This window comes from Bradyrhizobium lupini (genome assembly GCF_040939785.1).
Taxonomy (GTDB): domain Bacteria; phylum Pseudomonadota; class Alphaproteobacteria; order Rhizobiales; family Xanthobacteraceae; genus Bradyrhizobium; species Bradyrhizobium canariense_D.
Genome location: NZ_CP162553.1, coordinates 4,601,004 through 4,826,280, shown reverse-complemented (window position 1 = coordinate 4,826,280; position 225,277 = coordinate 4,601,004). Strand labels below are relative to the sequence as shown.

205 protein-coding genes, 1 tRNA gene, 15 pseudogenes and 1 riboswitch (2 of these 222 only partly in view) are annotated in these 225,277 nt (G+C 64.2%); of the genes and pseudogenes, 120 read left to right on the top strand and 101 right to left on the bottom strand.

Features of this window, described 5'->3' with window-relative positions:
* The 4 genes from AB3L03_RS22870 to AB3L03_RS22855 all read left to right on the top strand — a co-directional run.
* Window positions 1–203 carry the end of a nuclear transport factor 2 family protein gene (locus AB3L03_RS22870; protein WP_018453530.1) on the top strand. Its footprint begins 238 nt before the window's first position, so 203 of the gene's 441 nt are visible here — the last part of the coding sequence; its start codon lies off the left edge, out of view; it ends in the stop codon at window positions 201–203.
* Window positions 204–415: 212 nt separating this feature from the next.
* A complete protein-coding gene (locus AB3L03_RS22865) occupies window positions 416–1,333 on the top strand; it encodes a hypothetical protein (RefSeq protein WP_368507071.1) in 918 nt (305 codons plus the stop codon).
* A gap of 240 nt (window positions 1,334–1,573) precedes the next feature.
* The gene (locus AB3L03_RS22860; RefSeq protein ID WP_018453528.1) at window positions 1,574–1,996 is read left to right on the top strand and encodes a hypothetical protein; all 423 of its coding nucleotides are present in this window, start codon (window positions 1,574–1,576) and stop codon (window positions 1,994–1,996) included.
* A 280-nt stretch (window positions 1,997–2,276) separates the two neighbouring features.
* Window positions 2,277–2,414: a hypothetical protein gene (locus AB3L03_RS22855; protein WP_018453527.1), complete on the top strand. Its 138-nt coding sequence runs from the start codon at window positions 2,277–2,279 to the stop codon at window positions 2,412–2,414.
* A 28-nt stretch (window positions 2,415–2,442) separates the two neighbouring features.
* Here AB3L03_RS22855 and AB3L03_RS22850 read toward each other — a convergent pair whose 3' ends face one another.
* The 3 genes from AB3L03_RS22850 to AB3L03_RS22840 all read right to left on the bottom strand — a co-directional run bounded on the left by AB3L03_RS22850 (window position 2,443) and on the right by AB3L03_RS22840 (window position 3,722).
* The gene (locus AB3L03_RS22850; RefSeq protein ID WP_007596790.1) at window positions 2,443–2,589 is read right to left on the bottom strand and encodes a hypothetical protein; all 147 of its coding nucleotides are present in this window, start codon (window positions 2,587–2,589) and stop codon (window positions 2,443–2,445) included.
* Between the two features lie 198 nt (window positions 2,590–2,787).
* Complete coding sequence (locus AB3L03_RS22845; RefSeq protein ID WP_018453526.1) at window positions 2,788–3,270, bottom strand: MaoC family dehydratase; 483 nt, start codon at window positions 3,268–3,270, stop codon at window positions 2,788–2,790.
* A complete protein-coding gene (locus AB3L03_RS22840; RefSeq protein WP_018453525.1) occupies window positions 3,270–3,722 on the bottom strand; it encodes a MaoC family dehydratase in 453 nt (150 codons plus the stop codon). Before AB3L03_RS22840 ends, AB3L03_RS22845 begins: the two co-directional genes overlap by 1 nt.
* Window positions 3,723–3,900: 178 nt before the next feature.
* Between AB3L03_RS22840 and AB3L03_RS22835 the strand changes: the two genes are divergently transcribed.
* Window positions 3,901–4,197, top strand: coding sequence for a DUF4282 domain-containing protein (locus tag AB3L03_RS22835; RefSeq protein ID WP_018453524.1), 297 nt, complete (start codon window positions 3,901–3,903; stop codon window positions 4,195–4,197).
* 29 nt (window positions 4,198–4,226) lie between these two features.
* Here AB3L03_RS22835 and ychF read toward each other — a convergent pair.
* From ychF to AB3L03_RS22815, 4 genes and pseudogenes are all read right to left on the bottom strand, one after another.
* Window positions 4,227–5,325, bottom strand: a pseudogene (ychF, locus tag AB3L03_RS22830) (redox-regulated ATPase YchF).
* A gap of 5 nt (window positions 5,326–5,330) precedes the next feature.
* The gene (gene pth / locus AB3L03_RS22825) at window positions 5,331–5,936 is read right to left on the bottom strand and encodes an aminoacyl-tRNA hydrolase (RefSeq protein ID WP_018453522.1); all 606 of its coding nucleotides are present in this window, start codon (window positions 5,934–5,936) and stop codon (window positions 5,331–5,333) included.
* 58 nt (window positions 5,937–5,994) lie between these two features.
* On the bottom strand, window positions 5,995–6,714 hold the full coding sequence (locus tag AB3L03_RS22820) for a 50S ribosomal protein L25/general stress protein Ctc (RefSeq protein ID WP_018453521.1): 720 nt from the start codon (window positions 6,712–6,714) through the stop codon (window positions 5,995–5,997).
* A 183-nt stretch (window positions 6,715–6,897) separates the two neighbouring features.
* Complete coding sequence (locus AB3L03_RS22815; protein WP_007596812.1) at window positions 6,898–7,149, bottom strand: accessory factor UbiK family protein; 252 nt, start codon at window positions 7,147–7,149, stop codon at window positions 6,898–6,900.
* Window positions 7,150–7,318: 169 nt separating this feature from the next.
* Here AB3L03_RS22815 and AB3L03_RS22810 point away from each other — a divergent pair, with 169 nt between their 5' ends.
* The 8 genes from AB3L03_RS22810 to AB3L03_RS22775 all read left to right on the top strand — a co-directional run bounded on the left by AB3L03_RS22810 (window position 7,319) and on the right by AB3L03_RS22775 (window position 14,981).
* On the top strand, window positions 7,319–8,056 hold the full coding sequence (locus AB3L03_RS22810) for a dienelactone hydrolase family protein (protein WP_018453519.1): 738 nt from the start codon (window positions 7,319–7,321) through the stop codon (window positions 8,054–8,056).
* Window positions 8,057–8,064: 8 nt separating this feature from the next.
* Window positions 8,065–8,910 (top strand): prolipoprotein diacylglyceryl transferase, encoded by an 846-nt coding sequence (gene lgt, locus AB3L03_RS22805; RefSeq protein ID WP_368507070.1) that lies wholly within the window; start codon window positions 8,065–8,067, stop codon window positions 8,908–8,910.
* Between the two features lie 21 nt (window positions 8,911–8,931).
* The gene (locus AB3L03_RS22800) at window positions 8,932–10,050 is read left to right on the top strand and encodes a class I SAM-dependent methyltransferase (RefSeq protein WP_018453517.1); all 1,119 of its coding nucleotides are present in this window, start codon (window positions 8,932–8,934) and stop codon (window positions 10,048–10,050) included.
* Window positions 10,047–10,814, top strand: coding sequence for a peptidoglycan editing factor PgeF (gene pgeF, locus AB3L03_RS22795; RefSeq protein ID WP_018453516.1), 768 nt, complete (start codon window positions 10,047–10,049; stop codon window positions 10,812–10,814). Before AB3L03_RS22800 ends, pgeF begins: the two co-directional genes overlap by 4 nt.
* A 113-nt stretch (window positions 10,815–10,927) precedes the next feature.
* Window positions 10,928–11,536 carry a hypothetical protein gene (locus tag AB3L03_RS22790; protein ID WP_018453515.1) on the top strand — a complete coding sequence of 203 codons (609 nt, stop codon included), beginning with the start codon at window positions 10,928–10,930 and terminating at the stop codon, window positions 11,534–11,536.
* Between the two features lie 193 nt (window positions 11,537–11,729).
* Window positions 11,730–12,683: a ribose-phosphate pyrophosphokinase gene (locus AB3L03_RS22785; RefSeq protein WP_007614838.1), complete on the top strand. Its 954-nt coding sequence runs from the start codon at window positions 11,730–11,732 to the stop codon at window positions 12,681–12,683.
* A 239-nt stretch (window positions 12,684–12,922) separates the two neighbouring features.
* A complete protein-coding gene (locus tag AB3L03_RS22780) occupies window positions 12,923–13,891 on the top strand; it encodes a putative zinc-binding metallopeptidase (protein ID WP_368507069.1) in 969 nt (322 codons plus the stop codon).
* A 55-nt stretch (window positions 13,892–13,946) separates the two neighbouring features.
* Window positions 13,947–14,981 carry an ATP-grasp domain-containing protein gene (locus AB3L03_RS22775; RefSeq protein WP_018453512.1) on the top strand — a complete coding sequence of 345 codons (1,035 nt, stop codon included), beginning with the start codon at window positions 13,947–13,949 and terminating at the stop codon, window positions 14,979–14,981.
* 75 nt (window positions 14,982–15,056) lie between these two features.
* Here AB3L03_RS22775 and AB3L03_RS22770 read toward each other — a convergent pair whose 3' ends face one another.
* The gene (locus AB3L03_RS22770) at window positions 15,057–15,620 is read right to left on the bottom strand and encodes a 6,7-dimethyl-8-ribityllumazine synthase (protein ID WP_026232546.1); all 564 of its coding nucleotides are present in this window, start codon (window positions 15,618–15,620) and stop codon (window positions 15,057–15,059) included.
* Between the two features lie 76 nt (window positions 15,621–15,696).
* Window positions 15,697–15,854, bottom strand: a riboswitch (FMN riboswitch).
* Window positions 15,855–16,265: 411 nt separating this feature from the next.
* Here AB3L03_RS22770 and AB3L03_RS22765 point away from each other — a divergent pair.
* Window positions 16,266–16,766, top strand: a complete 501-nt coding sequence (locus tag AB3L03_RS22765; protein WP_018453509.1) for a YbjN domain-containing protein — start codon at window positions 16,266–16,268, stop codon at window positions 16,764–16,766.
* Window positions 16,767–16,959: 193 nt separating this feature from the next.
* Window positions 16,960–17,787 carry a pyrroline-5-carboxylate reductase gene (gene proC, locus AB3L03_RS22760; RefSeq protein WP_018453508.1) on the top strand — a complete coding sequence of 276 codons (828 nt, stop codon included), beginning with the start codon at window positions 16,960–16,962 and terminating at the stop codon, window positions 17,785–17,787.
* A gap of 99 nt (window positions 17,788–17,886) precedes the next feature.
* Here proC and AB3L03_RS22755 read toward each other — a convergent pair whose 3' ends face one another.
* From AB3L03_RS22755 to AB3L03_RS22735, 5 genes are all read right to left on the bottom strand, one after another.
* Window positions 17,887–18,291: a thioesterase family protein gene (locus tag AB3L03_RS22755; protein WP_018453507.1), complete on the bottom strand. Its 405-nt coding sequence runs from the start codon at window positions 18,289–18,291 to the stop codon at window positions 17,887–17,889.
* Window positions 18,292–18,473: 182 nt separating this feature from the next.
* Window positions 18,474–18,677, bottom strand: a complete 204-nt coding sequence (locus AB3L03_RS22750; protein ID WP_008144861.1) for a tautomerase family protein — start codon at window positions 18,675–18,677, stop codon at window positions 18,474–18,476.
* Window positions 18,678–18,778: 101 nt separating this feature from the next.
* Window positions 18,779–20,386 carry a histidine--tRNA ligase gene (gene hisS, locus AB3L03_RS22745; protein WP_368507068.1) on the bottom strand — a complete coding sequence of 536 codons (1,608 nt, stop codon included), beginning with the start codon at window positions 20,384–20,386 and terminating at the stop codon, window positions 18,779–18,781.
* Window positions 20,349–20,873 (bottom strand): YegJ family protein, encoded by a 525-nt coding sequence (locus AB3L03_RS22740; protein WP_368507067.1) that lies wholly within the window; start codon window positions 20,871–20,873, stop codon window positions 20,349–20,351. The genes hisS and AB3L03_RS22740 overlap by 38 nt, the downstream gene beginning before the upstream one ends.
* 267 nt (window positions 20,874–21,140) lie before the next feature.
* Window positions 21,141–22,223 carry a branched-chain amino acid aminotransferase gene (locus AB3L03_RS22735; protein WP_026232543.1) on the bottom strand — a complete coding sequence of 361 codons (1,083 nt, stop codon included), beginning with the start codon at window positions 22,221–22,223 and terminating at the stop codon, window positions 21,141–21,143.
* Window positions 22,224–22,561: 338 nt separating this feature from the next.
* Between AB3L03_RS22735 and AB3L03_RS22730 the strand changes: the two genes are divergently transcribed.
* The 3 genes from AB3L03_RS22730 to AB3L03_RS22720 are packed head-to-tail and all read left to right on the top strand — an operon-like array spanning window position 22,562 to window position 25,235.
* Complete coding sequence (locus AB3L03_RS22730) at window positions 22,562–23,101, top strand: MarR family winged helix-turn-helix transcriptional regulator (protein ID WP_007596846.1); 540 nt, start codon at window positions 22,562–22,564, stop codon at window positions 23,099–23,101.
* Window positions 23,098–23,829 (top strand): response regulator, encoded by a 732-nt coding sequence (locus AB3L03_RS22725; protein WP_018453502.1) that lies wholly within the window; start codon window positions 23,098–23,100, stop codon window positions 23,827–23,829. The genes AB3L03_RS22730 and AB3L03_RS22725 overlap by 4 nt, the downstream gene beginning before the upstream one ends.
* Before the next feature lie 17 nt (window positions 23,830–23,846).
* Entirely contained in the window at window positions 23,847–25,235 is a 1,389-nt protein-coding gene (locus AB3L03_RS22720; protein ID WP_018453501.1) for an ATP-binding protein, read from the top strand.
* 169 nt (window positions 25,236–25,404) lie between these two features.
* On the opposite strand, the gene AB3L03_RS22715 is transcribed toward AB3L03_RS22720, so the two are convergent.
* Window positions 25,405–25,935 carry a DUF3617 family protein gene (locus AB3L03_RS22715; RefSeq protein WP_085350072.1) on the bottom strand — a complete coding sequence of 177 codons (531 nt, stop codon included), beginning with the start codon at window positions 25,933–25,935 and terminating at the stop codon, window positions 25,405–25,407.
* 43 nt (window positions 25,936–25,978) lie between these two features.
* Window positions 25,979–26,272, bottom strand: coding sequence for a hypothetical protein (locus AB3L03_RS22710; protein WP_368507066.1), 294 nt, complete (start codon window positions 26,270–26,272; stop codon window positions 25,979–25,981).
* A 181-nt stretch (window positions 26,273–26,453) separates the two neighbouring features.
* On the opposite strand from AB3L03_RS22710, the gene AB3L03_RS22705 reads away from it, so the two are divergent.
* From AB3L03_RS22705 to AB3L03_RS22690, 4 genes are all read left to right on the top strand, one after another.
* Window positions 26,454–26,918 (top strand): hypothetical protein, encoded by a 465-nt coding sequence (locus AB3L03_RS22705; RefSeq protein WP_027565385.1) that lies wholly within the window; start codon window positions 26,454–26,456, stop codon window positions 26,916–26,918.
* A gap of 119 nt (window positions 26,919–27,037) precedes the next feature.
* Window positions 27,038–27,730: a ribonuclease T2 gene (locus tag AB3L03_RS22700; RefSeq protein ID WP_085350075.1), complete on the top strand. Its 693-nt coding sequence runs from the start codon at window positions 27,038–27,040 to the stop codon at window positions 27,728–27,730.
* A 52-nt stretch (window positions 27,731–27,782) separates the two neighbouring features.
* Entirely contained in the window at window positions 27,783–28,643 is an 861-nt protein-coding gene (locus tag AB3L03_RS22695) for a 23S rRNA (adenine(2030)-N(6))-methyltransferase RlmJ (protein WP_018453496.1), read from the top strand.
* Between the two features lie 250 nt (window positions 28,644–28,893).
* The gene (locus AB3L03_RS22690) at window positions 28,894–29,109 is read left to right on the top strand and encodes a cold-shock protein (RefSeq protein ID WP_007614865.1); all 216 of its coding nucleotides are present in this window, start codon (window positions 28,894–28,896) and stop codon (window positions 29,107–29,109) included.
* A gap of 71 nt (window positions 29,110–29,180) precedes the next feature.
* On the opposite strand, the gene AB3L03_RS22685 is transcribed toward AB3L03_RS22690, so the two are convergent.
* Window positions 29,181–29,804 carry an outer membrane protein gene (locus AB3L03_RS22685; protein ID WP_085383808.1) on the bottom strand — a complete coding sequence of 208 codons (624 nt, stop codon included), beginning with the start codon at window positions 29,802–29,804 and terminating at the stop codon, window positions 29,181–29,183.
* Window positions 29,805–30,053: 249 nt separating this feature from the next.
* Between AB3L03_RS22685 and uvrC the strand changes: the two genes are divergently transcribed.
* The 9 genes and pseudogenes from uvrC to AB3L03_RS22640 all read left to right on the top strand — a co-directional run bounded on the left by uvrC (window position 30,054) and on the right by AB3L03_RS22640 (window position 38,833).
* Window positions 30,054–32,123 carry an excinuclease ABC subunit UvrC gene (uvrC, locus tag AB3L03_RS22680; RefSeq protein WP_204512374.1) on the top strand — a complete coding sequence of 690 codons (2,070 nt, stop codon included), beginning with the start codon at window positions 30,054–30,056 and terminating at the stop codon, window positions 32,121–32,123.
* A gap of 99 nt (window positions 32,124–32,222) precedes the next feature.
* Window positions 32,223–32,840 (top strand): CDP-diacylglycerol--glycerol-3-phosphate 3-phosphatidyltransferase, encoded by a 618-nt coding sequence (gene pgsA, locus AB3L03_RS22675; RefSeq protein WP_007596859.1) that lies wholly within the window; start codon window positions 32,223–32,225, stop codon window positions 32,838–32,840.
* Window positions 32,837–33,088, top strand: coding sequence for a molybdopterin converting factor subunit 1 (moaD, locus tag AB3L03_RS22670; RefSeq protein WP_027565391.1), 252 nt, complete (start codon window positions 32,837–32,839; stop codon window positions 33,086–33,088). The genes pgsA and moaD overlap by 4 nt, the downstream gene beginning before the upstream one ends.
* Before the next feature lie 3 nt (window positions 33,089–33,091).
* Window positions 33,092–33,568 (top strand): molybdenum cofactor biosynthesis protein MoaE, encoded by a 477-nt coding sequence (locus AB3L03_RS22665; RefSeq protein ID WP_018453491.1) that lies wholly within the window; start codon window positions 33,092–33,094, stop codon window positions 33,566–33,568.
* Entirely contained in the window at window positions 33,568–34,527 is a 960-nt protein-coding gene (gene prmB / locus AB3L03_RS22660; RefSeq protein ID WP_368507065.1) for a 50S ribosomal protein L3 N(5)-glutamine methyltransferase, read from the top strand. The genes AB3L03_RS22665 and prmB overlap by 1 nt, the downstream gene beginning before the upstream one ends.
* A 90-nt stretch (window positions 34,528–34,617) precedes the next feature.
* Window positions 34,618–35,216 (top strand): annotated as a pseudogene (locus tag AB3L03_RS22655) (phage holin family protein).
* Between the two features lie 2 nt (window positions 35,217–35,218).
* On the top strand, window positions 35,219–36,349 hold the full coding sequence (locus AB3L03_RS22650; RefSeq protein ID WP_204512378.1) for a YihY/virulence factor BrkB family protein: 1,131 nt from the start codon (window positions 35,219–35,221) through the stop codon (window positions 36,347–36,349).
* Window positions 36,350–36,491: 142 nt separating this feature from the next.
* Window positions 36,492–37,963 (top strand): annotated as a pseudogene (locus AB3L03_RS22645) (EAL domain-containing protein).
* A gap of 15 nt (window positions 37,964–37,978) precedes the next feature.
* On the top strand, window positions 37,979–38,833 hold the full coding sequence (locus AB3L03_RS22640) for a TIGR01459 family HAD-type hydrolase (RefSeq protein WP_018453486.1): 855 nt from the start codon (window positions 37,979–37,981) through the stop codon (window positions 38,831–38,833).
* A 120-nt stretch (window positions 38,834–38,953) separates the two neighbouring features.
* Here AB3L03_RS22640 and AB3L03_RS22635 read toward each other — a convergent pair whose 3' ends face one another.
* Window positions 38,954–39,349, bottom strand: a complete 396-nt coding sequence (locus tag AB3L03_RS22635; protein WP_007596883.1) for a response regulator — start codon at window positions 39,347–39,349, stop codon at window positions 38,954–38,956.
* A 228-nt stretch (window positions 39,350–39,577) separates the two neighbouring features.
* On the opposite strand from AB3L03_RS22635, the gene AB3L03_RS22630 reads away from it, so the two are divergent.
* The 7 genes from AB3L03_RS22630 to arfB all read left to right on the top strand — a co-directional run bounded on the left by AB3L03_RS22630 (window position 39,578) and on the right by arfB (window position 48,722).
* Window positions 39,578–40,549 carry a bifunctional riboflavin kinase/FAD synthetase gene (locus tag AB3L03_RS22630; protein WP_204512379.1) on the top strand — a complete coding sequence of 324 codons (972 nt, stop codon included), beginning with the start codon at window positions 39,578–39,580 and terminating at the stop codon, window positions 40,547–40,549.
* A gap of 203 nt (window positions 40,550–40,752) precedes the next feature.
* Window positions 40,753–43,758, top strand: coding sequence for an isoleucine--tRNA ligase (gene ileS, locus AB3L03_RS22625; protein ID WP_368507064.1), 3,006 nt, complete (start codon window positions 40,753–40,755; stop codon window positions 43,756–43,758).
* A 156-nt stretch (window positions 43,759–43,914) separates the two neighbouring features.
* A complete protein-coding gene (gene lspA, locus AB3L03_RS22620; RefSeq protein WP_085383810.1) occupies window positions 43,915–44,409 on the top strand; it encodes a signal peptidase II in 495 nt (164 codons plus the stop codon).
* 97 nt (window positions 44,410–44,506) lie between these two features.
* Window positions 44,507–45,232, top strand: a complete 726-nt coding sequence (locus AB3L03_RS22615; RefSeq protein WP_085383811.1) for a hypothetical protein — start codon at window positions 44,507–44,509, stop codon at window positions 45,230–45,232.
* Between the two features lie 201 nt (window positions 45,233–45,433).
* The gene (locus tag AB3L03_RS22610; RefSeq protein ID WP_368507063.1) at window positions 45,434–46,828 is read left to right on the top strand and encodes a M16 family metallopeptidase; all 1,395 of its coding nucleotides are present in this window, start codon (window positions 45,434–45,436) and stop codon (window positions 46,826–46,828) included.
* Window positions 46,825–48,192, top strand: a complete 1,368-nt coding sequence (locus AB3L03_RS22605) for a M16 family metallopeptidase (protein WP_368507062.1) — start codon at window positions 46,825–46,827, stop codon at window positions 48,190–48,192. Before AB3L03_RS22610 ends, AB3L03_RS22605 begins: the two co-directional genes overlap by 4 nt.
* A gap of 113 nt (window positions 48,193–48,305) precedes the next feature.
* On the top strand, window positions 48,306–48,722 hold the full coding sequence (gene arfB, locus AB3L03_RS22600) for an alternative ribosome rescue aminoacyl-tRNA hydrolase ArfB (RefSeq protein ID WP_018453479.1): 417 nt from the start codon (window positions 48,306–48,308) through the stop codon (window positions 48,720–48,722).
* Between the two features lie 62 nt (window positions 48,723–48,784).
* Here arfB and AB3L03_RS22595 read toward each other — a convergent pair whose 3' ends face one another.
* Entirely contained in the window at window positions 48,785–49,093 is a 309-nt protein-coding gene (locus AB3L03_RS22595) for a hypothetical protein (protein WP_368507061.1), read from the bottom strand.
* Window positions 49,094–49,398: 305 nt separating this feature from the next.
* Here AB3L03_RS22595 and AB3L03_RS22590 point away from each other — a divergent pair, with 305 nt between their 5' ends.
* The 4 genes from AB3L03_RS22590 to AB3L03_RS22575 are packed head-to-tail and all read left to right on the top strand — an operon-like array spanning window position 49,399 to window position 52,366.
* A complete protein-coding gene (locus tag AB3L03_RS22590; RefSeq protein WP_018453476.1) occupies window positions 49,399–49,785 on the top strand; it encodes a cytochrome c family protein in 387 nt (128 codons plus the stop codon).
* Entirely contained in the window at window positions 49,786–50,181 is a 396-nt protein-coding gene (locus AB3L03_RS22585; protein ID WP_085350085.1) for a VOC family protein, read from the top strand.
* Between the two features lie 38 nt (window positions 50,182–50,219).
* Window positions 50,220–50,768 carry a Twin-arginine translocation pathway signal gene (locus tag AB3L03_RS22580; protein WP_085350086.1) on the top strand — a complete coding sequence of 183 codons (549 nt, stop codon included), beginning with the start codon at window positions 50,220–50,222 and terminating at the stop codon, window positions 50,766–50,768.
* 29 nt (window positions 50,769–50,797) lie between these two features.
* A complete protein-coding gene (locus tag AB3L03_RS22575; protein ID WP_085350087.1) occupies window positions 50,798–52,366 on the top strand; it encodes a GMC family oxidoreductase in 1,569 nt (522 codons plus the stop codon).
* A gap of 147 nt (window positions 52,367–52,513) precedes the next feature.
* Here the strand turns inward: AB3L03_RS22575 and AB3L03_RS22570 are convergent, their stop codons facing one another.
* On the bottom strand, window positions 52,514–52,831 hold the full coding sequence (locus tag AB3L03_RS22570; protein WP_018453472.1) for a ribbon-helix-helix domain-containing protein: 318 nt from the start codon (window positions 52,829–52,831) through the stop codon (window positions 52,514–52,516).
* Between the two features lie 264 nt (window positions 52,832–53,095).
* On the opposite strand from AB3L03_RS22570, the gene mutL reads away from it, so the two are divergent.
* A complete protein-coding gene (gene mutL / locus AB3L03_RS22565) occupies window positions 53,096–54,907 on the top strand; it encodes a DNA mismatch repair endonuclease MutL (protein ID WP_018453471.1) in 1,812 nt (603 codons plus the stop codon).
* A 9-nt stretch (window positions 54,908–54,916) separates the two neighbouring features.
* Here mutL and rsmD read toward each other — a convergent pair whose 3' ends face one another.
* Together rsmD and AB3L03_RS22555 are read right to left on the bottom strand one after the other, a co-directional pair.
* Window positions 54,917–55,471 (bottom strand): 16S rRNA (guanine(966)-N(2))-methyltransferase RsmD, encoded by a 555-nt coding sequence (rsmD, locus tag AB3L03_RS22560; protein WP_085350089.1) that lies wholly within the window; start codon window positions 55,469–55,471, stop codon window positions 54,917–54,919.
* 2 nt (window positions 55,472–55,473) lie between these two features.
* The gene (locus tag AB3L03_RS22555) at window positions 55,474–57,633 is read right to left on the bottom strand and encodes a pseudouridine synthase (RefSeq protein WP_368507060.1); all 2,160 of its coding nucleotides are present in this window, start codon (window positions 57,631–57,633) and stop codon (window positions 55,474–55,476) included.
* Between the two features lie 120 nt (window positions 57,634–57,753).
* Here AB3L03_RS22555 and AB3L03_RS22550 point away from each other — a divergent pair, with 120 nt between their 5' ends.
* Entirely contained in the window at window positions 57,754–58,212 is a 459-nt protein-coding gene (locus AB3L03_RS22550; protein ID WP_368509066.1) for a nucleoside deaminase, read from the top strand.
* Here AB3L03_RS22550 and AB3L03_RS22545 read toward each other — a convergent pair.
* Complete coding sequence (locus tag AB3L03_RS22545) at window positions 58,209–59,114, bottom strand: alpha/beta fold hydrolase (protein ID WP_368507059.1); 906 nt, start codon at window positions 59,112–59,114, stop codon at window positions 58,209–58,211. The two genes, AB3L03_RS22550 and AB3L03_RS22545, sit on opposite strands and share 4 nt — an antisense overlap.
* Window positions 59,115–59,284: 170 nt before the next feature.
* Window positions 59,285–60,568 (bottom strand): phosphoribosylamine--glycine ligase, encoded by a 1,284-nt coding sequence (gene purD, locus AB3L03_RS22540; protein WP_204512385.1) that lies wholly within the window; start codon window positions 60,566–60,568, stop codon window positions 59,285–59,287.
* Window positions 60,569–60,720: 152 nt separating this feature from the next.
* On the opposite strand from purD, the gene AB3L03_RS22535 reads away from it, so the two are divergent.
* Complete coding sequence (locus AB3L03_RS22535; RefSeq protein ID WP_368507058.1) at window positions 60,721–61,317, top strand: hypothetical protein; 597 nt, start codon at window positions 60,721–60,723, stop codon at window positions 61,315–61,317.
* Window positions 61,318–61,415: 98 nt separating this feature from the next.
* Entirely contained in the window at window positions 61,416–61,952 is a 537-nt protein-coding gene (locus tag AB3L03_RS22530; RefSeq protein WP_204512387.1) for a transposase, read from the top strand.
* A gap of 167 nt (window positions 61,953–62,119) precedes the next feature.
* Here the strand turns inward: AB3L03_RS22530 and AB3L03_RS22525 are convergent, their stop codons facing one another.
* From AB3L03_RS22525 to AB3L03_RS22500, 6 genes are all read right to left on the bottom strand, one after another.
* Window positions 62,120–62,485 (bottom strand): response regulator, encoded by a 366-nt coding sequence (locus AB3L03_RS22525; RefSeq protein ID WP_018453464.1) that lies wholly within the window; start codon window positions 62,483–62,485, stop codon window positions 62,120–62,122.
* On the bottom strand, window positions 62,478–64,658 hold the full coding sequence (locus AB3L03_RS22520) for a PAS domain S-box protein (protein ID WP_018453463.1): 2,181 nt from the start codon (window positions 64,656–64,658) through the stop codon (window positions 62,478–62,480). The genes AB3L03_RS22525 and AB3L03_RS22520 overlap by 8 nt, the downstream gene beginning before the upstream one ends.
* A 256-nt stretch (window positions 64,659–64,914) precedes the next feature.
* On the bottom strand, window positions 64,915–65,094 hold the full coding sequence (locus AB3L03_RS22515; protein WP_018453462.1) for a hypothetical protein: 180 nt from the start codon (window positions 65,092–65,094) through the stop codon (window positions 64,915–64,917).
* A gap of 320 nt (window positions 65,095–65,414) precedes the next feature.
* Entirely contained in the window at window positions 65,415–65,714 is a 300-nt protein-coding gene (locus AB3L03_RS22510) for a transcriptional regulator (RefSeq protein WP_204512389.1), read from the bottom strand.
* Window positions 65,714–66,268 carry a hypothetical protein gene (locus tag AB3L03_RS22505; RefSeq protein ID WP_204512390.1) on the bottom strand — a complete coding sequence of 185 codons (555 nt, stop codon included), beginning with the start codon at window positions 66,266–66,268 and terminating at the stop codon, window positions 65,714–65,716. The genes AB3L03_RS22510 and AB3L03_RS22505 overlap by 1 nt, the downstream gene beginning before the upstream one ends.
* Complete coding sequence (locus AB3L03_RS22500; protein WP_204512391.1) at window positions 66,265–67,275, bottom strand: alpha/beta hydrolase; 1,011 nt, start codon at window positions 67,273–67,275, stop codon at window positions 66,265–66,267. Before AB3L03_RS22500 ends, AB3L03_RS22505 begins: the two co-directional genes overlap by 4 nt.
* Before the next feature lie 137 nt (window positions 67,276–67,412).
* Between AB3L03_RS22500 and xseA the strand changes: the two are divergent.
* Window positions 67,413–69,034, top strand: a pseudogene (gene xseA, locus AB3L03_RS22495) (exodeoxyribonuclease VII large subunit).
* 263 nt (window positions 69,035–69,297) lie between these two features.
* Here the strand turns inward: xseA and AB3L03_RS22490 are convergent.
* A complete protein-coding gene (locus AB3L03_RS22490) occupies window positions 69,298–69,447 on the bottom strand; it encodes a hypothetical protein (protein ID WP_368507057.1) in 150 nt (49 codons plus the stop codon).
* A gap of 280 nt (window positions 69,448–69,727) precedes the next feature.
* Window positions 69,728–70,552 carry a dienelactone hydrolase family protein gene (locus tag AB3L03_RS22485; protein WP_368507056.1) on the bottom strand — a complete coding sequence of 275 codons (825 nt, stop codon included), beginning with the start codon at window positions 70,550–70,552 and terminating at the stop codon, window positions 69,728–69,730.
* A gap of 175 nt (window positions 70,553–70,727) precedes the next feature.
* Between AB3L03_RS22485 and AB3L03_RS22480 the strand changes: the two genes are divergently transcribed.
* Window positions 70,728–70,955, top strand: coding sequence for a DUF2093 domain-containing protein (locus tag AB3L03_RS22480; RefSeq protein ID WP_007596922.1), 228 nt, complete (start codon window positions 70,728–70,730; stop codon window positions 70,953–70,955).
* Window positions 70,956–70,971: 16 nt separating this feature from the next.
* Here AB3L03_RS22480 and AB3L03_RS22475 read toward each other — a convergent pair whose 3' ends face one another.
* Entirely contained in the window at window positions 70,972–71,277 is a 306-nt protein-coding gene (locus tag AB3L03_RS22475; RefSeq protein WP_368507055.1) for a hypothetical protein, read from the bottom strand.
* Window positions 71,278–71,770: 493 nt separating this feature from the next.
* Here AB3L03_RS22475 and AB3L03_RS22470 point away from each other — a divergent pair, with 493 nt between their 5' ends.
* Complete coding sequence (locus tag AB3L03_RS22470) at window positions 71,771–71,965, top strand: hypothetical protein (RefSeq protein ID WP_166517610.1); 195 nt, start codon at window positions 71,771–71,773, stop codon at window positions 71,963–71,965.
* A gap of 327 nt (window positions 71,966–72,292) precedes the next feature.
* Here AB3L03_RS22470 and AB3L03_RS22465 read toward each other — a convergent pair whose 3' ends face one another.
* From AB3L03_RS22465 to AB3L03_RS22435, 7 genes and pseudogenes are all read right to left on the bottom strand, one after another.
* The gene (locus AB3L03_RS22465; protein WP_007596925.1) at window positions 72,293–72,628 is read right to left on the bottom strand and encodes a GYD domain-containing protein; all 336 of its coding nucleotides are present in this window, start codon (window positions 72,626–72,628) and stop codon (window positions 72,293–72,295) included.
* 247 nt (window positions 72,629–72,875) lie between these two features.
* Window positions 72,876–73,892: a tetraacyldisaccharide 4'-kinase gene (gene lpxK / locus AB3L03_RS22460; RefSeq protein ID WP_368507054.1), complete on the bottom strand. Its 1,017-nt coding sequence runs from the start codon at window positions 73,890–73,892 to the stop codon at window positions 72,876–72,878.
* Complete coding sequence (locus tag AB3L03_RS22455) at window positions 73,885–75,231, bottom strand: 3-deoxy-D-manno-octulosonic acid transferase (RefSeq protein WP_368507053.1); 1,347 nt, start codon at window positions 75,229–75,231, stop codon at window positions 73,885–73,887. The genes lpxK and AB3L03_RS22455 overlap by 8 nt, the downstream gene beginning before the upstream one ends.
* A pseudogene (locus AB3L03_RS22450) lies at window positions 75,194–75,906 on the bottom strand (lysophospholipid acyltransferase family protein). The gene AB3L03_RS22455 and the pseudogene AB3L03_RS22450 overlap by 38 nt, the downstream one beginning before the upstream one ends.
* A complete protein-coding gene (locus AB3L03_RS22445; protein ID WP_007596929.1) occupies window positions 75,903–76,145 on the bottom strand; it encodes a DUF4170 domain-containing protein in 243 nt (80 codons plus the stop codon). The pseudogene AB3L03_RS22450 and the gene AB3L03_RS22445 overlap by 4 nt, the downstream one beginning before the upstream one ends.
* 60 nt (window positions 76,146–76,205) lie before the next feature.
* A pseudogene (locus tag AB3L03_RS22440) lies at window positions 76,206–77,023 on the bottom strand (inositol monophosphatase).
* Window positions 77,010–78,413 carry a TldD/PmbA family protein gene (locus AB3L03_RS22435; protein WP_368507052.1) on the bottom strand — a complete coding sequence of 468 codons (1,404 nt, stop codon included), beginning with the start codon at window positions 78,411–78,413 and terminating at the stop codon, window positions 77,010–77,012. The pseudogene AB3L03_RS22440 and the gene AB3L03_RS22435 overlap by 14 nt, the downstream one beginning before the upstream one ends.
* Window positions 78,414–78,677: 264 nt before the next feature.
* Here AB3L03_RS22435 and AB3L03_RS22430 point away from each other — a divergent pair, with 264 nt between their 5' ends.
* On the top strand, window positions 78,678–79,196 hold the full coding sequence (locus tag AB3L03_RS22430; protein WP_368507051.1) for a DUF6101 family protein: 519 nt from the start codon (window positions 78,678–78,680) through the stop codon (window positions 79,194–79,196).
* On the opposite strand, the gene ubiA is transcribed toward AB3L03_RS22430, so the two are convergent.
* Complete coding sequence (ubiA, locus tag AB3L03_RS22425) at window positions 79,193–80,125, bottom strand: 4-hydroxybenzoate octaprenyltransferase (protein WP_368507050.1); 933 nt, start codon at window positions 80,123–80,125, stop codon at window positions 79,193–79,195. The genes AB3L03_RS22430 and ubiA overlap by 4 nt on opposite strands.
* On the bottom strand, window positions 80,122–80,781 hold the full coding sequence (locus AB3L03_RS22420; RefSeq protein WP_085350104.1) for a hypothetical protein: 660 nt from the start codon (window positions 80,779–80,781) through the stop codon (window positions 80,122–80,124). Before AB3L03_RS22420 ends, ubiA begins: the two co-directional genes overlap by 4 nt.
* Window positions 80,782–80,990: 209 nt before the next feature.
* Between AB3L03_RS22420 and AB3L03_RS22415 the strand changes: the two genes are divergently transcribed.
* Window positions 80,991–81,743: a 16S rRNA (uracil(1498)-N(3))-methyltransferase gene (locus AB3L03_RS22415; RefSeq protein WP_368507049.1), complete on the top strand. Its 753-nt coding sequence runs from the start codon at window positions 80,991–80,993 to the stop codon at window positions 81,741–81,743.
* Between the two features lie 9 nt (window positions 81,744–81,752).
* On the opposite strand, the gene AB3L03_RS22410 is transcribed toward AB3L03_RS22415, so the two are convergent.
* The gene (locus AB3L03_RS22410) at window positions 81,753–82,697 is read right to left on the bottom strand and encodes a helix-turn-helix domain-containing protein (RefSeq protein WP_231190239.1); all 945 of its coding nucleotides are present in this window, start codon (window positions 82,695–82,697) and stop codon (window positions 81,753–81,755) included.
* A gap of 738 nt (window positions 82,698–83,435) precedes the next feature.
* Between AB3L03_RS22410 and AB3L03_RS22405 the strand changes: the two genes are divergently transcribed.
* The 5 genes from AB3L03_RS22405 to AB3L03_RS22385 all read left to right on the top strand — a co-directional run bounded on the left by AB3L03_RS22405 (window position 83,436) and on the right by AB3L03_RS22385 (window position 88,521).
* The gene (locus tag AB3L03_RS22405; protein WP_204512398.1) at window positions 83,436–84,587 is read left to right on the top strand and encodes an ATP phosphoribosyltransferase regulatory subunit; all 1,152 of its coding nucleotides are present in this window, start codon (window positions 83,436–83,438) and stop codon (window positions 84,585–84,587) included.
* Between the two features lie 3 nt (window positions 84,588–84,590).
* The gene (gene hisG, locus AB3L03_RS22400; RefSeq protein ID WP_018453440.1) at window positions 84,591–85,568 is read left to right on the top strand and encodes an ATP phosphoribosyltransferase; all 978 of its coding nucleotides are present in this window, start codon (window positions 84,591–84,593) and stop codon (window positions 85,566–85,568) included.
* 100 nt (window positions 85,569–85,668) lie between these two features.
* Window positions 85,669–86,730 carry a glycosyltransferase family 2 protein gene (locus AB3L03_RS22395; protein WP_204512399.1) on the top strand — a complete coding sequence of 354 codons (1,062 nt, stop codon included), beginning with the start codon at window positions 85,669–85,671 and terminating at the stop codon, window positions 86,728–86,730.
* Window positions 86,727–87,572 (top strand): ChbG/HpnK family deacetylase, encoded by an 846-nt coding sequence (locus AB3L03_RS22390; RefSeq protein ID WP_247490928.1) that lies wholly within the window; start codon window positions 86,727–86,729, stop codon window positions 87,570–87,572. The genes AB3L03_RS22395 and AB3L03_RS22390 overlap by 4 nt, the downstream gene beginning before the upstream one ends.
* A 136-nt stretch (window positions 87,573–87,708) precedes the next feature.
* Window positions 87,709–88,521, top strand: coding sequence for a DUF2076 domain-containing protein (locus tag AB3L03_RS22385; RefSeq protein ID WP_204512401.1), 813 nt, complete (start codon window positions 87,709–87,711; stop codon window positions 88,519–88,521).
* 72 nt (window positions 88,522–88,593) lie between these two features.
* Here AB3L03_RS22385 and AB3L03_RS22380 read toward each other — a convergent pair whose 3' ends face one another.
* On the bottom strand, window positions 88,594–89,388 hold the full coding sequence (locus AB3L03_RS22380; RefSeq protein WP_368507048.1) for a L,D-transpeptidase: 795 nt from the start codon (window positions 89,386–89,388) through the stop codon (window positions 88,594–88,596).
* A gap of 315 nt (window positions 89,389–89,703) precedes the next feature.
* Here AB3L03_RS22380 and AB3L03_RS22375 point away from each other — a divergent pair, with 315 nt between their 5' ends.
* Window positions 89,704–90,483, top strand: coding sequence for a protein phosphatase CheZ (locus AB3L03_RS22375; protein WP_018453435.1), 780 nt, complete (start codon window positions 89,704–89,706; stop codon window positions 90,481–90,483).
* A 249-nt stretch (window positions 90,484–90,732) separates the two neighbouring features.
* Here AB3L03_RS22375 and AB3L03_RS22370 read toward each other — a convergent pair whose 3' ends face one another.
* Window positions 90,733–91,254, bottom strand: coding sequence for a hypothetical protein (locus AB3L03_RS22370; protein ID WP_007596953.1), 522 nt, complete (start codon window positions 91,252–91,254; stop codon window positions 90,733–90,735).
* A 313-nt stretch (window positions 91,255–91,567) separates the two neighbouring features.
* On the opposite strand from AB3L03_RS22370, the gene groES reads away from it, so the two are divergent.
* The 3 genes from groES (at window position 91,568) to AB3L03_RS22355 (ending at window position 95,051) form a co-directional block, all read left to right on the top strand.
* Window positions 91,568–91,864, top strand: a complete 297-nt coding sequence (gene groES / locus AB3L03_RS22365; RefSeq protein WP_007596954.1) for a co-chaperone GroES — start codon at window positions 91,568–91,570, stop codon at window positions 91,862–91,864.
* A gap of 145 nt (window positions 91,865–92,009) precedes the next feature.
* Window positions 92,010–93,641 (top strand): chaperonin GroEL, encoded by a 1,632-nt coding sequence (gene groL, locus AB3L03_RS22360; RefSeq protein WP_085350111.1) that lies wholly within the window; start codon window positions 92,010–92,012, stop codon window positions 93,639–93,641.
* Window positions 93,642–93,839: 198 nt separating this feature from the next.
* Window positions 93,840–95,051 carry a hypothetical protein gene (locus AB3L03_RS22355; protein WP_368507047.1) on the top strand — a complete coding sequence of 404 codons (1,212 nt, stop codon included), beginning with the start codon at window positions 93,840–93,842 and terminating at the stop codon, window positions 95,049–95,051.
* A 178-nt stretch (window positions 95,052–95,229) separates the two neighbouring features.
* Here the strand turns inward: AB3L03_RS22355 and AB3L03_RS22350 are convergent, their stop codons facing one another.
* Window positions 95,230–95,628 (bottom strand): META domain-containing protein, encoded by a 399-nt coding sequence (locus tag AB3L03_RS22350; protein ID WP_368507046.1) that lies wholly within the window; start codon window positions 95,626–95,628, stop codon window positions 95,230–95,232.
* A gap of 138 nt (window positions 95,629–95,766) precedes the next feature.
* On the bottom strand, window positions 95,767–97,431 hold the full coding sequence (locus AB3L03_RS22345; protein WP_026232530.1) for an L-lactate permease: 1,665 nt from the start codon (window positions 97,429–97,431) through the stop codon (window positions 95,767–95,769).
* 312 nt (window positions 97,432–97,743) lie between these two features.
* Between AB3L03_RS22345 and AB3L03_RS22340 the strand changes: the two genes are divergently transcribed.
* Entirely contained in the window at window positions 97,744–99,507 is a 1,764-nt protein-coding gene (locus AB3L03_RS22340; RefSeq protein ID WP_204512404.1) for an ABC transporter ATP-binding protein/permease, read from the top strand.
* Between the two features lie 244 nt (window positions 99,508–99,751).
* Here AB3L03_RS22340 and AB3L03_RS22335 read toward each other — a convergent pair whose 3' ends face one another.
* The 4 genes from AB3L03_RS22335 to AB3L03_RS22320 form a co-directional block, all read right to left on the bottom strand.
* On the bottom strand, window positions 99,752–100,756 hold the full coding sequence (locus AB3L03_RS22335) for a TorF family putative porin (protein ID WP_026232529.1): 1,005 nt from the start codon (window positions 100,754–100,756) through the stop codon (window positions 99,752–99,754).
* Between the two features lie 415 nt (window positions 100,757–101,171).
* Window positions 101,172–101,525 carry a histone gene (locus tag AB3L03_RS22330; RefSeq protein ID WP_083926345.1) on the bottom strand — a complete coding sequence of 118 codons (354 nt, stop codon included), beginning with the start codon at window positions 101,523–101,525 and terminating at the stop codon, window positions 101,172–101,174.
* A gap of 99 nt (window positions 101,526–101,624) precedes the next feature.
* Window positions 101,625–102,947 (bottom strand): glycolate oxidase subunit GlcF, encoded by a 1,323-nt coding sequence (gene glcF, locus AB3L03_RS22325; RefSeq protein WP_018453426.1) that lies wholly within the window; start codon window positions 102,945–102,947, stop codon window positions 101,625–101,627.
* Window positions 102,944–104,182, bottom strand: a complete 1,239-nt coding sequence (locus AB3L03_RS22320) for an FAD-binding protein (RefSeq protein WP_368507045.1) — start codon at window positions 104,180–104,182, stop codon at window positions 102,944–102,946. Before AB3L03_RS22320 ends, glcF begins: the two co-directional genes overlap by 4 nt.
* A 214-nt stretch (window positions 104,183–104,396) precedes the next feature.
* Here AB3L03_RS22320 and AB3L03_RS22315 point away from each other — a divergent pair, with 214 nt between their 5' ends.
* Entirely contained in the window at window positions 104,397–104,732 is a 336-nt protein-coding gene (locus tag AB3L03_RS22315; protein ID WP_026232528.1) for a putative quinol monooxygenase, read from the top strand.
* Between the two features lie 53 nt (window positions 104,733–104,785).
* Here the strand turns inward: AB3L03_RS22315 and AB3L03_RS22310 are convergent, their stop codons facing one another.
* Window positions 104,786–106,279 carry an FAD-linked oxidase C-terminal domain-containing protein gene (locus AB3L03_RS22310; protein ID WP_204512406.1) on the bottom strand — a complete coding sequence of 498 codons (1,494 nt, stop codon included), beginning with the start codon at window positions 106,277–106,279 and terminating at the stop codon, window positions 104,786–104,788.
* Between the two features lie 273 nt (window positions 106,280–106,552).
* Between AB3L03_RS22310 and cycA the strand changes: the two genes are divergently transcribed.
* On the top strand, window positions 106,553–106,948 hold the full coding sequence (gene cycA / locus AB3L03_RS22305; protein WP_018453422.1) for a cytochrome c-550 CycA: 396 nt from the start codon (window positions 106,553–106,555) through the stop codon (window positions 106,946–106,948).
* 108 nt (window positions 106,949–107,056) lie between these two features.
* Here cycA and AB3L03_RS22300 read toward each other — a convergent pair whose 3' ends face one another.
* Window positions 107,057–108,013, bottom strand: coding sequence for an alpha/beta fold hydrolase (locus tag AB3L03_RS22300; protein ID WP_018453421.1), 957 nt, complete (start codon window positions 108,011–108,013; stop codon window positions 107,057–107,059).
* A 325-nt stretch (window positions 108,014–108,338) separates the two neighbouring features.
* On the opposite strand from AB3L03_RS22300, the gene AB3L03_RS22295 reads away from it, so the two are divergent.
* Window positions 108,339–108,521: a hypothetical protein gene (locus tag AB3L03_RS22295; RefSeq protein ID WP_007596968.1), complete on the top strand. Its 183-nt coding sequence runs from the start codon at window positions 108,339–108,341 to the stop codon at window positions 108,519–108,521.
* 12 nt (window positions 108,522–108,533) lie between these two features.
* Here AB3L03_RS22295 and AB3L03_RS22290 read toward each other — a convergent pair whose 3' ends face one another.
* The 3 genes from AB3L03_RS22290 to ykgO form a co-directional block, all read right to left on the bottom strand.
* Window positions 108,534–108,794: a hypothetical protein gene (locus AB3L03_RS22290; protein ID WP_007596971.1), complete on the bottom strand. Its 261-nt coding sequence runs from the start codon at window positions 108,792–108,794 to the stop codon at window positions 108,534–108,536.
* A 124-nt stretch (window positions 108,795–108,918) separates the two neighbouring features.
* The gene (locus tag AB3L03_RS22285; protein WP_026232527.1) at window positions 108,919–109,557 is read right to left on the bottom strand and encodes a tetratricopeptide repeat protein; all 639 of its coding nucleotides are present in this window, start codon (window positions 109,555–109,557) and stop codon (window positions 108,919–108,921) included.
* A gap of 117 nt (window positions 109,558–109,674) precedes the next feature.
* Window positions 109,675–109,800, bottom strand: coding sequence for a type B 50S ribosomal protein L36 (ykgO, locus tag AB3L03_RS22280; protein WP_006611362.1), 126 nt, complete (start codon window positions 109,798–109,800; stop codon window positions 109,675–109,677).
* A 323-nt stretch (window positions 109,801–110,123) separates the two neighbouring features.
* Here ykgO and AB3L03_RS22275 point away from each other — a divergent pair, with 323 nt between their 5' ends.
* Complete coding sequence (locus tag AB3L03_RS22275) at window positions 110,124–111,008, top strand: amidohydrolase family protein (RefSeq protein ID WP_204512407.1); 885 nt, start codon at window positions 110,124–110,126, stop codon at window positions 111,006–111,008.
* A gap of 112 nt (window positions 111,009–111,120) precedes the next feature.
* On the opposite strand, the gene AB3L03_RS22270 is transcribed toward AB3L03_RS22275, so the two are convergent.
* Entirely contained in the window at window positions 111,121–111,468 is a 348-nt protein-coding gene (locus AB3L03_RS22270; protein ID WP_204512408.1) for a MerR family transcriptional regulator, read from the bottom strand.
* 84 nt (window positions 111,469–111,552) lie between these two features.
* Here AB3L03_RS22270 and AB3L03_RS22265 point away from each other — a divergent pair.
* The 4 genes and pseudogenes from AB3L03_RS22265 to AB3L03_RS22250 all read left to right on the top strand — a co-directional run bounded on the left by AB3L03_RS22265 (window position 111,553) and on the right by AB3L03_RS22250 (window position 114,791).
* Window positions 111,553–112,562 (top strand): annotated as a pseudogene (locus AB3L03_RS22265) (NAD(P)-dependent alcohol dehydrogenase).
* Between the two features lie 94 nt (window positions 112,563–112,656).
* On the top strand, window positions 112,657–113,406 hold the full coding sequence (locus AB3L03_RS22260) for a haloacid dehalogenase type II (RefSeq protein WP_368507044.1): 750 nt from the start codon (window positions 112,657–112,659) through the stop codon (window positions 113,404–113,406).
* A 21-nt stretch (window positions 113,407–113,427) separates the two neighbouring features.
* Window positions 113,428–113,896 (top strand): annotated as a pseudogene (locus tag AB3L03_RS22255) (YbaK/EbsC family protein).
* 55 nt (window positions 113,897–113,951) lie between these two features.
* The gene (locus tag AB3L03_RS22250; RefSeq protein ID WP_204512412.1) at window positions 113,952–114,791 is read left to right on the top strand and encodes an adenylate/guanylate cyclase domain-containing protein; all 840 of its coding nucleotides are present in this window, start codon (window positions 113,952–113,954) and stop codon (window positions 114,789–114,791) included.
* Window positions 114,792–114,859: 68 nt separating this feature from the next.
* Here AB3L03_RS22250 and AB3L03_RS22245 read toward each other — a convergent pair.
* Window positions 114,860–115,215: pseudogene (locus tag AB3L03_RS22245) on the bottom strand (hypothetical protein).
* Window positions 115,216–115,310: 95 nt separating this feature from the next.
* Window positions 115,311–116,295: pseudogene (locus AB3L03_RS22240) on the bottom strand (tripartite tricarboxylate transporter substrate binding protein).
* Window positions 116,296–116,448: 153 nt separating this feature from the next.
* Here AB3L03_RS22240 and AB3L03_RS22235 point away from each other — a divergent pair.
* Window positions 116,449–116,706: a hypothetical protein gene (locus AB3L03_RS22235; RefSeq protein ID WP_026232525.1), complete on the top strand. Its 258-nt coding sequence runs from the start codon at window positions 116,449–116,451 to the stop codon at window positions 116,704–116,706.
* A 129-nt stretch (window positions 116,707–116,835) separates the two neighbouring features.
* On the opposite strand, the gene AB3L03_RS22230 is transcribed toward AB3L03_RS22235, so the two are convergent.
* Entirely contained in the window at window positions 116,836–117,771 is a 936-nt protein-coding gene (locus AB3L03_RS22230; protein ID WP_085350126.1) for a LysR family transcriptional regulator, read from the bottom strand.
* Window positions 117,772–117,888: 117 nt separating this feature from the next.
* Here AB3L03_RS22230 and AB3L03_RS22225 point away from each other — a divergent pair, with 117 nt between their 5' ends.
* The 4 genes from AB3L03_RS22225 to AB3L03_RS22210 all read left to right on the top strand — a co-directional run bounded on the left by AB3L03_RS22225 (window position 117,889) and on the right by AB3L03_RS22210 (window position 120,370).
* Entirely contained in the window at window positions 117,889–118,641 is a 753-nt protein-coding gene (locus AB3L03_RS22225) for an SDR family NAD(P)-dependent oxidoreductase (RefSeq protein WP_368507043.1), read from the top strand.
* A 36-nt stretch (window positions 118,642–118,677) separates the two neighbouring features.
* A complete protein-coding gene (locus AB3L03_RS22220) occupies window positions 118,678–119,376 on the top strand; it encodes a pirin family protein (protein ID WP_018453407.1) in 699 nt (232 codons plus the stop codon).
* 135 nt (window positions 119,377–119,511) lie between these two features.
* The gene (wrbA, locus tag AB3L03_RS22215) at window positions 119,512–120,111 is read left to right on the top strand and encodes an NAD(P)H:quinone oxidoreductase (protein WP_204512414.1); all 600 of its coding nucleotides are present in this window, start codon (window positions 119,512–119,514) and stop codon (window positions 120,109–120,111) included.
* A 31-nt stretch (window positions 120,112–120,142) separates the two neighbouring features.
* The gene (locus tag AB3L03_RS22210) at window positions 120,143–120,370 is read left to right on the top strand and encodes a hypothetical protein (RefSeq protein WP_157642889.1); all 228 of its coding nucleotides are present in this window, start codon (window positions 120,143–120,145) and stop codon (window positions 120,368–120,370) included.
* Between the two features lie 3 nt (window positions 120,371–120,373).
* Here AB3L03_RS22210 and AB3L03_RS22205 read toward each other — a convergent pair.
* The 4 genes and pseudogenes from AB3L03_RS22205 to AB3L03_RS22190 all read right to left on the bottom strand — a co-directional run bounded on the left by AB3L03_RS22205 (window position 120,374) and on the right by AB3L03_RS22190 (window position 125,058).
* Window positions 120,374–121,257 (bottom strand): annotated as a pseudogene (locus AB3L03_RS22205) (protein-L-isoaspartate O-methyltransferase).
* A 75-nt stretch (window positions 121,258–121,332) separates the two neighbouring features.
* Window positions 121,333–122,478, bottom strand: coding sequence for a GNAT family N-acetyltransferase (locus AB3L03_RS22200; RefSeq protein ID WP_204512415.1), 1,146 nt, complete (start codon window positions 122,476–122,478; stop codon window positions 121,333–121,335).
* 64 nt (window positions 122,479–122,542) lie between these two features.
* The gene (locus tag AB3L03_RS22195) at window positions 122,543–123,949 is read right to left on the bottom strand and encodes an O-antigen ligase (RefSeq protein WP_204512416.1); all 1,407 of its coding nucleotides are present in this window, start codon (window positions 123,947–123,949) and stop codon (window positions 122,543–122,545) included.
* A gap of 41 nt (window positions 123,950–123,990) precedes the next feature.
* Window positions 123,991–125,058 carry a glycosyltransferase gene (locus AB3L03_RS22190; protein ID WP_018453402.1) on the bottom strand — a complete coding sequence of 356 codons (1,068 nt, stop codon included), beginning with the start codon at window positions 125,056–125,058 and terminating at the stop codon, window positions 123,991–123,993.
* A 246-nt stretch (window positions 125,059–125,304) separates the two neighbouring features.
* Between AB3L03_RS22190 and AB3L03_RS22185 the strand changes: the two genes are divergently transcribed.
* A complete protein-coding gene (locus AB3L03_RS22185; RefSeq protein WP_018453401.1) occupies window positions 125,305–126,291 on the top strand; it encodes a glycosyltransferase in 987 nt (328 codons plus the stop codon).
* 15 nt (window positions 126,292–126,306) lie between these two features.
* Here the strand turns inward: AB3L03_RS22185 and AB3L03_RS22180 are convergent, their stop codons facing one another.
* The gene (locus tag AB3L03_RS22180) at window positions 126,307–127,335 is read right to left on the bottom strand and encodes a glycosyltransferase family 2 protein (protein ID WP_368507042.1); all 1,029 of its coding nucleotides are present in this window, start codon (window positions 127,333–127,335) and stop codon (window positions 126,307–126,309) included.
* A gap of 394 nt (window positions 127,336–127,729) precedes the next feature.
* On the opposite strand from AB3L03_RS22180, the gene AB3L03_RS22175 reads away from it, so the two are divergent.
* From AB3L03_RS22175 to AB3L03_RS22160, 4 genes are all read left to right on the top strand, one after another.
* Window positions 127,730–128,530, top strand: a complete 801-nt coding sequence (locus tag AB3L03_RS22175; protein ID WP_204512417.1) for a methyltransferase — start codon at window positions 127,730–127,732, stop codon at window positions 128,528–128,530.
* A gap of 291 nt (window positions 128,531–128,821) precedes the next feature.
* Window positions 128,822–131,197, top strand: a complete 2,376-nt coding sequence (locus tag AB3L03_RS22170; protein ID WP_368507041.1) for an exopolysaccharide transport family protein — start codon at window positions 128,822–128,824, stop codon at window positions 131,195–131,197.
* A complete protein-coding gene (locus AB3L03_RS22165) occupies window positions 131,190–131,999 on the top strand; it encodes a WecB/TagA/CpsF family glycosyltransferase (protein ID WP_085361247.1) in 810 nt (269 codons plus the stop codon). Before AB3L03_RS22170 ends, AB3L03_RS22165 begins: the two co-directional genes overlap by 8 nt.
* A 283-nt stretch (window positions 132,000–132,282) precedes the next feature.
* Window positions 132,283–132,624 carry a hypothetical protein gene (locus AB3L03_RS22160; RefSeq protein ID WP_085361246.1) on the top strand — a complete coding sequence of 114 codons (342 nt, stop codon included), beginning with the start codon at window positions 132,283–132,285 and terminating at the stop codon, window positions 132,622–132,624.
* Here the strand turns inward: AB3L03_RS22160 and AB3L03_RS22155 are convergent.
* On the bottom strand, window positions 132,598–136,713 hold the full coding sequence (locus AB3L03_RS22155; RefSeq protein ID WP_204512419.1) for a GAF domain-containing protein: 4,116 nt from the start codon (window positions 136,711–136,713) through the stop codon (window positions 132,598–132,600). The two genes, AB3L03_RS22160 and AB3L03_RS22155, sit on opposite strands and share 27 nt — an antisense overlap.
* A gap of 45 nt (window positions 136,714–136,758) precedes the next feature.
* Here AB3L03_RS22155 and AB3L03_RS22150 point away from each other — a divergent pair, with 45 nt between their 5' ends.
* The 4 genes from AB3L03_RS22150 to AB3L03_RS22135 all read left to right on the top strand — a co-directional run bounded on the left by AB3L03_RS22150 (window position 136,759) and on the right by AB3L03_RS22135 (window position 140,265).
* Window positions 136,759–136,935 (top strand): hypothetical protein, encoded by a 177-nt coding sequence (locus AB3L03_RS22150; protein ID WP_158091731.1) that lies wholly within the window; start codon window positions 136,759–136,761, stop codon window positions 136,933–136,935.
* A 72-nt stretch (window positions 136,936–137,007) separates the two neighbouring features.
* Window positions 137,008–138,060: an Ldh family oxidoreductase gene (locus AB3L03_RS22145; RefSeq protein WP_018453394.1), complete on the top strand. Its 1,053-nt coding sequence runs from the start codon at window positions 137,008–137,010 to the stop codon at window positions 138,058–138,060.
* 36 nt (window positions 138,061–138,096) lie between these two features.
* Window positions 138,097–139,464, top strand: coding sequence for an LLM class flavin-dependent oxidoreductase (locus AB3L03_RS22140; protein WP_085361243.1), 1,368 nt, complete (start codon window positions 138,097–138,099; stop codon window positions 139,462–139,464).
* 15 nt (window positions 139,465–139,479) lie between these two features.
* Window positions 139,480–140,265 (top strand): fumarylacetoacetate hydrolase family protein, encoded by a 786-nt coding sequence (locus AB3L03_RS22135; RefSeq protein WP_204512421.1) that lies wholly within the window; start codon window positions 139,480–139,482, stop codon window positions 140,263–140,265.
* A 105-nt stretch (window positions 140,266–140,370) separates the two neighbouring features.
* Here the strand turns inward: AB3L03_RS22135 and AB3L03_RS22130 are convergent, their stop codons facing one another.
* Complete coding sequence (locus AB3L03_RS22130; RefSeq protein WP_018453391.1) at window positions 140,371–140,826, bottom strand: Lrp/AsnC family transcriptional regulator; 456 nt, start codon at window positions 140,824–140,826, stop codon at window positions 140,371–140,373.
* 153 nt (window positions 140,827–140,979) lie between these two features.
* Here AB3L03_RS22130 and AB3L03_RS22125 point away from each other — a divergent pair, with 153 nt between their 5' ends.
* Together AB3L03_RS22125 and iaaH are read left to right on the top strand one after the other, a co-directional pair.
* The gene (locus AB3L03_RS22125; RefSeq protein WP_368507040.1) at window positions 140,980–144,429 is read left to right on the top strand and encodes an indolepyruvate ferredoxin oxidoreductase family protein; all 3,450 of its coding nucleotides are present in this window, start codon (window positions 140,980–140,982) and stop codon (window positions 144,427–144,429) included.
* A 75-nt stretch (window positions 144,430–144,504) separates the two neighbouring features.
* Complete coding sequence (iaaH, locus tag AB3L03_RS22120) at window positions 144,505–145,929, top strand: indoleacetamide hydrolase (protein WP_204512423.1); 1,425 nt, start codon at window positions 144,505–144,507, stop codon at window positions 145,927–145,929.
* Here the strand turns inward: iaaH and AB3L03_RS22115 are convergent.
* On the bottom strand, window positions 145,924–146,835 hold the full coding sequence (locus tag AB3L03_RS22115) for a LysR family transcriptional regulator (protein ID WP_368507039.1): 912 nt from the start codon (window positions 146,833–146,835) through the stop codon (window positions 145,924–145,926). The genes iaaH and AB3L03_RS22115 overlap by 6 nt on opposite strands.
* Before the next feature lie 275 nt (window positions 146,836–147,110).
* On the opposite strand from AB3L03_RS22115, the gene AB3L03_RS22110 reads away from it, so the two are divergent.
* The 3 genes and pseudogenes from AB3L03_RS22110 to AB3L03_RS22100 all read left to right on the top strand — a co-directional run bounded on the left by AB3L03_RS22110 (window position 147,111) and on the right by AB3L03_RS22100 (window position 150,515).
* Entirely contained in the window at window positions 147,111–148,292 is a 1,182-nt protein-coding gene (locus tag AB3L03_RS22110; protein ID WP_368507038.1) for an HlyD family secretion protein, read from the top strand.
* 117 nt (window positions 148,293–148,409) lie between these two features.
* Window positions 148,410–150,023: an MDR family MFS transporter gene (locus AB3L03_RS22105; RefSeq protein WP_204512426.1), complete on the top strand. Its 1,614-nt coding sequence runs from the start codon at window positions 148,410–148,412 to the stop codon at window positions 150,021–150,023.
* Window positions 150,024–150,052: 29 nt separating this feature from the next.
* A pseudogene (locus AB3L03_RS22100) lies at window positions 150,053–150,515 on the top strand (carboxymuconolactone decarboxylase family protein).
* A gap of 157 nt (window positions 150,516–150,672) precedes the next feature.
* Here the strand turns inward: AB3L03_RS22100 and AB3L03_RS22095 are convergent.
* From AB3L03_RS22095 to AB3L03_RS22070, 6 genes are all read right to left on the bottom strand, one after another.
* Complete coding sequence (locus AB3L03_RS22095; RefSeq protein ID WP_018453384.1) at window positions 150,673–151,533, bottom strand: D-amino-acid transaminase; 861 nt, start codon at window positions 151,531–151,533, stop codon at window positions 150,673–150,675.
* Between the two features lie 122 nt (window positions 151,534–151,655).
* The gene (locus tag AB3L03_RS22090; RefSeq protein ID WP_018453383.1) at window positions 151,656–152,387 is read right to left on the bottom strand and encodes an amino acid ABC transporter ATP-binding protein; all 732 of its coding nucleotides are present in this window, start codon (window positions 152,385–152,387) and stop codon (window positions 151,656–151,658) included.
* Window positions 152,388–152,395: 8 nt separating this feature from the next.
* A complete protein-coding gene (locus AB3L03_RS22085) occupies window positions 152,396–153,088 on the bottom strand; it encodes an amino acid ABC transporter permease (protein ID WP_018453382.1) in 693 nt (230 codons plus the stop codon).
* A 4-nt stretch (window positions 153,089–153,092) separates the two neighbouring features.
* Window positions 153,093–153,824, bottom strand: a complete 732-nt coding sequence (locus AB3L03_RS22080; RefSeq protein ID WP_368507037.1) for an amino acid ABC transporter permease — start codon at window positions 153,822–153,824, stop codon at window positions 153,093–153,095.
* A gap of 115 nt (window positions 153,825–153,939) precedes the next feature.
* A complete protein-coding gene (locus AB3L03_RS22075; protein ID WP_026232521.1) occupies window positions 153,940–154,851 on the bottom strand; it encodes an amino acid ABC transporter substrate-binding protein in 912 nt (303 codons plus the stop codon).
* A gap of 91 nt (window positions 154,852–154,942) precedes the next feature.
* Window positions 154,943–156,364: a M20 family metallopeptidase gene (locus AB3L03_RS22070; RefSeq protein ID WP_085350151.1), complete on the bottom strand. Its 1,422-nt coding sequence runs from the start codon at window positions 156,362–156,364 to the stop codon at window positions 154,943–154,945.
* 241 nt (window positions 156,365–156,605) lie between these two features.
* Between AB3L03_RS22070 and AB3L03_RS22065 the strand changes: the two genes are divergently transcribed.
* Window positions 156,606–157,985 carry an LLM class flavin-dependent oxidoreductase gene (locus AB3L03_RS22065; RefSeq protein ID WP_204512429.1) on the top strand — a complete coding sequence of 460 codons (1,380 nt, stop codon included), beginning with the start codon at window positions 156,606–156,608 and terminating at the stop codon, window positions 157,983–157,985.
* 160 nt (window positions 157,986–158,145) lie between these two features.
* Here the strand turns inward: AB3L03_RS22065 and AB3L03_RS22060 are convergent, their stop codons facing one another.
* The 4 genes from AB3L03_RS22060 to AB3L03_RS22045 form a co-directional block, all read right to left on the bottom strand.
* Window positions 158,146–159,807 carry a thiamine pyrophosphate-binding protein gene (locus AB3L03_RS22060; protein WP_018453377.1) on the bottom strand — a complete coding sequence of 554 codons (1,662 nt, stop codon included), beginning with the start codon at window positions 159,805–159,807 and terminating at the stop codon, window positions 158,146–158,148.
* A 79-nt stretch (window positions 159,808–159,886) separates the two neighbouring features.
* Window positions 159,887–160,414, bottom strand: a complete 528-nt coding sequence (locus AB3L03_RS22055; RefSeq protein WP_368507036.1) for a GFA family protein — start codon at window positions 160,412–160,414, stop codon at window positions 159,887–159,889.
* A 217-nt stretch (window positions 160,415–160,631) separates the two neighbouring features.
* Window positions 160,632–161,759 carry an alkene reductase gene (locus AB3L03_RS22050; RefSeq protein ID WP_204512430.1) on the bottom strand — a complete coding sequence of 376 codons (1,128 nt, stop codon included), beginning with the start codon at window positions 161,757–161,759 and terminating at the stop codon, window positions 160,632–160,634.
* Window positions 161,760–161,878: 119 nt separating this feature from the next.
* Window positions 161,879–163,375: an aldehyde dehydrogenase family protein gene (locus AB3L03_RS22045; RefSeq protein ID WP_085361236.1), complete on the bottom strand. Its 1,497-nt coding sequence runs from the start codon at window positions 163,373–163,375 to the stop codon at window positions 161,879–161,881.
* 194 nt (window positions 163,376–163,569) lie between these two features.
* Between AB3L03_RS22045 and AB3L03_RS22040 the strand changes: the two genes are divergently transcribed.
* The gene (locus tag AB3L03_RS22040; RefSeq protein WP_368507035.1) at window positions 163,570–164,415 is read left to right on the top strand and encodes an SDR family NAD(P)-dependent oxidoreductase; all 846 of its coding nucleotides are present in this window, start codon (window positions 163,570–163,572) and stop codon (window positions 164,413–164,415) included.
* 164 nt (window positions 164,416–164,579) lie between these two features.
* On the opposite strand, the gene AB3L03_RS22035 is transcribed toward AB3L03_RS22040, so the two are convergent.
* The 6 genes from AB3L03_RS22035 to AB3L03_RS22010 form a co-directional block, all read right to left on the bottom strand.
* Window positions 164,580–164,786: a hypothetical protein gene (locus AB3L03_RS22035; protein ID WP_007615092.1), complete on the bottom strand. Its 207-nt coding sequence runs from the start codon at window positions 164,784–164,786 to the stop codon at window positions 164,580–164,582.
* Between the two features lie 71 nt (window positions 164,787–164,857).
* Complete coding sequence (locus AB3L03_RS22030; protein WP_368507034.1) at window positions 164,858–165,271, bottom strand: Rieske (2Fe-2S) protein; 414 nt, start codon at window positions 165,269–165,271, stop codon at window positions 164,858–164,860.
* Window positions 165,272–165,285: 14 nt separating this feature from the next.
* The gene (locus tag AB3L03_RS22025) at window positions 165,286–166,398 is read right to left on the bottom strand and encodes an amidohydrolase family protein (RefSeq protein WP_204512432.1); all 1,113 of its coding nucleotides are present in this window, start codon (window positions 166,396–166,398) and stop codon (window positions 165,286–165,288) included.
* Window positions 166,399–166,411: 13 nt separating this feature from the next.
* Entirely contained in the window at window positions 166,412–167,476 is a 1,065-nt protein-coding gene (locus AB3L03_RS22020; RefSeq protein ID WP_204512433.1) for an amidohydrolase family protein, read from the bottom strand.
* A 225-nt stretch (window positions 167,477–167,701) separates the two neighbouring features.
* Window positions 167,702–167,977: a YiaA/YiaB family inner membrane protein gene (locus AB3L03_RS22015; RefSeq protein WP_085361234.1), complete on the bottom strand. Its 276-nt coding sequence runs from the start codon at window positions 167,975–167,977 to the stop codon at window positions 167,702–167,704.
* A gap of 36 nt (window positions 167,978–168,013) precedes the next feature.
* Window positions 168,014–168,709: a PspA/IM30 family protein gene (locus AB3L03_RS22010; protein ID WP_204512434.1), complete on the bottom strand. Its 696-nt coding sequence runs from the start codon at window positions 168,707–168,709 to the stop codon at window positions 168,014–168,016.
* Between the two features lie 168 nt (window positions 168,710–168,877).
* Here AB3L03_RS22010 and AB3L03_RS22005 point away from each other — a divergent pair, with 168 nt between their 5' ends.
* The 3 genes from AB3L03_RS22005 to AB3L03_RS21995 all read left to right on the top strand — a co-directional run bounded on the left by AB3L03_RS22005 (window position 168,878) and on the right by AB3L03_RS21995 (window position 172,705).
* Entirely contained in the window at window positions 168,878–169,423 is a 546-nt protein-coding gene (locus AB3L03_RS22005) for a TetR/AcrR family transcriptional regulator (protein ID WP_039798642.1), read from the top strand.
* Between the two features lie 112 nt (window positions 169,424–169,535).
* Window positions 169,536–170,990, top strand: coding sequence for a dihydropyrimidinase (hydA, locus tag AB3L03_RS22000; RefSeq protein ID WP_368507033.1), 1,455 nt, complete (start codon window positions 169,536–169,538; stop codon window positions 170,988–170,990).
* A 95-nt stretch (window positions 170,991–171,085) separates the two neighbouring features.
* Entirely contained in the window at window positions 171,086–172,705 is a 1,620-nt protein-coding gene (locus tag AB3L03_RS21995; protein WP_368507032.1) for an ABC transporter substrate-binding protein, read from the top strand.
* Here AB3L03_RS21995 and AB3L03_RS21990 read toward each other — a convergent pair.
* A complete protein-coding gene (locus AB3L03_RS21990) occupies window positions 172,702–174,045 on the bottom strand; it encodes a glycoside hydrolase family 3 N-terminal domain-containing protein (RefSeq protein WP_368507031.1) in 1,344 nt (447 codons plus the stop codon). The genes AB3L03_RS21995 and AB3L03_RS21990 overlap by 4 nt on opposite strands.
* 187 nt (window positions 174,046–174,232) lie before the next feature.
* Between AB3L03_RS21990 and AB3L03_RS21985 the strand changes: the two genes are divergently transcribed.
* The 4 genes from AB3L03_RS21985 to AB3L03_RS21970 are packed head-to-tail and all read left to right on the top strand — an operon-like array spanning window position 174,233 to window position 178,028.
* Entirely contained in the window at window positions 174,233–174,697 is a 465-nt protein-coding gene (locus AB3L03_RS21985; protein WP_368507030.1) for a hypothetical protein, read from the top strand.
* On the top strand, window positions 174,661–175,722 hold the full coding sequence (locus AB3L03_RS21980) for a DUF4153 domain-containing protein (RefSeq protein ID WP_368507029.1): 1,062 nt from the start codon (window positions 174,661–174,663) through the stop codon (window positions 175,720–175,722). Before AB3L03_RS21985 ends, AB3L03_RS21980 begins: the two co-directional genes overlap by 37 nt.
* An 18-nt stretch (window positions 175,723–175,740) precedes the next feature.
* Window positions 175,741–176,445, top strand: a complete 705-nt coding sequence (locus tag AB3L03_RS21975) for a response regulator (protein WP_368507028.1) — start codon at window positions 175,741–175,743, stop codon at window positions 176,443–176,445.
* Window positions 176,442–178,028 carry an ATP-binding protein gene (locus tag AB3L03_RS21970; protein WP_368507027.1) on the top strand — a complete coding sequence of 529 codons (1,587 nt, stop codon included), beginning with the start codon at window positions 176,442–176,444 and terminating at the stop codon, window positions 178,026–178,028. Before AB3L03_RS21975 ends, AB3L03_RS21970 begins: the two co-directional genes overlap by 4 nt.
* Here the strand turns inward: AB3L03_RS21970 and AB3L03_RS21965 are convergent.
* Window positions 178,025–178,165 (bottom strand): hypothetical protein, encoded by a 141-nt coding sequence (locus AB3L03_RS21965; RefSeq protein ID WP_007597071.1) that lies wholly within the window; start codon window positions 178,163–178,165, stop codon window positions 178,025–178,027. The genes AB3L03_RS21970 and AB3L03_RS21965 overlap by 4 nt on opposite strands.
* A 79-nt stretch (window positions 178,166–178,244) precedes the next feature.
* On the opposite strand from AB3L03_RS21965, the gene AB3L03_RS21960 reads away from it, so the two are divergent.
* The 8 genes from AB3L03_RS21960 to AB3L03_RS21925 all read left to right on the top strand — a co-directional run bounded on the left by AB3L03_RS21960 (window position 178,245) and on the right by AB3L03_RS21925 (window position 189,336).
* Complete coding sequence (locus AB3L03_RS21960; RefSeq protein WP_368507026.1) at window positions 178,245–178,814, top strand: alpha-ketoglutarate-dependent dioxygenase AlkB; 570 nt, start codon at window positions 178,245–178,247, stop codon at window positions 178,812–178,814.
* A 232-nt stretch (window positions 178,815–179,046) separates the two neighbouring features.
* On the top strand, window positions 179,047–179,541 hold the full coding sequence (locus AB3L03_RS21955) for a hypothetical protein (RefSeq protein ID WP_085361230.1): 495 nt from the start codon (window positions 179,047–179,049) through the stop codon (window positions 179,539–179,541).
* 134 nt (window positions 179,542–179,675) lie between these two features.
* On the top strand, window positions 179,676–180,605 hold the full coding sequence (locus AB3L03_RS21950) for an alpha/beta hydrolase (RefSeq protein WP_085361229.1): 930 nt from the start codon (window positions 179,676–179,678) through the stop codon (window positions 180,603–180,605).
* Window positions 180,606–180,880: 275 nt separating this feature from the next.
* Window positions 180,881–181,858, top strand: a complete 978-nt coding sequence (locus AB3L03_RS21945; RefSeq protein ID WP_368507025.1) for a TRAP transporter substrate-binding protein — start codon at window positions 180,881–180,883, stop codon at window positions 181,856–181,858.
* A gap of 5 nt (window positions 181,859–181,863) precedes the next feature.
* A complete protein-coding gene (locus AB3L03_RS21940) occupies window positions 181,864–183,855 on the top strand; it encodes a bifunctional diguanylate cyclase/phosphodiesterase (RefSeq protein ID WP_085361227.1) in 1,992 nt (663 codons plus the stop codon).
* A 157-nt stretch (window positions 183,856–184,012) separates the two neighbouring features.
* Window positions 184,013–185,395 carry an HlyD family efflux transporter periplasmic adaptor subunit gene (locus AB3L03_RS21935; RefSeq protein ID WP_143273909.1) on the top strand — a complete coding sequence of 461 codons (1,383 nt, stop codon included), beginning with the start codon at window positions 184,013–184,015 and terminating at the stop codon, window positions 185,393–185,395.
* Complete coding sequence (locus tag AB3L03_RS21930; RefSeq protein ID WP_085350164.1) at window positions 185,392–187,335, top strand: glycosyltransferase; 1,944 nt, start codon at window positions 185,392–185,394, stop codon at window positions 187,333–187,335. The genes AB3L03_RS21935 and AB3L03_RS21930 overlap by 4 nt, the downstream gene beginning before the upstream one ends.
* A 777-nt stretch (window positions 187,336–188,112) precedes the next feature.
* Entirely contained in the window at window positions 188,113–189,336 is a 1,224-nt protein-coding gene (locus AB3L03_RS21925; RefSeq protein ID WP_085354376.1) for an ABC transporter substrate-binding protein, read from the top strand.
* Between the two features lie 231 nt (window positions 189,337–189,567).
* On the opposite strand, the gene AB3L03_RS21920 is transcribed toward AB3L03_RS21925, so the two are convergent.
* Entirely contained in the window at window positions 189,568–191,130 is a 1,563-nt protein-coding gene (locus tag AB3L03_RS21920; RefSeq protein ID WP_085350683.1) for an adenylate/guanylate cyclase domain-containing protein, read from the bottom strand.
* A 178-nt stretch (window positions 191,131–191,308) separates the two neighbouring features.
* Here AB3L03_RS21920 and AB3L03_RS21915 point away from each other — a divergent pair, with 178 nt between their 5' ends.
* Complete coding sequence (locus AB3L03_RS21915; protein WP_085350815.1) at window positions 191,309–192,400, top strand: enolase C-terminal domain-like protein; 1,092 nt, start codon at window positions 191,309–191,311, stop codon at window positions 192,398–192,400.
* A gap of 68 nt (window positions 192,401–192,468) precedes the next feature.
* On the opposite strand, the gene AB3L03_RS21910 is transcribed toward AB3L03_RS21915, so the two are convergent.
* The 3 genes from AB3L03_RS21910 to AB3L03_RS21900 all read right to left on the bottom strand — a co-directional run bounded on the left by AB3L03_RS21910 (window position 192,469) and on the right by AB3L03_RS21900 (window position 194,029).
* Window positions 192,469–192,891 (bottom strand): RidA family protein, encoded by a 423-nt coding sequence (locus AB3L03_RS21910; RefSeq protein WP_085361225.1) that lies wholly within the window; start codon window positions 192,889–192,891, stop codon window positions 192,469–192,471.
* 395 nt (window positions 192,892–193,286) lie between these two features.
* Entirely contained in the window at window positions 193,287–193,547 is a 261-nt protein-coding gene (locus AB3L03_RS21905; RefSeq protein WP_018453352.1) for a hypothetical protein, read from the bottom strand.
* A complete protein-coding gene (locus AB3L03_RS21900; RefSeq protein WP_018453351.1) occupies window positions 193,544–194,029 on the bottom strand; it encodes an L-2-amino-thiazoline-4-carboxylic acid hydrolase in 486 nt (161 codons plus the stop codon). The genes AB3L03_RS21905 and AB3L03_RS21900 overlap by 4 nt, the downstream gene beginning before the upstream one ends.
* A gap of 216 nt (window positions 194,030–194,245) precedes the next feature.
* On the opposite strand from AB3L03_RS21900, the gene AB3L03_RS21895 reads away from it, so the two are divergent.
* Window positions 194,246–194,770 (top strand): nuclear transport factor 2 family protein, encoded by a 525-nt coding sequence (locus AB3L03_RS21895; RefSeq protein WP_204512440.1) that lies wholly within the window; start codon window positions 194,246–194,248, stop codon window positions 194,768–194,770.
* 188 nt (window positions 194,771–194,958) lie between these two features.
* Here AB3L03_RS21895 and AB3L03_RS21890 read toward each other — a convergent pair.
* A tRNA-Val gene (locus AB3L03_RS21890) sits at window positions 194,959–195,033 on the bottom strand.
* Window positions 195,034–195,107: 74 nt separating this feature from the next.
* Entirely contained in the window at window positions 195,108–195,467 is a 360-nt protein-coding gene (cpdR, locus tag AB3L03_RS21885; RefSeq protein WP_007597092.1) for a cell cycle two-component system response regulator CpdR, read from the bottom strand.
* 363 nt (window positions 195,468–195,830) lie between these two features.
* Here cpdR and AB3L03_RS21880 point away from each other — a divergent pair, with 363 nt between their 5' ends.
* From AB3L03_RS21880 to AB3L03_RS21870, 3 genes are all read left to right on the top strand, one after another.
* Window positions 195,831–196,721 carry an N-formylglutamate amidohydrolase gene (locus tag AB3L03_RS21880; protein ID WP_018453348.1) on the top strand — a complete coding sequence of 297 codons (891 nt, stop codon included), beginning with the start codon at window positions 195,831–195,833 and terminating at the stop codon, window positions 196,719–196,721.
* 537 nt (window positions 196,722–197,258) lie between these two features.
* Entirely contained in the window at window positions 197,259–198,041 is a 783-nt protein-coding gene (gene hisN, locus AB3L03_RS21875; protein WP_018453346.1) for a histidinol-phosphatase, read from the top strand.
* A gap of 17 nt (window positions 198,042–198,058) precedes the next feature.
* Window positions 198,059–199,024, top strand: a complete 966-nt coding sequence (locus tag AB3L03_RS21870; protein WP_368507024.1) for a Bug family tripartite tricarboxylate transporter substrate binding protein — start codon at window positions 198,059–198,061, stop codon at window positions 199,022–199,024.
* A gap of 8 nt (window positions 199,025–199,032) precedes the next feature.
* Here AB3L03_RS21870 and AB3L03_RS21865 read toward each other — a convergent pair whose 3' ends face one another.
* On the bottom strand, window positions 199,033–199,923 hold the full coding sequence (locus tag AB3L03_RS21865; protein WP_368507023.1) for a LysR substrate-binding domain-containing protein: 891 nt from the start codon (window positions 199,921–199,923) through the stop codon (window positions 199,033–199,035).
* An 88-nt stretch (window positions 199,924–200,011) separates the two neighbouring features.
* Between AB3L03_RS21865 and AB3L03_RS21860 the strand changes: the two are divergent.
* Window positions 200,012–200,763, top strand: a pseudogene (locus AB3L03_RS21860) (sulfite exporter TauE/SafE family protein).
* 6 nt (window positions 200,764–200,769) lie between these two features.
* Here the strand turns inward: AB3L03_RS21860 and AB3L03_RS21855 are convergent.
* Complete coding sequence (locus tag AB3L03_RS21855) at window positions 200,770–201,402, bottom strand: LysE family translocator (protein ID WP_368507022.1); 633 nt, start codon at window positions 201,400–201,402, stop codon at window positions 200,770–200,772.
* 245 nt (window positions 201,403–201,647) lie between these two features.
* On the opposite strand from AB3L03_RS21855, the gene AB3L03_RS21850 reads away from it, so the two are divergent.
* Window positions 201,648–203,444: an adenylate/guanylate cyclase domain-containing protein gene (locus tag AB3L03_RS21850; protein WP_162496403.1), complete on the top strand. Its 1,797-nt coding sequence runs from the start codon at window positions 201,648–201,650 to the stop codon at window positions 203,442–203,444.
* 174 nt (window positions 203,445–203,618) lie between these two features.
* Window positions 203,619–206,382, top strand: a pseudogene (locus tag AB3L03_RS21845) (di-heme-cytochrome C peroxidase).
* 79 nt (window positions 206,383–206,461) lie between these two features.
* Here AB3L03_RS21845 and AB3L03_RS21840 read toward each other — a convergent pair.
* Window positions 206,462–207,409, bottom strand: coding sequence for an alpha/beta fold hydrolase (locus AB3L03_RS21840; protein ID WP_018453339.1), 948 nt, complete (start codon window positions 207,407–207,409; stop codon window positions 206,462–206,464).
* 219 nt (window positions 207,410–207,628) lie between these two features.
* On the opposite strand from AB3L03_RS21840, the pseudogene AB3L03_RS21835 reads away from it, so the two are divergent.
* Together AB3L03_RS21835 and AB3L03_RS21830 are read left to right on the top strand one after the other, a co-directional pair.
* Window positions 207,629–208,089 (top strand): annotated as a pseudogene (locus tag AB3L03_RS21835) (Hsp20 family protein).
* 316 nt (window positions 208,090–208,405) lie between these two features.
* Entirely contained in the window at window positions 208,406–209,176 is a 771-nt protein-coding gene (locus AB3L03_RS21830) for an alpha/beta fold hydrolase (RefSeq protein WP_018453337.1), read from the top strand.
* A gap of 241 nt (window positions 209,177–209,417) precedes the next feature.
* Here the strand turns inward: AB3L03_RS21830 and AB3L03_RS21825 are convergent, their stop codons facing one another.
* On the bottom strand, window positions 209,418–210,167 hold the full coding sequence (locus AB3L03_RS21825; protein ID WP_018453336.1) for a hypothetical protein: 750 nt from the start codon (window positions 210,165–210,167) through the stop codon (window positions 209,418–209,420).
* Between the two features lie 492 nt (window positions 210,168–210,659).
* On the opposite strand from AB3L03_RS21825, the gene gltB reads away from it, so the two are divergent.
* Together gltB and AB3L03_RS21815 are read left to right on the top strand one after the other, a co-directional pair.
* Window positions 210,660–215,393 carry a glutamate synthase large subunit gene (gene gltB, locus AB3L03_RS21820; RefSeq protein WP_026232514.1) on the top strand — a complete coding sequence of 1,578 codons (4,734 nt, stop codon included), beginning with the start codon at window positions 210,660–210,662 and terminating at the stop codon, window positions 215,391–215,393.
* A gap of 143 nt (window positions 215,394–215,536) precedes the next feature.
* Entirely contained in the window at window positions 215,537–216,988 is a 1,452-nt protein-coding gene (locus tag AB3L03_RS21815) for a glutamate synthase subunit beta (protein ID WP_085350692.1), read from the top strand.
* Window positions 216,989–217,196: 208 nt separating this feature from the next.
* On the opposite strand, the gene AB3L03_RS21810 is transcribed toward AB3L03_RS21815, so the two are convergent.
* Window positions 217,197–218,966: an outer membrane beta-barrel protein gene (locus tag AB3L03_RS21810; protein ID WP_085361222.1), complete on the bottom strand. Its 1,770-nt coding sequence runs from the start codon at window positions 218,964–218,966 to the stop codon at window positions 217,197–217,199.
* A 190-nt stretch (window positions 218,967–219,156) separates the two neighbouring features.
* On the opposite strand from AB3L03_RS21810, the gene AB3L03_RS21805 reads away from it, so the two are divergent.
* Window positions 219,157–220,164 carry an SIS domain-containing protein gene (locus AB3L03_RS21805; protein WP_085385456.1) on the top strand — a complete coding sequence of 336 codons (1,008 nt, stop codon included), beginning with the start codon at window positions 219,157–219,159 and terminating at the stop codon, window positions 220,162–220,164.
* Between the two features lie 95 nt (window positions 220,165–220,259).
* Here the strand turns inward: AB3L03_RS21805 and AB3L03_RS21800 are convergent, their stop codons facing one another.
* Complete coding sequence (locus AB3L03_RS21800; protein WP_018453330.1) at window positions 220,260–220,817, bottom strand: carboxymuconolactone decarboxylase family protein; 558 nt, start codon at window positions 220,815–220,817, stop codon at window positions 220,260–220,262.
* 72 nt (window positions 220,818–220,889) lie between these two features.
* On the opposite strand from AB3L03_RS21800, the gene AB3L03_RS21795 reads away from it, so the two are divergent.
* On the top strand, window positions 220,890–221,228 hold the full coding sequence (locus tag AB3L03_RS21795) for a helix-turn-helix domain-containing protein (protein WP_085350695.1): 339 nt from the start codon (window positions 220,890–220,892) through the stop codon (window positions 221,226–221,228).
* 117 nt (window positions 221,229–221,345) lie between these two features.
* On the opposite strand, the gene AB3L03_RS21790 is transcribed toward AB3L03_RS21795, so the two are convergent.
* From AB3L03_RS21790 to hemH, 4 genes are all read right to left on the bottom strand, one after another.
* Window positions 221,346–221,792, bottom strand: coding sequence for an NfeD family protein (locus AB3L03_RS21790; RefSeq protein ID WP_007597152.1), 447 nt, complete (start codon window positions 221,790–221,792; stop codon window positions 221,346–221,348).
* Between the two features lie 70 nt (window positions 221,793–221,862).
* Complete coding sequence (locus tag AB3L03_RS21785) at window positions 221,863–222,864, bottom strand: SPFH domain-containing protein (RefSeq protein ID WP_085350696.1); 1,002 nt, start codon at window positions 222,862–222,864, stop codon at window positions 221,863–221,865.
* A 274-nt stretch (window positions 222,865–223,138) separates the two neighbouring features.
* Window positions 223,139–224,113: an ABC transporter substrate-binding protein gene (locus tag AB3L03_RS21780; RefSeq protein WP_018453328.1), complete on the bottom strand. Its 975-nt coding sequence runs from the start codon at window positions 224,111–224,113 to the stop codon at window positions 223,139–223,141.
* A 25-nt stretch (window positions 224,114–224,138) separates the two neighbouring features.
* Window positions 224,139–225,176, bottom strand: coding sequence for a ferrochelatase (gene hemH, locus AB3L03_RS21775; protein WP_085361221.1), 1,038 nt, complete (start codon window positions 225,174–225,176; stop codon window positions 224,139–224,141).
* A gap of 81 nt (window positions 225,177–225,257) precedes the next feature.
* Between hemH and AB3L03_RS21770 the strand changes: the two genes are divergently transcribed.
* Window positions 225,258–225,277, top strand: the beginning of a protein-coding gene (locus tag AB3L03_RS21770) for an MAPEG family protein (protein WP_085361220.1). Its footprint extends 379 nt past the window's final position; 20 of the gene's 399 nt are visible here — the first part of the coding sequence; its start codon is at window positions 225,258–225,260; its stop codon lies off the right edge, out of view.

Here is a 225,277-nt window from a genome sequence, read left to right as displayed (position 1 = left end):
GTGTCGATTCCGCCGCCTCGATGCTGCGCTATTCGCTGACCGCACTGGATTCCAGCAAGCCGATCAGCTTGCGGGTGGCGCAGTTTGCCCAGTTCAGGGCGGGCAAGCTCACCAGCATGCGCGTGCTGATCGACACGTTTGATCTGGTCGAGCAGGCACTTGGCCGCGCCATTCATCTGCCGAAGATGACCAGCGTCGGCTGAACGGAACACCAACGGGCCCCGCACTTCGGGACCGATGGCTGAGCACCCCACGACGCGTCCTGGCCTCCAGCCCCGCCGATGCAATCGTGGAGAAGCTCGTCATCGGGCGCGCGCCTTTCGCGCGGCCCGTTGGTTCGCGTCTGATGGAACCGCCACAATTTCGCAATGATGGTTCCGCATCCTCGGCGGGAACTGGGCTGACGGGCAGGACGATGGAATTCGCGACAGGGTTTGGCTGGACCAGGCTGCCGATGCTGGCGGCCGCTTTGATCTTGGGATCGGTGCTGACGGTTTCGGCTCAGATCATTCCGCCCTTCTCCCCCGGCCCGGCCGCAGCGCCCGACGACGACGCCGAAGCGGCGGAGGCCCCCGACGTCAACGACCCCGACGTGCTGAGCGGCATCGACGTTGACAAGCTCGACTGGGGCCAGCTCGCGATCGACGCCGGCACGCTCAACGACATCATCGCCGCCAAGAAGCGCGCGCAGGCCGCCGCCAAGGACGGGCTGAACTGGGCGACGAACGCCAACGCCAACGGCTCCTCGGCGGTGACGGTGAAGCAGTCGGTATCCTCATTCTGGGACGCCCGCATCGGCGCCGACATGACGGTGACGAGCGAGCCGCGGACGATGTCCGAGCTGCTGGCACAGAAGGCCAGCAATGGCGGCAGCGTGCCTCAATCGTCCGGCAGCGCCTGGGCGGCCGCGACCGCGCCGGGCGCCGGCGCGATCTGGGACAAGACCGCGGTGGAGGCTCGCGTCGATCCCGGCGCGGAGCAGAGCAAGCTCGGGGCCTCGCTGATCAAGTCGGTGCCGCTGTCGGGCGACACGTCGCTGACGCTGCAGAACGGCTACAGCGTCAACCAGCAGGGCACCACGGCGCTCCCCGGCGTCGGCGGTCACGTCACGCGCAATTACGAGACCGAGCAGTCGGCCAAGGTCACTCTCACCGATACCGGCACCAGCATCACCGCGGGCCAGTCGCTGTCGACCACGGAAGACAAATGGCTGCGCAAGGTCGGCGCGGAACAGAAGCTGTTCGACAACGTCACCGTCTCCGGTTCCGTCGGCGAAACCTCGCAAGGGGCGATCAACAAGAGCCTGACGGCGGGTTTCAAGAAGAGCTGGTAGCTGTTTTCGCCTCTCCCCCCTGCGGGGCGAGGGAGTCGAGCACCGACCGGCCGCGCATTCACTTCGGCGCGGCGGCCGCGTTCAGACTCCGGTAACCATACGCCACGGCAAAGCCCCCGAATGGACCGCCCTTGCCGCACCTCGGCCAAGTTGCGGCCAAAATCCGGCGCCCTAGTCCCAGACCGACGTCGTCGTGCGGGGGACACTCGCGCTGCGCTCAACGCGAACAGGGGAATAACGATGAACGCCATGCGTCCGGAAAAGACCGAAGCCACCGAGACCGAGACCATCGACACCAACCTTGCCGCAGTGACGGAAGTCGAAGCCGGCATCCGTGACTTCGTCCGCAACGACATCGCCTATCTGCGCCGTCCGGCAGCGACCGCCGCGGACGCGCCGCCGCTCGATCCGAGCGCGGAGGCCACCGTCACCAACGTCAACTCGCTGATCCAGCGCGTCGCCGGCACCTCCCTCGCCGAGATCGAGAATTTGATCTCCGAGCTCGAGAGCCTGCGCGACCTGCTCCACGCCGAAGGCCAGCGCGTCCAGCGCGAGATCTCCGGCTACGCCCAGCTCAGCCAGGCCGCGATGAAGTCGACCCGCATGATCGCCGACAACGTCTCGCAGTGGAAGCGCGCCGCCGACGGCCTGCGCAACAGTTGATCGCTGCATCCCGCATCACCAGCCGCCGCGTTCCGAAAGGGGCGCGGCGGTTTTGATTCGTGGGGTGTGTGACGGTGCGCACGCGCCCCACGAAAAGTGTCATCACGCGAAAGCGGGTGATCCAGTATTCCAGAGGCAGCGAGGCTAGAACTGTGACGCGCGGCGTACCGGATGCCCCGCTTTGGCGGGGCATAACAGCGGAGGGGTTTGAACTTCCCGCATCGATCCGGCGACTAACGCCAAGCGCTCTTGCCATCGCGGCCGGGCCTGGGGACTTTTCATGGAAAGCATTCGGCCCGACACCACCGACCCGATACCGCTGCGGCCCGCGCCGAACCAGTTCGGCACGATCATGCTGCGTTTTGTCGGTTTGCTGGCGGTTGCGATCGCGACATTGGCGTTCGTCTATAGCCGCTGAGGGCGGAGGCCGCGGAGTTAACGAAATCTTACCGGGCGGCTTCCACGGTCGAAGCTTCCAGGGTGTAGGCGCCGTCGGCATAGCCCTTCACCACCATGCCGGCCACCAGCATCACGGCCAGCGTCGCGGTAGCAAAGATGAATCCGACCAGCTTGAGTGCGCCGCGGTCTGCCATGGTCCTCGTCCCCTGTACTCTGCCCAGTTCGTTCAAATAGACAGCGACAGGTTCATAATTGGTTAGCAACTCGATGGTTCCGCGCATTGCTTCGCGGGAAAACCATGTTGCGCAGGCTTATGGCAGCCACCCGGAATCGCGTCCATAGCGCGGGGGCAACACTCGCGCGCTGTTTTCGCCGTTCATCCTGGAACGAATCTAACCGCCGTTCACACGCATCGGCACGAAGGCGGTTGCGGTGATGGCGTAGACGTCCTCGCCGCGCTGGTTGGTGCCGGTGGTGCGCGCGGTCAGGATGCCCCAACCGGGTCGCGAGGCGGAGCTGCGCTTGTCGATGACGACGTTGACGTAGGTGACGATGTCGCCGGCGAGCACCGGCCTGATCCAGCGCAGGTCGCGAAAGCCCGGCGACGGGCCCCACACCGCGACCTCCTCGCCGCGCGAAGCGGCTTCCCGCGCCAGGCGCTGGCCGTCGGCGACAAGCAGGCTCATGCAGGCCGACCCGACGTGCCAGCCCGAGGCCGCGAGCCCGCCAAACAAGGAGTTCTTGCCCTCCTCCTCGTCGAGGTGAAAACGCTGCGGATCGAACTTTGCGGCGAATGTCTTGATCGACTCGGCCGTGAACGTATAGGCGCCGATCTCACGGCGATGCCCAATCTCGATCTCCTCGAAAAACGGCATCAGACCGCCCCTTCGCGCCGCTTGATCAGGATCGGCGACGTCATCTCGCACAGCGCATCACCCCCGGCGTTGCGCACGGTGCATTTGAATTTGACGATGCCGAGCTCCGGGCGGCTCTTCGAGGTGCGGGCCTCCACGACGTCGACTTCGAGCATGAGATCGTCGCCGGGTCTGAGCGGCGACAGCCACCGCACTTCGTCGACGCCGGGAGATCCCAGCGAAGCGGCGCGGGTGATGAAACCGTCGGCCATCATCCGCATCATCAGCGAACAGAGATGCCAGCCCGAGCCGGACAGGCCGCGCAGCATGCTTTTGCTGGCGGCGTCCTCGTCGAGGTGCATCGGCTGCGGATCGAACTCGGCGGCAAAGGCCACGATCTCGTCGCGCGTGACATGGCGCGGGCCGAATGTTCCGAACCGGCCGGGCGGGAAATCTTCGAAGGTCAGGGTCATCTTGGGAAAGGTTTGAGGGAACGACAGATTGTGGCCGCACTTTGCGGCAATCTCAACCCGCCGGCCCGCATGGCTCGTGCTACACTCGGCGCGCCGGCGTCGGTCTTGAGTCGGATCGAGCAGGGGCCACGATCCATTTGCAAGGCCCGACAACACCTGAATTGCCCTGGGGAGAGCAATGTTTTCATTCAGCGACCTGTTTCAATGGGACCGCTTTATCACGCCGACGATCATCAAGACCTTCTACTGGCTGGTGATCGCGCTGATCTGCCTGTTCGGCCTCTCCGGCATCTTCTCCGGCCTCGCAATGATGGCGATCAGCCCGTTCGGCGGCTTCCTGATGCTGCTGTCGTCGATCGCGAGCGTCGTCGTCGGAATCGTGTTCTCGCGCATTCTCGCCGAGCTGATCCTGATCATCTTCCGCATCAACGAGCATCTTGGCGCGATCAGGGATCAAGGCGGCGGGGTGCGGTAGGGCGCTTCCGGGGCACGAACTCCAGCGTCTTACGTGTTGAACCTGAAATGCATCACGTCGCCGTCGGCGACGACGTATTCCTTGCCTTCGAGGCGGAGCTTGCCGGCATCGCGGGCGCCGGCTTCGCCGTTCAGCGCGACGTAGTCCTCATACGCGATGGTCTCGGCGCGGATAAAACCCTTCTCGAAGTCGGTGTGGATCACGCCGGCCGCGCCCGGCGCCTTGGTGCCGCGATAGATGGTCCAGGCGCGCGCTTCCTTCGGGCCCACCGTGAAATAGGTGATGAGGTCGAGCAGCGTGTAGCCGGCGCGGATCAGGCGATCGAGGCCGGCCTCTTCGAGACCCAGCGTCTCCAGGAAGTCGGCGCGTTCGTCGCGCGAAATGGTGGCGATCTCGGATTCGATTTTTGCCGAGATGACGACCGCAATGGCGCCTTCCTTGGCAGCCTGGTCCTGCACCGCCTTCGAGAACGAATTGCCTGATGCGGCCGAGCCTTCCTCGACGTTGCAGACGTAGAGCACGGGCTTGGACGACAGCAGGCCGAGCATCCCGAAGGCGCGCTCCTCCTCCGCCTTGCGCTCGACGAGGCGCGCGGGCTTGCCTTCGCGCAGCAGCACCAGCGTGCGATTGACGAGGTCGAGCTGCTCCTTGGCGTCCTTGTCGTTGCCCTTGGCCTTCTTGGACAAATTGTCGACGCGCTTCTCGAGGCTGTCGAGATCGGCGAGCATCAGCTCGGTCTCGATGGTCTCGATATCGGCGAGCAGGGGCGATCTTGCCTTCGACATGGGTAATGTCGGAGTCCTCGAAGCAGCGCACGACATGCGCGATGGCGTCGACCTCACGGATGTTGGCGAGGAACTGGTTGCCGAGGCCTTCACCCTTGGACGCGCCGCGCACGAGGCCGGCGATGTCAACGAAGGTCAGCCGGGTCGGGATGATCTGGCCCGACTTGGCGATCGCTGCGAGCTTATCGAGCCGCGGATCCGGCACCGCGACCTCGCCGACATTCGGCTCGATCGTGCAGAACGGATAGTTCGCCGCCTGCGCCGCGGCCGTCTCGGTCAGCGCGTTGAACAAGGTCGACTTGCCGACATTGGGCAACCCGACGATCCCGCATTTAAATCCCACGAGCGTTATTCCTTGCCGTTGTCGTCCTTGGTCAAAAATCCCTTCGCCTGCATGGCGAGGTGCACCCTGTTGGCGAAGGTCGCGTCCGTGCCTTTGGCAACCAATGCCGCGTGCTCGGCCACCGCGTCGCAGAGCGTCGCCACCCAGTCGTTGTCCGCTTTGGCGAAGTCCGACAGCACATGGCCGTGCACCAATTCCTTGACGCCGGGATGACCGATGCCGAGCCGCACCCGGCGGTACTCGTTGCCGATATGGGCGGAGATCGAGCGCAGGCCGTTGTGGCCGGCGATGCCGCCGCCGATCTTCACCCGCACCTTGCCCGGCGGCAGTTCGAGTTCGTCATGGAATACGGTGACGTCGCCCGGCGCGATCTTGAAGAAGCTTGCCGCTTCCTGAACGCTGCGGCCGGAATCATTCATGTAGGTCATCGGCTTGAGCAGGATCACGCGCTCGGTGCCGAGCGTGCCTTCCGAGGTCTCGCCCTGAAACCTGCGGCGCCAGGGTGCGAAACCATGACGCCGCGCGATCTCGTCGACGGCCATGAAGCCGACATTGTGCCGGTTACGTGCGAATTTCGGGCCGGGATTGCCGAGCCCAACAAACAGTCGCATGACGCGGCGCGCCCCTCGCTCGGCGCGCGATCAGGGACCGCGCGCCAGCTTTGAGAGATTACTTCTTCTTGTCGCCGCCGGCGGGAGCCTTGGCAGCCGGGGCCTTGGCAGCCGCTGCCGGAGCAGCAGCACCCGCAGCCGGAGCAGCACCAGCCGCCGGAGCAGCAGCACCCGCGGCAGGAGCAGCAGCAGCAGCCTTCAGCTCTTCGGCGTAGCCGGACGGCGGCACGATGGTGACGAGGGTCGCGTCCTCGGAGGTCAGCGCCTTCACGCCGGCCGGCAGCTTGATGTCGGAGAGATGCAGCGAGTGGCCGATTTCGAGCGAACCCACGTCGGCCTCGATGAACTGCGGGATGTTCTCCACGCCGCACTCGAGCTCGATCGCATGCGCAACGATGTTCACGGCGCCGCCGCGCTTCACGCCGGGCGAACCTTCGGCCTTCACCACGTGCAAGGGAACGCTGATGCGGATGGTGGCGCCTTCGCCGAGCCGCATGAAGTCGACGTGGATCGGGAAGTCCTTGACCGGATCGAGGTGGTAGTCGCGCGGAATCACGCGGTGCTTGTTGCCTTCGAGGTCGATGTCGACCAGCGTGGTCAGGAACCGGCCGGCGAGGATGCGCGAGCGCAGTTCGCGATCGTCCACCGAGATGGTCAGCGGGGGCTGGTTGTTGCCGTAGATCACTCCGGGCACTCTCCCGGCGCGACGCTCAGCCCGGGCGGCCCCCTTGCCGCTCTTCGGACGTGCGGTCGCCTTCAATTCCTTGACGGTCGCCATAACGTTAAGTCCTTGTTTTTGCAAAAGTTAATGGGCCGCAACGCGGCCCATGGCATACGCCGCAGCAAGCCTCCAGGGGTGCGGGGGCTGCGGACGTGGCGGGCTTTTACCCGGAAGACGCGGAAATAACAAGGAGAATGGGCGGCCGGAAGGAACCGGATCGCCCGGAAGGAGCCGGCGGAGTTACCCGCCGAGCTTGGCCTCCAGCGCCGCGATGCGCGCCTTCAGGGCCTCGTTCTCCTCGCGCGCCAGGCGCGCCATATCCTTGACCGCCTCAAACTCCTCGCGCTTGACCAGGTCCATGTCGCGCAGGAATTTTTCGGCTTGGGTGCGCATCACCGTGTCGAACTCGCGCTTGACGCCCTGCGCGGCGCCGGCGGCATCGTTCATCAGGCGGCCGATCTCGTCGAAAAACCGGTTGTTGGTCTGGGTCATGTCGGTCTCCTGGCGGCTTTCGATGAACTCTGCGCGAACGCGCGGGGAGACAATGGCAATCCGATTGGGCGGGTTCAAGGGCCGATCGGCGGTATCCTTGTCATGCCCCGGTTTCCTTGCAATCGTATTCAACGTCCCTGCATAAGAAGAATCACAAAAGGCGCTCGAGATGATCGATCAGCAGATCGCGATCCCCACCAAGGACGGTCACACCGCAACCTTCATCAGCCATCCCGAACGCGGCGGGCCGTTTCCGGTCATCCTGTTCTACATGGACGCGCCGGCGATCCGCGAAGAGCTGCGCGACATGGCGCGCCGGCTCGCAACATCGGGCTATTACGTGATGCTGCCGAACCTCTATTACCGCTCCGGCGTGATGGAGCTCGGCGCGCTGCCGGCCGATCCGAACGCCCCGGAACGCAAGCGCATGTTCGCGCTGATGGGATCGCTCACGATCCCCATGATCATGGACGACACGCGGGCGTTGCTCACCTATGCCGAGGGCCAGGCGGCCGCGAACACCAAACTGATCGGTACAGTCGGCTACTGCATGAGCGGCCGCTACGCCGTCAACGCCGCCACGCATTTTCCCGATCGCGTCAAGGCCGCCGCTTCGGTCTACGGCACCCAGCTCGCAACCGACCAGGACGACAGCCCGCATCTGGCGGCAGCCAAGACCAAGGCCGAACTCTACTTCGCCTGCGCCGAGACCGACATCTACGCGCCCGCCGAGATCATCGAGAAGGTGAAGCAGGGCATGAGCGGCGCCAAAGCCGAAGTCGAGATCTATCCCGGCACCCATCACGGCTTCGCCTTCCCCAAGCGTCCGGCCTATCACCGCGACGCCGCCGAGCGGCATTGGGAGCGTCTGCTGGCGCTCTATCGCCGCAATCTCGTCCAGACATAGAAGGCGCGATGCAACTTCTGCTCATCGACTTTCCCGCCTTCAAGCCGATCGCGATCGAGATCGGCCCGTTCGCGATCCGCTGGTATGCCCTGGCCTATATCTGCGGCATCGTGTTCGGCTGGCTCTATGCGCGCTCGCTCCTGAAAAGGGAGCGGCTGTGGGGCGCCCCGGCGCCGATGTCGCTGGTGCAGATCGACGACTTCATTCTGTGGGTCACGCTCGGCATCATCCTCGGCGGCCGCACCGGTTATGTGCTGTTCTACAACCTGCCCTTCTTCATCGACCATCCCGCCGCGATTTTCAGGCTGTGGGAAGGCGGCATGTCCTTCCACGGCGGCTTCCTCGGCTGCGTCGTCGCGGTGATGTGGTTCGCCTATCGCAACCGCATCTCGATCCTGTCGCTCGGCGACATCACCACCGCCGTCGCTCCGGTCGGGCTGCTGCTCGGCCGCATCGCCAATTTCATCAACGGCGAATTGTGGGGCCGCGCCGCCGACCCGGAGCTGCCCTGGGCGATGATCTTCCCCAATGATCCCACCCAGCTGCCACGCCATCCGAGCCAGCTCTACGAGGCCGGCATGGAGGGCATTTTGCTGTTTGCCGCCCTCGCGATCATGATCCGCTTCGGCGCCCTGAAACGGCCGGGCATGATCCTCGGCGCCTTCATCCTGATCTATGGTTTGAGCCGGATCGCCGGCGAGCATTTCCGCGAACCGGACGTCCAGCTCGGCTTCCTCTGGGGCGGATTAACCATGGGCATGCTGTTGTCGATCCCGATGCTTATTGTAGGCCTCATACTTATTGTATTGGCAGTGAGGCGCGGTGCGCCCGAGCCCGTAGGGGCTATTCGTTAATTCCTTTTGAGAAGATAGGCCGTGACCGACCAGCCGTTACTCGACGAGATCAAGGCGCTGATCAAATCCTCGGGCCCCATGCCGGTCTGGCGGTACATGGAACTGTGCCTGATGCATCCGCGCTATGGCTACTACGTCTCGCGCGATCCGTTGGGACGAGAAGGCGACTTCACCACTGCGCCGGAGGTCAGCCAGATGTTCGGCGAGCTCTTGGGCCTGTGGACCGCCTCGGTGTGGAAGCAGATGGGCTCGCCGCAATTCCTGCGGCTGATCGAGCTCGGCCCCGGCCGCGGCACCATGATGGCCGACGCCCTGCGCGCGCTCCGCGTGCTGCCGCCGCTCTACCAGGCGCTCCACATCCACATGGTCGAGGTCAATCCCGTCCTCCGCGAGCGGCAGAGTGCGACGCTGTCGGGCGTGCGCAACATCGCCTGGCACGACAGCATCGACGACGTGCCCGAGGGACCGAGCATCATCCTCGCCAACGAATATTTCGACGTGCTGCCGATCCACCAGATGGTCCGACACGAGAACGGCTGGCACGAGCGCGTGATCGAGGTCGACGCCAACGGAAAACTTCAATTCGGCGCGGCGGCCGAGCCGACGCCGCGCTTCGAGGTGTTGCTGCCGCCTCTGGTGCGCGCCGCGCCCGTCGGGGCCGTGTTCGAATGGCGGCCCGATGCCGAGATCATGAAGCTCGCCAGCCGCGTGCGCGACCAGGACGGCGCGGCGCTGATCATCGATTACGGTCATCTGCGCAGCGATGCCGGCGACACCTTCCAGGCGATCGCGCGCCACACCTTCACCGATCCCCTGAAGGCGCCGGGCCAGGCCGACGTCACAGCCCATGTCGACTTCCAGGCGCTCGCGCGCGGGGCGGAGGACGTCGGCGCCCGCGTGCACGGGCCGGTGACGCAGGGCGATTTCCTCAAACGCGTCGGCATCGAGACCCGTGCAGCCGCCTTGATGCAGAAGGCGGCGCCTGACGTCGCCACCGACATTTCGATCGCGCTCAAGCGCCTGACCGAAACCGGGCGCAGCGGCATGGGTTCGATGTTCAAGGTGCTCGGCATCTCCGAGCCGCGGCTGACGGGCCTTGCGGGACTCAGCGATCTCGAACGCGCCGGAGACGATTCATGACGCTTGCCTCCTCGCTGCTGTCCGCGGTGCCCGGCCTGCGCCACGCCTTCTTCACCCGCGAGGGCGGCGTCTCGGGCGGCATCTATTCCGCGCTGAACGGCGGGCTCGGCTCCAATGACGACCAGGCCCTTGTTGCGGAGAACCGCCGCCGCATGGCCGAGCATGTCGGCGTCGCACCCGAACGCTTTCTCAGCCTGCACCAGATCCATTCGCCCGACGTGCTCGTGGCCGAAGCTCGGTGGCCGAGCGGGCCGCGGCCGAAGGGCGATGCGCTGGTGACGAAGGTGCCCGGCATCGCGCTCGGCGTCTCCACCGCCGATTGCGGACCGGTGCTGTTCGTCGATCCCAATGCGGGCGTGATCGGCGGCGCGCATGCCGGCTGGAAGGGTGCGCTCACCGGCGTGCTGGAGCAGACCATTTCGGCGATGGAAAAACTCGGCGCCTCGCGGAGCCGCATCATCGCCGCGATCGGCCCGCTGATCCGCCAGGACAGTTATGAAGTCGGCAACGAGTTCGTGGCGCGCTTCATCGAGGCGGATGGAGACAACGCCATGTTCTTCATCCCGTCGGTGCGCGAGGGACACGCGATGTTCGACCTCGCCGGCTTCATCCGCAAGCGTCTGGAAGCCGCGGGCATCCTGATGATCGACGATCTCGGTCTGGACACCTACGCCGACGAACGCTTCTTCAGCTACCGCCGCTCGGTACATCGCAAGGAGCCGGATTACGGCCGCCACGTTCACGCGATCGCGCTCGAAGCGTGAACACAAAGGCAACCCCGTGTCATTCCGGGGCGATGCCTGCGCGCGATGATAGTGGCCTGTGGCGCCCCCGCCCTAGACGTTAATGCGTTTTAACGATATCGCTGCCCTCCATAATGAGGGACGCGTCATTCATCTTGCGCCGCGCGGGTTCGCGCGTGCTCGCGGTCATGCTGCTGACGGCCGCGCTTGGCGGCTGTGCCGGTGGCGGTGGCGCCGCGAACTCCTATGCGATGGCGCCGAGCGCCGGCTCGGGGGCGACAGTCGCGTTCGAATCGATCGACGGGCCGCCGCCGCAAGTGTTCGACCGCATGGTCGGCGTGCTCGACAGCGAATCCAAGCTGCGCAGCCTGTCCGTGGTCTCCCGCGAGGGGACGGCTGCCTACCGCGTGCGCAGCTACCTCTCCGCCCAGATCGTTCGTGGCAAGACCGTGATCGCCTGGGTCTGGGACGTCTACGACGCCAACCAGCAGCGGGCGCTGCGCCTTTCCGGCGAGGAACCGACCGCGGCCAAGGGCGGCCGGGATCCTTGGGGCGCTGCCGACGACCTCGTGCTGCGGAAGATCGCCCAGGCCGGATTCAGCGGACTTTCCAACATGATCAACGGTACACCGGATGCGCCGAACTCGGCGCCCGGCTTGCGCGGGCCGGCCGTGGCGAGCGTGATCCCGGAGGCTCCATTGGCCGACATGCCGGCCTCGGCGCTGGGCTATGCCGAGCGCTAACCCCCGCGAAACCACGGCCCCGTTTTCCGGCCAAACCGTTGGCCGGACTCGGGATTTCGCAGGGAAAACGTAGTGCCCCGGGTTGCCATTGCAGCCCCCGGCCTGATATTTCCTCGCCCGTCGTAACCGTGCTTCCAGTGGGTATTGTTTGATGTTGAACATCGTGTCCAGCAAAGCGCGGGAGGAAGCGTCCATGTCGGCCAAGAACGGCTCCATCAAGCTCGTCGCCGGCAACTCCAATCCGGCTCTCGCTCAGGCCATCGCGCAAGGTCTCGACCTGCCGCTGACCAAGGCGGTGGTACGGCGCTTCGCCGACATGGAGATCTTCGTCGAGATCCAGGAGAACGTGCGGGGCTCGGATGCCTTCGTCATCCAGTCGACCTCGTTTCCGGCGAACGACCATCTGATGGAATTGCTGATCATCACCGACGCACTGCGCCGCTCCTCGGCGCGCCGCATCACCGCGGTGTTGCCCTATTTCGGCTACGCCCGGCAGGACCGCAAGTCGGGTTCGCGCACGCCGATCTCGGCAAAACTCGTCGCCAATTTGATCACCCAGGCTGGCGTCGACCGCGTCATGACGCTCGACCTGCATGCCGGCCAGATCCAGGGCTTCTTCGACATCCCGACCGACAATCTCTACGCAGCGCCGCTGATGGTGCGCGACATCAAGGACAAGTTCGACCTCTCCAGGACAATGGTGATCTCGCCCGACGTCGGCGGCGTGGCGCGCGCACGCGGCCTCGCCAAGCGCATCAACACCCCGCTCGCGATCGTCGACAAGCGCCGCGAGAGGGCGGGTGAATCCGAGGTCATGAACGTCATCGGCGACGTCGCCGGCTACACCTGCATCCTGATCGACGACATCGTGGATTCCGGCGGCACGCTGGTGAACGCCGCTGACGCGCTGATCGCCAAGGGCGCCAAGGACGTCTACGCCTACATCACCCACGGCGTGCTCTCCGGCGGCGCGGCGGCCCGGATCACGAACTCCAGGCTGAAGGAGCTGGTGATCACCGACTCGATCCTGCCGACGGATGCGGTGAGCAAGGCCCCGAACATCCGCACGCTGCCGATCGCCAGCCTGATCTCCGACGCGATCGCGCGCACCGCGGCGGAAGAGTCGGTGTCGAGCCTGTTTGACTGAGGTTTTCGCCTCTGGCCGCTTGCGGAAAATCGTAGGGTGGGCAAAGGCGCAACGCGCCGTGCCCACCTTTTTTGTGGCCATGAAGACGGTGAGCACGCTTCCGCCTTCGCTCGTCGAGTTCCGGCGGACAAGTCGCTTTGCCCCCTACGGCCTCACGCGCCGCCGCCCCCCGGGTTGTTGCCAACGAGCGCCCATGACATCATCCGAATCCCGAGTCATCTCTGCCCTCTGGATGCCCGATGCCACGCCGGAAATTTGCCTGGGAGAAGCTGTCGGATGATGAGTTGCTCAAGCAACGCCTCTCCAGCCTGAGGGTTACGGTCGAAGGCACCTGGCTCGAGGATTGCGTCAGCGCGCTGTACGAGGAGCTCCAGGAGCGCGGCATCCGGCTGCGGCCGCACACCTGGATGTCGAGCGAATGGTTCAGTCCGGGCGGCGTTCCCGGCATCGCCATTCCGTTCTATCTCGCTCATCCCCGCCTGATGAAGCTCGAGAAGAAGATGATGTTCGACGTCGAGGGCGGAACCTGGCGTGAATGCATGGCCATCCTCCGTCACGAAGCGGGCCACGCCATACAGCACGGCTACCAGTTGCAGCGCCGCCGGCGCTGGCAGCAACTGTTCGGCCCGTCGTCGAAACATTATCCGCGCTATTACCGGCCCAATCCGGCCAGCCGGCGCTATGTCCAGCATCTGCGGCTCTGGTACGCGCAGAGCCATCCGGACGAGGATTTCGCCGAGACCTTTGCGGTGTGGCTGCGGCCCCGTTCGAACTGGCGGACACGATACGCCGGCTGGCCGGCGCTGAAGAAGCTCGAATATGTCGACGAACTGATGGGCGAGATCGCGGGCAAGCGACCGCTGATCACGACGCGGGAGCGTGTCGATACGCTGGGTCGGCTGAGCCAGACGCTCGAAGAGCACTACAAGAAGAAGCAGGCGTTCTACGCCTTCACGCCCCCCAAGACCTACGACCGCGATCTGTCCCGGCTGTTTTCAGCCGATCCACGGCATCACCGCTCGAAGCCGGCTTCGGCCCTGATCCGGCGGCACCGCGCCCATATCAGGCAGCTGGTGGCGCGATGGACGGGCGAGAATCAGCTTACACTCGATGCCGTGCTCGACGAGATGATCTCCGCTGCCGCGAGCTCGATCTGCGTGCCGTCGGCCCCGAACAGAAGCTCGTTCTCGACTTCATCGTCCTCGTGACCGCCAAGACGATGCACACGATGTTTGGCCCGTCTCAACGAAAATGGATCGCGCTATGAGACGTCTGCGCATTCTGGTGCTCATGCATCCGGACTTCGTGCCGCCGGACTCCAGCGACGGACACACCGTGCAGGAGATCAACGCGTGGAAAACCGAATACGACGTCGTGAGTACCTTGCGCGCAGCCGGCCACGAGGTTCGACCACTCGGCGCGCAGGAGGAAATCAAGCCGGTGCGCGAGGCGATCGAGGAGTTCAAGCCGCACGTGGTGTTCACGCTGCTGGAGGAATTCCACAACAACGTCGCCTTCGACCAGCACATCGCGAGCTATCTCGAGCTGATGAAGGTCCCTTATACCGGGTGCAATCCGCGCGGCCTGACCCTGGCCCGCGGCAAGGATTTGTCCAAGACGCTGGTGCATCACCGCCGGATCGCTGCGCCGGCCTTTGCGGTCTTCCCGATGCGCCGCAAGGTGAAACGCCCGACACGCCTTGCGCTGCCGCTGATCGTCAAGAGCCTGAACATGGATGGCTCGTTCGGCATCTCGCAAGCCTCCATCGTCGACACCGACGAGAAGCTGGCCGAGCGGGTTGCCTTCATCCACGAGCGGGTCGAATCCGCCGCCATCGCCGAGCAGTTCATCGAGGGGCGAGAGCTTTACGTCGGCGTGCTCGGCAACAATCGCTTGCGCGTTCTGCCGGTCTGGGAGCTGAAATTCGGCAGCATGGGTGGCCGCTCGTCACGGCATATCGCCACGGAGAAGGCCAAGCACGACACCGACTATCAGGAGAAGGTCGGCATCGTCGACGGGCCTGCGAAGGATCTGGCGCCGGAAGTGACCGCCAGGATCCAGCGGGCCGCGAAACGCATCTACCGGGTGCTCGGCCTCGACGGCTATGCGCGCATCGATTTTCGTCTCACTGCCGACGGCACGCCATATTTCATCGAAGCCAATCCCAATCCCGAGATCGCCAAGAGCCAGGAGTTCGCCACGGCCGCTCTACATGACGGACTGAAATATCCGGCTCTCCTGCAGCGCATCCTGACGCTTGGGATCAGCCGCGCCAAAGCGGGGGTGTCACTGGGGTGATGACGGCGGCGATCGCCCTCATCCTTCGAGACGCGTTTCGCGCCCCTCGGGATGAGGGATGGTCGTTGCGCTGCGTTACACGATTCCCGCGGCGACCTGGCCGCGCAGGCGTTCGAGCCCGAGCAGTGTCTCCGCGCAGGCGGCTGCCACTTCGACGCCCTTGATGGCAAAATGCTTGCGGAAGAAATCGTAGTGCACCTCGGTCTCGTGGAATTGCTGCGGCGTCAGCACCGCGGAGAACACGGGCACCTCGGTGCGCAGCTGCACGTCCATCAACGCCTTGATCACGGTATCGGCGACGAACTCATGGCGGTAGATGCCGCCGTCGACGACGAGGCCGGCCGCGACGATCGCGGTGTAGCGTCGTGTCTTGGCCAGGATCTGCGCATGCAGCGGGATCTCGAACGAGCCCGGCACCTCGAACACGTCGACATGATTGAGGTGGCGCGCTTCTGCCTCCTTCGCGAAGGCGATGCGGGCCTCCTCGACCACGTCGCGGTGCCAGCAGGCCTGCACGAAGGCCACCCGCTGCGGTTTCGCGAAGCGCGGATGGTCGGGCACCGGATCTTGCGGAACCGGCGGTGGCGTTTGAGTTGGTTGGGACGTTTCGGCTTGGGGATCTTGCAACATCTGATTCATGGCTTTCCTCAGTTAAGGACCAGAATCAGGGCACACGGAACGACAAACAGCCGCATCCTGCGATGCGTCTGCCACCGACCGTTCTCTTTCATCCGGACTTTAACCGTCGGCTTCGGAGTTGCACCGAATCTGCTGACCCTTCCCCTCAGCAAGGCTTTGAGGAAGGCGCTCGCGGGCTTAGGCCTTACGGCCCTTACCGCCGGTGGGGACTTTCACCCCGCCCTGAGAACATCGGCCGCCCGGGATGAACGGCCTGACCGGAATATGACGCCGGTTCGGGGCCGCGGCAAGCGGGTTCCGCATGGGAAAACCGCATGGTCCCATGCCGCCATGGCGGTCCAGGGGGCACGCGACGGAATTAGCGATTGGCAGGCCTTTGGCGAATCCGATTCCGGTTTGTTCTTCTCCATCCGGTTCGGCCTCACCGGCGTTAATAATTGTGGCGGAGATGAGCTGTGGACGAACGAGTCCTGACTTGTGGACGGACTCGGCAGCCAGTTGCGCAGATTCCGCAAATCACATCAGTTGATCCGCGACAAGCCCGCGCTGATCCGAATGGATCGCCTTAGCAAGATTTAAGGGAGCGCGCGCCGGACCAACCGCGTGCGTATCAAAGACAACAAAAAGGCAAGAGGTCGAGACGGCATGTCCCTGCTCGAAGGCACCATCGATTCCAAAAACCATCCGCTCGCGGTGGTCGAGGATATCGCTGCCAGCAACAACTGGCCGTTCGAACGCTCCGGCGAAGACGAACTCACGATTGTCTCCAAGGGACAATGGACCGACTACCAGATCTCCTTCACCTGGATGGGCGAGATCGAGGCGCTGCATCTGGCCTGCGCGTTTGACATGAAGATCCCGGTTGCGCGGCGACCGGAGGTCCAGCGGCTCGTGGCCGCGGTCAACGAGCAATTGTGGGTCGGGCACTTCGACCTGTGGACCACCACCGGCATGATCATGCACCGGCAGGCCCTGGTGCTGCCGGGCGGGCTCATCGCCTCCACCGGCCAGTGCGAAGCCATGCTCGCAGGCGCCATCCACGCCTGCGAACGCTATTTCCCGGCGTTCCAGTTCGTGGTGTGGGCAGGCAAGTCCACGACGGAAGCCATGGACGCGGCCATGTTCGACACGGTGGGCGAGGCGTAAGCGCACTCAGCTCTCCAGCGCGTGAGGAAGGCGTCGCTCCCTGCTCGCCGTCGTCCCGGCGAAGGCCGGGACCCATACCGCGTGATTTCGCTTGTGGCACGCTGCTTGTTGCCAACACCTCCATCCATTAAAACCAGTTGTGGTTATGGGTCCCGGCCTTCGCCGGGACGACACTGAGTTTGTGGCAACGGCTATGACGAGCAACAACACTCTCGAGAACATCACCGGCACCATCCTGCTCGCCGGTGCCGGCAAGATGGGCGGCGCGATGCTGACCGGATGGCTTTCGGGCGGGCTCGATCCGCGCCGCGTCGCGGTGATCGATCCGCACATCTCGGCCGAGATCACCGCACTTGCCGCCAAGGGGATTGCGCTCAATCCTGATGTGACGACGGCAGGCCAGGTCGAGACGCTCGTCGTCGCGGTGAAGCCGCAAATGTTCCGCGAGGCCGGCGCCAAGCTGAAGCCATTCGTCTCCGACAAGACCGCGGTGGTGTCGATCATGGCGGGAACCACGATCGCCTCGCTCGAGGAGGTCTGCGGCGGCGCGGTGGTGCGCGCGATGCCGAACACGCCGGCCGCGATCGGTCGCGGCATCACGGTGGCTGTCGCCGCGAACAATGTCAGCGCACAGCAACGCGCGGTGGCCGATGCGCTGCTACGCGCCACCGGCTCGGTCGAATGGGTCAACGATGAGAGCCTGATGGACGCGGTCACTGCGGTGTCCGGCTCGGGTCCGGCCTATGTGTTTTTGCTGGCCGAGGAACTCGCGCGCGCCGGTGTCGAGGCGGGATTGCCCGAGGCGCTCGCGACAAAACTCGCGCGCGAAACCGTCGCCGGCTCGGGTGAACTTCTCCACCAGTCGGAGCTTGCCTCCGGCACGCTGCGCCAGAACGTCACCTCGCCCGGCGGTACCACGGCCGCGGCACTCGGCGTGCTGATGGGCGAGCCCGGCCTGCGCGATCTGATGATCCGCGCCATCGCGGCGGCGACGAAGCGGTCGAAGGAATTGGCGAAGTAAGAAAGTGTGCCGTAGGGTGGGCAAAGCGAAGCGTGCCCCACCCATTCGAATGCAATCGCGGAAAGATGGTGGGCACGGCGCTGCGCGCCTTTGCCCACCCTACGATTTCGAGCCTGCGGCTAGCCGCTTGTTGAACATCTCGACATTGACGAGCCCGCGCGCGTGGCGCCCTTCGCCGAGTTTTCGCGGGCCTTCGAAGGCCTCGACCTCGAAGCGGATGACGCGGCGCTCGACCGCGAAAACCTTCGCAGTGGTCCGCACCGTCGCACCGACGAGGGCTGCTGCAAGATGGCGGATATCGACCTCGGTGCCGACGGTGACCCAGCCCGGCTGAAGCGCCGCACGAATCGCATCGCCCGACGTCATCTCCATTTCCAGGATCATCATCGGCGTCGCATAGACCATCGGCATGCCGGGCACGAAATGCCCGACCGTGCGCTCCACCGGCACCACCAGCGTGCGCTCGGCGCTCATGCCGACCTTGATGAAGTCGCGTGCGTCCATGGGGCCTCCCCCGTCGTCCTGGACAAGCGCAGCGAAGCGGAGCGCCGATCCAGGACCCATTACCCCGACCCAACATTGTCATGCGCGGTCTAAACCACGACCTGCTGCGACAACTGCCGCTTGGGGTAATGGGTCCTTGGCTTTCGCCAGGACGACCTTTGTGGTTGCCGAACCAGCGCCGGCTACTTCTTCGCAGCCGCCGCGCGCTCCACGAACGTCTTGCCGCCCTTCATCTTGTGGCGGAGCGGGGCTTCATTGATCTGGATGACGACGGCGTCGGCATCGACGCCGAGATTCTTCACCAGTGCCTGGGTGATGTCGCGCATCATGCCGGCCTTTTGTTCGTCGGTGCGGCCTTCGGCCATGCTGACAGTGATCTCAGGCATTTTTCTCTCCCCTTGGGGCCGGACACCGGCCATTGACGGGCGCCATCAAACAGGAGGTAGATGTCCGGGACAAGCCCGGGCATGGCGACGTCAGCGAATGGCTAGCCCCAGCTCACGTCATGCCGCGCCAACACCTCGCGCACTTTGGCGACGAGGTCGGCCTCGCTGCACGAGAACTGCGCCGGGCGGCTCTCGCGCCATTCCTGGTTGGAAGCGATCGCGGCCGCCGCCTTCGCGCCCTCGATCAGATCCTTGATCTGCACCTCGCCACGCGCTTTTTCATCCGAGCCCTGGATGATGACGCAGGGCGCATTGCGGCGATCGGCATATTTGAGCTGGTTGCCCATGTTCTTGGGATTGCCGAGATAGAGTTCGGCGCGAATGCCGGCGGTTCGCAACGATGCGACCATCTTCTGATAGTCGGCGACGCGGTCGCGGTCGAACACGGTGACGACGACGGGGCCGAACTCGGGCCGCGTGTCGAGCTTGCCAAGCAGAGTCAGCGCGGCCTGAAGCCGCGACACGCCGATCGAGAATCCGGTCGCCGGCACCGGCTCGCCGCGAAAGCGCGAGACGAGACCATCATAGCGGCCACCACCGCCGACCGAGCCGAAGCGGACCGGGCGGCCCTTGTCATCCTTGGTCTCGAGCAGCAATTCGACCTCGTAGACGGGGCCCGTGTAATATTCGAGACCGCGCACCACGGAGGGATCGATCTTGATGCGGTCCGCGCCGTACCCCGACGCCGTCACCAGTTTCGCGATCTCTTCCAGCTCGCTCACGCCGGCCTGACCGACTTCGCTCTTGGCGAGATAGACCTCCGCCGCGGCGATCGCCTCTTTCCAATCGTCGCGCGGTTTGGTGATGGCGAGAACGACGTCAGCCTCCGACGCGCTCAAATTGGCGCCCTTCGTGAAGTCGCCCTTGCCTTCTTCGCCGCCATCCCATCTACCGGGACCGAGCAGTTTGCGAACTTCCTCGGCGGGAAATTTGTCGAGCTTGTCGATCGCGCGCAGCACCGTCAGTCTGCGTGCTGCGTTCTCTTCGCCGCCGAGCCCGATGGCTTCCAGAACGCCGTCGAGCACCTTGCGATTGTTCACCTTGACGACATACGAGCCGCGCGCAATGCCTAGCGCTTCCATCGTGTCCGCGGCCATCATGCAGATCTCCGCGTCCGCCGCCGGCGTGGCCGATCCCACCGTATCCGCATCGAACTGCATGAACTGGCGGAAGCGGCCGGGGCCGGGCTTCTCGTTGCGGAAGACGTAGCCGACGCGGTAGCTGCGGTAGGGCAACACAAGACCGTCGGTCCCGTATCGCTCGCCGACATAGCGGGCGAGCGGCGCGGTCAAATCATAGCGGAGGCTGATCCACTGCTCGTCGTCGTCCTGGAACGAGAACACGCCCTCGTTCGGACGATCCTGGTCGGGCAGGAACTTGCCGAGCGCGTCGGTGTATTCCATCGCCGGCGTTTCCACCGGCTCGAACCCGTAGAGTTCGTACACGGTCCGGATCTTTTCCACCATCTCGCGCGTCGCCCGGATCGCGGCGGGATCGCGATCCTCGAGCCCGCGCGGCAGGCGCGCCTTCAGTTTCTGGGATTTTTGGGTTTTTCGGCCATGCGCGGCATTTACCAGCCGACGCGTGATGCGGCAACTGCCGGGTAATCGCTTACGGCTGCTCCATCCGCGCCCGGAGCGCGTCGGCATCCGCTTTCGGCAGCGACTTCAGCGTTGGCTTGATGGTTTCGCCGCCGACGATCTTGCCGTTGCGCATGAACATCCAGTCCGAGATGTCGGCTTCAGTGAATTCGACCTTATCGCCTGCCCGCTTGCCGGCCAGATCGCGTGGCTCGTTGGCGAAGAGGCCGGAATAGGCCCCATTGGGTAGCTTCTTCACCTCGGCCATCCAGATGTGCTCACCGCCTTTGCGGGTCGAAAAGTGCACCTTCAGGGCATGCCCTGTCTCCGACGGCTTCGGCGCCTCGTAGGAGGCCCAAAAGGTCGGCAGCGTGCCGCGGGCGCGCGCGATCGCGGTGTTCATCTCCGGATCGGTGGTGCGCACGTCGACGACGGGCGAACGGCCCTCAGCGGAGACGTCCGGCGTGGGGCCGATGGTCAGGATGCCAAAGACGGTGACGCCGGTGATTGCGGCGAGAACGACCCATTTCAGGGACTGGGGAAGAGTGGATGTCATGATAGCGATGTCCGGTAGACTCGATGTCCAGGTATTGGAGGTCTCGGACTTTGTCGCACGATCAGGGTGACGCGTTCATGGCAAGAAAAGCCAACCAGCGATGCCCTTTTCCCCTCTCCCCTTGTGGGAGAGGGTGGCTCGCCGCGTAGCGGCGAGACGGGTGAGGGTTCTATCCGCGAGTCCAACTGACCCTTGAACTCGCGGATAGAACCCCTCATCCGGCGCTTCGCGCCACCTTCTCCCACAAGGGGAGAAGGAAGAAGGGCCTCAATCCACCTTCCGGATCCAGTTGTGCGGATCGTTGGTGCGGCCGTACTGGATGTCGACGAGCTGCTTGCGCAGGCCCATGGCGACGGGGCCCGCGGCACCGCCGCTGATCTCGAAATCGCCGCTCACCGAGCGCACCGTGCCGATCGGCGAGATCACGGCGGCGGTGCCGCAGGCAAACGCTTCCTTCAGCTTGCCGCTGGCCGCATCCTTGCGCCACTGGTCGAGCGAGTACGGCTCCTCACGCACGGTCTTGCCGGCGTCTTTGGCCAGCGCAATGATGGAGTCGCGGGTGATGCCCGGCAGGATGGTGCCGAGCGGCGGCGTCGAGAGCGACCCGTCGTCGAACACGAAGAACACATTCATGCCGCCGAGCTCTTCGATGTAGCGGCGCTCGATTGCATCGAGAAAGACGACCTGGTCGCAGCCGTGCTGGATCGCCTCGGCCTGCGCACGCAGGCTTGCGGCATAGTTGCCGCCGCATTTGACGGCGCCGGTGCCGCCGACGGCAGCGCGCGTGTAATTCTCCGACACCCAGATCGAGACCGGCGCGGGGCCGCCCTTGAAGTAGGAGCCGACCGGCGAGGCGATCACCGCGAAAATGTATTCGGACGACGGCTTGACGCCGAGGAAGGTCTCGCTCGCGATCATGAAGGGGCGCAGGTAAAGGCTGCCCTCGCCGCCCGGCATCCAGGCGCGATCGATGCGCACGATTTGCTCGACCGCCTCGATGAAGACGTCTTCAGGGAGCTGCGCCATCGCCATGCGGTCCGCCGAGTCCTTGAAGCGCCGGGCATTGGCATCGGGGCGAAACAGGTTCACGCCGCCGTCGTCGCGCTTGTAGGCCTTGAGGCCTTCAAAAATTTCCTGGGCGTAGTGCAGGACGGCGCCGGCCGGATCGAGCTGGAAATTGGCGCGGGCCTCGACACGCGCCTCGTACCAGCCGCCCTTGGCCTGGTTGTAGCGGACCACCGCCATGTGATCGGTGAAGACCCGCCCGAAGCCGGGGTCCACCAGCTTGGCGACCCGATCCTTCTCGGAGGTCGGATTGGATGCGGGCTGGATGTCGAATTTCATGCTCATGTCCTTGCCTCCCGCTGCCGGTAGCGGCGCCGTTGTGGCACCCGCCTGCCCCGATTTGGGCCCGGCTGGCTCGATTGGTTTCTGGCCGGACCGCCGCCAGCCTTGTTACGGCCGGTTTCCGTGGCCAGCATGTCACGGAGGACATGCTTTTGCGGAAGACGGAAGTCCAGTATGTTTTGCCGAAATGCCGTTCGACATCGCACGGTAGATCTGCTCCGGCCGTTGCCGCCTGTCCGGCCCACTGCGGCCGCCTTGCTTCGACGCCCACCCGACGCGAAACGATCTAAAATTTCGTGCGGGCTGATCGTTTTGTAACATTGAGACCAAGATACGTCAATATGCCTGACATAAATTTCGCGACTCCTTCTCAAGACGCAGCCGGGCCGCGGCCGGCCGCAGACGACGGAGGCAATTTGCGCTGGGATATCATCGAACTGCTGTTCTTCGCCTATCGCGATTTTGTCGGCGATCCCGACCAGGAGCTGGAGGCGTTCGGCTTCGGCCGGGCCCATCACCGCGTCATGCACTTTGTCTATCGTTATCCCGGCCTCAAGGTCGCCGACCTCCTCGACGTCCTGCGCATCACCAAGCAATCGCTCGGCCGGGTGCTCAAGCAGCTCCTGGACGAGGGCTATATCGTGCAGAAGACCGGCGACAATGATCGCCGCCAACGCCTGCTGTTTGCGACACCGAAGGGCGAGGCGCTGGTGCAGAAGCTCGCCGGCCTCCAGACCACGCGCATCACCAAGGCGCTTGCCGAGATGGCGCCGCAGGATGCCGAGACCGTCAAGCGCTTCCTGCGCGCGATGATCGACCGCGACGATCCGGACAAGGTGCTCGAGACGATCTTTGCCACCGTCAATCAGGACAAGGAGTGACCGTGCCGCTCGCTGCCACGCTCGCACGCCCGCCGGCACGTCCCGCAGACGATGCCCCGCATCTCCTGCTGGTCGATGACGACCGCCGCATCCGCGATCTGCTCTCGCGCTTCCTTGCCGGCGAAGGCTATCGCGTCTCGACCGCCGCGAGCGCTAGCGATGCCCGTTCCAAGCTTTTGGGCCTGCACTTCGACCTCTTGATCCTGGATGTCATGATGCCCGGCGAGACCGGCTTCGATCTCGCCCGTTTCATCCGGACCTCGTCCTCGGTGCCGATCGTGATGCTGACGGCGCGGCATGAAGCCGAAGCGCGCATCGAGGGCCTGCAGATCGGTGCCGACGATTACGTCGCAAAGCCGTTCGAGCCGCGCGAGCTTGCGCTGCGCATCAACAACATCCTCAAGCGCGCCGCGCCGCCGCCACAGGCCGCTGCGGTCGAGAAGATCGCGTTTGGCCCGTACATCTATCACCTCGACCGCGGCGAATTGCGTCAGGGCGAAGACGTCATTCACCTCACCGACCGCGAGCGCGAGATGCTGCGGATTTTGTCGGAGACACCGGGCGAGACCGTGCCGCGCAGCGCGCTGACCGGCAATGGCAGCGTCAACGAGCGCGCCGTCGACGTGCAGATCAACCGCCTGCGGCGCAAGATCGAGACCGATCCCGCCAATCCGCTGTTCCTCCAGGCCGTGCGCGGCATCGGCTACCGGCTGGTAGCCTCGCCATAAAGAGTGAACCGCCACCGATGAGCACGATCGATACCGGCCTGACGCTTTTGAAGAGCGCCGCCGGCCGCGTCTCCGCCGCCAATGGCTGGATGGGCAATGCGTTCAAGGGCTGGATGCCGACCGGCCTTTATGCGCGTGCGCTGCTGATCATGATCGTGCCGATGGTGATCCTGCAATCGGTGGTCGCCTTCGTGTTCATGGAGCGGCACTGGAACACGGTGACACGCCGCCTGTCGGCCGCGGTGGTGCAGGACATCGCCGCGCTGATCGACGTCTACAAGGGCTACCCGCAAGACAAGGATCGCGACCAGATCCGCCGCATCGCGCAGCAGCGCCTGGGCCTCGTCGTCGATTTCCTCCCGGCCGGCGACATGCCGCCGCCGGGACCAAAGCCGTTCTTCTCGCTGCTCGACCAGACGCTGTCGGTGCAGCTCGGCCGCCAGATCGGGCGCTCCTTCTGGATCGACACGGTCGGCCGCTCCAACCTCGTCGAGATCCGGATCCAGCTCGACGACGCCGTGATGCGCGTGTTCGCGCAGCGCAGCGCCGCCTATGCCTCGAACTCGGAGATCTTCCTGTTCTGGATGGTCGGCACGTCCTCGATCCTGCTGATCGTCGCGGTGCTATTCCTGCGCAACCAGATCAAGCCGATCCTGCGACTTGCCGACGCCGCCGAAAGTTTTGGCAAGGGCCGCGAGGCGCCGAATTTCCGCCCGCGTGGCGCGCGCGAGGTGCGGCGCGCGTCGGTCGCCTTCCTCGAAATGAAGTCGCGCATCGAGCGAACGATGGAGCAACGCACCGCGATGCTAGCCGGCGTCAGCCATGATCTGCGCACGATCCTGACGCGGTTCAAGCTCGAGCTGGCGTTGATCGGCGACAGCCCCGAAATGGAGGGCATGCGCAAGGACGTCGACGAGATGTCGATGATGCTCGAGGACTACCTCGCGTTTGCCCGCGGCGATTCCGGCGAGCAGTCGCAGCCGACCGACATGGCCCAGGCGCTCGAGGAGCTGCGCAGCGACGCCGAGCGCCACGGCCACACGGCGACCGTTGCGTTCAACGGGCTGCCCGTGGTCACGGTGAAGCCGGCCTCATTCAAGCGCTGCCTCGCCAACCTCGTCACCAACGCCGCCCGCTACGGCAAGAGCATCGCCATCACCGGCCAGCGCGATCACCGTTATTTGACGGTGACGGTGGACGATGACGGGCCGGGCATTCCCGCCCATCTGCGCGAAGAGGTGTTCAAGCCGTTCCTGCGGCTGGACAACGCCCGCAACCAGGATGAAGGCGGCACAGGTCTTGGCCTCGCGATCGCCCGCGACATCGCCCGCTCGCACGGCGGCGACATCACGCTTGGCGACAGTCCGATGGGCGGATTAAGGGCGAGCGTGCGGATACCGGTGTAGCTGCCTCTTCCCTTCTCCCCCTGTGGGAGAAGGTGGCGCGAAGCGCCGGATGAGGGGTCTCTCTCCGCGAATTCAAAGCGAAAAGAGTCACACGCGGAGACAAACCCCTCACCCGTCTCGCCGCTGCGCGGCGAGCCACCCTCTCCCACAAGGGGAGAGGGGAAGAGCCTTACTTCGGCAGCAGCGCCTTCAGCTTGTCCATGTCACGCACGTTCATCTTGAAGCCGCCGGGCATCACGATGTCGCCGGGCTTCTGGTCCGGCTTGCAGGCTCCCAGCCATTTCGCTTCGAGCTGCATGGTCGTGTCGCGGCCTGCCGCGCCGGCGGCGCCGCCTTGCGCGTGCGACGACGTCTTCACCGTATAGGCCGAATTGAAATCGCCGGTGATCTCAGCATGCGAAGTCGTGCTGATGCCGGCGACATTGCACTCGGAATCGCTGACATAGCCGGTCGCGGTCTTCTTGATGTCCTGCTTGGCGCAGATCTGCTTGGCCATCGGCGAGACGTTGTTGTTCATTTCCTTGTCGACGGTCTCGTCGGTGCAGTGCTGCATGGTCATCTCGGGCACCGGCGTGCCGGTCCGGACCATCTTCAATTCCCACAGCCCCGCCTTACGCACCGGCAGGTCGTCAGCGCGAGCGCTGCCTGCCGACAACACGAGGCAAAGGGCGGAGCCGAGCAAAGCGAGTTTGCGCGTCATGTGGGAAGTTCCCGGCTGAGAGGTAGCGGCGTGCGAAAGCGCCTCAGTAGAGCGTGCGGATCGGCTGGTCGGCGGCGCCATAGGGCACCCAGCGGCAGGAGAACGAGATGTAGCCGCCCTCATAGGCCTGCACCGCCAGGAATTTGGCGACTTTGCCATAGCGCGCGCAGTGATCGACCGCGACCTGCCGCGCATCGACCTGGGTTGCCATCGAATAGGCGATGATGCCGCCGGTGTCGTTGCCCTTGAACGGAGGCACCGGAAGGAGATCGGCATGCGCCGACTGGCTCGCCATCATACCCAAGGCAAGTAGGCCCGCGGCCGCAATGATCTGCATTCCCGTCACTCCGATTGGTTGGCGGCAGTTTACGGTGTCGGCGCGGCGGTGGAAAGAACGGATGGCCGGTCCAACGCAGCATTGCGGTCAACTCGTCGGCAAGTGTTGCCGCGCTGCACTTGACCTCCCCGGCCTTCACGGCACCGTCCGACCCTTGCAGATCATGCTGTCTGGATCATCCATGCGCGCCTCGACCTTCCTGAAATCGCTCCGCTTTGCCGCCGTGCTCGGCCTCCTGTTCGGGGCGCTGTCGCTCGGCGAGGCCAGGGCCGCCAATCCGCTGGAGCTGAATTTCTGGCTGAGCGGGCCGCGCTATGACGGCAACGTCTCCGAATGCGACAGGGCGCTGCCGACGATCGCCAGCCAGTTCTGGGAGAAAGAAAGCTCGTTCTGGAATTCCTCGTTGAAGATCACCGGCTTCGCCGCCGTTCACGAGACCGCGTTCCGGCCTTGGGCATCCGACAACATCCCGCGCCGCTATTGCACCGGCGAGGCCATGCTCACGGACGGCAAGATGCGCAAGGTGCATTTCTCGATCGTCGAGGATGGCGGCTTCGCCGGCTACGGCCAGGGCGTCGAATGGTGCGTGGTCGGGCTCGACCGCAACTGGGCCTACAACCCGGCCTGCCGCGCCGCCAAACAGTAATTGAAACGTTCTGATCCGGACCGATCAGGCGGCCGAACGACGGTCGCCCGCATTTTGTTCTTGAAATGTTCTTATCGCCTGCTAGGCTTGCCTGCACAGTCTAGTTGAGGGGCGTCGCCATGTTTCATTCCAGATTGCATTCGTTCTCCCGCCTGATGATCTCGCTAACGCTTGCGGCCGGGCTGGCTGCGCTGGCCCATGGCGCAAAGGCCCAGGACAAGCGGCAGAACACGCCCGGCGAATTCGATTTTTATGTGCTGTCACTGTCTTGGTCGCCCTCTTTCTGCGAGGAGGCGGCGGAGCGCGGCGGCCGCTCGCAGACCCAGTGCAGCGGACGGCCCTACGCTTTCGTGGTGCATGGTTTGTGGCCGCAATATGAGAGCGGATTTCCGGAATATTGCCAGCGGCCCTCGCCGCGGCTGAACCGCAGCATCGTCTCCTCCATGCTCGATCTGATGCCGGCGCCGGGGCTGATCTTCAATGAGTGGGACAAGCACGGCACCTGCTCGGGGCTCGCTGACCGCAGCTATTTCGAGACGATCCGCAAGGCGCGCGCCGCGATCAAGATTCCAGCCGAATATCTCGATCTATCGCAGGCCAAGACCGTGGCGCCGGCGGAGGTGGAGGAAGCCTTCATCAAGGCCAATCCGGGCCTCAGCAATGCCGCCGTCTCGATCACCTGCAACCGGACGCGGCTATCGGAAGTCCGCATCTGCCTCAGCAAGGACCTGCAATTCCGCGCCTGCGAGGAGATCGACCGCCGCGCCTGCCGCCGCGACCAGGTGACGATGCCGCCGATCCGGGGTGGCTAGCCCAGGCGTCGTGCCTCTTTGCTCGGGCCGTCACGTGGCGTAGTGCTCTTGCATGAATTACCGCCACGCCTTCCATGCCGGCAACTTCGCCGATGTCATCAAGCACATCGTGCTGACGCGCATCATCACCTATCTCCAGGACAAGCCGGGTGCGTTCCGCGTCATCGACACCCATGCCGGCGCTGGCCTCTACGATCTCGAAAGCGACGAAGCGCGCCGGGGCGGCGAGTGGCTGACGGGCATTGCGCGGCTGATGCAGGCGCGGTTGTCGAACGACGCCATGGCGCTGACCAAGCCCTATCTCGACATCGTCCGCGCCTTCAATCCGAAGGGCGAGCTCAAGGCCTATCCGGGCTCGCCGCTGATCGCACGCGGCCTGCTGAGGCCGCAGGACCGCCTCTTGCTCTGCGAGCTCGAGCCGAAGGCGCGCAAGGCGCTGATCGGCGTACTGCGCCGCGACGAACAGGCCCGCGTGGTCGACCTCGACGGCTGGATGGCGCTGCCGGCTTTCGTGCCGCCGAAGGAACGGCGTGGGCTCGTTCTGATCGACCCGCCCTTCGAGGCAAAGGACGAGTTCGAAAAGCTCGCAGAGGCCTTCTCGGCGGCTTTCGCGAAATGGCCGACCGGTATCTATGTAATCTGGTATCCCGCCAAGAGCCGACGCGCCACCGACACGCTGGTGCAATCAGTGGCGCGGCTCGCAGCCGCAGCAAAGCCGCCGGGAAAATGCCTGCGCCTCGAATTCAGCGTGGCGCCGCAAGCCGACGGCGCAGCCCTCACCTCCAGCGGGCTCTTGATCGTCAATCCGCCTTACACGCTGCACGGCGAACTCAAGACGATCCTGCCGGAGCTGGAAATGCCGCTCGGCCAGGGTGGCGCTGCCAGATTCCGATTGGAGGTGCCGAGACCGTAACACTCCGGCATTCTTGGGAAAAATATGCAGGAGCGGTAGTCAATCTGCAGAGAACCGTATTATGCTGTTGCGGTGACTGGCTTTACGTTCCGCTTCCGCGAATGGTTGCGGCGGAGTGAAGGCCTAAGAAAGATCCAGTCGGACCGAATGGTCTGCCGAAGGATGGCCAGCTCCCGGGCTTCGTAAGGCCCGGTCATGTCGTGACGCGCGTCTGCGTCACGACGGAGGAGCAATGAGGGGGAGTTTCCCGATGGCCATGACGGGAACGGTCAAGTTTTTCAACGGTGAGCGCGGCTACGGATTCATCAAACCGGACGACGGGGGCCGCGACGTCTTCGTACATATTACTGCTGTGGAGCGGGCCGGACTGAAGGACCTTGCCGAAGGACAGCGTATTACTTTCGAAGTCGAACCGGACAAGAAGGGCAAGGGGCCGAAGGCGGTCGATTTGGTCATCCTTCCCTAGCGAGCCAAGCGTCAAAAAAATCCCGGCCGCAAGCGGCCGGGAGGTTGGTCCGGTATTTTCTTCTTTAGCTATCAGAAGTGATAGTTCACGCCTGCGCGCACAACGCTGGCGCTATAGCCGTTTGACACGCCCGTAATCGCGAACTGACTCGTCGACAGATCGATATAGAGATATTCGAGCTTGGCGCTCCAGTTCGGCGCGAACATAACTTCCGCGCCGGCACCGATGGTCCAGCCGGCGCTGGTGTGCGACTCGGTCCAGCCGAACGTCTGCGCGCGCAGCTCGCCGAAGGCGAGGCCCGCCGTGCCGTAGAACAGCACGTTGCTGAAGGCGTAGCCGGCGCGGCCGCGCAAGGTGCCGAACCACGGATTGGAGAACTTCCACGGCGCGAAGGTGTCGTCGGCACCGGCGGCCTGGATGTCGCCCTCGACGCCGAACACCCATGGGCCGTTCTGGAAATTGTAGCCGGCCTGAACGCCGCCGACGAAGCCCGACGGTTTTGCGGGATTGTTGCTCACCGAACCCCATTCGTAGCCGAGATTGCCACCGAGATACGGACCGGCCCAGCTATAAGCATTGAGCGGCTGATTGACCGTGTAGGGCGCACGCTGCCCGTAATTGAGATCGGCGGCCTCTGCCGAAGCCGTCCAGCCGACCGCAGCCAACGCGGCTGCGCCCACAACGAGCCTCTTCATCACACACTCCAACGCAACTCCCGTCACCGCTGCGATGCCCGCGCCGCCGCGCGAGGCAAAACCGCATGGTTACGGAACCACCATTTTTCGCATAAGATTTATCGAGAGTTTTAAGTTAAAGGCCTGTTAAGCCGGGTTACCGCGCTGTTAACAGGCTTAAGCAAGCGTTACCGGGAACTGCGCCGCCATCCTGTGCGTGCCGCTCGGCCGGAACTTCAAATCGACACCCGCAGCGCTTAAATTCGCACCATGGTTCACGATTCCCCCGACAATCCGGACGACGCACGCGTACGCAAACCCGTGCGCGGCAAAGCACCCGACGTCCCGCCCCAGGAAACGGAAGCCGCGCCGCCGGACCTCGATCCCGCCACTGCGAATGGCGACGACGAGGACGATGCGCGGCTGCCGGACATCCTGGAAGAGAGCGGCACCGTCGGCGAAGAGCCGCTGGCGACCGGCCACGAGGCGATCGAACGCGCGGTGCGCCTCGCCCCCACCTCGCCCGGCGTCTACCGCATGCTCAATGCGAATGCCGACGTGCTCTATGTCGGCAAGGCCAAGAACGTCAAAAAGCGCCTGTCGAACTATGCGCGCCAGAGTGCGCCGCAGCCGGCGCGCATCCTGCGCATGATCGCCGCCACGGTGACCGTGGAAATCATCTCGACCCACACCGAGACCGAAGCCCTGCTGCTGGAGGCCAACCTCATCAAGCAGCTTCGGCCGCGCTTCAACGTGCAGCTGCGCGACGACAAGTCGTTTCCCTATATCCTGATCACGGGCGACCATTGGGCGCCGCAGATCCTGAAGCATCGCGGCGCGCAGACGCGGCCGGGTCGCTATTTCGGCCCGTTCGCCTCCGCCGGCGCCGTCAACCGCACCATCACCGCACTTCAGCGCGCGTTCCTGATCCGCTCCTGCACGGATTCCTTCTTCGAGAGTCGCTCGCGGCCCTGCCTGCTCTACCAGATCCGCCGTTGCGCCGGCCCCTGCACCCGCGAGATCGACTTCCCCGGCTACACGACCCTGGTGCGCGAGGCGAGCGACTTCCTGTCCGGCAGGAGCCATGCGGTGAAGCAGGAGCTTGCCGCGGAGATGGAGAAGGCCTCCGGCGAGCTCGAATTCGAGAGCGCCGCGCTCTACCGCGACCGCCTCGCTGCGCTGTCCGCGATCCAGTCGCAGCAGGGCATCAATCCGCGCACGGTGGAAGAAGCCGACGTGTTCGCCATCCACCAGGAGGGCGGCTTCTCCTGCGTCGAAGTGTTCTTCTTCCGCACCGGGCAGAACTGGGGCAACCGCGCCTATTTCCCGCGCGCGGAGAAGACATATACGCCGGAAGAGGTGCTCGGCTCCTTCCTCGCCCAGTTCTATGACGACAAGCCGCCGCCGAGGAATATCCTGCTCTCGCACGAGATCGAGGAGAGCGAGCTGCTTGCCAACGCGCTGTCGATCAAGGCGGGCCGCAAGGTCGAAGTGTCCATGCCGAAGCGCGGCGAGAAGAAGGAGCTCGTCACCCACGCGCTCACCAACGCGCGCGAGGCCCTGGGCCGCAAGCTCGCGGACACCGCGACGCAGAGCCGCCTGTTGGACGCCATGGCCACGACCCTGAGCCTGACGCATGCGCCGAAGCGGATCGAGGTCTACGACAACAGCCACATCCAGGGCACCAACGCAGTCGGCGCCATGATCGTCGCCGGCCCGGACGGTTTTGTGAAAAACCAGTATCGCAAGTTCAACATCAAGTCGGAGGGCCTGACGCCCGGCGACGATTACGGGATGATGCGCGAGGTGCTCGAACGCCGTTTCAAGCGCTTGATCAATCCACCCGAGGACAACGCGGCCAAAGCCAAGGACGACGACTTCCCGCAATGGCCCGATCTCGTGATCATCGATGGCGGCCGCGGCCAGCTCAACGCGGTCCGGGACATCTTTGCAAATCTCGGCCTGACCCAGGTGGCGCTGATGTCGGTGGCCAAGGGGCCGGACCGGGATGCCGGCCGCGAGACCCTGTTCATGCCGGAGCGCGAGGCGATCAAGCTGGAGCCGCGCGACCCCGTGCTCTATTTCATCCAGCGGCTGCGGGACGAGGCGCACCGTTTCGTCATCGGCTCGCACCGCAAGCTGCGCAAGAAGGACATCCGCGAGGCCGGCTTGCAGGAGATTCCTGGCATCGGTCCGTCACGCAAACGTGCCTTGCTGCATCATTTCGGAACCCTGAAGGAGATCGAACGGGCCTCGATCACCGATCTCGGTAAGGTTCCGGGGGTGAGCGCCGAGAGCGCCCGCAGGATTTTCGAGTATTTCCATCCCCAGCCGGGGTGAAATAAAAGGGGGGCCGCGGTCATATGGTCGTCGCATCCCGCACCCCATTTGGGGAGCGGAACGGTTGACCTTCAGGCTGCAGCGGTATTGGTAGGACGGATGAACATCGCCACGACACGAGGGACGACCAGCCGCGCGATGTCCCTCCCGAACATCCTGACCTACGGCCGGATCGCCGCGATCCCGGTCGTGGTCGGGTGCATCTACGCACAGTCGATCATGGACGGCCCGCTGTGGCTGCGCTGGGTCGCCGTCGCCATTTTTATCGCGGCTGCGGTCACCGATTACCTCGACGGCTATTACGCACGGATCTGGAATCAGCAATCGGCGTTCGGCCGCATGCTCGATCCGATCGCCGACAAGCTTCTGGTCGCCTCGTGCCTGCTGATGCTGGCCGCCGACGGCATCATTCACGGCTGGTCGCTGTGGGCCGCCATCGTGATCCTGTGCCGCGAGATCCTGGTCTCGGGCCTGCGCGAGTATCTTGCCGCGCTGCGTGTCAGCGTGCCCGTGACCAAGCTTGCGAAATGGAAGACGACGGTTCAGCTCATCGCCATCGGCTTCCTGCTGGCTGGTCCGGCCGGCGATGAGGTCGTGCCCATGGTCTCGATGATCGGGCTGGCGCTGCTCTGGGCCTCGGCGATCCTCACCATGTACACCGGCTACGACTATTTCGGGGCCGGCATCCATCACCTCATCAAGGAGGATGAGGGATGAAGGTGAAGTACTTCGCCTGGGTGCGCGAGCGCGTCGGCAAGGCCGAGGAGACGATCGAGCCGCCCGCGACCGTGCGCACCGTGGAGGAGCTGATCGCCTGGCTGTCCGGCCAAGGCGAAGCCTACGCCTATGCGTTCGAGAAGCCGAAGGTGATCCGCACCGCGATCGACCATGCCCACGTCAAGTCGGACGCCGCGATCGCGGGCGCTCGCGAGATCGCGTTCTTCCCGCCGATGACCGGCGGCTAGGCCATGCCCGTCACCACCTGCCCCGTCACCATCCGTATCCAGCAAGACGATTTCGACATCGCACGCGAGATCGCGGTGCTGACCGGGAACCGCACCGACATCGGTGCGGTCGTGAGTTTTTCCGGCATCTGCCGCAGCGACGAAGACAGCGCGAAGATCGCCGCGCTCTCGCTGGAGCATTATCCCGGCATGGCCGAGGAAGAGATCAGGCGCCATGCCGACGAGGCCATCTCGCGCTGGCCTCTCAGCGGCGTCACGGTGATCCATCGCGTCGGCCGTTTCATGCCCGGCCAGAACATCGTGCTGGTGCTGACCGCCTCGCAGCACCGCCAGGCCGCGTTCCAGGCAGCCGAGTTCCTGATGGATTATCTCAAGACCAACGCGCCGTTCTGGAAGAAGGAAGAGAGCGCCACCGGCACCGGCTGGGTCGAGGCCCAGGCCCGCGACGACGAAGCCGCCGCACGCTGGACCCGATCCTGATGGCAACAACATCCAAAAAGGCCGTGCGCGGCCGCGCCGCGCCAAAGCTCGCGAAAGTGGCCCCCGGCGAGCTTCTCACGCTGATCGATTTCGTCCGCTATGCCGTGAGCCGCTTCAATGAGACCAAGCTCGCCTTTGCCCATGGCACGCCCGATCCGGTCGCGGAAGCGGCTTTCCTGGTCTGTGAAGCCCTGCATCTGCATCCCGAGCAGTTCGAGATTTTTGCCAACGCGCGCGTCACGACCGCCGAGGGCAGGACCATCATCGATCTCGTTCATCAGCGCGTCACTACGCGCAAACCGGCCGCGTATCTCGTCAACAAGATCTACATGCGCGGCCTGCCGTTTTATGTCGACGAGCGCGTCATCGTTCCGCGCTCCTTCATCGGTGAACTCTTGGAGTCGCATTTCGGCGGCGACGGCGAAGCCGGCTCGCTGATCGACGATTCCAGCGCCGTCGAGCGCGTGCTCGATCTCTGCACGGGATCGGGATGCCTCGCGATCCTCGCCGCGCATCATTTCCCGAACGCCACGATCGATGCCGTCGATATCTCGAAGGGCGCGATCGACGTCGCCAGACGAAATGTCGGCGAATACGGGCTCGATGGCCGGATCAGCCTGCATCGCGGCGACCTGTTCGCCCCACTCGGTAACACCAAATACGACCTGATCATCACCAACCCGCCTTATGTCGACGCCGAAGGCATGGCGGCGCTGCCGCCCGAGTGCCGGGCCGAGCCGAAGCTCGCCTTCGACGGCGGCGCCGACGGTCTCGATGTGGTGCGCCGGATCCTGCGCGATGCGCCCGGCCATTTGACGCCGCATGGCGGGCTGATCTGCGAGATCGGCCGCGGCCGCGAATTGGTTGACGAGGCCTTTCCTGAATTGCCGCTGCTCTGGCTCGACACCGAGGACTCCGAGGGCGAAGTGTTCTGGATCGCGGCAGCCGATCTCGGCTGATCCATCACGGCGGGCAGACCTCGTCGGAACAAGTCAAATACCGCCACGTTCATCCCCCGACGAATTTTCTCGCACTCGGAGGATAACTGCATGCTTGCGCCATCGGGCGAATTGCTGCGCGCCGGCGTCGCGCTCAAGCTCAACCATCTCAAGCGCGCCGCCCAGTCCTATGCCCGCGACCGGAGCAACCAGGCCACAGGGCGCATGACGTCGTACGGGGCTGCGGCCGGACTGCTCGCGGTTGCGGGCTTGTTCGTCGTCGCAGCCTTCTTCGTCGGCCTGATCGCCCTGTACCGCTGGATTGCAATCCATTACGGGCAATTCTGGGGGTTCGGCGCCGTCGGCGCTGTGCTCCTGGTCCTGGCCGCCGCCTGCGCCGGCGTGGCCATGGCCCAGATGAAGCGCAAGACCAAGCCGATCGTGCCGCTCGCCAGCCGCCTACGGGTGGCTATCGCCACCCCGCGCATCCCGCGCGGAACGGTGAAGGAGGCGGTGAAAGAGGTCGCGACGACAATTCCCTGGCGCCGCTCGCGCCGGGCGAACGAGGACATGAGTCAGGACATGGCGGCAGCACGTGGCCGGCTCGGTCCAACCGGCCCGTGCAACTCGGGCTGATGCTCGCGGCCGTTGGGCTGGTCGGGATCACGGCCGCGCGCAGGCGGCGTCACGGCCACGGAGCGGATACCTGAAAATGCGTATGCGGCGCGCCGAGCAATTCGACAGCTGGCTGTTAGTCGCAGCCACGACCGTGTTCGTGCTCACCGCGGAACGGTATTTCCAGGATTCTGGCCTGATCCGGCCGGGACCTCCGCAAGACCACCGCAACGGCGAGGCGAATTCGCCGGAAACGAGCCCGACGGGCGCAGCCTCGCAGCCCGGCCGCGGCCGCCGCGCGAAAAGCCCGTTCGCGATCCCGTGGGCAGGCTGGAAGGACATCCTCTGGCGCACCTATCAGCGCATCGACGAGGATCGCCTGCTCGCGACCGCCGGCGGCGTCGTCTTTTTCGGACTGCTCGCGATCTTTCCCGCCATCACGGCGCTGGTTTCATTCTATGGCCTGTTCGCCGATCCCTCGACGATCAGTTCCAACCTGCAATCGCTCGCGATGATGCTGCCGGAGGGCGCGTTCCAGATCGTCGAGGACCAGGTGGCGCGCGTCGTGTCGAACGGCGGCGCGACCCTTGGTTTCACTTTCCTGTTTGGACTCGTGCTCGCGATCTGGAGCGCCAATGCCGGCGTCAAAGCCATCTTCGACGCCCTCAACGTCGCCTATGAGGAGCGTGAAAAGCGCAGCTTCATCCGGCTGAACACGGTCTCGCTGGCTTTCACGGTCGGTGGCATCGTTGCCCTGCTGCTGATGGTGGGCGCCGTCGTCGCCTTCCCGCTCGCGCTCAACCACCTCGGCATGGCGCCCGAAAGCAAGCTGATCGTGGCGCTGGCGCGATGGCCGGTGCTGTTCGTCATTCTCCTTGCGGCGCTCGCCGTCCTCTACCGCTTCGCGCCCAGCCGCGACGCCCCGCGCTGGCAATGGCTGAGCCCCGGCGCTGTGACGGCCGCGATCCTCTGGATCGGCGGCTCGGCGCTGCTGTCCTGGTATCTGTCCGAATTCGCAAATTACAACGCGACCTACGGCTCGCTCGGCGCTGCGATCGGCTTGATGATGTGGATGTGGATGTCGGCCATCGTCATCATGTTCGGGGCTGAGCTGAATTCGGAGATCGAACGGCAGACCTTGCGCGACACGACCACCGGGCCGCCCAAGCCGCTAGGCACCCGCGAGGCCGTCTCGGCCGACACGGTCGGCGCCGCGGCGCCGTCCTGACTCTGCGATTGGGCCGCTATCCCCTCGAATCAACAATGATGTTAAGGTCATGCCGCTTGGGGGAGCATGCGGCGTGACGGGTTCGAAACGCCACCCGTGTTTTCCCGGTCAGGCAGTCAGCTCTTGAGGCGTAACGCGCGGCATGATTCGTATTTCGACGATCTTCATCGCGATCTGCATGGTTCTGGTCGCCGCCTCGCTCGGGCTCCTGCTCTACGCGGTCGCCGGCATCAGCGGAACCGAATCCGCGATCGTGGCGCTGACGGCGCTGACCTTCCTGATCCTCTACAATGCAGTGTCGATGCGACTGCGCGACCGCAGCGACGTCGGCGGCCAGATCGCCGATCTTTCGCGCGGCACCGCCGACCTCGCCCGTCAGGTCGCCGAATTCGGCCGCCGGCTCGCCACGATCGAAGCACGCATCGCCTCTTCCAATTCGGCCAACTCCGACCGCATCCAGTCGGTGGTCGGCGAGATCAACGAACTCGGCGGACTGGTCAGGCAACTCGCCACCACCGTGTCGGCCCATGAGGATCTGATGGCCGGCAACGCGCCAGTGTCGGCCCCCGCGCCGGTCGCAAGGCAGGAGCCGGACGCGCCGCTCGACCTGATGGCCACGTTCGAGGAGGAACGGCCGGCTGCCCCGGCGCCCGCGCCGCCGCCAATGCGGCCGGCAGCACCGGCGATCCAGACCCAGACCGCCAATCCGGTTCAGACCGCCAACGGCCGCAACCAGACCCAATTGCTGGCGACGCTCCGCAACGCGATCGACGAGAACCGCATCGACATCTTCCTCCAGCCGATGGTGTCGCTGCCGCAGCGCAAGGTCCGGTTCTACGAGGCCGTGACGCGCCTGCGCGACGAGCGTGACCAGCTGGTCGCGGCCGAGGAGTTCATCAGCATCGCGGAGGCCTCCGGGTTGATCGGGCGCATCGACAACATGGTCATGCTGCGCTGCGTGCAGGTGCTGCGGCGCCTGATGGTACGCAACAAGGAAGTCGGCGTGTTCTGCAACGTCGCGGCTTCCACGCTCGGCAATTCCACGACCTTCGCGCAATACCTCGATTTCCTCGAAGCCAATCGGGCGCTGGCGCCCTCGCTGGTGCTGGAATTCAAGCAATCCACCTTCCGCAATCTCGGCCCGGCCGAAACCGAGAATCTCGCGGCGCTCGCCCAGCGCGGCTTCCGTTTCTCGATCGACCATGTCACCGATTTGCGCATCGAACCGCGCGAGCTCGCCGATCGCGGCGTGCGCTTCATCAAGGTGCCGGCCTCGCTCCTGCTCGACCCCAGGCAGGCTTCGGCCTCGGACATCCACCCGTCCGATCTCTCCGACCTGCTCGGCCGCTTCGGCATCGATCTGATCGCCGAGCGGATCGAGGGCGAGCGCGCCGTGATCGACCTGCTCGATTATGACGTGCGGTTCGGCCAGGGTTCCTGTTCGCGCCGCCCCGGCCATTGCGGCCGGAGGGGTCATCTGCTACCGCCGCGCCGAACCAGGCACAGGACATTCAGGGATCCAATGGCTCCGGCATATCCAGCTCAGGCGCGACGTCGGCTGCGTCTGCGCCACAGCGCGTCACCGGCAACGCCGCGCTCGCGCGACGTATCTGATCGGCCGCACGCATCATGACCACACTGCATTTCGCCGAAAGCCTGCGTGAACTCGTGGCGGGCGTGGACGTCGTGCTCAGCGACATCTGGGGCGTGGTCCATAACGGTCTCGAATCCTTCCCCGAAGCCTGCGAGGCGCTGCACACCTACCGCAGCCGCGGCGGTACGGTCATCCTGATCACCAACGCGCCGCGCCCGGCCGACTCCGTGCAGCGGCAATTGCGCAAGCTCGGCGTCGCCGACGAGACCTATGACGCGATCGTGTCTTCAGGCGACCTGACGCGGCTCTATGTCGCCGACCATCCCGGCCGCAAGATGTTCTGGCTCGGCCCCGAGCGCGACAACTCGATCTATCGCGGCCTCGATGCGGTGACCGCGCCGCTGGAAGAGGCGGATTACATCGTCTGCACCGGCCTCTATGACGACGAGACCGAGACGGCGGAAGACTATCGCGGCATGATGCTGAAGGCGCGCGAGCGCAAGCTGACGCTGGTTTGTGCCAACCCCGACATCGTGGTGGAACGCGGCGACCGCCTGATCTATTGCGCCGGCGCGATCGCGGAGCTCTATCGCGAGCTCGGCGGCGAGGTGATCTTCTACGGCAAGCCGCACCGGCCGATCTACGAGCGCGCGATGGCGCTCGCCGGCGAACGCCAGGGCCACCAGATCGACCGCAAAAAGGTGCTCGCGATCGGCGATTCCGTCCGGACCGACCTCACCGGCGCGCGCGAGTTCGGCATCGATTGCCTGTTCGTGACCCGCGGCATCCATGCCGAGGAGTTCGAGGGTCTCGACCAGCTCGACCCGGCGTCGGTGCTGGAATTGTTCGGCCATCCCCCGAAGGCGCTGATGCGCGAACTGAAGTGGTAGCGAGTTGATCGTCATTCCCGGTTGATGTGGGGCGTCGATTCCGGAACGACGAACCCGACGCAGAAAGCCCGGGACAATCGCCCGGGCTTTCCGAATTCAACTGATGGCTTCGATCGCGCCTTACGCGCTCGCCATGTCCGGGAAGACCGCCTCGATCTTGGTCTTCAGCGTCGCCGCGTTGAACGGCTTGACGATGTAGTTGTTCACGCCGGCCTTCTTGGCCGCGATCACGTTCTCGGTCTTTGATTCGGCCGTGATCATGATGAAGGGCGTGGTGGCGAGGTTCGGATCCGCGCGCACTTCGCGCAGCAGGTCGTAACCCGTCATCGGCTCCATGTTCCAGTCGGAAATCACGAGCCCGTACTTCTTGCCACGCATCTTGTTCAGCGCTGCCGAACCGTCGCTTGCATCATCGATATTCTCGAAGCCAAGCTGCTTCAGGAGGTTCCTGATGATACGGATCATGGTGCTGTAGTCGTCAACCACCAGAACCGACATCGACAAATCAACCGCCATCTCGACTCCCCCAACGCAAACCCAGGAAATATTACGATCGGACCTGCCGGGCCGGAGCCCCGCGGTTCCACGCCCAAGGACTAGCACCAAGGCGTTAAACAGCGCGTTAACTGGGAACGCCCCCGGTGGACTGAAATCGCACTCGATGCGGCCGCCCCCTCCCGCTTGACTTCATCCGGCCCGTCGCGCCACGGTCCCGGCCGGTCCCGCCGGTTCGAGATTCCCCTGATGGCCCCGCATTTTACCGTTATCCGCGACACCACGCCGGACTCCGCCATTGCAAGGGGTGCCGTGGTCGCCATGGGCAATTTCGACGGCGTTCATCTCGGCCATCGCGCCGTAATCGCGGCGGCCCTGGAAATGGGCCGGCTACATGGCCGCCCTGCGCTGGCATTGACCTTCGAGCCGCATCCGCGCCGGTTTTTCAGCCCCAACACCCCGCAATTCCGCCTGACGGACGAGCGTGCCAAGCTGCGGCTTCTGGCCGGCACCGGACTTGACGGCGCCGTGGTCATGACCTTCGACAAGTCCCGCGCCGGGACCAGCGCGCAAGACTTCATTCACCACGACCTGATCGGGCGCCTGGGCATCGGCGGAATCGCCGTCGGCTACGACTTCCACTTCGGCAAGGGTCGGGTCGGCTCGCCGAGCCTCCTCGTCAACGAGGCGCCCCGGCTCGGCATCGAGGTCGACGTGCAGCCGCATGTCGATATCGACGAGCGGCCGGTCTCCTCCAGCGCGATCCGGATCGCGCTCGCCGAAGGCCAACTCGACGAGGCCACGGCCATGCTCGGCGCGCCCTGGTTCATCACCGGCGAGGTCATCCACGGCGAGAAGCGCGGCCGCGACCTCGGTTATCCCACCGCCAATATCCGCCTTGATGCCAATTGCGGCCTCAAGCACGGCATCTATGCGGTGCGGGTCGGCCGCGGCGTGGAGCGGCTGGACGGGGTGGCAAGCTTCGGCCGCCGCCCGACGTTCGATAATGGTGCGCCGCTGCTGGAAATCTTTCTGTTCGACTTCAAGGGGGATCTCTACGGGCAGACGCTCGACTGCGCCTTTATCGGCTTCATCCGCGAGGAGCTGAAATTCGAGGGCCTGGATGCCCTGATCCGCCAGATGGACAACGATTCCGCCCGCGCCCGCGCCATGCTCGCCGCCGCCCCGGACGCGTTTCCGCGGCTTGGCGTCATCGATTGAGGCCGGAAACCGGCCCGCCGAACCTTTTTGCGCTTCCCCCGCCCCCCTGCTATGGAGAGCCCATGTTTGCGCGGCGCATCATAGGGATTAGCGGCCCGGCTTCCGCCTGAGCTTTCGGCTCGGCGCAAGACCGGGATGTCGTCGTTTCACCCGCGATTCCGCATCGCCATCCGTTCCCGCGCCCTTCCGAGCCAGTCAGCCTCATGTCCGACAAGCCACAAAAGTCCCAAAAATCCGAAGCCAAAGACTATTCGAAAACCCTGTTCCTGCCGCAGACCGAATTCCCGATGCGGGCCGGCCTGCCGCAGCGCGAGCCGGAGCTGCTGAAATACTGGAACGACATCGGCCTTTACGACAAGCTCCGCCAGGAAGCCCAGGGCCGCGCCAAATTCGTGCTGCATGACGGCCCGCCCTACGCCAATGGCAACATCCATATCGGGCACGCGCTGAACAAGATCCTCAAGGACGTCGTGACCAAGAGCCAGCAGATGCTCGGCTTCGACTCCAACTACGTGCCCGGTTGGGACTGCCACGGCCTGCCGATCGAATGGAAGATCGAGGAAGAGAACTACCGTTCCAAGGGCAAGCAGAAGCCCGACTTCCGCGACTCCGCTGCGATGGTGGCGTTCCGCAAGGAATGCCGCGCCTATGCGACACACTGGATCAACGTGCAGCGCGAGGAATTCAAGCGGCTCGGCATCATCGGCGACTGGGATCATCCCTATCAGACGATGAGCTATCCCGCCGAGGCGCAGATCGCCCGCGAGCTGATGAAGTTCGCCGCCAACGGCACCCTGTATCGCGGCTCCAAGCCGGTGATGTGGAGCGTGGTCGAGAAGACCGCACTCGCCGAGGCCGAGGTCGAGTACGAGGACTACACCTCCGACATGGTGTGGGTGAAGTTTCCCGTCACGTCCCCGGCACATGGTGCGCTCGCCAATGCATCGGTCGTGATCTGGACCACCACGCCTTGGACGCTGCCCGGCAACCGCGCGATCTCGTTCTCACCGAAGATCGCCTACGGCCTCTACAAGGTGACGGATGCGGCCGCGGACAATTGGGCAAAGACCGGCGATCTCCTGATCCTGGCCGATGCGCTTGCAGCAGAGGTGTTCAAGCAGGCGCGCGTCACGGCCTATGAGAAGCTGCGCGACGTTCCCGGCGATACGCTGGACGCCGTGGAGTGCGCCCATCCCTTGCGCGGCCTCGATGGCGGTTACGCGTTTATCGTGCCGCTGCTCGCCGGCGAGCATGTCACCGACGATACCGGCACCGGTTTCGTGCACACCGCGCCGAGCCACGGCCGCGAGGATTTCGACGTCTGGATGGCCAATACCCGCGAGCTCGATGAGCGCGGCATCTCGACCGCGATCCCCTACACTGTCGACGAGAACGGCGCCTATACCGCGCAGGCCCCCGGCTTCACCGGCAAGCGCGTGCTCAACGACAAGGGCGAGAAGGGCGATGCCAATGAAGCCGTGATCAAGGCGTTGGTCGAGGCCGGCAAGCTGCTCGCGCGCGGCCGCCTCAAGCACCAGTACCCGCATTCCTGGCGATCGAAGAAGCCGGTGATCTTCCGCAACACGCCGCAATGGTTCATCGCGATGGACAAGGACATCAGCGAAGATGGCCACGCCAGGAAGGGCGATACGCTGCGGGCTCGCGCGCTGCATGCGATCTCGGTCACGCAATGGGTGCCGCCGTCGGGTGAGAACCGCATCAACGGCATGATCGCCAACCGTCCGGACTGGGTGATCTCGCGCCAGCGCGCCTGGGGCGTGCCGATCGCCGTGTTCGTGCGCGAGAACAGCGACGGTTCGGCCGAGATCCTGCAGGACGAGATCGTCAATCAGCGCATCACCGAGGCCTTCATGGAGGAAGGCGCCGACGCCTGGTACATGGACGGCGCCCGCGAGCGCTTCCTTGATCCCGCGCGAAGGAAGACTGGAAGAAGATCGACGACATCTGCGACGTCTGGTTCGATTCCGGCTCCACATGCCTTCGTGCTCGAGGATCGCCAGAACTTCCCGCAGCTCGGCAACATCGTTCGCAAGGTCGACGGCGGCGACGACACCGTGATGTATCTCGAAGGCAGCGATCAGCATCGCGGCTGGTTTCATTCGTCGCTGCTGGAAAGCGCGGGCACGCGGGGCCGCGCGCCCTATGACATCGTGCTCACCCACGGCTTCACGCTCGACGAGAACGGCCGCAAGATGTCGAAGTCGATCGGCAACACCGTCGAGCCTCAGAAGGTGATCAAGGATTCGGGCGCGGATATCCTGCGCCTCTGGGTCTGCGCCACCGACTATGCCGACGACCAGCGCATCGGCCCGGAGATCCTGAAGAACACCATCGAGACCTATCGCAAGCTGCGCAACACCGTGCGCTGGATGCTGGGAACGCTGGATCACTACAAGCCGGCCGACGCAGTCGCGCCCGCCGACATGCCCGAACTCGAACGGCTGATGCTGCACGAGCTCGCGGTCCGTGCTGCCGTCGTCCGCAAAGCCTATCAGGAGTTCGACTACAAGACCGTGGTCGCAACCTTGTCCGCGTTCCTGAACAGTGAGCTCTCCGCGTTCTATTTCGACATCCGCAAGGACACGCTGTATTGCGATCCGCCGTCCTCGCTGACGCGCAAGGCGGCGCTGACCACGATCGACCTGTTGTGCAGCTCGATCCTGAAATGGCTGGCGCCGATCCTCAGCTTCACCGCGGAGGAAGCCTGGCGCATGTACAGGCCCGACGCCGAGCCCTCGGTGCACCTGACGCAGTTTCCCGACGACCTCGAAAGCCTGCGCGACGACAAGCTCGCCGCGAAGTGGGAAGCGATCCGCAACGTCCGCCGTGTCGTCACCGGTGCGCTGGAGCTCGAACGCGCCGCCAAGAACATCGGCTCGTCGCTGGAGGCATCGCCGGTCATCTATGTCGCCGACCGCGACATGCTTGCGACGTTGTTCGACACCGACCTCGCCGAGATCTGCATCACCTCGAATTACGAGGTGCGCGAGGGCGAGGCGCCGGCTTCCGCATTCCGTCTCGATGCCGTTCCAGGCGTCGCTGTCGTGGTGGAGAAGGCGGTCGGCACCAAATGCGCCCGTTCCTGGAAGATTTCGCCGGCGGTGGGTGAGGACCCCGAATACCCCGACGTCACCCCGCGAGATGCCCAGGCGCTGCGCGAATGGAAGGCGCTGGGGGTCAGCATCTAGGTCTCACCGTCGTCCTCGCGAAAGCCAGGACCCATTCCACGGCCGCCAATTGCGACGAAGGCTGATGACCACAAGTCTTTCAAACAACGACCGCCTCGGAGTGTGGGTCCTGGCTTTCGCCAGGACGACGACGGAGCGTGTTGTGGCGGACTGCCCATGACCCCGCTCCGCGCCGGCATCCTCGCGGCCCTGCTCACGCTCGTGGCCGACCAGGCTTCAAAGCTCTGGCTGCTGAACGTGTTCGACCTCGCCCGTCGCGGCGCGGTCGAGGTGACCCCGTTCTTCGACCTGGTGCTGGCCTGGAACATCGGCATCAGCTTCGGCTGGCTCCAGAACGACGGTCAGGCGGCGCAAATGGCGCTGATGGCCGTGAAGGTCCTCGCGGTGGTTGCGCTGGCGATCTGGATGGCCCGCTCCCACACCCTGCTGGCAACCATCGCGCTCGGCCTGATCATTGGCGGCGCCATCGGCAACGGCATCGACCGCCTGGCCTATGGCGCGGTGGTCGATTTCGCCCTGTTTCACGTCGAGATCGGCGGAAATACCTATAATTGGTACGTGTTCAACCTCGCGGACGTGGCCATCGTTGCTGGCGTGGCGGCGCTATTGTATGATTCCTTCCTGGGGGTACCCGCCGCAAAAGCGCCCTGATCCCGGCCGATACGGACCGGCAGGCGGAACCTTGCTTTTGCGAGGGATTATGCCGCGCGAGAGCGGCAAACTGCCACATTTTGGAACAGGTACAGTGATGCGCAGCTCGAAGACCAGCGGTTCGATGGTTGAAGACCCCCGGCAGGGGCTCTGGCGGGCGTTGAAATTGTCCGCTGTCGCGCTCGGCATCGGTCTCGTCATGTCGGCTGGCGCCGCCCGCGCCGGTGACGACGGCGAGGACGACGACGACATGACCTTCGAAGAGAAGCTCATCGACAATCTGATGTCGGGCATCGGCGCCAAGAGCATGGAGAAGAAGGGTATCGAATACCGCGAGCGGTCGCCGCTGGTGGTGCCGCCCAAGCTCGACCTGCCGCCGCCCGCCGGCGTTGAAGCCAAGAACGCGCCGAACTGGCCGAAGGACCCTGACGAGAGACGCCGCAAGGAGGCCATCGCGCAGCGGAAGAAGGCCGTCAAGGCCACGGAGAGCTGGCAGGCAGGCCGGGCGTTGTCGCCCGCCGAGATGGAGGTCGGCAGGACAGCCGCACCCGAGCGCACGAGCAATGATCCTATTCAGCCGGGCACCAACGGCAATCCGTCGCTCAGCCCGGCCCAGCTCGGTTTCACCGGCGGTCTGTGGGGCATGATGTCGAACAACAAAGGCGAGGCCAAGCAATTCACGACCGAGCCGCCGCGCCAGTCACTGGTCGAGCCGCCGCCCGGCTACCAGACGCCGTCTCCGAGCTACGCCTATGGCGCCGGAGAGGACAAGACACGGCGGACCTATTTCGACATCATGTCCGGCAAGGACAAGGAACAATAGCGCTCCTGTCCCTTCGCGATATCCCGACACAGACCCGGTCCCGCGCCGGCGGCTCGTGCGCGCCGGACGCGGTCTTTAATTGCTTATCAGTAACTTGCGCCCGAGTTGAGTTCTCTGCTTCGTGACGCGAAGCGTTTGCCGCACGGTGTACCATGCCGTGCCTCCGAGCCGGACATCCGGGCTCGGCCTTTCATAAGGATCATGATGTCCTCTTACCGATCGGCTGCCCGCCTCCTTGCCGCGCTGCTTTCGACGAGTGTCCTCACGGCCGGCGCATCCCTTGCGCAGACCACGGTGACATCGGCTCCGCCCGCCAGCTTCACGCTCGGAAACGGCATGCAGGTCGTGGTGATTCCGGACCATCGCACGCCCGTCGTCACGGAAATGATCTGGTACAAGGTCGGCTCGGCGGACGAGACGCCGGGCAAGTCCGGGCTCGCGCACTTCCTCGAGCACCTGATGTTCAAGGGCACATCGAAGCATCCGGTCGGCGAATTCTCCCAGACCGTACTCCGCGTCGGCGGCAACGAGAACGCCTCGACTTCGGTCGACTACACCAACTACTACCAGCGCGTGCCGCGCGAGCAGTTGCCGACCATGATGGAATTCGAGGCCGACCGCATGACTGGCCTGATCCTCAAGGACGAGAACGTGTTGCCCGAGCGTGACGTCGTGCTCGAAGAATACAACATGCGCGTCGCCAACAATCCGGACGCGCGGCTGAACGAGCAGATCATGGCCGCGCTCTATCTCAACCATCCCTACGGCCGGCCGGTGATCGGCTGGCACCAGGAGATCGAGAAGCTCGATCGCGAGGATGCGCTCGCCTTCTACCGCCGCTTCTATGCGCCGAACAACGCGATCCTGGTGATCGCCGGCGACGTCGAGCCCGCCGACATCCGCCCGCTGGTCGAGCGCAGTTTCGGCGCCATCCCGGCGCAGCCCGCGATCCCGGCGCGCCGCGTCCGCCCGCAGGAGCCGGAACCCGCGGCGCCGCGCACCGTGACCCTGGCCGATCCGCGCGTCGAGCAAACCGGCTTGCGACGCTATTACCTAGTGCCCTCGGCGACCACGGCTGCGGCCGGCGAAAGCGCGGCCCTCGACGTGCTGGCGCAGCTGATGGGCAGCGGCAGCAATTCCTATCTCTACCGCGCGCTCGTGGTGGACAAGCCGCTCGCGGTCTCCGCCAGCGCCAGCTATTCGAGCATCTCGCTCGACCCGACCCAGTTCGCGATCTCGGCTTCGCCCAAATCCGGGGTCAGCTTCGCCGAGGTCGAGCAGGTGGTCGACGGCGTCATTGCCGACATCGCGCAGAATCCGATCCGCGCCGAGGATCTCGAGCGGGTCAAGACCCAGCTCATCGCCGAGGCGATCTACGCCCAGGACAACCAGGCGGTGCTGGCGCGCTGGTATGGCGGCGCACTGACCACGGGCCTGTCGATCGAGGACATCCGGAGCTGGCCAGATCGCATCCGCGCCGTCACCGCCGAGCAGGTCCGCACCGTCGCGCAGAAATGGCTCGAGAAGAAGCGCTCGGTGACGGGCTATCTGATCAAAGACACCGCGACCACCAAGCGCGAGGAGAAGCGTTCGTGACCTATCCCTTCCTTCGACGCGTTGCATTCTCCTTTGCCACCGGCGCGGCACTCGCGCTCGCTACCGTCTCGCCGTCACAGGCGGCGGCGAAGATCCAGCATTTGACCTCGCCGGGCGGCATCGAGGCCTGGTTCGTGCAGGATGCGACCGTGCCGCTGATCGCCATGGAATATTCCTTTGCCGGCGGTTCGGCCCAGGATCCCAAGGACAAATCGGGCGTCGCCAATCTGGTCGGCGATCTCCTCGACGAAGGCTCCGGCGATCTCGATTCCAAGACCTTCCATGAGCGGCTCGATCGCCGTGCCATCGAGCTCTCTTTCAGCGCCACCCGCGACACGTTCCGCGGCAGCCTGCGCATGCTGCGCGACAACAAGGACGAGGCCTTCGACCTGCTGCGGAGCGCGCTGACCTCGCCGCATTTCGAAACTGCCGACGTCGAACGCATTCGCTCGCAGGTGATCTCGGGCCTGCGCCGCGAGACAACCAACCCGACCTCGCTCGCGAGCCGCAAATTCCTGGAGGTTGCCTTTGGCGATCATCCCTACAGTCGGCAGTCCAACGGCAACCTCGACAGCGTTCCGACCATTACGGTTGCCGACATGAAGGATTATGTCGGCCGCGTGCTCGCCAAGGACACGCTCAAGATCGCGGTGGTTGGCGACGTGGATCCCGATACGCTCGGCAAGCTGCTCGACCACACATTTGGTAGCCTGCCGGCCAAGGCCAATCTCGTGCCCGTCCCCGACGTCGAGGCCGCCAAGCCGCCGCAACGCGCCTTCGTGACGCTCGACGTGCCCCAGACCGTGATCACCTTCGGCGGTCCCGGGGTGAAGCGCAGCGATCCGAACTTCATGGCGGCCTATGTCGTCAACCACATCCTCGGCGGCGGCGGGTTGTCCTCGCGGCTCTATCGCGAGGTGCGCGAGAAGCGCGGGCTCGCCTATTCGGTGTTCGAATCGCTGCTTTGGATGGAGCATTCGGCGGTTTTCATCGGCAATACCGGCACCCGCGCCGACCGTGCCGGCGACACCATCGACGCCATCGACAAGGAGGTGCGCCGGATCGCCGAGGAAGGCCCGACGCAGAAGGAGCTCGACGAGGCCAAGTCCTACCTCAAAGGCTCGCAGATGCTGGCGCTCGACACCTCCTCGAAGCTCGCGCAGGCGCTGCTGCAATATCAACAGGACAAGCTGCCGATCGACTATATCGAGAAGCGCAACGCCGTCGTCGATGCGGTCACCATGGACGACGCCAAGGCGGCCGCAAGGCGCCTCTGGGGCCAAGGCCTTCTGACCGTCGTCGTCGGCCGCGCCCCGCAGGCCGCGGCGCAACCGGCAGCCGCACCGGCGACGAAGTCGAACTGACGTCTTCCGTAGGCTTCGTGAATGGCCGCGCTCGCCCGGCCATTTGCATTTCAGGGCGCCATTGCCGAACTTGGGCGTCCGGGATATGTCCGGGCATCACGAGTGGTGCCACCATGCTGCGGATATCCCGCGATCTCGTCATCGACGAGGACGACATCGAGATCGGCTTTGTCCGCGCCTCCGGCCCGGGCGGGCAGAACGTCAACAAGGTCGCGACCTCGGCGCAATTGCGCTTCGACACCCGGAAGCTGACGCTTCCGGAGGATGCCGCGCTGCGCCTCGCCCGGCTCGCAGGGCAGCGCATGACAAAGGACGGCGTCATCGTGATCCAGGCCCAACGCTTCCGCACCCAGGAGCGCAACCGCCAGGACGCCATCGACCGCCTTACGGAAATGCTCGGCGAAGCCATGATCCGGCCGAAGCCCCGGCGCGCGACAAAGCCGACCTTTGGCTCCAAGCAGCGCCGGCTCGAGGGCAAGAAACACCGCAGCGACATCAAGTCGAAGCGCGGGCGCGGTTTCGACGACTAGCAGAGACTGCAAAAGAACTCCGGCCGCAGGGCGACCGGAGTTCTGCCGTCTCACTCCATTGGCTAGTAGCGCTTGCCCGTGGCTGCACCGCCCGTCGCGGAATCGTCGGCGGTCCCTTTGTGTGCAGCACTGCCCGTGGTGCCAACCGTGCCCCTGGTGCCCTTCGTCGGCTTCATGCCCGTCGTCTCGCCCGCCGCGCCCGGCTGGGCGCTCATCTCCTCGTCGCCGCTGCCCATTGTGCTGCCTTGCATGGGTTTGCTTTGCACGGTGCCGCTAGGCCTCGCGCCAGACGACGTACCTTGCGCGAGAACCGGTGTCACAATGAGAGCCGAGACGGCGCATGCGATTGCGGAGGTCTTCACCAACTTCATCCATTTCTCCTGGATTTTCGCGATGATCGGTTCGGCGGCTTGATGCGCCGTCCGTCTGAGCCGAACCAGTCCATCGCGTTACGAGCTCGAACGGCGCGACCGCAATGCAACCTGTCTCGTGTGGTGATCGTTTAGGGATTTGACGGCGGTTTCGCGGAATTGTCCTCCGCATATACGGCAGCGCGGAACAACGCACCCGCGTGCACCTCCGCACGCAGCGAAACAGCCCGCTACTACCACCGCATGTTTTGCCGCGCCTAGAGTTTGCGCACGCTGAATTGACGTCGACGGGCGGACTTTTGACGATGCGCGCGATCGTGCTGGGATTGTGCACCGCGGTGGTGCTGGTGGTGCGGGTGGCCGAGGCGCAGATGCCCTTGCCGGCTGCAAAGCCGCCGGATGGCGCAACACTGTTCAAGCAGCAATGCGCGGTGTGCCACACCACGAACCTGTCAGAACCGGTGCGGCAGGGTCCGCCGCTGGTCGGGATCGTCGGGCGGCCCGCCGGCAAGGTCGAAGGCTTTCACTATTCAGAGCCCCTCGCAAAAGCAGCCTTCGCCTGGGACGAGACGAAGCTCGACGCATGGTTGACCAATCCGCAAGCCGTGATTCCCGGCGTGGTCATGGTCTACCGGCAGGCGAAGCCGGAGACGCGCGCCGCCATCATCGCCTTTCTTAAGGAGCAGAACTGAATGGCAAAGCCGGTCCATTCCATGATCCGCGCACTCGACGAGGCGCGCTCACTCGACTTCTACAGACGGGCCTTTGGCCTGGAAGTCACCGATCGTCTGAAGTTCGCAGACTTTGCCCTGATCTATCTGCGTCACCCCTCCTCACCCTTCGAGTTGGAGCTGACGGTCAATTTCGATCGCAAGGAGCCGTATGCGCTCGGCGACGGCTACGGACATCTCGCCGTGGTGGTCGAGGATCTCGATGCCGAACATGCCCGCTTCGAGCGTGAGAAGCTCGCACCGGGTCCGCTGCGCGACTTCAAGCACGACGGCAAAACGCTGGCGCGCTTCTTCTTCGTCAGCGATCCCGACGGCTACAAGATCGAGGTGATCCAGCGCGGCGGACGTTTCAACTGATCGAACCACAAAATCAAAATCATAAAAGGAGGAATGCCATGAGAGAAGTCGATCGTCGAAGCAGGCACAGCCGCCGCATCTTTCTCAAGGGCGCCGCGGCCGCCGTGCCGGTCGCGGCAGTCGCGACCAGCATCGCCGTCAGCATCGAGGGCGCCTGGGCCGACGAGGCAAGCGCGCTTTCGCCCGCGACGATGAAGACGCTGCTGAAAGTCGCGCGCGATATCTATCCGCACGACGTCCTCGGCGACAGCTACTACATCACCGCGATCAAGCCGTGGGACGGAAAGGCCGCCAAGGACCCCGCCGTCAAGGCGCTAATCAGCGACGGCATCACCAGGCTCGATCAGAACGCGCGTGATCGCCACAAGGCGCCCTATGCCGAAGTGCCCTGGGAAGCCGACCGCGTGGTGCTTTTGAAGGAGATCGAGCAGAGCGACTTCTTCCAGAAGGTGCGCGGCGACCTCGTCGTCTCTCTCTACAACCAGAAAGAGGTCTGGCCGCGGTTCGGCTACGAGGGCTCCTCCGCCGAACACGGCGGCTACATCAACCGCGGCTTCGCCGACATCGACTGGCTGCCGAAGGCTTAAGGCTCACCCAACGGTTCAGGACAACGCATATGGCAAAATTCGATCTGAACGACTCCAGCGTTGTGGTGATCGTCGGCTCCGGTGCCGGCGGCGGCACGCTGGGCAACGAGCTCGCACAGAAGGGCGTCAAGGTCGTGATTCTCGAAGCAGGTCCCCGCATCGAGAATCAGGACTTCGTCAATGACGAGTGGGAGAGTTTCTCGCAGCTCGCCTGGACCGATGCGCGCACCACATCGGGATCATGGCGCGTCGCAAAAGACTTCTCGGGTCTTCCCGCCTGGATCGTCAAGGCGGTCGGCGGCTCGACCACACACTGGGCTGGCGCGTCGCTGCGGTTCGACGAGCACGAGTTCAAGGTGAAGAGCACCTACGGCAACATTCCCGGCGCCAACCTGCTGGACTGGCCGGTCACGCTCGCGGAGATGGAGCCGTGGTACGCCAAGGCCGAGAACAAGATGGGCGTGACCCGCACCAACGGCATTCCCGGACTTCCCGGCAACAATAACTTCAGAGTGATGGAGGCCGGCGCAAAGAAGCTCGGCTACAAGACGGTGCACACCGGCAACATGGCGATCAACAGCCAGCCGCGCGACGGACGCGGCGCCTGTCAGCAGATCGGCTTCTGCTTCCAGGGCTGCAAGTCCGGCGCGAAATGGTCGACGCTCTACACCGAGATACCCAAGGGCGAGGCGACCGGCAATCTCGAGGTTCGCCCCGCCAGCATGGCGGTCAAGATCGAGCACGATGCCGCCGGCAAAGTCACCGGCGTGGTTTACGCCGACGAGAGCGGTGCAATGCAGCGCCAGAAGGCACGCATCGTTGCGGTCGCCGGCAATTCGATTGAAAGCCCACGGCTGCTGTTGAACAGCGCATCCACGATGTTCCCCGACGGCCTCGGCAACTCAAGCGGTCAGGTCGGCCGCAATTACATGCGCCACATGACCGGTAGCGTCTATGCCGTGTTCGAGAAGTCGGTGCACATGTATCGCGGCACCACCATGGCCGGCATCATCCGCGACGAGGCCGCCAACAATCCGAAGCGCGGCTTCGTCGGCGGCTACGAGATGGAGACGCTGTCGCTCGGACTGCCCTTCATGGCGGCGTTCCTCAACCCCGGCGCCTGGGGACGTCCGTTCACCGCCGCGCTCGACGGTTATCCCAGGATGGCCGGGATGTGGCTGGTCGGCGAGGACATGGCGCAGGAAACCAACCGCATCACGCTCGATCCTGTCGTGAAGGACAAGTTCGGCCAGCCGGTCGCAAGCGTGCACTTCGACGATCATCCCAACGATCTCGCGATGCGCGCGCACGCCTACAAGCAGGGCGCTGCGGTCTACGACGCCGTCGGCGCCACCGTGAGCTATCCGACACCGCCCTATCCGAGCACGCACAATCTCGGCACCAACCGGATGAGCGAGAAGCCCAGGGATGGTGTGGTCAACAAGTTCGGGCAAAGCCACGACGTCAAGAACCTGTTCGTCTCCGACGGCAGCCAGTTCACCAGCGGCGCAGCCTGCAATCCGACGCTGACCATCGTCTCGCTGGCGATCCGGCAGGCGGATTACATTGCGGGTGCGATGCAGAAGAAGGAAATTTGATCCAATCTCGTTCGTCGTCCTGGCGAAAGCCAGGACCCATTGCCCCGGGAAGGAGTTCGGCGAAGGCTTGTTGTTCGGGACTCATACCGCCCATCGCTGATGGATTCCGCGGTATGGGTCCTGGCCTTCGCCAGGACGACACCAGGGCTATTCCGCTGCATCGAGGATGGGCGCAACCGTCGTCTTGAACGCCTGCACCGGCGCTGCCGTCTTGGAGCGGTAGATCAGGCAGGAGCAGCGCAGCAACGAAGCGAAATTGTTGACCTCGCCGTGATGGTCGAGCACCTCGGTGTAGAGCGTCGTCAGGAACTTGCCGACGCTCATGTTCTCCTTGGCCGCGATCTCCTCCAGCGTGTCCCAGAATGCCATTTCCAGCCGGATCGAGGTGCAATGCCCACCGATCCGCAACGAGCGGGTCTGGGATTCGTAGTCGCCTTGGGGCTGATGCGCGAAGAGATGGCACATGGCGTCCTCCCGTCCTGTTGCCATTTTTTCGCGATGCTACACCGCAGCCCGGTACCCCACAATCGGGACGGCAGCCGAAGATCGATCCATCCCGGTTGCGCGATTTTCTCGAACGTCCAATCCCATCAATGCGATAGATAGCCCTTTTCCCCAGCCCGCCACGTTCCTGTTGCCCAACACATGCTTTTGACGCAACACGGCCTAGAATGGCGTTCTCCGCGAATCCAGATCGAAGCCCAAGATCAAAGCCGAAAATCGAGTTTCATGCCCGTCCGCCAATTACCCGAACAGGTCGTCAACCGCATCGCCGCCGGCGAAGTGGTCGAGCGTCCCGCGAGCGTGGTCAAGGAACTGGTCGAGAACGCCATCGACGCCGGCGCGAGCCGGATCGACGTCTTTACCGATGGCGGCGGACGCCGGCGGATCGGCATCACCGACGACGGCGGCGGCATGACCGCCAGGGACCTGTCGCTGGCGGTCGAGCGTCACGCCACCTCCAAGCTCGACGACGAGGACTTGCTGCAGATCCGCACGCTCGGATTCCGCGGCGAGGCGCTGCCCTCGATCGGCTCCGTGGCGCGGCTTGCCATCACCACGCGGCATGCCAGCGAGCCGCACGCCTGGGCGCTCAATGTCGAGGGCGGCGAGAAATCCGAGATCATGCCGGCGGCGCTGGCCCACGGCACGCGGGTCGAGGTCAACGACCTCTTCTACGCGACGCCGGCGCGGCTGAAGTTCTTGAAGACCGACCGGACCGAGGCGGAAGCGATCCGTGAGGTGGTGCGGCGCCTCGCGATGGCGCGACCCGAAATCGCTTTCACGCTCGCGGGCGAAGAGCGCGCGCCGGTGACCTGGGCTGCGGCGCTGCCCGGCGTCGCCGGTCGCCTGACCCGTCTCGGCGACATCCTGGGGGCGGAGTTCCGCAGCCATGCCATCGGGGTCCATGCCGAGCGCGAGGGCGTGGTGGTCGCCGGCTATGCCGCAGCGCCGGCGCTGACCAAAGCCAACGCGCTCGGGCAATATCTCTTCGTCAACGGCCGCCCGGTGCGCGACAAGCTGATCCTAGGGGCAGTCCGCGGGGCCTATGCCGACTATCTGCCGCGCGACCGCCATCCGGTGCTGGCGCTGTTTGTCACGCTCGATCCGCGCGAGGTCGACGCCAACGTGCATCCGGCCAAGACCGAGGTGCGGTTTCGCAACGCCGGCCTGGTCCGCGCGCTGATCGTGCACGGATTGAAGGACGGGCTTGCGCGGGAGGGCCGGCGCACCGCCGCCAACAGCGGCGAAAGCGCGCTGTCCTCGTTCCGCCCCGCATTCACGCCGCGCCCGGCAAGCTGGGACTGGCGCCAGTCGCCATCCGCCCCGGTCGCGCCGATGCCGTCATTCGACGGTGCCGCCGTGCCGGCCTTCGCCGAGCGCGCACAGGCCGCGTTCGATGTCGGCGCACCCAGCGCGGACGTGCGGATCGAATCCCAGCCAGTCAGTGACCTGGTCGACCGCCCGCTCGGCGCTGCGCGCACCCAGATCCACGAGACCTATATCGTCTCGCAGACCCGCGACGGCCTGATCATCGTCGACCAGCACGCCGCGCATGAACGCATCGTCTATGAACGGCTGAAGGCCTCGCTGGCGGCCAACGGCGTGCAGCGGCAGATCCTGCTGATCCCCGAGATCGTCGAGATGGACGAGGCCACGGTGGAGCGCCTGCTCGAGCGCAGCGAGGAGCTGGCGTCGTTCGGCCTTGCGATCGAATCCTTCGGCCCCGGCGCGGTTGCGGTGCGCGAGACGCCGTCGCTGCTCGGCAAGACCAACGCCGGCGGCCTGTTGCGCGATCTTTCCGAGCACATGGCCGAGTGGGACGAGGCGCTGCCTCTGGAGCGCCGCCTGATGCACGTCGCCGCCACCATGGCCTGCCACGGCTCGGTGCGCGCCGGCCGCAGGCTGCGACCGGAGGAGATGAATGCCCTGCTCCGCGAGATGGAGGACACCCCGAACTCCGGCCAGTGCAATCACGGCCGGCCGACCTATGTCGAGCTGAAGCTGTCGGATGTCGAGAAGCTGTTCGGGCGACGGTAACGTTCGAAATTACGGCCGCTTCAAAAACACGAACTCCGTGTCGTCATAAGCGCGCCGCTCCAATTCCTCGAAGCCTTCCGGCGTGACGAACTGCGCAGCCTTCGCCTCTTCCACCACGAGCAGCGCGCCCGGCGTGAGCCAGCCCCCGTCGCGCAAGCTCGCAAGCGCCTTCTCCGCAAACCGTTTGCCATAGGGCGGATCGAGGAACACCAGCGAGAACGGCTCGACCGGATGCGCAGGCCCGAGATCGGTGGCATCACGGCGATAGACTTTTGTCACGCCACCCAGGCCCAGCGTCTCGACATTATTCCGCAGCAGGGCGCGCGCTTCCGCGCCGTTGTCGACGAACAGCGTGAACTTCGCGCCGCGTGAAGACGCTTCGATTCCCAGCGCACCGGTGCCGGCGAAGAGATCGAGCACGCGCGCATCCGCAATCGGATCGTCATAGGCGTGCACGAGGATGTTGAACACGGACTCACGCAGGCGGTCCGCCGTGGGGCGGATGTCGCGCGAGGACGGTGAGGCCAGATTGCGCCCCTTCAATCGACCGCCGACGACGCGCAACGTCAGTCCTCCTTCGGCGCCAGATCGCGCTTGCCGTGATAGCCGCGCTTGGGACGGCGCGGCGGGCCGTAGCCGCTCGCCTCAGCCTCGTTGCGCTCGCGCGCTTCCTCGCTGCCGGTGCGTTGCACCAGCACGCGGCGGCCCTTGCGGTCGTTGATCACGCCGCGCTTGGTCGCCGGCTTCTTCTCGCGCGGCACGTCGTCGCCCTCATGCGAGGCAGATTTCTGCGGCACGTCGAACTGCGCACCCGATTTCTCGATGATCTTTTCGCCGAGCTGGTCGCGCAGCACGCGGGACTTGATCTCCTCGACCTGGCCCTCGGGGACCTCGCCGAGCTGGAACGGGCCGTAGGAGACCCGGATCAGCCGGTTCACCTCGAGCCCGAGATGAGCGCAGACGTTGCGCACTTCGCGGTTCTTGCCCTCGCGGATCGCGAAAACCAGCCAGACATTCGCGCCCTGGTCACGCTCCAGCGTGGCGTCGATCGGACCGTATTTGATGCCCTCGATCTCGATGCCGTTCTTCAGCTCGTCGAGCTGCGCCTGCGTGACGTCGCCATGGGCGCGGACACGGTAGCGGCGCAGCCAGCCGGTGTCCGGCAGCTCGAGCGTGCGCGCGAGCCCGCCATCATTGGTGAGCAGCAGCAGGCCCTCGGTGTTGAAGTCGAGCCGGCCGACGCTGATCAGCCGCGGCAGACCTTCGGGCAGATTGTCGAACACGGTCGGACGGCCCTCGGGATCGTCATGCGTCGTCATGAGGCCGCGGGGCTTGTGATAGAGGAACAGCCGCGTGCGCTCGCGCTCCGGCAACGGCTTGCCGTCGACAGTGACGACATCGTTCGAGGTGATGTCGAGCGCCGGCGAATTGATGACACGGCCGTTGACGCTGACGCGGCCCTGCGTGACCATCTCCTCGGCATCGCGGCGCGAGGCGAGGCCCGCGCGCGACAGCACCTTGGCGATACGCTCGCCGGCCTTCTTCGGCTTGGTCTCTTCCTCGCGGCGCGGCCGCCGCTCGGAATCACGATCGCGCTCGCGATAGGCGCCGCGACCGCCGAAGGCCGGACGCTTCTCGAAGATCCTGCTCTCGTCCTCGTTTTCGCGGCGTGGACGATCGCCGGAACGCGCTTCGCTGCGGGGATGCTCGTGCCAGTCGGAACGGCCCTCGGAACGCTCGCGCGGACGATCGAATTTCGGGCGATCGCCGCCGCGATCGAACCTCGGACGATCATCGCGTGGACGATCGAACTTGGGGCGATCGAATTTGGGCCGCTCGCGGAACGGACGATCACCCGATGGACGATCGTCGCGCGAACGGGAAAAGCGCGGACGGTCTTCGCCACCGCCATGCCGATCGTCGCGCTTCTGCCAGGGCTTGTCCCCACCGCGGTCGCTGCCGCCAAAATCCTTGCGCGGACCCTTGCTGAAGTCCTTGCGCGGCGGCCGGTCGCCGCGAGGCGCCGCATCGCGCTTCTGCCAGGGTTTTGAATCGCTGCGCTCGCTGCGATTGCGGTCCGGTGCGCCGCGCGAAAACTTCCGCTCGCCGTCGAACTTGCGTTCCGGACGGTCGCCACGCGGCGCGTAAGGTCGCTTGTCGCCAAACTTCGCGTCACCGGTTCGGCCGGCCGGACGGGAATCGTCGCGATCCCTGCGCGGCGGACGGTCATCACGCCCATAGGACGGGCGATCACCGCGCGGCTTGAACGGCCGCTTGTCGCCATCGCGCGAGGGGCGATCAGAAAATGGGCGGTCACCACGGGGCTTGAACGGGCGCTTCTCGCCGTCGCGCGACGGACGATCGGAAAACGGACGGTCTTCACGCGGCTTGAAGGGACGATCGCCGCGCGGCTTGAAGCTGCGCTCGCCACGATCCTCGCCGCGCGGCCGGTCTTCACGCGGCCGGTCTTGGCGATTGAATTTCGGGCGTTCGCTGAAGTCGCGGCGCGGGGCATCGCCCTCCTCGCGGCGGCGGAATGATGGACGGCTGTCGCGGTCGCCGCGGGGCGGGCGGGCGTCGCCTTTGTCCCCGGGAGGGCCGCGCTTGGCGAACTTCTTGTCGGGTCCGCGTGGCTTGCCGGAGCGGCCCTTGGCGGGGCCGCCCTTGGCCGGGCCGCGATCACGCCGGCCGCGGGAATCGTTGTCTTTGTCGCTGTCGCGAGGCATGAATAATCTCACTCAGGGGATGGCCAGAAAGCATTGTGCGCGCTCGTCTCGAGCCGCATGCTCAGGCAAATTCGGTCAAGCACTTCTGCTGAAGGCGCAGCTACTAGCAGGTTTCTCGCGATGATACGAGGCTTGAAAGCCCCCTCTTTCATGGATTTGGCGCTCAAAACGGCCGAAAACGCCGGAAAGGCGGGCGAAGTTCCGATCGGATGCGTCGTGGTCCGCAATTACGAGGTCATCGCCACCGCGGCGAACCGGACGCTGACCGACTACGACCCCACGGCGCATGCAGAGATCGTGGCGCTGCGCGAGGCGGCCAAAAAGATCGGCAGCGAGCGTCTGGTCGACTGCGACCTCTACGTGACGCTGGAGCCGTGCACCATGTGTGCGGGCGCGATCTCGTTTGCAAGGGTGAGGCGGCTCTATTACGGCGCCGCCGACCCCAAGGGCGGCGCGGTTGAATCAGGTGTGCGGTTCTTCACGCAGCCGACCTGCCATCACGTCCCGGATGTCTATTCCGGGGTCGGCGAAAGCGAGTCGGCGCGGATGCTGAAGGACTTCTTTCGCGAGCGGCGCTAAGGCGCGGCAAAGAACTCGCGCAGCGCCTTCGCGGTGACGCCGGGATTTTCCTCGGTGAGGAAGTGGCCGGAATCCACCGGCATGCCGTCCACGTTCGTCGCCCATTGCTTCCAGATGTCGAGCGGGGTGGCGGCGGCTTGCGCCACGCCGGCATTGCCCCACAGCGCCAGCATCGGAATGGTGATCTTCTTGCCGGCCTCGAAATCGGCCTTGTCGAGATCGTAGTCGAAATAGGCGCCGGCGCGATAATCCTCGCACATCGCGTGGACGCGGGCGAGATCGCGGAACGGGGCGATGTAGTGTTCGAGCGCACGCTTGTCGATCGCATCGAGCGTCTTCGATTTGGTCTGGCTCGCCATCTTGAAGCGCAGGAAGAACTCGCCATTGCTCGCGACCAGCGTCTCCGGCAGCGGATAGGGCTGCGCCAGAAAAGTCCAGTGATAGATCTTCAGCGCATAGGCGCGGTTCATCCGCTCCCAGTAATTGTAGGTCGGCAGGATATCGAGCACCGCAAGCTTCGACAGCCGGCCGGGATGATCGAGCGCCAGCCGATACGAGACGCGGCCGCCGCGATCATGGCCGGCGAGCGCGAAGTGCACGTGGCCGAGGCGCTCCATCGCCTCGACCATGGCCTTGGCCATCGCGCGCTTGCTGTAGGGCATGTGCAGCGCGTCGCTCTCGGGCATGTCGGACCAGCCATAGCCGGGCAGATCGGCGATGATCAGCGTGAACCGGTCGGCCAGCTGCGGCGCCACGCGGTGCCACATCACGTTGGTCTCGGAGAAGCCGTGCAGCAGCAACAGCGGCGGTCCCTTGCCGCCGACGCGGGCGAAGATGCGGCCGAAGGAGGTGTTGATCCATTCGGAGGCGAAGCCGGGATAGAGGTCGGCGAGATCGGACATCTTCTGCATCCTTATCTGTCAGCGTGGGATCTGCTCGGTCTTGAGAATGCCCCAAAACAAAAAAGTCGAAAAACAACCCCATGCACAGTAGCTAAGTCCAACAGCCGCCTACACAAATTCGGAGTGCCGACGGGCACGGCGGAAATTGCGCGCGCGTGCGAAAAAGCGTGTCAGCCCTTGGACTTCTCGGCGTCCACGGCCTGCCAGCCGATGTCGCGGCGGCAGAAGCCTTCCGGCCAATTGATGCGGTCGACGGCCTGGTAGGCGCGCACCTGCGCTTCCGTCACGGTCTTGCCGAGCGCGCAGACATTGAGGACGCGGCCGCCATTGGCGAGGATGGCGCCGTCCTTCTCGACCGTGCCGGCGTGGAAGATCTCGGCGGTCTCGACCTTGGCGGCGTCATCGAGCCCCTCGATCCGCGTGCCTTTCTGGTAATCGCCGGGATATCCCTTTGCCGCCATCACCACCGTGAGCGCGGCCTCCGGATGCCAGCGCAGGTCAAAGTTCTTCAGCTGCCCGTCGCAGGCGGCGAGGAAGGCCGGCACGATGTCCGACATCATCCTGAGCATCAGCACCTGGCACTCGGGATCGCCGAAGCGGACGTTGAACTCGAACAGTTTTGGCCCTTGCGTCGTCAGCATGATCCCGGCGTAGAGAATGCCGCGAAACGGCGTGCCGCGCTGCTTCATGCCTGATACCGTCGGCAGAATGATCTTGGCCATGATCGCGTCATGGATCGCCGGCGTGACCAGCGGCGTCGGCGAATAGGCGCCCATGCCGCCGGTGTTCGGGCCGACGTCATGGTCGAACACGCGCTTGTGGTCCTGCGCGGAGGCCAGCGGAATGGCGGTCTCGCCGTCGCACAGCGCGAAGAAGCTGATCTCGCGGCCCGGCAAGAACTCCTCGATCACGACCTCGGCGCCGGCCTCGCCAAAGGTGCCGTCGAACATCATGGCGATGGCGTCCTCCGCCTCGCGCACCGACTTGGCGACGACGACGCCCTTGCCGGCGGCAAGACCGTCGGCCTTGACCACGATCGGCGCGCCCTGGCTCTGGACGTAGGCACGCGCATCGGCGGCGTTGGTGAATCGCTTGTAGGCGCCGGTCGGAATGCCGAATTCGGTGCACAGCGCCTTGGTGAAGCCCTTCGAGCTTTCGAGCTGGGCGGGGATCCTGTCCGGCCCGAACGCCTTGATGCCGGCGGCGGTGAGGTCATCGACGATGCCGGCCGCCAGCGGCGTCTCCGGGCCGACCACGACGAGCGCGACCGCGTTCGCCTTGCAGAACTCGATCACGGCGGCATGGTCGGCGATGTCGAGCGCCACGCATTCCGCCTCGCGCGCGATCCCGGCATTGCCCGGCGCGCACCAGAATTTGGTCACCAGGGGAGAGGCCGCGATCTTCCACGCCAGGGCATGTTCGCGACCGCCGGAACCAAGCAGGAGAATGTGCATCGAGGGCTCAGAAATGAGGGATTTGCTGGGGGCGGAGGTCGCACGAATCGGGGCCGGGCTCAAGGGGGCGGCGCCCGAACTCCCCGTCATTCCGGCGCTCGCCGCTGAGGCGCGAGCCCGAATTCATCGGGACCATACGCAGACGACCAGCGATGGGATTGACCGGCTCTCCTGCTCTCAAGCTCAACTTGCTTACCCAAATCCTTCAAGATGGCCATCTCGTAGATGACGCGTCCCTTGTCGAAATCGCCAGTGCCATTGTGGCGGCACGTTTGCCGGACAATAGTTGGGTACGTGGACACATCAAACAAACGCTAAGTGGTCTCGGTTCTTCGTCTATATGGAGCTTGTATGCCCAAATCTGGCTTGCTTCGAAGTACTCATCGAACGATGAACTCATGGCAATAATTGACACGAAGGCCTCCATGTGGGGAAGCAACGAGCATCTCACTCGATTAGTCGCAGGAATGTTTTCCAGATTTGTTGGCTCTCCGCTTCAATCAAAGTTTGAGGCAATACTTCGCAAGGCAGGGGGCTTTGCTACCTCAAGTGTAACGCAGTTTCACCGCCAGCTTGCTAATACCGTTGCTGGCTTCACAGCCATCAGAAAGTTCATCGTTGCTCACAACACTTCACTTCCAAATCGCATTTCGCACGCAAAGTTTTTGATGCTCCTCTCGCTCCTTCGGAACGCGGGCATTGCGCCGGTGGCAGTAACCCAGTTGAAAACCATCACGCAGTCGCTCTAACGGACCCATTTTACGCTCACCTTGTACCGTAAGCAGCCCGTAGGATGGGTTGAGCCCTTGCGAAACCCATCGCACTTGTTTCGTGGTAACGTCCCGTCATGACCGCGTACCGCCGCAACTTTCTTCCGGGTGGGTGCTTCTTCTTCACGGTCAACCTGGCGGAGCGGAGGCTAGCGTTGCTGACGGATCATATCGGGTTGTTGCGCACGGTGTTTCGTGAAACGCACCGACGCCATCCATTCACGATCGATGCCATCGTGGTGCTCCCTGATCACCTTCACACGGTGTGGACGTTACCAGAAGGTGATGCCGATTTTGCAATGCGCTGGCAGTTGATCAAATCCACCTTTTCCCGCGGTCTGGCGCGCAACGAGAGGATATCCCCAAGCCGCGCGGCCAAAGGTGAACGGGGCATCTGGCAACGCAGATATTGGGAGCATACCATTCGCGACGAAACCGATTTCGCGCGGCATGTAGACTATGTTCATATTAATCCGGTCAAGCACGGGCTCGTCGACAGAGTCCGTGACTGGGCGCCCTCCTCGTTTCATCGCCACATAAAGCTCGGCAATTACCCGGCCGATTGGGCCGGCGATCAGTCGGATGACGGCCGCGATTTCGGAGAACGGGGATAGAGAAGCGATGGGTTCGCAAGGGCTCAACCCATCCTACGAGCTTTGTACCAGTAAAGCAGCGTTGGCCCCTTGATGCCTTGGACCCCGGAGAATCGTACTCGCTTTCGGCACCTGCACACGGCGCCCGGATCGGCATCCGACGCAAGGGAACGCGCGAAGCCGTCCTGCTATGGGAGCGCCAGAATCGCCCGCAATTTCTCGTTCAACTGATCGATAGAAAACGGCTTGCCTATCGCGGGCGAACTGTTGAACTCCTCCTCGAGCGGAGGTCCGCCGTAACCCGTGCTGAACAGGAAGGGAATCCTTCGCTCCCGCAAGATGCGAGCTACCGGGAAAACAAGTTCGCCAGCCAGGTTCACATCAAGGAGCGCCAAATCGAACGATGCCGTCGTCGCGAGTTCGCACGCCTTTTGTACGTGGGCTGCTGAGGCAACGACCTTCAAGCCCAGTTCCTCAAGCATATCTTCGAGCATGAGGGCCACAAGGCCCTCATCTTCGACCAGGAGAACCTTGGCGCCGGACAGCTCAACCATTGGACGCTGCAGGCATAATGGGAAACACCATGCGGCAGCGAGTGCCCTCCGGCTCGAATACCAGATCGAACTCACCTGCGAGATCATGCTCGACGCAACGTTCCATCAACCGCGTGCCGAAGCCGCGCCGCTTTGGAGGCGTAACAGGTGGTCCGCCACGTTCGTGCCATTCGCAATCCAGCACGGCTTGCGAGCGCTCGCCGGCGCTGATCCGCCAAGTGAGCGAAACTGATCCATTCGGCACTGAGAGTGCGCCGTACTTCGCCGCATTGGTCAGAAGCTCGTTGAGCACCATGGTGATGCTCAGTGCCATGCGGGCGTCTAGCTCAACGTGCGGCCCGCTAGTCAGCACCCGTCCGCCCGACATCGGAGCGACGATATCGTGGACGAGCTTTTCGAAAGGCGTATCCTGCCAGTTTCGCTTCGTCAGCAGGTCATGTCCGCGGGCGAGCGCAAGCAGCCGTCCCGTGAAGGTCGGCAGAAATTCCTGCAGATCGGCGGCGTGACGGGCGGTCTGGTTCGCCAGAGATTGCACCGTGGCCAGGGTGTTTTTCACACGGTGGTTTAGTTCGTCGATGAGAGCCTTTTGAGCGTTCTCGGCGTTCTTCCGCTCGCTAATGTCGACGAGCATGTTGATGGCGCCGACCAGATTGCCGTCCGCGTCGCGCAGCGGCGTTGGAAAAGGAATAAACGGCACGCGTCTGCCGTCTGGACGTTCGGCCACCGCTTCGGCACCGCGAACCGGCCGGTTTTCGCGCAGCGCAACAGCCATCGGGCATTCATTGTGCGGCAGCGGCGAGCCGTCGGGCCAATAGAGCTTCCAGGTCACACACCATTCGTCGCCTGGCTGCGGCGTTCTGCCCGCCATCTCGACGGCAGCCCGATTGAAGAAATTAATGCGCCCCTTGGCGTCCGTCGTGTAGATGGCTGCTGGCAACGCCTCGAGGAGATCGCGCATGCGCTGCTCGCCTTCACGCAAGCGATCCTCCAGTTGCTTGGTGGTGGTGACATCCTGAGCGACCCGCACGCCATAAAGGAAGCAGCCTTCCGAATCCCGCACCGACGAACTGAAGATATCCAGATGGCGAACGGACCCGTCAGGCCGTAGTACACGCTTGCGAACCGTGTAGTTCTCGATGTCGCCGCGGACTTGCCGCGCGTACAGTTCGGCATCTTCGGTCTGATCGTTGGAATCGGTGTAGTCGAGGAAGGTCATCCCCAACAGTTCGTCGCGTTTGCGCGCGGTGATGCGGCAGAGGGAATCATTCACCCGCAAGAAGCGACCGTTCTCGTCGGTCTCCGAAATGCCGACGCTGGCGGCCTCATAAGTCGCCGCAAGCCGCGCCTCACTTGCTTGCCGTGCCTCTTCGGCAGCATGCAGTTCGGTGACGTCGGTCGTGAAGCAGCGCGTGTTGACAAACTTGCCGTCCACAATGCGGCTGTTCGAGGTAATCAGGACATGCTTGATCGTGCCGTCGCGGGCGCGCAGCCGGGCAGGGTAGCGCTGCAGCGGCTCACCGCACGAAAGACGCTGGAGAATATCGCCAATCACGGGAGCGTCGGCGTGGAACTCGGCGACATGACGCCCGATATACTCCTCGGGCCGGTACCCAAGCAGATCCAATTCGGCCTTATTGGCGCGAATGATAATTCCCTCGCCACTGACGATGTGAAGGCCCACCGCGCCATTGTCGAAAAAGTCCTGCAGATCCTGCGTCGTGCGGCGGACTTCCTCCTCGACCTGCTTGCGTCCGGTGATGTCCTGGAAGCAATTGATGGCGCCCTGGATGCGACCAGAAAAGTCGCGCAACGCCCGGATGTTGACCATGGCCGTGAAGCGAGAGCCATCCGGCCGCGCCATTATCACTTCGGCATTGCGCGTCGGCGTTCCCGCGCGAACGGCGGTGGCCATGGGGCAGTCGGCATGCGCGAGGGGAGTTCCATCCAGCAGGTAGAGCTGGTGTGAACCGCAGAAGCGCTCCCTCCCGACATCAGGTGTGCGCCCCCACAGCACCACAGCCTCCGCGTTATAGGCGACCAGCAGCCCCTCCGCGTCACAGAGATAGACTGCGCCCGGAATGGCATCGAGCGCGGCAGCGCCGGCCGCAACCAGGGCCTCGAACTCCGTGGGGCGGTGCCGGGCGGAGAGTGGGAATTCTTCTACGTTCGACATGCGGGTGCCCGGCTCTCGGGGGCGAGAGGAACGACGACCCGATACGAGCGTCGTTCGTGCAATAAACATGGGCGGACGCCCCTCCGGCCCGCCGAACTGCTCTTAACGCATCACGGGCCCCTTGGTTCCCCCGTAGGTACGGGTTCGCGAGGGTCCGCTAATGGCGGTTATCGGCGTCAGGACAAGCTGATGAGCATGTCCGCTAAGCGCCGCCTGACCGGGGACATTGCATGGCCGCGACCGCCACTGAGCGGCGTTACTGTCTTGTGTGGTGCTTGAGAACAGTGACGCGCCGATCTCTGTGCCACACTTCTAAATCGTGGCCGTCGAGCAGCTGTCTCGCTTTGGCTGTGGCCTCGTCGTCGTTGGCGCAATCGATCTCATGAACGCCGCTGATCCGCCCGTCCTCGCCCATGATATAAGCGCGGTAGTCCATCGCACGCCTTCCCCGTTGGGAACATTTTACCTCCCAGTTACGGGCGCGGCCTTAACATAGATTAATCGATGTCGTGGGTGCCTCAATCGTCGCAATGAGCTTCTGGCACTTGAAGATGCGGACATTTTGAAGGAGCGTGTATCGAGATAGCTTTGGACCCGCAGCAATCGGCCATCGCAATGCCGGCAATCCCAAATTGATATGGACTATCGTTGTACGGGCGAGCCTCGCAGGTCAGCTTCGGGTCACAAGCCATCGATCATGCCCGAGGTGGGGAGACTTCCGCTTTGCGTTAGTAAGCCGACGTTTATGAGTACGTCCTACCCCTGCTTCCCCGCAATAATCTCCTGCAGCGTCGCCACATGCCGCGCGAACGCTCCGCGCCCCGCAGCGGTCGCGGTCACCGTGGTCTGCGGCTTCTTGCCGACGAAGGCCTTCTCCACCGACACGTAGCCTGCCTTGGCCAGCGTCTCGATGTGCGCGCCGAGATTGCCGTCGGTCGCGCCGGTGAGCTTCTTCAATCGCGAAAACTCCAGGCCGCCGGTGCCCGGCAGCGCATTCAGCGCCGCCATGATCTTCAGCCGCAACGGCTGGTGGATGATGTCGTCGAGCTCGGCCATCAGATCCGCCGCATCCAGAGGCCGCCGAGGATCAGGCCTCCGCCATTGACGAAGGCCATCCAGAGCGGAAACGCCTCGCCGATGTAGAAATAACCGATCAGCGTCAGCGCGGAGATGCCGAGACCGATCGCCATGAAGGCATAGCCGAACCAGAGACCCGCCAGCGAATAGAACAGCATGAAGTAGAGCGGCCAGAACGTGCCCAGCTGGCGCGGACCGAAATGACCGAGCACGTTGGTGCAGAGATAACCGAAGGCGAAGAACAGCACGAACACCAGAAGCAGTCTGACGTTGAAAGCGGTGCCATGGGAGTGATGCGGCGGATTGAAAATGCGCAGCACCACCAGACCGCCGGCGCCCAAAACGTCCACGGCAACCCAGGCGTAGCCCGCATAGACCGGCCAAAGCCAGGTCACGAGATTGCCCGCGAACACCAATGCGCCCCACCAGACGGCGGCGTGGCTCGCCAGCTCATAGAGCTGCGATTGCTTCACGCGCTGGACGATGTCGTCGATATCGGCCAGCGCCGCGGAGGCTTCCTTGCTGTCGATCATGACTGCCCTGTCCCGCGCGTCGTCACATCGTCGGCGATGACCGAGATCGCCTTCGGGTTGGTGACGATGCCCATGTGGTTGATGCCGTCGATGATCTTGACGTCGACCGATGGCTTCACCGCCTGCACGGTTTCTGCATATTTATCCGAGATCATCATCTCGTCCTCGGCGCCGCCGAAGATCGTGACCGGACGTGTCGCCGCCGGAAGATCGAGGCGATAGCCGCGCGTCGCGAAATTGCGCGTCAGGCGGTCCGAATAGGTGGCGACGAGATATTTTGCCGAACTCGCGGGCACGGCGAGCGCGAGCACCGGAAGCTGCGAACAGCAGTCGATGCCGATCTTGCGCAGCGTGGCCAGCGCGAAGAAGCGCGGCAGGTCGACATTGGCCCAGCCGCCGGCATGCGGCTTGTTGGTCGGCGCGTCATAGCCGAGATAGGGTGCGAGCAGCACGGTGCGCACGAACATGTCCTGCATGATCGGCGTCGCGGCGACGCGCAGCGAGAAGCCGGCGCCGGCGGAATGGCCGATCAAGGTGAGCGGCAGCTCCGGTGCGGTCTTGCGGATTTGAGCGACGAAGTCGACGAGGTCGTCCTCGAGCTGGCCGACATAGCCGATATCGCCGCGCGTGCCGGATCCACCATGGCCGCGGATGTCGAGCGCCCAGGTCTCCACGCCCCGCGCGGCGATGGCATGGGTCAGGGCATGATTGACGGTGCCGCTGGAGCCGGACGAGCCGTGGATGAAGATCGCGCCACGGCCGGTTGCAAGACCATTGGCAGCGTAGTGGCGGAAGCCGATCCAGGTGCCGTCGCGGGCCTGGAAACGCTCGAGCGGAGGCAGTGTGGACCAATCGATGCCCTTGGCGGAGTCGGAGACCGATCGCATCTCCGGCGGCCGCTCCAGCGGCGTTGCGATCATCACGGCCAGGATCAGCGCCACACCGCCGACCGCACACAGAGCCCATTTCAGTCCGTTCAAAACGCCGCGCAGCACTCGAATTGCCATGATCCACTCCCCTTAAACCGATCAACTATAGAGGACTCTATACTGCAGAGTACTCTTTTGGTCAATACGCGGATTGGCGCGGCGCTGCAAAAATCCTTAACGTCGGGTCTGATCCCCACATGCCGAATCGTTTGCCGATGCCGTCAGCGGAACCCCTGCTCAACACTCCCGAATTCACCGTCTCGGAGCTCTCCCAGTCCCTGAAACGGACGGTCGAGGACACCTATGGCCATGTCCGGGTCCGCGGCGAGATCTCCGGCTTCCGCGGCGCGCATTCGTCGGGCCATTGCTATTTCGCGCTCAAGGACGAGAGCGCCAAGATCGAGGCGGTGATCTGGAAGGGCGTGCACGGCCGCATGCGCTTCAAGCCCCAGGAGGGGCTCGAGGTCATCGCCACCGGCAAGCTCACGACCTATCCGGGCTCCTCGAAATACCAGATCGTGATCGAGGCGCTGGAGCCGGCCGGCATCGGCGCGCTGATGGCGCTGATGGAGGAGCGCAAGAGGAAGCTCGCCGCCGAAGGCCTGTTCGACGAGGCGCGCAAGCAGCTTTTGCCGTGGCTGCCGGAGGTGATCGGCGTGGTGACCTCGCCGACCGGCGCCGTAATCCGCGACATCCTGCATCGGCTGGAGGACCGCTTTCCCCGCCACGTGCTGGTGTGGCCGGTGAAAGTTCAGGGCGAAGGCTCGGCCGAGCAGGTCGCGGCCGCGATCCGCGGCTTCAACGCACTGCCGGAGGGCGGCAAGGTTCCGCGCCCCGACGTGCTGATCGTCGCGCGCGGCGGCGGCTCGCTGGAGGATCTCTGGTCGTTCAACGAGGAGATCGTGGTCCGTGCCGCGGCCGAGAGCATGATCCCGCTGATCTCGGCCGTGGGGCATGAGACCGACATCACGCTGATCGATTTCGTCGCCGACAAGCGCGCGCCGACGCCGACGGCGGCGGCCGAGATGGCGGTGCCGGTGCGCAGCGATCTCTTCGTCGAGGTCGGCGATCTCGGGCGACGCACCCGGTCCTGCTGGCAACGCGGCCATGAGAGCCGCCGCAGCGAGCTGCGTGCCGCCGCGCGCGCCTGCCGGCCGCCGGCGATTTGCTGGCGATCCCGCGGCAGCGGCTGGATTCGGCGGGTGCGTCCCTGCCCCGCTGCCTCAAGGCCAACACCCACGCGCATTTCCGAAGGTTCACCGCCGCAGGCGCCAAGCTGACGCTGCGGGTGCTGCACGGCCAGATCGCGCAGGCTGATCATCGCCTCACCGTGTGCGGCGAACGGCTCGGCCTATCCGCACGCTCGCTCTTGCGGCGGCGGCGCGACCGCTTTGCCGGGCTGGAGGTGCGCTTGCGTGCCTCAAAACTGTCCAATGCGCAGGCGCAGCGCAACGCGATTCACCGCCAGCGCGAGCGCACGCATCGCCTGGCCGAGCGCGCGGGCCGCGCGCTGGTGACGCTGTTGCAGCGGCTGGATGCCCGCATCGAGAACAGCGGCAAGCTGCTCTCCGCCTTGTCCTATCGCGGCGTGCTCGCGCGCGGCTTTGCCCTGGTGCGGGACGAGGCCGGCCATCCGCTGCATTCGGCGAATGAGATCGGTCCCGGCGCACGGGTCGAGATCGAGTTTGCGGATGGCCGTGTCGGTGCGACCGCGGATGCGGATCGGCCCGCGGCTGCAGCGAAGCGCGCGCCGGCGCAAGCGAAGCCAGCCGCGCAGGACGCCAAGCCTGCGCCGAAGCGCGTGGGCAAGCCGGTGGATCAGGGGAATTTGTTTTAGGCGGAGGGCGGCGTTCCACCCTGGCTGTCATTCCCCGCCTTGTGCGCAATTGCGCACAGGAGCGGGAATCCAGTACGCCGCGGCTTCTCGATCCATCACAACCGCCTCGGCGTACTGGATCGCCCGGTCAAGCCGGGCGGTGACAGTGAGTGTGTGGGACGCGTGTCACGAACTCGCTGTCGTGGCCCGCATGAGCGTAGCGACATGCGGGAGCAGCGGCCCCGGATATCGCTACGCTCATCCGGGCTACAAGACTGCGCGTCTCAGCGGCAGGACAATCCCGCGTCGATCGTGGTCCAGAAGCCGCAATGTTCCGGCGCGCGTTGCGGCGCGCCGGCATGGGCTTCAAACAGGAAGACCGCGACGGTGAAGACGATCAGGGCGGAGGAGAACAGGACGGAGCGGTTGCGCATGGGATTGCGTTTAATCGACATCGTGGTCAAATGATGGCGTCGTTTCGAAATGAAACCATCACGGCGCGCGATCCGTAGAGTCACGGTCGGCCATTTTCCGTGCAGGGCGGTGGTCGATGCGGGGTTGTCCGCTGTTGTTCCCTCGGGCGGCCCCGCCTTCGCTTCTCACGAGCTACGGCGCGGCGAGCCCGCTCGCCACATGTAGCCCGCATGAGCGCAGCGACATGCGGGACAGGCCTACCCGGATATCGCTACGCTCATCCGGGCTACGGCACTGCCATCACCGTGCCAGCCACTCTGCGACTTCCTTCTGCGACGCCGCGCGCGCTGCCGCATCGGTGCCGAGATGGCCGTGCTCGGGCGCGGCGGCGTCGGTGCTGCCGCTCGCTGCGTGCAGCGGCGTGTTGGCGCGGTCGAAGTCGTGATAGGCGCCGGGATAGACCACGATGCGCGCGAGCGCGCTGCGGCCATGCGCACCATCGACCATCTGGCGGCAGGCCGGCGGCGACGAGACGTCGTCATTGCCACCGATCAGCACCAGCGTCGGCACCCGTGTGCTCCACCCGAGGCCGGCGGAAATCCTGCAGTCCGGATAGAACGCGATCGCGGCGCGGAAATCCGGACCCGTCTCGCGCGCAAGGTTTTGCGGACGCACGGCCCAGAGCAGCGCGCTGGCGCCGTTGGCCCACCCCATCAGGCTGACGCGGTCGCGCGCAACCCAGCTCTGCTTCATCAGCCACGCGCGCGACGCCGCGATGTCGGTGACGCGTTCGCGCCGCGCCTTGACGTGGATCTCCTTGACGCGGCATTGCGGCCCGAGCTCGCGCGAGCCGTAGCTGTCAGGGAGCAGGACGGCGTTGCCGGACTTGAGCAGCCGCTCGGCCCATTCGCGGTAGCGCGGCAGGACGGAATCGGAATGGCCACCGAGGCCGCCGCAGCCGTGGAGCGCGATCACGGTCGGAAACGGCCCCGTGCCCTCGGGCTTGTAGAGCTGCGCATGCAGCACGCCGGACGCCAGCGGAATCTCGACCGGCTGCGGTGCCGGCGAGCCGTGCGCGGCCGAGATCAGGAACGTCAGGAACAGGGCGGTGAACGGAAGGCGCATCGAACTTTGCCGTTGGATCCTTCGCTCAAGCACTATCATGCGGAAACGCCGCCAAAACATCACAAACCGGTGGGTTTACCGGGCGGACAAGCCACCCTATCTGTGCTACATCCCGTCCAACACATCGTGCCCTCCCATGTGATCCCGGAGCGGCCTTCCACGGAGACTTTCGACCGTGCTGAACAAGTTCGGCCCCTCGGGCCATGGCGAAGCCCAGGTGCAGTATCTCGACGGCGATTTCCGCGTGATCTCGCCGGGGACCTTCGTGCGCTGCGCGATCACCGATACGCGCATCCCGCTCGACGAGTTGAAATATTGGAGCGTGGACCTGCAGGAAGCCTACGCCACACCCGCCGCCGTGCTCGAGCGGCATTACCCGGGCGCGCCCAAGCCGCAAGCGTGAGGCCGCGGCCGCGCGTCTATCGCTGCTCCGCGCCATCCGCGCCCACGCAGGTCTTGATGAAACTCTTCCTGGTCTCGCCGACGATCTTCTGATCGATCGCCTGCTTCAGGCAATCGAGCCGCGCCTGCGCCATGCAGAGCTGCATCTGGTCGCGCTTGTCCTGTCCCTTCAGGCTCGCCGTCGCGGAAAGACACGTCACGCGCTTGGTCGCGGGGACCGACACTGTGGCGGTGGACGCCGCCGGCGGTGCCGTCTGTGCAAACACCGGCGCAATGATCAGACCCACAAGACTGGCGGCAACGGCGGCGGACGGCAACTTCATCGCATTCTCCTGAGCGTCTGAAAACGATAGGAGCTTGCGATGAATGGCGCCTGAATGGCAGGCTGCTGTCGATGGGCAAAGCGCAGCTGCCCTGCCGGCATAGCACGAGCGGTGCAGCTTTTTCACGAGGCATGTTCGGACGCATCAGAAATGCTGCTCTCACAGCCGAGATGATTTCCGTTATGCCAATCCGCGTTGCATCGAAGAGTGCTTGCACTCCATGGTTAGTTATTTCGCGTTGTGGTTGGATTCTTTGTTGCGATTGGCGCTCTTAGGTTGTTTGACGAAGTCTTGGTGAAACAAAGCGCCGCTATGCTTCATCTTAGGTAATTGGCCCTGATCTTTTTATCGCACAGACAATCAAGTCAGCCAAACGGCCACTGAGCTCTGGAATTGGCGCCGTCTGTGAACGGGCTCATATCGAAGAGCCATCTGTCGGGCTACGATCACCTCGAAAATTTGCGGTGGAATATCTGTAAATCGAAAATCAACGATGGGGGTGATCATGCCCACCATATTAGACCTGCTCTATCGTGAATATTGCCGCGCCCGCCTCGCTGAAATGCGGAAACAGCTTCTGATCGCAGCTGAACGCTTTGAAGGTCTCGACGCGCATCATCATCCGGATCAGGGTGATGATGAGAGGACGGACGCACAACGCAAGACCGGTCGCCGCGCGCCGAATTGAAGCGGCCCGAGACCGGCGATCTCTCCCCGTAGCAGTGACCAAGCAGTTGGCAACAGTTTGGGAGGCAGCAATGAATACACCCGAGTACTATACCGCCATGGTGGCCTGCGTCTCGTGCCTGACCATTATCGGATTGATGGCCGTTGGGGCGTGGTGAGCATGATTGACTGCTGAACGCCGCGGACGCAGCACGCACCGGACAGCATGGTTCGTCAACGCAGGCTGGAAGGCCTTCGCCTTGCCTCGGTTGCAGACGTGCTTCTTGCTGTGAGGTGAGCGTTGCCGCCGCTTCCTTCGACTGCGGCGGCTTCGCTTTAGATCCGGATGTCAGCTTCCGGGCGGAGTATACGAAGAACGCAGCTTCGCCGCGTTCTGGCGGACCTGCTTGATCTCGTCCTGCGTGAACAGCCGCGTCAGTTTCACGTTCTGCAGGGTGCCCGCCGTGACGGTCAGGCCGGAGATGGCCGGAGCCGCACCCGGATCAGGCACATCGAAAATCACCAACACGCCTGGGCCGTCGGCCGCAACGCTGAACATCGAAATCAGCTTTCCGCCGGCCGCTTCGATGAGTTTTCTTGCCGCCTCCTGACGATCGGTCTTGGGGTTCTCCAAAATGGCATTGAGAGCGCGGGGTGTGTATTGTCCGGTGAGGCAAAAATGCATGGCATGTTCTCCTCTGGGTTTTTGGCAATGACTTTCCCTGCCGTTCCGAACTCGTCGTTACGGCCGCTGCATCTGAAATGATGAAGGTACTGCCCGCCGTGGGCATAAACGCCGTCGATGATTTCCGGGAGTTCGGCACGTCCCGGTGACGGCTCTCATGCGAGGGCTACATCAACTCCCGAACGTGCGGAAGGAAATTCATCAGTGCGACATGTCGTCCCGATCAGACCTCGCCCACCTTACGAGATCATCGCCTGGAAAACCGCCGCTCGCGCGCCTTGTAGAGATGATCGCTGATCAATTGCCGAAGCGCAACCGGGTCATCGAACTCGAGCTGCACCGCGAAAGGCACGATGTCATCCGGCACGCCTTCGCGGCCGTGCAGGCGAGCGATATCCTTTTCGGTCGTCACCAGTGTTTGCTGCTCGCGCCGCGCCTCCGCAGCGACGGCTGCGATCTCCTCGTTCGAAAACATGTGGTGATCGGCGAAGGCGCGCGTGCGCGCGAGCTCGATGCCGCCAGCGCGCAACGTACGGAAGAACCGTTCGGGATCGCCGATGCCGGCGAACGCGAACACCGGCTTGCCCAACAGTCTTGCGACCGCCTCGGCGTCGGGTTTCAGCCGCGCGCGGAGTTCCGGCTTGTTGCGCCTGGCTAGCTCGGCCGCGACATCGTCGGCGGCGCGGCCGCCGCCGATCACGACCAGCGCGTCGGTGCGCGCGAGCTGCGCCTCCAGCGGCGCACGCAGCGGACCGGCCGGAAACACCTTGCCATTGCCGAGGCCGCGCTCGCTGTCGATCACGATCAACGAGGTGTCCTTCAAGAGACGCGGGTTCTGGAAACCGTCGTCCATCAGGATCACGGTGGCGCCTTGCGACTTCGCCAGCACGACGCCGTCGAGGCGGTCGCGCGCGACCGTGACGGGAACGTCGCGCGCCATCATCAGCGGCTCGTCGCCGACGTCGGACGCGGTGTGACGCATGCGGTCGACCATTACCGGGCCCCTGAGGCTACCGCCATAGCCGCGGCTGAGCACCACCGGCGTCTCGCCGAGCTCGCGCAGGAGCTTCGTCAGCGCCAGCACGGTCGGCGTCTTGCCGGCGCCGCCGACATGGTAGTTGCCGACGCAGATCACGGGGATGCCGGCGTCGACGCCCTCGCGCAGCATCCGCCGTTCGGTGATCGCGCCGTAGAGCGCACCCAGCGGCCCCAACGCGTACGATTCGAGCGAACGTGGCCGGTACCAGAAGGCCGGCTCACGCATTGGCGGCCCCCATCTCGATCCGCAACTGCAGAAGATAAGGCTCGAGCGCGGTCATGGTGCGGTTGAGCGCGCCGCCGAGATCCTCGACCACGCCGGCGCCCGATTGCTGGATCTTGTGACGCACGGCAGGATCGGCGAGCAGCTGGCCGAGCTGCTTGATCAGCAGCTCCTGCGTGTCGGCCTGGCGCGCACCGCCGCTGTGATCGAGCGCCTCGTAGACGTCGGCGAAATTGAAGACGTGCGGACCATGGACGATGGCCGCGCCGAGCTTGATCGCTTCGATCGGATTCTGGCCACCATGGCGGATCAGCGATCCGCCCATGAACACGATGTCCGAGAGGCGATAGAACAGGCCGAGCTCGCCCATGGTGTCGGCGATATAAACGTCGGTGGTCGCCGTCGGCAGCTCGTCGCGCGAGCGCAGGGCCGGCTTCAGGCCGGACGCCGTGATCAGGCCTGTGATCGAGGAGCCGCGATCCGGATGGCGCGGCACGATCACGGTCAGGAGCTGCGGGAAGAAACCGCTGAGGCTGCGATGCGCCGCCACCAGCATCTCCTCCTCGCCCAGATGGGTCGAGGCCGCGACGATGATCGGACGCCCGCGCGTCATCGCCATCAGCCGTTCGAGCTTGGCAGGATCGGCCGGCGGCGCCGGCACGTCGAGCTTGAGATTGCCCGTGGTGACGACGTCCCGGCCGCCGAGCGCCGAGAAGCGCTCGGCATCGGTCTTCGACTGCGCCAGACAAATGTCGAAACGCGACAGCAGCGCCGAGATGGTGCCCTGCATGCGGCGCCAGCGCGGGAAGGAGCGCGGCGACATCCGCCCGTTGATCAGCACCATCGGCACGCGACGCGCAGCGCCTGCCAGGATCAGGTTCGGCCAGAGATCGGATTCGATGAACAGCGCCAGCGACGGCTTCCAATGGTCGAGGAAGCGCGCGACGTAGCGCGGGGAATCATACGGCACGTATTGATGGATGACGTCGGGCGGAAAGCGCTTTGCGACAATAGCAGCCGACGTGACGGTGCCCGAGGTGAGCAGAATGCGCAGGTTCAGATCGCGCAAGCGCTCGATCAGGGCCGCCGCGGCGAGGACCTCGCCGACGCTGGCGCCGTGAATCCAGACCAGCGGACCGTGCGGTCGCACGTCCCGGGACAGGCCCCGCCGTTCGCCGACGCGCGCGGGATCTTCCTTGCCCTGCTTCAGGCGCCGGTTGATCAGCACAGGCGCGAGCGGCACCAGGCCGCGCGCCAGGCGCCGGTACATCCGCAGCGTCAACGGCAGCGAGCCCGGTAGCGATTTAGGCATCTGCAGGTCCCGGCCGGCCGAGTTGCGCATAGGCGCGGCGGGTCGCCTCGTTCAAGGTCTCCTCCAGCTCGAGCCGCAGCGCTTCCATGGTGGCGGCGTCCGCATCCGGCGGAACGTGGATTTCCTTGATGCCGACCAACGCGCCCCGCCCGAACGGCAGGTTGATGGTGGTGCGGTCCCAGTTCTTGAGCCGGACGAAGCGGCTGGTCGCCATCGCAAAAGGCATGATCGGCCGCCCCGATTCCCGTGCCAGCATGATGATGCCGAGCCCGGCCACGCGCGAGCGCTTGGGGACGTCGGCGGTCAGCGCGACATTACAACCGTCCTCGAGCGTCCGCACCATTTCCTTGAAGGCACCGACCCCGCCCTTGCGGTGAAACGCGCCGCCATGGTCGCCGGAGCCGCGGATGGTGCCGATGCCGAGCCGCTCGGCGGCAATCGCGTTGAACTCGCCGTCGCGGTGGCGGGAGATCAGGACCCTGGCCTTGTACCAGTCCTTGTTCTTGATGAAGGGGTGAGGAAATGCTGGCCGTGCCAAAAGGCGAAGATCGCCGGGATCTGCGGTTCGACGCGGTCATAGACGTCAGGCGGATCGAACGTGAATGTGTTCGTCCGCCAGACCAGACGCAGATATTCGGCCGCCAGGATTCCGACGGCACGCTGAACGAAGCTGCTCCTCAGCGTATTGCGAAGCAGCTTTTTCAACGCGCCGGTTCTTGATTCGGGTCGAGCAGCCGGTGGAGATGGACGATGAAATAGCGCATCTGCGCGTTGTCGACCGTGCTCTGCGCCTTGGCGCGCCAGGCGGCGTGCGCGGTCGCATAGTTCGGATAGAGGCCAACGATCTCAACGTCGTCGAGGTTCTTGAAGGTGTTGTGCTCGAGATCGACGAGCTCGCCGCCGACGACGAGGTGGAGCAGTTGTTGCGGGGCACTATCTGGCATCGGTTCTGTTCCTAACGGGCTGCCCGGCAAAGCAGTGTTCGACAAGCACGAGAAAGCGCTTCACGGCAAGGGGCGGTTTCGAAAATGCGAGACAATGTTCGCATGACGATCGCGACCCGCTGCCACCAGCACCCCATGCGTGACTTGCCGGCGGTTATAGAGGATGGGATCTCCGGAGAGATCGCTCATCCTACCATCGGCTTCCTGCACGATCAAATCCGCCGCCGCAAGGTCCCAATCATGACTGTTGCCGCCCGCAAAAGCCGCATCCAGCGCGCCATGAGCGACCCGGCACAGACGCAGCGCGAGCGAACCGATTCGCGGATGCAGCTTGATCTCGCCCAGTGACGGCTTCAGGCGCTCGACCAGGGGCTTCGGACCCGCGACCCGCGAGAAGTCAAGCTCGGATCCCGACGTCGCCCGCACCGGCACCTCGTTGAGGGTCGTGCCCTGGCCGCGGGCGGCAAAAAGAACTCTTCGCTCGTCGGCGCGAACACCGCGGCCAGCACTGGCGAGGCATCCTCGACCAGCGCCACGCTGACGCACCATTCGTCATGGCCATTGAGATAGTTGCGGGTGCCGTCGATGGGATCGACGATCCAGGTCAGCCGCCGCGACAGCCGCACCTCGTCGTCGGCGCTCTCCTCCGACAGCCAGCCATAGTCGGGCGTCGCCGCGCGCAGGCGCGCTTCCAGGAGATCGTTGACGGCAATGTCGGCTTCCGAGACCGGCGAGGACGCGCCCTTGGTCCACTTCTTCAGCTCGGTGCGGAACATCGACTGCGCCAGTGCGCCCGCCTCCCGCACCGTCTCTTGCAGCAGCGCCGCGTCGCGCGTCAGGATGGCTTCACCGGTTGCGTTCGCGTCAACGTCCGCCAAGCGTCAAACCCTCGATGCGCACCGTCGGCGCATTGACGCCGTAGCGGAACTCGAGATTGTTCGCCGGCTGCATCGACTTGAAGATCTCGAACAGATGGCCGGCGATCGTCACCTCGCTCACGGGATAAGTGAGTTCGCCGTTCTCAATCCAGAAGCCGGAGGCGCCGCGGCTGTAATCGCCGGTGACGCCGTTGACGCCCGAGCCGATCAAATCGGTGACGTAGAACCCCTGCTTGATGTCGGAGATCAGCTCGGCCGGCGTCGGCGTGCCGGGTTCAAGATGCAGATTGTACGGGCCGGGTGACGGCGAGGAGGACACGCCGCGGTGGGCATGGCCGGTGGTGGTGAGGCCGAGCTCACGCGCGGTGGCGCAATCGAGCAGCCAGGTCGTCAGCACGCCTTCGTCGATCAGCGCGATCTTCTTCACGGCGACGCCTTCGGCGTCGAACGTCTGCGAGCGCAGGCCGCGTTTGCGCAGCGGATCGTCGATGATGCGGATGTTCTTGGCGAACAGCTGCTGGCCGAGCTTGTCCTTCAGGAAGCTGGTCTTGCGCGCGATCGAAGCGCCATTGATGGCGCCGACGACGTGACCGACCAGCGAGCCCGCGACGCGCGGATCGAACACCACAGGCACCTTGCAGGTCTCGACCTTGCGCGGATTGAAGCGCGCCACGGTGCGCTCGCCCGCGGAACGGCCGACGATCTCCGGTGACAAGAGGTCTACACCATGCGGCGCCGAGGTGAAGTCGTAGTCGCGCTCCATGCCGGTGCCGTCACCGACAATGGCGGTGGCGGAGATGCCCTGGCTGGACCGCAGATAAGAACCGTGGAAGCCGGTGCTGGTGACGAGCACCATGCCGCCCATGCCGGCGGAGGCCGAGGCGCCGCCGGATTTGGTCACGCCCTTCACACCAAGCGCCGCAGCCTCGGCTTCGAGCGCGCGACGCTCGAGTTCCGAGGTCGCGGGCACGTCAGGGTCGAGCAGATCGAGATCGGGGAAGTCGCGCGCGAGCAGTGCCGGATCGGCAAGGCCGACATATTTGTCGTCGGGCGCGACGCGCGCCATCGCAACCGCTCGCTCGGCAAGCTTGGTCACGGCATCGCCGCTGGTATCATTGGTCGAGACCACCGCCTGACGGCGGCCGACCAGCACGCGCAGGCCGACATCGTCGCCCTCGGACCGTTCGGATTCCTCGACGCGGCCGTCGCGGACCTCGACGCCTTGCGAGACGCCACGCACGGCGACTGCATCGGCCGCATCCGCGCCGGCGCGCCTGGCAGCCTCCACCAGCCGCTGCGCGAGATCGGAGAGCGCAGACTGGTCGAACAGGTCGCGGCTGGCTGTGGATGAATCCTTGGGCGAAAGCGTCGAGCTTGGTGAAGGGTTCACAAACGAAATCCTGTTGGGGCGGGCTGCGGGACCGGAACCCACAGATGTGCCCTGATCGCGCGGACTTCAAGCATTTTCAGCCCACCAAAAGCTCAGATTCGCACCTTGCGCGCAACGTCTCGTCAATCATGCGTGCCAAGGTCTTGTCAATCATGCGCGGCGGTGAGGTTGGATTAACCAGCCTTTTTAAGCGGTTTCGGAAAGGCTCGCGCTAAGGTCCTCGCATCGACCGGGAACATAATCCTGGCGGGGAGAACTAAAGCCGTGAGGCGTCAAACAGCAACAAGCGGGATCGCTCCCGCCGGGTCGAGCCGCTCCCTGCGGCTCGACCCCCTTTCCTCCCCGGTCCGCTTCGATGCGCATGATCCGCGCGCCGACGGATATGTCCGGCAGATCGAGCTTCATCGCGAACGTGTCGTGCTGCACCGTGCCGTCCGCGGCATGCGGATGGCAATCAATGTTCGCGTCAGCGACTTCACCGGCGTCGCGCTGCGCGGCAACGACGAGGCCCAGACCCTCGTCCTCGTGCATCGCGATCCCTCGCTCTCCATTCCGCTGCTGGTCAGCGCCGATGGCGACGAACTCGTTGAAGCCTGGGCGATCTGGAGCGAGCTGTTCGCGCTTCCGCAGCTCGACGAAGGCGCACGCAAGCCCACGCCGCGCCGTCGCCGCGCCAACGCGATCCGCGACCGCCGTCCGAAATTTCTGATGCGCCGCCGCACCGGTGTCGCACGCGAGTTGTCGGTGCATCGCGATGAGCGCGAGATCATCGCCCGGAGTTAAGCCGTCCGCATCACCGCGTCGGCCAGCAAACCCGCAAACAACAACAGCCCCGCGTCGCGGTTCGAGTAGAACAGGCGCTTGCAGAGATCGCCGTCGCTGATATTCAGCCGCCCGATCTGCGAGGCCAGATGCACGGCGAAGGCCCCAAGTCCGAGCCAGGCCGGCCAGCGCGCATCGCCCGACGCCAGCGCCACGCCGATCAGCAGCACCGCGAGGCCGTAGAACAGTATCAGCGCCTGGTGCGTATGCGCGCCGAACAGGCGCGCGGTGGACTTGATGCCGATCAGCGCATCGTCCTCGGCGTCCTGATGCGCGTAGATCGTGTCGTAGCCGATCACCCAGGAGATCGCGCCGGCATAGAGCACGAGCGCGGTGACATCGATCCGCCCGAAGGTGACGGCAAATCCCATCAGGGCGCCCCAGGAGAACGCGAGCCCGAGCACGATCTGCGGCCACCAGGTGATGCGCTTCATGAACGGGTAGATCGCGACGATCAGCAGCGAGGCAATGCCGGTCAGGATCGCGAAGCGGTTGAACTGCAGCAACACCACGAGCCCGATCAGCGCCTGCGCGACCATGAACGCCAGCGCCTGCTTCGCGCTCACCTGGCCCGAGGGCAGCGGCCGCGAGCGGGTGCGCTCGACCTTGTCGTCGAGGTCACGGTCGGTGATGTCGTTCCAGGTACAGCCTGCCCCCCGCATGACGAAGGCGCCGATGAAGAACAGGACGATGGTGAGCGGCAGGCCGCGGACGTCATGGGCCATGCCGGCGGCGAGCGCCGCCGACCACCAGCACGGCATCAACAGGAGCCAGGAGCCGATCGGACGATCGAAGCGGGACAAGCGCAGATAAGGCCGCGCCCATTGCGGCGCACGCGTATCGACCCAGTTGTCAGTGGAATCGGCAACTCGGGCTGACGTGTCGCTCATCGCGTCAGGACGTTGCCGTTGAGTGTGTCGAAGGTGCTGCCGCCCTTCTTGCCGGCATTGGCCTCGGGCGGCGAGCCCGAACCCAGCACTTCGCTCAGCGACGGACCGGCCGGTCCGCGCGGCTGGTTCTGCATCTGCTGCGCGACATTGCAGACCTTCGCCGCCATGGCCTCGGTGTTCTTGTGGCCGTCCTTCATCTGCGCGCCGACCTGCGCCGGAATCCCGCACTTCGAGGCGTTGGCCTCGATGTACTTGATCATCTTGGTCTCAGCCTGGCTGAAGTTGCGGATCAGCTTGCAGGCCTCGTCAGGCGGGGCGTGACGGTCGCTCGCGGCCTTGATCAGCTTGCCGCGTTTTTCGGCATCTTCGCGCAGAGGCATGAACGCCTTCATGCAGTCCTCGCCGGGACCGGCTTGCGTCGGCGGGGCCGCGCTGAAGGCGCCGGCGCCACCGACAGGAGCGGCCCCATTCACGGGGAAGGACGATTGCGGCGCGCCGCCGACGGAGGCGACGGGCGCCGAGCCATTGACGGGCGGGAAGGCGGAACTGGTTGGGGCCTGGCCCGGCAGCGGCGCGGGAAAACCCTGCGCATAGGCACCAACGGCGCCCATCGTGACCATGGCGGCAGTGATTGGAACCATCAAATGACGGATCATCAAGGCAGTCTCTCCGGCAGGAGCTTGCGGGGTTCGGCGTCTTCCCAATTGAAGCGCAACCAGCGTGCTCGCCATTTTACGATTCCCGCCGGCCCTTAACAACCCGTTGAATAGGGCGGGAGCGCGGCGCGCCGACGCACCATTTTGGCAAAATTTACCCCGAAAGGACTGCTTTCGGTTAAGAACGGCGGCAAATCGGACCTTTGACGATGCCTTCCCACGATTTCCGCGGCCCCCGCCTGTTCGTCGACGCCCCGCTTGCCCAGGACGGCCGGGTCGAGCTCGACCGCGACCAGAGCAATTATCTCGGCAATGTGCTGCGGCTTGCCGCCGGGGCCGAGGTTTTGGCGTTCAACGGCCGCGACGGCGAGTGGCAGGCCGCCATTGAAGGCCGCAAGCGGCCGGACGGTCTCGTCATCCTCCAACAGACCCGGCCGCAGGACCGGCTGCCCGACCTCGCCTACGTCTTCGCCCCGCTCAAGCATGCCCGGCTCGACTACATGGTGCAGAAGGCCATCGAGATGGGCGCCGCCAGCCTGCAGCCGGTTCTGACCCGATTCACCCAGGCTTCACGCGTCAATACCGAGCGGATGCGCGCCAATGTCGTCGAGGCGGCCGAGCAATGCGGCATTCTCAGCATCGCCACCGTTGCCGAGCCGGTGCCGCTGGAGCGCTTCTTGACCCTGCGCGCCGCTGGCAGACTGCTGATCTTCTGCGACGAGGCGGCGGAGCTCGAAAACCCCATTCGGAGCTTGCAAGCCACACGCGCCGGGGAGGGAATCGACGTGCTGATCGGACCCGAAGGCGGCTTTGCCGAGGAAGAGCGGGTCCTGCTGCTGCGGCAGCCGAAAATCCTGCGGCTGGCGCTCGGACCCCGCATCATGCGGGCCGACACCGCCGCGGTGGCCGCGCTGGCGCTGGTGCAGGCGGTGCTGGGCGACTGGGGTGGCGAACGCGGCTAAGGCACGTTGCTATTCGCCTCGTAGCGATCGGTTCAGGGTCTCCGAAGGCAACTCTCCGAAAGCCTCTCTGTAGCTCGCTGCGAATTCGCTGAGATGCCAGAAACCATGCGCAAGCGCGCAGGACTTCACACTCCGGCCTGCTCGGCCGGTGCGCAGTTGCTTGCGTACCGACCAGAGGCGCAAGACCCGGCTATAGCGATGTGGGCTCATGCCGCAGATGGCCCGTGTCGCACTCTGGAGAGTCCGGACCGACACGCCCGCCTGTTCCGCCAGTTCGGTGGTCTTGTGCCAGATCATCAGATCGCGCCGAATCAGTTTTTCCATATCAGCCACGATCCGCCGATAATGCTCGGTGGTGGACGACGCAGGTGCGCTTGCGACACTGGACCAGATCGCCGCATCCATCGTGCTGAGCAGTGATCGTTCGACAATCGTTTGCGAAGCCGGCTCGTTCAGGAAGTCCGGGTCATTTGCCGCGGTTTCAAGCGAGATCGAGATCAGACGGCGCAGCGAGGCAAGCACGTCCGGCGCCGGATTCAGCAAATGGCATCCATCGCTCAATTCAGGCAATGGCTCCCGCCCGGATGGACTGAAGTAGACCACCGCCAGCAGACGCCCCTCCGGCTCATGCACCAAGCAATCTGAACCGCCTTTTAGAATGACAACAGAACCGCCGATCGATTGCCCGTTGATGCGGGCAGAGGTCACGTGATCCATCGGTACCACCACTGCGGCAGCATTGGTGAGCTGATAGCCGCGAATGATCCGGGGGAAGGTTTTCAACAGCGACAGGGTCAGGGTCGGCAAGGTGAGCCGGGCACGCATGATCGCGGTCGTCCCGACAGACAACGGCATGCTCGATGCGCCGGCGTATTTCTCGGTCTCACCGAAATGATCGATGTCATACGATTTGAGCTCGAGCGCCGAGGATGGCTTGAGATCCTGGAACGACATCAAGCGATCCGCCGCTATCTTTTGCATTGCCTCGCGAGCAGGGACTAGACGGCTTTGATCCATGTTCTGCTGCTTACCTGACCTTCTTCGTAGAGACGGCGACTTTAGCGCGACGCAAACCACCCGGCCCTCTGGCCCCGGCGCGCCGCAGGTCGCGGGGCATTGAGAATGGCACGAACGATCAGAAGGTCGAGTGGATCTAAGTCGTAGTGCCGGAACATCTCGCTAATCAAAACAGCATATAGGCCAGCGTGTGTCGCGCGACCGTTCCGATAACGTCTGTGCGTTGCCGCATGAATCGGAAACCTACTTTCGCATTGTAAACGAAGGCTCTGCGAACGGATCGTCCGCCCTACCCAAATTGAGCATGCGACCAGTGGACATCCTCAACCGGGCCAAGCAGTTCGCGGATGAGGTTACATGCGAGGGCCGAGCTTTCCGCCCAGGCGGCCCATTCCTTCGTGAAAGCGGCCCGGAGACCTGCCTGGCCGAAATGAATGAGGGTGAGGCGTCCAACCTAACTGGGTCGGCCGCAGCGCGATCGATCGGTATTATATTACCTAGCTTGGCGACGATACCTGATTTGGGCTTCGCATCCTCTGCTGACGGCGCGTCGCTCCGGCGCTGTTAAGCGATTGATCCTTTGGAGGTCGAAACCGCTTTCGGGCCATGCTAAGGCCTGCGGCAATTCGTTCCCTGCTTGCCCTGCCCGGTTCCACCGGGACGATGGACCCCGAGATGACCGCGACTGCCACCTCAAACGCTGCCGGCTCCGCCGCCTGGGCGGACACGCTGCTGCTGTCGTTCGGCCAGGCCGGCTATGTCAGGGCCGAGCCCGCCATCCTGCAGCCGGCCGAACCGTTCCTGGATCTCTCCGGCGAGGACATCCGCAAGAGCCTGTACCTGACCACGGACCTCTCCGGCGATGAGCTCTGCCTGCGCCCGGACCTGACCATACCGGTGGCCCGCGATTACCTCAGCTCTGGCCGTGCCGGCCAGCCGGCCGGGTTCAGTTATCTCGGCCCGGTGTTCCGCTACCGCAACGGCCAGAGCAGCGAATTCCTGCAGGCCGGCATCGAGTCGTTCGGCCGCCAGGACCGCGCCGCGGCCGATGCCGAGATGCTGGCGCTGGCGCTGGAGGCGACCGCCGCCTTCGGCGTTCGCGACGTCGAGATCCGCACCGGCGACGTGGCGCTGTTCAACGCGCTGCTCGACGCGCTCGACCTCTATCCGGTCTGGCGCCGCCGCTTGGTCAAGGATTTCAACCGCAAGATCAGCCTGGAGCAGGATCTGGAACGGCTGGCAGCCGCGACCACAGCGACCCGCAGCGAATATGAGGGCGTGCTCGCGGCGCTCGCCGGCTCCGACCGCAAGGCAGCACTCGCTTTCGTCACCGATCTGATGTCGATCGCCGGCACCACCAATGTCGGCGGCCGCACCACGGCCGAGATTGCCGACCGCTTCCTCGAGCAGTCGACGCTGAAGGGCGGCGCGCTGCCGCGCGAAGCCATCGCCGTGCTCAAGCGTTTCCTGTCGATATCGGGTAACCCCGATGACGCCGTGGCCGAGCTGCGCGCGCTCACCAATGATGCGAAGCTCGACCTCAGTGCTGCGATCGACCAGTTTGAAAGCCGGGTCGGCTTCATGGCGGCGCGCGGCATCGATGTGAAGGGGACGCGGTTTTCGACCGCGTTCGGGCGCGGGCTCGACTACTACACCGGCTTCGAATTCGAGCTGCATCACCGCGGCAACGGCGCCGAGCCGCTGGTTGCCGGCGGCCGCTATGACGGTCTGATGACCCAGCTTGGATCGGCCGAGCCGATCCCCGCGGTCGGTTTCTCGGTCTGGGTGGATGCGCTGACCCGGATCGGCCGCAAGGTGGGAGCTTAAGTCATGAGCGCGCCATTCGTTCTGGCCGTTCCCTCCAAGGGTCGCCTTCAGGAAAACACCGAGGCCTTCTTCGCCCGCGCCGGGCTCAAGCTGTCGAAGGCGGGCGGCGCCCGCGACTATCGCGGCACGCTCGCGGGCCTCGACAATGTCGAAGTCGCCTATCTCTCGGCGAGCGAGATCGCCTCGCAACTGTCCCGCGGCTCGGCGCATCTCGGCGTCACCGGCGAGGATCTGGTGCGCGAGACCATCGCGGACGCCGACAAGCGCGTCTCCCTGATCGAAGGCCTCGGCTTCGGTTATGCCGACGTCGTCGTCGCGGTGCCGCAGGCGTGGATCGACGTCCGCACCATGGCCGACCTCGACGACGTCACCACCGGCTTCCGCGAGCAGCATCACATGCGGATGCGGGTCGCGACCAAGTTCATCAATCTCACCCGCGCCTTCTTCCAGAGCCAAGGCATCACCGATTACCGCATCGTCGAAAGCACGGGCGCGACCGAAGGCGCACCGGCCGCCGGCAGCGCCGAGTTGATCGTCGATATCACCACGACCGGCGCGACGCTCGCCGCCAACGGATTGCGGGTGCTCGACGACGGCGTGATCCTGCGCAGCCAGGCCAATCTGGTCGCCTCAAGGGACGCCGATTGGTCGCCGCAAGCGCGGGAGACCGCGCGAATCATCCTCGATCACATCGCGGCGCGGGCGCGGGCCAACAAATACCGCGAAGTCCGCACCCGCTTCCGCCAGTGCGACGCGGCCATGCTCACCGAGGCCCACGAGCGCTTCGGCGTCGAAGCCCCGTTCGGCGGACCGACCTCGTCAGGCATGCTCACGCTGCACTGCCCGCCGGGCCAGCTCTATGCACTCGCGAGCTTCCTGCGCGGGCATGGCGCCGAGACCGTCTCGGTGGTTTCGCTGGATTACGTGTTCGACCGGGAGAACCCGCTGTTCGCCAGGCTCGAGGCGTTCCTGCGGCAGTGAGCCCAAAGTTTGTTGAGCAATTCCGTTCAGCGTAGCGACAGCAAACGGCAGCTACCATATGCTGTTGAGATGACCTTGAACGCCTCTGGAACCTTGATCGATGACGCTGGGCTCTGACGTTTCCGGCATGACGACCAACGCGGCAAGCGCCGCCGCGAAGGGGCTGTCGATTGTCGTCCCGCTCTACAACGAAGCCGCGGGCCTCGCCGCCCTGCACCAGCGCATCTGCGATCTCGCAAAGACCTTGCGGGAGCGCTATCGCTTGGCTTGCGAGGTCGTCTATGTCGATGACGGCAGCGCGGACGCGACGCTGTCGATCGCCCGCTCGCTGCCGGCCGACGCGGTCGACGTCCAGGTGGTGTCGCTGTCGCGCAATTTCGGCAAGGAGGCCGCGCTGATGGCCGGCCTCGACCATGCCCGGCTCGGCGCGGTGCTGTTCATGGACGGCGACGGCCAGCATCCGCCGTCGCTGGTCGAGCGACTGGTGCGGCACTGGATCGAGGACGGCTACGACGTCGTCTATACCGCCAAGGCGCATCGCGACAACGAGCCCTTCCTGCGGCGGCTCGCCGGACGCGGCTTCTATGCGCTGATCAATTGGGGCGCGCGCCAGAAGATTCCCGAAGACGCCGGCGACTTCCGCCTGCTGTCGCCGCGCGCGGTCGCAGCACTGAGGCAGCTGCCCGAGCGCAACCGCTTCTTCAAGGGCCTCGCGAGCTGGATCGGCTTCCGCCAGATCCGCGTCGATTACGAGCCCGCGCCGCGCACCCATGGCGTGACGACCTTCAGCGCCGCACGCCTGCTTGGTCTTTCGATCGAAGGCGTCACCTCGTTCTCGGTGGCGCCGCTGCGCTTCGCCAGCCTGCTCGGCGTGATCCTCGCCGGCGGAGCGTTCCTGTTCGGTCTGTCGATCCTCTGGGAGGTCTTGACCACCGGCAAGCAGGTGCCCGGCTATCCCTCACTCGTGATCGGCCTGATGACGATCGGCGGCGTGCAGCTCATCATGATCGGCATCGTCGGCGAATATATCGGCAAGATCCTCTCCGAGCTGAAGGCGCGCCCGATCTACTTCGTCGCCGAGCACAGTGAAAAGCATTTCGAAACCGAGAAGGCCCAGGACGCTTCAAGCTTGGACGCCGCGAAGAGGACGGCGGCCGAATGAGCGCGGCCGCGCCGCTGCGGCGGATCTGGCTCTGCGCCGACGATTACGGCATCAGCCCGGGCGTCAATCGCGCCATCCGCGACCTGATCGAACGCGGCCGTCTCAACGCTACCTCGGTGATGATGGTGGGACCTGCGGTCGAGCGCAGCGAGATCGAGGCGCTCCAGGCGGCAGCGCAAGCGAGCCCACGCTGCGCGATCGGATTGCACGTGACGTTGTCGGCACCGTTCCGGCCGCTCACCATGCATTTCCGTCCGCTCGACGGCGACATGTTTCTCCCGTTTCCGAAGCTGCTGCGCGCGGGTCTTGCCCGAAGGCTCGACCGCGAGTTCTTTCGCAACGAGGTCAAGGCGCAGCTGGCAGCCTTCGCGAAAGCGTTCGGACGCGCGCCTGACTTCGTCGACGGCCATCAGCATGTGCAGCTCTACCCGCAGGTGCGCGACGGCTTTGTCGATGCGGTGAGCGAAGTCGCGCCAAAAGCCTGGGTGCGCCAGGGCGGCCGCGACCTGCCGCTGATGCAGCGGCTGGCCTCACCGAAAGCCATGGTGCTCGACATTCTCAGCGCGCAATTCCGCCGCCGTGCCGGCAGCGCGGGCCTCAGCTTCAATCCCGGCTTCGCCGGCGCCTATGATTTCACGCAGGCGGCCGATTTCGGCGAGCTGATGCGGCAATTTCTCGAAGGCCTGCCGGATGGCGGCCTCGTGATGTGTCATCCCGGCTTCGTCGACGAAATTCTCACCGGGCTCGACCCGATGACGGATGTCCGCGAACGCGAGCACGCCTATCTCGCCGGCGATGCCTTTGCGCGCCTGCTGACGGACAGCGGCGTCACGCTGGGGTAAAACCGGCGAAGTTTGCGAGAAAGCCGCCCCGCGGGGCAGCTTGTCGCATACCGAAATTTAATCCAGCCGGCACTGTTGGGGCCACAATGGAACCCTACATCTGCCTCGCGCTTGTTTTGCGCGAGGGAGACTGACCATGACGCCGCAGGAACGCCAGCTCGTCGACGAGCTTTTCGACCGGCTTTCGAAACTGGAAAATGCACCGCGCGATCCCGACGCGATCGCCGCGATCTCCGACGGCCTGCGCAAGGCGCCCGGCGCCATCTATGCGCTGGTGCAGACCGTGCTGTTGCAGGACGAGGCGTTGAAGCGTGCTCACAATCGCATCCAGGAGCTGGAGGCGGCGCAGGCGCCCGAGCAGGCGCAGTCCGGCGGTTTCCTGGACACCATGCGCGACACGCTATTCGGCGGGGGTCCGTCGCGCGGCTCGGTTCCGAACGTACCGCCGCGGGACTCGCGGCCGGTCTGGAACAGCGGCCAGGCGATGCAGCAGCCACAGCCGGGCTATGGCCAACCACCGTACGGACAGGCCTACGGCCAAGGACCGGGTCAGGGCTATGGTGCGCCGCCGATCGGCGGTGGCGGTGGCTCGTTCCTCGGCACGGCGGCGGCCGCCGCGGCCGGCGTCGTCGGCGGCTCGCTGCTGCTCTCCAGCATCCGCGGCATGATGGGCGGATCGCATCAGCAGGCCTTCGGCGACACCAATGCTCTGGGCGATCGCAGCCCCTGGACCGGCAGCGATCAGTCCGGCGGCTCGCTCGCGCGCGATGCCGGCCTCGATGACATCGGCTCGAACCGCGGTGATGCTTCCCGGCAGGGCTTCGCCGACCACGCTTCGAACGACGACCAGAATTACAACGATCAGAACGACAATGGCATCGATAATGTCGACCTCGCCGACGACAGCGATTTCGGCGGCGGCGACGATGGCGGCAGCGATTACGCCTGACGCTTCTTATCCTTGCTCCAAACGAGAACGGCCGCCGATGAGGCGGCCGTTTTGGTTCCGAGCACTATGCGCCTACATCACCACGACCTTGGTGCCCACGTTGACGCGGCCATAGAGATCGATGACGTCCTCGTTGCGCATGCGAATGCAGCCCGAGGAGACGTTGGTGCCGATGGTCCAGGGCTCGTTGGAGCCGTGGATACGGTAAAGCGTCGAGCCGAGATACATCGCGCGCGCACCGAGCGGATTTTCCGGGCCGCCTTCCATGTGCCTCGGCAGGTCGGGGCGGCGCGCGATCATTTCCGCCGGCGGCGTCCAGGCCGGCCATTCGCGCTTGGCCGTGATCGACTTCACGCCAGACCAGGTGAAGCCGGGGCGGCCGACGCCGATGCCGTAGCGCATCGCGCGGCCGTTGCCCTCGACGAGGTAGAGGAATTTGTTCGGCGTATCGACCACGATCGTGCCGGCGCTTTCGTTGCCGCTATAGTCAACGAGTTGTTTCTCGAATCTCGGGTCAAACTGACGCTGCCGCGGATCGACCGCCTCCTGCTGGAGACTTGCGCCCTGCATCTGCGGCTCGCCCATCGGCGGCAGGCGGCGCTGGTCATAATAACCTGGCTGCTGCTGATACACCGGCTGCTGCGGAGCGTAGGCCGGACCGCGACCGGGCCCGTCGCCAAATATGAACTCGATGAAGCCACCGCCCATGTTGGAGGCGACGCGCACGGGCGCAGGCGGCACCTGCGGCTGGTACAGCACCGCGGGCGGATCGTTCGGCACGCTATTGTCGAAGGCGCTGGCGCTGTTGACGCCGGCAAGGAAGGTGCAAGCGCTGCCAAGCAGCGCAACAGACATTTTCTTGAACATCGACGTACTCTGTACTGTTTCGTCTAGATCACATGCGTCGTGGCGAGGTGATGGCTGATCCGCACCCGCGACGTGGTCAATAAAGAGCAAAAGCCGTTTTGTTTGGTAAACGGAAACGCCATTTCGATTCACCACGTCGTCGGCAGCGGCGCAATTTGTCGATCAGCGTTTATTTTCGATGAACGCCGCGCACGCATGGTTAATCGCCCGTTTGCACGCCGTCGCGCGCAGCCGCACGACAGTTCCGGCTGTGAACTTCGTGTTAAATCGCTTCTGCCTACAAAGACGCGTGAGTGAGGTGGGGGGGAGTTCTTGATGGCTATTCACCGCAAACGTTTTCGTGTCGAGGAGGCTATTGTCGGCGAGATGCCCAGCCCCGAAATGATTGAGGAGGCTGCGCCGATGCATAGCGAGATCATGGCCGAGCTGCGTGCGATCCGCACGCAGATGGCGAAGGGCACCGCGCCGTTGTCCGGCAGCGCCGCCATGGCGGCGATCGACGCCTCCACCGCCCACGAGCTCTCCGAAGCCCGTACCATGCTCGATACTTACCGGGCGCAGATCGAGCAGTGCGAGAAGCTGAAGGTCGAGCTCGACCTCATCCACGACGCCATCGACCGCACCAAGCGCGAGATCGCGACACTGCATGGCAAGAGCTTCGACGGCGGCGAAATGGCCAAGGTCAATGGCGAGCTCGGCGCGGTCGTCGGCGGTACCGAACAGGCGACCCAGCAGATCCTCGAAGCCGCCGAGTCGATCGACCAGGCGGCCAGCGCGATGGCCAAGGTGCAATCGGCCGATCAGCAGAAGCGGCTCGCCGACGATATCCAGGAACGCGTCATCTCGATCTTCGAAGCCTGCAACTTCCAGGACCTGACCGGCCAGCGCATCAGCAAGGTCATGAGCACGATGAAGTTCATCGAGCAGCACATCAATTCCATGATGGAAATCTGGGGCGGTGTCGACGCGATCAAGTCTCACGTCGTGCCGCAGGTCGACACTCGCAGCGATGACGACAAGCTTCTCAACGGCCCGAAGCTCGCCGGCGACGTCGGCCACGCCTCGCAGGACGACATCGACGCGCTGTTCGACTGAACGGACGCGACGCTCTGAATAACGAACGCCGGCGCAAGCCGGCGTTTTTTTGTTGTCTATCGTCCCCTGCTGTCGTCGTCCGCGCAGGCGGACGATCCAGTATTCCAGAGACGGCAATGATTGAGCCGAGAAGCTGCGGCGTACTGGATGCCCCGCCTGCCGCCTACGCTAAAGCTTCGGCGCCCCTGGACCTCAACCCCGGCGAAGCCTTGGCGTAGCCGGGTCGCGGGGCATGACGAAGGATAGAGACTACGCCCTCGGCGCGCAGCGGACGTAGACCATGTTGCCGTAGCGGGTGGCGGCGTCCTTGTCGATGAAGCGGGTGATGAGGACGCGGCCGTCGAAGGAGACGATTTCGCGGTCCTGCTCGCCGGGCGTCGGACCCGCCGGCCCAATATAATTCTTGCCGCTGGGCGAACCCTTCAGCCGCAGTTCCTGCGGTGTTGCCTGGTCCGCCAGATGCATGATCACGCCGCCGGAGGAGCCGGCGGTGATCACGTAAGGATTTTTGCATTGGGCCCGGGCGGCAGCCTCGGTGCGGGCGCGGTCGGCCGGGTTCTGGAATGAGGCGAGGCCCCAGCGCCCGACGATCTCGTCGGCGCGGATCGACGCGGGCATTTCCGGACCGGTGCCGGGCTCGGCCTCGGGGGGCGGTGAGGACGAAGAAAAGGACGGCAGGCTCATGCCGCCGCCGCAGGCACCAAGCAGCAGCGCCAGGCAAGAAGCCGCCGCCAGATTGGCGACCGTGCGCGCGTGAGCTGAACTGATCATGGCATTCCCCCGGACAAAACCATGGCCGCACCCCTTACGCAGCCAAGCGCAAAACCGCTGCCGGAGCAATGACGTCCTTTAATACGCCGGCACCCCGAACAAGTTTCCAATGTCACCATCCTATATCCGTCTCACCAATCGCTTAACCACCTTTGCTTGACAGGATCGCGGCCAAGCCATATTCCCGGGCGCACCATTAGCACTCTGAAAGATGGATTGCTAACGCGCGCCGATCGATCCTCGGGAAGGGTGGACGGAAGCGCCGCCCGCCCACTTCCTCTCCTTCCGAAGCGAGCCTCCAAAGGGAAACGTCATGACTAAATCCAAATTTCGTCCGCTGCATGACCGTGTCGTGGTCAAACGTATCGACGCCGAGTCAAAGACCAAGGGCGGCATCATCATTCCGGACACGGCCAAGGAAAAGCCGTCCCAGGGCGAAGTCGTCGCCGTCGGCCCCGGTGGCCGCGACGAGGCCGGCAAGCTGATCCCGATCGACCTCAAGGTCGGCGACCGTGTGCTGTTTGGCAAGTGGTCGGGCACCGAGGTCAAGATCGACAACGATGAGCTCCTGATCATGAAGGAGTCGGACATTATGGGCGTGATGGCCTAAGGCCAGACGCCTGAACGGCCGCTGAATGCATGCCCGGGTCACTCGATCCGGGCATGCATCATTCCGCCGGGTTCGATCGCGGACCCCGGAATGAGGCGACCCAATAAGCAAGACACATCACGAAAAAGAAGAGGAATTGCAGACCATGGCTGCCAAAGACGTCAAGTTTTCCGGAGACGCGCGCGAACGCATGCTGCGCGGCGTCGATATTCTCGCCAACGCCGTCAAGGTGACGCTCGGCCCGAAAGGCCGCAACGTGCTCATCGAGAAGTCGTTCGGCGCGCCCCGCATCACCAAGGACGGCGTCACCGTCGCCAAGGAGATCGAGCTAGAGGACAAGTTCGAGAACATGGGCGCCCAGATGGTGCGTGAGGTCGCCTCCAAGACCAACGACCTCGCCGGCGACGGCACCACCACCGCGACCGTGCTGGCCCAGTCCATCGTCCGCGAAGGCGCCAAGTCGGTTGCCGCCGGCATGAACCCGATGGACCTCAAGCGCGGCATCGACATTGCGGTCGCGGCCGTCGTCAAGGACATCGAGAAGCGCGCCAAGCCGGTCGCCGCCTCCTCCGAGGTTGCCCAGGTCGGCACCATCTCGGCCAACGGCGACGCCGCCATCGGCAAGATGATCGCGCAGGCGATGCAGAAGGTCGGCAACGAGGGCGTCATCACCGTCGAGGAGAACAAGTCACTCGACACCGAGGTGGACATCGTCGAGGGCATGAAGTTCGACCGCGGCTATCTCAGCCCCTACTTCGTCACCAACCCCGAGAAGATGACGGCCGAACTCGAGGACGCTTACATCCTCCTGCACGAGAAGAAGCTGTCCGGCCTGCAGGCCATGCTGCCCGTGCTGGAAGCCGTGGTGCAGTCGGGCAAGCCGCTCGTCATCATCGCCGAGGACGTCGAGGGCGAGGCGCTGGCCACCCTGGTCGTCAACCGCCTCCGTGGCGGCCTGAAGGTCGCCGCCGTCAAGGCGCCGGGCTTCGGCGACCGCCGCAAGGCCATGCTCGAGGACCTCGCGATCCTCACCGGCGGCCAGCTGATCTCCGAAGACCTCGGCATGAAGCTCGAGAGCGTCACGGTGAAGATGCTTGGGCGCGCGGGCAAGGTTGTGATCGACAAGGAGAACACCACGATCGTCAAGGGCGCCGGCAAGAAGCCGGAGATCGAGGCCCGCGTCGGCCAGATCAAGGCCCAGATCGAGGAAACCACCTCGGATTACGACCGTGAGAAGCTCCAGGAGCGCCTCGCCAAGCTCGCAGGCGGCGTCGCGGTGATCCGCGTCGGCGGTGCCACCGAGATCGAGGTCAAGGAGAAGAAGGACCGCGTCGAGGATGCGCTCAACGCCACGCGCGCCGCGGTGCAGGAAGGCATCGTCCCCGGCGGCGGCGTCGCGCTGCTCCGCGCCAAGAAGGCGGTCGGCCGTCTGACCAACGCCAATGCCGACGTCCAGGCCGGCATCAACATCGTGCTGAAGGCACTGGAAGCCCCGATCCGCCAAATCTCCGAGAACGCGGGCGTGGAAGGCTCGATCGTCGTCGGCAAGATCCTGGAGAACAGGTCCGAGACCTTCGGCTTCGACGCCCAGACCGAGGAGTATGTCGACATGGTCGAGAAGGGCATCATCGACCCCGCCAAGGTGGTGCGCACCGCACTCCAGGACGCCGCCTCGATCGCCGGCCTGCTGGTGACCACCGAGGCCATGGTCGCGGAGTCGCCGAAGAAGGAAGCCGCTTCCGGCATGCCGGCCGGTGGCGGTATGGGCGGCTTCTAAGCCGTCCGTTCCATTGCAGTGTTACGAAGGCCGCCTCCGGGCGGCCTTCTTTTTGCCGATCATGACCCGTGCTTTCCAATTCAACCGGCAGCCAAAACCCACTACGGTGACGCCGATTCGAATTGTTTGGGCCTGATCTCAACGGAAAACCGCTTCACACTTTCCGAGTCATGCCCCATTGCCTCAGGGATTTCGTCGATGCGCGCGCTTGTGTTTTGCTCCACGGCCGTTCTGGCGGCTCTGCTTGCAGTTTCGCCTGAGGTCGCATCCGCCCAGATGAAGCTGGCGCCGAAGGCCACGGCGCCCGGCGGCGTCGAGACGCGCTATTTCACCTCGATCGACGGGCTGATGGACGGCAATGCCGACGTGATCCTGAAGGAGACACGCCAGGGCAAGACCGTCACCGCAGCCGTGCTCGACGTCTGTTATCCCGTCGCGAAGAATTCCGACCGCAAGGACCGCTTCGTCGTCAATCTCCAGGTCGCGGGCCAGAACCTGACGGGTACGACGCAGAGCCTCGGCGCGAAGGCGCCGGTCACAGTCAAGCTGCTGCGCAAAGAGGCCGGAGACACGTTCGAATTCCGCGGCCAGATCAGCATTGGCCAGACCGTGACCGAGGTCACCTCGCCCGACAATTCCGATCTCAGCGAGAAGGAATTCCTCGACAACCAGACCTCCGACGACGGCATCACGCCCCAACCAAAGGATTTCACCGACGTCTCGCCGGAAGCGATCGCGGTCAAGGTCAAGCTGGATGCCGCGACCGAGTTCCTGAAGAGCCTGAAGGGCCAGGACGTCGAGGTGACGCTGGCGAGTCTCACCGTCGGCTGCGACGCGCTACGCGCGGGCGAGCAGACCATCAATATGTCGGTCGATCCGGAGCGCGCCGGCGCGCTGCTGGCGAAATTCAAGGCGACGCCCGGCGTGACCGCCGCGGGCTGGACCGCGGGCATGACCGAGATGGACCGCACCATCCGCATTCCCGCCGCCGATTGGCGCGACGGCGACAAGATCAACCGCGACAAGCTCGCGGCCGCGGTGGCTGGCGTGCTGAGCAGGACGCTCGCGGCAAAGCCGGTCTCGCAAAGCTTCAACCCGGCGACCGGCAAGCTCAAGCTGGTGTTCAAGCGGCCGAACCAGGACTTTCCCGCGCTCGAGCTCACCGACACGATCGAGGTTGCAGGTCTCGTCTCGCCGGACAAGCCCGGCACGACCGACAAGCTCATGCTCTGGATCGGGAGTCCCGCGACCACGACCACTGACGAGAGCAGCGGCGCCAAGCTCAATCTCTCGGACGAAGCGACCGCGGACGAGGAAGGCGATCAGCCCGACGACAACGGTTCGGTCGAGGCGCTCGCCAAGGAGCTGAAAGGCCAGCGCTGGGACGCCGACAAGTCTGTGTGGAAGTGATGTAGCCCGCGCATCAACTCTCGGTCATCGCCCGGCTTGACCGGGCGATCCAGATGAATCGAGAAGCCGCGGCGTACTGGATACCCCGCCTGCCGCCTGTGCTAAAGCTTCGGCGCCCCTGGACCTCAACCCCGGCGAAGCCTTGGCGTAGCCGGGTCGCGGGGAATGACAGCAGGGGCTAATTGCCGTTGACGCGAAGGCGCAGCGGCTTGGGGCCGACGAGCGTGAGCACGTCACCCTGGCGCTTCCAGGTCTCGACACTGCCCAGGGCTGCAACGAGATCGTCGTCGGCCTGGGCCCTTGCCGGCGGGCAGGAGCGGTCCTGGATCTGGCCGGGGACGAAGATCACGGTGTTGCCAGCAACCGAGAACTGGCCCTTGCCGCCCTTGCACCAGAGCTCCAGCACGACCTCGCCATTGTCGCCGATCTCGATGTTCGGAATCCGCTTCGAGCCCGGCTGCGGCAGCGCCTCCAGCGTCATCTCGGTGCCGAACGGAAAACCGTCCTCCGCGCGCGCGAGCGTGGACATCGCGAGCATTGCAACCGCCGCACACACCGTCTGGCTGAACGAAACCATGAGACCTCTCGACCGACCTGATTTGCGGCACCTTCTATAAGACGGCGGCGCCGTTGAGAAGGTTCGTCCATGCGCGGCGCAAAAATCCCCGCGAGGAGCAACCTCGCGGGGATTTGGGTTGAAGCCGGGCGTGGCCTGCTACTTCAGGACCATCGCCGTGAACGGCCAGACATAGGCCTGCAACGTCACGAACACGCCGACCAACGAGGCCAGCACGATCGAGTGCCAGAACACGAAGCGCAGGATCGTGCCCTCGTGCCCGTACCAATTCGTCGCGGTGGACGCGACCACGATCGACTGGGCGTCGATCATCTTGCCCATCACGCCGCCGGACGAGTTCGCCGCAGCCATCAGGATCGGCGATAGACCAAGCTGCTCGGAGGTGATCTTCTGAAGATTTCCGAACAGAACGTTGGAAGCGGTATCCGATCCCGTTAGCGCCACGCCCAACCAACCGAGCAGCGTGCCGAAGAAGGGATAGAGCACGCCGGTTGCAGCAAAGGCGAGGCCGAGCGTCGCGTCCACGCCGGAGAGCCGCGTCAGCGTGCCAATCGCGAGCATCGCCGAGATCGTGATCAGCGAGATCGCGCAAAGCCGGATGGTGCGCCCGTATTCCGTCAAGAGCCGGCCAGGACCGACGCCCATCAGGAAGCCTGAGATGATCGCCGCAATCAGCATGCCGGTGCCGGTGAACGAGAGATAGGTGAAGCCGAACACCGCGCTCTCTTTCGTCGGCCCCGGCGCGACCGGCGGCATCTTGTTGATCATCTGATGCAGCTCGGGAACGGGATAGTTCCAGGTGAAGATCGAGTTCGCCCAGGTCTTGAATCCACCATTGCCCCAGATCAGCATCACGATGCAGACGATGATCCACGGCAGCAGCGCGCTGAACAGCTCGCTCTGCGTCAGCGGCGTCTTGTCCATCGGTTTTGCCGCGGCCATGGTGGCGGCCGATTCATCGCGGCCGCGCAGCGCCGGCGACAGCCAGAGCTGCCTGGGCTGCCAGACCTTCAGGAACAGGATCAGCGCCCCCATCGAGATCAGCGACGCCCCGATGTCGACGATCCAGGGATTGACGTAGTTCGAGATCACGAATTGCGGGACAGCGAACGACACGCCGGTGACCAGGATCGCCGGCCAGACGTCCTTCATGCCCTTCCAGCCCGCGAACGCCCACACCACCCAGAACGGCACGATCAGCGAGAAGAACGGCAATTGCCGGCCGACCATCGCGCCGAGGATGTAGGGATCAAGCCCGGTCACCGAGGCAAGGCCCTGGATCGGCGTGCCCAGCGCCCCATAAGCGACCGGCGCGGTGTTGGCGATCAGCGACAGGCCGCTTGCTGCAAGCGGCGAGAAGCCGAGGCCGATCAGGACGGCGCCCGTGATCGCGACCGGCGTGCCGAAGCCCGAGGCGCCTTCGAAGAAGGCGCCGAACGAGAACGCGATCAGCAGCAATTGCAGCCGCCGGTCCTCGGTGACGCCGCCGACCGCGCGCTTGAGCAATTCGAAGCGCCCGGTGCTCACCGTCACCTGGTAGAGGAAGATGACGTTGAGAACGATCCAGCCGATCGGGAAGAACCCGGTGACGATGCCCAGCACCGAGGCGCGGATCGACATGTTCGCCGGCATGGTGAAGACGAAGATCGTGATCAAATTGGCCACGATCACGGCGATGACCGCCGCGATATGAGCCTGGACCCGTCCGCTCGCGATCAGGACCAGCAATGTGACGACAGGGACTGCCGCGGCGATCGTCGACAGCACGGGGCTGTGCAACGGGTCATAAACTTGATTCCACATGATCTTCCTCCCCCACGCATGTGTGCTGCAGGCGGCCCGCGTGGACAGCCGATCCTGCTTGACGCTGAAGCGATAACCCCCGAGCCGGACGCGAATTCCTCGCGAATGCAGCGGTTCCCGTCCGCTCACAAGCTCGCGAAATCCCGAAGGCCCCCACCCCGCGCCGTCGAGCCCCATGCTAGGGTTGCAAGCTGCGACAAGCCAACGCAAATTGCAGGACTTGCGACTTTAGTCTAAGCGCGCCGATTTCCGCCGTCGTCCCAAGTCTTTGGCCCGGGCAGTTGTGCACATCCCCTCAGGAGACTCAGCTCTGTGAAGAACATCAGCGCCACGCTCGCGATCGTCTGGCGAATCGCCGCCCCGTATTTCCGGTCGGAGGACAAATGGGCCGGCCGCGGCCTGCTTGCCGCAGTCATCGCGATGGAGCTGGCGCTGGTCGCGATCGACGTCCTGGTCAATCAATGGCAGAACCGGTTCTACAGCTCACTGCAGGCAAGTGACTGGGATAGCTTCGTCAGGGAGATCTGGATCTTCATCGGCCTCGCCTCCGCCTTCATCGCGCTGGCGGTCTACAAGCTGTACTTGAACCAGTGGCTCCAGATCCGCTGGCGGCAATGGCTGACCCGGCACTATTTGGGCGAATGGCTGCAGGGCGCTACCCACTACCGCATGCAGCTCAAGGGCGATGCGGCCGACAACCCGGACCAGCGCATCACCGAGGACGTCAAGAACTTCGTCGAGCAGACCCTGACCATCGGGCTCGGCCTGCTCTCATCGATCGTGACGCTGTTCTCCTTCGTGATCATCCTCTGGGGGCTTTCCAACGCCGCGCCGTTGCACCTGTTCGGCGCCGATCTCATGATCCCCGGCTATCTGTGCTGGGGCGCGCTGGTCTACGCGATCTTCGGCACCGCGCTGACGCACTGGATCGGTGCCCCGCTGGTCAATCTCAATTTCGAGCAGCAGCGCTTCGAGGCCGACTTCCGCTTCAACCTCGTCCGCGTCCGCGAGAATTCCGAGCAGATCGCGCTGCTCAAGGGCGAAGGCGCCGAGCGCGGCCGGCTGCTGGACCGCTTCGGCTTCGTGATCGGCAATTGGTACGCCATCATGAGCCGCACCAAGCGCCTCACCGCGTTCAGCGCGAGCTACCAGCAGGCTGCCGTGATCTTTCCCTATGTGCTGGTGGCGCCGGCCTTCTTCGCCAAGAAGATCCAGCTTGGCGACATGATGCAGACCGCCTCCGCCTTCTCGAGCGTACAGGGCGCATTGTCGTTCTTCGTCACGGCGTACCGATCGCTGGCGGAATGGCGCTCGATCGTCGCCCGCCTCGACGGCTTCGAGATGTCGGTCGATGCGGCCGCGCACCTGCCGCCGCACGAGCCTGCGATCGCCCTCAAGGCCGCCGGCGGCAATCGCAATATCACCCTCGAACAGCTCTGCGTGAACCTGCCGAGCGGCACGCCGCTGGTCGCCACCGACGCCTTCTCCGTCCAGATGCCGGAGCGCGTGCTGGTGACCGGACCGTCGGGCTCCGGCAAGTCGACGCTGTTCCGCGCCATCGCCGGCATCTGGCCGTTCGGCACCGGGACCATCTTCGTCCCGGAAAAAGCGAAGCTGATGATGCTGCCCCAGCGCCCCTATTTCCCGGTCGGCGTGTTGCGCGACGCGGTGGTCTATCCGGCCGCGCCGGGCGCATTCGAAACTGCACGCGTCAGGGACGCGCTGATCGCGGTCGGCCTGCCCGACCTCGCCGAGCGGCTTGAGGAGGACGGTCATTGGAACCGGATGCTGTCGCTGGGCGAGCAGCAGCGCCTCGGGCTCGCCCGCGCGCTGCTGCACGCGCCGGACTATCTGTTCCTGGACGAGGCCACGGCCTCGCTGGACGAGCCGTCCGAGGCCCGCCTGTACCGGCTGCTGGCGGAGAAGCTGCCACAGGCCACCCTCGTCTCGATCGGCCACCGGTCGACGCTGGAAGCCTTCCATACCCGCAAGGTGACGATGGTGAAGCACGGCGCGATCCACGTCCTCGGTGACGGTGGTGTGCCGGTCGAGAAGGAGCCGAGCGCGGCACGCTGAGACGGCCCGACGAAGCCCTGAGGCTATGGCCGTTCGTTGCGGCCATTCTTCGAGACGCCCGCCTTTGGCGGGCCTTCAGGATGAGGTCTGTCCTCGCGGTGAGATCTGTGACCCCCTCATGGTGAGGAGCCCGCCGGAGGCTTGCGTCTCGAACCATGCGGGCCCTGGCCTACGCCCCAAAGCCCCAAAGCAAAAGGGCGGCAGGTTGCCCTGCCGCCCTCATCAAGTCGCTTCGGGAAGAAGCTTACTTCAGGTTGCTCATGGCCGTCAGGTCGAACGACAGCTTGGCAATGCCGGCCGCGCCGCACCAGTTGGAGCCAGCGCCGCCCGGATTGATCGCGGTGACGTTGGTGGTGCCGGTGGCGTTGAAGGCGCTGGTGAAGGCGTTGCAATCACCCTTGTTCAGGTCGGTGTCGGAGTAACGCAGGTCCAGCGTGAACACTTTGTAGGTGAAGCCGATGCCGATGTTCCAGGTGTTGTAGTCCTTGTAGGGGATACCGTTGGCGAAAACGGTGCCGACGCCGGTGCCGTAGAAGGCGTCCGAAGTACCAAACCACTGCCGGCCGAACTCACCCGAGACGTACATGCCCATGCCGGAAGCACCGAAGGCCGTGCTGGGCGCCGTGTACTTGGCGGTCAACGAAGCGTAGTTGCCCCAGGCACCCGAGTTCAGGAAGTTCGGCGAGTAGTACTCGGTCGCGCCGACCGTGAAGCTGTCGTTGATGGTGTAGTTCACCTTGCCGTAGACTTCGACGAAGCTGACGTCCTTCTTCATGACGTTGCCGTCGGCGAGGAAGATAGTGGTCGTGCTGACGCCGCAGACGTTGCCGCCCGGAATGCCGCCGGTGAGCACGTTGTCGGCGCAGCTGCCGCCCGGATACAGGTAGCCCCAGACACCGATATCGAAGGCGAAGGCGCCGAAGGTCGGGCGGATACCGCCGTAGATGTCGACTTCAGCAGCAGCGCGATTGGCGAAGGAGATGCTCTCGGCGGACACGCCGACGTAGAGCTGGAGGTCCTTGTTGACGTTGTAGCGCGGCTCGAAATAGGCCGCGACCGACGGCTTGTGGTTCGACTGCGTGACGCCGCGGAAGATGTAGTCGCTCATGATGGCGCCGCCGAAGGCGATATCCCAGGGATCAAACGCGACCACCGGCGGGGCCTTCAGTGCCTTCACTCGCATGTCTGCCGCGAAAGCCGAGCCCGTCACCATTGCCAGCGCCGTTGCCAACAAAGCCACTTTTTTCATTTCGATCCCCATCACCAGTTCTAAGACCCCAGCCGGATCCCGGAAGCCCCCGGAACGCTCGACCTGATTGCAAATTTCGTAACTGCGGCAATCTGGATGGGGTGAGGCAAACCGTGAAGCAAAAAACGCGGGCATCTGCCGACTTTTTGGGCGTTCTGACGATTCCACGAAAGGTTGTCAGCCCGTGTGTCTTCTCGATCACATTATTTGCATTCCAAAGTGCACTGGGAGGCCCGCGTTAGTACGGGTCCGGCGGTACCGTGCTGCCCGTGCCACGAATCAGGCTGCTTCCCGACGAGATCATCCCCGCGCGCCGACGCGCCGATGCAAAAAGGCCGCAGCATCGCCGGCTGCGGCCTTCCTGTTGCCGATCATGGTCGTCGGATTGGATCCAGCCTTTGGCCTGACCTTGGGCCTAACCTTGTCCTTCGGCCGGTGTCGTGTCCGCAGAAGACGAAGGCATCGCCCAGCTTGTCTCGGCGGCAGGCTCGGGAGCCGGAGCTGCCGGCGTTGACGGCTTCGGAGCTGCCTTCGCCTTCTTCGGCGCCGCTTTCTTCGCAGCCTTCTTGGCGGCCTTCTTAGGCGCAGCCTTCTTAGCGGCCTTCTTTGGCGCGGCCTTCTTCGCAGATTTCTTTGGAGCCTTCTTGGCAGACTTCTTCGCGGATTTCTTCGCGGACTTCTTGGCTGCCTTCTTTGAGGTCTTCTTCGCCGCTACTGCCTTCTTGGCCTTTTTGGCCTTCTTGCTTTTTTTCTTCTTCGCTTTCGCCATCGTGATCCTCCTGTTGCCGCCGAACAATGGTCGATCGGGTGTCTTCAGCCGTTATCTCCGGACGAAAGCTCAGCCTTCGAAAGCTTAGTCTTCGAAAGCTCAGTCTTGCGCGTTCAATGCCGGCTGCGACCCGCCCGTAGCCCAATCGAGAAGCTCAATCGTGTGTACGACCGGAACTGACGTGCCACTGGCAATCTGCACCATGCAGCCGATATTGCCTGCGGCAATCATGTCCGGCTTGACGCTCGCGATGTTGGCGACCTTGCGATCGCGCAACCGGCCCGCAAGCTCGGGCTGGAGAATGTTGTAAGTCCCCGCCGAACCGCAACACAAATGGCTCTCCGGCACATCTTTCACCACGAATCCGTTATTGGAAAGCAATTCTTTCGGAAGGCCCGTGATTTTCTGCCCGTGCTGCAACGAACACGCAGAGTGATAAGCGACGACGATGTTGTCCTGTCGCGTCGTGGCCGCGAGTCCAAGGCCGGCGACGTATTCAGTGATGTCCTTGGCGAGCGCAGAGACCTTCGCCGCATCGGCGGCAAACGCAGCGTCTTCGCGCAGAAGATAGCCGTAGTCCTTGATCACGGTGCCGCAGCCTGACGCCGTCACCAGGATGGCGTCGAGCCCCTCGCCGGCCGCTTCCGCGCGCCACGCCGCGACATTGGCGCGAGCCCGTGCCAATGCGTCCTGATCGTCGCCGAGGTGATGGGTCAGGGCGCCGCAGCACTGCTCGTCCCTGACAAGGACGACCTCGATGCCGTGGCGCGTGAGGAGACTGATGGCGGCCTGGTTGATTCGCGGCGCCAGCACCTGCTGGGCGCAGCCCTGGAGCAGCGCGACCCGGCCGCGCTTCTTGCCGAGTGCCGCGAACACACTGCCGGCGGCGGGCCCGGGCGGCGGCAGCCGGTCCGGCGCCAGCGCCAGCATCGCCTTGAGGCGCAGAACCAGGCCGGGCGTCGCCGACGGCCGCGGCGTCGGCAGGAACGCGGCCAGCGGGCGGGCCAGCCGCGCCAGCCACATGCTGGCGCGGAAACGCTGCGGGTGCGGCAGGACGAAGGCCAGCACTCGGCGCAGCAGCCGCTCGGCGAGCGGCCGCTCGTAACGCTGCTCGATCCTGACCCGGGCCTGATCGACCAGATGCATGTAATTCACGCCCGAGGGGCAGGTCGTCATGCAGGCCAGGCACGACAGGCAGCGGTCGACATGTTTGACCACTTCGGCCGTCGGCGTCTGGTCCTTCTCCAGCATCTCCTTGATCAGATAGATGCGGCCGCGCGGGCTATCGAGCTCGTCGCCAAGCAGCACATAGGTCGGACAGGTTGCGGTGCAGAAGCCGCAATGGACGCAGGCGCGCAGGATCTTGTCGGCTTCCGCGATGTCGGGATCGGCGAGCTGCGCGAGTGAGAATTCGGTCTTCATGCGGCAGTGCCTCGCGTCAGCCGCCCCCGGTTGAGGATGATCTTCGGATCGAAACTGGCGCGGACCCGCTCGCTCAAGGCGGCAAGGCCAGGGGCTTGCGGGTGGAATACATCGATCGCGCGCCTGATGTCCTCGGCCGCCCGGATCAGCGTGGCGTGCCCGCCGGCGGCATTCGTACGTTCGCGCACGGCCCGAGCATGCGCGTCCGGCTTCGGTGGCACCGCCGCCCAGATCAGTCCACCACCCCAATCGTAGATCACGTCGCCACCGGTCTCGCGCGCCAGCAGGGTCCCGAGCGTCGCGCCCGACGCCGGCGGGCAGACGATCCGCCAGACCGGCCAGGCCCCCAGCGCGCCACTGGCCGCGAACGGCAGGACGTCGCGGATCGTGGTCCACAGCGCCGCTGACGCCGTGTCCTCGACGAGAATTGCGGTTCCGAACGGCGCCAGCAATTCGCGCAGCGAGCCGGCACGGTGGGCGGCCGAGACGGTAATGCCCTCGAGCCGCAGCGCGGTCAGCGCCTCGCCCTGGCCTGCGATATCGCCGAGACCTTCGATCTCGGTCCGGAACGCCGATGTCGGCAGATGCGCGGCCCCGGAGACATCGAAAGGCGAGCCGAGCGCCGCCGTCATTGCCTTGTTGGCGGCGGCATCGTCGAGCCCGCGCAGCAACAGCGTCCGCTCGGCCTCCGGCTTGGGCATCACTTTCAGCGTGACCTCGGTCATGACCGACAGCGTGCCCCAGGAACCGGCGAGAAGCTTGCAGAGGTCGTAGCCGGTGACGTTCTTCACCACCTTGCCGCCGGTCTTGAAGCTGTCGCCGAAACCGGAGACGGCATGCGCCCCGAGCAGATGGTCGCGCGCGCCGCCCGCCTTGATCCGGCGCGGACCGGCCAGGCCAGCCGCGATCATGCCGCCGATGGTGCCGAGCGCGGGCGTGCCGAGCAGCGGCGCGGTGTTCATCGGCTCGAAGGCGAATTGCTGGTTCTTGGCATCGATCAGCGACAGCACGTCGGCCAGCGGCGCCCCGGCCTGGAGCGTGACAATGAGTTCGTTGGGCTCGTAGGCGGTGATGGCATTCAGCGCGGAGACGTCGAGCACGGCGTTGGTCGCCATCGCGTGGCCGATGCCGCGCTTGGAGCCATGGCCGATGATCTCGAGCGGCTGCTCATTGGCAATCGCCGCGCGCACCACCTCTTCGACGTCTTTGGCGTCTCGTACCTTGAGCGTATCCACGGGCAAAGGCGGTAGCGAAATTCGCCGCCAAAATCAAATGCAGCGTGACGACAGCCGCCATTGCCGCGCGATCCGGCTCGACCTCGGAGCCACGGCCAACATTCGATCCTCATCGAAGCATTCACGACATCGACACTTCGATCACCGGCGAACCAAAGCCGACAGCCGATCGCTACAAATCTGCACCGAGAGACCAACCGATGGAGACGACATCATGAACCACTATGCCACGCAGAAATCGCTCAGCGACGCCGTCGACGGCGGCGGCCTGCTCGTCGTCGCGCAATGGGAAGCGAAGCCGGGCGAGGCCGACAAGATCGCCGCGATCCTCGACCGCTTCCTGCCGGAGGCCCAGCGCGAGGACGGCGTCAAGCTGTTCTTGATCTCGCGCGCAAAGGACAATCCGGCCCAGTTCCTGTTCTACGAACTGTTCCGCGACGAGGCGGCATTCAAGGCGCACCAGGAGAGCGCGCATTTCAAGACCTGGATCGCTGGCGAAGCCCTACCGCTGCTGGCGAAGCGCGAGCGGGCGCAATACGGACTGCTGTAGGCATTGCCGAGGAAAGAGGCGTGCATCGCAAGCCCTTCCATCGGCGCAAGCGCCTAGAACCGGGGGATGTCCGGGAATGCCAGCTTCCCGGCATGGACGTGCATGCGGCCGAGCTCAGCGCAGCGGTGCAGGGTCGGAAACACCTTTCCGGGATTGAGCAGGCCCTGCGCGTCGAAGGCGCATTTCAGACGCTGCTGCTGGTTGAGGTCGATCTCGCTGAACATTTCCGGCATCAGATCGCGCTTCTCGATGCCGACGCCGTGCTCGCCGGTGAGCACGCCGCCGAACTCGACGCAGGCGCGCAGGATGTCGGCGCCGAAGGCTTCGGCGCGCTCGATCTCGCCGGGCTTGTTGGCGTCATAGAGGATCAGCGGATGCAGATTGCCGTCGCCGGCATGGAACACGTTGGCGCAACCGAGCTGGTACTTTTCCGAGAGCTCGCGGATGCGCGCCAGCGCCTTCGGCAGCGCACCGCGCGGGATGGTGCCGTCCATGCAGAGATAGTCCGGGGAGATGCGGCCGACGGCGGGGAAGGCGGCTTTCCGGCCGGCCCAGAACAGATTGCGCTCGGCTTCCGAGGTCGAGATCTGGCAGGTGGTCGAGCCGCAAGCGTTCGCAATCGTCTCGACCCGCGTGATCAGCTCGTCGACCTCGATCTTGGGACCGTCGAGCTCGATAATAAGGAGGGCCTCGACATTGAGCGGATAGCCGGCATGGACGAAGGCCTCCGCGGCGTGGATCGCGGGCTTGTCCATCATCTCCATGCCGCCGGGAATGATGCCGGCGCCGATGATGCGCGCCACGCATTCGCCGGCCGCCTCGACTTGCGCGAAGCCGACCATCAGCGCGCGCGCCGTCTCCGGCTTTTGCAGGATGCGCACCGTGATCTCGGTGATGACGCCGAGCAGGCCTTCCGAGCCGGTGATGACGCCCATCAAATCGTAGCCGGAGTTCTCCGCCGATTTACCGCCGATGCGCAGGATCTCGCCGCTCATCAGCACGATCTCGCAGCCGAGCACGTTGTTGGTGGTCATGCCGTATTTCAGGCAGTGCACGCCGCCCGAATTCTCCGCGACATTGCCGCCGATCGAGCAGGCGATCTGCGAGGACGGATCCGGCGCGTAGTAGAACCCAGCATGGGCGACGGCCTGGCTGATCGCGAGGTTGGTGACGCCGGGTTCGGTGACGACGGCGCGGTTGTCGAAATCGATCTCGCGGATGCGCTTGAACTTGCCGAGGCCCAGAAGCACGCCGTCTTCCAGCGGCAGCGCGCCGCCGGACAGCGAGGTGCCGGAGCCGCGGGGCACCACCTTGATGCCCTGCCCTGCACAATATTTCAGGACCAGCGAAACCTGCTCGGTCGTGTCGGGCAGCACAACGACCATCGGCGGCTGCCGATAGGCCGTCAACCCATCGGATTCATAGGCCCGCATCTCGGCGGCGCTGTCGATCACGCCTTCGCCCGGCACGATTGCGCGCAATGCAGCCACGATCTCGGCGCGGCGCGCGAGCACGGCCTGGTCGCTCGCGGGCATCATGATGGCCATAACATTTCCTTCATGGCATATCCTTCCGGCCAAGGCCGCATGATCGATTTGTCGCGGTAAATCAACCACGTCCGCGGTGGTTTGGGTAGGCCGTCCGAAAGTCGGATCGACGATCCTGCGCGAGTTCGCTCTGGGACAAGTAGGAAATCGTGAAACCTGCCATGGTTTGGCGGCTTGTCCAATCCGAGCAGGCCTGCCAAAACCGGCAGGTCCGACCGTTGCCGATCAGGCATGCAACTGACCAGCCCCCAGGGAAGAGACGAAGAGCACCCGATGACAAAACTGATTTTTGGCGCATTGACCATCCTCACCGCGATTGCCACCGCACCCGCCGCGATGGCGCAGGACGTCGCGGCCGGCAAGTCGTCGTTCAACAAATGCCTGGCCTGTCACGCGATCGGCGAAGGCGCCAAGAACAAGGTCGGCCCCGAGCTCAACGGCCTCGACGGCCGCAAGTCCGGCACCGCGCCGGACTACAATTACTCCGACGCCAACAAGAATTCCGGCATCACCTGGAACGAGGCCGTGTTCAAGGAATACATCAAGGACCCCAAGGCCAAGATCCCCGGCACCAAGATGGCGTTCGCCGGCATCAAGAACGAGACCGAGATCAACAATCTCTGGGCCTACGTGTCGCAGTTCGACAAAGACGGAAAGATCAAGCAGTAAGCGCGCGAACGGCGGCCGCTGGAGCTTCGGTTCTGAACCGAAGCTCCAGCTTCTCGTTTTGACGCGTTTTCTTCACGCGAACCGGCATCCACTTCGCTCGAAAACGCTCTAATCGGCGGTCGCCTGCGCCGGGACGATTTTCCCGATCATCGTCTCGATCTCTGTCTTCACGAGATCGGGCACCGCGTTCTGCACCATGTGGCCGAGATCAGGCAGCACGATCAGCTTGGCATTCTGCACGGTGGCGGCGAACGGGCGGGCGTGAATGGCGGTCTTTACCGTCTTGTCGGGTTCGCCGGCGATGATCGTGACCGGCGCCGTTATCTCGCCGTAGCGCGGAGCTTGCGCAGCCACCGCCTGCTTCAGCGACACCAGATCATAGGCATTGGCGATGAACTCGCGCGGGCGCAGCAGCAACGGCGTCGCGGAGTCCTGCACGAAACCGTCCGGCATCGTTTGCGGCAGGAAGACGTTGCGCGCGCCGGACTCGCTCAGGAAATAGCCCAGCGGGAGGGTTATGGTGTAGGCGAGCAGCGGGCCGATTACGGGCGTTGCGATGATCTCGTTGTAGCGGCCGACGCCGCCGCGCCAAGGATGGGTGACGGGCGCGAGCATCACAAGGCCCGCGACGCGGCCGGGATGATCGAGCGCCAGCCGCGCGCCGAGCGCGCCGCTCCAGGAATGCACCACGAACACCGCGCGATCGATCCCGAGCTTGCCTAGCGCCTCATCGATCATTCGCGCCTGGACCTCCGGCGTCGAATCCTGCCGCCGCGCCCGCGTGCTCCAGCCGTGGCCGGGACGGTCGATCAGGATGACGCGATGGTTCCTGGCGAGGAGATCGCCGAGCGGCCGCCGCATTGCCTCGAGGTTGGAGCTCGCGCCGTGCAGCATCACGATCGGCAGGCCCGAATCGCGCGGGCCGATATCGACGAGGTGAAGCACGGCACCCTCGACCTCGATCATCCGGCCCTGCGGTGGAAAGGCGCGTTGCACGGCGAGGACGCCGGCCTGCGTGACCAGCGCCAGCACAACCAGCGCGGTCACGACTGACATCACGATCATGGACGGAATCCGGGCGACCCAAGGCACAGGGCAGTTACGTGGCTTGCGGCCGGCAGTTTCGCCCGGGGAGCCCCCGCGCTCCACTTGAAATGCCGGGGCTGTGGATATGTGCATAATTCAAGCGAGAAAAACGCAATGAAATCAATACCGCTCCCCGGAGCACGCAGGCTTCGAAACAGCTTCATGCACTCGTCATCGCGGCTTCCTTATAATCGCCATGGTCGGTTCCGCCATTTAGACGCAGGTGGGCGCCGATCGTGCTCGCAACCCTCAGGGATGCGGGAAGACCGGCAGGATTTATCCTGATTTGAACCGGAGAATTTCGATGAGCCTGAGATCCAAAGATACTGCGATCGACGAGATCGTGGCAAGCTGCCACGGTGACCTGCGCGGTGCCGTGCGCGCGCTGCTGCTGATCAACGAGCACCTCGAGACGGAGCTTGCAAAGGCCTACGCCGCAGCGGTCGATCGCGGACTCGCCGAGCGCGAGGGCAGCGTTTTGCACTAGATTGCTGTCGACCTAGTTCGTGCTGTCCTCGTCCTTTTCCTCGTCAGGCGTGGGTGCGGGACAGGCGCGGATGGTCGAGCGGGCAAGCTTGGCGTCGGCCTTCGATTTGTAAGGACCGTCACCGAACCAGACGTCGCCGATGATCACGGGATTGCTGGTCACGATGTTGCATTTTCCGGTGGCGCGATTGCCGACCACCCAGAACAGTCCGTCGGCGAGGCTCGCCGTGCCCGACGCCAACAGCAACGTACCTGCAAAGATCAAACGCTTCATGGCTGTGCTCCCGCCATGAAGGTAGGTCTGCGGCGGTGCCAGCCACACCCCTTGTAACGCGGCGCGTGTCATCGTGGTTAATCCCCCTGCGCCGCATTCGCTCGAGCAATGATCGACTTGTCCGCTAAATATCGCGGCCTTCGACCTTCTCGGTCAGCGCCTTGACCTGGTCGGGGATCTTCTCGAGGTGCGGATTGACGGCGAGCGCCTTGCGGTAGGCTTCGAGCGCGCGCTTTTCGTCGCCGACCTCCTGCATGATCATGCCGAGGCCTGCGAGCGCGCCGAAATGACGAGGCTCGCGGATCAACACCTCGCGAATGTCGGCGAGCGAACGGCCATAATCGTTCTGCATGTAGTAGAGCGTCGCGCGACGATTCCAGGCCTCGATGTAGTCGGGCCTGAGCTTGACGACCGAATCCAGCAGCTTGATCGCAACCTCGATCTTCTTTGCGTCGACGGCGGTCTTGGCCCGCGCCATCAAAAGCGCCGCGGTGTCGCTCGGGGTCTGGATCCAGATCGCCCAGATCCGCGCCTCGACATGCTTGGCGCTGGCTTCGTCGGGCGCAGCTTTCAGCGCGCCGAACAGGAAATCGAGATTCTTGGTGCGGTCGACCTTGGGCAGCTTGGCCGGCGCTTCCGGAAGTTTCTTCTGCTTGCCGGGCGGAGCCGGCGGATCAGCCTGCGCCAGCGCCGGAGCGAGGCCGGCGGCTCCCAGCACAAGAGCCAGACACAGGGTGCGCGCGAAGAGGAATCTCACTGCCATGGTCGAAGTCTAAACGCGCAAAGCCGCCCTTGCAAAGCAGGGGCGGCGTCAAACTCGTGTGAGACCGTGGTCTTGCGGGCGCGCGAGCGTCAGACAGGGCGAAATCAGCCGCCCAAATCAGCCCTGGCGAGCCTTGAAGCGGCGCTGCACCTTGTTGATCACATAGACCCGGCCCTTGCGGCGGACCAGGCGGTTGGCGCGATGGCGACCGCGCAGCGATTTCAGCGAGTTACGGACCTTCATGGCAGAATCCTGAACGTTCGAAAGGCCGTGTTCGGCACTACCGTTTCGGCACGCGCGAATGAGGCAAAATGAGATTTTCCCGCTGGCGGACCGACCGCCCGGGACGGGGCGGTTCTTAAGGCATGGGAGGACCGGATGTCAATGTTAACTGGCCCGATCCCACCCAGCAAATTCAGGAAAACAACCCCATGCAAAGTAGAAGCGGCCGGATCGGCCCAATCAGCATCTCGGACGAAGCCCGCCCCACAACGCCTTGTCCCACAATGCCTTGCCAAGTTCGTTATATCATATAATCAATTCGGCAACCCGTCGGGAGGAAACCCATGCCGAAGCTGAAGCTGCCGAACATCGACGACGTCGTTGCCATCGACATCCACACCCACGCCGAGGAGCCCTGCGGCACCCATCCCGACGACGGCTATGACGACTTCCAGGCGCAGATGGCGGACTATTTCAAGTCGCCGCACAAGCATCCGCCGACCGTGCCGGAGACCGCCGCCTACTATCGGTCCAAGAACATCGCCGCGGTGATCTTCCCCGTCGACGCCGAGCGCGAGACCGGCTTCCGCCGCTACAAGAATGAGGAGATGCTGGAGATCGCCTCCGACCATCTCGACGTTCTCATCCCCTTCGTCTCGATCGACCCGCACAAGGGCAAGCTCGGTGTGCGCGAGGCGCGCAAGCTGATCGAGGAATACGGGGTGCGCGGCTTCAAATTCCACCCAACCATGCAGGGCTTCTACGCCAACGACCGCATGGCCTATCCGCTCTATGAAGAGATCAACAATGGCGGCGCGATCGCGCTGTTCCACACCGGCCAGACCGGCGTCGGCTCGGGCATGCCCGGTGGCATGGGCATGCGGCTGAAATATTCCAACCCGATGTACATGGACGACGTCGCGGCCGATTTCCCCGACCTCAAGATCATTCTCGCCCATCCCTCCTTCCCCTGGCAGGAAGAGGCGCTGTCGGTCGCGACCCACAAGCCCAACGTCTACATCGACCTCTCGGGCTGGTCGCCGAAATATTTCCCGCCGATCCTGGTGCGCTACATCAACTCGATCCTGCAGGACAAGATGCTGTTCGGTTCGGACTGGCCGGTGATCACGCCCGACCGCTGGCTGTCGGACTTCGCCAAGATCGAGATCCGCGACGAGGTCCGGCCGAAGGTGCTCAAGGCCAACGCGCGAAAGCTGCTGGGGATCTAGGCGCATACTCATCAGCGCATCGAGGGTTTCGACGCTGCTATCGAAGCCCTCACGCTCCGGCCCTGAGGGCCGAAGACTTTGGCGCGGTGAATCTGATGGCTATGTTATGCGATCAGTTCACGCTTGCGAGGAAGCCGGCCAGGATTGTCCGGCTCTGGCTGAGCGTCTCGATACGTTCGTCGATCAGACCGACCTGCTGCGTGAGTATTTTTCGCAACTCGTTGCACGGCGTGAAAGCCGGATCGTTGTTCCGCACGCAAGGGAGCAACCGCTTGATGGTTTCGAGCGTCATCCCGGCGCCGCCGAGCATCTTGATGCGCCGTACGGTTTCCTCTTCGGCCTGGCCGTAGTCGCGATAGCCGGAGTTCGTCCGCAGCGGCGCGAGCAGTCCTTCGCCTTCGTAGTAGCGCAGCATTCGGACGCTGACCCCCGTCCGCCGGGAGAGTTCGCCGATCTTCATCTGAAGCCTCTTGACCCTGACAGCACTGTCAGACCCTAAAGACTTTGCTCGTCCAAGTGAATGCCACTTGTGAAGGGAGCAACGATGAAAGCCTACCATTTGAATGGCCATGCTGGTGCTGGCCGCCTTGCGTGCGTCGACGTCGGCAAACCCGAACCCTCCGATGGCGAGGTCCGCATTCGGGTCGAAGCGGCAAGTCTGAATTACCGCGACCTCCTGATCCTCGACCGTGCAGGCCAAGGCGAGATCAACGGCCGCGTGCCACTCTCCGACGGTGCGGGTGTCGTTGACGCCATCGGCGCCGGCGTCGCGCAATGGCGACTCGGAGACCGCGTCGCTGCGTCGTTCTTCCGCGATTGGATCTCGGGGCCGTTCAAGTCCAGCTATATTCCGTCATCCCTCGGTGGCAACACGATGGATGGAATGCTGGCTGAGTATGTCGTGCTGCCGGCGACCGCGCTGGTCTCAGTGCCGGCCCATCTGTCCGCGGTGGAGGCAGCGACCCTGCCCTGTGCCGGCGTCACGGCTTTCCATGGCCTCATCGCACGCGGCGGGATGCGCAAAGGCGACACGCTGCTGGTCCAGGGAACAGGCGGCGTCGCGCTGTTCGGGCTTCAATTCGCAGTGGCGCTGGGGGCGCGTGCGATCGTGATATCCTCCTCCGACGAAAAACTCGCCCGCGCCAAGGCGCTGGGCGGCTCGATTCTATCAACTACCGCGACACGCCCGACTGGGATGTCGCGCTGATGAACGCAACGGATGGCAGAGGTGCCAGTCACATCCTCGAACTCGGCGGTCCCGGCACCTACGACCGATCGCTGCGATCGGTCGCTTCGGGTGGCAAGATCGTCCAGATCGGTGTCTTGACGGGGTTCGGTCCCAAGCCGGACCTCGCGCGCCTTCAGTGGGAGAATGCCGACATCATCGGTGTCACCGTCGGATCGGTCGAACACTTTGCCGCGATGAATCGCTTCCTGACCGAACACGCGATCCACCCGATCGTGGATCGGGTCTACGACTTCGACGACGTTCCCGAAGCGTATGCGCACCTGCGGACCGGCTCACACTTCGGCAAGATCGTGATCAGGCTTTAGAAGCGAGGGGCTCAGTTCGCGTTTCCGTGTTGGATCGATACCGCGGCGCCTTGTATAGTCCGTGGGACCGCAACGATCCCGGAGGACAGGTCAATTGAGTCTCAAAGCCGTTGTCTTCGATGCCTACGGAACGCTTTACGATATCCAGTCGGTCGCCGAGACCACCGAGGATGCGTTTCCGGGCTACGGTGAGATCATCACGCAGATCTGGCGAATCAAGCAGCTCGAATACACCTGGTTGCGCTCGCTGATGCGGCGCTACGAGGACTTTGCAGCCATCACGCGCGACTCGCTTGCCTATACGCTGCGCGTGCTCGGGCTCGCTTACGAGAATGAGGCATTCGAGCGCGTCGTCGAGAAGTACCTTCATCTCGATCTCTATCCGGATGCGACGGCGGCGCTCACGGCTCTGAAACCGCGAAAGCTCGCCATCCTCTCCAACGGCAGTCCGGACATGCTGAATGCGCTCGTGCGCAACTCCGGCCTCGACGCCCTGCTCGACGCCACGATCAGCGCCGACGCGAAGAAGATCTTCAAGCCGAGCCCGGAGGCCTATGAGCTGATCGGCGAAGTGCTCGGCACCGCGCCTGACGAGGTGCTGTTCGTCTCCTCCAATCCCTGGGATGTCGCGGGCGCGAAAGCATTCGGACTGAACGTTGCCTGGATCGAACGGGTGACGCCGGAAGCGATGGCGCTGGCTTGCGTCGAGAACGAACTCGTGGCACCGCTGACGATGTTCAAGGCGATCCGCACCCAGATGGACGAGCTCGGCTTTGCGCCGGATCATCGCATCCGGGCGCTCTCGGAGCTGCCAAGTTGCTTAGGCATCGCCGCCCAACCGTAAGTCTGGAATGAGCCGACCTGAATGACCCTGGAATCCGTTCGCGCCTTCTTCGCCGAGAAAGCCCCCGACATATCAGTTATCAGAATCCCCGATCAGCTCCGCGACAGTGCCGCTGGCCGCCGAGGCTTATGGCGTCGAGCCCGGACGGATTGCCAAGACGCTGTCGTTGCGGATCGGCGAGCGCGTGATCCTGATCGTCGCGGCCGGCACTTCGCGCATGGACAACAAGAAGGTGAAGGCGGCGTTCGGCGGCAAGCCGAAAATGCTGGGACTGGAAGAGGTCGCCGAGATCACCGGCCACGAGGTCGGCGGCGTCTGCCCGTTCGGATTAAAGGCGCCGCTGCCGGTCTATTGCGACGTCTCGCTGAAAGCGTTCGACGTGGTGGTGCCGGCCGCCGGCTCGACCCACAGCGCCGTGCGCATCACGCCGGAGCGGATGGCGGAGCTGACCCGGGCTGAATGGGTCGATGTCTGCGAAGTCAGGCCGTAAGGCAGCTGGGGGATGCCTGATGCATTTGCCGGTCAGGGAGGCTAATGTACGGACCATGCCCGATGATAAGGTCAAACGGCGGCTGACCACCGTGCTATGCGCTGATGTGCACGGCTATTCTCGTCTCATGGAAGCAGACGAGGCGGGAACGCTGGAGACACTCCGCCGCTATCGCACGGCCATCGCGCGATTGGTGGAGCGCCATGACGGCCGGATCGTGAATACCTGGGGCGATGCCGTCATCGCCGAATTCGCCAGCGTCGTGGAAGCCGTGCAGTGTGCGGTCGAGATTCAGCAGGAAATTTCCAACCAGGATTCGGGCCCACCTCCCCCGATGCGGTTTCGCATCGGCATCAATCTCGGCGATGTGATGGTGGATGGTTCCGACCTCTATGGAGACGGGGTGAATATCGCGGCGCGTCTGCAAGAACTTGCCGAACCCGGTGGTATCGTGATCTCCAGCTCCGCCTATGATCAGGTGCACAACAAATTATCTGTTGGCTTCGACTGCCTCGGCCAGCGTCCAATGAAAAACATTGCTCCCGTGACCAGCTATCGTGTGACCATGAGCGGCCAAACCGCTCAAGCACGGAGCTTTCCGCCTGGCGAACGCCTGACATCTCAGACCGCAAGTGCGGGCTCGCAAACTGACGCCGCGCACCGCGACAGATCCGAGTCATCCAATTGGATGGGCTTCGTTTCAGACGGACTGGCGAAGCTGCCCCGCCCGGTTGCGGCGGCCCTCACGGTGTCGGCCTTTCTGATTCTGATCAATATTTTCACCGGCATGCACAAGATCTGGTTCCATTGGCCGGTGGCAGCTTTGCTCTTCGGCGCCATCATGCGGACGGCGCTCCGGGATCGACCTGAGTCGGACGGCAAGGGCGAGCGCTGAACGAGGCGGCACAACCGCGCTTCGCGCCCACTGCTGCGCGCGCGCGCCCCGATCATGCTTGGGCAGCACTAATCGTCGCTATCGTCATAAGGCCGCGGCTGCGCCTGCGGAGGTGGTGGCGGCACATTGTTGTATCGCGGCGCCGGCGCGGCGCGATTGCCGGAACCTGCTGCTGCGGCAGCATCTGGTTGTTGGACTGGAACACCGCGCGACAGCCGCTGGAGAGCTGGGGCGTATTCTGCCGCAAGCAGGCCGTAATGCGGCTCACATCAGGGATCTGATCGCTGCACAGCCGCCACACATCCGGCGTGCAGGCCATCTGCTGCTCCATGGTTCCGCGATACTCTTCAGCGGATGCAGCGCCTTGCGCGACGATGCCGCCGATTGCAAGCGCCACACCCAGCGCGATCCGCTCTGTTCGCATGTCCGATTCCTTCGCGAGTCTCTCGAATTCTGTTCAATCAATGAGACGCGGAGAGGTTCTGGACCAACAAAAAATTGTGAAAATGGGCCAGGAACCTATTCGACCTTGCCGATCTTCTTCACCGCAGCAATCAGCCGCGCGCTGTCGACCGCCACGAACTCGGCAAACGCCGGCGCGTCCTGATAGGCAACGAGACTGCCCGACGTTTCGAAGGCCTTGAGCACGTCGGGGCTCGTCATCACCTGCGCCATCGCCTCGCGCAGGCGAGTCGCGATCGGCGCGGGAAGAGCACTCTGTGCAAAAGAGTCCGGCCCAGATGTACATCTCGACGTCCTTGTAACCGAGCTCCTGGAAGGTCGGCACATCGGGGAAGCTTGCGACGCGCTTGGCGCCGCAATTGCCGAGCACGCGCAGCTTGCCGTCCTCCACTTGCGGCTTCAGCGTTCCCGGTGCGGCGGCGATCGCCTGCACGGTGCCGCTGAGCAGCGCGGTGATCGCCGGTCCGGCGCCGCGAAACGGCACATGCAGCAGCTTGATGTCGGCGCTGCTCGCAAACATCTCCATCGCCACGTGCAGCGTGCCGTAAGGCCCCGATGAGCCGTAGGTGATCTGGCCGGGACGCTTCCTGGCATCCTCGACGAAATCCTGCGCGGTCTTCCATGGCGCCGAGGCGGGCACCGCGAGCAGCGTGGGATCGGCCAGCACCCGCGCGATCGGCATGAACTGCGAGAGCTCGTAGGCGACCGGACGGTCGAACAGCCGGTCGGCCTCGGGCAGCACCGCGAGCGAGGACAGCGTCATCAGCAGCGTGTAGCCGTCGGGCTCGGCGCGCGCCGCCGCGGCATTGCCGACGGATCCACCGCCACCGCCGGCGCGGTTGTCGACGATGACCGCCTTGCCGAGGATTCGCTCCAGCGCCTGTGCGACGGGGCGCGCCGCAAGATCCGCCTGGCCGCCGGCCGGAAACGGCACGATCATGGTGACGTTGCGAGAGGGATAGGCTTGCGCGAAAGCCGCGCTCGACAACACAGGCAACAACGGCAATGCGGCAGCCGCGCGCAGGACATCGCGTCGATCCATGGCAGATTTCCCCCTGTTTTCTTATTTCGCTGCCAGCCTAGCGTGACCGTCCGCAAGAACAAGCCGCGCGGCGGGATTAACGAAGCATTATCCATGTTCCGCCCGGTCAGGAACGCCCCCTGGGCTCACCGTTGCCTCCCAGGGAGTGGAGCGATGAATAGACTTCAGACCATTGACGTGGCGCTGGACGAGATGCTGGTGAATCTCGCCGCCATCGTCTTGCGGCTTTCAAAGCCGGACGTGACGCGAACGCCGGAAGCGCGACGCGCCTTGGCGCAATCCGTGCACCAATACGCGGTCTGCGCGAAGCGTTCGCGCGATCCGCGTGTTCATGATTTGAAGTCGCAACTGGAGGAGACGTTGAAGCCGAGCTTGCGAATTGTGGTGCGTAATGGTGAGAAGGTGTCTTAGTCCAACCCGTCATTGCGAGCGCAGCGAAACAATCCAGAATACCTCCGCGGAGACATTCTGGATTGCTTCGTCGCTTCACTCCTCGCAATGACGGAGGTCGATGAAGCCGCTCGCTCTACGACGGCTTTTCTAAGACGGCTTTGCCTTTCCGCGCACTCGCCGCTTGCACGTCCCCGGCAGCTTCGCCGCGAGAAAATCACCGAGCGCCTCGACGCGCGCGGGGCGCGGGCCGCCAGGTGGCGTCACCAGATGCACGGCGCCTTCGACCTGCTTCCAGTCCTTCAGGATCACTTCGACCTCGCCGGAGGAGATGGCGTCACCGACGATGAATTCCGGAAGGTCGGCGATGCCGAGGCCGGCGATCAGCGCCGGCATCACCGCTTCGCCGTTGTTGACGCGGAGCTGTCCGCCCGGACGTACGCTGGCCTGCTCGCCGGCCGAGTTGGTGTAGTGCCAGACGTTGGGCGTGGAGAGATAGGCGTAGCTGAAGCATTTGTGCTCGGCCAGATGCATCGGATGCGTTGGCCGCCCGTGTTGCTCGAGATATGACGGCGCGGCCACCGTGAAACGCGGCATGGTGAAGAGCCGGCGGGCGATCAGCGAGGAATCCGGCAGCCGCGCGATCCGCACCGCCATGTCAAAGCCCTCGCCAATCAAATCGATGGTCGCATCGCTCAAGTGCAGATCGACCGAGACCTCCGGATACGCCTCGAAGAACTCCGGCAGCAGCGGCGCCACCGCCTTGATCCCGAATGTCATGGGCACGGCGAGCCGCACGAGGCCGCGCGGTGCGACCGATTGCGCCAGCGCCTCGTTCTCCGCCGCCTCGCCGTCGGACAGCAGGCGCGTCGCACGCTCGGCGAGCTTATGCCCGGCATCGGTCAGCGCGAGCCGGCGTGAGGTGCGGTTGAACAGCCGGGCGCCGAGCCGCTCTTCGAGGCGCGTGACCGCCTTGGACACCGTCGCCTTGGACATCGCGAGCTCACCAGCGGCCCCCGCAAACGACCGTAATTCCACGACTTTTGCGAAAATCGCGAGCGCCTCGAAATCGGGGAGTTTGGCCATGAAAGCGGATCCAATTGGGATGTTTAAGGAAACAATGTGTTTCGACAGTTTCTATTTCTACACCACAAACAGAGGCTTATCCAAGGGTCATCAGAAATTCAGGAATGGAGAAATCCAATGACCAAGAAGCTCTCGGGCAAGGTTGCCCTCGTCACTGGTGGCTCGCGCGGTATCGGCGCGGCCTCTGCCCGCGCCCTCGCCGATGAAGGCGCGGATGTCGCGATCAGCTACGTTGCCTCTCCCGAAAAGGCGGAAGCGGTCGTCACCGAGTTGAAGGCCCGAGGCGTCAATGCCCGCGCCTTCAAGGCGGACCAGGCCTCGGCCAATGACGTGACGCAGCTCGTCAACGACGTCGCGAAGGAGTTCGGCCATCTCGATATCCTCGTCAACAATGCCGGCGTCGCCGCGGGCGGTGCGATCGATGACGCCAATGCCGACACCGAAGCGCTCGCCCGCCAGGATGCCATCAACGTGCATGGCGTGATCGCTGCGATCCGCGCCGCTTCGCAATTGATGGGCGAAGGCGGCCGCATCGTCACCGTCGGCTCGATGCTCGCCGATCGTGCCTCGTTCCCGGGGCTTGCGGACTACGTCGCCACCAAGGCCGCCGTGGTCGGCTACACCAAGGGCGCAGCGCGCGACCTCGGCCCACGCGGCATCACCGTGAATGTGGTGCAGCCCGGCTCGATCGACACTGACATGAACCCGAAGGACGGCGGCGAGTTCGCCGAGACCCAGCGCAAGCAGCACGCGTTGCAGCGCTTCGGCCGCCCCGAGGAAGTCGCGGCTGGCGTCGTGTTCCTCGCAAGTCCGGAAGCCTCCTTCGTCACCGGCACGGTGCTCAACGTCGACGGCGGTTTTGGCGCCTGATCAAGGCGCCATCCGCCAAAACAAGGAATTACGCAGATGATCGAACTCAGACCCTTCGCAAAGCTCGGCGGCGCCGATCACGGTTGGCTCAACGCCAAGCATCATTTCTCCTTCGCAAGCCACTACGACCCCGACAACATGGGTCACGGCGCCTTGCGGGTCTGGAACGACGACGAGATCGCGCCGAACACCGGCTTTCCCGCCCATCCCCACGCCAACATGGAAATCATCACCTATGTGCGCGAGGGCGCGATCACCCATCAGGACAGCCTCGGCAACGAAGGCCGCACCGAAGCGGGCGACGTGCAGGTGATGAGCGCCGGCAGCGGCATCCGCCACTCCGAGTACAATCTCGAGTCGACCAAGACACGCATCTTCCAGATCTGGATCGAGCCGACCGCGCGCGGCGGGCAGCCGACCTGGGGCTCGAAGCCGTTTCCGAAAGGAGACCGCTCGGGCAAGCTCGTCACCATCGCGAGCGGCTTCGAGCATGACACGGACGCGCTGCCGATCCGCGCCGATGCGCGGGTGCTCGCCACCACGCTGAAGGCCGGTGAGAGCGCCGAGTACGTGCCGCACAAGTCGCGGCACCTTTATCTGGTGCCCGCGGCGGGGTCAGTCCAAATTAACGGCGTGCGCGTCAACGCCCGCGACGGCGCCGCGATCCGCGACGAGGACAGGCTGAAAATCACGGCACTCGAAGATTCCGAGATCGTGCTCGTCGACGCGGCGTAACGGCTCTCTCTGTCATGGCCGGGCTTGTCCCGGCCATCCACGCCCCGCGACGAGCGAACAAGAACGTGGATGCCCGGGACGAGCCCGGGCATGACGACCCAAAAAAAGCACTCACTCAATCCCATCGGAGACATCATGACCAAAGTTCTCGTCCTGTATTATTCCGCCTATGGCCACATCGAAACGATTGCCAATGCCGTTGCCGAAGGCGCGCGCGAAGCCGGTGCCACCGTCGACATCAAGCGCGTACCCGAGCTGGTGCCGGCCGAGGTCGCCAAGGCGTCCTATTACAAGCTCGACCAGGCCGCCCCCGTCGCCACGATCGACGACCTCGCCAATTACGACGCGATCATTGTCGGCACCGGCACCCGCTTCGGCCGCATGGCCTCGCAGATGGCGAACTTCCTCGACCAGGCCGGCGGTCTCTGGGCCAAGGGCGCGCTGCACGGCAAAGTCGGCGGCGCCTTCACGGCGACCGCGACCCAGCATGGTGGTCAGGAGACGACGCTGTTCTCGATCATCACCAACCTGTTGCATTTCGGCATGGTCGTGGTCGGCCTGAATTACGGCTTTGCCGGCCAGATGAAGCTCGACGAGGTCACCGGCGGCGCGCCTTACGGCGCCACCACGATCACCGGAGGCGACGGCAGCCGGCAGCCCAGCGCCAACGAGCTCGCCGGCGCACGCTATCAGGGCCGCCAGATCGCGGAGACAGCCCGGAAGCTGCACGGCTGAGCGCGGTTAAGCTTTACGTCCGAACCACTGCATGGCAGGTGCGATCTGGGCGGCATTCTCTTCTGGAGATGCCGCCCCATCTCTGTGGCCAGGATATTTCACCAAAAGCGATACGAATGGCTTTCGAACTCTTGTTGATCGCGCAGATGATCCGCAGGCCCGCTCAGGCGCTGGCGCGGCGCTGGTATTGCCGGAGCCTGTTCAAGGCCTCACGCGGCCGCTTTCACTGTGCCGGCTGCGCGAAGTCATGATGCTCTAGCCACTAGGCCTGCGTGATGTCCGCGTTGGGCTTAATGGGCGCAGTCGCGACAGGCGCCGGCGCTGTCGACAGCCACCAGCCCTCACCGGCGAACCAGCAGGTCTCGTCGGGAGCGCCCTCTCTCCGCAACGACTGCACGCCCTCCCACCCCCTTGCGAACGCCTCGGCCAGTCGCCGGGCGGCATCCGCGTTCTGCAATCCCGCGCAGCCGATGAATTGGGCACGCCCGAGGAATTTGGCGGGCCAGACCGCCCCCTCGTCGGGGCGCGTGATCATCAACATGCCGCCGATCATGCCTTCGGGCGCGAGTGGAAACACCAGCCGCCCACCGGGCAGCAAGGCATCGAGCCATTCGGTGGCCGGCTGCGCCGCACCCGCGCAGACATAGATCACGTCGGCTTTGGGAAGATCGGACGCGATGCCCGATCGATCCCGCACGTCCGTATGGGCGATGTCCTTCAGATTCTCGCGCGCGAGGCCTGCCAGACGTTCGTCGATCTCGTAGGCATGGACGCGGCCGCCGGGGCCGACGAGATGCGCGAGGATTGCGGTGTAATAGCCGCTCCCCGCGCCGATCTGGATCACAGTCTCGCCTTCCTTCACCGCGCAACCGCTGAGCCAATAGGCGTGCGCGCCGGGCATCCCGATATTGAGACCCGCGCGCTGTCGAGCGCGAGCAGCGTGTTCTGATAGAGGAAAGCGGGATCATCATCGGGTGTGACAACATAGGGGTGGCCGCCAACCGAGATCGACCACGGCCCGGGTCCGGCGAACGTCTCGCGCCTGACGGTGCGAAACGCTTCTTCGATACGGGGGTCCGCGGCCCTCGCCGCGGCGCTGATCAACTGTGCATAGAATGCGCGATATTTTGCCGAACTATCTTCCATGTCGCCTCCGGGAAACAGGCGACGATAACACAACGATTGCGATAATCGAGTGACCCTACAATCCAGGGCGGCGCGTCAGCGCGTCCTCTTGCCCATCGCCTGCGCCGCAAAGGCGGCAAGCCTGGGGTGACGACGCAGGCCCTGCGCGGCGTGGTCGCGCCACGCGAAGGGCATGCCGCGCCAGGACAGCGCGACGCTGACATCCGTCAGCGGCACCGGCTCGGCGCCGAAGCGGCGCTTGTAGTCCTGGTTGCCGATGCTGAGGTCGAAACGGCGCACGCCTTCCGCATGCAGCGCCGCCATAGTGCGCTCGGTCACGAGCAGCCCCGGCGAGCAGTTCGACCAGGAATCGCCGGTGTGGCTGATGCGCAGCAGGAAATAGGTCTCACCGAACCTGACGCCGAGCGCGGTGGCGACAATGGCCTCGTCGCAAACCAGCGCCGAGATGACGGCATAACCGTTCGCGACGCCCCGACGCGCGACCTCGCGATAAAACTGCGCATGGGTTTCGTCGTTGAGGACGAAGCGCGAGCCGAGCTTTCGCATGCGCGCCTGCTGCTGGGCATCCATCACGTCCAGCAGCTCGCGCGCACGCGCGACATCGGTGGCGATCTCGAATCGCGCGCCGGCGTGACGGTTGAAGACGCGCCAGCAGCGTGGCATCTGCATGCGCTTGATCGAGGCCTGGTAATCTTCATAGTCGTCGCCGGTCAGCACGAGGTTGCCGTTGAGCGAGCAGGATCCGATCCGGCCGAGCGACACCAGCGGGTTCGGGCTTCCGCCGATCTGGGCTGGCATCTTCTTCAGGCGCAGCAGATCGAAGCGGTCCGGCAATGCGCGCAATGCGCCGATCAGCGCCTTGCCGATCGCATCCATCGCCGCCGCGTCCAATGCGGCATCAAGCGCAAGGATCGGCGCGTTGTTGTCGCAGACGCCGAAATCGGCGAATTCGACGATGCGGATGCCGCGCCTGAGGTGGCTGATCATCGGCACCATTGCGATGTCCCTGCCGGTCGTGGCATCGGAGATCAATGCAATCAGCGGCGAGAGATCGTGGAACGCCTCGTACCAGGCGCCGAGCCAGTAGCCATGCTGGAATGCAGTGCGATGGCCTGCGTTCAGGCGCGATGCGGCCAGCGGCCACTCACGCACGAAATCGACCGCGATTCCCGACGTGCTGGACACAAGACCATCTGGTTGCTCGACGCTGAGGATCGTCATCCGCGGGACATACGATTACTGGTGTTTCGAGATAGATTATGTTTTGTCGCCGCCACAAGTGAGCTCACGGCTTATCGTTAAGCTGATGCCACTGCACCTGCATCGGCTGCGACAAGTCGTCGGGGTCCGGTTCCATTTCCGCGACGCATTGGAACCTGGCCAGGAAGTGCAGGCCGGCCACGGCAACAGTGAACATGAACCAGATCGGATTTTGCCGTTCGAGCAGGAAGGTCTCGGTGGCTCCGTAGTACAGGCCGAACAGCCATACGGTCAGGAACAGCTTTGCCAAGGCACCGCTGCGGTTGTGAGTTCGGGCCGTCTGGAAATTGCCGAGCGGCGCGAGCACGAAGACGAGGATCACCAGCAACAGCCCCGGCAGGCCGATGGTGACCGCGAGGTCGAGATAGCTGTTGTGGCTGTGCGCCGCGCTCGTCGCCCATTCGGCGCCCTGGGCGGTCTGCCGCGCGGCCACGTCGTCCCAGAACGCGGCGTAGCCGTGACCGATGATCGGCTTCTCCGCGACAGCTGCGAGCGCGAACTCCCAGATGGCGGAACGGCCGGTGAAGGTGGGATCGAGCGGAAGCAGCCGCGTCATCGCTCCGAGCGCCGGGCTCATGACGCTGCCGACCGTCAGCAGGTTCATCACGATCAGCGGCACGAAGCAGATGATCCGCTTCAGCCACAGGCCCGGCGTCACGCAGACCAGCGAGGCGAGCGCATAAGTCGCAAGGCACAGTACCGACGACGTCTTGCCGCCGGTGAAGATCAGGAAGATTCCAGCCAGCGCGGCGATGGCCGGCCCCATCAAGAACGAACCAATGGCAGACAGGTAAATGCCGACATAAATCAGGATGGTCATCACCGGCGAAGCGATGTTCTTGTGACCAAAGCTGCCGCGCCAGTCGCCGGCCAACTGCGGCTCGGTGACGTCGAGTGCGGTGTGGATCGAGTATTGCGGCGCCACGAAGACGCCGAGATAGCAGAGCGCAAGCAGTACGAGGGCGGCGCCGCCGAGGCACAGGTTGAAGCTGCGCTGCGTCGGCGGCAGCAACGGCAACAGCACCGCGAGCGACATCACGCTGGCTGCGAGCATGAAGCGCTGCATCGAGACTCCGCGATTCTCGGAGAAGACGATGCTGATCAACAGCCAGCCGACCAGGCAGAGATGCAGCGGCGTCACCAGCGTCTTCAACGCGGGCGCATCCGTTGCGGCGACCAACAGGACTGCGAGCGCGGCCAGCAGGCCCCAGGCGACATAAGTGAGCGCCATTCGTCCGCCGACGACGGTGGTGACATCCTCGCTGCGCAGGTCGGGAAACGGATCGAGCGTCACCAGCACGAGGAGCAGCGCTGCGACTGCGACGAGGCAGCGCGCCGCCCGCACGGCGTCGACCCCTGCAAGCCCACCGCGCAGGACGCCGCCGAACGATCGGGCCTCGACGTCGGTCATGTCAGTGGCGCTGCGATCCATGGCTCAAGGCTGGTGGTGAAGCCCGGGGGAAGCTCGAAGTCTTAGCCGATCCCTGTTAAGCATCCGTCAACCAGTCCAGCGGGGCGCTGCGGCACCGCCTGCTGCCGCACGATGCTCCGCGCGATCTCGTAATATTGAAGCGCGCGCTGTTCCAGCGTCAGGTTGTCCAGCACGAAACCGCGGGGATCGAACGTATCGGCGGCGCACCCGGCCCAGAAATCATCCCAGCCCGCCTCAAACCCGGCGATGTCGACGAACTTGGCGCCGCAACGATCGTCCCAGTACGGCACCGACGACACCGGCGCGAATTGGACCCGATGCGGATAGTAGTCGGGGTCTCGCCACGGCCCGCCTGGATCCCAGGCCAGCACCGGCACGCCGCAAGACAATGCCTGCTGATAGGCGATGCCCTGGCTCTCGTTCTGGCAGAGGAAGATCATCGCACGCGATTGCGCGAGCGCGGCCCGATAGTCTTCTTCCTTGTAGCTGCCGTAACGCAGCTCGGCGAACGAGCGGCCTTCCCTCGTGAGCCGGGCGCGGACGGGTTCGATCAGCTCCGCCGCGTAGCGATCGCGGTCCCAGTGCACCTTGTCGTAGATCAGGACGTCGACGCTCTTCTGCGACGTCGCCGGCGGTGCCCAGAGATCCGTGTCGATGCCGATCGGCCAGGCCTCCGTGTCGGGCCAATGCGGCCGATACATGTCGGCGTACCACGGGCCGGGCACCACGACCTTCTTCACCGGCAGGCGCTTGAACAGGTCGGGATCGTCGAGCGGATGATTGTGGGCGGCGACGCCGAGCAGGATCGGATTTTTCCAGGCGAACTTGTCGAGCAAGAAGGTGCGGCCGATGATGCAGGCGAGTTCGCCCGGATGTCGCGCGATGTAGCCATAGTCGTTGACGCGATAGCGGATACCGAGCCGATCGAGCCCCGCACAGAGATTGAGGAACACGCGCAGCTGCCCGCTCATGCGCGGCTCGCCAAGCAGCATGCGACGCGCCATGCGCCGCAGATGCCGGTCGCCGGGAAACCAGCGATCGTCCTTGTCCTCGTAGAACAGGTTGAGGACCATATCGTCGGGATCGTAGTCGAATGTCTTTGCGGGCACTGGTGTCCATCCGCGGCGGCCTGATGCGCATTCTCGCATGGGACCGGCTGTCGCACTCTTCCTAATTTGCCACAGGCTTAATGCCGGCGGCTTAACGCTAATTGACGAAACCAACGCTGCGGCAGCCTTCGTGGCGACGCTTTTTTCCCGATGCGAGTATCATCGAGGGCGGCCAGGGTTGCGATCGATCGCATTGCCAAGCGCAGATGCGCCCTGGTTAACAGACCGTTAAAGGCGAGCCGTATCTTGATCACCGCGGAAGACATTCTCGAATTGCCTGCCACATCGCGCGTCGTTCCAGCGGCGCGCGTCCCGCTGCAGGTCGGCTCAACCACGTCGGTGTCCGTCGTCATTCCGGCCAAGAATGTTGCGGCTTATGTCGGCGAAACCCTCGCCAGCGCACTGGCACAAACCGAGGTCACCGAAGTGATCGTCGTGGACGACGGCTCGACCGACGACACCCCCGCCATCGTCCGCGCCATTCGTGACCCTCGACTGCGCCTGATGACCAACGGCGCCGCCGGCGTATCGGCAGCGCGCAATCTCGGCGCGCAGCATGCGAACGGCCAATGGCTGCTCTTCCTCGATGCCGACGATCGCCTGCGGCCCGGCGCGGTCGCGGCGCTGCTGGCGGCTGCGCGTGGCGCGCCGCGAGCGGTTCTGGTCTACGGCGACTACAATACGATCGACAGCGAGGGACGGCAGATCGGCCGTCGGGATCTGCTCAAGGGCCGCCGCAAACCGTCCGGCGACGTGCTGGCGCGGCTCGCCGCCGGCAACTTCATCGTCAATGGCGGCATTGCGCTCGCACGTGCAGAGGCCTTCCGCGCCATCGGCGGGTTCGACGTCTCGCTCAGATATTGCGAGGACTGGCACTGCTGGTGCCGCCTTGCCGCGATCGGCGAATTCGAATTTGCGCCGAACCTTCTGCTCGACTACCGCCTTCACACGGCCAACACCATGAACGCGGCGGTGCGGACGCCACAGGATTTCTTTCCGGCGATCGCGCGGGTGTTCGACGACGGGCTGATCATGGCGCGATTGCCCGCGGGCATGGCGGCCGGGCTGCGCCAGGCCGCCGAGGTTCATCTCGTCACGTATTCGGCAATGCAAGCGGTCCGCTTCGGTAGATATCGCCAGGCCTTCGCCTATCTCGGGATAGTCGGGCGCCGCTCGCTCAAATCGCTGCCGCGTTCCGCGGTCAGGGTCGCCCTCGCCTGCTTCGGTATTTAGCCCGCCGCCTCGGCGTCAGGACACGATCTTCGAGGCCTCATAGGGCTTCGGCTCGATGCCGAACGCGGCGAGCGCCGAGCCGAGCGCGACCATCACGGGATGCATCGCGACGACGGCTTTCGACGATTTCAGCAGAGCGGCCGCGAGCAACAGCGACAGCGGCAACCTCCCGAGCATCTGCGCAAACACCCACACTCGCGCCGCAGCGCCCTGCGCGGCCTTGGACTGCACACGATAATTGATCGCGCCGATGCGCAGGCCTCGCTTCACGATCCAGCCGAAACTGGTGCGGCTTTGCGGCACGGTCTCGGTGATGACTGCTTCCGCCGTCCAGTGGAAGGTCATGCCGGCGTCGCGGCAGCGCACGAAGAAATCGCAGTCGCCGCCCCCGAGGAAGTTGAAGCGCGGGTCGAAGGCGGGACGGGCAAAGCTCTCGAACGCCGCACGCGTGATCAGGCAATTGCCGCAGCCGTAGATCAAGGGCACAGCGCCGCTGTAATCATAGGCGGGACAGAAAACGGGGTGGCGCGAAAGCCAGGGCATGCGGTGGTCCTCGAAGACCGGCAGCACCGGCCCGCCGACCACATCGGCGCCGGTCGCCTCCGCGGTGCGGACCATCAGCTCGAGCCAATCGGGCGAGGCAATCTCGTCGTCGTCGATCATCAGGAACCGGGTCGCGGCGGGAAACAGCGCCAGCGCCGTCTCGAAGGCGGCGTTGATCGCCTGGACGTTGCCTTGCCGTTTCTCGACCAGGCAGACACCCTGAAGTCTGCCATCGGCGAGATACTCCGCGGCCACCGGCGCGCTTTCGCGCCGGACCGCATCGTTCTCGGCCATGACGACGGCGAAAGAGCGCGGGGTGCGCTGGCTGGCGAGCGAGTCCAGTGTCAACCGCAGATGCTGCGGGCGGCGGAAGCAGGGGATGCAGACGACGATACCAACCGACAGGTCGATGATCCGGGAGCTGGCCGCGATCTCCCGGTTGGGATCGCGCACGGCATGCGAGATACGCGTGGCGGACAGGTCTGTCGGGATCAATGTCATGACGTTCTAGATGTCCGAGATAGATTGAAAAAGCCCTGCTTCGATCCCGGGATCAGCGCCGTCCCGCGACGGCACATCGCCCCGGGACGGATGCGTCCCAAAATGAACGGCCGGTTTGAGCCTGACGACGGCGCCAAGGCCGCCGATGTTCCGCCATCCATGCACTTAACCGCTTTCGGGTGTTTCTGCCGCGAAACCTTGCGCGCGTGATACTGCAATTCGCGGTCCACCGTGCCGACGGCGGCTGACGCGGACGATGCCGTAGTTAACGCACATGCTCATTAACCTGATCGTAAGCACCGCGGCGGGTGAAGCGTCGCGGCATCGGATTTGCTCTACGGGCACACGAGATTTTTCCTGTAAATTTAAGTCGAACAAGCGCGGTCCGAAAAAAATGAACAAGCCAGCCACGATCGATTTCGCGACAGCCACGGCGGTCCAAATTCCCGCGGCCATTGCACACACTCAGGCGCTGCACGATCTCGTCCCCGGTGAAGCCCGCGACAGCCTGCTCGCCGTTCACGACGTACTGCGCCGCGAACTGCCACGGGGCCAGCTCGCCACCTACGAAGCCGGAGGCGGCTCGTGCAGCGTCCTGCCACCGGAATTGCTGAACCGCAGCAAGGTCACCGTCGTCGACATCGACGAGGACCAGGTTCGCAACAACAGCTACGCGGACGAAGCGATCCTCGGCGACGTCCAGACCTACCGCTTCGGGCGCGAGACCTTCGATCTGGTGATCTGCTACAACGTGATCGAACATCTTCCCAAGGTCGACGCCGCACTCTTGAATTTCCGCGATGCGCTCAAGCGCGGCGGGATGATTCTGATCGGCGCGCCCAATCCGCGCTCATTGTCCGGGGTCGTCACCAAATACTCGCCGCACTGGTTCCACGTCTGGTTCTACCGGCACATTCGAGGCATCAAGGATGCCGGCCTGCCGGGCGAGCCGCCGTTCCCGACCTTCTTCCATCCCCTGGTGTCGCTGCCGAGGCTCGAAGCGTTCGCCGCCGCCAATGGCCTCGAGATGATCTACCGCCGTGAGGTCGAGAGCCCGCGCTATCCCGAGATGCGCCGGCGCAAGCCGCTGTTCGCAGCCCTGGTCGACGCCGGCGCCGCCGTTCTCAACGCCGTGCTCCCGCGCGGGACCGACGTCCGCCGCGGCGATTATCACGTCATCCTGCGGAAAAGCTGACGGCCATGGTGCGCGCGCGGCCGATCGCAAGACCAGCGAAGCCTCGCGGCCACGCCGCACGGGGTAACGAACCGTTAATCTCTGAAGGACCGCGCCATCGCACGCGTCACGACGACGCGTCGAAGAGAGGCACGCGCTTAAACGCTTTGTTTGCCATTTCGGTGAATAGTCCCTCAATGAGTATGGTTAATTTTCCCTGTTGCGTTGAGTGGGCACCTATATCTGAGGTGCGTGGCGTAGAGCGAAGAGTACCCCCTCAGCTCGCGGCACTTGGAATGAAAGCTGGGGATCATGCTTGACTATAACCAGCCGATAGATCGGGCCAGACCGGAGGCCCCGCAGCACCGGCCTCAGGCCAGCTTCAACGTGCTGGAGCTGGTCAATCTGCTCTGGCGGCGGAAGATCGCGATTGCCGTTGCCGCGCTGCTCGGTGCGACGCTTGCCGTCACCGTGGGCAAGAGCCTGACGCCCCGCTACACCGCCACCGCCCAGCTCTATGTCGACCCGCGCGAGCTTCAGCTCGTCGACCGCGAGCTAACGCCCCGCGCGCAGGACGTCTCCGGCATGTCGATGGTGGTCGAGAGCCAGGCGCGCCTGATCACCTCCAACAGCGTGCTGCTCCAGGTGATCCAGCAGGCTGATCTGGACAAGGATCCCGAATTCGGCGGCGGCGCCGACGGCAAAGGCGTGATGTCGTCGCTGCTCGGCCTGATCGGCCTTCAGCCCCACGCGCCCTCCGCCGCGGAGAAAATGGAAGTGCAGCTCGCCGCCCTCGAGGCGCTGAACCGGCACATCACGATCCGCAAGACCGAGAAGAGCTTCATCGTCGATATCGAAGTCTGGTCGACCGATCCGGCGAAAGCGGCAATGCTCGCCAACACGCTGACCAGCGCCTACCTCGCGGAGTCCCGCAACTCGCAGGCGTCAGCCGCGCGGCGCGCCACCAACGATCTCTCCGGCCGCCTGAAGGAACTGCGCGAGCGGCTGCGCAACGCCGAGACCGTGCTCGCGACCTACAAGGCCCAGAACAATTTCGTCGGCACCCAGGACGCGCTGATCAGCGACCAGCAGCTTTCCGCCAGCAACCAGCGGCTTTCCGCCGCCCGCGCCGCGACGATGGACGCGCAGGCGCGCCTCGACCAGATCGAGGCGAGCCGGCGCACGACGGCAGATGCAGGCGCGAACTCCGAGGCGCTGCAATCGCCAACCATCGCCAACCTGCGCGCGCAATATGCCGACGCGCGCAAGAAATATGCGGAGCAGGCCGGCGAACTCGGCCCGCGTCATCCAGCGCTGCGCCAGACCGAAAAGCAGGTCGAGGATCTCAAGCGCACCATCAACGAAGAGATCGACCGCTTCGCCCAGTCCGCCAAGAACGATTTGACGCGCGCCCGCGACTTTGAAGCCTCGCTCAGCCGGGCGCTGGAGGCACAGAAGCGGCAGAGCGTCCAGCTCAGCCAGGCCGCCGTGCGCCTGCGCGAACTCGAGCGCGAAGCCGATGCCAGCCGTGACGTCTATCAATCCTTCCTCAAGCGCTCGCGCGAGACCGAGGAGCAGGAGACGCTGAACACCTCGGCGGCGCGAATCATCGGCGAAGCGACGGTGCCGCAGCGGCGCTCGTTCCCGCCGGCGATGAGCCTGTTCGCCATGATCGGCTTCATCTTCGGCGCAATCGCTGCATCGAGCTGGTTCGTCGCGGCAGAGCTGCTGTTGGCCGGTGCGTTCGCGCCGGCACCGGCGCCGGCCCGTCCCAATCGCACTCCGTTGCCGCAAGCTCCGCGAGCTCCAGAGCCTTCGCGGGCGCCGGAGACTGCCCGGTCCCAGCCGGTCTCGCGAGCCCCGGAAGTCGCGGAGGCACTGCCGGAACTCGCCGCCCCGCCGCTGCAACCTTCGATGGTCGAGAAGCCCCTGATCGAAAAGCCGCTGATCGCGCGCCTCCAGGAGGCCGACGTCATCCACACGCTCGGTGCCATTCTCGCCACCGGCGGCGGCATCGACCTCACCCGGCTCGGCTGGCCAACGCTGCGCCCCGGCTTTCCACTGACGACGCTGCTCAACGCCTGGCGCGACATGCGCGCTACGGCGGCCCGGCGCGCCGGCGGAAAGACAATGCCGGTCATCGCGCTCGTCGGTGCCGGTGAGACCACCGGGCGCAGCGTGACCGCGCTGAATTTCGCGCTCGCGGCCGCGCGCGACGGCGCCCGGGTCCTGATGATCGATGCCGACCATCAGGCGCACCCGCTCTCGAACAAGGTCAGCCGTCCCGGCAAGAGCGAGCCGAGCAAGGTCGGATGGCTTTCGATCGGCAGCAAGGCCGCGTGCGAGATCAAGACACTCAACGGCATCTCGATATTGCCGGCCGCCGAACGCGACGCCGGCAAGGCCACTGACGCCATCCGCAAGGCCATCGAGCAGGCGCGCTCCGCCGGCGGCTATGACCTTGTGATCCTTGACGGCCCCGCGGCGCCACTCACGGCCGGCAGCCGTAAGCTGCTCGATGATGCCGACGCGCTGGTGGCGGTGCTGCCGACCAGCCTCGACATCAACGACGGCCTGGAGGAGATCTTGAGCACACTCGGCCGCGCGGAGCGCAAGCTCGTCGGCGTCGTGCTCGACGAACTCACCCCTATGGCCCAAGCTCGCCAACGAGGCAGACAATATGCTTGAGCGCCGCATCAATCTCGATGGCCGGGCCGCAACCGCCGACGTGCCGCGGATCACCATCGGCGGCCTTCGCATGGCCGCACTCGATCTGGAAGCGACCGCAAATTTCATGATCGAGGCGACCGATCCGCGCCATCGCATCGGCCGTCCGCTGCACCTGACCTCGGCCAATGGCGAGGTGCTGGCGCGGTGCTCGACCGAACCCGAGACCGAGCGCCTGTTCCGCAGCGCTGACCTGATCAACGCCGATGGCCAGCCGCTGGTGGCGGCGTCCAGGCTACAATCCTGGTTTCCGTTGCCCGAGCGGGTCGCCACGACGGACCTGTTTCACGTCGTCGCGCGCAAGGCTGAAGCGGTCGGCCGCACCTTCTACATGTTCGGCGCCAGCGAGGACGAGAACGCCCTTGCGGTCGAGAACGTCCGAAAGATGTATCCAAACCTCAAGATCGTTGGCTACAGCCACGGTTATCTCCGTGGCGACGCGCTGCGCGCGAAGGTCGACGAGATCAACGCGCTTGCGCCGGATTATCTCTGGGTTGCGCTGGGCGTGCCAAACGAGCAGGCGTTCGTCGAGGAATTCACCCCGCATCTCACCAATGTCGGCGTCATCAAGACATCCGGCGGCCTGTTCAACTTCTTGTCGGGAAGCCGCGCCCGCGCGCCGCGATGGATGCAGAAGATCGGGCTGGAATGGGCCTGGCGCACCTTGCTCGAGCCCCGCCGCCTGTTCTGGCGCTATTTAACCACCAACCCACGCGCAATCTATCTGCTGTTCAGCCGCAATCGGCCCTTTAATAATCGCTGAGTAGACGACGACATGATCGCCGCCGGTTGCCAGCCCCACCTGCGCTATTTCAACGCCAGCGGCGCCGGTATTGCGCCTTGCGGGCCGGGCTCATAAGCGGCTAAAGAGACTGTCACAGTCGGTGTCGGCAACTTTCCCGGCCGCCGCGTGTTTTGTATGGCCGCCGACACAAGCGGCACAGTCGGCTCAGCCAATAGTGCGAGCCAGCTTTTCACAGCGAAGGCCACGATCGAGTCCGCGCATCGGCCTGCTTTCAGGCGCGACCCAAGGGAGCACGGAACGAATGCATCAGGCCGCAAGCCTGCAATTCGAGCGCATGATGGGCGAGCTCGTCCTCTGGCATGCCGTGCCGGAGCACGAACGATCGCCGGCGCCGGCCTGGTGGTGGGGTCCGGCGATGGCCGTGCTCGACACGCACGAGCCGATGCCACACGCGTGGTGTTCTGAACTCGGTCTGAGCCACGACTCGAGCTTTGCCGAAGGCGCGCACGCCCTGCTCGCCCTGTTCGCCAAGCAAACCTCGCCGACCTGGCCGGATGATTTTCCGCGCAAGGCGGAAATCAAGGAAGACGACGCCCGCGAGCTGCACCCGCAGCCGTCAGACGACAGCGCTTTTCAACCGTAGCGCCGCGGCCGCGGTGGCGGCATGGTCCGGCTCCGGCTGGAGCGGCGGCGCGTAGGGCAGCTCCATGGGCTGCAGCAGCTCGGCCATCTGCCGCGCCGGCAGCGGCTTGGAGATCAGGAAGCCCTGCATCTCGTCGCAGCCATGGGCGCGCAGGAATGCCTCCTGTTCGGCATTCTCGACGCCTTCCGCCACCACGGTCATGCCGAGCGCCTTGCCCATGCTGATGATCGCCTGCGCGATCGCCTGGTCTTCCAGATCCTGTGGCAAATCGCGCACGAAGGAGCGGTCGATCTTGATGGTGTCGATCGGAAAATGCTTCATCAGCGACATCGACGAATAGCCGGTGCCGAAGTCGTCGATGGCAAGGCGGATGCCGCGGCTCTGGATCGCGTCGAGCACCTTGAGCGCACGCCCGACGTTGCGCATCATCATGCTCTCAGTGACCTCCAACTGGAGCAGCACGGGCGACATGCCGCTGGCGGCCAGCGCCTCGTCGACGTCCTGCAACAGATGCTCGTCGACAAACTGCCGCGGTGACAGGTTGACCGCCATCGACACCGGCAACAGGCCGCGGCGCTGCCAGGCCATGGCCTGCGCGCAGGCCTCCTTTACCACCCAGCGGCCGATCGGCACGATCAATCCGGTCTCCTCCGCGAGCGGAATGAACTGCGCCGGCGAGATGCTGCCCAGATCGGGGTGCGTCCAGCGCAGCAGGGCTTCCACGCCCGTGATCTGGCCGGTCTCCATGTCCACCTTGGGCTGGTAGTTCAAAGTGAACTGATTCCGCTCCAGCGCCCGGCGCAGCGCACTCTCCAACGACAGCCGCTCGATCGACTGCGTCTTCACTTCCTTGGAGAAGAAGCGATAGCCGTTCTTGCCGTCTTCCTTGGCGAGATACATCGCCATGTCGGCGTTCTTGGTCAGCGTCTGCACGTCGGAGCCGTTGGTCGGATACATCGCGATACCGATCGAGGCCGTGGTGTGGCACTCGTGCCCCGCTAGCTCCATGGGCTCCGCAAGCGCCGTCAACAGCCCGGTCGCGATGCGCTGGACGTCATCGATCTCGCCGCATTGATCGAGGATCACCACGAACTCGTCGCCGCCGAGCCGCGCCACGACGTCGGTTGCGCGCAGCGCACCACGCAGCCGGTTGGCCACTTCGAGCAGGAGCAGATCGCCGGCCTCGTGGCCCAGCGAATCATTGATGACCTTGAAACGATCGAGGTCGATGAACAGCACCGCAAAGCGCTGATCGTGGCGCTGCGCCTCGTCGATCGCCTCATGCAGCAACCCGTTGAAGGTCTCGCGGTTCGGCAGGTCGGTCAGGCTGTCGTGCGAAGCGAGGTATTCGATTCGCTCGTCGGCCTGGTTTTTCTCGTCGGCCCGGTCGAAATTCTCCATCGCGAAGGAGACGTTGTCGGCGAGGCGCTGCAACAGCTCGACGAACTCGGCCGTGAAGGTGCCGGGCTCGGTCGACATGTAGATCATGACGCCGACGGCCCGATCGTGTGCGACGAGGGGAAAAGCCGCGCCCGACCGCGCGCCGTCGTTGCGGACAATGGAATGAAAGGCGCGAACGCGATCGTCATTGAGATAGTCGTTGCTGATGCAGGGCTGGCGAGTGCGGAACGCCGTGCCGCTCATTCCGCGCCCCTCGGGGCGCTCGGGGTCGATTGATAGGCGGACATTGCGCGTGGTGTCAGACGACGGTCCGGCGCTCGACACGATCTCCAGCTGATCGCTATCGACCCTCGCCAGCGCAATGGTGGTCGAGGTGAACTTGGCGCCGTTCGATGCGGCGAGACAGACGAGGTCGAACAGTTCGGCGCGCGACTTCGCCCGCATGATCGCCTCGTTGGTCGCGCTCAGCGCCGCGAACATGCGAGCCAAACGCTCCGTCCGCGCCTCGTTGCGGGCCTTTTCCTCGGCGCGATCGAAATTATCGAGTGCAAATGACACGTTCTCGGCGAGGCGCCCGAGCAACTCGACCATATCGGGTGTGAACGTATTCTCTTCCGGCGCGAGGAAAAGCAGAATGCCGATCGGCTCCTGGCCGGCGCGCAGCAGCGGGAAGCTGGCAGCCGCTCGCGTTCCATCTTCGATCGCCTTAGAGTGCCAATGCGCCGCTCGGAGGTCGTGGAGATAGTCGTTGATGACGCTGGGCCCGCGGGTCCGCAGCGACATCCCTATGATTCCGCGACCCTCAGGATGGTCGGCGGAAACAAAGCAGGTGCGTCCCACCATCCGCTCCTGGAGGCGCCCCTTCACGGCAACCACGCGAACGAGTTCACGCTGGTCGTCCATAATGCCGATTGTCGCCGAGGCGAATACGCCGCCGAGCACGGCTGCCTGGCACGCCCCTTCGAACAGCTCCTCGCGCGTCTTGGCGCGCATGATGGCCTCGTTCGTCGCGCTCAGCGCCTCGAACATGCCGCTCAACCTGTCACGCTGCCTGTCGGCCTTCGCCTTCTCGTCGGCACGGTCGAAGTTCTCCAACGCGAAGGCGACATTGGCCTGGAGCTTGCGCAATAGCTCGACGAATTCGTCCGTGAAAGTGCCGCACTCGGGCGAATTGAACAGGAATACGCCTTCGACGCTGTCGCCGTTGAATAGCGGCATCGCGGTTGAGGACCTAATGCCATTGCGACGCGCGCTGGCGTGCCAAGGCTTGAGGCGGGCGTCTGCCAGGACGTCGTTGCTGATACAGGGCCGCCGCGTCCGGAACGCGGTGCCGGTCAGCCCTCGTCCTTCCGGCTCCTTGTCGCTGACCGACAGCCTGAAGGAACGCACTTCCTCGGCGTTCGGTCCGAAGGACGCAACAACACGAAGCAGTCCCGCATCGCGGTCAAGCAATGCAATGGAGGTCGAGGCGAACTTGGCGCCGTGCACCGTGGCTTCGCAAACCAGATCCAACAGTTCGCTGCGCGACCTTGCCCGCAGAATGGCTTCGTTCGTCGCGCTTAGCGCTGCGTACATACGCGCCAGCCGATCCTCCTCCAAGGCGATCTGGGCCTTCTCCTTGTCGCGGTCGAAGTTCTCGAGCGCAAAGCACACGTTTTCGGTCATGCGCAGCAACAATGCGACGATGCCTTCGTCTTTCGCCCAGGCTTTGCTCACGAAGAAAAACAGCACGCCGATGCTGGTGCCACGCTTGATCAAGGGAGCAGCCACGCAGGCGACGGCGCCGGCATTGACGTTGGCCTGCTCCCAGGTGGTCCCCTTGGTGCGATTGACGAGGTCGTCCTCGACGATCGCTTGCTGGGTCCGGAACACCTCGCCGGAGATGCCCTTGCCGTAGGGACTCTCCGGATCAATCGAGTAGCGCGACTGTCTGATCAGATCCAGATTATGTCCGGTCGCTGCCACCGGCGTCAGCCATTCGGAATCCGGCTCGTGCAGCAGAACGAAAGTGGCAAGCGATTTGCCGCTATAAACAGCGGCGTCGCAGACCCGCTGGTACAAGTCCAGCTCAGTGCTGGCTTGCAGAATTGCTTCGTTCGTCGCACTGAGCGCGCCGAACATGCGGTTGAGCCGCCGCACTGCCCGCTCGCCATCCAGGCGGGCTCCCTCGGTCGCGAAGCTCTCCAGCGCGTGAGAGATATTGGCCGACATCCGCTCGAACAACGAGACCATCGCCTCGTCGAGCGAGCCGGCGCCCGACCGCGTAACATACAACACCCCAATACTGCGTCCCATGCAGACCAGGGGTAGCGCCGCGGCCGCGCCGACACCCGCCGCCACCGCGCCGTTGCGCCATGCCAGCGAACGCGGATCGTTCAGGAAATCGTTGCTGATGCAGAGCTTCTGGCTGCGGAACGCCTCGCCGCCCACGCCCAAGCCTTCCGGCGTGCCAGCCTGCGTGGTGATCTCGATCGCGCTCAGCCGCGCCACGTCATCGCCGCGACCAGCGGCAAAGCGAAGCTTATGGCCATCCGGCTCCACAAGGAACACGGCCACGGCCATGAAGTCTCCACTCGCAAACCCGGCGTCGCAGACCTTCTGGTACAGCTCATCCGGCGATTTCGCGTAGAGGATCGCTTCGTTGATGGCGCTCAACGCCGCAAAGGTGCGCGCGAGTGTCGTCGGCACGATCTCAGCTCCCGGGCATTTCTGCCTTTTTTCCCGGATGACGTTATGACCGGCGATCGCCTAAGTGGTCGTTATTGCGCGCTGCAAACCGTCGATCAAAGTGAACGAGCTGCGAACGACCTGCGCCAATCTGTCGAAAATGCCACCGCGCGGGACGAATCTTCGCCCGACGGCCCTGCTCGCTGCGAATTTGCAGCCCTGTATTGGTTTACAGGAGATTGATATCGCAGCCGCGCTTTGAGACCATGGCGCCCAACAAGCAGCCTGTTAAGGGCACCATGCCGGGGAAGCGCCATGCCGATCGTCCATGCCGACCGCCTCACGCGCATCAGCGCAGCGCTGCTTCGGGTTGCCGGGGCTTCCGAGGAAGAGGCCGACGCGGTCGCAAACGGCTGCGTCAACGCCAATCTCGCCGGCCACGATTCCCACGGCGTGATCGCCATTCCCACCTATGTTGACCGGATCAAGGCCGGCCACATCGTGCCCGGCGCCAGATGGACCATCGTGCAGGAATCGCCGACGACGACCGTGATCGACGGCCAGTGGGGTTTTGGCTTCCACGTCAACGCCAAGGCGATGGCGCTGACGATCGAGAAAGCGAAGACGGCGAATGTCGCCGCCTGCACCGTGTTCCGGCAAAGCCATGTCGGCCGCCTCGCCGCCTATCCGCTGATGGCAATGCGCGAAGGCATGATCGGGATCGCAACGGCGGATTCCGGCCGTTCGCCGAAGCATGTGGCGCCATTCGGCGGCAAGGAGGCACGGCTCGGCACCAATCCGATCTCGATCGCGGTGCCGTCCGACCTCGATGCGCCGTTCTACCTGGACATGGCGACCTCTGCGGTCGCGGCCGGCAAGATCCAGCTCGCGGTCGCCCGCGGCGAGGAAATCCCGCCGGGGTGGATCATCGATGCCGAGGGACGGCACACTACCGATCCAACCCAGTATCGCAAGGGCGGCGCGCTGCTGCCGCTCGGCGGCACCGAGGGCTACAAGGGCAGCGGCCTCGCCGCAATGGTCGAGGTCCTGTGCGGCCTGCTCACCGGCCTCGGTTTCGGCGTCGAGCCCACGGGCCGGCACAATGACGGCTGCTTCATGGCCGTGTTCAACGTCGCCGCGTTTCGCCCGCTGCAGGATTTCAAGCGCGAGGTCGCCGAGTTCGCACACTATCTCAAATCGACCCCGCCCTCCGAGGGCAGCAAGGGCGTGTTCTATCCCGGTGAGATCGAGGGCTTGCGTGAGCAGCAGCGCCTGCGCGACGGCATCGAGATCGAGGATGCGACCTGGGAAAAACTGCGCGCGCTGGCGCGCGAGTACAGGCTCGACACGGTCCTCGACCTGGCCTGACGGATTTCGGCCTGACGCAATTCGGAGAACAGCAGCATGACGCGGCAGATGGTACTGGTCGGCTTCCTTCAGGCCCAGAACTGCACGAATTTGCCGAGCTCGTGGCGACATCCGGACTCGCGCGACGATTCGATGTCGGCGGACTATTATCAGGAGATCGCCAAAATCCTCGAAGCCGGCAAGTTCCACATGGCCTTCTTCGACGACCGGCTGGCGATGCCGGACCGCTACGGCAACGATCACGCCCACACCGTCGAATACGGCATCCGCTGCGTGAAGATGGATCCGCTGATCGTGCTGACGACGATGGGCATGGTGACGGAGAAGCTCGGGTTGGGTGCGACCGGCTCGACGACTTATTTCGAGCCCTTCGACATCGCCCGCCGCTTCGCAACGCTCGACCTGATGTCGGGCGGACGCGCCGGATGGAACGTCGTGACCTCGCTCAATGACGGCGAGGCCTTCAACATGGGCCGGGATTCTCATCCCGAGCACGACGCCCGCTATGACCGCGCCGACGAATTCATGGAGATCGTTCTCGGCCATTGGGACACCTGGGAAGACGGCGCGCTCATCATGGACAAGACGAGCGGCCGCTTTGCCGATCCGGCCAAGGTGAAGCGGCTCGATCACAAGGGCCCATTCTACAAGTCCCGCGGTCCCTTCACGGTGCCCCGCTCCGACCAGGGCCATCCCGTGATCATCCAGGCCGGCGCGTCCGGCCGCGGCCAGCGCTTTGCAGGACGATGGGGTGAGGTGATCTTCACCGCTGCACGCAATCTCGCCGCCGCCAAGGAAGGCTATGCGGCGGTGCGTAACGAGGCCGCGAAAGCCGGTCGGGATCCGGAGGCGATGTTCCTCTGCAACCTGACGACACCAGTCTGCGCCGCGACCAAAGCCGAGGCCGAAGACAAGATGGCGTTGATCAACAAGCTGCCGCTGCAGATCGATGCGCTGTCGCTGCTGGCCGAAGCGCTCAACTACGACTTCGCCTCCAAGGATCTCGACGAGCCGCTGACGACTGAGGAGTTGAAGAGCATGCAGGGCATTCTGGGCATCCGCGACGGCGTGCTCAAGAACTCCGGCAAAAGCAATCCGAGCGCGCGCGACTTCGTCACCTTCTCTGGCCGCGGTCAGGTCCAGGATGCGATGGTCGGCGGTCCCAAGGAGATCGCGGACAAGCTCGAAGAAATGTTCGTCGAGCGCGGCTGCGACGGTTTTGTCATCGCCGCGACCTATGTGCCCGGCTCCTATGCCGATTTCGTGCAACATATCGTCCCGGAATTGCAGCGGCGCGGATTGTTCCAGAAGGAGTATCGCGGCAAGACGCTGCGGGAAAATCTCGGGCTCAAGCGCCCGGCAGCCGGCGACTGGAAAGTGCAGCCGCGCGATGCCGCGGAATAACAAGGGAGACACGGCATGCGCTGGCTGAAATTCACCGCCGCGGACAAGACGTCCTGGGGGATCGTCGAGGGTGACCAGGTCATCGCGATCGAGGGCGATCCCTTCGGAGAATGGCAACGCACCTCGCGCACGTATCAGCTCTCGCAGGTCAAGATCGAACTGCCGCTGATTCCGCGCACTTTCTACTGCGTCGGCTTGAACTATCTGAAGCACCTGAAGGAGGCCGCCGACAAGCGCGGCGAAGTGCCTGCTGTCCCCGACCGCCCCGAGATCGGCTATCGCGCGCAAAACGCGCTGATTGCGCATGACGAGGACGTCGCGATCCCGTCCTTTGCGACGGACAAGATCCACTACGAAGGCGAACTCGTTGTCGTCATCGGCAAGAAGGTCAAGCATCTCACCAATCAGAATGCGATGGATTGCGTGTTCGGCTACACCATCGGCAACGACGTCAGCGAACGAAGCTGGCAGAAGGCCGACCGCAGCCTGTGGCGCTCGAAGAACGCCGACACGTTCAAGCCGATGGGCCCGTGGATCGAGACCGAGGCCGACCTCGACAAGATGGAAACGATCGTCCGGGTCAACGGCAAGGAGACCAACCGCTTCCACACCAACGACATGATCTTTGGCGTGGTGCCGTTCCTAGTCGAGCTGACCAAGTATTTTACGCTATGGCCGGGCGATGTGATCTGGATGGGCACGGATGGTGCCTCGCCTGATATCAAGCACGGCGACGTCGTGGAGATCGACATCACCGGTGTCGGCACGCTGCGGAACAGGTTCGTGCGGGAAGAGCGGTGATCCTCATCCTGAGGAGCTTGCGAAGCAAGCGTCTCGAAGGATGAAGGCGCCCGGTTGTGGCGTCGCGCTTCGAGACGGCCGCTACGCGGCCTCCTCAGCACAAGCTCAAAACGGCAGGGCCACGCCCGTCTTGATCTCTTTCAGCACCACGTTGCTTCTCACATAGCGAATGCCGGGAATGCGGAACATGAAGTCGTCGAGGAATCTGTTGTAGGCCGCCATGTCCTGCACGACGACGCGCAAATGGTAATCGGCATCGCCCGTGGTCGCAAAGCACTCCAGCACCTCACGCCGCGTGGTCACCCGCGCGACGAACTCGTCGACGAATTTTGCGTCGTGCCGTTCCAGCGAGACGTGGAGGATCGCGGACATCGCAAAGCCGGCCTGCTCGCGCGCGACCAGGGCCGCATAGCCCCGGATGGCACCGCTCTCCTCCAGCGCGCGCACCCGGCGCCAGCATGCCGAAGTCGACATGCCGACTGCGTCGGCGAGCTGCTGGTTGGTGGCGCGGCCGTCCTTCTGAAGATAGGCGAGAATCCGCGCGTCCTGGTCTTCGATCATGGAAACCACCAAAATGGATTAATCTACCTTCCCGTACATCGTTTTGGATAACTCTACCATAATAGGTACGCTATTCGGAAAGAAAGGTAAGACCTACCAGTTGCCCAGGCTTACCCTTCTCCCATCCGGCAAGGATGCCGTGGGGAGGTCCGCATGGCCGCCATTTCGTCTCTCGATTCTTACGAGCTTTCCGACCGCTACGATCGCGAACGGGGCCGCGTCTTCCTCACCGGCACGCAGGCCATCGTCCGCATCGCGCTCGACCAGGTGCGGCGCGACCGTGCCGCGGGGCTGAACACGGCGGGCTTCATCTCAGGCTATCGCGGCTCGCCACTCGGCGGGATCGACCTCGAGCTGTGGCGCATCCACGAGCGACTGAAGCGGGACCGCATCGAATTCCTCCCCGCAGTGAACGAAGATCTTGCCGCGACCGCCGTGCTCGGCTCACAACAGGTCGAGACGCAAGCCGACCGCGAGGTCGATGGCGTGTTCGCTCTCTGGTACGGCAAGGGCCCCGGCGTCGATCGCTCCGGCGATGCGCTGAAACACGGCAACGCCTACGGCTCCTCACCGCATGGCGGCGTTCTGGTGGTCGCCGGCGACGACCATGGCTGCGTCTCGTCCTCGATGCCGCACCAGTCCGACGTCGCCTTCATGAGCTGGTTCATGCCGACGCTCCACCCCGCAAGCGTCAGCGAATATCTCGAATTCGGTGAATATGGCTACGCGCTGAGCCGCTTCACCGGCATGTGGGTCGGCTTCAAGGCGATCTCTGAGATCGTGGAATCCGGCGCGTCCGTCGCGCTGCGCCCACCGCGGGCCTTCCACGCGCCAGACTTCACGCCGCCACCCGGCGGCCTGCACTATCGCTGGCCCGATCTGCCCGGCCCGCAGATCGAGGAGCGGCTGGAGGCGAAGAAGCACGCGGTCTACGCCTTCGCAAAGGCTAATCCGATCGATCGTCACATCTACGACATCCCGGACGCCACCTACGGCATCGTCACCACGGGCAAGGCCCATCTCGATCTGATGGAAGCGCTGCGGCTGATGGGTCTCGACGAAGCGGACTGCCGCAGCATCGGCATCGACATCTACAAGGTCGGCATGGTCTGGCCGCTGGCGCTGCATGACGCGATGGCGTTCGTGAGGGGCAAGCGCGAGATCCTTGTCGTCGAGGAGAAGCGCGGCATCATCGAAAGCCAGTTCAAGGAATATTTTTACGATTATCCGGGCGAAAAACCCGAGCGCATGGTCGGTAAGCATGACGAGCAAGGGGCGCGGCTGATCTCCTGGATCGGCGAATTGTCACCGCGTGCGCTCGCTGGGGTGCTCGCACGCCGTCTCGATCCGATGTTCCCAGGCCTCAATCTCGCCGCACGCGCAGCCGGCTTGATGCCTGAGGCCTCGCGCACGATCAACGTCAGCGGTGCGACGCGTACGCCCTATTTCTGCTCGGGCTGCCCGCACAATACATCGACGAAAGTGCCCGAGGGTTCGAAGGCGCTGGCCGGCATCGGCTGTCATTTCATGGCCAGCTGGATGGACCGCGAGACATCGTCCCTGATCCAGATGGGAGGCGAAGGCGTGAATTGGGCCGCCTCGTCACGCTTCACCGGCAACAAGCACGTGTTCCAGAATCTGGGCGAAGGCACCTATTATCATTCGGGTTCGATGGCGATCCGGCAGGCGATCGCCGCCAAGGCCAACATCACCTACAAGATCCTGTTCAACGATGCCGTGGCGATGACCGGCGGCCAACCCGTCGACGGCCCAATCAGCGTCCACGCTATCGCGCACAGCGTCCGCGCCGAGGGCGTTGCGCGCATCGCGCTGGTGTCGGACGATCCGGCGCAATTTCCGCCAGGCGATCTTCCGGTCGGCGTGTCCCTCCATCCGCGCGAGAAGATGGACAGCGTGCAGCGCGAGCTGCGCGATATTCCCGGCGTCTCGGTGCTGATCTATCAGCAGACCTGCGCGACAGAGAAACGGCGTCGCCGCAAGCGTGGACAGATGATCGATCCCAAACGCTTCGCCTATATCAACGATCTCGTCTGCGAAGGCTGCGGCGACTGCTCGGTCGAATCCAACTGCCTCAGCGTCGAGCCCAAGGAGACGCCGTTCGGCCGGAAGCGCCGGATCAACCTCTCATCCTGCAACAAGGACTTTTCCTGCCTCAACGGGTTCTGCCCGAGCTTCGTCACCGTCGAGGGCGCGAGGCGCCGGAAGAAGGGCGCGAGCCGGATCGACGCGGTCGGCCACGCGGCCACGCTTCCCCTGCCCGGGCCCGCAACGCTCGACCGTCCCTATGATCTGCTCGTCACCGGCGTCGGCGGCACCGGCGTGATCACGGTCGGCGCGCTGATCGGCATGGCGGCCCACCTCGAAGGAAACGGTGTCTCGGTGCTGGATTTTACCGGCTTTGCGCAGAAATTCGGGCCGGTGCTGAGCTACATCCGGTTGGCCGCATCTCCCGACGCATTGCACCAGGTCCGTATCGACCAGGGCGCGGCCGATGCGCTGATCGGCTGCGACCTCGTCGTCAGCTCCTCGCCGAAGGCGTCCGGCACCTATCTAAAAGGTACGCGCGCCGCGGTCAACACCGCGGAGATGCCGACCGGCGACGTCGTCCGCTTCCGTGACGCCGATCTCGCCTCACCCGCCCGCCTGCGTGCGATCGGCCAGGTGATCGGCGACGGCAATCTCGACACCATCAACGCCAATGCGCTGGCCGAGCGCCTGCTCGGCGATGCCGTCTATGCCAATATCGTCATGCTGGGCTTTGCCTGGCAGCGCGGGCTGCTGCCGGTCTCGCTGTCGGCGCTGTTGCGCGCGATCGAGCTCAACGGCGTCGGGGTCGAAAGCAACAAGCAGGCTTTCGCCTGGGGCCGGATTGCAGCCGCCGATCCCGACTTCTTGCCGAAGGTGGACGAAGCGCCGAAGGCCGAGACGCTCGACCAGCTGATCGACCGCCGCGCCGACTTCCTCACGGCTTATCAGAACGATGCCTACGCAGCGCGCTATCGAGAGCGCGTTGCAAGTGTTCGCCATGCCGAAGCCAGCCTGAATAGCGAGGCATTGACCGAGGCGGTCGCGCACGCCCTGTTCAAGCTGATGGCCTACAAGGATGAGTACGAGGTGGCGCGCCTGCACATGCAGACCGGCTTCCTCGACGAGTTGAAAGGCGAATTCGAAGGCGAATTCAGCATCCAATATCACCTTGCCCCGCCGTTCCTGCCGTCGAAGCGCGATGCCCGCGGACGTCCGCGCAAGCACGCCTTCGGACAGTGGATCCAAATGCCGCTCGCCATGCTGGCGCGAGTGAAGGGATTGCGCGGGACGCCGTTCGATCCGTTCGGCTACACGGCGGAGCGGCGCGCCGAGCGGGAACTCATCACCTGGTACGATGGCGTCATCAAACGGCTGCTCGGCGGACTCGACGCGGCGCATCTGCCAAGCCTGGTCGCCATTGCAAAAGCGCCGATGGATATCCGGGGCTACGGGCCGGTTAAGGACGCCGCGATCGGGAAGGTGAAGGCCGAGGTTGAACGGCTGTTCGCCGAGCTCGATGCGCCATCACCTGCAAGGATGCGCGCCTACGGTTGACGGAGCGCCGACGAGGCTTCAGCCTCTGGAGCCGAGGGGCGCCCTGATGGCGCACCTGCAACCGGGTGACGCCTCATGGATTTCGACCAGTTGACCCTGACCCAGGCTGTGGCCGACCTCCGCGCCGGAAAAGTCACGAGCACCGCGCTCACGACGGAAGCTCTCGCCCGCGCCAAGGCCAATGCCGATCTGAATGCCTTCGTCACCCTGGACGAGGCCGGCGCTCTGAAGGCTGCGGCCGCATTCGACGCGAACGACAACAAGGACAAGCCGCTCGGCGGTGTTCCCATCGTGATCAAGGACAATATCGAGGTCACGGGGCTCCCCTGCAGCGCAGGAACGCCGGCGCTGAAGCATTACGTTCCGAGGGCCGACGCGCCGGTGGTCGCAAAATTGCGCGCGGCGGGCGCGGTCATCATCGGCAAGACCAGCATGCACGAGCTCGCCTTCGGCATCTCCGGCTACAACACCGCATTCAAGACCGGCGCGGAGTTCGGCGTGCGCAACGCCTATGACCGCACCCTGATCGCGGGCGGCTCCTCCTCAGGAACGGGCGTCGCGATCGGCGCGCGGATCGTCGCGGGCGGGCTCGGCACCGACACTGGCGGATCGGTCAGGGTCCCCGCCGCACTGAATGGATGTGCCTCGCTGCGTCCGACGGTCGGACGCTATCCGCAAGCTGGCATCGCGCCGATCTCGCACACCCGCGACACCGCGGGCCCGATGGCGGCGACCGCGGCGGATGTCGAACTCCTCGACCGCGTCATAGCAGGTGGCAAAGCCGTTCAGGCGGCCGATCTGAAGCAGATGCGAATCGGCATCGTGAGGTCGATGCTGACAAATCTCGACGCTGACACCGACGCCGCTTTCCAGGCAGCAGTGGCGAAGATGAAAGCGCAGGGTGTCACGATGGTCGAGATCGAAATGCCGCAACTGGCCGAGTTCAATGGCCAGGTCAGCTTTCCGGTCGCGCTGTACGAAGCCTATGACGATCTGGTCGCCTATCTCGACCACACCGGCACGGGCCTCAGCATCGAGGCGCTGGCAAGGGACATCTCCAGCGCCGACGTCAAGGGCACCTATGATGGCCTGGTGATCCCGCGCAAACTGCCTGCCCCCGATGGCGCGCTGGTTGACGCCAAGCCGATCTATGACGCCGCGATCAATAGTGCACGCCCCGCGCTCCAGGTGCTTTACAGCAGGACTTTCGCCGACAACCGGCTCGATGCCATCGCCTTCCCGACCACGCCGCGCGTCGCCATTGCCTCCAATCCGGATTCCAGCAGCCTCGAGAATTTCGGGTTGTTCATCCAGAACACCGATCCCGGCAGCAATGCCGGCATTCCCGGCATCCAGATCCCGATTGCGCTCGGCGCGGTCAGCAAACTTCCGATCGGACTCGAGCTGGATGGCCCTGCAGGCAGCGACCGCCGCCTGCTTGCGCTCGGCATGGCGCTTGAAAAAGTGTTCGGACGGCTGCCGGCGCCACCCCGCTCATGAATAGGGATTGATCAGCTTCTGCTGCTCTGCGCTGTGATGCACGAGCATGTCGATAAAGGTCCTGACCTTCGCCGACAGATGATGCCGGTGCGGATAGACCGCGTTCATCGACATCTCGACGGGACGATATTCGGGCAGAAGGCGAACAAGATGACCGGCTTCGAGATCGCCCTGGACGAGAAAACCGGCCATCAGGCAGACGGCAGCGCCTTCCAGCGCCACCTTTCGCAAGGCCTCACCGCTGTTGGTGATGAAGCTGCCGGAGATGCGCACCGATGCCGGCGTGCCCTTGCGATCGAAGAAGCGCCAATCTTCGCCGAACGGATAATTCAAGTGACGGGCGCAATTGTGCGCGGTGAGCTCACCGAGTTTCTGCACGCGACCGTGCCTTTCGAGATAGTCGTGCGAGCAGCACAGCACGTGGCGCCAAGTTGCGAGGCTGCGAACGATCAGGCTCGAATCCGGCGGCGCGGTCATGCGCAGAGCAACGTCATAGCCTTCTTCGATGAGGTCGATTTCGGCCTCGCCCATCCGCAGATCGATCTTGAGCTCCGGATAGGTCGACAGGAGCTTCGCCACCACGGGCGCAACGAACGGCACCATGTGCGTGGCGACGTGGATCCGTAGCGTGCCGCGGGGCACCGACTGCAATTCGCTCGCGATATCGTCGGCCTGTTTGATTTCGGCGAGTATCTGGATGCAGCGGTCGTAATAGGCCTTGCCGATGTCGGTGAGGCTGACCTTGCGCGTGGTGCGCTGAAGCAGCCTCACGCCGAGCCGGTCTTCCAGCGCCTGGACGTGATTGCTCACCATGGTGGTCGACATGTTGAGCTTGCGGGCTGCTGCAGAGAAGCCGCCGGTCTCGACCACCCGGCTGAAGACTTCGAGACTGGTCAATCGGTCCATGCCGACTGATTATCCGCTCTTGAGAGATAATCGCAAGGAATTCCGTCCGATTATCCATCAAACCGCTCCTGCGGGCAGCGCGGATGCGTTAGCCGCAATCCCTCGACAGGCCCGGCAATCGCTCTGGGGCAGTCGTACCTCCGGCTCGATAGATCATACGGGCCCAGGCGAGATCCCGGGACTATCCACTGTCAGCGGATAATCCTTTCGGCATTTCGCTGATTATCGATCGGACGAGGAAGACCGATAATCTGGGTCAGCCGAAGGAGACCGCCATGTCCGAGATGCCCCGCACCGAAAACTTTCAGCAAGCGACTGAAATACCGCAAGCTACCCCGACGGCGCCGGTGCGTGGTCCCGACCGGAATATGGTCCGGCGGGCGGCGCTGGCGCTCGCGTTCCTTGCGGGCACGGCTGCGGTTGTCCATTACGGACACGACTACTGGGTCAACGGCCGTTATCTCGAGACAACCGACGACGCCTATGTGAAGGCCGACTCCACGATCATCGCGCCAAAGGTCTCGGGCTACATCGCCAAGGTGCTGGTCAGCGACAACGAAAAGGTCAAAGCGGGCCAGCTGCTGGCGAAGATCGACGACCGCGACTTCAAGGCGGCGCTCAATCAGGCCCGCGCCGATGTCGCTGCGGCGGAAGCGGCAGTGCGGAACCTCGACGCCCAGCTCGAACTCCAGCAGCCGATCATCGAGCAGAGCACAGCCGATGTCGCTGCTGCGGACGCGAATCTGAAATTTGCGCAGGAGGAGCGCGCCCGCTACGACGACCTGATGAAGTCGGGCTCCGGCACGATTCAGCGCGCGCAACAGACTGACGCCGCGTTGCGCGCCAGCAACGCGCAACTGCAACATGCCAGGTCGGGCCTCGTGGCCGCGCAACGCAAGGTCGACGTGCTCACGACCCAGCGCGCGCAGGCTACTGCCCAGCTCGAACATGCGCGTGCGGTCGCGGAGCAGGCGACGCTCAATCTCTCCTACACCGAGATTACCGCGCCGGTCGACGGAACGGTCGGCGCCCGCTCACTGCGCGTGGGACAGTTCGTGCAGGCCGGCACGCAATTGATGGCGGTGGTGCCGCTCGATGCGGTCTATGTCGTGGCGAATTTCAAGGAGACGCAGCTCACACATGTCCGCGCCGGCCAGCCGGTCGAGCTGCACGTCGACAGTTTCCGCAACCAGACCCTGCGCGGCCATGTCGACAGCCTGTCGCCGGCGAGCGGCCTTGAATTCGCATTGCTGCCGCCCGACAACGCCACCGGCAATTTCACCAAGATCGTGCAACGGGTGCCGGTGAAGATCGTGCTCGACGACCACAGCCTGACCGGCCTGCTGCGCCCCGGCATGTCCGCGGTGCCGACCGTCGACACCAAGCAGACCGTGCTGGCCGAGCGTGAGACGGCGAAGCATCTCGCCGACAACGCGGCCCGTCCGAACGGCGGTTGAAGCCGGAAAGGTCCGGCGGGACTATCAAGTCCTGCCGGATGATCCTTCCCAAACTTGGTCGATTATCGAAACGAACTGCCTGATCCATCCTGTCTCCGTAACCGAGACGAGGCTTCCATGAGCACGCTCCAACCGACCGTTAATACCACGGCCGATATCCCCGCTCCCGTCGCGGCCCCCGCAACGCCCGCCGTCTCGACCAAGACCTGGATCGCCGTGATCGGCGCGACGCTCGGCGCCTTCATGGCGGTGCTGAACATCCAGATCGTCAATGCCTCACTCGCCGATATCCAGGGCGCGATCGGCGCCGGCATTGATGACGGCGGCTGGATCTCGACCTCCTATCTGATCGCGGAGATCGTGGTGATCCCGCTGTCCGGCTGGCTGGCGCAGGTGTTCTCGATCCGCATCTATCTCCTCACCAATGCGGTCCTGTTCCTGGTCCTGTCAGCCGCCTGTGCCTTGGCGCAAGACCTGCCGCAGATGATCGTGCTGCGGGCGGTGCAAGGGTTTACCGGCGGCGTGCTGATTCCGATGGCGTTCACACTCATCATCACATTGCTGCCGCGCGCCAAGCAACCCGTGGGCCTTGCGCTGTTCGCGCTGTCGGCGACGTTCGCGCCCGCGATCGGCCCGACCATCGGCGGCTATCTCACCGAGAATTTTGGCTGGCAGTACATCTTCTATGTCAACGTTGTCCCCGGCACGATCATGGTCGGCATGCTCTGGTACGCGCTCGATGCAAAGCCCATGAAGCTGTCGTTGCTGCGCGACGGCGACTGGGCCGGCATCATCACCATGGCGATCGGATTGTCGGCGCTGCAGACCGTGCTCGAGGAAGGCAACAAAGACGACTGGTTCGGCTCGCCCTTCATCGTCAAGCTGTCCGTCATCGCGGCCGTGGCGCTGAGCGCCTTCCTGATCATCGAGCTCACCGTGAAGAAGCCGCTCCTGAACCTGCGTCTGCTGGTCCGCCGCAATTTCGGCTTCGGCATGCTCGCGAATTTCCTGCTGGGAATCGCGCTCTACGGCTCGGTGTTCATCCTGCCGCAATATCTGGCCCGCATCCAGGGCTACAATGCCGAGCAGATCGGCATGGTGCTGGCTTGGACCGGCCTGCCGCAGCTGGTGCTGATCCCGCTGGTCCCGCGGTTGATGCAGAAGCTCGATGCGCGGCTCATCATCGGCGTCGGCTTCGTCCTGTTCGCGGCCTCCAACTTTATGAACATCTACATGACCGGCAACTATGCCGCCGATCAATTGCTCTGGCCCAATGTGGTTCGTGCGATCGGCCAGGCGCTGGTAATGGCGCCGCTGTCTGCGGTGGCGACCTCAGGCATCGAACCGGAGAACGCGGGCTCGGCCTCCGGCCTGTTCAACATGATGCGCAACCTCGGCGGCGCCGTCGGCATCGCGCTGTTGCAGACCCTGCTGACCAAGCGCGAGCAGTATCACTCCAACGTGCTGATGCAGTCAGTCTCGTTGTTCGAGCAGGCGACGCGGACGCGGCTGGAACAGCTCACCCAATACTTCGTCAATCACGGCATTCTCGATCGGGCGGACGCGTTGCATCGCGCCTATGTTGCGATCGGCCATATCGTGCAGAAGCAGGCCTATATCCTCGCCTTCAGCGACACCTTCTATCTGCTCGGCGTGGCACTGATCGTCGCGCTGATCGCCACCCTCTTCCTGAAGAAGGCCGGCCCCGCCTCGGCCGGCGGCGCCCACTGACATCACCCCAGCAAGCAAGGAGAACGACCATGAAACCCCGCATGAATTTCTACCAGGCCGCACCCGACACGATGAAGGCGCTGATGGCACTGGAAGAGCAGATCCAGTCGACGGGCCTCGAGAAATCGCTGATCGAGCTCGTCAAGATCCGCGCGTCGCAGATCAACGGCTGCGCCTTCTGCATCAACATGCACACCGAGGACGCCCGCAAGCGCGGCGAGACCGAGCAGCGCATCTATCTGCTCAACGCTTGGCGCGAGATCGCCGCTCTACACCGACCGCGAGCGCGCCGCGCTGGCCTGGACGGAATCAGTGACGCTGATCGCCGAGACGCACGCGCCTGATGACGTCTACGAGCAGGTCCGCGCGCAATTCTCCGATGCGGAGACGGTGAACCTGACCATGCTGATCGGCGCCATCAATGCCTGGAACAGGCTAGCGATCGCGTTCCGTGCGGTTCACCCGGTAAAGGTGAAGGCGTCGGTGGCGTGAGGTGCTGACGCATGAGGCCAAACTGCCTCAATACATTCGCCTGTCATGCCCCGGCTTAACCGGGGCATCCAGTACGCCGCGGCTTCTCGAGTCCAGCACTCCCGTCACGGAGTACTGGATCGCCCGGTCAAGCCGGGCGATGACGGCGGTGGGTAGCTTAAACCGCCGTCGCCTTCGCGAACTCCACGTAGATCTCGCGCAGCCGCATGGCGATCGGGCCGGGCTTGCCGTCGCCGACCTTCTTGCCGTCGATCGCAACCACCGGCTGGACGAACAGCGACGCCGAGGTGGCGAAGGCTTCCTTGGCGGCGAGCGCCTCGGCGACCGTGAAGGAACGCTCTTCGACGCGGAGCTGACGCTCTTCCGCCAGCGCCACCACCGCCTTGCGGGTGCAGCCCGGCAGGATCGCGTTGGAGTTCTTGCGGGTCACGATGACGTCGTCCTGGGTCAGGATGAACGCTGAAGACGAACCGCCTTCGGTGACGTAACCGTCTTCCAGCATCCAGGCTTCGCCCGCACCGGCTTCGGCCGCGGCCTGCTTTGCCAGCACTTGCGCCAGCAATGCTACGCTCTTGATGTCACGCCGCTCCCAGCGGATGTCGGGCACGGTGATCACATTGATGCCGGTCTTGGCCGAGGCGGCGTTGATGATGTCCTTCTCCGACGTGAACATCACCAGGCTCGACTTGACGTCGCCCTTGGGGAAGGCGAAGTCGCGGCCCTTGTCGGCGCCGCGGGTGACCTGGAGATAGACGAGGCCGTTCTCGACCTTGTTGCGTGCAATCAGCTCCTGCTGGATCTCGGTGATGCGCTCGACCGTCTCCGGGAGCCTCAGCTTGATCTCGCCGACCGAGCGCTCCAGCCGCGCCAGATGCGAGGCATTGTCGACCAACTTGCCGTCGAGCACGGCCGAGACCTCATAGATGCCGTCGGCGAACAGGAAGCCGCGATCGAGGACCGAAATTTTGGCGTCCGAAAGCGGGACGAATGAGCCGTTGACATAGGCGATCGGATCCAAGGCAGGTCTCCTGGCGGGAATAGGGATTACCCGCTGGTATAAGGGATTTGTCGGTGCCACGAAACCCTCAACCCGTCATTCCCGACCGGCGCCAGGAGGCACGTCGCGGAATGACAGTGGGATCAATGCGACAGAATCTTCGACAAGAACTTCTGCGCGCGGTCGCTGCGGGGCTTGCCGAAGAAATCGTCCTTCGGGGCGTCCTCGACGATCTCGCCGCGGTCCATGAAGATCACGCGGTTGGCGACCTTGCGGGCAAAGCCCATCTCGTGCGTCACGACCATCATGGTCATGCCCTCATGGGCGAGGTCTACCATGACGTCGAGCACCTCGCTCACCATTTCGGGGTCGAGCGCCGAGGTCGGCTCGTCGAACAGCATGACGATGGGATCCATCGCGAGCGCGCGGGCGATCGCCACGCGCTGCTGCTGGCCGCCGGACAGGTTCGCGGGAAATTTTTGCGCCTGTTCCTTCAGGCCGACCCGCTCCAGCAGCTGCATGCCTTTCGCCACCGCCTTGTCGCGCGACCGGTCGAGCACCTTCTGCTGCGCGAGGCAGAGATTATCAATGATCTTCAGATGCGGAAACAGCTCGAAGTGCTGAAAAACCATGCCGACACGCGCGCGCAGCTTGGGCAGATTGGTCCTGGGGTCGTTGACCTTAGTGCCATCGACGCTGATGTCGCCTTTCTGGAATGGCTCCAGCGCGTTGACGCATTTGATCAGCGTCGACTTGCCTGATCCCGACGGACCGCAGACCACGACCACCTCGCCCTTGGCGACGCTGGTGGTGCAGTCGGTCAGCACCTGGAAGGCCGGGCTGTACCATTTGTCGACGTGGCTGATCTCGATCATGGCAAACTCTATCGAATGATGGCGATGCGCGCCTGCAGGCGGCGAACGCCGAAGGACGCGATACAGGAGATGGTGAAGTAGACGATCGCTGCGAATAGATACATTTCGACCAGACGGCCGTCGCGCTGCGCGACCTTGCTAGCCGCACCGAGGAAATCGGTGATCGACAGCACATAGACCAGTGAGGTGTCCTGGAACAGCACGATGGTCTGCGTGATCAGGACCGGCAGCATGTTGCGGAAGGCCTGCGGCAGAACGACGTAGCGCATGGTCTGGGCGTAGGTCAGGCCGAGCGCGTTGGCTGCGGCCGGCTGGCCGCGCGAGATCGACTGGATGCCGGCACGCATGATCTCGGAGAAGTACGCGGCCTCGAACATGATGAAGGTGATGAGCGAGGACGCGAACGCGCCGACACTGATCGGACGCGACGCGCCAGTTACCCATTGCCCGATATAGGGCACCAGGAAGTAGAACCAGAAGATCACCAGCACCAGCGGCAGCGAGCGCATGAAGTCGACATAGACGCCCGCGATGCGGCCCAGCACCTTGTAGCCGGACAGCCGCATCAGCGCGATCGCCGTGCCGAAGACGAGGCCGCCGAGTGCAGCAAGCCCGGTCAGCATCAGCGTGAACGTCATGCCCTCATAGAATAGATAGGGCAGCGTGCGGATGATGACCCCGAAATCAAAATTGCTGAACATGGCGCTACTTCCCCGTGATGTAGCCGGGGATCGCGATCCAGCGCTCGAGGAAGCGCATCGCGGTCACGACGACGGCGTTGACGAGGAGATAGAGGATGGTCGCAGCGGTGAAGGCCTCGAACACCTGGAACGAGAATTCCTGCATCGAGCGCGCCTGGCCGGTCAGTTCGAGCAAACCAATGGTGATGGCCACAGCCGTGTTCTTGATGGTGTTGAGGAACTCGGACGTCAGCGGCGGCAGGATGATGCGAAAAGCCATCGGCAGCAGGATGTAGCGATAAGCCTGCAGGGTCGTGAGGCCGAGTGCGGTCGCCGCCATCTTCTGCCCGCGCGGCAGCGATCCGATGCCGGCGTGCAACTGCACGGCGACGCGCGCCGACATGAAGAACCCGATGCCAATCGCGGCCGTCCAGAACGGCGCGTTCGGCAGTTGTTTCAGCCACAATCCCGCGGACCTTGGCAACACTTCCGGCAGCACGAAAAACCACAGGAAGAGCTGCACCAGCAGCGGCATATTGCGGAAGAATTCAACATAGGCAAAGCCGAACCAGTACGCTCCCTTCGACGGCAGTGTGCGCATCACGCCGACGATCGATCCGGTGATCAGCGCGATGATCCAGGCGAGCGCACCCGTCTTGAGGGTCAGCACCAGGCCCGACAACAGCATGTCGAGATAGGTGCCGGTCCCCATCGGGTTCGGCTGGAAAAAGATTCCCCAGTTCCAGTTGTAGTTCACGTGTCCCCCGCGCGAACGCGCCAGTCATCGATGTCCTGGCGCCTATGCAAATGTCCGGCCATCCTGGAGTCAAGATGGCCGGACACGATCCCGATCGAAAGATCGAGGTTATAGCTTACTTATAATCGTCCGGGTTTGGCGAGTCCGTCGGCTTGGCAAACTCGTTCTTCAGCTCGGCCGAGATCGGCGTGTTGAGATTGAGGCCCTTCGGCGGGATCTTCTGCGTGAACCACTTGTCGTAGATCTTCTGGCCCTCGCCGGAGGTGTAGAGCGCAGCGGTCGCCGCGTCGACGACCTTCTTGAAGGCCGCGTCGTCCTTGCGCAGCATGATGCCGTAGGGCTCAGGCTTGGAGAACGCGTCCTTGGAGATGACGTAGTCATCGGGCGACTTCGAGCCGGCAACGAGGCTCGCGAGCAGGATATCATCCATCACGAAGGCGACCGCACGGTCGGTCTCGACCATCAGGAAGGCCTCGGCGTGGTCCTTGGCCGGAATGATGTTTGCGCCGAGGCTTTTTGCAACATTGGCCTCGGTGAGCTGTTTGATGTTGGTGGTGCCGGCAGTGGAAACCACCGATTTTCCCTTGAGGTCGTCAATCGCCTTCAGGCCACTCGACTTCTTGAAGACGTAGCGGCTGGCCGTCAAATAATGGGTGTTGGTGAAGGCAACCTGCTTCTGGCGCTCGGCATTGTTGGTGGTCGAGCCGCATTCGAGATCGATGGTGCCGTTCGCCATCAGCGGGATCCGGGTCGCCGAGGTCACCGGATTGAGCTTGACCTCGAGCTTGTCGAGCTTGAGCTCCTTCTTCACGGCGTCGACGATCTTGTAGCAGATGTCCATCGCGTAGCCGATGGGCTTCTGGTTGTCGTCGAGATAAGAGAACGGGATCGAGGAGTCGCGGAAGCCGAGCGTAATGGCGCCGGTGTCCTTGATGTTCTTGAGCGTGCCGGTCAGCTCCTCGGCCCCGGCCTGGCCGACGGCGAAGGTCGCGGCGAGCGCGAGGCCGATGCTACGGAAATGTTTCACGTTTTGGTCCCCTTTCAGGATGATGCCGGCGGGATGCAAGCACAAATTGGGTTGGAATAGAATGTGACTTTTGGCTGGATCGCGGCTCCGGTTAACGGCTCAGGCCGGCGGGCGGGCGCGTTAGCGGGCTTGTTAGCGGGCTTGGCAATTCCCCGAGATCCCAGAACAGGCCGGCCATCACCGTCAAGGCCTCTTCGGTCAATGGCAGCAGGATGTGCTCATTGGGCGCATGCTGGGAGCAGCCGGGATAGGAGTGCGGCACCCAGATCGTCGGCAGGCCCAATATCTCGGAAAACACGTCATTGGGCAGCGAGCCGCCGAAATTCGGCAGCACCGCCGGCACTTTGCCGGTGGTCTCCTTCACCGAATTCGCCGCCCATGCGATCCAGGGGCTGTCGAAATCGGTGCGCGATGCCGCGAAGCTCTGTGCGGCCCGCACTTCGACCATCGGAAAACCCCTTTCGACCAGATGCGCACGGACGGCTTCGATCAGGCCGTCGACCTTGGTGCCGACCACGAAGCGCAGTTGCAGCACGGCATTGGCGTGGCCGGGAATGGCGTTGGCCGGCTTCTCGATGTTTCCCGACGACATCGCCAGCACTTCGAGCGTGTTCCAGGCATAGAGCCGCTCGGCCGCCGAAAGACCCTCCTCGCCCCAGTTCTCGGCCAACGCCGGCTCGTCCTCGGTCGGCACCACCTGCACGTCCGCAAGATAGCTTCGGATCTGGTTGGTGAGGCGCGGCGGCTTCAGCGCGTCCAGCTGAAGGCGGCCGTGGCCGTCGACCAGCGTCGAGATCGCGTTGACCAGAATGGTCGCGGGGTTGGCGAGCACACCGCCCCAATTGCCCGAGTGATGACCGCCGTCGCGAACGTTCACATCGAGATGAATGCGGATGCCGCCACGGCAGCCGAGGAATAGGGTCGGACGGTCGGCGGACAGGCGCGGCCCGTCGGAGGCCACGAACAGATCGGCCTTGAGTGCATCGCGATTGAGATCGCAGACCTTGCCGAGATCCGGCGAGCCGATCTCCTCGCCCATCTCGAGGATGAACTTGGCGTTGAAGCCGAGCTTGCCGCCGCGGGCCTCGCGCACCGCGCGGAGTGCCGCCATGTTGATGCTGTGCTGGCCCTTGTTGTCGGCGGTGCCGCGACCGTAGAGACGCGTGCCCGAAACCGTGGTGCGCCAGGGATCGCGGCCGTCGCGCCACTCGCCTTCCATCCCGTCGACGACGTCGCCATGGCCGTAGATCAGCACGGTCGGCGCCGCCTCACTTTCGTGATGTTCGGCGAACAGGAACGGCGCCTTGCCGCTGGGAGATTCGATCATCCGGCTTTCGAAATCGAGCGCGGCAAAAGCGGGCACCATCTCCTGTTCCAGATAGGCGCGCAGCTCGACGCTCCGGTTCGGATTCTGGCTCTCGGTCTGGTAGGCGACGCGGCGGTCGAGTTCGGCGAGGAACGCGCCCGATTGAAAATCGTCACGGGCGCGGGCGATGGCATCGGCTCTGGTCATTATTTTCTTTTTTAGGTTGCGAGGCGAAGGAGCATACCCGATACGGGCAGGCCTCCGAAAGTGGCGGGGACTTCGATAGTCTTGGGATTTCGTTCTTGCTCTCTTGAGATTGGCTTGCCAAGCGCGGCAGCGCCGCTGATTTTGGCCTTGCCAACGTCGCGCTATATGCAAGAACTTCGCCAAGTTCGGGCGCAGCTCTATCATTCGAAGAGCGCCCGGTACAGGGCGCCGGGGGACCATCATGGCCAAGCAGATCAGGCTCAATGCATTTGCGATGAATTGCGTCGCGCACCAATCACCGGGCTTGTGGACCCATCCGCGCGACCGCACTGCCGAATATAACCGCCTGCCCTATTGGATCGATCTTGCCAGAACGCTGGAGCGCGGCCGTTTCGACGGACTGTTCCTGGCCGACGTGCTCGGCGTCTATGACGTCTACGGCAACAGTCCTGACGCAGCCTTGCGCAACGCAGCCCAGTCGCCCTCGAACGATCCGCTGCTGCTGCTGTCGGCAATGGCCGCCGTGACGCAGAATCTCGGCTTCGGCGTCACCAGCAATCTCTCCTTCGAGCCGCCCTATCCGTTCGCGCGGCGGATGTCGACGCTCGATCATCTCACCGAGGGGCGTATCGGCTGGAACGTCGTCACCGGCTATCTCGACAGCGCCGCGCGCGGCGCCGGCAAGGACAAGCAGATCGGGCACGACGACCGCTACGAGATCGCGGACGAATATATGGAGGTCGTCTACAAGCTCTGGGAAGGGAGTTGGGAGGAAGACGCCGTGCTGCGCGACCGCACGCGCGGCATCTTCACCGATCCCACAAAGGTCCATCGCGTCAACCACGAGGGCGCGAACTACCGCATCAACAACACCATCCACCTGAGCGAACCGTCGCCGCAGCGGACGCCCGTGCTGTATCAGGCCGGCACCTCGCCGCGCGGACGGCAGTTCGCGGCACGGCACGCCGAATGCGTGTTCATGTCGGGGCCGTCAGCCAAGGTGATCGCGCCGCGCGTATCGGCGATCCGTCAGGAGGCCGCCGCGTTCGGCCGCAATCCGGCGGAAATCCTGATGTTCTCGATGATGACGATCATCCTCGGGCGGACGGAAGCCGAAGCGAACGAAAAATATGCCGACTATCGCCGCCACATCAGCCCGGAAGGCGCGCTGGCGCTGATGTCGGGATGGACCGGAATCGACTTCTCCGGCTACGAGCTCGATCAGCAGGTGCGCCATGTTCAGAACGATGCCGGCCGCAGCGCACTCGATAACGTCACCCGCGCCGATCCCGATCGCGTCTGGACCGTGCGCGACGTCATCGAGCATGTCGGCGTCGGCGGCGCAGGTCCCGTCGTGGTCGGCACGCCGGAAATGGTCGCGGACAAGATCGAGGCGTGGTTCGAGGCGACCGATGTCGACGGCCTCAACGTCGCCTTCGCGATCTCACCCGGCGATTTCGAGGACATCGCCGACATGCTGGTGCCGGAGCTGACGCGACGCGGGCGGTACAAGGCGGAGTACGCGCAGGGCACGCTACGCGAGAAGCTGTTCGGCGAGGGGCGGGCGCGGCTAGGTGCGCCGCATCCGGCGGCAGGGTTCAGAGTGGGGAGAAAGGGGTAGCGCCGCTAGGTACGCTGTCATGCCCCGGCTTGACCGGGGCATCCAGTACGCCGCAACGTCTCGACTCAATCACCGCCGCCTCTGGAATACTGGATCACCCGCCTTCGCGGGTGATCACGACTGATAATGTGGCGGCACCAATGCCGCAGGTGACGCTGCCCTACAGCTTCCCGTCCACCATCACCTCGATCAGTTTCGTCCCCGGCCGGCCAAACGCCGACGCCAGCGTCGCCTTCAACTCTCGGGGATCGCTGACTTTGATTGCCTCACATCCCAGCGCCTTAGCCACGCCCGCGAAATCCACCGGCGGATCGACAAAATCCATGCCGACGTAATTGTCGTCGCCGTGGAAGGCGAGCAGGCGCTGCTTGATGATGCGGTAGCCGCCATTGTTGGCAATGACCACATTGAGCGGCAGCTTGTGATGCGCCGCTGTCCACAGCGACTGGATCGAATACATCGCGCTGCCGTCGCCGGAGAAGCAGACCACCGGGCGATCGGGATTGGCGATGCTGGCGCCGACGGAGGCCGGCAGGCCCCAGCCGATGCCGCCGGAGGCAAGGCCGTGATAGCCGAAGCGATCGCGGTGCGCACGCAAGGCCGTGATCTGGCGGCTCGAGGTGAGGCCTTCGTCCACGAGGATGGCATTAGCGGGCATGGCCTCGACCATTTGCAGCACCAGCCAGTCCGGATCGATGGGGCTGCGGTCCGCGGCCTTGCCGATCTGCTCGACCAGCGCGGTGCGCCGCGCGGTCCAGTTCCTCGGCGCGAGTTCGGTCAGCCGTTGCTTCGCGCGGCTCGCCAGGGCAGCGCCGCCCATCTCCTTCAACACCGGGATCAGCGCGCGCAGCGTTTCCTTCAAATCCGCCTTCAGCGCGATCTCAGCCCCGTAGTTCTTGGCGATCTCCCAATCGCCGAGGCCGATCTGCACGATGCCAAGGCCCTCCGGCAGCGCGTCGACCTCGCTGTAGACCGACATCCGCAAGGGATCGCCGCCGAGCGCGATCAAGAGGTCAAAGGGCGCAAGCGTGTCGCGCGCGACTTTCTGGACACGTGCCAGCGTGCCGACGAAGCTCGGGCTCTCCGAGAGGAAGTGCGAGCCATAGGGCGTCGAGGATTGGTAGGCAGCCGCGCCGAGTAGTTCTGCGAGTTCGGCGGCCTCCATCAGCGCATCGCTCTTGACCACTTCGTCCATGGTGACGATCACGGGACGCTCGGCCCTGAGCAGTCGGGCGGCGAACGCCTTCAGTGCCTCATCCGATGGCCTTGTGCGAGCGTCAATGCGGGTGGAGCGACCGAGATCGATCCCTGCCTCGCTGTTGAGGATATCGCCGGGCAATGAAATGAACACCGGCCCGGTCGGCGGGGTGGTTGCGACTTTTGCGGCGCGGCGCACGATGCGCGGCAGATCCTCGAGCCGCGTCACCTCGACCGCCCATTTCACCAGCGGCTCGGCCATGCGCACCAGCGGCCCATACAGCACCGGCTCCATCAGTCCGTGGCCCTGCTCCTGCTGGCCCGCGGTCAGGATCATCGGCGTGCCCGTGAACTGGGCGTTGTAGAGCGAGCCCATCGCGTTGCCGAGGCCGGGCGCGACATGGACGTTGCAGGCGACCAGCTTTCCGGAGGCGCGGCTATAGCCATCCGCGATCGCCACCACCAGGCTCTCCTGCATCGCCATCACATAGGCGAGGTCAGGGTGATCCTTCAGCGCATGCATGATCGGCAGCTCGGTGGTGCCGGGATTGCCGAACAGATGCGTGATGCCCTCGTCCTTGAGCAACGCGAGAAAGGCGGAGCGGCCGGTGATCTTGTTCTTCATGTTTCCTCCAGAGGCGGACGTTGCCGCAAGGCAAAAAGCATGATGGCCGAAATCGCGGGAGGCGCGCAAGGAAGCGCGGTCATGGCTGCGTTGCGTGGGACAGCGCTACATCTCCTCGCGCCCCAACTCGAACGGATCCTCGCCGCTCGCCCGCTTCTTTTTTCGAGCGCTGCCAGACCACACCGGGAAAGCCTTTCAGCGGCACCAGCGGCTCGCCGGTATAGGTCCATTCCTGCAGCTCTTCGATCGCGATGTGATAGAGCGGCTGGCGGCCGGTGCGTTCCCTAAACAGCGCACGGGGGATGTTGACCATATGCGGCCCGCGCGGGCGCTCATATGCGATCGGCGTGCCGCAATGCGCGCAGAAGCTGCGCGCGGTCTTCGTTGCCTTGTCCTCGTAGCGCGTCAGCGCCGTCTTACCTGCGGTGATGCGAAACCGCTTCTTCCAGCTTCCGACATAGGTTGCATAGGCGGCGCCGTGGGCGCGACGGCTGGCGGCGGAGTGATCGTGCCAGGCCCAGCGTGCGGGAACGTCGATCTCGAAGGTAACCCTGCCGCAGAGGCACTGGCCGGTGGCTATACCTGCGGCGGCTGCGGCTTTGGCCATTGTCTCTCCTCTCGTCATTGCGAGCGCAGCGAAGCAATTCAGAGTCTTTCCGCCGAGGCAGTCTGGATTGCTTCGCTGCGCTCGCAATGACGGAGTTCGTGGTGTCAGTCGGGGCAACACAATAACTCTGTAGCCCGGATGAGCGAAGCGACATCCGGGAAGACCAGAGCTTGAGTGAACCCCGGATATCGCTTTGCTCATCCGGGCTACAGCAGTGTCAGACCGGCGTCAGTTCGTCGTACGCGGGATAATCCGTATAACCCTTCTCCTCGCCACCGTAAAACGTCGCACGGTTATACGGCGTGAGAGGGTAATCCTGCTGCAGGCGGAGCGGCAGATCGGGGTTGGAGATGAAGATGCGGCCGAAGGCGATGATGTCAGCATGCCCCTCCGCAATGGCGGCGTTCGCGGTCTCGCCGGTAAATCCGCCGGCGGTCATCAGCACGCCGCTGTAGAGCGGGCGGAACAGCAGCATCGCCGACGGCACGTTCTGCCAGTTGACTTCGGCGCGCCCCGAGCCGCTGGAGCGCGGTTCGATGAAATGCAGATAGGCAAGACCGAGCTTGTCGAGCGCGTTGACCACGTGCGTGTAGAGCGGCATCGGATCGGGCTCGCCGGAATCATTGGCGATGCCGTGGGGCGACAGCCGCACGCCGACGCGGCCCGCGCCCCAGACGTCGATCGCGGCCTCGGTCACTTCGAGCAGAAGCCGCGCGCGGTTCTCGATCGAACCGCCATATTGATCGGTGCGCTGGTTGCTGCGTGATTGCAGGAATTGCTCGAGCAGATAGCCGTTGGCGCCGTGGATCTCGACCCCGTCGAAGCCGGCGGCCAGCGCGTTCTTCGCACCCTGCCTGAAGGCCTCGACGATGCCCTTGACTTCATCCGTGTCCAGCGCGCGCGGCGTCTCATAGTTGGAGATCTTGCCGTCGGCAGTCATCGCCTTCATGCCTTCGGCCTTGATCGGGATCGCGGAGGCCGAGACCGGCAGCTCCCCGCCGTGGAAGGAGGAATGCGAGACGCGGCCGACGTGCCAGAGCTGGAGAAAGATGATGCCGCCCTTGGCGTGCACGGCGTCGACCACCTTGCGCCAGCCCGCGATCTGCGTCTCCGAATAGATGCCGGGCGTCGCTGGATTACCGCGGCCGTGCGAGAGCACGGGCGAGGCCTCGGCGATGAGCAGGCCGCCTTGGGTGGCGCGCTGGCCGTAATATTCGGCGTTGAGCGGCCGCGGCGAAAAGCTCTCGCGCTCGGCCCTCATGCGCGTCAACGGCGCCATCGCGACGCGATGCGCGAGCGTGTACGGACCGACCTGCAACGGTTGAAACAACGCCTCGAATTTCATGCTGGCCTCGAATGGCGAAGGAAGGATGCGCATCATATAGCGAGGGGCGGCTACCGAGAGAAGGCGCCGCCCCTGCAAAAGCAGATATTCCCTCCCGCGGAACGCGGGAAAGACCAGTGTTACGCCGTCTTGATCCACACCGCCTTCACGTTGAGATATTCCTCGACGTGCTGCTTGCCGGATTCGCGGCCGTAGCCGCTCATCTTGTAGCCGCCGAAGGGCACGGCCGGGTCCATCGCCTGGTAGCAGTTCACCCACACCGAACCGGCACGGAGCCTCTTCGCGACCGCATGCGCCTTGCTGACGTCCCGCGTCCACAGGCCCGAGCCGAGACCGAACGTGGTGGCGTTGGCGCGCTTGACCAGCTCGTCCATGTCCTTGAACGCGATCGCCGAAATGACGGGACCAAAGATCTCCTCCTGCGCGATGCGCATATTGTCCTGGACGCCCGCGAACACTGTCGGCGATACGAAGAAGCCTTTTGCAAGCGCGCCTTCGGTGACGCGGCCACCGCCGGCAAGCGCCCGCGCGCCTTCCTTTTGGCCGATGTCGAGATAGCTGGTGACGCGCTCGAGCTGTTGCTCGGACACCAGCGGTCCGATCTGGGTGTTGGGATCGAGGCCGTTGCCGACCTGCAGTTTCTTGCCGAACTCGGCCACGCGGCCGACGAACTCCTCATAGATCGACTGCTCGACGAAAAGCCGGGTGCCGGCGCTGCAGATCTGTCCCGAATTGGCGAACACCGCCATCGCAGCGCCCGGCACGGCCGCATCGAGATCGGCATCCGCGAACACGATGTCCGGCGACTTGCCGCCGAGCTCGAGCGAGACGCGCTTGAGGTTGCCGGCCGAGGCGCGGATGATCGACTGGCCCGTGACATGCGAGCCGGTGAAGGCAACCTTGTCGACGTCGTGGTGTGCGGCAAGCGCCGCGCCCGCAGTCTCGCCATAGCCAGGCACGACGTTGATGACGCCGGGCGGAACGCCCGCTTCCATCGCGAGCTCGGCGATGCGCAGCGAGGTCAGCGGCGCTTCTTCGGCCGGTTTGAGCACGACGGTGCAGCCGGTCGCGATCGCCGGACCGATCTTCCAGATCGTCGCAGTCAAGGGACCGTTCCAGGGAATGATGGCGCCGACGACGCCGATCGGCTCCTTCAGCGTGTAGGAGAAGATTTCGCCGGGCAGCGAGTTCTCGATGGTCTCGCCATGGATCGCGGTGGACTGGCCGGCATAATAGCGCAGCATGCCGACGGCGCGCAGGCGATAGGCACGGGTACGGCTGAGCGGCGCGCCCATGTCGAGCGTGTCGAGCTGCGACAATTCGTCGAAATTCTTCTCGACGAGGTCGGCAAGCTTCAGGAGCAGATTCTGCCGCTCGAACGGCTTGACCTTGCTCCAGGGCCCTTCGAAGGCGCGGCGAGCGGCAGCAACTGCGCGATCGATATCTTCCTTGTCGCCCTCGGCCACTGTTGCGAGCAGTTCGCCGGTCGCGGGGTTGTGGGTCTCGAAGCGCTTGCCTGAGGCAGCATCGACCCACTTCCCGTCGATCAGCATCTGCTTGTAGGATCCGTTGGCGAATGGATGGCGCGTGATCGGAATAGCCTGCGACACAGCCATGGCTGAACTCCCTGTCAATGATTGATTGGTTCGATCTGGGTGGGATCGTTGATCGATAGAATACTGCGATGCCGGACAGGCGTAAAGTAGAGGCGTAGAGTCGGCGCGGAACGAACACCTCCCATGCCGACTTGTGCGGGGTCGCGCGAGTGCCATGTTATAGCACGACCGAGCCCCTCCCCGGAGACCGATCCATGCCACATCCCGCGATCATCAAAGACAATGTTGCCGTGATCACCGGTGGCGCGTCCGGCATCGGATTCGCCGCCGCCGCAGCCTTCGCGCGAAACGGCGTGAAGGTGTGTATCGCCGATGTGGATCAGGCGCGGCTGGCGGACGCCGCGACAAGACTCTCATCCCTCACGTCCGCCGCACATGTGATGACCTTCGCGATTGACGTCAGCAAGGCCGAGAGCGTGATGGAACTGGAGCGCGCCGTCCACGAGCGCTTCGGCGGCACCGACATCCTCATGAACAATGCGGGCATCCAGCCCGGCAGCACGCTGTTCGGCGAACCCGACAACTGGCAGCGCATCATCGGCGTCAACATGTGGGGCATCATCAACGGCTCGCGCATCTTCGCGCCCAACATGATCGCGCGCGGCAGGGCGGGGCTCATCATCAACACCGGGTCGAAGCAGGGCATCACCACCCCGCCCGGCGATCCCGCCTACAACGTCTCCAAGGCAGGCGTGAAAGCTTTTACGGAAGCGCTCCAGCACGAGCTGCGCAACACTGCGGGTTGCCGCATCACCGCGCATCTGCTGATTCCCGGCTTCGTCTTTACCGGCCTTACCGCGAAGGGCCGGACGGAGAAGCCGGCCGGGGCGTGGACGGCCGAGCAGACCGTGCATTTCATGCTGGCGCGGCTGGAGGCCGGCGATTTCTACATTCTGTGCCCGGACAACGACGTCCCGCGCGCGCTCGACGAAAAGCGCATGCTGTGGGCCGCGGGCGATATCGTGGAGAACCGCCCGCCGCTGTCACGCTGGCACCCGGACCATGCGGATGCATTCGCGAAATTCGTGAAGGGGGATTAGGCGTTTTTCCTTCTCCCCTTGTGGGAGAAGGTGGCGCGAAGCGCCGGATGAGGGGTTGCATCCGCAAATTCAGGAGCAGTGTCTCTCGCAGAGAGAAACCCCTCGCCCGTCTCGCCGCTATGCGGCGAGCCACCCTCTCCCACAGGGGGAGAGGGCGAAGAAACCTACAGCGTCTCTTGCTGATGCCCGCAATTCTTGCAGGCGAACTTGATGCGGGTCTGGCCCTTTGGCGCCTGCACACGGTTCGGGGCGCCGCATTTACCACAGACGGCCTCGATGCGAGTATCGCCCTGCTTGACGACGACGGTTTTCTTTTCCATCGATTCGCGGATCAGGCGCTCGGCCTCCTCACGCAGGGATTGTTTCGACAAAGCTCGTCTCCGCCATAAATGCGGGCGAGGCTTATCCCACCTGCGGCGAAATCACAATCCGAAACGGCTGCTCAGACCTCGACAATCACGTAGCTGTCCTCGACATGCACCGGAAAGGTCTCGGCAACATACAGGCCTTTCTGGAGTTCCTCGCCTCGCTCCACCGCGACCGGATATGACCTAATCTTGACGCGCTTCGGGTCGAACCAGGACTGGCCGTTGCGCATGTCGAACTCCCAGCCATGCCAGGGACAGCGCAGCATCTCGCCGACGCGCGAGCGCTGATAGATGCCGGGCTCGGGCGAGGTCAGTCGCGCGACACAGGCCGCTTTCTCCAGCGGCGCGCCTTCGTGCGGGCAGCGGTTCAGCAAAGCGAAGAACTCGCCATTGACGTGGAACACGACAATGTCGCGGCCGGCGACATCGACGACCTTGTTGCCACCGGGTGGTATCTCCGAGGTGGACGCGACGATGTGACGGGCCATCCGTGCAGACCTTCTCAGAACTTGTAGACCGCGCGGGCATTGGTGCTGAAGATCTTCCTTCGCTCGGCGTCCGTCAGTGGCGTCTTGAACGCAAAGCGCGGATCGTCGAAATCCCAGTGCGGATAGTCCGACGAGAACAGGAGACGGTCGATGCCGACCCATTCGATCAACGAGCGCAGGTGCCGGGCTTCGTCAGGTTCGTCGATCGGTTGCGTCGTGAACCAGAAATGCTCGCGCACGTATTCCGACGGCTTGCGCTTGAGATGCGGCACCTCGCTGCGGAAGCGCTCGAAATGCTGGTCCATCCGCCACACCGCGGACGGGATCCAGCCGAAGCCGCCCTCGATGAAGACAAACTTCAATTTCGGAAAGCGCTCCGGCACGCCCTCGATCACGAGACTGGCAAGCTGCGCCGCAATGGTGTGCGCGTTGGACTGGTGCTCCTCGACATAATAAGACGGCCAGCCGCCACCGGTCGGCGCGTGCCCGCCATAGCCGCCGACATGGATGCCGAGCGGCAGGTCCAGTTCTTGGGCACGCTCGTAGATCGGCCAGTAGCGGCGGCGGCCCAGCGGCTCGTTGGCGCGCGGCGAGACGTTGATCTGGACGTATTCGCCGATTTTCGCGCAGCGTTCGATCTCGGCAATGGCGAGATCGACGCCGTCCTGGCCGACCAGGATCGAAGCCTTCAGACGCGGGTCGCGATGCGACCATAACGCCAGTTGCCAGTCGTTGATGGCGCGCTGGATCGCGGCGCCGAATTCGAGGTTCTGCTGCGAGAAGATGAAGAGATCGAGCACCTGCAAAATCCCGAACTCGACGTCGAGCGGATCGAGATGCTGCTTCTGCATGAAGGCGAGATCCGACCCGGGAGGTCCGCCGGTTGGCGGCCAGGCATCGCGGCGCGCGATCAGTGGCGAGGAGCGCGGATAGGGCGTGGTGAACAGATAGGGCGTGCGCAAATGGCTGCCATATTCCTTCAGATGCTGCTGCCAGCGCTTTGGCAGAAACTCGTTGAGATCGTCGAACGAATGCAGGCTCGGATGAACGTCGCAATCGACGATGCGCAGCCGCGAAGCGGCAGGCTTTTCGTCTTCTCGTAGTGGGCGGTCGATGACCTCACTCATGCGAAACTCCGGTCTAGTTGGCGAGCGACAGCCGCGGAAACGTCTCCAGCGGGTTGTCGACGCACATCTTCGAGATGATGCTGTTCGGCAGGTCCGGCGGGATCGGATCGTCGCCGTCGAACTGCCAGTGCGGATAGTCGGACGCGAACAGGAACATCTTTTCGGATCCGATCTGGTCGATGATCTCCTCGACGCTTCTGGCGTCGCCCGGCGCATCAAACGGCTGCATGGTGACGCGGAAATTGTCGCGAATGATCGCAGCCGGCTCGCGCTCGACCCAGGGCACCTCGACGCGCACCCCGCGCCAGGTCTTGTTGGCGCGCCACATGAAAGCCGGGAGCCAGCTCACGCCGGATTCCATCAGCACGACCTTGAGGTCCGGAAACTTGCCGAACACGCCCTCATAGATCAGGCTCAGGATCTGCGCCTGAAATGCCTGCGCCTCGACGAAGTAATATTCGTAGCGGTGCGACGGCCATCCGGCCGAGCTCGGCGCCTGCCGATATTGCGTGCCGGCGTGGATCGCGAGCGGCAGCTTGTATTTCTCGGCGAGCCGATAGACCGGCCAGAAATGCCGCCGTCCCAAGAGCGTCTCGCCCTGCGCCAGCACGAGGATCGAGACGAAGCGGTGATCGCCGGCGCGGCGCTCGATCTCCTCGATCGCTAGCTCCGGGTCCTGCATCGGCACCACGATCGAGGCACGCAAGCGCGGATCGCGCGACAGCCACTCAGTGGCGATCCAGTCGTTGATCGCCTTGCAGAAGTCGGCCGCCATGTAGGGGTCGAACACAGCCTGCGCGCCATAGAGCACGTTGAGGATCGCGTGACTGGCACCCAACTGCTCAAATGCGCCCTTCTGCACCATCGCAAGATCGGAACCGGGCTTTGTGCCGTTCGCCGGACGCCAGTCGGCGCGGCCGCTTAGCGGCATGCCGGGCGGATAGGAGGTGAGATCGAGCCCGTCGATGGCGCGGCTCACGACCTGCTCTTTCCAGTGATCGCTGAGATAGGGCAGTAGCGTCGTGCGCGTGCCACCAACCGCCGGGTGGATGTCGCAGTCGATCCGCGTCGCTGCCATGAGGTTCCTCGCCGAGATCTTGTAAGCACATCTTTTTGGCGGCATTCTTTGTGTGCCGCTCGTGCAGAGTGCTCCGGCCGCTGCCGGTGCGCAAGAGCGCACGCCCGCGCGATCCGTCATGGCTCGGTTGCATTTCGCTGGCGCGATAAGGTTTGACGGAATGCATCCGGCGCGAAGCAGCGGAACAAATTGCTCCGCTGCTTTCCTTGCGTATTGTCATGCCTCTCAGGCCGCCTTGGAGACTTCCATCAGCAGACGTTCCGCCCTGGCATCCTCGATGCGGTTCACCATCCGGCTACTTTCATGGTTGTCCCGGACCGTCTTGGTCAGGGTGATGCAAGTCTGGATCAACATGACGATGCCCATGGTGAGATAACCCTTCATCCAGAGGTCGATCGGCAGGAAGAAGATGCCGATGGCGATGAGGAAGGCGGAGGCTGCGAAGGACACGTAAGTGAAAGTCACCCAGGCGCCGCTGTGGGGCTGGCCATTCTGGTTCATGATGGTCTCCTGTTGGTTCGAATGATGGGGTTGGGATCAGCCAGTCAGCATGCTCTTGGACTTCAACCGCGCCAGCACGTCGTCCGCGGTCGTCTTGAGCCTGGGGCCAAAACCCTGCTCGGCGAGTTTTTCGGCGGTGGCGAGCGGACCGGTGGCCGCATCGAGCTCGACCAGCGCGTCGTCGGCGGCCTGGGCTTCCATCTGCCGCTCACGAAGACGCCTCAAAGTGCTCTCCGCCTCCGGCAGCGTGGATTCGTTGGGGCGTGCCGCCTCGATGCCGCTGCGGCGAAGCGAGCGCACCGCTTCCGAGGCACGGGCGACGCGGCGGCCGCGGTCGAGCTCGGTGATGCGGGCCTGCGCGCTTGCGACGTGCCGCTTCAGCCGCGCGATTTCGGTTGCGAACAGTGCGCGGGCCGTCAGCGCCGCATCGCGATCGGCCTCCAGGCCCGCGATGGCTTCGGCAGCATCGTTGGCGAGATCCTCGCGGTCCCCGTCGAGCGCCGCGACCGCGCGCATCTCGAGATCAGCGATGCGGGCGACGGTCGCCTCGAGCTTGCGAGCTTCCTGCTGGTCCTGCGCAATCGCCAGCGCAAGGGTCCGTTTGCTGCGCTCGACGGCCGCGGCCGCGTCGCGCATCTGTTGATCGAGGATCAGAAGGGCCGTCCGGTCTTCCAGCTCCTCGCTGGCGGCGGCCACGCTGCCGCGGAAAAGTGTCACTACGGTCTTGAACATCTGAAGCTCCCTGTTATGAGCGTTGCTCACGGATGGTTTGTAGCAAGAAACTTGAACATCGTTCAAAGAAATATTTGAGCGACGCTCAAGAATTTGGTTTCCAGATGACTAAGCCATTGGAACGCCGAGAGAAACTTCGATCCGACTTTGAGCCTAGCGGCGGAACGAATGATCGCCGACAGGGGATTGGCGGGTTTAAAGACCCGCGATCTCGCCCGCGAGATCGGCTGCGCCAACGGCGCGGTCTACAATCTCGTCGCCGATGTCGATGAACTGATCCTGCGCGTGGGCTCGCGCACCTTGCTTCGGCTCGACCGGGCCCTGAGCGCGGCGGAAAGCGCGCGCGAGCCGTCGCCGCAGGAGACCCTGGTCCGCATTGCTCTCGCCTATTGCGATTTCGCCGCGGAGAATCTCGAACTGTGGCGCGCTCTGTTCGAGCACCGCATGGCAGCCGACAAGCCCCTCCCCGACTGGTCCATCGACGACCAGCTGCAGCTGTTTCGCCACGTCTACCAGCCGCTGGCCGCGCTATTTCCAAAACGCAGTCGGGAGGAGCTCGGCATCACCGCGCGCAGCCTGTTCTCGGCGGTGCATGGCATGGTGGCGCTGGGACTGGAGCAGAAACTGGTCGCGGTGCCGCTGCCGGCGCTCCGGAAGGAAATCGCGGGCCTGGTGCGCGCGATGATTGACGGGCTGATCGCGCGGGCGGCGTAGAGGCCGAGAGAGCACGGCTCAACTGTCGGCGTGCCTGACTAAAATTTCACCTGTCGCGTCGTGTGCCGCGCGCTTAGCTTCGCGAGGTCCACTTCCCTCTCCGGAGCATCCAATGCCCCTCCTCATCCGCGGCGGCACCGTCGTCAATCATGATCATTCGCGCCGCGCGGACGTGCTGATCGACGGCGCGACCGTCGTCGCGATCGGGCGGTCGCTCGATGCGCCGACGGGGTGCGAGATCATCGATGCGGGCGGCGCTTACGTCATCCCGGGCGGCATCGATCCGCACACCCATCTCGAAATGCCGTTCATGGGCACGGTCACCGCCGATGATTTCGAATCGGGGACCAAGGCGGCGCTGGCCGGCGGCACCACCATGGTGGTGGATTTCTGTCTGCCCGATCCAGGCCAGTCGATGCTCGCGGCCTATCAGGAGTGGCGGCACAAATCCGAGAAGGCGGCCTCCGACTACGGCTTCCACATGGCGGTAACCTCGTGGTCGAAGCAGATCCATGACGAGATGGAGACCGTGGTCAAAACCTACGGCATCAACACCTTCAAGCACTTCATGGCCTACAAGGGCGCGCTCATGGTGAACGACGACGAGCTCTACAACTCGTTCGCCCGCTGCGCCCATCTCGGCGCCATGCCTGTCGTGCATGCGGAGAACGGCGACGTCGTCGCCCTGATGCAGGAGGCGCTGATCGCGGGCGGCGTCATCGGCCCCGAGGGACACGCTTATTCACGGCCGCCGGAGGTCGAGGGCGAAGCCACCAACCGCGCCATCATGATCGCCGACATGACGGGGACGCCGGTCTATATCGTGCACACGAGCTGCCGCGAAGCGCATGAGGCGATCGCGCGCGCACGTGCGGCGGGCAAGCGCGTCTATGGCGAGCCGTTGATCCAGCACTTGTTGCTCGACGCCGGTGAATATCAAAACAAGGACTGGGATCATGCCGCGCAGCGCGTGATGTCGCCGCCGTTCCGCGACAGGTCGCATCAGGATAGTCTTTGGGCTGGCCTGCAAGCCGGCTCGCTGCAGGTGGTCGCGACCGACCACTGCGCCTTCACCACCGAGCAGAAGCGGTTCGGGCTCGGCGATTTCAGAAAGATCCCGAACGGCACCGGCGGCCTCGAAGATCGCCTCGCCCTGCTGTGGACCGCGGGCGTCGCCACGGGACGGTTGACGAAGGAAGAATTCGTCGCAGTCACCTCGGCGAATATCGCCCGCATCCTCAACATCTATCCGCGCAAGGGCGCGGTCGCCGTCGGCTCGGATGCAGATATCGTGGTTTGGGATCCCAAGGCGAGCAAGACCATCAGCGCGAAGCGGCAGATGAGCCGGATCGACTACAACGTGTTCGAGGGGTTTTCCTGCACCGGCGGACCGGCGGCGACGCTGTCGCGCGGCCGAATCGTCTGGAAAGACGGCGATCTGCGCGCCGAGGCCGGCGACGGCCGTTATGTCGAGCGCCCGGCGTTCTCGCCCGTGCATGTCGCCAATTCGACGTGGAAGGAGCTGACCGCCCCACGCGCCGTGCCCCGCGGAGCGGTGACGCCGTAGAATTGATGGCCGCGCAGCATGCGACGCCGTGAAGCGCGGCCGATGGCATGCGCCTTGCCTCTTTATGGTGCGAATCTCTCAAGAGTGAGGCACCCATGAGCGCATCATCATTCGACCTAAACCGCCGCAGCGTGCTCGGCGGCCTCGGCCTTGCCGGAATGACCGCCCTCGCTCCGCGCTTTGCCTCGGCGCAAGGGCGCGCAGAGACGCTGCTGGTGGTGCAGGAGCTCGGGCCAAACTCGCTCGACATGCAGGGCGTCGGCTCCAACCAGACCGTGAACGGGCTGTCCTGGAATTGCTACGATCGCCTGCTGAGCTATGCCTCCAAGACGCTCTCCGACGGTACGCTGTCTTATGACCGCGAGAAGCTCGCACCTGAACTCGCCGAGAGCTGGGAGGTTGCGGCCGACGGCATGTCCTGCATTTTCAAGCTGCGGAAGGACGCGAAATTCCACGACGATACGCCGGTCACGGCGAAAGACGTCAAATGGTCGTTCGATCGCGCGGTGAAGGTCGGCGGTTTTCCGACCTTCCAGATGTCGGCGGGATCGCTGGAACAGTCCGAGCAGTTCATCGTGGTCGACGACCACACTTTCCGCATCGACTATGTGCGCAAGGACAAGATGCTGCTGTTCAACGTCGCGGTGGTCGTGCCTTTCATCATCAACTCGGAGCTCGCAAAAAAGAACGCGACGGCGGAAGACCCGTGGGCGCTGGCGTGGCTCAGGAACAACGAGGCCGGCGGCGGCGCTTACACGATCGAAAGCTGGAAGCCGGGCAGCGAGACCGTGCTGGCGCGCTTCGACGATTGGAAGAGCGGACCTCTCCCGAAGCTCAAGCGGGTGATCGCGCGCGACGTCCCTTCCGCCGGCACTCGCCGCGCCATGCTGGAACGGGGCGATGCGGATATCTCCAGCGGCTTCGCGCCGCGTGACTTCGAGCAGATCATTCGGGAGGGCAAGGTCAAGGTCTCCGGCGTGCCGATCCCGAACGCGCTCTGGTCGGTGGCGCTCAACACGGCAAAGCCGCCGTTCGACAATGTGAAGCTGCGCCAAGCCGTCGCCTGGGCGATGCCCTATGAGCAGATCCAGAACAGCGCGTTCTTCGGACGCGCCGTTCCCATGTATGGCGGAGCAGCAGACGTCTCAAAGCCGGTCTGGCCGCAGGCGTTTCCCTACGTCACCGATCTCGACAAGGCCAAGGCCCTGATGAAGGAGGCAGGCTTCGAGTCGGGACTGGAGACGACGCTGTCACTCGACACCGGCACCGCCACGGTCGGCGAGCCGACCGCGATCCTGATCCAGGAGAGCCTCGCTAAAATCGGCATCAAGGCCGCGATCGAAAAGATTCCCGGCGCGAACTGGCGCACCACGCTGAACAAGAAGGAGCTGCCGCTCGCGCTGAATCGCTTCAGCGGCTGGCTCGATTATCCCGAGTATTACTTCTACTGGAACTTCCACGGCAACAACTCGATCTTCAACATCTCCTCGTACCAGAACAAGGAAATGGACGCGCTGATCGACAAGGCGCGGTACACCACGGATGCTGCCGAGTACGACAAGGCCGTGAAGGATTTCATCGCGCTCTGCATGCGCGATGTTCCCATCGTCCCGCTCAATCAGCCGATCCACGATGTCGCGATGCAGAGGGCCATCACCGGCTACGAATTCTGGTTTCATCGCGAGCCTGACTACCGGCAGTTCGCGAAGGGCTAGTTTTGGCGGGCGACGCTGACAGTGCTTGAGACGGCTCGTGCCTGCTCGGAGGGGAAACCCCGCGCGAGCCGCGCCTCGCTCGCGCGCAGCATCGCTGTATCGAGCTTGCCGTGTCGCGATCCATCCAGGGCGCAAGCGAAAATCCGGTAGAACTGCGCGCCGTCATAGGCGACCAGCAGCAGATCGACGCCCGCGTTGATCGCCTCGACCACGGCCCGGCAGACGTCGTGCTGGTAGATCGCGCCCATCACGAGATCGTCGGTCATGACGACGCCCTGATAGCCCCATTTGTCGCGAATGATCCCCTCGACGACGCGCTTCGAATGCGAGGCGGCTCGGTCGGGATCGACGGCCGTGAGCGTGACATGGCCGACCATGAGCGCGCTGCGCGAATGCGACAGCACCTCGCGGAACGGGAGCCAGTCGGCTGCCTCCAACTCCTTCACCGGCGTGTCGAGGTTGGCGCTGAAATGATGCGTGTCGGTGCGCACGCGCCCGATGCCGGGAAAATGCTTGAGCGTGGCGCCGACGCCGGATTCTTCCAGCCCGCGCACATAGGCGCTCGCGACCGCGCCGACGACGGCGGGATCGGTCGCAATCGCGCGCTGACCGATCAGGGTGTGGAAGTCGAGGCGATTGCGCCGGCCCGGCGGCTTGAGATCGAGCACCGGCGCGAGATTGAGGTTGACACCGAGCCCGGCGAGTTCACGTCCGTGGATGCGGCCGAACTCTGCCGCTTTGGCCTGCTGGTCATCGGGAGCAAGCCCGGCAAGCGTCGCCAGCGCCGGCAGCTTTGTCAGCGGCGGCGCAAGATGCCCGACGATGCCGCCCTCCTGGTCCGCGGCGACCACCAGCGGAGGCAGGCCGGCGGCGCGCCGCTTGTCCTGGAGCGTCGCGATCTCGGTGCGCAACGTCTCGACGGACCGGCCACGGATATTGTGCCGGGTGACGTAGACACCGCCGATCACGCCTTGCTCGGCGAGGCGCGCGACCTCCGGGAAGGAGGAATAACCGACCATGAAGTGAGGTCCGAGCTGACGCGCCTCGGCCGCACCGGCTGCAAGAACATCGTGCTTCCGCAGTTCGAATTTCAGGTGCGCCGCCGATATCAGCACCGATGGAACGCACCAGAGCATGACGAGCAGCTTGCCGGCGATCGTGCGCCACCGCCCCCTGCGCAGCAGCACGATGACGATCACGATGCTTGTGACGACAAGTGCGATGTTTCCAGCGCCGCGCAGCTCGAGCAGATAGGGATCGTTCTTGTTAGCGGCCGCAAATGCGACGAGAGGGGCGGCCAGCCAGAGGAGGATGAGACCGGTGCGGTTGAAGAGCTGCATGATGCGTCACGCCCAAGGTGATGTATGCATCGCACCTATCAAAGCGATTTGCGCCGCGTAAGGACCAAAAGCGGGCCTGCACATAATCTGCAAAAGACTCCTGAAGCCGTGCAGACGACGATCCCGCCTTCTGCACAAACGACGTTCAGACTTCGTGATGCCACCCAACACGAAAGGTCTTCTTGACATGACGAGCCTGGCTTCGACAATTGCAGCGGAAATCCAGCCGATCAGGCATTCCTCGATCCCGGCCAAGGTCGGCCTCGCGCTCGTTCTCGCTGCGCTCGCCGACTGGCTGTTCTATGGTCCGCGGATCGGGCTGTCGCTGACGCTGTTTGTGATCGCGATGGCTTGCGTGTCGATGCTGTTCAATCATGCGGCCCTGGATCTGCGGCGCGCCATGATCGGCGCGGCCATTCTCGTCGCCGGCCTCGCACCGGCGGTCGAGGAGCTCAACATGCTGTCCTTCCTGATCCTCACCATGGCGCTGGCCATTGCGCTTCTGATCGCGACCAATCCGAAAACGACCGGGCTCACTGAACGTGCGCGCGCGTGCGCAATTTCTTCCTGCTCGGGCCCTTCAGGTTCTTTCTCGACGCGCTGCAGATCTTCAACATGTCGGGGTTCACCCGGGGCATCGTACTCTGGCTGATGCCTGCTGTGATGAGCACCGTCTTCGTCGCGCTATTCGCGGCGGCCAATCCGGTAATCGAGCAGTGGGTGTGTCTGCTCAATCCAAAGCTCATCTTCGAATATATCAGCGTCGCGCGCGTGCTGTTCTGGACCATGATGCTGGCGCTGGTCTGGCCGTTCATCCATGTGCGCTGGCGGCGCAGGACGATTGCCACCACGATGGTCGTCGATGGCCCCGTGCCGCCGCCGCTGCCGTCCCAAGTCTCGGCTGAGTTCCTGGGCCCCTCCACCATCCTGCGCTCGCTGATCCTGTTCAATCTGCTGTTCGCGGCACAGTCCATTCTCGACGGCATCTACCTCTGGGGCCATGTCGCGCTGCCGGCCAATTTGACATATGCGGCCTATGCCCATCGCGGCGCCTACTCCCTGATCGCCACCGCCCTCCTCGCCGCCGCCTTCGTGCTAGTGGCGATGCGTCCGGGTGGACCGGTCGAAAAATCAAAAGTGATCCGGCCGCTGGTCTATCTCTGGGTCGGGCAGAATGTGCTTCTGGTCGCGTCCTCCATCCTCCGCCTCGACCTCTATGTCGAGATCTACATGCTGACCTATTGGCGCATCGCCGCCTTCATCTGGATGGGACTGGTGACGCTCGGGCTGATCCTGATCGTGGCCCGTATCGTGCTCGACAAGTCTAACCAATGGCTCGTCGGCGCCAATCTGATCGCGTTAACGATCGCGCTGTATGGCTGCTCGCTGATGAACTTCGATGCGTTCATCGCCGACTATAATCTGAGCCACAGCAACGAAATGTCGGGTAAGGGCTTGAGCATCGACGCCAACTATCTCCTCACACTCGGGCCGCAGGCGCTGCCTGCGATCGACAAGGTCATCGCTCATCGCCCGGGCGACAACTGCCTTGTGTCGCGGCGCGATCGGCTTGTAGAAGTCCAGCGTCAGGATCTGGCCTGGCGGAGCTGGGGCTTTCGGACCTGGCGGCTCCAGCGCAGGCTGGACGCGCTGGAGAAAGTTCGGCCGGCGGGCTGACGGGGAGCGGAGAGGTTCTTGGCGCATCGCATTCTCATCGTCGACGACGAAGGCCATATCCGCGAGGTCATCCGCGTCGCCTTGAACAAAGCCGGCATGGACGTAATCGAGGCGCGCGACGGCAAGGAGGCGCTGAGCCGCTTTGCCGCCGACAAGCCCGATCTCATCGTGCTCGACATCGGCATGCCCGAATTCGACGGCCTCGACGTCTGCCGCGAGGTGCGCAAAGGCTCCGACGTGCCGATCCTGTTCCTGTCGGCGCGCGACGAGGAGATCGACCGTATCCTTGGCCTCGAGATCGGCGGCGACGACTACGTGACGAAGCCGTTCAGCCCGCGCGAGCTGGTGGCGCGGGTCAACGTCATCCTGCGCCGTCTCGGCCCGCGCAATGGCGAGGCCAAGGCGGGGCCATCGGCACTCGCGCAAGGCGGCCTGTTGATCGATCCCAAGCAGCATGTCGCGTCCTTCGCCGGCACGCCGCTGAAGCTGACCGCGACCGAGTTCGGCATCTTGCGCGCGTTCCTGACCCGGCCGACCTCGGTCTTCAATCGCGAGCAGCTGATGCGGGCCGCCTACCAGCTCAACATCCAGGTCTCCGACCGCACCATCGACAGCCACATTCGCAACATCCGCGCCAAGCTCGCGGCGCTGGCCTGCGACAACGTCATCGAGACCATCCACGGTGTCGGCTTCAAGCTCGGCCGCTGCGAGAAGGACGCATGAGCGCGGCGCCAGACAAATGGCGGCCGTCGCTCACCCTGGTGATCTTCACGGTGCTGGCGACCGTCGGCGTGCTGCCGCTGGTCGGCCTGTTCTTCTTCCGCCTCTACGACAACCAGCTGATCCGCCAGACCCAGGCCGAGCTGATCGCGCAGAGCCGCGTGCTCGCGACCATCTACGCGCAGGAGGTCACGGCGCGCCTCGACAGCGGCCTGACGCTCGGCGGCGAGGTGCCGCCGAATGTGCTGCCTGATCCAGGCGACCAGGTCACCCCGATCCGTCCCGCGCTTGACCTCACCGCCAACGACCTGCTGCGGCGGCGGCCCGACGCGCAAGCCGCTCCACAGCCGCCGCAGCCCGTCTATGTCGAGATCGGCGCAAAGCTGACGCCGATCATCCGCGAGACCCAGAAGGTGACGCTGGCAGGCTTTCGCATCCTCGATCCCCAAGGCGTGGTGATCGCCGGGCGGCAGGAGGTCGGGCAGTCGCTCGCCCATATCGAGGAGGTCGCGGACGCGCTGCATGGGCAATACCGCGCCACCTTGCGCAACCGCGTGCCCGACAAGCCGCCGCCGTCGATCTATTCCTTCAGCCGCGGCCTCGGCGTCCACGTGTTTTCGGCAATGCCTGTCATCGTCAACAACCACGTCGCGGGGGTGATCTACACGACGCGGACGCCGAGCAACATCTTCGACCATCTCTATCAAGAGCGGGCCAAGTTCGTGCTGGCGGGGCTCGCCGTGGTTCTCGGCACGATCGCCATTGGCCTCGTATTCTCGCGCACCATCACGCTGCCGATGCGCGAACTGATCGATCGCGCCACCAGAATAGGCCGCGGCGACCGTGAGGCGTTCAGGCCGCTCCGGCACTACGGTACGCGCGAGTTCGCGCGGCTCTCGCACAGCTTCCTCGGTATGGCCGAACAGCTGGCGCGGCGCTCGGACTATATCGCGACGTTCTCGGCCCATCTCACCCACGAATTGAAATCGCCGCTGACCTCGATCAAGGGCGCCGCCGAGCTGTTGCAGGATTCGGTTCAGGGCAAAGCGGGCAGCCTGACGCCGGCCGAGCAGGAGACGTTCATCGCCAACATCCTGTCCGACACAAAGCGGCTGGAAGCGATGGCGCAGCGGCTGCGTGAACTCGCGCGTGCCGAAAGCCTGCCGCAAAACGAGCGCACGGAATTGGCGCCGGTGATTGCCGACCTCAGGAGCCGATTTCCGGCGAGCTCGATAGAGGCCAGCGGCAGCCTCGACCTGATGATCGGCATGTCGGCCGAGAAGGCGCTCATCGTGCTGTCGCATCTCGCCGATAATGCGATGCGACACAAGGCTGGGACAATCAGGCTGAAAGCGATCGACGAGCGTACGACCCTGCGTGTGACGGTAAGCAATGACGGCGAGCCGATCTCGACGCCGAACCGCGACAGGATCTTCGACGCGTTCTTCACCACGCGCCGCGACCAGGGCGGCACCGGGATGGGGCTGGCGATCGCGCGCGCGGTGATGGCGAGCCATGGCAGCTCGATCAGGCTCACGCCGACCGATCAGGGCGCGGCGTTCGAGCTGCAGTTTCCAATGGGCTAGATCGCGAACACCCAGGCGGCGACGATGGTGCCGATCGTGACCAGACCGGCGATGGTCCAGCCGGCTGCGTATTCCAGCTCAGGATGACCGGTCGCCCGCATGATCTCTGCCGGATCGGCGGTATGCTTCTCTGCCATGACAGCCTCGCATGTTACTTTCCGCGTCATATGTAAGTCGCATCAGCCACCATTAGGTTCCATCACGGAAATGCGAGGAATGACGCAGCTTGGCTTGTTCGCCGATCCGCACGCAGGGCCCGCCGGCCTTCGCTATGCCGATGACTTCGTCGAGACCGCCGTCGAGCAGGCGCTCATCGGCCGCATCGCAGCATTGCCGCTCCAGCGCTTCCAGTTCGGCGCCTTCGAGGGCAACCGCCGGGTGGCGTCCTTCGGCTATCGCTATGACTATTCGCTGCAGCGGCTGGCCGAGGCCGAGCCGATCCCGGACTGGGTCCTGCCCGTCGCGCGGCAGGTCGAGGCATGGGCTGGGCTTGCCGGCGGCAGCGTGCGGCAGGTGCTCTGCACCGAATACGAGGCCGGCGTCGGCATCGGCTGGCATCGCGACAAGCCGCATTTCGACAAAATCCTCGGCATGTCGCTGGGCTCGTCCTGCAAATTCCGTTTCCGCCGCCGTAGCGGCGACAAATGGGAGCGCCACACGCTCGAAGCCCGGCCGCGCTCGCTTTACATGATGGACGGCGAGGCGCGGTCGCAATGGGAGCACAGCATCCCGCCGGTCGAGGCGCGCCGCTATTCCATCACCTTCCGGACGATGAAGCAGGCCTGACAGGTCGGCCAAAACAAAAAAAACGCGAAAACAACCCCATGCACAGTAGAACGGCCGTCTCGGCGCGGGGCTCGGCCCCGCGGCGTAACCGTTTGACACCTCGGAGCAAAACAGCCGTAGCGCGCGAAGGCGCAAGGCGAGGCGAACTTGCCTTCCAATTCGGATTTACATGCTAATCTGGTTCCGCGCGCTTCCCGGAGGGAAGCCGCGATTGCAGGTCCAGGGAGGGAAGATGAAAGCCGGTCGATTGATCTTCGCCTGCACCCTCGTCCTCGCAGCCGCCTCCGGCGTCGCGGGAGCCTCCGACGCGACGCCCGCAAAAGTCTCGGGCGCGACGGCGCTGGCGCTCGCGGGGGTGATCGCGCCGCTGTCGTCGGTCCTGTCTGGCGCCGAGAAGAAGGCAATGGCGATGCTGTTCGCCGCCAACAGCGACATTCCCTACACGAAGCCGATCATGGTGACCGCCGATCGAATCGTCTGTCGCGCCGGCAATGTCGACATCACCGTCCGGAACTGCGAGGTCACCTTCGGCAAGAAGACCCGGACGGTGAATGGCTCCACGGCCAACGAGATCTTCGCCACCGAAGCTCTGGCCGGCATTCCGGCCGACGGTGCCGCGGGATCGAATTTCGAGAGCCTGACCAAGCTGAGCTGCACGATCGACCCCAATGCCATCCGCCGGAAGGACGGCAGCGGGGCGGATTGCACGTTCCAGCCGGGGAATTGAACCACGCGTGGAGGACGAGCCGAGAGAACCATGGGTGCCGCGAAATCGCCTCATGACCAACTAACTAATAAGGCGAATTGAAAAGACGGGCCAAACGCGCGAGCCCATATCGGGCACGCAGGGCCACCACCGACATGAAGAATTTTCTCGCATTTTTTCTGATTCTGGGCCTGACGGCAGCCTCCGCGCACGGCCCCTTGCCGCCGCGGCCGGCTGCGCCGTCCGATCTTGTCCAGGTCGGCCTCACAGATAGCGACACCACCGCAGGCGGCACCGCGCGGCTATGCGAGCAGGTCACCTTCTCGCGCGGCCTGCGCTACGGCGAGAGCGAAGCCAATGTGCTCGATGTCGCCACCGCCACGACCAAGGCGGATACGCCGCGGCCGGTGCTGCTGTTCGTGACCGGCGACACTTTCACTGGCGACCGCGCCGCGCCGGAGCTGTCGCGCCAGATCCAGGACCAGGCCATGTGCTTTGCCGCGCGCAACGACATGATCGGCGTGCGCGTCAACTACCGGCTGGCGCCCTCGGCGACGTGGCCGGCGGGTGCGAGCGACGTGGCGGCGGCGCTGTCCTGGGTCCACGGCAATATCGACCTATTCAACGGCGATGCCCGCGAGATCGTTGCGGTCGGCTACGGCGCCGGCGCCTTCCACGTCGCCACCCTGCTGGCCCATCCCGAACTCCAGACCGACCGCGCCGATGTCGCGGCGGTCGTGCTGGTGTCCGGGATCTACCGCGCCGGCAAGGACGCCAGCGACAGCGAGAAGGCCTATCTCGGCAGCGACGCCAGCCAGTACAACAAGCGCTCGGTCTTCCCCGGCATCCTCAATGTCGACGTCCCGATCGTGCTGGCCTGGGCCGCGGATGATTCCGCCGGCATCACGGCGCAGGGCGAAACCCTGAAGAAGACGCTCTGCGGCGCCGGCCATTGCCCGCGTAGCGCGCTGCTGCGCAGCCGCGACGGCATCGCGAGCGCCTTCGGCCTCGACGGCTCCGGCGACAGCCTCGCCGAGCCGACGCTGCTGCTGGTGCATCAGCTCGAGGCGCGCGGTCTGCCGTAGCGGCGTGTTGCCGGCAGCGCGCTGATAACGTCCACCTTTAGCTGGGTTGCCCCTCTCGCGGCCGCGCGCTCTCAGACAATTGTCTCGCCGGCGTTAGCACGCTTCAAACTACGATTCGCGATCTGGTCGCCGCCCGGATCGCCGCGTGCTATCTAGGAGAGCTCTCTGAAGCATTTCTATCTGTGGGGGTTCGTTAGGGACCAAGCAAATCGGCGTTTCGACGCGCCGCCGCCACGATCGGAAAACCGATGCTTAGTTTGCTTGCACGATGCGCGGTGATCTCTTTTGCGTTGATCTCGGCCTCCGCCGCCGAACCGGTCAAGCTCAAATTGGCCTTCCCCAGTTCCGACCGCTCGACGAGTTATCTCGCTGCGGTCAAGCCATTCGTCGACGCGGTCAACGCCGAGGCAAGAGGCCAGATCGAAATCGAGACCTATTTCAGCGGCGTGCTTGGAAAGGATCCGGCTGAGCAACCCCAGCTCGTGCTCGATGGTACGGCCGACATCGCCTACGTCGTGACGGGACTGACTCGCAACCGGTTCGCAGACAATGCAATCATCGAGATGCCCGGCCTGTTTACGAACATGCGGGAGTCCGTTGCGGTGTTCAACCGGCTTATGGCCGCCGGCGCGCTGCAAGGATACGACGACTACGTGGTGATCGGCGCCTATGTCACCGAGCCCGAGACGATCCACAGCAACGTTCCGATCACGTCGCTGAATGATCTGAAGGACAAGAGAATTCGCGTCAACAATCCGGGCGAAGCCGCAGCGCTCGAAAAGCTCGGAGCGCGGCCCGTATTTCTGCCGGTCACCAAGATCTCCGAAGCCATCGGCAGCGGCAGCATCGATGGCGCCCTGGTACCACCATCTCCATTGGTCGATTACGGCATCAAACGCGTTGCGACCTATCATTACCTTCTTGGCATCAGCGGCGCACCGCTGATGGTTTTGATGAACCGGAAAATATTCAACCGGCTGCCGAAACCTGCACAGGCGACCATCCTCAAATACAGCGGTGCGTGGTCTGCCGGACGTTTCATGGATACCTACGAAGCCGTTGAAAACAGCATTATGGGGGAGCTGAAGTCCGATCCCAAACGCCAGGTGACCATACCCACGCCGTCGGACCTCGATGCGGCCAATGCCGTGTTCGCGGCCGTTGCCGACGATTGGGCTTCGAAAAGTGAGCGCAATGCCGAACTGCTAAAAACGGTTCGGGCCGAGCTCACGAAAATGCGATCGACCCGGTAGCACTGATGCCGTCACTCGCCAGTATCTGGCCTCAGCGAAACATCGTCACCATCGTCGCCGCGCTTGCCATTCTGTTGCTGGGCGCCGGGACGACCCTGAAGATCACGACCGATCATCTTCTCCGTCAAGATGCGACGTCGACCGCTCGTAGCTGGGCGAGGTTCCTGGCGGCCAGTGTCACCGATCTCGAGCAGATCGCCGGCGGCGAGCAGCCTTCCGCCGCGAGCATGGCGTTCTTCCTGTCGGCGCGAAATTCCGGCGAGGTCTTTCACTACGAAATATTCAACCGTAATGGCTACTCCCAGTTCGTTTCGACCCGCGAAAAGATCGCGCTCGTCGACTTGTCTGAATATAGCCCCGATGCGGCGCGATCAGCGGTTGACGGTCTCCCGATCGTCGACGTCAGGGAGGGAAATTCGCCCGACCGACCGGCATTCTTCGCCCGCGCCTATGTCCCGGTCCAGACCGACGGTCGCCTCACCGCTGTCGTTGCGGCCTACGTGGATGAAACCGAGCAACGCAAGAATGTCCACAATACGTTCCTGACCGCGGCCGTGTTCCTTTGCCTGCTGTCAGGTCTCGCCTTCTCCATTCCCGCAATTGCCTGGTATCGGGAAACAAAGGTGAAGCACGCTGACCGGCGCATCCGGTTTCTCGCCCATCATGACGCGTTGACCGGGCTGACCAATCGCCCGCAGCTGATCGAAAAACTGGAGAGCGCCATCGCTCGCCTGCCGATGCGGGGCGGCAGCCTTGCCGTACACTTCATCGACATCGACCGTTTCAAGGAGGTCAACGATTCGCTTGGTCACGACGGTGGCGATTTTCTGCTCAAGTCCATCGCCAAGCGTCTTCGCGCCGCGGCCAGGATCGACGACGTGGTGGCGCGGCTCGGCGGCGACGAATTCGTGGTCGTGCAGAGCGGGATCGCCGGCAAAGCTCAGGCCGAGTCGTTTGCGAGCCATCTCGCCGCCGCGGTAAATGCGACCGTGAAATTCAAGCAGCACGAGATCCTCACCACCGCTAGCATCGGCGTGGCGCTGGCGACGGGGGAAGACACCACCGCCGAGCGGTTGCTCAAGAGTGCCGACCTCGCGCTCTACGCGGCCAAGGCAGCCGGCCGCAACTGCATCCGGTTTTTCCTGCCTGAAATGGACACTGAGCTACAAGCGCGCATCGAGCTCGAGAGGGCGATTCGCGACGCGGTACTGAATGATCGCTTCGAATTGCATTACCAGCCGCTCTTCGAAATATCCCAGCGCCGCCTTGCCGGCTTCGAAGCGCTGATCCGGATGCCCGCGGCGGACGGAACCCTCATTCCGCCATTGACCTTCATTCCGGTCGCCGAGGACTTGCGGCTTATCGACAAGATCGGGGCGTGGGTGTTGCGGGAGGCATGCCGCACGGCCGCGACCTGGCCGGCGCACCTGACCGTTGCAGTGAACCTGTCACCCGTGCAGTTCGTGGCGGGCAACATCGGTGACATCGTCGCCGCCGCACTAAAAGACGCCGGACTCGCGGCGCACCGGCTCGAACTGGAGATCACCGAAAGCCTGCTGCTCGGCAACACCGAAACGATCATGGCTCAGCTCCGGACGCTCAAGACGATGGGCGTTGCCATCGTGATGGACGATTTCGGGGCTGGCTATTCGAGCCTCAGCTATCTGTGGCGCTTTCCGTTCGACAAGATCAAGATCGATCGAGCCTTCATGCAGAGCCTCGACGGCCCTCATTGTCAGGTCGGGACAGTAGTAAAAGCGATCATCGCGCTCGGACGGGAACTGCGCATGCGGGTGACGGTCGAAGGCGTCGAGACCGCCAACCAGGCAGCTTTCCTCGACGCGGCCAACGGTGATCAGGTCCAGGGCTTCTTCTTCGGCCGGCCGATCCCCGCCTCAGAGCTCGGCGCCAGCATTCTCGCGGAGTTTGAGAAAGCAATGCCGCGGGCTTCGCCCGCGACCAAGCTGCACCTCGTCAACACATCGGCTGAACGGTAGCACGGACCCGTGCCTCTATCGGCCCAATGCGACTCTTGGCGATCCGCTATCGCAGACAATTCTCATGTTTCAGTTAGCCTTTGCAACACCAACATCGCATTTGGATTCGGCCGGCCGTATCTCGCGCGGAGGTTGCGCGTTGACTCTCAGGTGTATGATGCAAAACAAAACGCGTTTCGATTCGACATTCGAAGGCGGCGGCGGTCCAGATATCGCAAAACCTCTCGCGGTGGACGGAAACCATGACGCGCACGGTTTGCAACGCGCGTTGGATGCGCGTCTCAGTCCCGGCAATGCCGATGCCCCCGCAACCGGCGGCGATGCCGCCGCGGATGTAGCGCAATCCAAGCCGAGCCGGACGCTTCTCCGATTTGTGAAGGCCGCGGCGGGCATCGCCATCGTCGCAGTATTCGGCTGGCTGCCGCTCAGAGCGCTTTTCCAGACGTCAAGCGTCGAAGCCGTCGTCAATTCGAGGCTCGTGACGTTGAGGTCGCCGATTGACGGGAAGATTTCAGCCGGGGCCAGTCTGTCAGGCGATTTAGGCACCGTCGGTGAGGGCACTTTCATCCTCCGTGTCGTCAATCCGCGCGGCGACCGCGTGCGGCTCGATGACCTGCGCAGTCAGATGTCTCGCCTCGAAAACGAAAGGCCGAGCCTCGTTTCGAAGATAGCTTCAGCCCAGGCGGGGCAGAAGGATCTGGCGCGTCAGGCGGCCCTGTTCACAGCGGGGCGCATTCGTCAGCTCGAGGCGCGCATCGCAGAAATCCAAACATCAATCGAAGCGGCCGCAGCGCGTCGTGAAGAGGCGGCAGCCGCGGTGGAACGAGCATCATCGCTCATCAAATCGGGCAGCGTTTCGTCTGTCGAGCTTGGGCGCCTGACGCGGGATCAAACCATTGCTCAGCAGACCGAAATCGGCGCGCGACGCCGTCTGGATGCAACCCAGGTCGAGCTCACCGCCGCGCGCGAGGGCACTTTCCTCGGCGACAGCTACAACGATCGTCCGAGCTCGGTGCAGCGTGAGGAGGAAATGCGGCAGCGGGCTGAAGGCCTCACCGCGGACGTAGCGCACGCCGATGCGCAAATCTCGTGGCTCGTCGGCGAGATAGAATCAGAGCGATCTCGTTACATCGGCCGCTCCGAGGCGGACATCAAGTTCCCCGTCGCCGGCCGAATATGGGAGGTCATGACGGCACCTGGAGAGGACGTCCGGGCCGGACAACCGCTCATTCGTCTACTCGATTGTTCCGGCGCCGTAGTGACGGCGAACGTCACTGAGAGCGTGTATAACGGGCTGCAACTGGGATCTCTCGCACATTTCCGGCCGAGCGCCGGCGGCCCCGAATTGACTGGCACCGTCGTCAATCTCACCGGCTCCGCAGGGGTCGCAGCGAACCTCGCCATTAATCCCGATGCGCTGAGCAAGGAACCGTATCGTGCGACGATTTCGGTCCCCGACCTCAACGATGGCTCCAACGATTGTCCAGTCGGGCGAACCGGACGCGTCATCTTCTCGCCAGACACTGCGAGAAAGCCATGATCGCCGCGCTGACACCGGGCCTTATTGCGCTCGGGTTCTGCGTTGCCGTCCTTCCCTGGTTGCGGCACGAGAACTCCACGGCGCGCTCGCTGATGATCTCAATCGCATTGCTGCTCATGATCCGCTATTTTGGATGGCGCATGACAGCCACGGTGCCGCCCGTCGGCTGGACCGCCGACTTCGCCGTGGGATCCGTGTTCCTCTTCGTCGAGGCTGTATCGCTTGCGGCGGGTGCACTGACACTGGTGTTTCTCAGCCGCTCGACCAATCGAACGCCGCAAGTCGAAGTCAACAGGCGGTGGCTTGCCGGACGGCAAGCTCCGCTGATCGACGTATTCATTTGCACCTACAACGAGGAAACGTCGATTCTGGAGCGCACAATCATCGGCGCCACGGGAATGAACTATCCCAACTACCGCGTCTGGGTTCTGGACGACGGACGGCGTGACTGGCTCGAAAAGCTTGCCGGCCAGCTCGGCTGCCGGTATCTGGCGCGCCCGGACAACAAGGACGCCAAGGCCGGCAACATCAATCACGCCCTGTGGCATGTGGCGGAGCTCGCCGATCCCCCAGATTTCATTTCGATTCTCGACGCCGATTTCGTGCCTATGCCCGAATTTCTCAGCCGCGCGACGTGCCTGTTCCGCGACCAGGGCGTAGGCGTGGTACAGACACCTCAGCATTTCATCAATGCGGATCCGATCCAAACCAATTTGGCCGCGACCAAGGTCTGGCCGGACGAGCAGCGCTTTTTCTTCGATATCCTGATGCCATCGAAGGACGCTTGGGGCGTGGCGTTTTGTTGCGGCACGTCGTCGGTCATCCGATTCTCGTCCCTCGTGAAGATCGGCGGCTTTCCGACCGATTCCGTGACGGAGGACTACTTGCTGACGCTGCGGCTGACGGAAATTGGATCACGCACGGTGTACCTGAACGAGCGTCTGACCTTGGGGCTGGCCCCGGAGGGACTCAAGGAGTACATCACTCAGCGCAGCCGATGGTGTCTTGGCTTCATGCAAATCTTTCGGGGGCGCAGTGGTCCCTTTTCCCGAAGATCGCAGCTGGACGTTGTCGACAGGCTTTCTCTCATCGAAGCATTCATGAGTTGGACCTCGACCTATGTCGTCAAGGTCTTCGGTCTCGTCGTTCCAAGCCTTTATCTTCTCTTCGGCATCAAAGCGGTCCAGGCCGATCTTTTCGAACTCCTCGGATATTTCCTGCCGTTTTATGTCTGGTATTCGCTCACCATGGCCTGGATTTCCCGCGGACGCTCCATGGCGGTGATGTCGGATGTCGCTCAATACATTGCACTGCCGGCGGTTCTCAAGGCCGTGGCGGCGGGACTGCTCCAGACGCAGGGACACACATTCAAGGTCACGGCGAAGGGCGGGGATCGCGACCAACGCTTCGTCGAATGGCCACTGCTCAGGGTATACGGCACCGCATTGGCGATTACGCTCGCGGGTATCGTCTATGCCTTCGTGCTTCATGTGCAAGGTGACATGATCGCCTATGGCGGTCTGGCGCTCGCCTGGAGTTTGTACAACGCCATCATTCTGTTGATCGTCTGCCTGGTGTCCATCGAGCAGCCGCGGCGACGGAAGGCCGAGCGGTTCGAGCGAGATGAGCCTGTCCTTTTCAATATCGGTTCCCGGCAGTGCATCTACCGTTTGGCAGACATGTCGATCACGGGCGCTCGCTTCGTGAGCGACAATCCACCACCTGTCGGGACCGCGGTTCGCTGCACCCTCCAGGAGAGAAACGTCGCGGCCCTGGTCGTGCGACGCACGGGGAATGGCTTTGCAATCCGGTTTGATGAAACCCTCAACACCCGCATCGCTCTCATTCGCGCTTTCTATTCCGGTGACTACGTCAGCGCATTCACCGGCATCCACGCCGCCCCGATCGGCAAAGCATTAATGATGCGGATTTTCGGGTGACTACCTCTGCTGATGAAGCGCAGCACCAAGCTCGCTGAACGTCACCGTCGTTGCCAAGCCGAGCGCTGCAACCGGTTCTTCTCGACCAATGCCTACGTCCAGGCCTTCGGCGCTCGTTCGTTCCAGGTAGCGCGCGCCCTATGTAGGCGCCCGCAATTCGCCCTGAAACCAAGCCAAGGTATCAGACGATCTCATTGGGTCGACCAGCACGACCGCGATCTGGTCGACGAAATCGCAAGCGGGACATTCGAAGGTCCAAATCTCAGAACCGGCGGAGCTTGGCGTGATGCGCGCCAGCGTCGTTGTTATCCGGCATGTAGGACAAGGTGGTCGCTGAATGGCCATGAGGCTCGCCTGAATCCGGCGGGAGCGCGATACTCTCAGTCACCGATGGGCGCCGATGCGGGCGGTGATGGACCATCATGGAACCGAGAGCTCTGCCGCCACCGGTCAATATTGACCACCATCCAAATTACGGCCCGCTATCCCAAACATGATCTTTCACAGATCGGTTCATTTTTCATCGGACGAGTGCGGAACAGCGAGCGCACCCGCGCTATATCGCCCGATTTCACGACCGCCGGGTCGAGATGGAGTCCAATGTCCGCGGGCTGCCCTAGCGGCGCGCCACACTCGGCGCGTCAGCACGCCTGCCGTTTCGTCCGGCCCTCCAGCTGCGCACCGCGCCACAGCTTTGACAAACGCTTGACCTAGATCAAGCAGCCTTGGTGCGGATTGAGCCGACCTCGATGAGGGGCCAACGTCAAGGTATCGGGCATGCGCGTCTCCGGCAGGATGCTGTTCGTGTTGATGGTTGCCCTGGCATCGCTCGGGGCGATGTCGCAGGAGCGCGCCGATCAACCCACCGCCGACAACGAAATCCGTATCGGCAATGTCATGCCGTATTCGGGACCGCTGTCCGAATTCGGCGCCATCGGCCAGGCGGAAGCGGCCTATTTCGACATGGTCAACGCGCGCGGCGGCATCAACGGCCGCAAGATCCGCTTCATCACGCGCGATGACAATTCCGATCCGACGACCGCGCTGGAGCTGACGCGCAATCTGGTCGAGACGGACGACGTGCATTTGATGTTCGGATCGTTCGGCACGCCCGGTAATCTCGCCACGCGCTGGTATCTGAACGCGAAGAAGATCCCACAACTGTTCGTCGCCTCCGGCGACGAGGAGCTGAGCCAGGCCAAGGCGTTTCCCTGGACCATGGGCTGGCAGCCGTCGTTCCGGTCGGAGGGGCGCATCTACGCCAACTATCTCCAGGCCTATTATCCCAGGAAGAAGATCGTGGTGCTCTGGCAGAACGACCAGTTCGGGCGTGCGCTTCTCAAGGGCATGGAGGAAGGTCTTGGCGATCTGAACCGTCTCGTCCTCGTCGACATCGCCTTCGACATTGCCGATGAGCATCTCGACGGACACGTCTCGATCCTCAAGCGCGCCGGCGCCGATATCTTCGTCTTTCTCGGTGTACCGTCGACGGCGTCCAAGGTGATCAAGCTGGCGGCGGCAATGAAATGGCGCCCGGTCTTCATCGTCAACGACGCCTCCGCCTCGATCGCCAATGCGATGGCGCCCGCAGGCCTGGAGAATTCCTCTGGCGTGATCTCGGCGGCTTTCCTCAAGGATCCGAGCGATCCCGCCTGGAAAGACGATCCCGCCATGAAGGACTGGTTCACTTTCATGGACAAATACCATCACGACGAAAGCACCAACAGCAGCGCCGCGCTCTATGGCTACGCCGCGGCAGAGGCGCTGACGCAGGTGCTGAAGCAATGCGGCGACGACCTCTCGCGCGAGAACATCATGCGTCAGGCGGCTTCGCTGAGGAATTATCAGCCTTCGGTCGCCCTGCCCAACATCAGGATGAACACCTCGCCGAACAGCTACCTGCCGATCCGGCAGATGCGGCTGGTCCAGTTCGACGGCCGCTCCTGGCAACCCTTCGGCGACGTGATCGAAACCGCCTTCACGGAAGGCGCGGCGCGGTGAGTTGACTCGGGCCCACCTATTGCTGGGCTACCCCTCTCCCCCGCCCTCCCCCACAAGGGGGAGGGAGCCGAGCGGAGAACGGAGCAGCGTCGCACCATGATCGACTTTCCGCGAAGTTGGACAAAGTCGCCACGTTAAAGATGTGTTTCCCTCCCTCCTTGTGGGGGAGGGCTAGGGAGGGGGTGCCACACGGCACACTCTCTCAATGAGAGACGGCAACGCGCGTGCTCCTCACGCCGGGTTCAGAGAGGCCAGCGCATTCTCCAGCAGCGAGCGCACCCGCGCCGCGTCGCCGGATTTGACCACGGCGGGGTCGAGATACAGCTCCAGCCCCGGCGCTCGCTCGGTGATGATCCCGCTCCTTTCGGCGGCCGCGTCGTTCAGCGCGTCGACCGAATAGGGAATGATTTCGCGGCTGATGCCCTTCATCGTGATCGCGGGCAGCGCGTGGGCGCGGACGATGTCGCTGACCAGCGCGAAGGTCTCGTAGCTCAGCACGATGCCGCCGGGCTCGGCGATCGATTGCAGGCGCGCGGCGAGGTTCGCCTCCGCGCCGATGATGGTGTAGTCCATGCGATCGCTGCTGCCGAAATTGCCGACATTGCAATAGCCGGAATTGATGCCCATGCGGGCCTTGAACGGCAGCTCGATGCCGGAGGCGCGCCATTTCGCATTGAGCTCGGTGAGCCGGTGCTGCATGCGCCAGGCCATCTGGAGACAGGCCTGCGCGTCGGCGCGGTCGCCTTTGGTCTCGGGGTCGCCGAAGAAGATCAGCATGGCATCCCCGATGAACTTGTCGATGGTGCCGCCAAATTCGTGGGCGACCGCCGACATCTCGGTGAAATATTCGTTGAGGAGCTGGGTCAGCAACTCCGGCTGCAGCCGCTCCGCCGTCGCGGTGAAATTCTGGATGTCGGAGAAGAAGATGGTGAGCTTCTTGCGCTCGGTGTGGATGGTAACGTCCTTCTGGCCGGAGAAGATGCTCTTGTAGACCTGCGGCGGGATGTAGCGCGAGATTTTCATCGATAGCGAAGCCAGGAAGTCGTTGGTGGATTCGAGCTCCTTGTTCATGCCCTTGATGCGGCTCGCCTGGCGGCGCTGCAGCGAGAGGAACGACAGGCCGCTGCCGGCGGCGATCAGGAAATAGGCCAACAGGAACTTGAACGAGAAGATGTTGGCGGCGATCGGCTGGGCGATGATCACCTCCTGGATGCCTCTGACGTCACCGACCTTCCAGTCCTTCTTCGGGCTCTCGGGGTGACTGTTGTGGCAGCTGACGCAGGCCGGGCCCATCGTCACCGGAGCGATCAGCCGGACCTTGTCGTTGAACAGCGAGGTCTCGGTCTCGACGATCTTCTGCTCGGGATCGTTGCGAAGCGATTCGAGCGCGGCCTTCTCGAACTTGTCGAGCTGGTGCGGGGCGCGGTTCTGGAACGGGAAGTCCGAGACGAAACGGTAGGTGATGTTTTCCTGCTGCGCCCCGATCACCCGCCCTAGCTCCAGCGACAATGTCGCCGGGATCGGGATCGCGCCGGGGATGGATTCGTAGTTGTGAATCACCCTGGTCGTACCGTTCGGATTGGCGATGATGCGCCCGACCACGTTGGTCGCGTAGTAGCTGCGCACGCTCGTGATCACCGAATTCAGGTCGATCGCCTGCCGGCGCAGCGCGGTCTTGCTGAGTTCGGTCAGGTCCAGCCACACCGCGAGCGGCAGGGCGAGCAGCAGGAAGGCGATCGCGGCACCGGTCAGGATGCCGCTCTTGCGCTGTTCTTCGGAGATCTCTTGCTTCACTCGTTGGCTCCGTGATGAGCGTTCTTGTCTCGAACTCGGGGGATTTGCGGAACAGAGCCAATAAACGCGCTCCCGCGCAACCCCATTTTATGGTGGTCGCGCCAAGCGGCTTTTCGTTTCATGGCGAATGTTTAAGATCGGCATTAATCTGCATTCACTCCGCCAGGAGATCCACCAAATGACCGAGACCATCTGCATCAAGCGCTTCAATGCGCGCTCCGTCATCGTGCCGATGAACCTCCCGCTCCAGACCTCGACCGGGGCTGTCGCAAAGGCACCGCTGGTGCTGATCGACTGCGAGACCGACCAGGGCGTCCAGGGGCACGCCTATCTGTTCTCGATCACGCCATCGGCCTTGAAGCCGTTGACGGCGATGGTCGCGGAAATGTCGGAGCTGCTTGCGGGCGACGAGCTGCTACCGTTCGAGATCGAGCGCAAGCTGACCCAGCGCTTCACCCTGCTGGGGCTCGCCGGCCTGCAGCGGCTGGCACAATCCGGCATCGACATGGCGGCATGGGACGCACTGGCGCGCGCACGCGGCCTGCCGCTAGCGCGGCTGCTCGGCGGCGCGCCGAGACCGGTCAGGGCCTACAATTCGAAGGGGCTCGGCATCATGCCGGCGGGTGCCGCGGTGGAGGAAGCCCACAAGCTGCTGGCCGAGGGCTTTCAGGCCGCAAAGATCCGCGTCGGCCGTCCCGATGCACGGGAAGACCTGAAGGTGGTGCGCGCGGTGCGCAAGGCCGTCGGCGACGACGTGACCTTGATGTGCGACTATAACCAGGCGCTGACGGCCACCGAGGCGATCCGCCGTGGCGAGATGCTCGACGATGAGGGCCTGACCTGGATCGAGGAGCCGATCCGTCACGACGATTATGAGGGTAACGCCCGCATCGCGGATGCGCTGCGCACGCCGGTCCAGATCGGCGAGAATTTCGACAGCGCCTTCGCGATGCAGACCGCGCTCTCAGCGGAAGCCTGCGACTACGTGATGCCCGACGTGCAGCGCATCGGCGGCGTCACCGGCTGGCTGCGCGCCGCCGCGCTGGCGCATGCCGCCGGGATCGAGATGTCGACGCATCTGTTCTCGGAAGTCAGCGCGCATCTTTTGTGCGTGACGCCGACCGCGCATTGGCTCGAATATGTCGACTGGGCCGACGCAGTGCTTTCAACGCGGCTGATCATCAAGGACGGCTTTGCCCTGCCGAACGAGGAGCCCGGCAACGGGATCGCGTGGGACGAGGCTGCGGTGAAGAAGTATCTGGTCGAATAGACCGCGTGTCGTCGCGACGTATCGAAGTGCGAACGTCGAAGCTGACGATCAGCGAACGGCATGCCTTCCTACGACCGAACAGCGGCAATCATACTCAGCTCGACCGGTGCACCCCGCGGCAACTCGGCGACGCCGACAGATGTACGCGTGTGACGACCGCGATCGCCTAGGCGCTCGATCAACCGGTCGGAAGCGCCGTTCATGACTTGCGATTGCTGAGTGAATCCAGGGGCCGAGGCGATGTATCCAACGAGCTGCAAGACGTGGACGATCTTGTCCTCTCCACCTGTTGCGTGATTGATGGCCGAAATGCAGAGATCTGCGCAGAGGGCTGCCGCCCCCTGTGCGGCGGCGACATCGACACCTGCGCCGACCTTGCCTGAGTACAGCAGCTCTTCGCCGCGACGCGGCAACTGACCACTGACATACGCAATTCCACTATGGATGATGACGGGCAAGTAGTTGCCGCCTGGTTTGTTCACGCTGCTCATCTCGATAACCTGCCTTCATTTCTCGCTGGCGTGGGTGGGCGGACAATGGCAGGCGGGGAGTCGCGGATCAAGCTGCGCATTGCACCGAGGTGGTGCACGATAACGATCCCTCATGACCACATGGCGCCTTCATTCGCACATCCGCGTCGTCGCGATCGGCGGCGAGGATCGAGTTCGGCGAGAGCTGGCAGGCCGCGCTGGTGCGTAAGTTCCACGAGGAGCTCGGTATCGGAATCTCCATCGTGAAGGCGATGAGCTGAACACGTTGCTGCTTCCACATCGTCATTGCGAGCGCGGCCAAGCAATCCAGAATCCCTCCGCGGAAACAGTCTGGATTGCTTCGTTGCGCTCGCAATGACGGAGTGTGAGACAGCAGCGCTGCATGACTAGCTACGCTACCAAACCTCCGCGCCGGGAATCTTCCTGCGCACCGCGATGCGCTGGATCCAGATGCAGCGGCGGATGGATCTGTTGGAGCGGCCGACGGCCGAGATGCCCTCGCCGGCCTGAAGCAGCGGCGCCACGCTTTCGCGCAATGCGCGGCAGCGCTGCAGTTCGGCCTGCCAGTCGATGACCGCAGCAGCGGCGCGCGACGACATCAGCGCCAGCACCATCAGGGCAACATAGCTCGCCCGCATCACCCGCATTCCCTTCATTTTGATCCGCGCTCGTCGCGCCAGTAGCGGAAATCGCAATGGGACGCGCCTTGCATGATGGTTTGCGTGCGCGTGAGCCTGACGTCGGCGCCAAATCCATCAGCGGTCGCGAAGTCGGCGGTGCAGACCAGCAGGAAACCGAGCTCCGGCTCGCCCAGCGCCTTGTAGAACTCGGCATAGGCGCATCGCGTCACGTCGAACGCAAAGGCGTCCTGGGTCTGCTCGATGATGTCATAGGCGAGCGCGTCGTCTCGGGCATAGGTCTTGAACGCCGACGCGACGGCCTTGCCGAGATCGGCTTCGTTGTTCGTGCTGTTCTTTGCCTTCCAGAATTCCTCGCCGAAGCCGCGATAGAGGTCGCCAAGCGCCTTGCGCACCAATGCATTGGCGCGCGCCTCGCCGAGTTCGGCCTGCAACGCCTTAACCAGGGGCACCAGCACCTGCGCCTGGATCTTTGCCTGCTCGATGACGGACACGCTCATGGGCAACCTTCATCCGGGTTACTTCACACCACAAGACGATAACTCAACTCGCTGCTCGCGGCGAGGGTTTGCTTGCCTGGTCCCGTGGCATCCGGAAGTCTACGTTTCCGTGATGTCGGGGTCATCGCCGATCGTGCAATCCTGAAAACATCGACCTGGCCACAATGGTATGACGCTCACCATTCAAATTCCGCCGGCAAATGACCAGAGGTGACCATGATCCGACCCAAAATGCCTTCAGGCAATTTCACGCCACGAGTGTTTTCACGGCGCCCTCAAGTTGCGGCGTTTGCCGCAGCGCTGTTTCTCGCCGCAACGTTCTGGCCGGCCGGAGGCGCGCAGGCTGCCGCAAATGATGCCGAAGCACGAACCATCTTCGAGAAATTCATCGCGGCGCAGAATGCGCATGATGCGGACGCCATGAAGGCCATGCTCCTGAATTCACCCGGAACGCTGTTGTTTGCCAGAAACATCGAGACGCGCGGTCGCGATGAGGTCGCCGAACGCTTCAAGACCTATTACGAGGGCACCTGGCACCTCGAACCCGACATGTCGAAATTCCGCGTTGCCGTGATCTCGAACGAGATCATGCAGATCCTCGTGCCGATCGTCTTTACGCGCGGCCTTCCGGGCAAGCCGCCACAACAAAATACGTTTCTGATCAGCCAGACCTACGTTCAGGATGCGGACGGCTGGCACGTCGCCTCCATCCTTCCGGTCGCGAATACGGAACTGAAATAGGGGATTTAGTGGCTGTGTGTCGGCGCAGGAGGCTGCCGCTCCAGTCCGTGTCCGCTCTTCGAGCTACGCCGGACACGCTTCGCCAAAATGAGATTGGTGGCTTCCGAGCCGAAGCTCGCGGCGGCAGCCCGCCTGCGCCCGTTGGGCTTCGGCGTGGCATCCTTCACTCGGCTATCGCGAGCGAAGGATGGTGGGCGCGACAGGGATCGAACCTGTGACCCCTACCATGTCAAGGTAGTGCTCTCCCGCTGAGCTACGCGCCCTAGATGTCGTCTAGATCGGGTCGGGTCCCTATAACGGCTCACGGGAGCCGGTGCAAGGACGGAAGGGGCCCGATTTAGGCCGCCAGCATCTTGTTCACTTCGCTGACCAATTCTCTCAAATGCACGGGCTTGGACAGCACCTTGGCGTTCTTGGGCGCATCCGAATCGGAGTTCAGGGCGACCGCGGCGAAGCCCGTGATGAACATGATCTTGATGTCGGGGTCGAGTTCCGAGGCCCGGCGGGCGAGCTCGATGCCGTCCATCTCCGGCATCACGATGTCGGTGAGCAGCATCTCGAACGGCTCTTCCCGCAGCCGCTGATAGGCGGCCATGCCGTTATCGTGGGACGAGACCTGAAAACCGGCGTTTTCCAGCGCCTTGACCAGGAAACGGCGCATGTCGTTGTCGTCTTCGGCGAGCAGGATCTTTGGCATGGCGGAAATGTCAGATCCCCAGAGGATATCAGCGGAGGTCACTAAGCCCGACGGAGGGTAAATTTGGGGTGAAAATCTTTACCCTCCGCAGCTCGCGCTGCCGGACTCTTGTGAACCGGAATACGGCACGAAGCAATCGAGCCGTACCTGCCGGTCCCCACCTCGCTGCCCGCAGGGTTAAGACATGTTCCAGCGCAGATCTCATCTTTTCGCTTGGCAGGATGGTTGCGATTCCGGACAATGACGACACATAAGAGCCGCCCGATCGGCCGAATCAATGCGCCAAGGGCGAAGCCTGATACCGAGAGGCGGAGCCTGATTGCCAAGGGCGAAGCCTGACACCAAGGGACGAAGCCTGAGAAGATGACCCGGTTTGACGGCGACAAGTCGCCAGCCTTCGAGATCGTTGAGCCCGCGCAATGGCGCGCGCCGGTTATCTTCAACTCGCCCCATTCCGGCTCGACCTATCCGGACGAATTCCTCAGCGCCTCCAGGATCGACCTGCCGACGCTGCGGCGTTCCGAAGATTCCTTCATGGACGAGCTGATCGGCCATCTCAGCGAGCGCGGCTTTCCGACCGTGCGGGTCAACTTTCCGCGCTCCTATGTCGACGTCAACCGCGAGCCCTATGAGCTCGATCCCCGGATGTTCACCGGGCGCCTGCCGAGCTTTGCCAACACCCGCTCGATGCGGGTTGCCGGCGGACTTGGCACCATTCCGCGCGTGGTCGGCGACGGCCAGGAGATCTATCGCGAGCGCATCCTGGTCGACGACGCGCTGGGGCGGATCGAGACGCTGTACAAGCCGTATCATCGCGCGCTGCGCCGGCTGATCAACAAGGTGCACCAGATGTTCGGCACCGTCGTGCTGGTCGACTGCCATTCGATGCCCTCGGTCGGCGTCTCCCGCGACGAGCCGCGCCGGCCCGACATCGTCATCGGCGACCGCTACGGCACGAGCTGCACGCCGCTATTGCCCGACCGGGTCGAGGAGACCATGGCCGGCCTCGGCTATTCGATCGGCCGCAACAAGCCCTACGCCGGCGGCTTCATCACCGAGCATTACGGTAACCCGGCCAGTGGCCTGCATGCCGTGCAGCTCGAGCTCAACCGCGCAATCTACATGGACGAGCGGCGGCGCGAGCGCAGTCCGCGCTTTGCACAAGTGGCGTCGGACTTCGGCGTGCTCGCAGACGTGCTGGCGACCACGGTCCCGTTCGGCGATCTCGGCCCGTTCCAGGCCGCGGCTGAATAGGCGCGACGTTTTCTTCGAACAATTGTGTTGGGTGCGATCAGCGCGAATGCGTTTCGCGGCGAGCATCGAAATGAAAGCCGATGCCGAGAGAAAGCAGAGGCTGAAAGAAAAAAGGGCCGCTTCTAATGAAGAAGCGGCCCAAGTCTAGGGAGGAAACGCCCAAGGAGGGCAGCAGTAACGCGAGAAGCGCTACCGCACCGCAACAATATGCGGCCGCGACGCACAAAGTGCAAGGGCTTTCGACCGGTTTCCCATGCAATGAGGACATAGCTCGGTTGCTTCTAGAGAAACCCAGATTCAGTTCCTTTGATAAGGAAATTCAATGGGTTGATAGTCATTTGCATACGAACGAGGCAGATCCGGAACTAAGGTTTCAACTCAATGATCGATTTTTGGCCAGCCAAGTTCTTTGAAGGAGGGACGCATCCGGCATCCAAAATACCAGGGTGCAAAAGCAAGACAGCGCTGCACGATTCTTCCGATTTGAGCTAGGCAGGAGTGAGCTTCACCCGACTTTCGCTTTTTTGAGGATACGCCGTGACGGTGATCGATTTCTCCGCCTTCATCGGACGGCTCGCCACCGCCTCCGGCGAAACCATCCTACCGTTCTTCCGCACCTCGCTGTCGATCGAGGACAAGAGCAAGACCAAGGATTTCGACCCCGTGACCGAGGCCGATCGCGCCGCGGAGGCGGTGATGCGGCGTCTGATCAAGGCCAACTTTCCCCAGCACGGCATCGTCGGCGAGGAATTCGGCAACGAGCGCGAGGATTCGGATTATGTCTGGGTGCTCGACCCCATCGACGGCACCAAATCCTTCATCGGCGGCTTTCCGATCTGGGGCACGCTGATCGCGCTCCTGCACAAGGGCACGCCGGTCTACGGCATGATGCACCAGCCCTTCATCGGCGAACGCTTTTCCGGCGACAGCGGCTCGGCTCATTATAAAGGCCCGTCCGGCGAGCGCCGGCTCCAGGTCCGGCGCTGCGCCTTGCTGTCGGAGGCGACGACCTACACCACCAGCCCGCTGCTGATGAGCGAGCGCGACCGCGCCATCTTCGGCCGCATCGAAACGGGCGCGCGGCTGTCGCGCTATGGCGGCGACTGCTACTCCTATTGCATGCTGGCGGCAGGTCACGTCGATCTCGTGGTCGAGACCGAGCTGAAGCCTTACGACATCGCAGCCCTGATCCCGATCGTGACCGGTGCCGGCGGCGTCGTCACCACCTGGGAAGGCAAGCCGGCCCAGGGCGGCGGCCGCATCGTCGCGGCCGGCGACGCCAGGGTTCACGAAGAAGCACTGAAACTGCTCAACGGCTAGGCGATCTAGGAGCCTGCATGACCAACCGGCGTACGCTCCTTCTCGCGGCCTTGCTTCTTTTTCCGACGCTCGCCTCCGCCCAGAATTTCCCGGCCAAGCCGATCAAGCTGATCGTGCCGTTTCCGGCCGGCGGCCCCAACGATATCATCGCGCGGGTGATCGGCCAGCGCATGTCGCAACTGTCAGGGCAGCCGGTGCTGATCGACAATCGCGGCGGCCAGGGTGGCGTGCTCGGCACCGATGCTGTCTCCAAGGCTGCACCTGATGGCTACACCATCGCGATCTCCAGCGCCGGCGCGCTGGCGATCAGCCCGAGCATGGAAAGGGTCGCCTACGATACGCTCAACGACCTCACGCCCGTGACGTTGGTCGCAACCGTGCCGGAAATGTTGGTGGTCGCCACCAACGTCCCCGCAAAGGACATCGCGGAATTGATCGCGCTCGCCAAGGCGCAGCCGGGAAAACTCAACTTCGCCTCCTCCGGACCCGGCAGCCTGCCGCATCTTGCCGGTGAATTGTTCAAGCTGACGGCCAAGATCGACATCGTGCACGTGCCCTATCGCGGCGCGGCGCCCGCCGTGAACGATCTGCTGGGCCAGCAGGTGCAGATGACGTTCCTGGACCTCCCCGTGCTGCTGCCGCAGGTCAAGGCGGGCGCCCTGCGACCGATCGCGGTCGGCTCCGCCGAGCGTTCGCCGACGGCGCCTGACGTGCCGACCACCGCGGAAGCGGGCTTTGCGGATCTGCGCATCGAGAACTGGTACGGCATGGTCGCGCCGAAGGGCACGCCGAAGGAGATCGTCACCGCGCTACATGCCCTGGCCACGAAGGCGATGGCGGATCCGGCGGTGAAGGAAAAGCTCGCTGCCCAGGGCGCGACGCTGGTCGGCGATGAGCCGGAGCACTTTCGCAGCTTCATCGCGGACGAGACCAAGAAGTGGGCGAAGGTGATCAAGGACGCTGGCGTGGAGACCGCGAAGTAGCGCAGAACTCACACGGCCGCAGCCCGCAAATGCTCCACCAGCATCTTCGCCGGGCGCGGTAGTGTCTTGAAGCTTCGCGCGCAGATCACGAGTTTGCGGTTGGCCCAGCTATCGCGCAGGCGGACCATGGCGAGCGGCATCAGTTTTGCGCAGCGGCGGGCCGCGGCTTCGGGCACCAGCGCGACGCCGACATCGGCGGCGACCATCTGGCAGATCGCATCGAAGTCGCGCAAGCGTGCGCGGTAATGCGGCCGCATGCCGAGCCGGGCGGCGTGCTTTGAAATATGCACCTGAAGCGCGGTGGCGCTGGTGAGCCCGACGAAGTCGCAAGCGCCCGCCTCCTGGAAATCGATCGCGCGGCGGCCGGCGAACGGGCCGCGCCTAGACGTCACCAGCGTCAGGCGATCCTCGCTGAAGGCGAATCGCTCGATATGATCGGGCAGCGCGTGCTCGGCGGCGAAGCCGAGATCGGCCGCGCCCGCAGTGATCGCGGCCGCGATGTCGGTGCTCTCGCGCTCCTCGATGTCGATGGCAACGTCGCGATGCTCGCGCAGGAAGCCGGCGAGCGCCTTCGGCAGATGCTCCGAAAGCCCCGAGGTATTGGCGAGGAAGTGCACGCTGGCGCGCACGCCGCTGGCAAAGCCGGCGAGATCGCCGCGCATGGCGTCGATCTGGTGAATGACGAGACGGGCGTGATCGAGCAGGCTCTCGCCGGCCGAGGTCAACTCAACGCCGCGGCGCCCGCGCTTGAGCAGCGCGACGCCGAGCGCATCCTCCAGCCCCTTGATGCGCGCGCTGGCTGAGGCCAGCGCCAGATGCGACCGCTCCGCGCCGCGGGTGATGCTGCGCTGGTCGGCGACCGCGATGAACAGCTGGAGGTCGACGAGGTCGAAGCGCATCGGGGTCCCTTCAGCCTTCGTTCCAAACGAAGGCTTTCTCCGTAAGCTACAGATTGTGCCGGCGCGCTGCATCGGTCAATGTGCAGATATGATCGACCCGCTCCTCATTCTCATCGCCGCCGTTTTCCTGATCGCCGGATTCGTCAAGGGCGTGGTCGGGCTCGGCCTGCCGACGGTCTCCATGGGCCTGCTCGCGGTGAGCATGGCGCCGAGCCGCGCGATCGCCATCGTGATCGTCCCCGCCATCGTCACCAACATCTGGCAGACCTTCGTCGGCCCCCATTTGCGCGATATCCTGAGGCGGCTGTGGCCGCTGATGATCGGCACCGTGATCGGGTGCTGGCTCAATGCCGGCGCGCTCACCGGCCCGCATGCGCGCTACGGCACGATCGTGCTCGGCGTGCTCCTGGTCATCTACGCGATCATCGGGCTGAACAAATTCCAGTTTCATGTTGCGCCAAAGAACGAGAAATGGGTCGGCGGCGTGGTCGGCGTGGTCACCGGCGTGATCTCGGCCTCGACCGGCGTGCAGGTGATCCCCTCGATGCCGTTCATGCAGGCGATCGGCATGGAGAAGGACGAGCTGGTGCAGGCGCTCGGCGTGTTTTTCACGACAGCGACACTGGCGCTCGCCTTCAATCTCACCGCGGGGGATTGCTGACGCCGGCCAACGCGGTGCCGGGCGCCGTGGGCATGGCCTGCGCGTTTGCCGGCATGTATATCGGCCAAACGGTGCGGGCGCGGATGCCGGCGGAAGCGTTTCGCCGCTGGTTCCTGATCGCGATGATCCTGCTCGGCCTCTATCTCGCCGGCAGCGCGCTGCTGAAGGAATTCGCGTAAAGGACGTTACCGCGTCTCCAGCATGGCGACGCGGATGCCGAGATAGATGAAGAGGCCGCCGAGGGCACGGTTGACCCAGGCGACCGCGCCTTCGGAGCTCCGCAAGCGGTGGGCGGCCCTTGCCGCGAACGCCGCCAGCACCAGGCACCACAGCGTTCCCGTGCAGATGAAGATCAGGCCCAGCATCAGGAAGGCGAGCGGCTTGTGCGCCGAGTCCGCTGCGACGAATTGCGGCAGGAAGGCAAGGAAGAACAGCGCGACCTTGGGATTGAGCGCGTTGGTGAAGACGCCCTGGAGGAAAACCCGCCGCAGCGAGCTTTGCACAGGCGCGTCGATGACCGAGGCCAGTACCGGGCGCGACCACAGCATCTGAAGCCCGGTCACGACGAGATAGGCCGCTCCGACCAGCTTCAGGATCGAGAACGCGGTCGATGAGGCCATCAGCAGGGCCGAAAGGCCGATTGCCGCGCCCGCGACATGGAAAAAGCAGCCGCAACTGATGCCCAGCGCGGCCGCGGCGCCACCTCGCCAGCCCAGCTGCATGCTGCGGCCGATCACATAGACCGTATCAGGCCCCGGCGTGATGTTGAGCAGCACGCCCGACAGGACGAAGAGCCAGATTTCGTGAATGCCCAGCATGTGTGACGTGCCTCCGCCGCCCAACCGTAGCCCAAGAGGTCGGCTTAGTGCGTTCGCTCGTCCCCGTCCACTGCCGGATTGCCGAGGATTTACCTCGAATTTGCAATGCGGATCATACTTTCGCTCGGCCTCATCTGCTCTATAAGGAACGGGTTCTTTGAATGCGGGATTCGAGGCGACTGCCACGCCGTGGCCGGTCCTCGATCTCTTCCAAGTCTCTTGCAAGTCTCTTGGAGCTCCGGAATATGGAAAGACGTCTGGCTGCCATTGTCTGCGCCGATGTCGCCGGCTATTCGCGCATGATGGGCACCGATGAGGCCGGCACCCATGCCGCCTTCAAGGCCCATCGCAGCGCGATCCATCCCATCATCCTCAATCACGGCGGCCGCGTCGTCAAAAACACCGGCGACGGCTTCCTGCTGGAATTCCCCTCGATCGTCGGCGCCACCGAGGCCGCGATCGCGATGCAGACCCTGATGGCGGAGCGCAATCACCATCTGCCCGCCGATCGCGCCATGCAGTTCCGCCTCGGGATCCATATGGGTGACGTCATCGCCGACGAGGACGAGGTCTTCGGTGACGATGTCAACATTGCCGTTCGCCTCGAAGCCGTGGCGAGCCCCGGCGGCTTCGCCATCTCGGCCAAGGCCTACAAGGAGGCCAGCAAGCATCTCACCGTGCCGCTGGTCGATGCCGGCAACCACCGCTTCAAGAACATCAAGGATCCGATCGGGGTCTGGACCTGGACGCCTGAAGGTGCACCGGCGCTTGCGCCCGCGCTGAGGGAGGCATCCGCCCTCTCGCAGCAGTATCGCACCGCGATCGTCGGCGTGCTCCCTTTCGCCAATCTCAGCGACGCACAGGACGAGTATTTCTCCGACGGCCTGACCGAGGATCTGATCCACGCGCTGTCGCTGCAATCCTTCTATCGCGTGCTGAGCCGCAACTCGACGTTCGTGTTCAAGGGCAACAACGCCAGCACCCGCCTGATCGCGCGGGAGATCGACGCCACCTATCTGATCCAGGGTTCGGTGCGGCGTGCTGGAGCCAAGATCCGCGTGACCGCAGAGCTGATCGCGCCGGAGACCGGCGAGCAGCTCTGGACTGGCCGCTACGACCGCGACATCGGCGATCTCTTCGCGATGCAGGACGAGATCACCACCAACCTGTCCGCCGCCATCGCCACCGAGATCGTCCGGGCCGAAGCCTCGGCGCCGGCGCGGCTCTCGACCGACGTCACCGCCTGGGACCGCTTCCTCAAAGGACTGTCGCACTATTATCGGCAAACCAAGGAAGACCTGGCCATCGCCGTCGACCTGTTCCGGGAGGCCATCAGGCTCGAGCCCAAGCTGTCGATTGCGCACGCCTATCTCGCCACGATTCAGATCCAGAGCATCCAGTTCGGCTGGGTCAAGGGCACGCGCGAGATGTGGGCCGAGGCGATGAAGCTTGCCGAAACCAGCGTTCGGCTCGATCCGCGCTCGTCATTTGCGTTCTCGATCCTGTCCTGGACCCACGCGCTGGAGGGGCATTACGAGGCCGCGATGGACGCGGCCAAGCGCGCCGTCGCGCTCAACCCCTACGACAACGGCGCGCGCGGCGTGCTCGGCATCTGCCATTTCGTCATCGGCGAGCACCGCGAGGCGATCGAGCTGTTCTCGATGGCCGCACAGCGCGACAACAGCGATCCGCGCTACCAATGGGCCGCACTGAACGCCTTCAGCCATTATCTGCTGGGCCAATATGACGCGACCCTGTCATGGGCTCGAGAACAGCTCTACATCAACCCGAACCATTTGCAGGCGCTGGCAATCCGCGCCGCGGCGCTGGCGCAATTGGGGCGCGGCGACGAGGCGGTCGAGGCGACCCGCGTGCTCATGGCTAACTACCCGACTCTCAATGTCGACCGCCATTTGCGCAATTTCCACTGGAAGCGGCCCGAGGACCTCGCCCATTACCGCGCCGGACTCTTGAATGCGGGCGTGCCGCTCGGCAAACTGACCCTGGTTTCGAGCGACGTCAAACGCGTCGCCGAATCCTGAGAGCCAGCCGCGGCCACGCGGCAATGTCCCCTCCGCTTTTATTGACACGACAGTGAATTCAGCCACACTCGACTACACGCTGAAGTAGTATAACGTGTTGTCTGTTTGTCAGGACTTTCCGCGCTCTATCGCCGCGTCTGTATTTCACGATTCGCCGTTTTCAGGATTTGGGCCATGCATGACTCCGCTCCGAAGCCCTCCTTAGACCCTTCGATCCAGGTCTCCCCGAACAATCCCTGTCCATTCCTCCGCGGCCTCGTCGGCGAGGGGTTTGTTGACGGCAGAACCGTTCCGCTCGGCACGCTGTCGCAAACGATCGCGAATGCGAGCGGCGAGACCGGGCTGAAGAAGGTCTCGGCCCGCATCCAGGTCCGCGGCGTTGCGCTTATCGCCAACGGGCTCGGTCACATCCTGAAGAGCATATTTTCGGGCGCACAGCTCGACGCGTTGCGTGGCGGCCCTCTCGACAAGCGCGGTGCCGGCTCGCGCGTCCTCGGCGTCGACGGCAAGGTCGATGAGGACGAGCTTGCGCGGTTTGCGAGCTTCGGCCGGGACTACCGGGATCCGAACGGCGGCGGCTCTGAGCCCGGTCTCAACGCCTCGGAAATCGGCGTCTTCATGCGCGACAACCTCAAGCGCGCCGGCAGCGCCGCGCGCTGGTACTACCCCTGCTGATGAAGTTCGAGTGGCCGATCCTCCTGAAGATCATGGGCAAGGGCGCGGGTGAGGACCGCTATCTCAGCGTGGCCGACGTGCGCACTCTGTTCAACGAGCGGCAATTCCCTGCTCGCATCAACCAGCGGCTGGTATCGCAGCCGGTGCTGTCCACCTGCCAGCGTGTGGTGCGGGGCGCCCTCAAGGTTGCGGCCCTGCTGCTCGCCCTCGGTCTCGCCTTGCTCGTTGCGGTCGCCGAATTTCCCGACCAGGTGCGCGCCATGCTGCCGCAAAAGGGAATTCTCGTGAATCTCCTGCCGCCACCCTTGCCCACGGTCCCGGAGACAAAGGCGGCCTTTTGGCTCGAACAGAATTGGTCGCTGAAGGACAGGCACTGGTTTCACCATGCCAGCCAGGGCACAGCGACCTTCCCGGTGCCCTATGAATGGTTCATGGCCCTGGAGCAGCCGCGCCTGCATCTGTTCTCGGCGCCGGGCATGATGACGGACGGCACCTATCTCGAGCGCTTCGGGTTCATCCCGAGCCCGCAGTCGATCCAGACTGACGCGACGTCACTGCGCCGCTTCGGCTATGCCAATGTCTACGAGACGACACAGGTGCCGGACTGGTCGACCAGGTGGACGCCGGCGGAGAACGTCGACGGCCTGCCGGTCGGCTTCGCACGGATGACCGGTGTCGTCGATCCCGCGACCGGCCGTCGCGAAGAGGACAAGATCGGGCTGACCTGCGCGGCCTGCCATACCGGCCAGATCCACTACCAGGGCGTGGACGTGCGTTTCGACGGCGGCCCGGCCATGACCGACCTGAAGAAGCTCGAGGTCTCCACCGGCCTGTCGATCGCCTACACGCTTTACGTGCCGTTCCGCTTCCAGCGCTTCGCCGATCGCGTGCTCGGCCCCGATGCCAGCAAGGCTGACCGCGCCGCGCTCAAGCAGAAGCTCAGCGCGATCGGCAACTTCCTGATCGACTGGGCGCAAACCCAGCAAAAGACGATTGAAGGCAAGAAGACCTGGAACGGCAGGCAGCAGCAGGACACCGAGGAAGGGTTCGGTCGCCTCGACGCTCTCAATCGCATCGGCAATCAAGTTTTTTCGCAGGATCTCGCGCTGAGCGGGATCAAGGGATTCGAGAAGAACCTGCACGCCCAGGACGCGCCGGTCAGCTATCCCCCGATCTGGACCGTGCCCTGGTTCAAGTTCGCCCAGTACGACGCCTCGATCGAGCAGCCGCTGATCCGCAACGCCGGCGAAGCCCTCGGCGTGACGGCGCTGCTCAACCTGTCCGACGCCTACCCGGAGGACAGGCTGTGGCGCTCCTCGGTTCATATCAACACGCTCGGCTGGATCGAGGACATGCTCAGGGGGCCAGACCCGTTCAAGACGGCAGATCCCTCCACCGGCCCGAAGTTCGGCGGCCTGCTGGCGCCGAAATGGCCCTCGCAGATCCTTGGCGACAATTGGAGGCTCGATCAAAAGAAGGTCGACAATGGCCGCAAGATCTACGCCGAGATGTGCTCCGGATGCCATCTGCCGGCGATCGACACCCCGGCTTTCTGGTCGTCGGGACATTGGGAGCCGAGCGGCGACAGCAAGGTGCTGAACGCGGTGACGATCCCCCTCGACGAGATCAAGACGGATCCCGAACAGTCGCTCGTGCTCAGCAACAGGATCGTCGATCTGCCCGGCTTCCTGAAGGTGAATACGGCCGACCTCCAGAAATGGTGGCAATGCGACGTCTCGACCGCAAGCTCGCCGACCGAGATGGTTTATGCGCTCGGGTTGATGACGGTGGTGGATCTCGTCGCCCGCAAATGGATGGACGACGAGAAGACTCCGGACGCCGAGCGGTCGAAATTGTGGAATCTCGCGCGCAAGAACTGCCTCAATCCGGTGGGGGAGCACGCTATCGGGCACGGCCGCTGAACGGCGTCTGGGCCACGGCACCCTATCTGCACAACGGTTCGGTGCCCTCTCTCTACTGGTTGCTGAAGCCTGCAAGCGAGCGCCCGCAAAAATTCTGCATGGGCCGCCGCGACTATGATCCCGTGACCGTCGGCTTTGCGGTCACCGCCAACGAGAAGTGCAAGACGGGTGAAACCGAGTTCTCGGCCGGGTCGGACAAGGATCCGATCCAGGGCAACAGCGTGCTCGGCCATTCCTTCGAGCGCAAGCCGGGCGAGGAAAAACGTCCCGGTGTCATCGGCCGCGTGTTCAAGGACGACAACGAGCGCTACGATCTGATCGAGTATCTGAAGACGCTGTAGTGGGTGATGCTACTTCCTCGTCATGGCCGGGCTTGTCCCGGCATGCCGGCGTGTGGTCGCAGGGCAGCATCGCCTCCCCTCACTTGAACAGCGGCGTGCCTGGCACGAAGGCGTCGAAGGCTGCCCAGAATTGGGAACGGTAGCGGTCCTGCTCCTGGAGAATCTCGTGCTTGGCACCGGCGATCACGAGATGGGAGCCTGCGCGCAAATGATAGGCGAACTCCTCGATCGCCGCGATCGAGACCACGGTGTCGCTGGAGGCCGCCAGCATCAGGATCGGCTGACGGATCTCGGACGGGTAGTTTTTGCCCTTGAAGGTGTTCATCGCGCGGAAGGCGGTATCGGCCCAGGCGACCGTTGGTGACGCGAGCCCGAGGGTCGGATCCTCCTCCAGGATTGCGGCATTGCGCGCATAGCGCACGGGGTCGCTGGTCAGCGGATTGTTGATGAAGGGATTGAGCCCGGTGATCTGGTCGCTGCCGCCGGGGACATAACGGCCGCCCATCCCCAGCACGCGCATCGTCTTCAGCAGAGCCCGCGCCGGAAACGAGGTGGCGCGGCCGGGGAGGTCGATCATCGGCGCAGACAGCACCATGCGGTCGAACCAGCGCTTGCCCGCATGCGCCACCCGCAGCATCACGGTGCCGCCCATGGAGTGGGCGAGCGCGAAGAAGGGCGGCGGGCAATCCGGCAGCACCACCTGCTGCACGAAGGTCTCGACGTCGATCTCGAAATCAGCGAAGTCGCGGACATAGCCCTTGCGCGGATCGCGCAGGCGGCGCGAGGAGTGGCCCTGCCCGCGCCAGTCGATCATCGCCACCGCAAAACCGCGGTCGCGCAGGTCGCGCACGGTCTCGAAATACTTCTCGATCTGCTCGCTGCGTCCGGTGAAGACGCAGACCGTGCCCTTGCGGTTCGCCGGCGGTGCCCAGCGCGCAAAGCGCAGCTCGACGCCATCAGGGGTCTTGATGGTGCCGCTGACGACGTCTTCGGGAACGGGATTGGACGGTATCGAGACCAGCGTCATGATGGGGAGGGCTTGGGCACGAAGAGCTGCAAATCAGGGGCGGGAGCGCCGAAAAGGCTGAGTATCCGCCCTCTTGAACGCCGTTCCCCTGAACCCATATCACCTTGGTGCAGGCCGCTACCAGTGTTTCGGAACCGGAACATCAGGCTGCACACAGACGAAAGCCCGGCCCGATTGGCGGGCGGGTTACTCAACAGTCGCTCAATGGAGGACTTGACCATGCGTACCTACGACCTGACCCCCTTCTACCGTTCCACCGTCGGCTTCGACCGTCTCTTCAACCTGCTCGACCAGGCCGGTTCGGACGGCAGCCCCGGTTATCCCCCTACAATATCGAGCGTACCGGTGAGAACGACTACCGCATCACCGTTGCGGTTTCGGGCTTTGCCAAGGATGAGCTCTCCATCGTCGCGAAGGAAAACACGTTGACGATTAAGGGCGAGAAAGTCGCCAACGAGAACTCGAAGGCCGAAGTGCTGTACCGTGGCATCGCCGCGCGTGCCTTCGAGCGCGCCTTCCAGCTTGCCGACTTCGTGCAGGTGAAGAACGCCTCGCTCGAGAACGGGCTGCTTCACGTCGACCTCGTCCGTGAGATTCCCGAAGCGAAGAAGCCCCGCCAGATCGCGATCAACACCGGTGCGCAAGGCGCACAGGTGATCGAGAACTCGGTAGCCGCGTAAATCACGTCGGCCGCTTCCAGGTTGCGAAAACGCCCCGGTGCCCCGGGGCGTTTTTTTGTTGGGCTCTCCTCGTCCCGGCGAGAGCCGGGGAATCCTGCCGCGAGATCGATCAATCGTGCACGGAAGAAATACCGAACGACGGATCTGCCATACCTTACCAGAGAGGATGGTCTCGGTCGTCGCCGGGACGTCACCGATTGCTGAACGGCCGTGCTGGACTGTTGCGCCGCATCACAGAGCGGTGAAATGGCGTAACACCGCCGCCCCGCGCATCGTCTTTTGGATATCGAACCCAAAAACAAGACGGAGAACAATCATGACTTTCTGGCGCAGCCTTTTCGTCGCCGCGAGCCTGCTGGCGGCCCCTCTCAGCCTCGCTCACGCGCAGACGCCGCAGACCGTAAAGGCCAAGAACGTTGTGCTGGTGCACGGCGCCTGGGCCGACGGCTCAAGCTGGTCGGAAGTGATCCCGATCCTCCAGGCCGCAGGGCTCAACGTAACTGCCGTGCAAAATCCGTTGTCGTCGCTTGCGGATTCCGTCGAGGCGACCAAGCGCGTGCTGGCCGAACAGGATGGTCCGACCGTGCTGGTCGCGCATTCCTGGGGCGGCACCGTGATCAGCCAGGTCGGCACCGACCCGAAGGTCACCGGCCTCGTCTATGTCGCCGCCCGTGCGCCCGATGCCAACGAGGATTTTGTCGCGCTGTCGAAGCAGTTTCCGGCGGGACCGGCACGCGCCGGCGTCGTCGAGCGCGACGGCTACACCAAGCTGTCAGAAGACGCCTTCCTGAAGTACTTCGCCAATGGCGTTAAGCCGGAGCAGGCCAAGGAGCTCTACGCCGTGCAATGGCCGACGGCCGCCTCGATCTTCGCCGGTCGCACCACGGAGGCGGCATGGCATTCCAAGCCGAGCTGGTACGCGGTGTCGAAGAACGACTACACCATCAATCCCGATCTCGAACGCTTCCTCGCCAAGCGCATGAACGCAACCACGATCGAGCTCGACGCCGGCCATCTCTCGCTGGTGTCGCATCCGAAGGAGGTGGCGAATTTGATCCTGGAAGCGGCGGGGTATGGCCGGAGCTGAGCCGCGCTCGTCATGGTTCAGAAGGCGCCTGAGTGCTGAGACGCCTTCTGTTTGCGCTAACTCTCTCCCCAACCTCGTCCTGGCGAAGGCCAGGACCCATCACCACAGGGAGGAGTTTGGCGAAGATTCGGAGTTCGGTACTCCCGCGTCACTCATATGATGCACCTCGCGGTATGGGTCCTGGCCTTCGCCAGGACGACACCGTTGGGGTGATGCGGGCCATCGCCTCAAACGCCCGCGCTTAGTCCAGCCCCTGTGCCGCCGGCATCTCCTGCGTAGGCAGGATAGTCGCGGCAGGCTTGACCTGACCTACGGTTGGCGCGGCGGCTTGCGGTGCGACCTCAGCGGGCTTGGACGGCACGGCGGCCGCGGTCTGCGTCACAGGTTGTGCCTGCGGCACCTGGGCCTGCGGCGTCGCAGGCTCGGCCGGCTTGGCGGGGACGCCCGGGGCCTCGCGCGGCGGAGCCGCCTTGGGCAGCGGCACGGAACGGCTGGCGACATGCGGGATCGGGGCCGGAGGGCGGGGCGGACCACTGCGGACCATGGTCGGCGGCGGCAGCGCGCTTTGCGGGCGGTAAGGTGCAACCGCAGGCTGCTCGTAGCCGGGTGCCATGCCGTAGGCGTCGGCAGCCGGCATGAAGCGCAAAATCCTTCCGTCGCGGGCATCGATCACGAGCCGGCCGTCCTCCCCCCGGCGGTCAATCACCGCGATGGTGTAGACGCCGCCGCGCAGGCGCGGGATGCCCAGTGGAGAGAAGCCGTTCTCGCGCAGCACCGCGTAGACCTCGGTCGATGGCAGCAGCACCGGGGCCGGCCCGCGTTCTTCGTAGCCATAGCCGTAGCGCGGCGGCGGCGCGGCCTCCGACGGCGCATAGGGGGCGTCGAAATCCGAGACCGCGATCATCGCCCCTCGCGCTGGAACCTGCGCTTGAGCCGCGGTCGCGGCCAGCGCCAGCGTGGCGGCGGCCACACATCCTGTGAAAAACTTCATGGTCGAGACGCTCCTGTCAGGCCCCCGGATGGATCGCGCTCTTTCGCTTCTTGCGGCGTGGCGGGTCTTCCAAAGGGTTGATCCGAAGCTTCATTGGGGATTCCGGCGTCGGCAGGGCCAGATCAGGGCGCGTTTGCTTCAAAACCGGGGCCGCGCAACTTTTGGAAAGCGATTGATTGACATATGGGGAATCGGGACTTGCGCGCGCTTGTGTGATAGACAAAAATTTGGCAAGGTGATGGTTAGGACAGGAAGACTGTCTCAATTTTGCTTGCGGTTCCGGCATAGGGATTGCAACGAAAGTCGGTGCTTTCGAGCGCCAAGAAGGCAACAGGCAAAGCCGTTCTCGGGGACGAAGAACGCCTTGGCCTGAATTTAAGAAAATGCGGCTCGCGAGCGGACGAGCGGTGACCCAGAAGCGGGTGCCGCGGGACGCCCAAGGTGCGCCGAAGATGGCGGTGAGGCAGCTTGCCGCATGGAGAGGACGAGAACATGAACGGGTCGCAAGTCGAGCGCGGAAACATCGTGGCAGAACAACTGTCGGCGACGGTCGCCTCGAAAACGACCGATCCGATTCAGGAACACAATTCACGGCCGCCGGCCGTAGGCCTGTACGATCCGAGCCTGGAAAAAGATTCCTGCGGCGTCGGCTTCATCGCCAACATCAAGGGCCAGAAGTCGCACGAGATCGTCGCGGACGCGCTCAGCATCCTCTGTAACCTCGAGCACCGCGGCGCCGTCGGCGCCGACCCGCGCGCCGGTGACGGCGCCGGCATTCTGGTGCAGATCCCGCATGCTTTCTTCAGCCGCAAGGCGAAGGAGCTCGGCTTCGTGCTGCCCAATCCGGGCGAATACGCCATCGGCGCGTTGTTCATGCCGCGCGACACTGCCTGGCGCAACGTCATCAAGAGCATCATCGCCGACCAGATCAAGGAAGAGGGCCTGACGCTGCTCGGCTGGCGCGACGTGCCAACCGACAATTCCTCGCTCGGCGTCACCGTAAAGCCGACCGAGCCCGCCTGCATGCAGGTGTTCATTGGCCGCAACGGCACCGCCAAGACCGAGGACGATTTCGAGCGCCGGCTTTACATCCTGCGCAAGTCGATCTCGCAAGCGATCTATCAGCGCCGCGACCGCGGCCTCGCCGGCTACTATCCGTGCTCGATGTCCTGCCGCACCGTGATCTACAAGGGCATGTTCCTCGCCGACCAGCTCGGCAAGTACTATCCCGATTTGCACGAGAAGGATTTCGAGAGCGCGCTGGCGCTCGTGCACCAGCGTTTCTCGACCAACACCTTCCCGGCGTGGTCGCTGGCGCATCCCTACCGCATGATCGCGCATAATGGCGAGATCAACACGCTGCGCGGCAACGTCAACTGGATGGCGGCGCGCCAGGCCTCGGTGAGCTCCGAGCTGTACGGCAAGGACATCAACCGGCTCTGGCCGATCTCCTACGAAGGCCAGTCGGACACCGCCTGCTTCGACAACGCGCTCGAATTCCTGGTGCAGGGCGGCTACTCGCTGCCGCACGCCGTCATGATGATGATTCCGGAGGCGTGGGCCGGCAATCCCTTGATGGATGAGAAGCGCCGCGCCTTCTACGAATATCATGCAGCCCTGATGGAGCCGTGGGACGGCCCCGCCGCGATCGCCTTCACCGACGGCCGCCAGATCGGTGCCACGCTGGACCGCAACGGCCTTCGGCCGGCGCGCTATCTCGTCACCAAGGACGACCGCATCGTGATGGCGTCCGAGATGGGCGTGCTGACGATTCCCGAGGACCAGATCATCACCAAGTGGCGCTTGCAGCCCGGCAAGATGCTGCTGGTCGACCTCGAGCAGGGCCGCCTCATCCCCGACGACGAGATCAAGGCCGAGCTCGCAAGGAGCCATCCCTACACGGAGTGGCTGGAGCGGACCCAGATCGTGCTGGAAGAGCTGCCGAAGGTGCCGACCACCGGCGTGCGCTCCAACCTGTCGCTGCTCGATCGCCAGCAGGCGTTCGGCTACAGCCAGGAAGACATCACCATCCTGATGACGCCGATGGCCTCCACCGGCGAGGAAGCCGCAGGCTCGATGGGCAACGACACGCCGATCTCGGCGCTGTCGGCCAAGGCCAAGCCGCTGTTCACCTACTTCAAGCAGAACTTTGCGCAGGTCACCAATCCGCCGATCGATCCGATCCGCGAGGAGCTGGTGATGAGCCTCGTCTCCATCATCGGACCGCGGCCGAACCTGTTCGACCTGCAAGGCCTAGCCACTACCAAGCGCCTCGAAGCGCGCCAGCCGATCCTGACCGACGCGGACCTCGAAAAGATCCGCTCAATCTCCGAGGTCGCCGAGTCGCACTTCAAGTCGCGCACGCTGGACACCACCTTCCACGCCGGCCTCGGCGCGGCCGGCATGGACCAGGTGCTGGACGAGCTCTGCGCGCGCGCCGAGAGCGCGGTGCGCGAGGGCGTCAACATCATCATCCTGTCCGACCGCATGGTCGGCACCGACCGGGTTCCGATCCCGTCGCTGCTGGCCTGCGCCGCCGTGCATCATCATCTGATCCGCACCGGATTGCGCACTTCGGTCGGCCTCGTCGTCGAATCCGGCGAGCCGCGCGAAGTGCATCACTTCGCCTGTCTCGCCGGCTACGGCGCGGAAGCGATCAATCCGTATCTGGCGTTCGAGACCATCATCGCGATGAAGGACCGCCTGCCCGGCTCGCTCGACGACTACGAGATCGTCAAGCGCTACATCAAGTCGATCGGCAAGGGCCTGCTCAAGGTGATGTCCAAGATGGGCATCTCGACCTACCAGTCCTATTGCGGCGCCCAGATCTTTGACGCCATTGGCCTGAAGGCGGAATTCGTCGGAAAATTCTTCGCCGGCACGCACACCCGCGTCGAGGGCGTCGGTCTTGGCGAGATCGCCGAAGAGGCGGTGCGCCGTCATGCCGACGCGTTCGGCGACGCGCTCGTGTACAAGACCTCGCTCGATGTCGGCGGCGAATATGCCTATCGCAGCCGCGGCGAGGACCATGCATGGACCGCCGAGTCGGTGGGGCTGCTCCAGCACGCCGCGCGCGGCAATTCGCTGGAACGCTACCGCGCCTTCGCGAAGATCCTCAACGAGCAGTCGGAGCGTCTCCTGACGCTGCGCGGCCTGTTCCGGATCAAGAATGCGGACGAAGAGAAGCGCAAGCCGGTACCGCTCGACCAGGTCGAGCCGGCCAAGGACATCGTCAAGCGTTTCGCCACCGGCGCGATGAGCTTCGGCTCGATCTCGCGCGAGGCGCACACCACGCTCGCGATCGCCATGAACCGGATCGGCGGCAAGTCGAACACCGGCGAAGGCGGCGAGGAAGCCGACCGCTTCAAGCCGATGCCGAACGGTGACAGCATGCGCTCGGCAATCAAGCAGGTCGCCTCGGGCCGCTTCGGCGTCACCACGGAGTATCTCGTCAACTCCGACATGATGCAGATCAAGATGGCGCAGGGTGCAAAACCCGGCGAAGGCGGCCAGTTGCCCGGCCACAAGGTCGATGCCACCATCGCAAAGGTCCGGCATTCGACGCCGGGCGTCGGCCTGATCTCGCCGCCACCGCACCACGACATCTACTCGATCGAGGATCTGGCGCAGCTCATCTACGACCTCAAGAACGTCAACCCGGACGGCGCGGTCTCGGTCAAGCTCGTCTCGGAGATCGGCGTCGGCACCGTAGCCGCGGGCGTCGCCAAGGCGCGCGCCGACCATGTCACCATCGCGGGCTTCGAGGGCGGCACCGGCGCTTCGCCGCTGACCTCGATCAAGCACGCCGGCTCGCCGTGGGAGATCGGCCTCGCCGAAACCCACCAGACGCTGGTGCGCGAGCGGCTGCGCAGCCGCATCGTGGTCCAGGTCGACGGCGGTTTCCGCACCGGCCGCGACGTCGTGATCGGCGCGCTGCTCGGCGCCGACGAGTTCGGCTTCGCCACCGCGCCCCTGATCGCGGCCGGCTGCATCATGATGCGCAAGTGCCATCTCAACACCTGCCCGGTCGGCGTCGCGACCCAGGACCCCGTCCTGCGCAAGCGCTTCACCGGCCAGCCCGAGCATGTGATCAACTACTTCTTCTTCGTCGCCGAGGAGGTCCGCGAGATCATGGCCTCGCTCGGCTTCCGCAGCTTCAACGAGATGATCGGCCAGGTGCAGCTGCTCGACCAGACCAAGCTGGTCGCGCACTGGAAGGCCAAGGGGCTCGATTTCTCCAAGCTCTTCGTCAAGCAGAAGGAAGAGAAGGGCCAGAAGATCTATCACTCCGAGCGCCAGAACCATCATCTGGAAGCGGTGCTCGACCGCACGCTGATCGAGCAGGCGACGCCTGCGCTCGACCGCGGTGCGCCGGTGAAGATCGAGGCCAAAATCAACAGCACCAACCGCTCCGCGGGCGCGATGCTGTCGGGTGCGGTCGCCAAGATCTACGGCCATGCCGGCCTGCCGCATGAGACCATCCATGTCAGCCTCAAGGGCACCGCCGGCCAGGCCTTCGGCGCCTGGCTGGCGCAAGGCGTCACCTTCGAGCTCGAAGGCGAAGCCAACGACTATGTCGGCAAGGGCCTCTCGGGCGGCAAGATCATCGTCAAGCCGCCGGCCAACAGCGGCATCGTGCCGGAAGAGAGCATCATCGTCGGCAACACCGTGATGTACGGCGCCATTCAAGGCGAGTGCTACTTCCGAGGCATCGCCGGCGAGCGTTTTGCCGTGCGCAATTCCGGCGCCGTGGCGGTGGTCGAGGGCGCCGGCGACCATTGCTGCGAATACATGACCGGCGGCATCGTGGTCGTGCTCGGCAAGACCGGACGCAACTTCGCGGCCGGCATGTCCGGCGGCATCGCCTATGTGCTGGACGAGACCGGCGACTTCGACAGGCTGTGCAACATGGCGATGGTCGAGCTCGAGCCGGTGCTGTCGGAAGAGCTGATCAACGCCGGCACCTATCACCACTCCGGTGACCTCGAAGCGCACGGCCGGGTCGACGTGTTCAAGGACCTGCTCGCCTCCGACGTCGAGCGGCTGCACGTCCTGATCACGCGCCATGCGAAGGCGACCGGCTCCAGGCGTGCCGCCGACATCCTGGCGAACTGGAAGGACTGGCTGCCCAAATTCCGCAAGGTGATGCCGGTCGAATACCGGCGCGCTCTGCGCGAAATGGCTGCCAACGCGGACGCCGAGCCGAAAATCGCGATCGGGGCCTGAGCATCACACCCCGTCATTGCGAGCGTAGCGAAGCAATCCAGACTTTCCTCCGATGCGGACTGGATTGCTTCGAAGCTCACGCTCCTCGCAATGACGACGAGAGAGAAACACAACGAATTTAAGCGGCAGGGACTTCGGGTTTAATGGGCAAGATCACGGGTTTTCTCGAAATCGAACGGCATGACCGCAAGTACACCCCGGTCGCCGAGCGCGTGAAGCATTTCCACGAGTTCGTCGTTCCCCTCTCCGAGAAGGAAACGCGCGACCAGGCCGCGCGCTGCATGAATTGCGGCATTCCCTATTGCCACGGCACCGGCTCGGTCTCGCCCGGCACGCCGGGCTGCCCGGTCAACAACCAGATCCCGGACTGGAACGACCTCGTCTATCAGGGCAACTGGGAAGAAGCCTCGCGCAATCTGCACTCGACCAACAATTTCCCGGAGTTCACGGGGCGCATCTGCCCGGCGCCGTGTGAAGCCTCCTGCACGCTCAACATCGACGACAACCCCGTCACCATCAAAACCATCGAATGCGCGATCGTCGATCGCGCCTGGGACAATGGCTGGCTGAAGCCCGAAATCGCCGCCCACAAGACCGGCAAGAAGGTCGCGGTGATCGGCTCGGGTCCGGCCGGCATGGCCTGCGCGCAGCAGCTCGCGCGCGCCGGTCACGACGTGCATCTGTTCGAGAAGTTCGCCAAGGCCGGCGGCCTGCTGCGCTACGGCATCCCCGACTTCAAGATGGAGAAGGGCATCATCGACCGCCGCGTCGCGCAGATGGAAGGCGAAGGCGTCACCTTCCACTACAACAGCCATGTCGGCGCCGACGGCAATGTCGACCCGCGCGAGATGCTCAACGAGTACGATGCCGTGGCGCTGACCGGCGGCGCCGAAGCCCCGCGCGACCTGCCAATCCCCGGCCGCGACCTCGCCGGCATCCACTACGCCATGGACTTCCTGCCGCAGCAGAACCGCCGCGTCTCCGAGGAACCGCTGGGCGGCGTCCAGGAGATCTTGGCCGGCGGCAAGCATGTCGTCGTCATCGGCGGCGGCGACACCGGATCCGACTGCATCGGCACTTCGCTGCGCCAGGGCGCGCTCTCCGTGACCCAGCTCGAGATCATGCCCGCACCGCCAGAGCACGAGAACAAGGGCCTGACCTGGCCGAACTGGCCGCTGAAGATGCGAACGTCCTCGAGCCAGGCCGAAGGCGCGATCCGCGAATTCGCGGTGCTGACGCAGAAGTTTTCGGGCGAGAACGGCAAGGTCAAGAAGCTGCACTGCGTGCGCGTCGACGACAAGTTCAAGCCGATCGCCGGCACCGAGTTCGAACTCGACGCCGACCTCGTCCTGCTCGCGATGGGCTTCGTCCATCCCGTGCACGAGGGCCTGCTCAAGATGCTCTCGGTCGAGCTTGACCCTCGCGGCAACGTCAAGGCCAACACGCTCGACTACCAGACCTCGCGCCCGAACGTGTTCACCGCCGGCGACATGCGCCGCGGCCAATCGCTGGTGGTCTGGGCCATCCGCGAGGGCCGGCTGTGCGCCAGGTCGATCGATACGTTCCTGATGGGGAAGACGGATCTGCCGCGGTAGGCTCGACTGGACAAGCTTTGCCGCCTAATTTTCACACAGTGTCATCGCCCGCGAAAGCGGGCGATCCAGTATTCCAGAGACCGCAGTGATTGGGCCGAAACGCCGCGGCGTACTGGATGCCCCGGTCAAGCCGGGGAAGACAGCTGAGTGAGTGGTCCGAGCGGAGTCAACTAAGCCACGTACGCTCAAAAGGCGGCCGTCGCCCCCTCTAATTCTGCAACCTCACCCCGACCATCACGACCGTCGCCTGCGAGCTTGACCCCGGCTGGTTCGAATCCAGGATGTCGTGTCGGAGCGTGCCCTTGATCCAGATGTTGCGGTTGAGCTTGTAGATCAGATTGCTTTCGAACGAGTAGGTCTTGTCGTTGCGATTCTGGCCCTGGTAGTCGTAGGTGCCGTAGGTGAATTTGCCCACTGCCGTAAGCCAGCGGCGGAAATCGTGATCGACTTCGGCGGCGTAGGTGTGCACCAGCACGCCGGAGGAGCCGGGGACGGTGGTCTCGGCGATCTGCGTGTCGGTGGCGAATTTCACGGTGGTGAGGCCGCTTGCGTTCCAGATCAGCGAGCCCGAGGTGAGGAAGCCCGCGAGCTGGCTGAGGCGCGGATCGACGTAATTGCGCGCGGAATAGCCGACCGAGACCTCGCCGGTGAGGATACGCGAGAACTCGAAGGACGTGCCGACCTTGGCGTAGCCGCCGTCCGAATCGCGGAAGTAGCCGTTGCGGTCGGCGGCCCGGTCGTGCACGCGGGTGTCGCCCTGGATCTCGACGAACGGCTTCAGACCCGGCTTGAGATCGTAGGAGAAGCGTCCGACGCCGCCATACTGGTTGAAGTCGCGATCGTCGTTGCTGAAGGTGGCGCCGTCGGTGAGCTTGGAGTTGGTGTAGGCGGTGCGATCGACAGTGGCGCCGGCCGCGACCTGGAAGCGGTTGAAGCTCTGGTCGAAGCCGACGGTCGTGCCATAGGCGGCATAAACAGGATATTTTTGCAGGCCGGCCTGCACGTTCGGGCTGCCGGGATTGTCGGTGGCGAGCCGCAGGCGCAGCTGCGTGGTCAGCTTGAGATCGCGATTGACGTCGAGGCGGCCGTCGACATGGCCGTTGAAGTCGGGGCGGTCGACCTCGACCGGCGAAGGCGAGGCAAAGCCGTCGATCGTCGCCGGCATGTTGTTGGTGTAGCCCGAGAACGAGCCGCGCAGATCCGCGACCAGCGCGTGGCGCTCCCAATCGGACGCCACGAGGAGATCGGGTGCAACCACATAGGCCGGCGAGCCAACCGGCTTGTTCAGACGCGCCGGATTGGTGTCGTAACCGGTGGAGAGCTCGAGCCCGCCCTTGATCAGGAAACTGCCGGCATAGTCGCCGACCGCGCCGAACGCATCGTCATCGGCCTTGAGGCGGCGGCGCAGCGGCTGGCCGGGCACGGTGCCCGCCATCGCCGCCGGCACGGGCGCCTTGTTGGCGGAGGCGGACGGGGGCGGCGCGATCTTCGGCGAACCGAGCGTGGATGGCGGCGGCGTAGTGGTCGGCGCCCGCGAGCCGGGACCAGCAGGGCGCTTCGGCTTGGGCTGACCCGGATAGAACTTCGGCTGCTGCCGCTTGCGGTTCAGCGAGTCGTAGCCGGAGCTGCTCGCACCGTTGGCGGCAGGCAGGCCATAGGTCGGGACCTGGCTGGTCGCGTTTTGGTTCGTCGGGTTCTGCCATGGGCGCGCCGGCGCCTGCTGGCGCTTGCGAAAGTCGGAGTTGGGATCGGGCAGCGCCGGCAGCGCATCCGACGGTGCCTGCGGAACGCCCGCGGTGCGGCGCGTCGGCAGCGTGTCGGGCGAGGCGAAGCCACCGCGGTTGGGACTGAACAGGTCGGGGGTGAGGCTCTGGGCGGCCACGGGGGCGCTTCCGAGGACCGTCAGCGCAAAGCACGGCAAAGCCGCGCGCAGGAAATGCGCGCGTTTGCTCCGGCTCGTGCCTGGAGACGACCCCACGATGGAAGAACTCCAACGAAATCAAACACTTTCGCGATTGTCCCCACCGATCGGCGGGAACTATCGTTAATGGAGTTAAAACAATTATGGTTAACGACCGGTTGAGGGTCGGGTCGGGCTCGTCGCCTCGAAGGCCGCGGCGTGTTAAGCAGGCGCCAACGGGCGAAGGCCCCTCCTCCTGGACCAGAACATGCCGAGTTCGAAACCGCTGATGACCCAATCATCCGGCCCCATTCCCGACAGCGTCGAATCCGCACTCCGCACGCTGGAAACGGAGAGCGGCGGTATCAACGCGCTCGCCGCCGCCCTGCGCGGCCCGCTTGGCGCGAGCTTCGCCCAGGCGGTCGATCTGATCCGCAACGCGAAGGGCCGCGTCATCGTCACCGGGCTCGGCAAGTCGGGCCATATGGGCCGCAAGATCGCGGCAACGTTGGCCTCGACCGGCACGCCCGCCTTCTTCGTGCACACCGCCGAAGCCGCCCATGGCGACCTCGGCATGATTACCACCGACGACGTCATCATGGCGCTGTCCTGGTCCGGCGAGCAGCCGGAGATGAAGACTCTCGTGAACTATTCCGCAAGGTTCGCAATCCCGATGATCGCGGTGACGTCGAACGCGGCATCCTCGCTGGGACAAGCGGCCGACGTCGTGATCGAGCTGCCGAAGGCGCGCGAGGCCTGCCCGCACAATCTGGCGCCGACCACCTCGACCCTGATGCAGGCCGCGATAGGCGATGCGCTTGCGATCGCGCTGCTCGAAGGCCGCGGCTTCACCGCGCTGGAGTTCGCGCATTTCCACCCCGGCGGCAAGTTAGGGGCGATGCTGAAATTCGTCCGCGACTACATGCGCACCGGTGCGGAAATCCCGGTCAAGCCGCTCGGCACCAAGATGTCGGACGCGGTGATGGAGATGTCCGCCAAGGGTTTGGGGTGCGTCTGCATCGTCAACGAGGCGAACGAGGCTCTCGGCATCATCACCGACGGCGATCTGCGCCGCCACATGCGGCCCGACCTGCTGACGGCGTCGGTCGACGACATCATGACCAGGCAGCCGAAAACCGTACCGCCCTCGATGCTGGCCACGGAGATGATCGAGGTGCTCAACACCCGCAAGATCACGACGCTGGTCGTGACCGAGGCGGACAAGGTGGTGGGCATCGTGCACCTGCACGATCTGCTGCGGGCAGGCGTGGCGTAGGGAGCCACTCACCGTCATTGCGAGCGCAGCGAAACATCCAGAGTGCCAGCGCGGAAAGACTCTGGATTGCTTCGCTACGCTCGCAACGACGGCGGCTAGAGCGGCGCAGGAAATCTTGCCGCCGTCTCCTCCAGCGGCAACCGCAGTCCGTTCGCCAGATACGAGACCGTGCGGTAGAAGCCGCACAGCAGCATGATCTCCAGGATCTGCGCCTCGTCGTAATGCGCCGACAGCGCAGCGAACTCAGCGTCGTCAAACGTCGCGCTGTGATGCAGCGCGTCGACGGCGGCGATCAGCGTCTGCTCGGCCGGGGACCAGCACGACGACGCCGCATCACCCTGCACGGTGGCGCGCACTTCCTCCTCGGTGAGTTTCGCCGGCCCGGCAAAGACCGCGACATGCACGCCCCATTCATATTCGCATTTGTTCAGCGCGCAGGTGCGGTCGATCACGATCTCGCGCTGGCGCAGCGACAGCGGTCCGGGATCGAGCAAGCCGCCGGCGCGAAACTTGTCCCAGGCGCGGGTGTGGCCCGCCATGACCCGGAACAGCAGCAGTGGCGGCGCGCCGCGCATGATGCGGTCGAACTGGGCCTGGATCTCCGGGGGATAAGGCGGGGTGAGCGGGGCAATGCGCGCTGTGACCGGGGACATTGGCCGCCTCTCTTGCTACATTTAACGTAGCATAAAGCTACACTATTTGTAGCACCACGCAAGAGGGCGACGATGGCGAAACAGACCACTTCGAGATCGCGCGGCGTCCGTGGCTCGCGCAGCGGGCGGCCGATCATGGTGCTGCTCGACCTCCTCGGACGACGCTGGAGCCTGCGAATCTTGTGGGAGCTACGCGACGCCCCCCTCACCTCGCGCGCATTGCGAACGGCCTGCGACGAGGCCTCGCCGACGGTGCTGCAGGCGCGGCTGGACGATTTGCGCGAGGCCGGGTTCGTGGAGCTCGGCGAAGCCGGCGGTTACGGGCTGACGGCGCTCGGGCGGGACTTGTGCGAGACGTTCATGCCGCTGCATAGGTTTGCGGAGCGGTGGCGCAGCAAGAGCGGCGCGTAAGTCTGGCGATGCCGTCCCGACTAGCTCGTCATTGCGAGCGAAGCGAAGCAATCCAGAATCTTTCCACCGGCAGCAGTCTGGATTGCTTCGCTTCGCTGCGCTCGCAATGACGGTGGACTAAGCCGCCGCCACCGTCAGATTCGCACCGTCCACTTGCACCACCTTCACACGCGTGCCCGCCGGCGTATCGGGACCTGCGACGCGCCAGACGGTGTCGCCGATGCGCATGGTGCCGTTGCCGTCGACGATCGGCTTCTCCAGCGTGAACTCGCGGCCGAGCAGCGCATCCGCGCGCTTGTTGAGGAAGGGGCTGGCGGCAATTGCATCCGGCTTCGGCCGGGCGAGCCGACGCCAAACCGGCACCGCGGCGGCGGCGAAGATCGCGAACATCACGAGCTGGATCTGCCAGGATATCGCCACTCCGAACGAGATCAGCCCGACCAGCAGCGCGGCGAGCCCGAGCCAGAACAGGAAGACTCCCGGCGCCAGCACCTCCAGCGCCATCAGGATGAAGCCGAAGATCAGCCAGTTCCAGGTGCCGAGCGATACGAACATGTCGGTCATGACACGACCTCTTTGAAATGGCGCATGCCCTTGTCGGAAAACCGGTGTCCACTTTTCCGGGGCATGCGCTTTACCCCTGCCGCGGCGGCACCGCCGGGGGCGTGCTCCCAGTCGTCGGCACCGAACCGCGACGAGCGGCGGCAGCGGCGGATGCCGCACTCTCGCCGAACGTTGCCTTGGCGATCTCGCCGATGCCGGCGAGCGAGCCGAGCATGCTGGTGGCCTCGATCGGCAGCATGATGATCTTCTGGTTCGGCGAGTCCGAAAACTGCCCGAACGCCTTGATATATTTGTCGGCGATAAAGTAGTTCAGCGCCGCGACGTCGCCCTTGGCAATGGCTTCACTGACCATCTGCGTCGCCTTGGCCTCAGCTTCCGCCGACCGCTCGCGTGCTTCGGCGTCGCGGAAGGCGGCCTCGCGGCGACCTTCCGCCTGGAGGATCTGGCCCTGCTTGGCACCCTCTGCGCGCAGGATCTCGGACTGGCGTGCACCTTCGGCCTGAAGGATGTCGGCGCGTTTGACGCGCTCGGCCTTCATCTGTCGGCCCATGGCTTCGACGAGGTCCGCCGGCGGCACAATGTCCTTGATCTCGATACGATTGACCTTGAGGCCCCAGGGCGAGACGGCGGCATCGACTACACGCAGCAGGCGCTCGTTGATTTCGTCGCGGTGCGACAACACCTGGTCGAGATCCATCGAACCCATCACCGAACGGATGTTGGTCATGGTCAGCACGGTGACGGCTTGGGTCAGGTTAGAGACCTCGTAGCTCGCCTTGGCGGCATCGAACACCTGAAAGAAGGCGACGCCGTCGACCGTCACGGTGGCGTTGTCCTTGGTGATCACCTCCTGCTCGGGAATGTCGATCACCTGCTCCATCATGTTGATCTTGCGTCCGACGCGATCGAAATAGGGCACGATCAGATTGAGCCCGGGGCTCAGCGTCTGGGTGTATTTGCCGAACCGCTCGATGGTCCAGTCATAGCCCTGCGGCACCGTCTTCACGCCGGCCACCAGCGTGACGATGACGAGCAAGACCAGAACAATCGCGAAAATGTCGAAACCGCTCATATTTCCTCCAAGGCGGAAAAGATTGGCGGGAAAAGGCCTTTTCCGCGCTGTCATTGGTCGGGATCACGACCCCAAGGGTTCAGTAAAGCGTTCAGTAAAGAGTTCAGAAGGATTCAAGGCTCAGCGGTCGTGCCTGATTTCGGCATCGGTAGGATTCTACACAAGACACCGGGAGAGGGAATGGTCGCGATTATGTATTTGCGAGGCGCTCTTGAAAGCGTGCTGGCGCACACCTAGCGACGACGTTAACGAATCCGGCGGTCGCAGCCAAATCCTACTCGATGACCTCGTTCGCGGTTGCGAGCAGGCTTGGCGGAAGCGTGACGCCGATCGCCTTGGCCGTCTTCAAGTTGATCGCCAGCTCGAACGTGGTCGGATTCTGGACCGGCAAGTCGGCCGCTCGCGCACCCTTCAGGATGCGATCGATATAGGTGGCGGCGCGGCGGAGCTGCTCGGCGCTGTCGGTGCTGTAGGACATCAAGCCACCCTCGTCGACGAAGGTCCGGCTCCAGAACACCGCCGGCACGCGCGCTTCATTGATGGCTGCCAGGAGAAGCGCACGGTTGGACATGGTGAAGAAATCCGGCAGCACCAGCAGGCCGCCGTCTTTCCGCAAGGCCAGGGCGGCGATCGAGGCCGTGTCATGGACCGGCGCGGGCACCACCGTCACATCGAGCGCGCGGCCGGCGTCTTCGATCGTCCGCAGCATCAGCGGCGCGAACGGCGCGGTGGCGGGATTGTAGACGACGGAAACGCGTGACGGCTTTGGCACGACCTGCGTAAGCATCTCCAGCCATTTGCCGGCCAGCGGGCCGTCGTAATCGGTGAAGCCGGTGATATTGCCGCCGGGATGGGCGAGATTCTGGACAAAGCCCTGGCTGACAGGATCGGTGACGACGGCGAAAACGATCGGGATCGTCGTCGTGCGCTGGCGCAGCTCCTCCACTGAGGGCGTGCCGACCGCAAGCAGGATGTCGGGCTTGAGCGCCACGAGTTCGTCGGCGAGTTGCGCGATCCGCGCGCGGTCGCCGCCGCCGTTGCGCCAATCGATCTCAAGGCTGCCGTCCTCCTTCCAGCCATGGCCGGCAAGCGCCTCGACCAGGACCGCGCTACGCGTCTGCCCGATCGCATCGTCCGCCGCAGTGACCGAGAGCACGCCGAGCCGGCGCGTCGCATTCGCTTGCGCCAGCACCGAGGCCGGCAGCATCGTGGTCACCCCAAGAAGCGCCAGAACCTCGCGGCGGTTCATGGGGCGCTCCTCGGATCCAGGCTCACTATATCCAGCCCTGGAGCTCGCGCAGCACCAGCGTTCGGATCACATCCATGCCGGGGTCGCTGTCGTTGAGGCAGGGGATCGCGGAAAACTGCTCCCCGCCATTGTGCTTGAAGATCTCGGCATTCTCCTGCGCGATCTCCTCCAGCGTCTCCAGGCAGTCGGCGGAAAAACCCGGCGTGATCACCGCGATACGGCGCACGCCCTCTTTCGCCAGACGCTCCATGGTCTTGTCAGTGTAGGGCTGCAGCCACTCGTCGAATCCGAAGCGCGACTGGAAGGTCAGCAGCAGCTTTGTCTCGTCCATGCCGAGCCGGCGCCGCAGCGCCTCGGTGGTCGCCACGCATTGGTCCTGATAGGGGTCGCCCTTGTCGACATAGGCCTTCGGCATGCCGTGGAAGGAGGCGACGATCAGCTCTGGCTTGAACGACAGGCTCGCCAGATGCGTCTCGATCGAGGTGGCGAGCGCCTCGATATAGGCTTCGTCCTCGTAGTAAGACGGCGTCACCCGCAGCGTCGGCTGCGCGCGCAGCCGCGCAAGCACGCGAAACACCTCATCGCAGACGGTGGCCGACGTCGCGGCGGAATATTGCGGATAGAGGGGGACGGCAAGAATGCGATCGCAGCCCTTCGCAATCAGCGCATCGACGCCCGACTTGATCGAGGGATTGCCGTAGCGCATAGCCCATTCCACCGTGACCTGGTCGCGGTCCGACAGCATGGCTCCGAGCTTGTCGCTCTGCGAGCGCGTGATGGTCTTGAGCGGCGACTCGTTCTTCTCGGTGTTCCAGATCTTGAGATAATCGCGCGCCTTGGCGCGGGGGCGGGTGCGCAGGATGATGCCGTTCAGCACCAGCTTCCAGATCAAGCCCTGATCCTCGATGACGCGGGCGTCCGAGAGGAACTCCTTCAGATAGACCCGCACGCCGCGCGTGTCGGCGGTATCGGGCGTGCCGAGATTGACCAGGAGTACGCCGACGCGCGGCTGGCCGGACTGAGGCAGCGGCTTCGTGGTCTTGAGAGGGGCTAGGGTTGTCATGCTCGTTGGGTCGCGCGTTGCCCCGAGCTTGTCAAGATCAGGCCGGTTTCGCTAGGGTCGCACCGAGGCGGGGGAGGAAAGATGACACTCGCGGAATGGTG

Coding starts and splice junctions, on each gene's coding strand:
- AB3L03_RS22865 (WP_368507071.1), top strand. CDS start 416: ATGGAATTCGCGACAGGGTTTGGCTGGACCAGGCTGCCGATGCTGGCG.
- AB3L03_RS22860 (WP_018453528.1), top strand. CDS start 1,574: ATGAACGCCATGCGTCCGGAAAAGACCGAAGCCACCGAGACCGAGACC.
- AB3L03_RS22855 (WP_018453527.1), top strand. CDS start 2,277: ATGGAAAGCATTCGGCCCGACACCACCGACCCGATACCGCTGCGGCCC.
- AB3L03_RS22850 (WP_007596790.1), bottom strand. CDS start 2,589: ATGGCAGACCGCGGCGCACTCAAGCTGGTCGGATTCATCTTTGCTACC.
- AB3L03_RS22845 (WP_018453526.1), bottom strand. CDS start 3,270: ATGCCGTTTTTCGAGGAGATCGAGATTGGGCATCGCCGTGAGATCGGC.
- AB3L03_RS22840 (WP_018453525.1), bottom strand. CDS start 3,722: ATGACCCTGACCTTCGAAGATTTCCCGCCCGGCCGGTTCGGAACATTC.
- AB3L03_RS22835 (WP_018453524.1), top strand. CDS start 3,901: ATGTTTTCATTCAGCGACCTGTTTCAATGGGACCGCTTTATCACGCCG.
- pth (WP_018453522.1), bottom strand. CDS start 5,936: ATGCGACTGTTTGTTGGGCTCGGCAATCCCGGCCCGAAATTCGCACGT.
- AB3L03_RS22820 (WP_018453521.1), bottom strand. CDS start 6,714: ATGGCGACCGTCAAGGAATTGAAGGCGACCGCACGTCCGAAGAGCGGC.
- AB3L03_RS22815 (WP_007596812.1), bottom strand. CDS start 7,149: ATGACCCAGACCAACAACCGGTTTTTCGACGAGATCGGCCGCCTGATG.
- AB3L03_RS22810 (WP_018453519.1), top strand. CDS start 7,319: ATGATCGATCAGCAGATCGCGATCCCCACCAAGGACGGTCACACCGCA.
- lgt (WP_368507070.1), top strand. CDS start 8,065: ATGCAACTTCTGCTCATCGACTTTCCCGCCTTCAAGCCGATCGCGATC.
- pgeF (WP_018453516.1), top strand. CDS start 10,047: ATGACGCTTGCCTCCTCGCTGCTGTCCGCGGTGCCCGGCCTGCGCCAC.
- AB3L03_RS22790 (WP_018453515.1), top strand. CDS start 10,928: ATGAGGGACGCGTCATTCATCTTGCGCCGCGCGGGTTCGCGCGTGCTC.
- AB3L03_RS22785 (WP_007614838.1), top strand. CDS start 11,730: ATGTCGGCCAAGAACGGCTCCATCAAGCTCGTCGCCGGCAACTCCAAT.
- AB3L03_RS22780 (WP_368507069.1), top strand. CDS start 12,923: ATGCCACGCCGGAAATTTGCCTGGGAGAAGCTGTCGGATGATGAGTTG.
- AB3L03_RS22775 (WP_018453512.1), top strand. CDS start 13,947: ATGAGACGTCTGCGCATTCTGGTGCTCATGCATCCGGACTTCGTGCCG.
- AB3L03_RS22770 (WP_026232546.1), bottom strand. CDS start 15,620: ATGAATCAGATGTTGCAAGATCCCCAAGCCGAAACGTCCCAACCAACT.
- AB3L03_RS22765 (WP_018453509.1), top strand. CDS start 16,266: ATGTCCCTGCTCGAAGGCACCATCGATTCCAAAAACCATCCGCTCGCG.
- proC (WP_018453508.1), top strand. CDS start 16,960: ATGACGAGCAACAACACTCTCGAGAACATCACCGGCACCATCCTGCTC.
- AB3L03_RS22755 (WP_018453507.1), bottom strand. CDS start 18,291: ATGGACGCACGCGACTTCATCAAGGTCGGCATGAGCGCCGAGCGCACG.
- AB3L03_RS22750 (WP_008144861.1), bottom strand. CDS start 18,677: ATGCCTGAGATCACTGTCAGCATGGCCGAAGGCCGCACCGACGAACAA.
- hisS (WP_368507068.1), bottom strand. CDS start 20,386: ATGCCGACGCGCTCCGGGCGCGGATGGAGCAGCCGTAAGCGATTACCC.
- AB3L03_RS22740 (WP_368507067.1), bottom strand. CDS start 20,873: ATGACATCCACTCTTCCCCAGTCCCTGAAATGGGTCGTTCTCGCCGCA.
- AB3L03_RS22735 (WP_026232543.1), bottom strand. CDS start 22,223: ATGAGCATGAAATTCGACATCCAGCCCGCATCCAATCCGACCTCCGAG.
- AB3L03_RS22730 (WP_007596846.1), top strand. CDS start 22,562: ATGCCTGACATAAATTTCGCGACTCCTTCTCAAGACGCAGCCGGGCCG.
- AB3L03_RS22720 (WP_018453501.1), top strand. CDS start 23,847: ATGAGCACGATCGATACCGGCCTGACGCTTTTGAAGAGCGCCGCCGGC.
- AB3L03_RS22715 (WP_085350072.1), bottom strand. CDS start 25,935: ATGACGCGCAAACTCGCTTTGCTCGGCTCCGCCCTTTGCCTCGTGTTG.
- AB3L03_RS22710 (WP_368507066.1), bottom strand. CDS start 26,272: ATGCAGATCATTGCGGCCGCGGGCCTACTTGCCTTGGGTATGATGGCG.
- AB3L03_RS22705 (WP_027565385.1), top strand. CDS start 26,454: ATGCGCGCCTCGACCTTCCTGAAATCGCTCCGCTTTGCCGCCGTGCTC.
- AB3L03_RS22700 (WP_085350075.1), top strand. CDS start 27,038: ATGTTTCATTCCAGATTGCATTCGTTCTCCCGCCTGATGATCTCGCTA.
- AB3L03_RS22695 (WP_018453496.1), top strand. CDS start 27,783: ATGAATTACCGCCACGCCTTCCATGCCGGCAACTTCGCCGATGTCATC.
- AB3L03_RS22690 (WP_007614865.1), top strand. CDS start 28,894: ATGGCCATGACGGGAACGGTCAAGTTTTTCAACGGTGAGCGCGGCTAC.
- AB3L03_RS22685 (WP_085383808.1), bottom strand. CDS start 29,804: ATGAAGAGGCTCGTTGTGGGCGCAGCCGCGTTGGCTGCGGTCGGCTGG.
- uvrC (WP_204512374.1), top strand. CDS start 30,054: ATGGTTCACGATTCCCCCGACAATCCGGACGACGCACGCGTACGCAAA.
- pgsA (WP_007596859.1), top strand. CDS start 32,223: ATGAACATCGCCACGACACGAGGGACGACCAGCCGCGCGATGTCCCTC.
- moaD (WP_027565391.1), top strand. CDS start 32,837: ATGAAGGTGAAGTACTTCGCCTGGGTGCGCGAGCGCGTCGGCAAGGCC.
- AB3L03_RS22665 (WP_018453491.1), top strand. CDS start 33,092: ATGCCCGTCACCACCTGCCCCGTCACCATCCGTATCCAGCAAGACGAT.
- prmB (WP_368507065.1), top strand. CDS start 33,568: ATGGCAACAACATCCAAAAAGGCCGTGCGCGGCCGCGCCGCGCCAAAG.
- AB3L03_RS22650 (WP_204512378.1), top strand. CDS start 35,219: ATGCGTATGCGGCGCGCCGAGCAATTCGACAGCTGGCTGTTAGTCGCA.
- AB3L03_RS22640 (WP_018453486.1), top strand. CDS start 37,979: ATGACCACACTGCATTTCGCCGAAAGCCTGCGTGAACTCGTGGCGGGC.
- AB3L03_RS22635 (WP_007596883.1), bottom strand. CDS start 39,349: ATGGCGGTTGATTTGTCGATGTCGGTTCTGGTGGTTGACGACTACAGC.
- AB3L03_RS22630 (WP_204512379.1), top strand. CDS start 39,578: ATGGCCCCGCATTTTACCGTTATCCGCGACACCACGCCGGACTCCGCC.
- ileS (WP_368507064.1), top strand. CDS start 40,753: ATGTCCGACAAGCCACAAAAGTCCCAAAAATCCGAAGCCAAAGACTAT.
- lspA (WP_085383810.1), top strand. CDS start 43,915: ATGACCCCGCTCCGCGCCGGCATCCTCGCGGCCCTGCTCACGCTCGTG.
- AB3L03_RS22615 (WP_085383811.1), top strand. CDS start 44,507: ATGCGCAGCTCGAAGACCAGCGGTTCGATGGTTGAAGACCCCCGGCAG.
- AB3L03_RS22610 (WP_368507063.1), top strand. CDS start 45,434: ATGATGTCCTCTTACCGATCGGCTGCCCGCCTCCTTGCCGCGCTGCTT.
- arfB (WP_018453479.1), top strand. CDS start 48,306: ATGCTGCGGATATCCCGCGATCTCGTCATCGACGAGGACGACATCGAG.
- AB3L03_RS22595 (WP_368507061.1), bottom strand. CDS start 49,093: ATGAAGTTGGTGAAGACCTCCGCAATCGCATGCGCCGTCTCGGCTCTC.
- AB3L03_RS22590 (WP_018453476.1), top strand. CDS start 49,399: ATGCGCGCGATCGTGCTGGGATTGTGCACCGCGGTGGTGCTGGTGGTG.
- AB3L03_RS22585 (WP_085350085.1), top strand. CDS start 49,786: ATGGCAAAGCCGGTCCATTCCATGATCCGCGCACTCGACGAGGCGCGC.
- AB3L03_RS22580 (WP_085350086.1), top strand. CDS start 50,220: ATGAGAGAAGTCGATCGTCGAAGCAGGCACAGCCGCCGCATCTTTCTC.
- AB3L03_RS22575 (WP_085350087.1), top strand. CDS start 50,798: ATGGCAAAATTCGATCTGAACGACTCCAGCGTTGTGGTGATCGTCGGC.
- AB3L03_RS22570 (WP_018453472.1), bottom strand. CDS start 52,831: ATGTGCCATCTCTTCGCGCATCAGCCCCAAGGCGACTACGAATCCCAG.
- mutL (WP_018453471.1), top strand. CDS start 53,096: ATGCCCGTCCGCCAATTACCCGAACAGGTCGTCAACCGCATCGCCGCC.
- AB3L03_RS22555 (WP_368507060.1), bottom strand. CDS start 57,633: ATGCCTCGCGACAGCGACAAAGACAACGATTCCCGCGGCCGGCGTGAT.
- AB3L03_RS22550 (WP_368509066.1), top strand. CDS start 57,754: ATGATACGAGGCTTGAAAGCCCCCTCTTTCATGGATTTGGCGCTCAAA.
- AB3L03_RS22545 (WP_368507059.1), bottom strand. CDS start 59,114: ATGTCCGATCTCGCCGACCTCTATCCCGGCTTCGCCTCCGAATGGATC.
- purD (WP_204512385.1), bottom strand. CDS start 60,568: ATGCACATTCTCCTGCTTGGTTCCGGCGGTCGCGAACATGCCCTGGCG.
- AB3L03_RS22535 (WP_368507058.1), top strand. CDS start 60,721: ATGGGATTGACCGGCTCTCCTGCTCTCAAGCTCAACTTGCTTACCCAA.
- AB3L03_RS22530 (WP_204512387.1), top strand. CDS start 61,416: ATGACCGCGTACCGCCGCAACTTTCTTCCGGGTGGGTGCTTCTTCTTC.
- AB3L03_RS22525 (WP_018453464.1), bottom strand. CDS start 62,485: ATGGTTGAGCTGTCCGGCGCCAAGGTTCTCCTGGTCGAAGATGAGGGC.
- AB3L03_RS22520 (WP_018453463.1), bottom strand. CDS start 64,658: ATGTCGAACGTAGAAGAATTCCCACTCTCCGCCCGGCACCGCCCCACG.
- AB3L03_RS22515 (WP_018453462.1), bottom strand. CDS start 65,094: ATGGACTACCGCGCTTATATCATGGGCGAGGACGGGCGGATCAGCGGC.
- AB3L03_RS22510 (WP_204512389.1), bottom strand. CDS start 65,714: ATGGCCGAGCTCGACGACATCATCCACCAGCCGTTGCGGCTGAAGATC.
- AB3L03_RS22505 (WP_204512390.1), bottom strand. CDS start 66,268: ATGATCGACAGCAAGGAAGCCTCCGCGGCGCTGGCCGATATCGACGAC.
- AB3L03_RS22500 (WP_204512391.1), bottom strand. CDS start 67,275: ATGGCAATTCGAGTGCTGCGCGGCGTTTTGAACGGACTGAAATGGGCT.
- AB3L03_RS22490 (WP_368507057.1), bottom strand. CDS start 69,447: ATGCGCAACCGCTCCGTCCTGTTCTCCTCCGCCCTGATCGTCTTCACC.
- AB3L03_RS22485 (WP_368507056.1), bottom strand. CDS start 70,552: ATGCGCCTTCCGTTCACCGCCCTGTTCCTGACGTTCCTGATCTCGGCC.
- AB3L03_RS22475 (WP_368507055.1), bottom strand. CDS start 71,277: ATGAAGTTGCCGTCCGCCGCCGTTGCCGCCAGTCTTGTGGGTCTGATC.
- AB3L03_RS22470 (WP_166517610.1), top strand. CDS start 71,771: ATGGGGGTGATCATGCCCACCATATTAGACCTGCTCTATCGTGAATAT.
- AB3L03_RS22465 (WP_007596925.1), bottom strand. CDS start 72,628: ATGCATTTTTGCCTCACCGGACAATACACACCCCGCGCTCTCAATGCC.
- lpxK (WP_368507054.1), bottom strand. CDS start 73,892: ATGCGTGAGCCGGCCTTCTGGTACCGGCCACGTTCGCTCGAATCGTAC.
- AB3L03_RS22455 (WP_368507053.1), bottom strand. CDS start 75,231: ATGCGCAACTCGGCCGGCCGGGACCTGCAGATGCCTAAATCGCTACCG.
- AB3L03_RS22445 (WP_007596929.1), bottom strand. CDS start 76,145: ATGCCAGATAGTGCCCCGCAACAACTGCTCCACCTCGTCGTCGGCGGC.
- ubiA (WP_368507050.1), bottom strand. CDS start 80,125: ATGAGCGACACGTCAGCCCGAGTTGCCGATTCCACTGACAACTGGGTC.
- AB3L03_RS22420 (WP_085350104.1), bottom strand. CDS start 80,781: ATGATCCGTCATTTGATGGTTCCAATCACTGCCGCCATGGTCACGATG.
- AB3L03_RS22415 (WP_368507049.1), top strand. CDS start 80,991: ATGCCTTCCCACGATTTCCGCGGCCCCCGCCTGTTCGTCGACGCCCCG.
- AB3L03_RS22410 (WP_231190239.1), bottom strand. CDS start 82,697: ATGTCGTTCCAGGATCTCAAGCCATCCTCGGCGCTCGAGCTCAAATCG.
- AB3L03_RS22405 (WP_204512398.1), top strand. CDS start 83,436: ATGACCGCGACTGCCACCTCAAACGCTGCCGGCTCCGCCGCCTGGGCG.
- hisG (WP_018453440.1), top strand. CDS start 84,591: ATGAGCGCGCCATTCGTTCTGGCCGTTCCCTCCAAGGGTCGCCTTCAG.
- AB3L03_RS22395 (WP_204512399.1), top strand. CDS start 85,669: ATGACGCTGGGCTCTGACGTTTCCGGCATGACGACCAACGCGGCAAGC.
- AB3L03_RS22390 (WP_247490928.1), top strand. CDS start 86,727: ATGAGCGCGGCCGCGCCGCTGCGGCGGATCTGGCTCTGCGCCGACGAT.
- AB3L03_RS22385 (WP_204512401.1), top strand. CDS start 87,709: ATGACGCCGCAGGAACGCCAGCTCGTCGACGAGCTTTTCGACCGGCTT.
- AB3L03_RS22380 (WP_368507048.1), bottom strand. CDS start 89,388: ATGTTCAAGAAAATGTCTGTTGCGCTGCTTGGCAGCGCTTGCACCTTC.
- AB3L03_RS22375 (WP_018453435.1), top strand. CDS start 89,704: ATGGCTATTCACCGCAAACGTTTTCGTGTCGAGGAGGCTATTGTCGGC.
- AB3L03_RS22370 (WP_007596953.1), bottom strand. CDS start 91,254: ATGATCAGTTCAGCTCACGCGCGCACGGTCGCCAATCTGGCGGCGGCT.
- groES (WP_007596954.1), top strand. CDS start 91,568: ATGACTAAATCCAAATTTCGTCCGCTGCATGACCGTGTCGTGGTCAAA.
- groL (WP_085350111.1), top strand. CDS start 92,010: ATGGCTGCCAAAGACGTCAAGTTTTCCGGAGACGCGCGCGAACGCATG.
- AB3L03_RS22355 (WP_368507047.1), top strand. CDS start 93,840: ATGCGCGCGCTTGTGTTTTGCTCCACGGCCGTTCTGGCGGCTCTGCTT.
- AB3L03_RS22350 (WP_368507046.1), bottom strand. CDS start 95,628: ATGGTTTCGTTCAGCCAGACGGTGTGTGCGGCGGTTGCAATGCTCGCG.
- AB3L03_RS22345 (WP_026232530.1), bottom strand. CDS start 97,431: ATGTGGAATCAAGTTTATGACCCGTTGCACAGCCCCGTGCTGTCGACG.
- AB3L03_RS22335 (WP_026232529.1), bottom strand. CDS start 100,756: ATGAAAAAAGTGGCTTTGTTGGCAACGGCGCTGGCAATGGTGACGGGC.
- AB3L03_RS22330 (WP_083926345.1), bottom strand. CDS start 101,525: ATGGCGAAAGCGAAGAAGAAAAAAAGCAAGAAGGCCAAAAAGGCCAAG.
- glcF (WP_018453426.1), bottom strand. CDS start 102,947: ATGAAGACCGAATTCTCACTCGCGCAGCTCGCCGATCCCGACATCGCG.
- AB3L03_RS22315 (WP_026232528.1), top strand. CDS start 104,397: ATGAACCACTATGCCACGCAGAAATCGCTCAGCGACGCCGTCGACGGC.
- AB3L03_RS22310 (WP_204512406.1), bottom strand. CDS start 106,279: ATGGCCATCATGATGCCCGCGAGCGACCAGGCCGTGCTCGCGCGCCGC.
- cycA (WP_018453422.1), top strand. CDS start 106,553: ATGACAAAACTGATTTTTGGCGCATTGACCATCCTCACCGCGATTGCC.
- AB3L03_RS22300 (WP_018453421.1), bottom strand. CDS start 108,013: ATGATCGTGATGTCAGTCGTGACCGCGCTGGTTGTGCTGGCGCTGGTC.
- AB3L03_RS22295 (WP_007596968.1), top strand. CDS start 108,339: ATGAGCCTGAGATCCAAAGATACTGCGATCGACGAGATCGTGGCAAGC.
- AB3L03_RS22290 (WP_007596971.1), bottom strand. CDS start 108,794: ATGAAGCGTTTGATCTTTGCAGGTACGTTGCTGTTGGCGTCGGGCACG.
- AB3L03_RS22285 (WP_026232527.1), bottom strand. CDS start 109,557: ATGGCAGTGAGATTCCTCTTCGCGCGCACCCTGTGTCTGGCTCTTGTG.
- ykgO (WP_006611362.1), bottom strand. CDS start 109,800: ATGAAGGTCCGTAACTCGCTGAAATCGCTGCGCGGTCGCCATCGCGCC.
- AB3L03_RS22275 (WP_204512407.1), top strand. CDS start 110,124: ATGCCGAAGCTGAAGCTGCCGAACATCGACGACGTCGTTGCCATCGAC.
- AB3L03_RS22270 (WP_204512408.1), bottom strand. CDS start 111,468: ATGAAGATCGGCGAACTCTCCCGGCGGACGGGGGTCAGCGTCCGAATG.
- AB3L03_RS22250 (WP_204512412.1), top strand. CDS start 113,952: ATGCCCGATGATAAGGTCAAACGGCGGCTGACCACCGTGCTATGCGCT.
- AB3L03_RS22235 (WP_026232525.1), top strand. CDS start 116,449: ATGAATAGACTTCAGACCATTGACGTGGCGCTGGACGAGATGCTGGTG.
- AB3L03_RS22230 (WP_085350126.1), bottom strand. CDS start 117,771: ATGGCCAAACTCCCCGATTTCGAGGCGCTCGCGATTTTCGCAAAAGTC.
- AB3L03_RS22225 (WP_368507043.1), top strand. CDS start 117,889: ATGACCAAGAAGCTCTCGGGCAAGGTTGCCCTCGTCACTGGTGGCTCG.
- AB3L03_RS22220 (WP_018453407.1), top strand. CDS start 118,678: ATGATCGAACTCAGACCCTTCGCAAAGCTCGGCGGCGCCGATCACGGT.
- wrbA (WP_204512414.1), top strand. CDS start 119,512: ATGACCAAAGTTCTCGTCCTGTATTATTCCGCCTATGGCCACATCGAA.
- AB3L03_RS22210 (WP_157642889.1), top strand. CDS start 120,143: ATGGCAGGTGCGATCTGGGCGGCATTCTCTTCTGGAGATGCCGCCCCA.
- AB3L03_RS22200 (WP_204512415.1), bottom strand. CDS start 122,478: ATGACGATCCTCAGCGTCGAGCAACCAGATGGTCTTGTGTCCAGCACG.
- AB3L03_RS22195 (WP_204512416.1), bottom strand. CDS start 123,949: ATGGATCGCAGCGCCACTGACATGACCGACGTCGAGGCCCGATCGTTC.
- AB3L03_RS22180 (WP_368507042.1), bottom strand. CDS start 127,335: ATGACATTGATCCCGACAGACCTGTCCGCCACGCGTATCTCGCATGCC.
- AB3L03_RS22175 (WP_204512417.1), top strand. CDS start 127,730: ATGAACAAGCCAGCCACGATCGATTTCGCGACAGCCACGGCGGTCCAA.
- AB3L03_RS22170 (WP_368507041.1), top strand. CDS start 128,822: ATGCTTGACTATAACCAGCCGATAGATCGGGCCAGACCGGAGGCCCCG.
- AB3L03_RS22165 (WP_085361247.1), top strand. CDS start 131,190: ATGCTTGAGCGCCGCATCAATCTCGATGGCCGGGCCGCAACCGCCGAC.
- AB3L03_RS22160 (WP_085361246.1), top strand. CDS start 132,283: ATGCATCAGGCCGCAAGCCTGCAATTCGAGCGCATGATGGGCGAGCTC.
- AB3L03_RS22150 (WP_158091731.1), top strand. CDS start 136,759: ATGACCGGCGATCGCCTAAGTGGTCGTTATTGCGCGCTGCAAACCGTC.
- AB3L03_RS22145 (WP_018453394.1), top strand. CDS start 137,008: ATGCCGATCGTCCATGCCGACCGCCTCACGCGCATCAGCGCAGCGCTG.
- AB3L03_RS22140 (WP_085361243.1), top strand. CDS start 138,097: ATGACGCGGCAGATGGTACTGGTCGGCTTCCTTCAGGCCCAGAACTGC.
- AB3L03_RS22135 (WP_204512421.1), top strand. CDS start 139,480: ATGCGCTGGCTGAAATTCACCGCCGCGGACAAGACGTCCTGGGGGATC.
- AB3L03_RS22130 (WP_018453391.1), bottom strand. CDS start 140,826: ATGATCGAAGACCAGGACGCGCGGATTCTCGCCTATCTTCAGAAGGAC.
- AB3L03_RS22125 (WP_368507040.1), top strand. CDS start 140,980: ATGGCCGCCATTTCGTCTCTCGATTCTTACGAGCTTTCCGACCGCTAC.
- iaaH (WP_204512423.1), top strand. CDS start 144,505: ATGGATTTCGACCAGTTGACCCTGACCCAGGCTGTGGCCGACCTCCGC.
- AB3L03_RS22115 (WP_368507039.1), bottom strand. CDS start 146,835: ATGGACCGATTGACCAGTCTCGAAGTCTTCAGCCGGGTGGTCGAGACC.
- AB3L03_RS22110 (WP_368507038.1), top strand. CDS start 147,111: ATGTCCGAGATGCCCCGCACCGAAAACTTTCAGCAAGCGACTGAAATA.
- AB3L03_RS22105 (WP_204512426.1), top strand. CDS start 148,410: ATGAGCACGCTCCAACCGACCGTTAATACCACGGCCGATATCCCCGCT.
- AB3L03_RS22090 (WP_018453383.1), bottom strand. CDS start 152,387: ATGATCGAGATCAGCCACGTCGACAAATGGTACAGCCCGGCCTTCCAG.
- AB3L03_RS22085 (WP_018453382.1), bottom strand. CDS start 153,088: ATGTTCAGCAATTTTGATTTCGGGGTCATCATCCGCACGCTGCCCTAT.
- AB3L03_RS22070 (WP_085350151.1), bottom strand. CDS start 156,364: ATGACCAGAGCCGATGCCATCGCCCGCGCCCGTGACGATTTTCAATCG.
- AB3L03_RS22065 (WP_204512429.1), top strand. CDS start 156,606: ATGGCCAAGCAGATCAGGCTCAATGCATTTGCGATGAATTGCGTCGCG.
- AB3L03_RS22060 (WP_018453377.1), bottom strand. CDS start 159,807: ATGAAGAACAAGATCACCGGCCGCTCCGCCTTTCTCGCGTTGCTCAAG.
- AB3L03_RS22055 (WP_368507036.1), bottom strand. CDS start 160,414: ATGGCCAAAGCCGCAGCCGCCGCAGGTATAGCCACCGGCCAGTGCCTC.
- AB3L03_RS22050 (WP_204512430.1), bottom strand. CDS start 161,759: ATGAAATTCGAGGCGTTGTTTCAACCGTTGCAGGTCGGTCCGTACACG.
- AB3L03_RS22045 (WP_085361236.1), bottom strand. CDS start 163,375: ATGGCTGTGTCGCAGGCTATTCCGATCACGCGCCATCCATTCGCCAAC.
- AB3L03_RS22040 (WP_368507035.1), top strand. CDS start 163,570: ATGCCACATCCCGCGATCATCAAAGACAATGTTGCCGTGATCACCGGT.
- AB3L03_RS22030 (WP_368507034.1), bottom strand. CDS start 165,271: ATGGCCCGTCACATCGTCGCGTCCACCTCGGAGATACCACCCGGTGGC.
- AB3L03_RS22025 (WP_204512432.1), bottom strand. CDS start 166,398: ATGAGTGAGGTCATCGACCGCCCACTACGAGAAGACGAAAAGCCTGCC.
- AB3L03_RS22020 (WP_204512433.1), bottom strand. CDS start 167,476: ATGGCAGCGACGCGGATCGACTGCGACATCCACCCGGCGGTTGGTGGC.
- AB3L03_RS22015 (WP_085361234.1), bottom strand. CDS start 167,977: ATGAACCAGAATGGCCAGCCCCACAGCGGCGCCTGGGTGACTTTCACT.
- AB3L03_RS22010 (WP_204512434.1), bottom strand. CDS start 168,709: ATGTTCAAGACCGTAGTGACACTTTTCCGCGGCAGCGTGGCCGCCGCC.
- AB3L03_RS22005 (WP_039798642.1), top strand. CDS start 168,878: ATGATCGCCGACAGGGGATTGGCGGGTTTAAAGACCCGCGATCTCGCC.
- hydA (WP_368507033.1), top strand. CDS start 169,536: ATGCCCCTCCTCATCCGCGGCGGCACCGTCGTCAATCATGATCATTCG.
- AB3L03_RS21995 (WP_368507032.1), top strand. CDS start 171,086: ATGAGCGCATCATCATTCGACCTAAACCGCCGCAGCGTGCTCGGCGGC.
- AB3L03_RS21990 (WP_368507031.1), bottom strand. CDS start 174,045: ATGCAGCTCTTCAACCGCACCGGTCTCATCCTCCTCTGGCTGGCCGCC.
- AB3L03_RS21985 (WP_368507030.1), top strand. CDS start 174,233: ATGACGAGCCTGGCTTCGACAATTGCAGCGGAAATCCAGCCGATCAGG.
- AB3L03_RS21980 (WP_368507029.1), top strand. CDS start 174,661: ATGTCGGGGTTCACCCGGGGCATCGTACTCTGGCTGATGCCTGCTGTG.
- AB3L03_RS21970 (WP_368507027.1), top strand. CDS start 176,442: ATGAGCGCGGCGCCAGACAAATGGCGGCCGTCGCTCACCCTGGTGATC.
- AB3L03_RS21965 (WP_007597071.1), bottom strand. CDS start 178,165: ATGGCAGAGAAGCATACCGCCGATCCGGCAGAGATCATGCGGGCGACC.
- AB3L03_RS21960 (WP_368507026.1), top strand. CDS start 178,245: ATGACGCAGCTTGGCTTGTTCGCCGATCCGCACGCAGGGCCCGCCGGC.
- AB3L03_RS21955 (WP_085361230.1), top strand. CDS start 179,047: ATGAAAGCCGGTCGATTGATCTTCGCCTGCACCCTCGTCCTCGCAGCC.
- AB3L03_RS21950 (WP_085361229.1), top strand. CDS start 179,676: ATGAAGAATTTTCTCGCATTTTTTCTGATTCTGGGCCTGACGGCAGCC.
- AB3L03_RS21940 (WP_085361227.1), top strand. CDS start 181,864: ATGCCGTCACTCGCCAGTATCTGGCCTCAGCGAAACATCGTCACCATC.
- AB3L03_RS21935 (WP_143273909.1), top strand. CDS start 184,013: ATGCAAAACAAAACGCGTTTCGATTCGACATTCGAAGGCGGCGGCGGT.
- AB3L03_RS21930 (WP_085350164.1), top strand. CDS start 185,392: ATGATCGCCGCGCTGACACCGGGCCTTATTGCGCTCGGGTTCTGCGTT.
- AB3L03_RS21925 (WP_085354376.1), top strand. CDS start 188,113: ATGCGCGTCTCCGGCAGGATGCTGTTCGTGTTGATGGTTGCCCTGGCA.
- AB3L03_RS21915 (WP_085350815.1), top strand. CDS start 191,309: ATGACCGAGACCATCTGCATCAAGCGCTTCAATGCGCGCTCCGTCATC.
- AB3L03_RS21910 (WP_085361225.1), bottom strand. CDS start 192,891: ATGAGCAGCGTGAACAAACCAGGCGGCAACTACTTGCCCGTCATCATC.
- AB3L03_RS21905 (WP_018453352.1), bottom strand. CDS start 193,547: ATGAAGGGAATGCGGGTGATGCGGGCGAGCTATGTTGCCCTGATGGTG.
- AB3L03_RS21900 (WP_018453351.1), bottom strand. CDS start 194,029: ATGAGCGTGTCCGTCATCGAGCAGGCAAAGATCCAGGCGCAGGTGCTG.
- AB3L03_RS21895 (WP_204512440.1), top strand. CDS start 194,246: ATGATCCGACCCAAAATGCCTTCAGGCAATTTCACGCCACGAGTGTTT.
- cpdR (WP_007597092.1), bottom strand. CDS start 195,467: ATGCCAAAGATCCTGCTCGCCGAAGACGACAACGACATGCGCCGTTTC.
- AB3L03_RS21880 (WP_018453348.1), top strand. CDS start 195,831: ATGACCCGGTTTGACGGCGACAAGTCGCCAGCCTTCGAGATCGTTGAG.
- AB3L03_RS21870 (WP_368507024.1), top strand. CDS start 198,059: ATGACCAACCGGCGTACGCTCCTTCTCGCGGCCTTGCTTCTTTTTCCG.
- AB3L03_RS21865 (WP_368507023.1), bottom strand. CDS start 199,923: ATGCGCTTCGACCTCGTCGACCTCCAGCTGTTCATCGCGGTCGCCGAC.
- AB3L03_RS21855 (WP_368507022.1), bottom strand. CDS start 201,402: ATGCTGGGCATTCACGAAATCTGGCTCTTCGTCCTGTCGGGCGTGCTG.
- AB3L03_RS21850 (WP_162496403.1), top strand. CDS start 201,648: ATGGAAAGACGTCTGGCTGCCATTGTCTGCGCCGATGTCGCCGGCTAT.
- AB3L03_RS21840 (WP_018453339.1), bottom strand. CDS start 207,409: ATGACGCTGGTCTCGATACCGTCCAATCCCGTTCCCGAAGACGTCGTC.
- AB3L03_RS21830 (WP_018453337.1), top strand. CDS start 208,406: ATGACTTTCTGGCGCAGCCTTTTCGTCGCCGCGAGCCTGCTGGCGGCC.
- AB3L03_RS21825 (WP_018453336.1), bottom strand. CDS start 210,167: ATGAAGTTTTTCACAGGATGTGTGGCCGCCGCCACGCTGGCGCTGGCC.
- gltB (WP_026232514.1), top strand. CDS start 210,660: ATGAACGGGTCGCAAGTCGAGCGCGGAAACATCGTGGCAGAACAACTG.
- AB3L03_RS21815 (WP_085350692.1), top strand. CDS start 215,537: ATGGGCAAGATCACGGGTTTTCTCGAAATCGAACGGCATGACCGCAAG.
- AB3L03_RS21805 (WP_085385456.1), top strand. CDS start 219,157: ATGCCGAGTTCGAAACCGCTGATGACCCAATCATCCGGCCCCATTCCC.
- AB3L03_RS21800 (WP_018453330.1), bottom strand. CDS start 220,817: ATGTCCCCGGTCACAGCGCGCATTGCCCCGCTCACCCCGCCTTATCCC.
- AB3L03_RS21795 (WP_085350695.1), top strand. CDS start 220,890: ATGGCGAAACAGACCACTTCGAGATCGCGCGGCGTCCGTGGCTCGCGC.
- AB3L03_RS21790 (WP_007597152.1), bottom strand. CDS start 221,792: ATGACCGACATGTTCGTATCGCTCGGCACCTGGAACTGGCTGATCTTC.
- AB3L03_RS21785 (WP_085350696.1), bottom strand. CDS start 222,864: ATGAGCGGTTTCGACATTTTCGCGATTGTTCTGGTCTTGCTCGTCATC.
- AB3L03_RS21780 (WP_018453328.1), bottom strand. CDS start 224,113: ATGAACCGCCGCGAGGTTCTGGCGCTTCTTGGGGTGACCACGATGCTG.
- hemH (WP_085361221.1), bottom strand. CDS start 225,176: ATGACAACCCTAGCCCCTCTCAAGACCACGAAGCCGCTGCCTCAGTCC.